This window comes from Candidatus Planktophila sp. (assembly GCA_030681675.1).
In the GTDB taxonomy this organism is placed as follows: domain Bacteria; phylum Actinomycetota; class Actinomycetes; order Nanopelagicales; family Nanopelagicaceae; genus Planktophila.
Map to the genome: position 1 here is coordinate 1 of JAUXRP010000040.1, position 230686 is coordinate 230686.

Below are 230686 nucleotides of genomic sequence, written 5' to 3' on the forward strand. Positions count from 1 at the left end.
CCCAAGGAGCGCGAATTGGCCGGCGCTAAAACTCATGGAGCGAGTATAGGTATCACTCAGGGGATTAATTTGTACAAATTATTCAGTATTTGGTACGATATTTGCATGACCGATTTATCTATATCTGAAGCCCGAGCCGAACTATCTGGTGCCATTGCCTTGGCTGAAAAGCGGCCCGTTACTATCTCTAGACACGGCAAGCCAATCGCAGTCCTTATTACTCCCTCACTCTATGAAAAATTTGTTGAATCAATGGAAGAGCTTGAAGACATAGTGGATTTTGATAAGGCCTCAACTGAAAACGATCCATCGATTCCATGGGAGCAGGTTAAAAAGGACCTTGGATTGTTTTGAGTAGATACACAATTACAGTAAAAAAACAGGCCGAGAAATATCTCCACACGCTTCCAAAGAGAGATCGATTGAGGATAATCGGAGTGATTGAACTGCTCGGCGATAACCCACTACCGCCTAAAGCTTTGAAACTCACGGGCCGAGAGGGCTATCGCATCCGAGTTGGTGATTACCGGATTATCTACTCATTTAGCAGCAAGCAGTTAAGTATCCTCATCATCAAGATTGGTAATCGCAAAGCGATTTAGGGAGTCGGTGAGTGCGTGTTTAGGGTTCGCATTTTGAGCAAATTTATAGAACTAATTTGCAGTGGTTGAAAGAAAAAGGGCAATCATTGGGTTCATAAACTTTGTCATTGATTGCTCCCGCAACAAACCTACTCGTTGCAGGCCAATCAGTTCGAAGCCATCGTGCTACAACTAGAACACTAACCTCATTTGCTCCTAAACTTCTGAGTTTGGCTGCCAATGACTGTGCGTGCGCGCCAGTAGTCCACGTATCTTCAAGAATTAGAGTATGGCCGAGAGCCCTAGAAATTGAATGCAACTCGTACTGATCTGGATTTAACTCTCTGCTTTCAGATTCTGTCGGAAGAACATATTTTGCTTCTACAAACTCTAAGTTAAACTCTTGACTAAGATATTCAGTAACTCTTCGTAGAGGGTGTGATACCCGTCCTTTAGACGAAGGTACATAGGTAATTGATTGAATTGGATTCTGAATACAATTAATGTGAAGCCCAATGGCAGTTATAATTAATAGAATGATATTCAAATAGAGTTCGCTGGGTTCTAACTCAGGATCAAAATTCTCTTTGTAGCCATGCATCAAGAGCATCGATTGAGAATTATTATTAGCATACGCAATTGGGTAAACATGGTCTGCTAATTGGAGTCCTTGTGCGATTGACGCAACTCGAGCACTGTTACAAGCTTTACACACACTGTACCCATTCACTGGAGTTCTACACACTTCGCAAAAATCACTGCCTTGTTGAGTACCGTAGAGGTAACCACCCACAACTCTTCTCAAATAATCTGCATACGCGCTAAGCGCTTCCTTATCCATGGAACTAAACTATTTGAGATATTAGTTCACGAACCACTTGAGGAATAGGTTGTGAATATTCAAGAGCAAGATCAATGGCTTCAGAGACATTTTGTGCCACAAATACGCCTGGGTGCTTACTTAACTCCTTTGCCCAAAGAGTCTGGTCTACAACTCGTTGGGTTAGAATTACTGAACGACCATGAGCAATAGCTACTCGACCTTGAATTCGAGTTCCACTATTTTCACCAGCCTCAACAATTAGACTGGCTCGACTGTAACCAGACATAACGGCATTTCTCATCGGAAATGAGTATTTAGTGGGCGAAAACCCTGGTTGGAATTGAGAAAGAACCAATCCCTCGCTAGCAATCCTGTTTTGTAAACTCATATTTGTTGGTGGATAAGAAATATCAAGACCGTTTCCGAGTATGGCAACTGTTCTCATACCATGCTTCAGCGCCTCTGTGTGCGCGCAAGTATCCACACCTAAAGCTAATCCAGAAACTATTGTAACATCCGAATTTCTTAAACCCTTAATCAAATCTGCCACATAACTCAGTGCCCATTCCGATGGTGTTCTTGTTCCCACCACGCTCAAAGCTTGAGTCTCTACTTTCAAGATACCTTTGATCCAAATAACCGCCGGCATTTCATGAATTGTCGCTAACTGCTCTGGATAATCTGAGTCGAAACAAGAAAGCATTCTTAAGCCTGCGGTTTTTGATCTAGCAATAACATCGCTTGCATCTTCGAGCAATTTCCGGCCAATTTCATCTTCAAACAACGTGGTTGAAAACTTCTGATCCCATACGGCGCTAATTCCTCCGGAGAGACGAATATCGTCAATTAGTTTGAACGTAGAAGTCTTCTTATCTGGTGCAATGGACATGGCCAGAAGTTGTAAGAGTTCATTTTGCGGAATCGAGCTCATGTATTAACAATATCTTCCTACACTGACTAAAGCGTTAATTGCCTGAATATTGTCCCTCTACCAATAATCTCTGAGAGCGAATCGCTGACTTTGGATGTAGCCTTCAGGATCAACCTTCAAGAATCGAACTAAACAAGGCGTGCTCAAGTGTTCGCATTCAGTTCGCCAAATAGATCATTAAGGTTTTTAGATTTTTTCACCCTCCCAGCTCGTGCGGCCTTCATAGCGGCGATGGTTTTTTTGTTTGGAATAAGTGGGTCAAATGGCAGAGCTTTGTCCTGCACAACACGGATAAGCATCATTCGATAGGCATCAGAAAGGGTGAGGCCGGCGGCGGCCAAAATGTCGGCGGCTTCTTCTTTGAGTTTGCCGTTTACGCGGGCTCGAACTACTGAATCTGCAAGCATTATTGAGGCTCCATTTCTTGATGTGGCTACATTGTAGCCACAATTTGAATCTCGTGCCAAGCCGTTGGAATTGAAGATTCCAGAAGTTTCTTGACCTCGAACTGCCGAAAATAAACGATAAACCTCACACGCTGACTGTTAGGTTTTATGGAAATTGAAACTCGGTTTACGCTCAATCCGCTTAAAGAGAAATGTTAAACCTAACACCCTGACTGTTAGGTTTTAAAAGATGAAACAAATTGATTACAAGAATTGAGTAAGGGTAAAAGGATTCCCGCGCCAACAGGGCACTCAGGTGAAGGGACCTGAGTACTGGTTAGATTGTGTCTATGAGAATTCAACCTGGCTTTAGAACTCCCCGTACCACCTTAGTAGGGCTACTAATCACGGTCCTGGCGGGCATCGTGATGCCGGCCATTAGTTCAGCGGCAGCGCCTGATGTCGTAAAGCTAGTTGTGCACTACCAGCGCCCAGCCGGTGATTATGCAGGCTGGAACTTGTGGCTCTGGAAGAACTCATCTAATAACGCCTTAGACAAATCCATTGATCCAAAAGGAGTCCAGTTCAATGGCGATGACAGTTTTGGCAAAGTTTTAACTTTAGAGATTCCCGACATGAAGGGTTTTGACGATATTGGCATCATCGTTCGCTTGAATGATTGGGCACAAAAAGATGTCGACGCCGATCGTTTTATCAGCGTTTTTGATGCAAATGGAAAGGCAGAAGTCTGGCTGCGCAAAGGTGATACACAGATTCACTACTCGCTGCCAACTGAGGCGGTTAAGGAAAATCCTGCTATTGCGCAGGCAAAGATTTACGACTCGTTAGAGTTTTCAAAGAAGTACACCTATAAAGGTGATGATTTAGGAAATACATATAGCAAAAGTAAAACTGCATTTCGCGTATGGGCACCGACAGCAACCGAGGTTTCAATGGTTACATATGCTTCGGCCGAAAGTAATGCATCAACTGGAGTTGTTGTTGCGATGAAAAGTGATGTAAATGGAACGTGGACGACATCACTAAGCGGTGATAAGAATGGTTTGATTTATAACTACCGTGTTACAGTCGATGGGGTTATGCGCGAAGCGGTTGACCCCTATGTTCGTGCAACGACCGTTAATGGTTTACGGGGCGTCGTCGTTGATCTCTCAAAGACAGATCCAAAAGGGTGGTCAACTAAGAAGCCAAAATTTAGCGGCAGGCCATCGGATGCCGTCGTTTACGAACTTCATGTTCGCGATCTTTCAATCGATTCATCTAGTGGAGTTAAAGCCGTAAATGCCGGAAAGTATTTAGCCTTCACTGAGACAAAAACTAGCAAATCTGGAACTTCGACTGCAGTTGCATCGATTAAAGAGCTTGGTGTGACCCATGTTGAACTGTTGCCCGTCTTTGACTTTGCTTCGGTCGATGAAAAGAACCCTACCTTTAACTGGGGATATGACCCTCAGAATTACAACGTCCCTGAAGGCTCTTATAGCTCAGATCCAACTAAACCGACGGTGCGTATTACTGAATTGAAATCAGCTATCCAGGCGCTTCACAATCAAGGTCTGCGCGTGAATATGGACGTTGTCTATAACCACGTCTTTGACGTTAATAGCTTTAGTCAAAACCAGATTGTTCCGGGCTACTTCTTTAGAACCGATAGCAACGGCGCTCTGACTAATGGAAGTGGCATAGGCAACGATGTAGCGTCAGAGCGGTCGATGGTCAGTAAATTTATCGTGGATTCAGTTAAATACTGGGCAAGTGAGTACAACCTTGATGGCTTCCGCTTTGACCTAATGGGTTTAATGGATATCGATACTGTCACTGCAATTACTGCGGCTCTGAAAAAGATTGACAAGAGCATCATCATTATCGCCGAAGGGTGGAACATGGGAACCCTGCCCGAAAAAGATCGGGCGGGGCAGATGAATATTGATCTCTTACCTGGGGTTTCGATGTTTAATGATCAATTACGCGATGGGATTAAAGGTTCAGTCTTTGATCGTTTAGATCGAGGTTTTGCAACAGGTATCCCTGTATCGATAAACAGTGTCATGGCAGGTATTACTGGAAACACTGCATATTCAAATGTAATCACTACTAAGTGGACAACTATTGCACCGGGACAATCTGTTAACTATGTCGAATCCCATGACAACTTAACGTTAGCCGACAAGATTTCAGGAAGTGTTCCAAACTCAACGCCTGCACAAGTAGCGCAGATGTCACGTTTTGCATCCTCGATAGCCTTATTGGCGCAAGGGCTGCCATTTATTCAAGCTGGGCAAGAGTTTTTGCGTAGTAAAAACGGTGATGAGAATAGTTATAAATCATCTGATGCCGTGAACTCACTTAAGTGGAGCACCAAGGCGTCGAACATAACAACATACAAGTATTTCAAGGGTTTAATCGCACTTCGCAAAGCCCACCCGGCCTTTAGAATGAAAACGGAGGCGCAGGTTATTAAGAATCTGAAGTTCTACGCCCTTCCTAATAGTGTGATTATGTACTCGCTTACCGGTAAAGCTGTAAGGGATAGATCCGCAAGTATTGTTGTAATTCATAATCCAAATGCAACTGCGCAAAACATCAAGCTTCCGAAAGTTGGCAAATGGTCAGTTGTTGTTGCCGGTGACAAGGCTGGAACTAAAGTAATTAGTTCAGGCACGATGGCTAGTATTAACGTTGCTGGGCAAAGCACAACTGTGCTTCAGCAATAAGTTGTTTGTGAATTAGTCGAGGCGAACAATGCCGGTAGGCGTACTCAGATGCACAGCAACGATTCCATTTTCACCTTCATTTTCAGCAGGTGATAGCCAAACAACTTCTACGTTACTGCCAAGTGCTGCGGCGGCATCAGAGCCCAGCCAATCAGTAATAGTCTTTTCATCTCCAGCGATTTCAACTTTTAATATCTTTGCAACGGCTTTTCCATCTGTTGATGGGTGGTGGTTTTCAGTCCACTCAATAAAATATGGAAGTTGACGGTCCTCTAAAGTTCCAAGAACGCCAATCTGCCTCCAACGAATATCAGTTCCATCTGGTTTTGTGCGGTGACCTTCAACTGCCGAGCGACCTAAACGAGTTTCAATTGCGGCAACATCATCGACAGCAACTACCCATGTAAGCCAACCGCCGCCTTCTGCAGCCCTTCGTGAGACGGCCATTCCAAATGGTGATGAATCTGATGCTGGGTGATCGAGTGGACATACAACTTCTATGTAGTGGCCATTTTGAAGCGGCAGTGTGAAGTTGCGAGTACCAAATCTTGGGTGGACTCCGCCATCGACGAAAGTACTGCCAAGACGCGAACCTAAGCGCTGAACAGTGTCGGCCAATTGATCATGGGAGGTTACGTATGAAACATGGTCTAAGCGCATAGGTAATATCTTGCCCTATGAAATGGGGTGCTCTTTACCATAAATAGGGCGATTAGCAATGGGTTGGGCGGTGGATTTCGAGCTAACTTTTTCTGTGGTTTCACGGATGCTTTCGGTTATACGCTGAAAGGGGCGAAAATGGCTGTTTTACATACAGGTATTCAAAGAGTTACCCAACGATTATCATTGGGTAGGGGGTTTCTATGGCCGGAGTTAAAAAAGAGAAACAAGCAGTGTCTGGAAAGCGGTCAATAAAGATTAAGGCAGATGCCGATGGCATTTATCTGGTTAATGCCCAAATGCGCACGAAAAAATTAGCCGCAATTTTTGGTAATAACTCTCTTGCCCGAATAATTCAGGTCAACCAAAGTCAAACGTCTCGTTGGAGTGAAGGTGATGAACAAGCATCGCTTATCAATCAACAAAAACTCATCGACCTTGATTACATTATCGATCAATTATCCTTAACTTTATATCCTGATCAAATAGAACAATGGTTGCAAAATCCGAACGCACATTTAGGCGGAGCATCCCCTATCAATGTATTTCAAGTTAATGGTCTTGCCTCTGTGATTCCCGCAATAAGTGCATTGTCAACTGGGGCATTTGCATAAATGCTCGATTTATTTCGTGTCATTCCATTTGTACCAGATGCAAGGAAAGGTGAACCTGGGCATCCTCTTTACTTTCCACCAAATCAAGGTATGGCGCGCGTTGATAACTTGAACCACTACGCCGTTGGCTATTTAGCCACAAGTGGGAGTTGTGCAGTTTCAGAGAGTTTTGGTTTTCTATCTGTATGGGATTCAATGATGCTTCGCCCAATAAAAACTCTTCCTGAAAGCCGTTGGGTGATTGCGACCTACACTCTCAAACCAGAGAGCGTTATTTTTGATATGGATGATGCAGCTAATTTGCTGAAACTGAAAATTCGACCATCTCGGGTGGTATCGCGTGATCGAGGAGTTACACAATCGTGGGCGCTGAAGGTTTATACAAATAATGGAAGTTCAGGTGTCTCGTGGTGGAGTTTTTACAATCCAGATTGGTCATGTGTTGGATTATGGGATTTATCGAAATTAAAGGTTAAAGAGATTGAAGAACTCACTTTAGAAAATCTTTGTGTGGAAGAGGCTTCGCGCGAAACGAATACCCCAATCTTTAGATAGAAGTTACTGGGTGCAGGTAATGTTTTGAGTCGGAATATCGCCAGATACCAGATATGCATCTACGGCGTCATCAGTACAGGCAGAGCCCCGGCCATAGCCGGTATGGCCTTCACCGCGTAAAGTGACTAAACGAGAGCCTTTAATGTAGGCGGCAAGTGCTTTGGCCCACAAATATGGTGTCGCAGGATCTTGGGTAGTTCCGATAATCAGAACAGGGGTCGCTGTATTTTCAATTTGAGCAGAGTTGTGATCAATGGTAATCACCGTACGATTAATTCTCCGATTCAATGTGTTGCATGTGATTCCGCTAAAGGCAACATAGGGACCAAATACTGGAGCGGCCTTAGCAAACTTCGCTGAAGCCAGACGGATGGCTTCATTACTTCGAATCTGCTGCCAATCTAAGCAGTTAATAATTATGTTGGCATCATTTTGATTGTCTTTATATGTTCCATCACTCTTTCGCCCGTTGTACCCATCGGCCAACTGAGCAAAACCCGTTCCATCTCCGAGTAACGCTTGTGAAATTGCATTTCGTAATTGCGGCCAACCTGTTTCATCGTCATAGAGTGCGGCTGCCGTCCCTGTCACAACGAGTCCCTCTGTTATCTGACGCTTCTGCCTTGTAGTTTTATCAGTTGTTGTTAATGGTTGATTCGAAACTCTACTAAACAGATCGATAAAGAATTGTGGGGTTGCATCAATAGGCAATGGGCAGTTCTCATTTTTAAAACAATCGGTCATAAAGTTAGCGAGGGCTTTATCAAATCCAATAGCTTGAACTAATGTTTGTTGCTCAATTGAAATACCTGGATGAATAGCTCCATCTAAAACAAAACGGCCCACTTTCTCTGGAAAATCTTGGGCATATAGAGTTCCTAAATATGTTCCATATGAAAAACCCATGTAGTTGAGTTTCGCGTCACCGAGGCTTTGGCGCAGTAGCTCCATGTCGTGGGCGGCATCGCGTGTTGAAAAGTGAGCAAGGTTGGGTACCTTATCTACACACTCATCTATAAAGCTTTGGGTCTCAATGATCGCCTGAGCGAATTCGGCGTCGTTATCGGGCTTTGGATCACCAGATAGCAAGGCATCTTGTTCTGAGGCGTTTAGGCATTGAATAGCCGTGGATTGGCCTACCCCACGTGGGTCAAAGCCTACGATGTCATAGCGCTCCAAGATCTCAGGGTTCAGAAGGAATTCGGCGTTAAGGGCGAATTCAATCCCGCTTACTCCAGGTCCACCTGGGTTAACGACGAGTGAACCAAGTCGCTCATGCTGATTCTGATCTCTGTAGCGAAGTACTGCAATATCGAATTCACCCAGTGAAGCATCGCTGTAGTCGATAGGAACTTTTAACGTCGCGCATTGAAAACCACCGTTACAACTTTTCCACGCTAATTTCGAAACGTCGTTGCTAGCCGTTGGAAATGGTGCCCTAGCAGTTGACGAACAACTTGAGAGTAAGAGAGCAGTTATTGCAATAACTAGCGCGCATTTATTTTTTAAGATTTCAAGACCTGTCTCTTGTTCAACGGGCAAGGACACACATTAGAGCTTCGATGGTTAGGAGTGGCGCAGCATTGTGGCTCAAGTTCGTGCGTGCCTCCATAATTGCATTGATCTTATGTATCGTCATGTGCGCCTTAGTGTTTTTAGCATATGTGGTGATCTGATGTTCGATCTCTTTGTTTATTAATGCATCAACGCTACCGGCTTGCACCATCATGACATCGCGGTAGAAAGTCGCAATATCCAGAAGCGCAGCATCAAGGCTATCTCGAACCATTCGTGTGCTACGAGTTTTTTGCTCTTTCTCTAACTCTTTAATTGCTTTGCTGGCGCCGCTTGCCATACCGCGACCGGTTGCACCTTTTCCATAAGCAAGGGATAAAGCATCTAACTCACTCTGGTTACGCTCATCAGCTGATGTTTGTGCCTGTTCCGTTGCTAGATCGATCAGCGTTTGGGCCGCTGCAAAGGCCGATGAGATTCCTTTCAATGAAAGCGGAAGTTTCATAATCGTGGTGCGGGTGTTGCGCACCGCTTCGTTCTTAGCTAAATATTTCGCACGACCGATATGTCCTTGACTTACGCGGGCGGCAAAGTCAGCCATCGCCGGATTGATTCCATCGCGGTTTTCCAGAACCCGTGCAACGGCGGCAGTCGAAGGTGTAACTAACTGCACGTGACGGCATCGGCTACGAATCGTCGGCAAAACATCATGCAAAGTCGGTGCACACAAAAGCCAGACCGTGCGGCTGCCAGGCTCCTCAATCGCTTTTAGTAGCGCGTTTGCCGCAGATTCGGTTAGTCGATCAGCATCTTCCATCACTACTATTCGCCAGCCGCCCATCGAAGGCGCCCATGCAACGCGGGCTAGGAGTTCGCGCACCTCATCAACCTTGATCGATAAACCCTCTGTACGCACAACCTCAACATCGGGGTGTGCGCCATGTACGACGCTGCGACAGGCATTGCATACTCCGCAGCCATCGTTTGGACAAACAAGGGCCTGAGCAAAAGCTATAGCGGCCGTTGATCGGCCAGATCCTGGCGGACCGGTAAAGAGCCAGGCATGGACCATCTGGTTATTTATTCCCTCTTCAGAGTTGCTCTCGCCGTTTCTTGTTGAGGCTACTGCCTTCTGTAAAATTTCAACCACATGGGCTTGTCCAACTAAATTCTCGTAAACGCTCGTTATTGAGCTCACTTCTTGGTGGCCGCCTTTTTCACTACAGGCTTCTTGCCCGCCTTTGTGGCAGATTTTCTTACCGCTTGAGTACTGCTCTTCACGGCTTTCGTTGCACTTGCTGAAGTCCTTTGAGCTGTACTCCTAACCGCTTTATTAACTGCGCGTATTGGACGCAGCAATAGTGCGCCTTTATCTTCTCGGGCGTTGCGCTTAAGTGCGGCTATCTCACTGACACGAGAGATAATTGCAGTATGTATTTCATCAATCGATTGATTGCCATCGACAATGAAATATCGTTCTGGATCTAAGAGTGAGAGTTGTATGAACTCCTGTCGAACACGTTCGTGAAAATCTAAGGGTTGTGATTCCAAACGATCTTTGTTGTGTAAACGCGCCAGGCCTATTTCTGCTGGTAGGTCGATGATTATTGTAAGCGTTGGAAATAGAGACTCTGTTGCCCAGCGCGAAATTCGAGCGACTTCTCCAGGCTCTAAAATTCGACCCGCGCCTTGATATGCAATCGATGAATCAAAGTATCGATCACTAATGACCACATCGCCTCTGGCAAGGGCTGGGCGTATAACCTTAAAGACATGGTTTGCGCGATCGGCGGCATACAACAAAGCCTCAGCCCTTGGACTGATGTCGCCAGTTGAGTGAGAGAGTAAAATCTTTCGAATCTCAATTCCTAAATCACTTCCCCCAGGTTCGCGGGATAAAACAACGCTTTCGCCCTCTTGTTCTAACCATGCTTTCAATAACTTCGCTTGCGTAGATTTTCCAATGCCTTCGCCGCCTTCAAAGGCGATGAATATTCCCTTGGTTGGTTCGCCAGTAATACTGCCAAGTTCACCTTTAAGTGCATTTGAAATATCTGACCAGAGAGAGATATTTGGGCGATCTTTCATTTGATGATATGAGGCCATACCGATTAACGAAGCGATAAGACCGGCAAGGAGAATTGTTACCGAGGCTCCGTTATAACTTACCTGTGTGTTTTGAAATCTAAATGTGTTTTGACCAACTGCGGCGGCGATCAAGGGGGCAATAGCTAAAACGCCTACTAAAACCACGCGGATCAGGCTTTGCACGAAGGCAAAAGTCCGTCCGCGAACATCGTCAGCGACCTCCATACCTAGCATCGTGAAGCCAGTGACCCATGAAATTCCACTGAAAGCGCCTAATGTAATAACGGTAAATACGGCAAGAACTAGGTTAGGGATAGCCGCAAGTACAACGAGAAAAAGGCCAGCGATTGTTAGTGATGCGCCAAATAATCGTCTCCGAGAAAACTGTGCAAAAATCTTAGGACCAAATGCAATACCGCCAGCTAAACCGGTAAAAACTGCGCCAAAAAGTACGCCATAGGCGGCTTCTCCTCCACCTAAATCTCCAACAAAAGTTCGGGCTAAACCGATAACCGCGCCGGCGGCGATAAATGCGCCAACCATTCCAACGACCAAGCCGCGAATAATTTTAGATGAACTAACGGCCTTCCAGCCTTCAAGTAAGGATTTAAGAATTCCAGTTTCGGTGGCATGTTTTGCTGCAGCACCCTTAGGGATTTCATGTAAGTTGAAAATTGTAAATGCGGCGAAAGCGAAGCTAGCTGCATTTACATACAGTGCAACATCAACGGCCGTTGCACTAAAACCCGGAATGATTGCGACAAAGGCCGATGTAAAGAGCGAGAGTAGAGTAAATAGAGCTGCGGCAATTGGCGCAGTGCCATATGCGGCAAGCAAAGAGACTTGATTAGCCGACTCTAATTTTTCACGCGGAACAAGATTTGGAACAGATGCCTCTTTAGCCGGCGACCAAAAGAGCGTTACGCATTCCACTAAAATAGTTGCCGTGTATAACCAAAAATAATTTTGTGCCAGTGGTATGGAAATGTACAGTGCAGAGCGTATAACATCACACGCGACCATTAATTTACGCCGATCAAAGCGATCGGCGATTACACCCGCGATTGGACCTAAGAAAACCGCGGGTAATAATCGTGCAATGAATACACCAGCAATGGCAAAGTTCGCTGTTGTGTAATCTCCGCCAGAGAGTTGTTGAGCTAACGCTGTTGTTGCTAAAAGGCCCAGCCAATCACCAAGTGAGGAAAAGACCATCGAGTTCCAGAGTTTTCGAAAGGGCCTAATCGCTAGAACACCCCTTGTTAGATCCTGCGCCGGAGCGGCAGGGTTTGGCAGAGTTCTAGACATGGCGCGAAGTCTATCGGGGCGTACTGATGCGACCTATAGAGGCTCAAACCCCCTTATTTAAAGGGGGTTATCAGGTGTAGCACAAATATACTTTTGTGCTACAGTGAACCATGACCACAGCGGCAAAAAAAACAAAGAAGTCAGGACCTTCTGAGAAAAGTGCAGAAGCAACTATCACTACACAAACAGTCGGCGTTCGCGAACTTCGCCAATCGGCATCAAAAATATTAGATCAAGTAAAAGATGGCGTTGTATTTGAAATCACAGAGCATGGAGTTCCAGTTGCTCGATTGGTTCCAATTACTAAATCTCTCTATGAGGAATATATCGCTGCAGGATTAATCATTCCTGCAGAAAATCCCATAACACATTTCGAGGTACCAACGTTCAAATTGAAGGGTAAGAAAACTTCCACTGAACTTCTTATGGAGATTCGCGCAGAGGCACGCTATTGAGTTGGTACGCAGATAGCTCTGCGCTTCTTAAGCTGCTAATTGTAGAGAAGGAGTCCGTTGCCTTAACAGATTTTATTGATTTCACAATAAAGAGTTCTGTTTTAACTCGAGTAGAGGTGATTCGTACACTTCACAAAATTGCTCCGGAAAAGATCACTGACGCTCAAATAATTCTTGATGGAATTGATTTGACTCCTGTAAATCCCGCTATCCTGAATGTAGCTGAAAACTTCTCTCCTTCAATAACTCTGAAATCATTAGATGCACTCCATATAGCAACAGTGATCTTCTTAGATAAATCAGTTGAGGGTGTTATAACGTATGACAAAGCCATGATTAAGAACGCTAAAGAACTAGGGATTAAAGTTATATCCCCTGGTATGAAGTAGTTACTCTGCATTTTTCGTTATCGCTTTTCCTGACGCAGCTTTTTTCGCCGCCTTCTTAGCGCCAGCTTTCTTTATAACATTCTTAGTAAGTGTTGGTGCGGTGTCGCCCTTCTTTGGCTTCGCAGCCGCCTTCTTCCGGGATTTTTTAGGCGAAGGTCCGTTTTCGGCCTCCCAGGCTCGGCGACCCGCTAGGAGCTCTAATCCACGCTCAAGAGTCATGCCCTCTGCCGTATCGCCTCGGCGAAGCGTTGCATTTGTTTCACCGTCTGTGACATACATGCCGAAACGTCCATCTTTAATAATTAATGGTTTCGCGCTTACTGGATCCACGCCTAACTCTTTAACTGGCGGTTTAGCCACACCACGGCGTCGCTCTTTAGGTTTCGAATAAATTTCTAGCGCTTCATCCAGAGTCAATGAAAATAATTGATCTTCAGAGGTCAACGTGCGGCTATCAACACCAGCCTTTAAGTACGGCCCATAACGTCCGTTTTGCACTGTAATCTCATCGCCAGCTGAATTTGTTCCTAGGGTTCGCGGAAGTGCGAGAAGTTGTAGCGCATCTTCATAGGTAACGGTGTCAAGTGTCATTGTGGAAAGAAGTGATGCAGTTTTAGCTTTAGGTGCATCGGCCTTCTTTCGCTTCTTTTTTCCAGTTGCAGTCAACTCTGGTTCAACAACGGGTAGAACTTCAGTGATGTATGGACCAAAGCGTCCGCTCTTTGCAATCACAGGAAATCCAGTTGCAGGATCAATTCCTAGATCGCGCTCACCTGATGGTGCCTCTAATAACTCAATTGCTTTTGCAAGTGTTAACTCATCGGGTGCTAATGACTCAGGGATATTTGCTAACTTACGCTCTTCATCGGGCAAGTTCTCTTGCAAATATGCACCGTATCGACCTACACGAATTTCAATCGTGTCAGATAAGTTCATGGTGTTAGTTGCTCGTGCATCAATAACACCAAGGTCTGCAGATAATTCATTTAATCCTGGCTGTCCATCGACACCATAAAAGAAATCCCGCAGCCAATCCACGCGTCCAGCTTCACCGGAGGCAATCTTGTCTAGATCCTCTTCCATGCTGGCGGTAAACTCATAATCAACTAGCTTTGTGAAGTGCGTTTCAAGCAGACCAGTTACTGAAAAAGCTAAGAAAGTTGGCACCAATGCGCGGCCACGCTTATAGACATAACCACGATCTTGAATCGTTTGAATAATCGATGCAAAAGTCGATGGGCGGCCAATACCGAGCTCTTCTAACTTCTTAACAAGGGTCGGTTCGGTATAACGGGCTGGGGACTTGGTTTCATGGCCTTCGCAGGTGTATTCATTAACTTTAACGGTTTGGCCAAGCGCCATCGCAGGTAGGCGCTTACCTTCGCTCTCTTCCTCTTTGTTTTCTTCAGTGTTGATTTCATCATAGGCCGCTAAGAAGCCGGCAAAAGTAATCACCGATCCATTAGCGCGGAAGATAGTTGCTTTGCCGTCATTTGTTTGTGCATCAAAGTCAACACGCATCTGTAGTTTCTTTGCATCGGCCATCTGCGATGCAACGGTGCGTTTCCAGATTAAGTCATAGAGTGCGAACTCATCACGTGATAGTTCTGAGGCTAACTCTCCAGGGGTTTTAAAGCTTTCTCCCGCTGGGCGGATGGCTTCATGCGCCTCTTGTGCATTTTTAGTTTTACCTTGATATATGCGTGGGCTATCTGCAACATGATCAGCGCCATAGAGTGCTTTTGCAGCCTTGCGTGCCGCATCGATAGCTTGAGCAGATAAGTTGACGCTATCGGTACGCATGTAAGTGATGTAACCGTTTTCATATAAACGTTGCGCGATGCGCATTGTTATCTGTGCACCCCAACCAAGTCGGCTGCCCGCATCTTGTTGCATCGTCGATGTTGTAAAAGGTGGCTTAGGGCGCTCGGTTCGTGGGCTTTCCTCCATTGACTTAACAATGAGCGATGAGGATTTAAGTGAACCAACTAACTGCTTAGCACCGGTTTCATCGAGTAATAAAATATTGTCAAGAGATTTTTCTTTTACCGCTCCATCGGCACCAAAGTCACTTGTTGACGCAACTTTTTTCCCGTCAACTTCTAATAAACGTGCGTTAAAACCCAGCGCCGTGATTGCCGCTAAATCCCACCAGCCCGATGAGATAAAGGCCATGCGTTCGCGCTCTTTCTCAACGATTAAACGCGTTGCAACGGATTGCACACGCCCAGCTGAAATTCTCGGCATAACTTTTTTCCATAAAACAGGTGAGAGTCGGTAACCAAATAAACGATCCAGTACGCGGCGAGTTTCCTGAGCATCGATTAAGTGGTAATCCAAGTCGCGGGTATTTTCAACGGCCGATTGAATCGCCTCTTTAGTGATCTCGTTAAAGACCATGCGCTTAATCGGCACTTTGGGTTGCAGGACCTCGACTAGGTGCCAGGCGATAGCTTCGCCTTCGCGATCCTCATCCGTTGCCAGAATTAATTCTTCGGCGTTTTTCATGAGCTCTTTTAACTCAGCGACCTTGGCCCGCTTATCTGGGTTAATGACATATAGGGGGGCGAAATCGTTTTCGATATCGACGCCCTCTTTAGCCCAAGCGATTTTTTTATACTCTTTTGGGATATCGGCTGCACGCTGAGGGAGATCACGTATATGCCCGACGCTAGCCTCGACGACGTATCCGTCGCCGAGGTAGGCGCCAATCTTCCTGGCCTTTGCCGGTGATTCGACAATCACCAACTTAATCAGGTCAGTTTTTACTTTTGCCATGTAGTCCTTTTAGTCGAGGAAGTGCGAGCTCTGTTTAGTTCAGAATCGCTGTTGCTTGGCGACGGTTGCGAATCAAAGCGGCGATGATGACAAGGGTTGCCCCAATGCCGATCAACGTGCTGATGATTGTGCTTCCGCCGAGGGCTAGAGAGACGATCGCTGGAGTAATGAGAAGTCCAACTAAGTTCATTACCTTAATCAGTGGGTTAATCGCTGGGCCTGCAGTGTCCTTGAAAGGATCTCCAACAGTGTCGCCAATGATTGTTGCAGCATGTGCATCACTATTTTTTCCTCCGTGATGTCCATCTTCAACCATCTTCTTCGCGTTATCCCACGCACCGCCTGAGTTAGAGAGAAAGACTGCCATCAGAGTTCCCGTACCAATTGCACCGGCCAGGTATGCACCAAGTGCGCCAACGCCAAGACCGAAGCCAACTGCGATAGGTGCCATGACTGCAAGCAGACCTGGAGTTGCTAATTCACGTAGTGAGTCGCGAGTACAGATATCGACAACACGACCGTAATCAGGCTTTTCTGTACCCTTCATGATTCCAGGGTGTTCAATGAACTGTTTACGAACTTCAACAACAACTGCTCCCGCTGCTCGCGATACTGCATTGACAGCAAGACCTGAGAACAAGAAGACAACTGCCGCGCCGATAATTAATCCAACTAAGTTGCGTGGATTAGCAACATCGAGAACTCCTTGGTACTGAAGTGCAAGATCTACACTCTTTTGTCCAGCATCGAGAACGGCTTGTTTAATTGCATCGGTGAATGCCCCGAACAAAGCAGTAGCTGCAAGAACTGCAGTTGCAATTGCAATTCCCTTAGTAATCGCCTTGGTTGTGTTACCTACAGCGTCAAGGGAGGTAAGAATCTTTGAGCCTTCGCCCTCGACATCGCCAGACATTTCGGCGATACCCTGTGCGTTATCTGAAATTGGACCGAATGTATCCATAGCCACGATTACGCCAACCGTTGTAAGTAAACCTGTACCAGCGAGTGCGATTGCAAGAAGTGAGAGAACAATACTTCCACCGCCAAGCAAGAAGGCGCCGAATACTGCAGATGCAATTAAGATTGCACTGTAAACAGCTGATTCAAAACCGACTGAAATACCAGCCAAAATCACGGTTGCTGCGCCGGTTTCAGAGGATGCGGCAACGTCATTTACTGGACGCTTACCTGTCTCAGTGAAGTAACCGGTAAGAACCTGAATTGCTGCAGCAAGTGCGATACCAATTAATACCGCACCGATTGCGAGTACTCGAGGATTTGTATTACCAGCCGCAGTTACTGCATCTGGCGTTAAACCTGTGAGTAGTTTGAAATCAGATGGTAGGTATGTAAATGTTGCGAGCGCAGTTAAACCTGCACTAATGATGGCTGAAATAAAGAATGAACGGTTTATAGCGCTCATCGCTGATTTATCAGTACTGCGAAGTTTTGTTAGGAAGATTCCTATTACCGCAGTGACGGTTCCGATTGCTGGAACGATTAATGGATAGATAAGTCCAGCATCACCGAAAGCGGCTTTACCGAGAATCAGCGCGGCAACGAGAGTTACCGCATATGACTCGAACAAATCTGCGGCCATTCCAGCGCAGTCTCCGACGTTATCTCCAACATTGTCAGCGATCGTCGCCGCGTTGCGCGGGTCATCCTCTGGAATATTTTTCTCAACTTTACCAACTAGGTCCGCACCAACATCTGCGGCCTTAGTAAAGATTCCGCCACCAACGCGCATAAACATCGCGAGCATCGCTGCGCCAAAGCCGAAGCCCTCAAGAACCGATGGTGCATTTTCGCGGTAGATAATGACAACAAGTGAGGCGCCGATAAGACCAAGACCCACCGTGGTCATACCAACGACTCCGCCAGTGCGGAAAGCGATTTGAACGGCCTTCTGATCATCCTGATGACGTGCTGCATCTGCAACGCGTACATTTGCGCGAACTGCAAGCCACATGCCGTTGTAACCGACCAAAGCAGAAAACGCCGCACCGACTAGGAAGAAGATTGATCGACCGATACGAATTTCGGCATCTCCGGGAAGTGCGAATAGAAGTACGAAGACGATTGCTACAAAATAAGAAAGAGTTCGGAACTGGCGTGATAAGAAAGCGGCAGCTCCCTCTTGAACCGCCTCTGCGATTTCACGCATCTTGGCTGTGCCATCAGATGCGGCCAAAACCTGCGCGCGTAATGCGTAGGCAATACCTAACGCCCCGAGCGAAATCGCAAGGACTACATAGACGAGATTGAGGTTTGATCCAGTTACTTGTACGAGTGATACGGTGCTTGAAGCACGCATAAGTTCTCCTCCATTGGAGTTTCAGGACGCCTAGTCGAGTTAGTTGGCGCGAAGACTAGGGAAGTTTAAGCACAAAAGGGGTAAAAAGTGAAAACATACATATCTTATTAACCACGTTATAGGCTCATGCCATGAGTTTTCCAACTGATTTCATCTGGGGTGCGGCTACTTCGAGCTATCAAATCGAGGGCGCTGCCCAAGAAGATGGGCGGGGGGTCTCGATCTGGGATACATTCTCAAAAACTCCGGGCAAAGTGGCACATGGAGATACGGGCGATGTCGCCAATGACCATTACCACCGCTACCCCCAAGATATCGCCTTAATGAAGGAGATTGGCCTGCAGGGTTATCGTTTTTCATTTGCCTGGCCTCGAATGTTTCCACTAGGCGATGGGGTGAGGGAAGAACGTGGCTTTGATTTCTACGATCGATTGATCGATAGCCTGCTTGAAGCCGGTATCGAGCCTTTGGCAACGTTGTATCACTGGGATTTACCACAGGCGCTGGAAAATAAAGGTGGCTGGGTTAATCGCGACATCGTTAGCCGATTTGCTGATTATTCAACGGCCGTCGTCGAGCATTTTGGCGATCGTGTTAAGAAATTTACCCCAATCAATGAGCCTTGGGTCGTCGCCTGGCTCGGACATGGCATTGGTATCCATGCACCGGGAATAAAGGATCGAGCATCTGCATTTGCCGTTGCACATCACACGGTGCTGGCCCATGCTGCATCAACGAATGCAATGCGTGCGGTTCGAAGTGATATTTTAACTGGTCCAGTTCTAAACCAAGCTAACTACGTTCCCGATGATGCGAATGATCCCTTCCAAGCACATACTGCAGAAGTATTAGATGCAGTACAAAATCGATTCTGGATGGATGCATTTATGTATGGGAGTTATCCCGAGATTTTATTGAAAAAGTTTGGCGCAGAGTTAAGTGCAGTCATAAAGGAGGGCGACCTGCAAGCGGCAAGAGTCAAAAATGATTTCATTGGAATTAACTTTTACTTCGATAGTCGAGTCGGAGCTGAAGTTGAGGGTTTAGATCAATGGCACTCAATCTCATCTCTATTTGTGGCTGCTAGTAATGAAACTCCGAGTGGCCCATTGACCGATATGGGTTGGCCTCTAACACCAGAGGGTTTAGAGAATTTACTAGTGCGTTGGCATAAAGAACACGGTGACAAACTGCCAGATTTATATATTACTGAAAATGGCGTGGCATATGGCGATGGACCAGATAGTGAGGGTCGAATTAGGGATCTTCGTCGAATCGACTACCTCCGTACTCATTTGAAGGCCGTTTCAAAGGCTATTGATCAAGGTGCCCCGGTTAAGGGTTATTACCAATGGTCACTCATGGATAACTTTGAATGGGCACTTGGATATGAAAAGCGATTTGGAATTGTATACGTCGATTTTGACACACAGGAGCGAATCATTAAGGATTCAGGCTATTGGTACCGAGATCAGATTTTAAATAATGGAGCAGTCATATAAAGTGAGGCTCAGGACTTAACTGATCCCGCAAGCAATCCACGCACGAAATAGCGCTGCAGTGAGAAGAAGACAATCAACGGAATGATGATTGAAACAAGTGCGGCAGGTGCGACGTTTTCCCAGTGAGAGCCAAGAGAGCCGCCTAAGTTGGCAAGATGCAATGTCAATGGTGCGACATCATCGGTTCCACCAGCAAAAACAAGTGCCACTAAGAGATCATTCCAAATCCATAAGAATTGGAAAATCGCAATCGATGCAACTGCTGGTAATGAGAGCGGCAATATAATCCGACGGAAAACATCAAAGTGATTAGCGCCATCAATTCGCGCGGCCTCAAGTAACTCCCTTGGAAGAGCTGCGACAAAGTTATGTAATAAGTAAATTACCAGTGGCAGACCAAACATTGTGTGAGGCAACCAGACTGCAGCTAATGTTCCGACAATATTTAACTGTGGAAAAATTGTTATACCGAATAACTGCACGCCAGTTGCAAAAAAAGTAAGCAACGGCAAGAGTGAGAGTTGCAGTGGAACACCTTGCAATGCAAAGAGGCCATAGAAAACATGGTCACTGAAACGGAAGGGTATCCAAGCAAGTGCATATGCAGCCATCAAACCAAAGCCAACTGATAGCAGAACTGCTGGAATAGTAATTGCGAGTGAGTTAACGGCAAATGGGATCATTCCCTGTTCGCCAACCGTGCCCCCGCTTTCAAATAACACTGCCCGAAAATTATCGAAAGTGAAGGATGGGTTTGTAAAAGAGTTCCACCAACCACTTGAAACTATGTCCTCTTTCTTACGGAATGATGTGACGAGCAAACCAAAGGTCGGGACTGTCCACAAGAGTGCAATAACTGTAACAATGAGCGATGCAATCGGTGAGGTGAATGGGCGATTAGCTCCGGGTGCTTTAGTAGCCATCAGTGCTTCCTCTCCTGACGCAATGAGCGAATGTTGTAATACGTAATCGGAATTACGCCGAGAAAGATAAGTACCGCAAGGGCTGAGCCTCTGCCATAGTTCAAATAGACAAAGTTCTCATCAAACATCCGATTAGATAAAACATCGGTTTTGAAGTTTCCGCCGGTCATTGTATGAATTACATCAAAGAGCTTGAGGGTACCAACCATTGCCGTCGTTAGAACGACGATAATTGTTGTGCGCACCATTGGGACGGTAATAGTCCTGAATAATTTGATTCCAGTTGCACCATCGAGTTGAGCAGCTTCTTCAATTTCAGAGGGGATTCCTTTGATTGCCGCTGATAAAATAACCATCGCAAAGCCAGTAAATCCCCACACATAGACAACCATTAAAAACAAATTATTCCATGGGTACCACAACAGCAGATGCTTTACATCGAAGTTAAGCCAAACAAAAAATTGGCCAATCAAACCTGTTTGCGGAGCATCTTGTTCTTGATATGAGTACATCAAATTCCAGATTAAAGATCCACCTACGAATGAAATCGCCATGGGCATGAAAATTAAAGACTTTGCAAGCGCTTCACGTTTCATCTTATTAAGCATTGTTGCAAGTGAAATTCCTAAAGTTGTGACAATGGCGGGGCAGATAACAACCCAAGCGATTGTGTTCATAAATGCTAATCGGATATCCGGATCTTTTACAGCGTTTGTGTAATTAGCTAGCCCCACCCACTTAGAGGAGTCGGCATTTTTGAAGGATTCAATAAATGTTTGGATCGCAGGGATACCCAAACCAGTCATTACTAAAATTAGAGCTGGAACTAGGAAAAGTGCCAAAGCTAGATTATTTTGTTTCTTACCTTTTATTCGCGCGCCTGCAGCAAATGCGATTCCATAAAAACCAAAGAAAATAATGAGCACAGTGAGAATCTGAACAATCTTCGGCCAAGAACTGGCATACAAAGTTGACCAAGTAATCACAGGCAAACTCTCGTTTCTCTTCTATCTCTCACATTGAAATCTTTCACAGTGTAATTGAGAAACTAGGGCCTACCAAGAGGTAGGCCCTAGTTTTTTACAACTTCGAGCTAATTGCTATTTACCAGTTTGCATCAATTGCTGCTGCAACATCCTTCATTGACTTACCTTCTGCGTAGAACTTCGTCATTTCCTTCCAGAAAGCGCCGTTAACTGCAGTTGGCATCAAATCTGATGCATCGAACACAATCGAACCCTTCTTTGATTGAAGTGATTGTGCAACAACCTTGAGCACTGGATCTGAGTATGCAGATAGTGGAATTCCACTGTTGGCAGATGTCCATCCGCCAAGCTTTGCACGCTCAGTTCCGTAAGCTGGTGAAGAGAAGTAAGCCTGCACTGCTGCAACTTCCTTCTTCTTGCTGAAGGCAACTGGGAATTCAGCGCCACCTTCGATTGGCTTACCAAACTTGTTGTTTGTTGGAGGCAAATAGAAAGCATTTGCATCTCCATTTGGTCCAAATGTAGTTCCGGCTGGGAACATTGATGAATAGAAAGATGCCTGCTGCAACATTCCGCATGTGCCATCTTTAAGTCCTGGTACGCCAGCATCTTGGAACTTACGAGTTGCAACTGATTGCAAATTTCCAACTTGGCTCTCTGTACCTAACCATGCTTGCATCTTGGCCATTACGCCCTGCATCTCTGGGGATGAGAACTTGAGCTTGCCTTTCCACCATAAGTTGTACTTATCGGGACCAAGTTCACGAAGCGCCATCTGTTCGATCCAGTCAGTTGAAGGCCAACCAGTTGCTGCGCCTGATTCAATACCAGCACACCAAGGAAGTTTTCCTGCAGCTTTGAACTTCGCACCAATTGCATCCATCTGTGCCCAAGTAGTTGGGACGGTTGCACCGATTGCTTTGAACTGTGCAGGTGAGTACCAAACAAGTGATTTAGATGAGGCACCGAATGGTGCTCCGTAAACTTTGCCCTTGACAGTCGTAAATGACTTCCATGCAGAGTTGTAATACTTGTTTAGATTTGCAAGTGTCTGTCCAGTTATTGGAATTGCTTTTCCAGTTGCAACCATTGTTGTTATGAGACCTGGTTGAGGAATAATTGCAATATCAGGAGCGTTTCCACCCTTTACTCGAACAGGTAGAAGTGTTTCAAACTGATCAGTTCCTTCGTATGCAATTTTGATTCCTGTACACTTCGTGAAGTGTGAAAATACTTTGGTCATGACAGATGCTTCGGGATCACGAATACCTGCGAATACTTTGACCGTCACATTCTTAAATTTTCCGAACTGCTTAAAGTCAGCGCAATAAGCAGGTGCTGCAGTTGCAGCAGGTGTTAAAAGTGTCGTTGCTGCAAGAGCGAGAGCACCTACAACAGCTGAGAGTTTCAAGGTTTTTTTCATATCGCCTTTTCTTTCAGGGGGTCATTGGTCCGGAATCCTTGTGAAATCCGCGTCCCATGGGGTGCTCAAGTCTCATCACATTTGTAGCTAAAAGCAATGAAAACGCCATGTAAACTGAGCGTGCCAATGCAACAATTTCATAACTAGTTTTTGGCCTCTCCTCCGTCGTGAGGTAGCCTGAGTTCAATGAATCTCTTTGATGCACACTCGATTGTCGCCGATCTTGGATTAGCTGGAGTCCTCGCAATTATCTTCGCTGAAACTGGGCTACTTGTCGGTCTGGCCTTTCCTGGCGACTCGCTCCTATTTATCGCCGGAATTGCGGCGTCGGGTTCGGGGGCGGCAATCTTGGGAAATGCGCAACTATCTGCGGTTGCACTTTTTGTTGGCGCTCCCTTTGCGGCAACCGTTGGCGGCCTAGTAGGTTATTTCTTTGGTGAAAAATACGGTCGTAAATTTTTTGATCGCCCAGACGGCCGATTCTTTAATCACCAAAAAGTTATTACTACTGAAAAATGGATTCGCAAGTACGGGATAGGTAAAGCGCTTATCTTCGCTCGATTTGTTCCATTTGTCCGGACATTAATTAATCCAATGTGTGGCGTTATTGGTGTTGCTAAGAGAAAATTCTTTTTATATAATGCGCTCGGTGCGGTGATTTGGACACAGGGAGTCATTGGCCTTGGTTTCGTGCTTGGAGAAAAACTCGAAGGTTCGGTAGATGCTTATTTATTGCCAGTCATCGGCTTAATTATATTTTTAAGTTTAATTCCGGTATTTATTGAAATATTTCGTGAGTGGCAGACACGCAAACATCACAAGTAATGTATTAAAGACCCAAATCCTCTAACTGAAAAGCTGCGCGGTATTCGTATCCCGCTGCTTTAATCTTTGGTGCCGCGCCGCGTTCGACAATTACTGCGACACCAACAACGATTGCACCGGCTTCAAGGAGGGCATCGACCGCCATTAAAACTGATCCACCGGTTGTTGATGTATCTTCCACGGCCAATACGCGCTTTCCCTTTACATCAGGACCTTCAATTCGACGTTGTAAGCCATGGGCCTTCTCCGCTTTACGAACAACAAAAGCGTCAATCCTCTTTCCTTGCTGGGCAGCAACATGCATCATCGCCGTTGCAACGGGATCGGCTCCAAGTGTTAATCCTCCGACGGCCTCGTAATTCAAATCCTTTGTGAGCTCTAACATCACCTCGCCAACTAAGGGTGCGGCTTCGTGATCAAGGGTGACGCGGCGAAGATCTACGTAGTAGTCAGCCTCTTTACCTGAGGAGAGGATGACTTTGCCATGCACCACGGCTTTTTTTACAATCTGATCTCTTAACGCCTCGCGTGAACTCATGCGGGCGAGCCTACTATCTCGTAGCAAAACCTTGTGAGTTCTTTGTGGGTTCATCTACATCAAGTTAAAACGTAATGTTTTGCCCCTAAAGTCACCCCATGGATGCACGGCGTCTTGAGACATCGCGATTATTTGACCGCTTTGGTTTTGGTCCCCGTCCGGGCGAATATGCGCAGGCGTTAAAAGATGGTGTAGCGACTGTACGGGTTCGATTAACAACTATTCCAGACACCACAACCAATCTCTTACCCGTGATTGAACCCGAAATTATTGATCTAGGAAGGTATCCGGCAGCAAACTCCCCAGAGGTTGTTCCATTTGCAATCGCGATGCGAAGTCAGGCTCAAGCGATGAGTTTATGGTGGTTGGATTTAATGGCATTGAATGAACATGGCCTGCTTGAGCGCATGGTCTGGTTTTGGCATGGACATTGGGCGACTTCCATTGAAAAATTGAATTTTCCCTTACCGATGTTCAAACAAAATAAAGTCTTTCGAACACATGCACTTGGCGATTTTAATGCGATGGTTAAGGCGATGCTCAATGATGGTGCATTACAGTTTTGGTTAGACGGTCAGGACAACACCGTTAAAGCCCCTAATGAAAACTTAGGCCGCGAACTTATGGAGCTATTTGTTCTCGGAGTAAATCGATATACCGAAGATGATGTCAAAGCGATATCGCGTGTGCTCACTGGATATCAAGTTGTACGCAGTAATGGAACTGTAACAATTAATCAAAATCGCCGGGATACAAATCCCGTAACTTTGTTAGGTAAAACTGGTGTATTTACCGGCGACACACTTAGTGATTTCCTAGTAGCTCGAGATGATTGTGCAATATTTATTTCAGAGCGGTTGTGGTATCGATTTATTTCTAGCACCGAAGTTATGCCAGCAGACTTCTCAGCAAAAGAAGCATTCGCGGGGCGAAATATCACGGCCGCCGTTCAGGCAATGGCGGCAGATTCTGCAATGCGAGATCCTAAAAATTCGCTGGTTAAATCTCCCGTTGAATGGTTTATCTCTGCTTGTCGTGCACTCGAATTAACTCCATCTCAACTACAAACGCCCGCTCAATTAAATGGTTTTTTAGATAAATTAGGTCAAGTTCCATTTAAACCACCAAACGTGGGTGGTTGGCCAGCGGGTGAGGCTTGGTTATCCTCGGCCACTTCTCAATATCGATTGGCATTTGCCTCCTGGCTTGTCAAACAGAGTGGTTTAACCGCACTTACTGCGATTCCTCGGGAGTTAAGAGTTCGAGGAAGTGCCGACTGGTTAGGTGTACCTGAATGGAGCTCTCGAACTCAATCTGCTCTACGGAGCGCACTCGATGATCCAGTTCAGTTTGCCCTCCTGGCTTTATGCAGTCCTGAATACATAGTGAGTGCTTAGGAGCAGTGATGGATACGATTTCGCGACGCAGGTTTCTAAAATTAACTACTGGCGCAGTTGCAGTGGGAGTCACCGCGAATTTTTTAACCTTTGATGAAATCGCTGAGGCGGCAATTGACCGCCCTCTCGCAGCCGGTACACCAATTGTCGTCGTTGTAACTTTGTACGGTGGAAACGATGGTCTAAATACTGTTATTCCTTATAAAGATCCAATCTATTTTTCTTCGAGACCAGATATTTCTTATCAGGCAGAAACAATGTTGCCACTTGATTCCGAACTAGCTCTAAATCCGTCAATGACAGGAATAAAAAACCTGTGGGATCAAAATAAGGTAGCTATTGTTCGCGGAGTTGGCTATCCAAAATCTGATCGCTCACATTTTTCATCTATGGCAAAGTGGCAGACTGCATCTCCCGGCAAGGCGGTTAATAGTGGCTGGTTAGGCCGTTGGTTAGATTCTCAACCCGAAGATCCAATGCTCGCAATCTCTTTAGGATCTGTGCTGCCGCCAATGCTTTCCGGAACAAAGATTTCCGGATCAGCGCTACCGTTGGGTGGATTAGTAATACCAAAGGGTGCTTTTGCCTCTCAATGTATTAAACTTTCAAAACCTGCACCAACTGATTCAAAGTTAATGGCAGCGGCGGCAACCTCAATGCGAAATCTCTTTTCGGTTTCAACGGCAATACAACCGATATTAAAAGCACCGGCGCCAGTCGCAGTTGACTTGCCAACGGTAAATGGTGGTAATGCAGGTGGAGGAAGTGATCTGTCACAACAGTTAGATGTGGTTGCGAAATTAATTGCTGCAGGATCGCCAACTAAAGTTTGGTCAGTCTCATTGGGAGGTTTCGATACACATGCTAATGAGGCCAACGCTCAGGCCGCACTGCTCGGTGTGGTCTCTTCATCTCTAACTCGATTTATGAGTCAGCTCAAATCAACTTCACGATTAAATGACGTCACGGTAATGGTCTACAGCGAGTTTGGTCGCAGAGTAAAGGGCAATGCATCCCAAGGAACCGATCACGGGACATCTGGGCCAATGTTCCTAATAGGTGAAAAGGTTAAGGGCGGTTTTTATGGTGACCAGCCAGCATTATCGAAGCTTGTCGATGGAGATTTGGCAGTGACGACGGATTTCAGAGATGTATATGCCACGATTCTAGAATCGGTTTTGAAAACACCCGCCGAACAAATTCTTGGTAAATGGTCAGGCAGGACCGCTTTTTCAACTGCTTGAGGGTTTATTGATCTTTATCCACATATAAAGTATAAAACTCTCTTGATTCTTTGTGTGGCTCATAATATAATGGTATGAATCTAAACTTCACCCAATCGGCACGCAAGCATCGAATAGGTAAGGCCAGAGCGGTCTTTGTTATCGAGACAATGCAACCGATTCGAGTCCATGGAGATTCAGGTGATCCTGATCGACTGATTTGGATTGGCCCTGATAATCGAGGTTTGATTTTGGAGATCGAAGCTCTTGTTTTGTCAGATTGCATTCTAGTTATACACGTGATGCCGCATCGATTTAGAAGGGGTAAATGAGATGGTTGCCAAAGCTAAACCTAATATAAAGTCGTCGGCGAGGTCTCGCTACGTTGATTTAGAGCATGAAATAATTCTTGATAGAAATGGAAAGCGCGTAACAAGCGCGTATGTAGAGAGAATACTAAAAAAGGATCTCGGCGTGATTATTGGTCGGCCCTCTTTGACCGGTCCAAAAATACACTCTCCTGAAATTAAGGCAAGAGTTCCAAAGAAACTTAAAGTTGCACTTGAAAGAGAAGCTAAGCGCCGCGGGGAAACTGCATCCTCGATTATCAGAGAGGCATTGGAAAAATACTTAAAATCTGCTTAGTTTTCGTCTTTGTAAAGGATTACTTCGGTGCGATTTCGACGCATTAAGCCTTTAGGTGGATTCGCATCTATTAAAGCATCGACTTCAATACGCAACTGCGCAACTTCAATCGCCATATTGGCCATCGCAGACTCCAAATCAATAATTCTCTTTATCCCTGCGTGATTAATGCCTTCGCCAACTAATCTTTGTACCGCACGAAGTAATGCAATATCACGCAGTGAATATCGACGGTTGCGACCCTCGGTGCGATTTGGAGAAACTAAACCTAATCGATCATATTGGCGCAGAGTTTGAGGATGTAGACCAGAGATTTCTGCGGCGACAGATATCACATAAACGGCGGCGTCATCGTCTAGCGAATTATTTTTAGTATTCTCGCTCATACTTTTGCCTTAGCGATTAAATCGGCGCGTACATTTTGATGCGCCGTCTCTTGAGCAAATACTTTTAGCGCTTCTAGCGCTTTGCCATCAACGCGTTGTGGAACCTGAACATCAACGCACACGAGAAGATCTCCTGTCGTTGAGCCTTTGGTTATTCCGCGACCTTTAACTCTAAGGGTGCGACCATTAGATGTTCCTGGTGCAATACGAACAGTGACATCGTCACCACTCATCGTCGGCACTTTTATATCAGCGCCAAGTGCGGCTTCGGCAAAAGTGACCGGTAAAGTCAGAGTTAAGTTTTCGCCTTTTCGTGCAAATATTGCATGAGGTTTTACGTGCAAGAGAATAAATAAGTCACCCGGACCAGCTTCGCCCTCAGCTCCTTTGCCTTTGACTCGAATCTTGGCGCCATCGTTAACTCCCGCCGGCACACGTGCCGTGATGTTTTGTGTCGCTCCGCGATCGGTTGCTAAGCGCAGATCCAACGTTGTGCCAAAAATCGATTCACGAAATGTAATCGTCGCTTCGGTCTGTAAATCCTGACCCTTACGTGGACCGCGGCGACCACCGCCGAACAAATTAGCGAAGATATCCTGTGGATTTCCGCCGCCGAAGATATCGTTGAAATCTCCACCTTGCTGGCCTTGTCCCCCGCCCATCGGCGCGCGGAATCCGCCGCGCTCATAGAGCGAGCGCGCTTCGTCATATTCGGCCCGTTTTTTAGCATCTGACAAGATCTCATAGGCCTCAGATATGCCCTTGAACTTCTCTTCCTTTACGGCGTCGCCCTTGTTTTTATCGGGGTGAAGCTCTCGCGCTAGCGAGCGATATTTTTTCTTGATTTCATCGGCGCCAGCTTTCTTATCTACTCCGAGAACCTTATAAAAGTCCTTTTCATATAGGTCTTTGGCGGCCATGAATAATTACTCTCCGGTTGGATCGGTTACAGAGACACGGGCGGGGCGCAGAATTCGCTCTTTGTATTTATAGCCAGGCTGCAAAATCTTTGAAGCGGTCGCAACAGCAACATCTGCTGATGTATCGTGCATGAGCGCTTCGTGAATCTGTGGGTCAAAGACTTCACCTTCGGTACCGTATTTTTCAAGACCTATGCGTGCTGTGATCGCATTAAGTTGATCGGCAACGGCTTTAAATCCACCCGTGAGTTCACCATGTTGTTCTGCGCGATCAACATCATCGAGCAAGGCCAAGAGCTCGGTAAGTACCGCACCGATTGCCATTTCATGCGCTAATGAACGATCACGCTCAACTCGCTTTCGATAGTTGGCATACTCTGCTTGGAGCCGTTGTAAATCATAGGTGAGAGTAACCACCGGATCAGTTACTTGATCCGGTGTTACATCTTCAACTATTTCATCTACTTGATCTACAGGTTGCGTTATTTCGCTCTCTGTTGTCACTTACATACACCAATTCCAAAACTCGACACTTTTGTGTCTCATTTAGCTGGCTCTTCGTCAATTACCTCAGCATCTTCAACGCCATCTTCATGCGCTGCGCTTTCACTCTCAGAAGCACCAGCTGCTGCGGCACCGGCATAAAGGGCTGCACCTAGAGCTTGACTAACAGTTGCAACTTTTTCAGTTGCACTCTTGATCATTTCGAAGTTAGAACCACCGAGAGCGGTCTGCAGTTCGGTAAGAGCTGCCTCTGTCTCAGTCTTCTTTTCGAGTGCATCGCCTTCGCTGAGTTTTTCCTCATTATCTTTAATAAACTTCTGAGTTGAGTAAAGAAGTGAGTCACCAGCGTTGCGGATTTCAGCCTCTTCTTTGCGCTGACGATCTTCTTCAGCATGTGATTCGGCATCCTCCATCATGCGTGAGATCTCATCTTTTGAAAGCGCTGAGCCACCAGTAATAGTCATGCTCTGCTCTTTACCAGTACCAAGATCCTTAGCCGATACGTGAACGATCCCGTTGGCATCGATGTCAAAAGTAACTTCGATCTGTGGGACTCCACGTGGGGCAGGTGGCAGACCAGTGAGTTCGAACATGCCCAATTTCTTGTTATAAGCCGCCATTTCGCGCTCACCCTGATAGGCCTGAATCTGTACCGCTGGCTGATTATCATCGGCAGTTGTAAATACTTCACTGCGCTTTGTAGGAATCGTTGTATTGCGCTCGATCAATCGAGTCATTACTCCGCCCTTAGTTTCGATACCGAGAGATAGTGGTGTTACATCAAGGAGTAGAACATCCTTAACTTCACCCTTTAATACACCGGCTTGTAAAGAGGCTCCAACGGCTACGACCTCATCAGGGTTTACACCCTTATTTGGCTCTTTTCCGCCAGTCAGCTCTTTTACAAGTTCAACAACTGCTGGCATACGAGTTGATCCACCAACAAGTACAACACTTTGAATCTTGCTAATTGGAATTCCGGCATCTTTTAATACTGCCTGGAATGGCTTCTTGCAACGATCAAGTAATGATCCTGTTAACTGTTGGAACTGTGCGCGCGTAATGGTCTCATCCATGAACAGTGGATTTTTCCCAGCATCAACGGTGATATATGGAAGGTTAATCGATGCAGATTGTGAGGACGAAAGTTCGATCTTTGCTTTCTCTGCAGCTTCACGAATACGTTGCATCGCCATCTTGTCTTTAGTTAAATCAATTCCGTTTTGTGAACCAAAGTTTTGTACTAAGAAGTCAACGAGAGCTTGATCCCAGTCATCTCCACCTAAGTGGTTATCGCCATTGGTTGCCTTGACTTCAACAACGCCGTCTCCGATTTCAAGAAGTGATACGTCGAAAGTTCCGCCACCTAAGTCAAAGACAAGAATCGTCTGCTCTTGTTCGGCTTTATCTAAACCATATGCGAGCGCTGCAGCTGTTGGCTCGTTGATGATGCGCAAAACGTTGAGGCCTGCAATTTCACCGGCCTCTTTTGTTGCCTGGCGCTGTGCATCATTAAAATATGCAGGCACGGTAATAACCGCATCTGTCACAGTTTCACCTAAGTACGATTCAGCATCACGCTTTAGCTTCTGCAATACGCGGGCTGAAATCTCTTGTGCTGTGTACTTTTTGCCATCGATATCAATTGACCAGTTAGTACCCATGTGACGCTTCACTGAGCGGATCGTGCGATCGACGTTAGTCACCGATTGGCGCTTAGCCACCTCACCGACGAGGACCTCGCCATTTTTTGCGAAGGCCACAATCGACGGTGTCGTTCGGGCGCCTTCAGCATTGGCGATAACGGTAGGTTCGCCACCCTCTAGGACCGATACGCAACTATTTGTCGTTCCGAGGTCGATTCCAACTGCTCTAGCCATTTATAACGCTCCTTTTATCTCGCTCGAGCCTGGGATAGGGTCGAGGCCTGCTTTAAACTTGAGTCCATCCTACTCAAAAGGTTGAGTTGAAGCGACTCAGGTTTGTTACTTATGTAAACCTAGAGGGTGATGGGTTTATTCCCCTTCTGGCTGGGCTGGGCTTTCGGTGGTCGCCACTATTCTTGTGAAGTTGCTTCACTGTTCATTTTCAATTCTCCGTGGGTATCGGGTGATTTTTAGGGGGGTCGGGGCAATGCCACATTTAATAAGCCGGAAGATAAAGAATGGCTTTCTCCTGACCCGTGGAATCTCGTCTTTGTTAGCTCTCGTATTCTCGCTTTATTACAGTAAATCGCTGGGTATAGAAAAGCGATCTCTTGTCACCTTGATGCTTGTTGTCATTGTGATTGTGATGGTCGCACTCACTTCTGGAATTGGATTGACCTTTCGCAAATTCACTGTTTCAAACCCTGAATTTATTTCACTCTCCGCTTACTTATACACAAATCTGATTCTGGCCTTCTTAGTTTCAGGATTTTCTATAGGCGTACTTCTTCTGTACTCGGCTTCGAATGTTTCGATTCCAACGACTCTTCTGTATTTAGCAGCTATCTATGCTTTTCTTGGAGCTTTGGATTTTAACTTTCACCAAGGCTTAATTGCGTATGGATTATTTAAGATTGCATCCATCCTTGATCTACTAACCATTGTCATTCAAATTTCTGTATTTTTTCTATTTTCTCTTTCAAACCAAGTAAGTATTGCCGCTTCGTTGTTTACCTCATTGATTATTTCTTACATCACTTCAGTTGTTTCCTCTGCTCTTATTCTACTGGTTCACACCAATGCAAGTATTACGCCTTCCTGGAAAGAAATTGGCCTTCTAATCAAAACTTCAACCCCATTCCATATTGTCGGCATCGCAAGTGGTTTTGCCGACAGAATTGATCGAATTGTCATTGCATGGTTTCTACCACTTGGAGTTCTAGGAAAATTTGCAGTCGGAACAAGTCTTTTGACTTACTTACGTTTTTTACCAGAAGCATTTTCACGATTGATTGTCAGCGGACAAAGTAGCTTTTCATTGAGTACCTACAAATTGATTGGTAAATCTTGGTTCGCACGTTTAATTATTGGAGTTTTTATATCTTCAGTTTTCGCCGCTTTTTCCCAAATTTTGATCGTAGTAGTTCTTGGAAAAGATTGGTTAGTCCCATTTATCGTGCTGCTAGGGTTTTCAACACAAGAGCTAATTCGAGGTTATTTTCAAATAAGAATCTCAGCACTTGTTGCTGAAGGTCGGGAAAATGTTGTGGCAAAGTTGTCATTTCTATTAATTGCATTCTCGACAATATTCAGTCTAATTGGCGTAAAATTGGCCGGTTTAATAGGTGTGCCTATTGGTATAGCGGTTACTTATTTAATATTAATAATTTTTTCCTACAAAAAACTAAACGGAATTGCTAAATGAGTCCAACAGTTTCGGTAATCATTCCACTCTATAACAAGGAGAAGTGGATTGAAAAAACCTTATCTTCCCTATTGAACCAGAGCTTTACCGATTGGGAAGCAATCATTGTTGACGATGGTTCTACCGACAGTAGTGTCGAGGTTGTGGAGGAATTCATTCTAAAGAATCCAGGAAATTGGGTTCTAATAAAGAATCGAAATGCTGGTCAATGTCGAACCAGAAATTCAGGAATAGCAAAGGCGACAGGTGAATATGTTGCTTTCCTTGATGCCGATGATATTTGGTCAAAAAATAAACTGTTTGATCAAGTTCAAGTATTAAGAAAAAATAGCGATGTATCTCTAGTTATATGCCCCTACCTGATTTTTAGCGACACAAATAGAATCACTAACTTCAGGCTTGTTTTGCATAAGAATACCAAGGTGCTACTTAACCGCTGGTTAAGAATGCAGGGTTATGGTGCCGGCACAGAGTCAACTGGCATGACTCGCACTTCAATTTTAAGAGAGGTCGGTGGATTTGATGAAAACCTATCAACATCGGCCGGACTCTATTTAACTATCGAGTTGGCAAATCGAGGTCGCGTTGTATTTTCTAATAAATCTCTGATGGCTTACAGAATTCACACCGGACAATGGCACTCAAATACCGAAATTTTGTCAAGGGATATGGCAGCACTTAGAACCCGACCAATAAAAATAATGGGTAAGGTTCCAAAGGCGTTCGATTCTTGGCACTCGGCCTATATAGAAATCGCGAAAACCAGGCAAAATGGTCGGCTGCTAAGCACTCTATTCTCGGGCAATATTCTCAGCAAGACATTTCTGGTTCGCTGGGTACTTGCACTCAATATCTTGTCGAGAAACGTATCTTCTCGTATTCGTGGCAAATTCGCCAAACAAATTTGCCATTTTTCGCCTGTAGAATTTCAAGATTTTACCTCTAGGTTTTAGTCTTTAATTTACTTCTTAAAATTAAAATCGCTATCGCCCCGAAAAGGCTAGCCTTTGACCGAATCGAGTTATTCATATCGATTCTCGGCACAATCGGTACATTTCCAATTTTTCTCCAAGTAGATCCTGAGAAAATCAACTCATAACCTTCTTCGATAATTAGTTTTATTTTTTCATCATCCATTTGACCGTGAGGAGAGGCAAAATATGGTTTCATTTTATGTATTTCATGAAAATTTGTTGCGTTTACATAGAGGTTCTCTTTAATTTCCTCTTGGGTAAGACTATTGCCATACCAGTGATTCAGAAAATGATCTCCCAGGGATACTCGGTTTAACGAAATTAGCTCCTTTAACTCCTCTTCGTTCAGATATGGTCCAGAAAAATCCTTCAAACTCTCCAATTCAACATTGGAAAGTTTTGATAACAATTCTCTCATTACTTTTGGTTTCGACTCAGACCATTTGATTTCCTGTGCTGACTGGATGGCTCTAAAATGTATCAATGCTGATGAGTTGAATTGTCCATAAATAGTCTCAAGATTAAGTAGATGGATAGATGGAATCCCTAATACCTCCAAAGTTTTTGCCGCCCCTAACGCTCCTTTATACCCATCATCAAACGTGATAAGACATCCTGACTTGCTAATCCAAAGTTTGTCTTCCAATGGGTCAATCAACTTAAAATTGGCAGTCAATAAGGCAATCTGCTTCTTGAAATTCTTGTTACTTGAATAAGTATTTGTTAATCGTGCATGTCCTCTTGGGGTATCGCCAACCTCGTGGAAAACAAAAGCGATAATTCTTGACTTGTGCCCTGGTGCACCTATGAGCAAATACGCACATCCTATTATCCGCTTTGCAAGGTTGAGAATCTTGCGTCTTAGCATTTGCCCTGGATTCACTTTGGATTAGCCATTGTCACTCCAACCAATGTGAAAATCCCCAAACTCTGATGCATTATCAGAATCGGAATTTCTAAAATCTTTGCTGATTACTGAAACCCTTTTCCGAGGAAAAATGCCTAGTGATAGTTGTTTTACGTTGGCGGGCCGCCCATGCTCCCAAAAAGAAATAGTTTCGGTGTTTCGATTGTATGAGCGCAATTTTGAGATAAATAGAGAAAGGCTCCTTTGGATTTTTTCATCAGAGAAAAGCCAGTCAGAGACTACAAAACTACTTACTCCGGATGATCTAAGGACCTCGGTAGAAATGAAAACTCCTCTTTTAGCCCCTTTGACAGTCACCTGAAAGAATCGATATTTCTGATTAGGATGCAGAACGTATCGATGGTAGAGAACTTGATAATTATTCACCAGGTATATTTTATTCGGATTATGTTCAGTGACGTAAATTCCTTTATTGTAATTTTCTAAGAATTCGAAATTAGATATCTCATATAGTGAATTCTTTCCGAGTATTAAGTAGCTAAGTCCGCGAGTATATATTTGAACTATAGATTGAGATATATTTAATATCCAACGGATTCTCTTTAGTGGTGCAAACTCTGGAGTCAATATTACTTTTGAATATATATTGCCCTTGTCAATTTCCTTGAATTTCAGTCGTTTAAGATATGGAGGTTTCGAGTTTTCATTAGGCGTGCCATAAATAAAATGAACGCCATTCAATTTCGCACGAGCAATTGTTTCACTAACTAGTCTTCCAAATATACTAACTGTATAATATTTGTCCGTATCTGTACCAGGAGGTCGAGGTGAAATGCATTTACCGTTTTTGCGGAAATTAGGGTGGGTGAATGTGTCGCCAATTTCAATAGCTTCTATTAATTTGTCATTTTCAATAAGAATTTTCCGTGTTCCTGAGGCTGTGCCTACTACCAACCCATTACTCATGGCGACTGTTAGAAATCCTTTCCCAGCCGGATTACCTGAACCCAGCTTCCAGGTAAATAATTCTGGAGTGCATTTTGGATAGAAAACTCCTGGGAAATGTTCGTTAAAGAAATCAGAGACCAGTTGCAATCCAGATGGATCTAGGTCATCTAGCGACCTAACTTCCCAATCTTGATTAAGGAGATCCATTTTTAGTTTCCCTAACACTGGTGAGCCCGAAATTTACTAGTTTATTGGACTATTCTATCCAACATGTCCCATCTATTTGTCTACCAATTTGTCGCTTACGGAATAACGGTTATAGGCCTTGCCCTCATGGGGGTTCGGACTCGGCAATTAATTGGAATTTATAAGAAAGGTCAGCCCGACCCAACGAGAAGCAATGATCGTGGCAGGCGCTTGCGCATGGCATTTGGAGAGATTTTTGGTCACACCAAGATGTTTAACTTCACGGTTGTGGGTTTTGCCCACTGGTTCGTCATGATTGGCTTTGTTGTTTTGTTTGGAACACTGATTACCGCTTATGGACAATTAATTACTCCGGAGTTTGCACTGCCAATCATCGGCCATTTATGGATATATGAATACTTTACTGAGCTAATTGCATGGGCAACAGGTGTTGGAATTCTCGTGTTGATCGGCATTCGTCAATTCACGCGAATTACAAAGAAAGATCGGACATCTCGTTTTTATGGTTCAGGAATGCTCAAGGGTTATTACGTAGAGGCAACGATTCTTGTAATCGTTTTTTGTGTAATTGCATTGCGTGGCTTAGAGGGTGCTTTATCTGATGAGGTTGATTGGAACCGACATTATGTGACAACGTGGTTTTTAGCCTCAATGCTGAAGTCATGGACATTGGGTCAACTCACTTCAGCGGTGCAGCTGATTGCAATGATAAAAATTGTTGTGTCGATGGCTTGGTTTATTGTTATCGCTAGCAACTTAACAATGGGTGTTGCATGGCATCGATTCTTAGCACCATTTAATATCTTTTTTCGACGCAATGCCGATGGCAAATCTTCACTTGGTCCACTACCTGCGATGTTGTCACATGGTGAGGTTATTAATTTTGAAGATCCAAAAGATGACGATGTCTTTGGACTTGGTACCCGTGCCGATATAACGTGGAAGGGTCTGTTGGACATGACTTCGTGCACGGAGTGTGGCCGTTGTCAGTCTCAATGCCCAGCCTGGCACACTGAAAAACCGCTTTCTCCAAAGCTTTTAATCATGGCAATGCGCGATCATGCCTTTGCTAAAACAGTTGAAAATGAGGCGATGGCAGGCGAAGGTGCACCTATTTCACTTGATGTTTTGTGGTCTTGCACAACCTGCGGTGCTTGCGTTAATGAATGTCCTGTTGATATTGAACACATTGATCACATTGTTAATATGCGCCGCTTCCAAGTATTAGTTGAATCAAACTTTCCAAGTGAGCTCGGTGGAACTTTCCGAAACTTAGAACAAACCGGTAATCCTTGGGGTGCAAATAAAAATGATCGTGAGGCATGGATCGCCGAATGTGATTTTCCAATTCGAGTCGTTGAAGGTACGTTGCCCGATGAAGTTGAGTATTTATTTTGGGTGGGTTGTGCAGGGGCTTATGACGAACGTGCAAAGAAAACTACTAAAGCAGTTGCAGAACTTCTTTACATGGCCGGAGTTAACTTTGCAGTCCTTGGCAAAAAAGAGACGTGTACTGGTGATCCTGCACGTCGAGCTGGCAATGAATTTCTCTATCAGATCTTGGCTGCGGAAAATATCGAAACATTTAAAGAGGTCTTTGCTGGACGTAGTAAGGGAACAAAGAGGGTCGTTGTTACTTGTCCGCACTGCTTCACAACTATTGGTCGCGATTATGCACAAAGCGGTTTTGAGTTGGAGATGCTTCACCACACGCAGCTACTCAATCAACTTCTGCGCGAGAAAAAGTTGTTACCAATTAAAATGAGCCACACTGCGATGACTTATCACGACCCTTGCTACTTGGGCCGTCACAATGAAATTTATCAACCTCCCCGCGAACTACTGGAAGCAACTGGCGTTGAAATCTCTGAGATGCCACGCAACAAAGAGCGCTCATTCTGCTGTGGTGCTGGTGGTGGCCGTATGTGGATGGAGGAGAAGTTGGGGAGCCAGATCAACCTCAACCGTGTCGATGAAGCGATAGCGACCGGGGCAAAAGAGTTAGCCGTGGCCTGTCCCTTCTGTCGTGTGATGACTAGCGATGGAATCACGGCCCGAGGCTCCGATGTTGAGGTCCTAGACGTTGCCCAAGTTCTTTTGCGCTCGGTCAAAGAGTAGGTACAGCTCAAACCCAGGCCTAGTTATACGCTGAATCTCAGGAAACTCACAGTTTTTAGGGGCACTCTGTAGCCATGACTACAACCGCTGAAAAGACCATGCAACGAATTCTCGTTGTCGATGATGAATCAAGTATTAGCGAACTCATCTCAACCAGCCTTCGCTTTGTCGGCTTTGATGTCCGCACCGCCGCAAATGGTGCTCAAGCTCTGGCGATTGCTGAGGAGTTTAAGCCGCATGCGATGGTTTTAGATGTCATGTTGCCAGATCTAGATGGATTTGCAGTCTGTAAAGCGATTCGCAATGAGGGCGTGAGTACGGGCGTACTTTTTCTCACGGCAAAAGATGGCATGGAGGATAAAGTAAAGGGTTTAACTCTTGGTGGCGATGATTACATGACTAAACCTTTTTCACTTGAAGAGTTAGTTGCACGTCTTCGTGCACTTCTGCGTCGCACCGGTATAACAGAGATTGAAATTGATGATGAGAAGATGCGCTTTGCAGATCTTGAGTTAGATGAGGCAACGCATGAGGTTCGCCGTGCTGGCAACTTACTTGATCTATCACCCACTGAGTTTGCATTAATTCGCTATTTAATTATTAATGCTGATCGTGTAGTTTCTAAATCTCAGATTTTAGATCACGTATGGCAGTACGATTTTCGTGGAGATGCAGGAATCGTAGAAACATATATTTCATATCTACGAAAGAAAATCGATGCTTTTGATCCTCCGCTGATTCACACTGTACGAGGTGTTGGTTATCGTTTACGGATGCCGCCAAAGTAAGTAATGAACTCTCCGATTCGTAACTGGTCACTACGTAACCGTTTAACCGTTGGCGTCTTGCTTCTTTCTGCAATCGGATTTATTGGCGCTGGTTTAACATCGCAATTTCTGCTACGTAGTTACTTAATGAGTCAGGTAGATGAACAACTCAATAGCGTAATTGGTGGAACAACCAACCGCGTAAATGCTGCTGGAATCGTTAATGATGACGAGGTAAACCCTAAACACTCCGAAGATGATGAACATATGCCAATGAGAGCTGCAGCTCCTATGACGCCTTTGAATCGAGTACCAACATCTATCTCTGTCACTGTTTTGGATCCCTTTGGAAATCTTATTGGCGGAATTGGTGGAGATTTAAATACCAATCGAATAGCCGATTATCTAAAAGGGATGATTCCCAGCCAGGTCGCAACTTTTGGAAGTAAACCCTTTACCGTTGAAGCGCCTGGAGCTGATTTTCGAGTTGTAACCCGTGTGCTTCCATCTGCAATGGGCTCTGTTGTAGTTGCACAATCCCTCAGTGATTTCGAGAGAACGGCCAATCGAATTGGTCGGGTTTTTCTATTTATAGGTTTTATAGTTTTGTTCCTCATTGGATTTGCAGCTCGCCAAGTAATCAAATTAAGTATGAAACCCCTTGAGGCCGTTGAGTTGACCGCTGAAAAGATTGCGGCGGGAGATCTCTCTGCTCGCCTTGATAACTTCGAACCCGATACTGAGGTAGGTCGCTTGAGTACCTCCTTAAATACAATGCTTGGACGGATTGAAGAGTCATTTGCGATCCGAACTGAAAGCGAGGACAAGCTTCGACGTTTCGTAGCCGATGCCAGTCACGAGCTTCGTACGCCTTTAACTGCGATTCGAGGTTTTGCCGAACTTCATAGACAAGGCGCGGTTCCAGAAGGCGAAAAAACTAAAGAGCTCATCAGTCGCATTGAAAAAGAATCAATTCGTATGGGTGCATTAGTTGAAGATCTATTGCTACTTGCTCGCATAGATCAATCGCGTCAGATGGAGTTTAAACCCGTTGATCTCGTTCATGTCATTGAAGAGACAGTTGCTTCAGCGAGAGCCGCCGGTCCATCTCATCCAATAGATGTCGATATTCCAAGTGAGCTATACACACTCGGTGACTCTGATCGTATTTACCAAGTGATAACCAATCTCCTTGCTAATGCACGAATTCATACCCCAGAGGGCACGGCGATAACTGTCATTGCTCGCGCCGATGATGATGGTGCATATCTGAGTGTTGCCGATAATGGCCCCGGTTTAAGTGAAGCCGACCAGAAAAGAATTTTTGAGCGTTTTTTCCGTGCAGACCCATCACGACAGAGAAATAGAAACGAAGGTAGCGGGCTTGGTTTATCAATTGTTGACGCCGTAATGGCCGCCCATGGCGGAAAAGTCAGCGTCACATCAAAACCAGGTGAAGGCGCTACTTTTACCTTGTTTTTTCCAAATGCTAAGGCTTAACCTGCTTTTTTAGCTCAACGCCTCCATGGCTTTGAGAACTGCAATCCGTTCAGCGATTGGCGGATGGGTAGAGAATAACTTGGAAACTGCCTTCCCATCCAATGGTGACTCAATCCAAATGTGCGCAACTGATGTTGATTTCTGGCGCACGACAGTTGAATCCGATGCAAGTACTTCTAGCGCACTTCGCAGACCAGCGGGATTGCGGGTGAAGGCAACTGCCGTTGCATCGGCGAGTGATTCACGTTTGCGCGAAATTGCTGATTTTAAAAGTATGGCGGCAAGTGGAGCGAGAATGAGAATTAGAAGTGAAATGATTAAAAGAATTGGATTTCCATTACTGTCTCGATCCCGACGTCCTCCACCAAACCACATCATTCGAGTCATCATGTCACTCAAAATCGCAATCGCGCCAGCAGTTGTCGCAGCCACGGCAGATACCAAAGTATCTCGATTGGCAACATGAGCCAGCTCGTGGGCGATGACGCCTTGAAGTTGATCTCGATCCATCGCCTCCAAAATTCCAGTAGTGAATGCGATGAGTGCATGCTCAGGATTTCTCCCAGTTGCAAAGGCATTAGGAGCACTATCCACCACTATTGCTACTTTAGGCATAGGTAAACCACTTGCGATTGTTACCTCTTGAATTAAGTTAAATAGTTTTGGATTATCTGACTCTTGAATTAACTTAGCCCCAGTCATTGTTATTACTAACTTGTCGGCGCCATAGTACGAACCCCATACTGAAATCAGCGCTATTCCAACTGCAATTGGAACGATGCCCGCTGAAGATGTTCCGAAATAAGTTAGAGCTGCATAGACAACGAGCCAGACAAGCACGGCCATGCCGACAAGCAGACCAACTGTTTTACGCTTATTGGCGGCCTGTTGTGTTCTGAAGTTCATTTAAATTAGAAAGTAACTTTTGGCGCGTTACGATCCTGAGGATCTTCAACCTCGTAAAACTCGCGCTCAGTCACTTTTGCAAAACCGGCAAAGAAATTAGTGGGTACCGTTTTTACAGCGGTATTGAGCGAACGCACATTGTCGTTATAGAACTGACGGCTAAATGCTACTTTGTTTTCAGTCGTTGATAGCTCTTCTTGTAACGCCAAAAAGTTTGTTGACGCCTTTAAATCTGGATAGGCCTCGGCAACAGCCAGTAAACCACGCAGAGCTTGTGTGAGCATTCCATCGGCGGCTGCAACATCGGCAACCGTGGTTGCAGTCGTTGCCTTCGCACGTGCCGTAACAACTGCATCAAAGGTTGACTGCTCGTGCTTGGCATATCCTTTAACGGTTTCAACCAAGTTAGGAATTAAATCGGCACGACGCTTTAACTGAACCTCGATCTGAGCCCACGCCTCATCGACACTAATGTTGAGACGAATCAGGCGGTTGTATTGAGCAACAAAAAAGATTGCTAGAAGAGCAATGACACCAATAATTACAATTATTTCCATAGCCAATTAAACCGCCTTTTCGGCGATTTCATTCCCATAGATCGGCTTTTTCCCAGCTGCGATAATCGAGGCAATTAACAGCAAGACGGCCCAGAGAATGAGAGACTTATGCCTAAAGGCTGTACCCATATTCCCTTCGTAAGATCCAGCGCCAATGCTGTAAAGGGTGAGAAAGATCAGCGAAGGTGCGAGGGGGCCGAAAAATGTAACTTTACGTTTTTTAATCAACATTACAATGATAAAGATAAATGCGCCCAACCAAAGGATGTTTTCGAGAGCTCCAAAAAGGCTAGAAGCGCTGGTCACATCCAGGCCAATCAACGGTCGAAAGAGGAATGTTGAGGCCATATATGGTGCGCGCCAAGCGATGCAGAAATATGTATCAAAGTTTGTTGATGGTCGATTCACCAATGCCAAACCATCTCTTGGACAACTTTGAGTGACTATTACAGAAGCGGCATCCAATTGATTGACCTGTTGCTTATAGACGGTAATTTCGGCAGCGGTTTTTAATATATTAATTATTTTGTTGCTTGTTGAGGCAATTATACCTGGTGTGGTGGCAGTTGTTCCAGGTGTAACTGTTGGTACGAGTGTAACAGTTGTTCCTGAAACACCTAGCACTATAGAGGCTAAAACTACTGGAATTAGAAATAGTGCTGTTTTCTTCCTTACATTCGCAAGCAGGAAGATCAGAAAGGTTATTCCTAACACCCAGCCGACTTGAGGCCTAGAGCTAAAAGTGAAAACTGTTGCAGCAACTAACACTAAAACCGCTTTAAGAGATAGCCTCTTCTGAAGGTGGAAAATCCAGTAAAGTGAGGCAAAAGCGCTGAGAGCCCAAAACTCTACTGCGCTTTCTCGAAGCCCTAAGAGTGACCAGACAAAGTGGCTAGGCAGAAAAGCGAAAACCACAAAAAGTGCAACCACTAAATTGCTATTTTTTTCCACATAATCTGCGACAGCAACTTGTTTATCAACCGTCTTTAAGAAGATATAAATTATAAGTACTAAAGTTAAAAACCCATAGATTGCCGCTGTTAACCTCACTGAATACAAAGGTGTTATGCCAAGTTGATTAAAAAATGCAGCGGGCCAAAATAAGGCTCGCCCCGATAGATATAAACCCTCTCCATACAGTGGAAAATCTTTTGCAGGGAAGCCTTGTTCTGTCCAATCTGCGACAGCACCATAGGTTCCTTCATCTGGACCTAGAAAACTTGGAGTATTTGGAAGTAGAAGGAATCCAACTACACGAGCAAAAAACGAACAAAAGATAATTGCGTAGAGTTTTCCTCTTAATGTAGTAAGTCGACTCCTCATTGCTCCACAACTTTCGCTTTAATCAAGCTTTGACTTATGGAAGTTTAAGAATGAGCGGCTGGCCGTTGGCCCACGCTGACCTTGATAGCGAGAACCATATTTTTCGCTGCCATATGGATGCTCTGCTGGGGATGAGAGTTTAATGAGGCAGAGTTGGCCAATCTTCATGCCGGGAAATAATTTAACGGGAAGATTTGCCACATTGGAGAGCTCGAGCGTGATGTGTCCACTAAAACCAGGATCGATAAAGCCGGCAGTAGAGTGTGTGAGCAGACCGAGACGACCAAGTGATGATTTCCCCTCTAAACGTCCTGCGATGTCGTCGGGCAGAGTAATCACTTCATAGGTGCTAGCTAAAACAAACTCGCCGGGATGCAAGATAAAGGGCTCGCTGCCTTCAGCTACTACTTCGCGGGTCAACTCGGCCTGTTCGATCGATGGATCAATGACGCTGTATTTATGATTTTCAAAGACTCGGAAAAATTTGTCTAAGCGCACATCCACCGAAGATGGCTGGATCATGGATTCAGAAAAGGGCTCACAGCCCACTCGTCCTGAGGCGATTTCCGCCCGTATGTCGCGATCACTAAGTAGCACGCGCAGAACCCTATCCCTTTAACGCTCTATTTCCGAGGCAAACACATATGAAGCACCGTTTTAGGCTTGCATAAGTTACTGGTGGGTAGCAAAATCACCCCATGAGCCATTACAGCGCCAATCTCCGCGATATTGAATTCTGCCTCTTTGATCTGCTTGAGCGCGACAAAGTTATGGGTACCTCGCTCTACTCCGATGTCGATCGCGATACTGCGATGGGCATGCTTGAGGAGATGAAGCGTTTGTGTGAAAACGATCTTGCCGAATCTTTTATTGAGGGCGATCGTCTTGGAACTGTTTTTAATAAAGAAACTGGCGATGTAACTGTTCCGGCTAGCTTTAAAAAATCTTACGATGCATATGTCGATGGTGAATGGTGGCGGCTCGATGCTCCCGTTGATCTTGGTGGAATGAAAATTCCGCCATCGGTACGGTGGGCAATCGCCGAGATGGTTTTAGGTTCGAACCCAGCAGTTCACATTTACGCATCGGGTTACGCCTTTGCACATGTTGCATATGTTCTCGGTACTCCTGAACAAAAGCAGATTGCAAAACTAATGATTGATCATCATTGGGGCGCAACTATGCAGTTAACCGAACCCGATGCAGGCTCAGATGTTGGCGCTGGTCGAAGCAAGGCCGTGCAGCAAAAAGATGGAACGTGGCACATCACTGGAACAAAACGTTTTATTACATCGGGAGATGCCGATCTTTATGAAAACATTGTGCACTTTGTTCTTGCACGCCGCGAAGGTGGTGGGCCTGGTACAAAGGGACTTTCGCTATTTCTAATTCCAAAGTTTATGTTTGATCAAAAGACCGGTGAACTCGGAAAACGCAACGGTATTTTCGTAACAAACGTTGAGAAGAAGATGGGTCTGAATGTTTCGTCGACATGTGAAATGAATTTGGGAGAACATGAACCGGCAGTTGGTTATTTACTCGGTGATGTCCATCAAGGTATAGCGCAGATGTTTAAAGTTATTGAGTTTGCGCGGATGATGGTTGGTACTAAAGCGATTGCAACGTTATCTGCTGGCTATCAGCAAGCACTTAGCTACGCCAAAGTGCGTGTGCAAGGCGGTGACATGAAGGTTATGAACGATAAAGCTAGTCCCCGTGTCACGATTATTCATCACCCCGATGTACGCCGATCATTAATGGTTCAAAAGTCATACTCTGAAGGTATGCGGGCGTTAGTGCTGTATACCGCCTCAATTCAAGATGAGATTGAGCTTGCCGAACTAGAAGGTGATGCCGACCGCCTTGCCGACATGATTGCGCGTAATGATTTAATGCTTCCAGTTGTGAAGGGCTACGGCTCTGAAAAGTCCTGGACAATTCTTGGAACTGAATCCTTGCAAACATTTGGAGGCTCGGGCTTTACGCAAGACTGGCCATTAGAACAGTACGTTCGCGATGCAAAAATCGATACTTTGTATGAAGGAACAACTGCAATTCAAGGCTTAGATTTCTTCTTCCGCAAGATTGTTAAAGATGGCGGTCGCGCGATAGGCCTGCTTGGTAAAGAGATTCAAAAGTTCGCTGAATCTGGCGGCGCTCATACTCAAGAAAAAGCCGCGCTCTTTACCGCACTCGGCAATCTCAATGGAATCATCTCAGTTCTCATCACTCATGCCATGGAATCACAGGAAGATCCAGAGAAGATTTATACCGTTGGTTTAAACACCTCTCGATGCCTTATGGCAGTTGGCGATATTATTACCGCTTGGTTATTGATTCGTCAGGCCGATATCGCCGCGGAAAAACTACCGAATGCAGGAAAAGATAGCGATTTCTATACAGGAAAGATTGCATCCGCACAGTTCTTTGTCACTAACTTTTTGCCACAGATCGCCGCTGATCGTGTGATAGTTGAGGCAACTAATGGTTCAATCATGAATATTCCAGAAAGCGCCTTTTAAACCACTACTCTTGCAGGGTGTTTACGAAATTCAAGGGGGAGATTCTCACTCTCTTAGGTGCGGTTCTCTTTTCCTTTAATGGAATCGTTGCGAAGTTAATTCTTACCGACGGAGTTTCGTCGATGCGCCTCACGCAAGTGCGCTGTGGCGGCGCCTTTATTATTCTTGGAAGTTATATTTTCTTGCGCTACCGTGAAAAACTGCGTACGACTCTGGCCGAGCTTCCACATTTAGCGATTTATGGAGTAGTTGGGTTTTTAGCGGTCCAGGCCCTTTATTTCGTGGCCATCTCGCGCTTGCACGTGAGTATCGGCTTAATTATGGAGTTCACCGCACCTATTTGGATTGTTCTGTGGTTGCGATATGTGAAAAAGAAGTACGTGCCCCCACTGATGTGGATCGCTATTTTTATGGCCTTTAGTGGCCTTGTCTTGATCGCCCAGGTGTGGAGAAGAAGTACGTTAGATCCGATTGGTGTTATTGCCGCCCTTGCCGATGGAATCATGTTGGCTACATTCTTCCTGCTGGGGGAAAAACTTACAGCTAAGCGCGATGTCGAATCGCTTATGGTCTACGGCTTTGGTTTTGCAACTTTAGCTTTAGCAATCACAATGCCTTTGTGGTCATTTCCAACTGAAATCTTTACTCAGAGTATGAATTTACAGGGTCGCTTTGCCGCTTACAACGTCTCTGGATGGGTGCTGATCGCTTGGGTCATCATCATGGGCACAATCGTTCCGTACTTACTTGTTGTTAATGGATTAAAGCTTTTGTCGGCATCAACGAGCAGTGTTATGGGAATGGCCGAGCCGGTATTAGCTGGGGTTTTTGCATGGATCTGGTTGTCGGAAAATTGGGGCGCAATTCAATTAATTGGTGGAGTAGTGGTGATTATTGGAATTGTATTGGCCGATAAAGCCCGAACTGCCGCACATTAATTGTTAATTAGCTAATTTCCAGCTAGCTAATTTCTTAAACTGTTGTCGTCCGGAGCCACTGCTTCGCGCTGTTGAGTCCAGTCTGTACCAGAGCCAGGGTTCTGAGGCATGTCATAGAAGCGTGCATAGTGCAGTTGCGCCGAGACTGTAATTGTGCGCGTAGGTCCGTTACGGTGCTTAGCTACGATTAAATCAGCTTCACCTGTTCGGTTAGCTTGATCGTACATATCGTCGCGGTGTAACAAGATAACTACATCGGCATCTTGTTCGATCGAACCGGATTCACGTAAATCAGAGAGCATTGGTTTTTTATCGCTGCGCTGTTCGGGAGAACGGTTGAGCTGTGAAATCGCGATAACTGGAATATCTAACTCTTTAGCCATTAACTTTAAGTGACGTGAAAATTCAGAGACCTCTTGCTGACGGTTTTCAACTTTTTTGCCCGAAGACATCAGCTGTAAGTAGTCAATTACAATGAGTTTAAGGTTGTGGCGCTGCTTTAGACGACGGGCCTTTGCCCTAATCTCCATCATGGAAAGGTTAGGCGAGTCATCGATAAATAATGGTGCCTCTGATATTTCACCCATTCGGCGCGCAAGACGCGACCACTCATCATCGGATAATGTACCTGCGCGAATATTATTTAAGCCAACGCGTGCTTCGGCCGATAACATACGCATGGTAATTTCAGATTTCGACATTTCAAGAGAAAAAATAACCGATGTTAAACCATTTGTAATTGATGCATGGCGGGCAATATCTAAACCTAGTGTTGACTTGCCCATTGCAGGACGTGCAGCGAGAATAATCATGTTGCCTGGATGGAAGCCATGGGTTAACGCATCGAGATCTTTAAAGCCAGTCTTAATACCTTCAACACCAATGCCTTTAGATATCGCCTCAATCTCATCGAGTGCCTGTGGTAATAACGTTGAGAGTTGAACGTAATCCTCTGATGATCGACGTTCGGTAACTGCATAAACTTCGGCTTGTGCTTGGTCGACCATGTCATCGACTTCACCTTCGGATGTATAACCCAGTTGCACAATCTTTGTGCCAGCTTCAACCAATCGGCGCATGATTGCATGCTCGCGAACAATCTTTGCGTAATACCCCGCATTGGCTGCCGTTGGTACCGATGAGATAAGTGTATGAAGGTACGGCGCACCACCGGCACGTGCAATATCTCCGCGCTTAGTTAGCTCTGCTGAAACCGTAACGGCATCTGCGGGTTCGCCGCGGCCATACAAATCGATAATCGCATCATAAATTAACTCGTGTGCAGGTCGATAAAAATCACGATCGCGAATAATCTCAATTACATCGGCGATCGCATCTTTTGATAACAACATTCCACCGAGAACTGACTGTTCTGCAATTAAATCTTGAGGTGGTGTTCGTTCGAACTCGGTACCAATGGAGGAGATACTCAGATCGCGAGATGGACGGTTGTTTGGAAGTTCTGCGATGCTCACGCGTATAGCCTCCCACTGACCACTGACGTCCTGACTCCGTGTGCTCAACTTAAATGCGAGCCCCTATCGCATGCGAGAAACTCTTTGAGGCCATGGGGATAAGGTGTGGAGAAAGGGGTGGATAAGCGAGTTTTTCTGTGCAGGAAGCGGTGGATGGACTGTGGATAAGCCCTCGGTCAGACTGTATTTTTCAACAAAGATGCAGGTCAGAGGCGATTTCTATACACACAGGCCTGTGGAGAAAAGTATTTTTGCCCATCTTGCATCGTGAGATTACGTGCGTATTCGCGCATTATCTGGATCGAAAAGAGGCTCGGCTGCGATCACTCCTGGGGACCATATCCCAAAGAGCTCAACATCAACGGCCGTTCCTGGCTCAGAGTATTCGACTGGCAGATAGGCATAGGCGATGGCTTTATTAATTGTGTAGCCCTGACCACCGGATTTAATTCGTCCAACTATTTCATTTTCAATTCGAATTGGCTCAGAACCAAAGGGAACCGATGTTATGTCATCGAAAGTAATTGCAACCAGCTTTCTTGTTTGATTCTCCTTAGCGGCCACTGCTGCCGCTTTTCCGTGGAAGTTTTCCTTCTTCAGCGAAACTGCAAAGCCAAGGCCCGCCTCATAAGGATTAGTTTCAGTATTAATCTCACCTGCCCATGCCCGATAACCTTTTTCTAAACGTAAGGATTCAATTGCACGATAACCACAGGGGATTAAACCTAAATCTTGTCCAGCATCAATAATCTCTTTCCATAGAGTTAATCCATCGGCAACCGGTGCATAAATCTCCCAACCGAGTTCGCCAACATATGTAATTCGAGTTGCACGAACTTTTATATCAGCGAGAGTAATTTCCTGAGAACTCATAAATGGAAAAGCGCTGTGATTTAAATCGGAAGTTGTTAGTGATTGCAAAATCGCACGAGAATTTGGTCCCATGATTCCAAAGCAGGTTAAATCTTGAGTGATATTTGTAATCTCGACCTCATCAAAATTAAACTCTCGACGGATTTTTTCTAGCCAACCAAAATCATGTGTAGCAAAAGCTGTACCTGTCACAATCATGAACTCGTTGTCGCCAGTTTGTGTAACGGTGTAATCAGATTCGATTCCGCCCTTTGAATTGAGTGCTTGCGTGTAAACAGTTTTGCCAACCCCTTTAACTACGTTATTGGCGCATGCAAAATTAAGAAATTCATTCGCTTGTCGACCAGTAATGCGGGCTTTAGCAAAACTCGACTCATCAAATAAGCCTGCAGCGTTTCGTGTTGCATGGTGTTCTACTTGAACAGCTGGCGACCAGTTTATTCCGAGCCATCCGATTGGGCGTAGCGCTTCATCGCCGCTATTGGTTGAGTAGTAATTAACGCGCTCCCACGCGGCTTTTTCACCAAAAACTGCGCCATTATCGCTGTGCCACTGATAGACAGGGGATGTGAATTTTGGTCGTGCGCTTTTTCGCTCTTCACCAGGGTAATGAATGTCGTAATACTCTTCATAGTTTTCAGTAATGCGCTGCAAAGTAAAATCAGGTGATTCATATGATGCACCAAAGCGTTTAATATCCATATGCCATAAGTCCATGGTTGGTTCGCCGGCAACGATCCATTCAGCAACGACTTTCCCAATTCCACCAGCGCCAGCGATTCCGTGGGCGCAGAAACCAGCGGCAACGAAAAACCCTCCCACCGAGGTTTCACCTAAGCAGAACTCATTATCGGGAGTAAAGCCTTCGGGGCCGTTGATAAAGTTTTTAATCCCAACTTCTGCCATTTTCGGTACGCGCTTTTGTGAAGCTTCAGCGATGTCGTAAAATCGATCCCAATCTTCAGGCAGTAATGTATTGTTAAAGTTTGCCGGAATATCATCTACATTATTGTAATCGGCCGACCACGCCTTTGAATTTCTCTCGTACCCGCCCATAAGCAAACCCGATACCTCTTGACGAAAGTAGATGAGGTTGTCTGGATCGCGCAGTGATGGCAGGAATGGTGCATCCTCGGCCATAAAGTTATCGGTAATTAAATATTGATGACTCATTGGCACTATAGGGATTCGTACGTCCACCATTCGGCCGATCTGTGGTGCATACATTCCGCCGCAGTTAACAACTATCTCGCATTCGATCTCACCTTTATCGGTGACAACACTGCTGACTCGACCCTTCATTGTTCTAATTTCTAGAACACGGGTATGGGTAAATATCTGCACACCGTTCTTGCGTGCACCCGCCGCCAGCGCCATCGCTAACTGGGAGGGATCTACTTGGCCATCTGAGCCCATATAACAGGCACCAACAACGCCATCTAAATCGATAAGTGGAAATAGATTCTGCGCCTCTTGAGGCGAGATCTCATGTAAATCCAGACCAAATGTCTTGGCCCATCCAATTTGGCGGCGAATCTCTTGCATGCGCTCAGGTGAGGAGGCCAATTTAATGCTGCCACACTCGCGCCAGCTTGGTGGGGTATCTGTTGCTTGAAGTTTTCGATATAAATCTACGGAGTGCATATTCATTAACGTCAGAGTTGGGTCGGCACGCAGTTGACCGACCAGGCCGGCGCTATGAAAAGTAGATCCGCTTGTTAATTCATTGCGATCTAGGAGAACTACATCTTTCTCACCAAGTTCGGCTAAATGATAGGCAACAGAGGTACCACCAACGCCGCCTCCGATAATGACGATTTTTGCTCTGCTCGGCGCTACTGACATAGACACGCCTTCAAATGTATCCTGAACAGGTGAGTGATGCCAGTGAGTTAGAGCGTGAATTTGCTCAACTCTTTGACAAGGTTGAAAGGTTGCGCTCTCGAATTTCAATTAGTGAACTCTCAGGTGGCCTAACTAATCGGAATTTTCTCATTCAGACTCCAGAGGAAAAATTCGTCGCCCGCGTATCTAGCAACTCTTCCTCACTTTTATCAATTGATCGTGGCTCTGAGTTTATTAATTCGACGATCGCCGGAAAAGGCGGAGTAGGTGCGCAAGTTCTAGATTATCTACCGGGCGAAGGGCTTTTGCTCATCTCCTATATTAAAGGCAAGACATTTGGCCCGGATGATGTCGCTTCAAATCTGAGCCGTATTGCAGAAAGTTTACGTAATTTACATTCACTTGATCTCTTTGATCATGAATTTAACATGTTCACCACTCAGAGGAACTACTTAGGTATCGTGGAATCACAGGGATTTAGAATGCCTGATGGCTACTTAAACTTTGGACCACAGGTTGATGAGATAAAAAAGGCTTTTACGGTTTTATTTGACGGTCTTGTCCCATGTAACAACGACTTGCTGCCGGGCAACTTCATTGATGATGGTGAAAAGATTTGGTTAATCGACTACGAATACTCAGGAAATAATGATGCCTGTTTTGAGATTGGCAATGTCTGGGCTGAAGCATTCTTACCTTTAGATGCTCTGGAAGATTTAGTAACTGCCTACTATGGGCAATATCGCCCCGATAAAGTCGCACGCGCTTGGCTGTGGGCATTAATGGCAAAGTATGGGTGGAGTTTGTGGGCATCGATTCAAAGTTCAGTCTCAGATCTCGACTTTGATTTCTGGGAGTGGGGAATGGCTAAATACGATCTAGCTCGAAGTGAGTTTACAGGCGGGTATTTTCGAGATGCGTTAGTCCAAGTAACGGAGAAATAAAAAAACCCGCCGTATAGAGCCGGTTGGAGGTTTAGCCTTATTAATTGCCAACTAATCGAAGTGAACAAGAGGCCAGAGCTTTCTAGAAAATTGGAAACTTATCTAGAAGCTTCTGCGCAACTTCGACGATCTCTTTCGCTTTTTCTAAATCTTCACGAACATCCTGCTCAGTTAGCTCTGGTTCGGAGACTGAAGGGTATTCACTATTATGGCGAGACCTCCTCAATCTATTGAATGTTGCCATAACTCGACCCATTGGGGGATCAATTTGTGCTTTGAGTGCCTGGTAAATGACCACGTGACCTCCAACTGAAGTGGGCCGTAAACCTTGGACCTCAAGAACTGCGGTGAGAGACTTTCTTGCCGCATCGTAAAGAAGGGCGTAAGCGCCTTCTGTGTCTTCACTGGCCGTTAGATCACACGAGCTCAGGTGATTCCTAGATTGTGCTAATAGTCGCTCAGCATGTTCTCGGCTAGCGACAACCCTCTGCAACTTTCCGCTCACAATAAAATCATCGACCACTTCGCGCCCCTGATCCCATCTCGGCAGTAGTGACGTACTGCCGCTCACTCGGTTTTCTCATTCAATGTGAGAGGCACTAGTGGTTTAGCTCGTACTGTCTTCAGGAACGAACCATCGCCTTTTTTCCAGGCCTGCAACGACACCCTCCTTATGTTGACTTCCCGATATAGTTGAAGTTCGGCACGCTCGGCGGTGGATTGAAGCTCGTCAAGATCGGCGTTACCAACTACTAAAACATCAATGTCGGCGGGCACTGGTCCGCTCTCGCCTGAGTACCGAGCTGCCCAAGAACCGTAAATGTAAGCAGAAACAATCCCTGCAACGCCCGCTAGTTCTTTATTGAGGACTGGAAGTGGACCATGTGTTACAGCGAGCAGGTCAGATAAGGGTTTGAATATTATTGACTCCTTCGAAGCTCTAACGAGGCGAGAATTGCCCTCTTTTCGGTCCTGAATAAAACCAGTCCTTACCAGCCTAGCCACCTCATGCTGCATCCCTGGTACCGAGCTGCCAACTAACTTCGCTGCATCTGTAACGCTAAACTCCTTATCGGGGTTTAGAAATAACAACGCCAATAAATCAGCTTGAGTCCTTGACCTGAGCAACGGGAGTAGTTGAGAAACTTTCATAACTCTTAATGTACATTAAGAGTTATGAAAGTCAAGTATCTGGTCTGATGAGGCTCGAGTGGTAGGGGCGAGCTTGTCCGCTACACCCAATCTGTTCTTCTACAGCTAAGTGAGTCGGTTAGAACCACCGCTCAAGATGATCAAAGCTAGTCCTTATAAATTACTATTCGGCAGCGACGATAACGGTTGCAGTTGCAACAATACTGTGGCCAAGTGAGATTTTGACAGTGTGATTGCCAACCTTCTTGATGTGGCCAGGAAGTTTGATCGCATGACGGTCGATATCTAAACCAACTGCTGCCTTTATGGCTGTTGCAACATCCTTGTCTGTTACTGAGCCGAAAAGAACGCCTTTAGTGCCAACTTTTACCTTTGCAGTAATAGTTGCCGATTCAAGCTTCGCTTTAATCTCTTTAGCGTGGTCGATGTCGCGGACTTCACGAGCAGAACGCGCACGGCGAATGCTCTGGATCTGCTTTTCGCCACCAATTGACCATGCAATTGCATTTCCATTTGGAACTAAGAAGTTGCGCGCAAAGCCATCTTTAACAGTTACGACATCGCCTGCAGAACCTAAGCCTGCAACTTCACGAGTAAGGATGAGTTTCATAAGTGATTCCCCCTTATTTCGCTGAAGATGTGTAAGGAAGTAATGCTACTTCACGACTGTTTTTAACTGCGGTTGCGATCGAGCGTTGGTGCTGTGTGCATGCACCTGTAACGCGACGAGCGCGGATTTTGCCGCGGTCCGAGATGTACTTACGAAGGGTCGCAATATCTTTGTAATCGATATATGTGACCTTCTGCTGGCAGAAGCTGCATGGCTTCTTTTTAAACTTTTTATTCAGGGCAGCGGCTTTTGCGCCCTTGTTCTTCGGCTCGCGTAGAGCCTTATTATTTCTTGCTCCCATTGTGGTGCTCCTTTTCGGGCCCTAGCCTCATTAAAAAATTAAATTGACTAGGAATGGATGGATAGGTGGATTTAAAACGGTGGCTCGTCGGTAGTTGAGGTTCCCCAACCACCGCCAGCTGCTGGCGTTGATGATGCTGCAGCCCATGGATCTTCGGTAAATGAATCGCTCGCAGCTGGTGCTGTGAATCCACCACTTGTACCGGCAGCGCGTTGGGTCTTTGTTACCTTAGCGGTTGCGTTACGTAGTGATGGTCCGACTTCATCAACTTCTACCTCAAAGACTGTGCGCTTTTCGCCCTCTTTAGTTTCATAAGAACGTTGCTTCAATCGACCAGAGAGGATGACACGCATTCCCTTTGTCAGTGACTCGGCAACATTTTCAGCTGCTTGACGCCAGATCTGACACTGTAGAAAAAGACTCTCGCCATCTTTCCACTCATTAGTTTGCCTATCTAAATAGCGAGGTGTTGACGCAACGCGAAACTTTGCAACGGCCGCACCTGATGGTGTGAAACGTAGCTCCGGATCGTCAACTAAGTTGCCAATCATTGTGATTGTTGTATCTCCTGCTGCCATTTTTATTCCAATCTCTTTCTCGATTATCTACTGGTGGAGTCCGTGCTTATTTTTCTGGGCGTATAACTTTGGTGCGCAGAATCGCTTCATTCAAGTTGAGTTGACGATCTAACTCTTTGATTGCAGCTGGTTCGCAGTTCATATCAATAACTGCGTAAATACCTTCGCCTTTTTTCATGATTTCAAATGACATACGGCGACGGCCCCACAAGTCGAGCTTGTTGACGGTTCCGCCGGAGTCTTTAATAATCTTTAAGTATGTTTCTAGGCTTGGTGTGACTGTACGTTCTTCAAGTTCTGGATCAAGAATGACCATAAGTTCGTAGTGACGCATGCGTTAACCCGACCTCCTCTGGACTAAGACGGCCACGGTATTTCCGTGACAGGAGGGTTAGTGCTTCTTGGGCCGACATTAAATGCTGGTTCAAGAGGGTTAAGGGTAGGGCTTGGAGGCTTCAAAGAGTAAATCGAAGAGGGAGCCCTGTGGATTTCGCGCTTGTAGGGCTCTTTTTCCAAGAATCCAGATCAAATACAGGGTCGTCGCGATTCGAAGGAGTGTGAAAGCGGCATATCCGCCGGCAGGTAGACCAAAGGTGGCTCCTGTGACACTGGCTAGATGTTGCCAGATGGCGATGTGGTACAGAACTTCACCACCCTGCCACATCCAAAAAGCCGGGAGATCTTTTGTACTCGTTAGCGCAATTACAGCGAGTGGGGTCAACCATAAAACATATTGGGGCGAATACACCTTGCTAGCAACCATCACAGTTGCCAGCACGATGAAGGCGACAGATGCAAGGGTTGGGGTGGACTTAATTTCGAAGAGAAAGATTGCGATTGAAGTTATCCCAATCAACAAAATTAGTAAAGAGAGATAATTTAGATTAGCAAGGTTTAATCCAAGTTGATTGAATGCTAACCAGATTGAGCCCCAGTCGGCTCCACGTTCCAAGTTAAGTTTATAGAAGCGCCACCAGCCAGTTGGCGTGGTTAAAGCAAAGGGAAGATTTATCACTAGCCAGACTAAAGCCGTTGTTATCAAGTATTTCAATAACTCTTTTACACGGTTTTGGCGCCACAAAATAAAAGCAATAGGTAAAAGTAAAAAGATAGGTAGAAACTTTGTGGATATAGATATACCGATGGCCAATGCACTTAATAGGTATGATTTTCTATCGAACCAATATATCGCCAGCACCATTGTAATAATCGCCCATAAATCCCAGTTAATAAATAGGGATGCGATCATTGCTGGTGCCAGAGGTAATAGATAACTAAATTCGGGTTTCATTTTCCTAATCAGTAAAACTAGTCCAATAAATAAAAACGCTAGGAAAATTACGTTGAGGTTAAAGTAAGCTATTGGTGAATCTACAAATATTGCTGTTACAAACATAACCATGCCAGTTAAAACTGGATACTCAACTGAATTCAATTCGCTTGTATAGGGCCAATCATTTTTATCTAAACCGCGCGCACCAAAGAGTGAAGGTAAATCACTATAACAGGCGTGCACATATTGATCTGGTGTCGCCCACGTTGTGCTTTCGCAATGAGAGAACTTTGCAAAAGAAATGAGTGAGGCTAAAACAGCTAAGACGAGGATCGCTCTAAAACGTAACACAGTTAAGGTGTTGGCGTCAGTAATGGTGGTGGCGGTGGGGGTGTTGTAGGCGGTGTTGTAGGCGGTGGTGTTGGTGGTGGCGTTTCACTAGTCGTCATGACTATTGGTTCAAGTCCGCCAATATTTGATGGGGCTGGAAAATTTAATACTTTTTGCTTTTTTAATGCACCCTTCATAAAAGCAGTCCAAATTTTTGCCGGAAAAGTTCCGCCGGTAACGGAGGTAAGCCCGCCGATTCCGTTGAGCGATTCAGATGCACTATCTCTAAAAAGTGCGACCGATGCCGCTAATTGTGGGGTATACGCACTAAACCAGGCCGATGCATTTGACTGAGATGTTCCGGTCTTGCCTGCAGCTGGACGCCCTAAAGCAAGGGCCGCCCCACCGGTTCCACCTGTTACTACTGCTTTAAGTGCATATGTTAAATCGGCTATGACCTCTTTTGAAAATACCTCTTGTGTTTCAGGTTTTGCCTCATAGAGAACGCCTCTGTTTGGTCCAATGACTTGGGCAACTAAATATGGTTTTGATTTTATGCCCTCGGCGGCAAAGGTTGCATATGCATTAGCAACATCAATGACGCGTGGACTTGCCACGCCTAAGACCACAGATGGGGTTGGCATCATTGCAACAGAATCTGGAATTCCAGCACGCCGGGCGACATCGATAAAAGCGTTTGGACCAATTTTAATTCCGAGTGGGACAAAGACTGTATTAACTGAGTGTTGTGTTGCAAAGAGCAAACTTATTTGACCCCAACTCTCATTCCCGTAATTTGAAACTTCATAAGGCTTTCCGGCGTTATCAAATGTTTGTGGTGAATCCCCATTCCACATAGAGGTAAGGGGTATCCCTTGTTCTAGCGCGGCAATAATTGCAAAGGGTTTAAAAGTTGATCCTGCCAATGCAATTGATTGAGTCGCATCACTTAACTGGCGCGCAAGGTAATCTCGGCCACCGTATAAGGCGACAATTTCGCCTGTACCAGGTCTAATTGCCACAAGACCTATACGTAAATTATCTGGGGCTTTTTTTGGATAATACTTATTCACCGCATCGACTGCAGATTGTTGAGCTCTTTGTTCGAGGGTTGTTTTGATTACAAGTCCGCCAACTAATAGTTGGTCTTGAGTGAATCCGAGTTTAGCTAACTCTTTTTGCACTGCCTCAATAATGTGACCTTTTGGTCCACTCAACTGCCCAGAGGTAGATCGTGGTGCGATCTCCGGTAATTTCATAGAGTTAAAGGATTTTTTATCCAACCAGCCAGCCTCGAGCATTCCATTCTTTACATAGTCGAATCGAGCCATTAGTCGTGCCTTATTGCCCTCTTGAAATGCGGGATCATATAAACCGGGCGAGCGCAAGATAGATGCAATCACTGCAGCTTGAGCATCGGTTAATTGGCCCACGTTGCGATTGAAATACTGTTGAGCCGCAGTCATAACACCGTATGAACCACGGCCGAAATAGATTGTATTTAAGTAGTTTTCAAAAATTTGATCTTTTGATAACTGGTTCTCTAACTTGATTGATATTACGAGCTCTTTTATTTTACGTTGAATCGTGCGACTGGGAGTTAAGAATGCAGTCTTTGCGTATTGCTGCGTGATTGTTGATCCGCCTTGCACAGACCCGCCTTTTAGATTATTAAATGCAGCACGTAAAATACCCGTGATACTAAACGCGCGGTTTGAATAGAAGTTGCGATCTTCAGCAGCTAGCACTGCGTGACGTACATTCAGTGGGATTTTCGCTAATGGCAAAATCTGACGATTTTGTGTGCCTACTCGACCAATCTCGGTGCCGTTTGCATATTTAATAATGGTTGATTGACTATTGACATAGGCATTTGGGTCTGGAATTTCAACGGTAAAATAAGCTAGGGCAAAAAGAACCGCTCCAGCAATAAAACCAAAGCCGGCCACAAAGACCGTGGTTCTAATGAGCAGTTTGCGTAGCATTAGTTAAGGCTACCGTGCTGCGTAATCTTCGTCCTCAAGAGTGCGTACTTTTCGAGGCGCTTTACGCTCCCTGCCATCTCCTAAGATAAAAGAGACACATAGGTGGTTCCACAAACACTCCTTACACACTTCAACGACATAAACCCTAAATTCACCAAACTCGCTCTCCATGGCACGAAGCTCCTGGGGTGACTTAATGCGCCCTGAGTATTGGCCGAGTTGTTCTCCGAAGGTGTATCCAAGCTCTACTAGTGAGTTTTTCTTACAGACCGGGCAGTTTCGGGCAACCTTTTCACCGTGCCATTTCGCTGCTCTCACCAAATAAGGGTCGGCATCGCAAGCATCGATAGCTCCACGAAAGAGCGCAAGAAGAGTCGCTCGCTTATCAAGTGAATAATCGATGTACGAACGTTGCGATTTCATAGAGGATAAGAATAAACCAAGTTCTGCGACTACGCTCTTTCTTATGGGTTTTAAGGAACTGATTAAACATCCAAGGTTCTCTCGCTTACTTGCTATTCGATGGTCAGGTCAGACCACCGATGGTGTTTTTCAAAGCGCATTGGCCTCATTTATTCTTTTTTCCCCGAATCGACAGGCAAATGCACTTAGTGCGGCGATGGGTTTTGCGGTGGTGTTATTGCCATATTCAATAGTTGGGCCTTTTGTTGGAACCCTTCTTGATCGTATTTCAAGACAGCGAGCCCTTCTATTTTCTAATCTCTTACGCTCTCTTACTCTTTTAGTAGTTGCTCTCATTATCTTTAGTGGAACTTCTGGCGCAACCTTAACTGTTGCAGTCTTAATTGCTTTCGGTATCAATCGATTGATACTTGCAGCGCTATCCGCAGGTTTACCGCTGCTTATTGACACCAAGTCGCTGATAACGGCCAATGCAATTGCCGTCACCGGTGGTTCACTTCTCGTCGTACTTGGTGGAGGAATTGGTGTTGGTGTTCGAGCATTATTTGATTCTAGAGTTCTTGCCAATCATGCCGATGCGTTGCTTGTTTTAATTGCAAGTTGTGGATATTTAATATCCGCGATATTGGCAGGGCGATTAAAGAGATATGAAATTGGGCCGCTAAAGCATGAGATAGAGGCATCAAGTTTTTTCCAAGGTTTAAGAGATATGCGTGAGGGTTTCCAATTTCTAGCTAAAAACTCTGATGCCGCTCGTGGGATTCTAGCGACCGCAGTTCATCGAGGTGGATTAACTGCACTAACTTTAACTGCACTGTTGCTGGAGAGAAATACTTTTAACGACCCAAGTAAACCTGAAGATGGTTTAGCAGGTTTCGGTATTGCGCTTACAGTGGCAGGCGTTGGGCTTTTTTGCGGTGCATTTCTCGCACCTTTTGGCGTTTCTAAAGTCGGCCGACATTTATGGATTAAATATGCAATGTTTGCAAGTGCAGCCGGTCCATTAATCCTTGCTATGTGGCAAACTCAAATCGCTTTGGCTCTGACCGCTTTTTTTACCGCCTTCTTCGGCCAAAATTTGAAAGTAACAAATGATGCCTTAGTCCAATCAAAGATTGATGATTATTACCGAGGGCGTGTTTTTGCTGTTTATGATGTGGTGGTCAATGGCGCAATTGTTTCAGGTGGTCTAATCGCTGCGCTTTTACTGCCTCAATCCGGAGTTTCGGCCGTTGTTCCATTGTGTGTGAGTGTGGCCTATCTACTCGTAGCTTTGCGACTACTTCGGAGCTCGGTTTTTCCACCAATTAAGTAGCTCGGCAGTAGCTTTTTCTTCACCAATTGAACCTTGATCAAGCCGTAGCTCCATTAAGAAATCCATTGCTGCACCGACTTCTCGTGAAGGTTTTAGGTTGAGAATCTCCATTACTTGAGCACCATCTAAGTCGGGGCGAATCTTTGACAACTCTTCTTGCTCCATCAAAATTTTGATGCGCGCCTCAAGTGAGTCATATATGCCTGAGAGTCGAACTGCTTTAGCTAAATTTCGCGTCGTGCAATCTGCACGGGTAAGTACATGCAGATGTATTAATAGTTCTCCGGCATCGCGTATATATCTGCGCACCGCTGAATCGGTCCATTCTCCATCTCCGTAGCCATGAAAACGTAAATGGAGCGCGGTTAATGTTTCAACGGCGTCGATAGTGTTGCGATCAAATCGAAGTTCCTGTAATCGTTTTTTGGCTAATCGCGCTCCCACAACTTCATGGTGGTGAAATGAGACGCCACCGCCCTTGATAAAACTCCGTGTCTTAGGTTTACCTATGTCATGTAAGAGTGCAGCCAATCGAATCACTAAGTTAGGTCCCTGTAGACGATCCTCTTGTGTGATGGCCTGCTCTAATACCGTGATGGAGTGTTCGTACACATCTTTGTGGTGATGATGCTCATCAACTTCCAACCGTAACTTCGGGATTTCAGGTATTACTAGGTCAGCTAATCCAGTGTCTACTAAAATTGTAATTCCGATACGCGGATTTCTAGACATTAAAATTTTTATGAATTCATCTCTCACTCTTTCGGCGGAAACAATCGAAATGCGAGGGGCTAAGTTTTTCATCGCTGTTATGACTTCAGGGTCGATGTCAAAATCCAATTGGCTGGCAAATCGCGCTGCACGCATCATGCGCAATGGGTCGTCGTTAAACGAGTCACTTGGTCTACCTGACGTTCGTAATATTTTTTTTGCTAAATCTTGTAAACCGTCAAAAGGATCAAAGAATTGTGGAGAAATACCAGTTAGTTCTAACGCCATTGAATTGACCGTGAAATCTCGCCGAGACAAGTCTCCAAGAATATCTTTACCGTATTCGACTTTGGGATTACGAGAATCTAAGAGATAGTTTTCGCTGCGATAAGTAGTGACCTCAACAGTTGTGTCCGCACGTTTTCCAGCCACGGTTCCAAAAGCGATTCCGGTTTCCCAAACGCTTTCAGCCCATCCTTGCAAAATCATTTTTGATTGTTGCGGTAGAGCATTTGTCGTAAAATCTAAATCATTACCAAGCCGCCCTAAAATCGCATCTCGTACAGGGCCACCGACAAGTGCCAATGTAAAGCCTTTATCTTTAAAGGCTTGAGCTAAAGAGCTTGCTAATGGGGCGCGTTCTACGAGAGAACGGATCGCTAACTCGCCTGCCGCCCCCAATGCACTAGTCACAATAAGTAAGGTTAGAGCAGTACTCTTGCTCCATGAACCCGGCACCTGGTGCGGGCAGCGATGGTATTAAAAAGAAGCGGAAGCGCAAGCGCTCCGCTAACCGCGGCCCCCAAACTCCTCATAAGCCATCTGCCTCTACTCCGGTAAAGCCTGCCATTAAACGCCATTACTCCAAACGTGTAGATGAAGTCAGTGCGGGTGGATTGGTCATCGATTCAACTGGAGAGCAAGGGCTTCTCATTGGTCGAATTGATCATAAAGATGCCAGTGGCACTCGACTTCTATGGTCTCTTCCAAAGGGACATATTGAAGAAGGTGAAACCCCTGAACAGGCAGCGATCCGTGAAGTTGCAGAGGAAACGGGAATAACTTCACTAATTTCTAGACCTTTAGGAGTTATTGATTTTTGGTTTATGGCCGGTGGTAAGAGAATTCATAAAACAGTTCATCACTTCTTATTCACAGAAGTGGGTGGTGTGTTAATGCCACAAGAGAGTGAGGTCGATGATGTCTCATGGTTTCCGTTGGGAGAAATCATTGAACGCCTCGCTTATCCTGATGAAAAGAAATTAATTGCCCGAAGTGGCGAGTTAAAAATATGAGGAAATTAATATTTATTCTACTTTCACTTTTCTTTCTGTTCATAACTTTACCTTTCGCCTCCGCCGAAGGATCTGTTGTGCGCATTACGAGCACTGTGCATCAAAATTTCACGGGAGAATTTGTCAATGATGATCTTGCTCAAGAACTAACTCCTTCTGGGAGATTAGGTCAGTTGGTATTTACACCTTTTAAGGAATCAAAAATCTGGGCGGTTGATCCGGCTTTGATTGATGAAGTTATAGCGATGACAGGTAATTACATTCTTGTTGGAGGCGCTACTCCAAGTGGCAAGGGAATTGCCCTCTCGTGGCTAACTCAATTGAGGGAAATTACGAGTAATAATGAAGTTATTGCTTTAGCATATGGAAATCCAGATGTAGTGCTTGCCAAACGCTTAGCTCCAAGTGAGTTACGGGCGTATTTTGCTTATGGGAAAACTGCTCTGGAATTAGCTTTAGGGCGCAACGTCGGCAGTGAGCCAAACCAACTCTGGAACGTTGGAACATCAAAAATGAGCAGTGAATTAAGTAGAGCCTACGGTGAATCGCGAAAAGATTTAACCCGTTTATCAAGGGTCGTCAGCTCGCCTGAGCTCGTACAACTGCGCATGAGTTTGGCGCGATTATTATCGCCATCACTCAAAGTTAAGGAGCAAGCCGCGTTTTCAGTTAATGCGCGTATTGCAGTTGATGCGCAGGTTCAAAAACTTCGGATAGTTAGGGGTAAATACCAACTCACTACTGAGATGAGCTCTCTTCCAGTAACAGTGATTAATGAGTTTCCGGTTGAGGTCACGGTGAATATACGCATGGTGGCAGGAAATGCGCGAATCATTGTCGATAGCTTTACGGGAGTGGTACTACCTGCTCTTTCTAAGCTCCAACTAGAACTCAACGCCTTTGTAATTGCACCCGGCCAAACAGTTGTTCTTGCTCAGATTACAGATGCTCTCGGAATTAGTGTGGTGCCTTCAGCGGTTTTAGAGCTTAATGCGACGGTTATCGATTCGCGGGTAACCTGGTTCACGACTGGAGCGGCAATACTTCTCTTATTGGCTGCAATTGCTCAAAGTGTACGTCGAATAAAGAGGGGGCGACAAAGTGAAATCTAACGAGCTATTTCGAGCCTCTGGAATCATGGCGCTTGGAACAATTATTTCTCGAATCACTGGATTTATTCGAGGTATTTTGATTGTGGCAGTTCTGGGTACGACATTGTTGGCTGACACATACAACGTGGCAAATACCATGCCAAATATTCTTTACAACTTACTTGTTGGTGGGGCACTTACAGCGATATTTATTCCACAATTAGTTCGCTCATTTGATCAAGAAGATGGTGGGGATGGTTTTGCTTCTCGCTTAATTACAACTATTTCTCTTATATTAATGGTCTTGGTTGTAGTTGGAGTTTATTTTGCGCCGGCCCTTGTGCGTCTCTATGCCCCTGAATTCTTTACTCCGGGCTTTGAAAGCGAAAAAGAAATTGCGATTGCATTCACTCGTTATTGTTTACCGCAAATTTTTTTCCTTGGACTCTTCACCATGCTTGGACAAGTTGCAAATGCTCGAGGATCTTTTGGTCCACTTATGTGGGCTCCAATTGCTAATAACATCGTTGGCATAATTTTATTTGGCAGTTTTTTATTTTTCTCCTCTGAGATTGCAGTTTCGACGATTACTTCAACTCAAATCCTAATTTTAGGTTGGGGTACAACTATTAGTGTTGTGGTTCAAGCACTGGTCTTGTTGCCGGTCATTAAGCGCTTAGGTATCAAATTACGCCCGCAGTGGGGTCTAGCAGGTCTTGGAAAATCCTTTGGTTTGGCGGGGTGGACTTTGCTATATGTTTTAATTTCACAACTCGGTTATCTTGTAACAGTAAATGTTGCTACAAGCGCAGCGGTGCGAAGTGCCCAAGAGGGTGTGGTTCGAGGAGTCGGATATACCCCTTATACATACGCTTATTTCGTAATGTTATTGCCTTATTCAATCGTCACCATCTCTATAATCACGGCGATATTGCCACACCTGTCTCGTTTGGCCCTTGCTAAAGACAGTGAAGAGGTTCGCCTTCAGTTGATACGAGCTATTAAGTTAGTTGGGGTCATTACGATTCCTAGCGCCGTTGCCTTTCTATTTTTCGGTCCCTTAATCACCGAGGTGATTTTTATTGGGGTGCCCGTAGAGGATTCGAGATACATCGGTTTTGTTTTATCAGCGTTGAGCTTTGGGCTCGTAGCATTTTCTATTAATTTAATTCTAATCCGAGGCTTTAATGCCTTTGAAGACACCCGTACACAAGTAATTTCTATACTTCTCATCAATGTGATCTCTGTGGCGCTCTCATATCTCTTCCTTAATATTCTCAAGAATCAATGGGTGACTATCGGTCTTGGGGTGGCTTTTTCTATTAGTTACATCGTCGGCCTGTTGATTACTCTCTCGCTCTTGAAAAGACATACTGGTCCGCTCAAGATCAGGGATTTCTTTGGGCAACATCTGCGATTAATTGGGGCTTCAGTTGCGGTAATGGCTCCGTTGTTTGGGCTAACGCAATACATTACTTGGGTTGGGGTTGAGTTAACTCCCATCGCCCGTGCTGGTGAGTTAGCTATCGTGATGGTGATGGCTTTTTTTGGTTATTTGATTGCCGGCAAAGCCGCCGGAGTAGAAGAAATTTCCATGATTGGCCACCTTCGTGATTCTGTCGTTCGTCGTTCATCTAGCAATGATTAAATTAGTTTGATTAGCCACCCAAAGGAGCGCACGTGAATGAAGTGAGAGATGTTGTCATTGTTGGTTCAGGCCCGGCCGGATATACGGCTGCAATTTATGCTTCACGTGCTCAATTGAATCCAATTATTTATGAAGGTGCTGTTACAGCTGGTGGTGCCTTAATGAACACGACCGAAGTTGAAAACTTTCCAGGTTTTGTCGATGGAATTATGGGTCCTGACTTGATGGAAAATATGCAAAAGCAAGCTAAACGTTTCGGTGCTCAATTAATTACCGATGACATTGTAAAGATGGATTTATCTGGTGCAATAAAAACATTAGTGGATGGATCAGGGAACACTGTTAAGTCGCGGTCGGTTATTCTCGCAATGGGATCTGCTTATCGTGAAATTGGTTTAACAAATGAAAAGCGATTATCCGGACATGGTGTCTCATGGTGTGCAACTTGCGATGGTTTTTTCTTTCGTGATCAAGAGATCGCTGTCGTTGGTGGGGGTGATTCAGCCGTTGAAGAGGCTACATTTTTAACTAAATTTGCGAGTAAGGTTGTATTAATTCATCGCCGAGATTCTCTGCGAGCATCCAAAATAATGATTGAACGTGCAGTAGCAAATCCAAAAATTGAATTTCTCTGGAATACGGAGGTTGTAGATGTACTTGGTGATTCAAAGGTTTCTGGATTAAAACTACGTAACACCATTGATGGAACCGTAAGCGAACGCTCCTTCACTGGTTTGTTTGTTGCAATCGGCCACATCCCACGTAGTGAGCTAATCGTCAATCAGGTAACTCTTGATAATGAGGGTTACGTAGAAGTAGATGCTCGCTCTACAAAGACCAATATTCCTGGTGTTTTCGCCTGTGGAGACCTTGTAGATCACACTTACCGCCAAGCGATCACTGCCGCAGGCTCAGGCTGCCAAGCAGCACTTGATGCTGAAAAGTTTCTGACTCACCACTAAAGTTAGCTCACTACATATATAGATCTGGAGATTAAGAATGGCAACGACAAATGTTACGACCGCTACCTTTGATGCAGAGGTATTGAAAAGCTCTACCCCTGTTTTGGTTGATTTCTGGGCAGAGTGGTGTGGTCCATGTCGGGCGGTCGGTCCAATTCTTGAAGAGATCTCAAATGAGCATGGCGCAAAATTGAAGATCGTAAAACTCAATACTGACGATGAGTCGGCAATTGCAATTAAGTATGGGATAACTTCCATTCCGGCTATGTACGTCTTTGTCAATGGTGAAGTAGTAAAGACTATTGTTGGCGCGCGACCAAAACCTGCCATGCTTAAAGAGCTTGAAAGTTTTATTTCATAAATTGGTCTTGACATATGTCAGAGTTAAGTGAAGCTCAGATTCGAAGTTTTCAACAGAGCCGCGGATTAAATGTCACTGGCGTTATTGATGCTGTCACCGAACGGGCACTTGATGAGGCACGATGGAAACTTGGTGATCGCTCTCTAAATTTACAGGTGCCTCCATTAATGCGGGGTGACGATGTTGCTGCACTGCAATCGCGGTTGACTGAGATGGGTTTTGACTGTGGGCGAGTAGATGGGATCTATGGTCTGCGCACTGAAGCTGCGGTGAAAGAGTTTCAACAATCAGTAGGTATCGTCGGCGATGGGAAATGTGGCCCAGGAACAATAATTGCTTTATTGCGATTGACTCGAACCGTTTCGGGTGGTGCACCAACTGCGATGCGTGAGAGTGCAACACAACGAAATCGTGGTCCTGCTCTTGCCAATAAAGTTATAGTTTTAAATCCCGCTGAAGATGACTCGCTGATTTATGATGTTGCTCTGAGAACTGAAGGTAGGTTACTTGCACTAGGTGCATCGGTTTTTTTAACTCGTGGTGTATCAAATAATCCGACTGAAACTGAACGCATTGCCTTCACAAATCAAAGTAATGCAGATCTTATGATCTCATTTAGTCGCGACAGTTATGTTAATGAGGTGGCACATGGAGTTGCCACATATTTTTATGGAAGCGATGCACACGGTATTCATTCAATTGTCGGTGAGCGATTTGCCTCATTGGTTCAGCGTGAGATTTGTGCCCGGACAGATTTAGTTAATTGTCGAACTCATGCGATGACGTGGGATTTATTGCGATTAACACGAGCACCGTCGGTTCAGATTGATCTTGGTTATATGACCAGCCCGATTGATGTTGAGAGAATTTCCCGCTCGGATTTTCGCGATGTAATCGCCGAAGCTTTAGTAATCGCAATTCAGCGGTTGTATTTAGCATCTGAGGATGATGCAAAAACGGGAACACTGCGCATCTCTGATTTACGTAAGGCAGGCATTCGCCGCTAAATAGTGTTCGGCACGTGCTTAGCGTGTGGCAGACTTGGACCATGTCCGAAATCACCAATCGCTTTGCAACCGGTGCCCCTCAGAATTTGGAGGAGCGCTTTGCAAGCCGGGCTGCACACATGAAGCCCAGTGAAATCCGCTCGCTTTTTGCCGTTGCCTCTCGCCCTGAGATTGTCTCTTTGGCCGGCGGAATGCCAAATCTCTCAGCCTTTCCGATGGGGATGATGGCAGATGTTGTTCAAAAATTAATCCTCACCAATGGTTCTGAGGCCTTGCAGTATGGAAGCGGGCAGGGCCATCCAAAACTACGCGAGCAGATCTGCGAAGTAATGGCGCTAGAGGGAATCCGCGCTAACCCCGACGATGTCTTAATTACAACCGGCTCCCAACAGGCCCTTGATTTAATCTCACGAATTTTCATCGATCCCGGCGATGTTGTTTTGGTTGAAGCGCCTTCATACGTCGGCGCTTTAGGAACCTTTCATCAATACGAAGCCTCGGTGGTCCATGTTGAAACCGACGACTTAGGTTTAGTGCCTCAAGCTCTTCGTGAGGCGATAATCAATGTCCGTGAAGTTGGACGTAAAATTAAATTTTTATACATGATACCTAATTATCAAAACCCTTCAGGGGTTTTACTGCCTGCTGAGCGCCGAACTGAGATTTTGAATATCTGTCGCGAGGCTGGGATTTTTGTTGTTGAAGATAATCCTTATGGTCTTCTGGGTTTTGATAAACCATCACCGAACGCGATGCGGGCTGAAGACTCAGAAAATGTAATTTATCTCGGAACTTTTTCTAAAACAATAGCTCCGGGTCTTCGAGTAGGTTGGGCGTTAGTCCCGCCCTCATTGAAAGAAAAATTAGTAATTGCAAGTGAGTCCTCAATTTTGTGTCCTTCGAATTTTGCTCAGCTAACTATTTCAAGCTATCTAGCCGAACAACCTTGGCGAGATCAGATCGCCTCCTTTTGTGATTTATATAAAGTTCGGCGTGATGCAATGCTTGAATCTTTAGATGAGTTTTTTCCGGCTTCCGCAAAATGGACGAAACCTGGGGGCGGTTTTTATGTATGGGTTACATTGCCACCGGAAATCGATACGAGTGCTTTAATGCCAAAAGCTATCGTTGCAAAAGTTGCCTACGTTCCGGGCACCGCCTTTTACGCCGATGGTTTTGGTTCGTGGTCGCTGCGCCTTTCGTACTGTTATCCAACTCCGGAGCGCATCCGTGTTGGTGTAAAAGCTTTGGGAGGGGTTATAAAGACAGAAATGTCACGCCGCGGTAGTGGTGAACTGACTTAACCTTCGATTGTGTGTGTAATCCTTTTTAAATCCTCGGCACCAGCAAACTCAATCATAATAATTCCTTTTTGAACACTTCCTTGAATTGAAACTCTTGTATCTAATGCATCGCCGATTCTCTCTGCGATTTCATTAAATTCAACCACACTTGATTTTGTGTTCTTTAATTTCTTTCGCTCCTTTGGTGCAGTTTTAGAGATAATCTCTTCAACTGCGCGCACGCTCAACCCTTCATTAACGATACGTTGAGCAAGGTTTTCAATACTATACATCTCACTTAATCCGAGTAAGGCACGTGCGTGGCCTGCGCTAATTACCCCTGCAGCAACTTTGCTTTGTACCGAAATAGGAAGATTTAATAAGCGAATTGTGTTCGAGATTAAAGGACGCGAGCGGCCAAGTTTTCGAGCAAGTTCGTCGTGTGTGCATTCAAAATCATTAAGTAGCTGCGAATATGCGGCGGCCTCTTCGATTGCATTCAATTGACTCCGGTGAATGTTTTCAATGAGTGCTTCTCGGAGTAGTTCATTATCTGACGTTTGGCGGATAATCACTGGAATTTTTGTAAGTCCTGCTGCTTTAGCGGCACGGAAACGCCGCTCGCCCATAATTAATTCAAATCTTCCATCAGTTGTTTGGCGAACTACTGGAGGTTGCAAAATGCCGATCTCTTTTATTGAAGCTATTAATTCATTGTGTGCCTCTTCGTCAAAATGCTTACGGGGTTGACGGGGGTTTGGGGATACTAAATTAATATCAACTTCATCGTGTCTAGCAACTTCTTGACCTTCAACTGTAAGTGATGTTGGAATTAATGCATCAAGATTTGTTCCTAGTCCACCTCGACGAGCCATTATGCGATCTCACCTTCACGTTTGTAATGTATTGAAACAACATTGGAATCAAATACTTTTGCGCGTGACGCTAATTCTCTGGCTACTGCCATGTATGCAACCGCTCCCGGTGATGATGCGTCATATGTCATCACTGTCTGTCTAAATCCTGGTGCTTCAGATATGCGCACCGCTCGAGGAATTGGTATGTCGATAAGTTCTGCTGGGTAGTGTTTACGGATTTCATCTGCAACATCATTTGCTAAACGTGTTCGTCCATCGAACATAGTTAATACAAATGTTGAGAGTTTTAAATCTGCATTGAGACGCTTCTTTACAAGTTCAAAAGTTTTTAGAAGTTGTGACAAACCTTCTAACGCGTAGTACTCGCATTGAATTGGAATTAACAACTCTTTCGCCGCAGTTAATGCGTTTATTGTTAGTAATCCTAAACTTGGAGGGCAGTCGATAAAAATATAATCCAGCGCCGCTCCCTGTTCTGCACGCGCTGCAATTAACTCCTCAATCGCCTCTTTTAGTCGGGTCTCTCTAGCGACCATTGGCACTAGTTCAATTTCAGCTTGGGCCAGAGATGTATTCGATGAGATGCACTCAAGGGACGGGAAGGCTTTGACTCTTTGAAGGCAGGACTGCATTGTTGCCTCACCCATGAGAACTTCATAAATCCCCGTGTTATCGAGGTGCTCAACACCCAAAGCTGTTGAGGCGTTGCCTTGAGGGTCTAGATCAATAACTAGAACTCTTAAGCCCCCCATGGAAAGAGCTGCTGCGAGATTTACCGTTGTTGTGGTCTTACCTACTCCGCCTTTTTGGTTTGCAACGGTAATAATGCGCAATGCTGAAGGCTTATCCATCGCCTCTTTGAGGCGTCGAACCCCTACAACTGGCTTTGTTTCACGTGAATCATCCACAGGGGTTAGTTAAGCACCTTTGCGCACTTCAACGATACGCCCGAGCTCAATGCCATCGAGATTCACCTCGTGGAGGATGGATTTAGGAACGCTCTTCATCTCCTCCTCGGCAGATTTACCCTTTATTGCCATAAGTGAACCACCGGTTTTCAGCAAATGCCAGGTGATCCTCTTGAGTTTTTCTAGCGGGGCGACGGCTCGAGCAGTAACATAGTGCGCCGTTGAACGAAAATCTTGGGCCTGTCCTCTAAATACCTCAATATCTAGGCCTACAACGGCCTCTTTCAAAAATTCAACTCTCCGCTCAAGCGGCTCAATAAGGGTTACATGCAGATCGGGCCGCGCAAGCGCAATAACTATTCCAGGGAGCCCCGCCCCAGATCCAACATCAAAAAGGATTGAGCCCTCTGTGAGCAGTTGTGTGACGGATAAACAGTTGAAGATATGACGCTCCCAGATTCGATCAGCCTCACGCGGACCGATTAAACCACGCTCAATCCCTGGCCCCGCTAGAAAATCAGCGTAGGCCTTTATTCGAACGGTATCTGGAAAGTACTGTTCGATAAGGGTTTCACGTGAAACATCCACTTATGCGCTATAAATGGTTACAAAGCGGTTAGGGTCTTCTCCGTCAGATTCGCTTGTCAAACCTAACTCCTGGATGGTGTCATGAATAATTTTACGCTCAAAGGCGTTCATAGGTGCAAGTTTGATGGATTTGCCAGATGATTTAGCCTCTTCTGCCATCTCCTGTGCTAATTTTTTTAGCTCGGTGCGTTTATTGCCACGGAAATTATCGATATCTAGCATTAAGCGGGATCGATCACCCGTTGACGTCTGTACCGCCAAACGCGTGAGCTCTTGAATTGCATCTAGAACCTCACCATCGGCGCCAACTAAATGCCGTAGTTTTCCACCAACGATAGCAAGTGAGGCGCGATCGTTCTCGACATCGATATCTATATCGCCATCAAGATCGGCTATATCAAGGAGTGCCTCTAAGTAGTCGGCGGCGATGTCGCCCTCCTCCTCTAATCGTGCAACACCCTTAACGCCCTTACTCTCCTGGGATTCAACTGCTTCTGTGGGTTCAACTTTCTCAGCATTACCCTCAATTGTGCTCTCATCACTCTTTTTAATCTTTGCCATTGTGCTCTCCCTGTCGGGTTTGTTGTAAATTAGTATATATTGGGGTGATTTGTCCTAATTAGACTGATATCTATTTATTCTTCTTTTTCTTCTTTTTTGGTTGATTTCTTTGGCCTTTGAGCTCCTCGGTTGGCTCGATAACTTCAGCTTCAGGGCTTGGGATAACTCCGGATTTTTTAGTTTTCTTCTTTTGGAGCTCTTCATAGGCCGGGGATCCAGGCGTTGGGTTTCGTTTAATGACATAGAACTGTTGCCCCCATGTCCAAAGATTTGTTGTCGACCAATAAATTAAAACCCCGATAGGAAAGTTCACTCCTGAGATCGCAAAAATAACTGGGAACGCATACAACATAATTTTTTGTTGTTGCAGCATCATATTATTACTGGAATCCATTTTTGGCATGCCTTTTAACATCAACTGCCGTTGAGTGGTGAAGGTTGTTAACGACATAAATGCAATCAAAATAACTGTAACTACTTTAACTGTTGTGATGTCGGTGCCAAGAAAAGTTTGTGAAATTGGCGCACCGAAGAATTTAGCGTTTGCCGCACTGACTACATCCTCTTGAGTAAGTACGCCGTGTTTAACTGGTGGTGTTTTTCCAATTCCGTTCAGAACTGTAAAAAGTGCAAAAAAGATTGGCGCTTGAGCAAGAATTGGAAAACATGATGCAAGCGGATTAGTTTTGTGTTCTTTGTAAAGCTTCATCATCTCTTCAGATTGTTTTTGGCGATCATCTTTGTATTTTTTTTGAATCTCTTTCATATGTGGTTGAAGCGCAGTTAATGCTCGTTGGCTCTTTATTTGTTTAACGAAGAGTGGAATCAAAATAATTCGAATGAGAATCACAAGACCCACGATCGCGAGTGACCATGAGACTCCGCTATCTGTACCAAATATTGGAGAGAGTAGGTCGTGGAGTGTGACAATCACCCAAGAAACAGCGATATATAAGGGTTTTAGGATGCTATCCATGTATTAAACTCCAACCTTTTCTTTAACTGCGTAGTCAACGCCGCCGTAAGACCATGGATTGCACCGCACTAAACGCCACGCGCTCATTGCAACTCCTTTGATTCCATAAGCTTCTATTGCTGACACTGCGTAACTTGAACACGATGGGTAGTACTTGCATTTCGGAGCAAACATTGGGGAAATCCATTTTTGGTAAAATTTAATTGGGGCGGTTAAAAGTTTTCTCACTTCTTACTCGCCCGTTCATGTGTTTTTTTCACTAATAAACTAACAACTTCACTAATTTCAATTTGGCAGTTCGCAGTTGCCGATTTATTTAAGCCTTTAATGACTAACAAGCTTCCAGCGGGAAGTTGTGCATATTGATCGTGTAAGCAATGTCGGATTTTTCGTGCTAGCCGGTGACGTACTACTGACCCACCCACAGATTTACTAATAATCAATCCTGCTCGGGCAGGTTCGGTAGAGGTCGCGTTGATATACAAGTAGCCGACAAAGTTGGCTGTAGAACATCGAAGGCCGGTTTTTGTTGCGCGGGCGAAATCTCCGCTCTCGGTAAGCCGTGCAGTTTTAGCTAGCACCAGGATCTGTCTTAAAAAACCCTATGCCGAAAGTCGAGAGCGACCTTTGACGCGACGTGCGGCAAGAACTGCGCGACCTGCGCGAGTTGCCATGCGGGCGCGGAAGCCATGCTTCTTGGCGCGACGCCGAGTATTAGGTTGAAAGGTACGTTTTGTCATGTGAGGCTCCTAAAAAACATAAAAGTTGTGCGGTCAAAAATACGGGGGAAGCGAGGGTGTAACGGTAGAGGTCTGGGGATAAGCCGGTCAAACTCAACTCTCTCGCCCAATAGCCTCTTGTGCTGTGGATAACTAGTTGCTATTTTTACCTTTTCGCTCTACTTTTCATCTCTCTCCACAGGTTTTCCTGGTTTAGGGAGTTTTTAGGGCTCAACCTGAGGTTTAGACCACAGGTTGTGGATAACCCTGTGGATATCAGAGAGGTCTCGTGTGGACGTTAAAGGGATAGAGCTCAGCGCTTTATGGGGGCGGGTGATTGAAGATGTTGCCTTAGATGCACCTCAACACCGCGCCTTTCTTCAACTGTCAAAGCCTTTAGGTCTTCTGCACAACAGTGATCAAACAACCCTCTTGGTCGCCACCCCAAATCTCTTTGCTAAGGATGTCTTAGAGAGTCGTTTACGTGGGGCTGTTAGTGAATTCCTAACGCGTGAGCTTGGTGAAAAAATCAACATCGCGGTGACTGTTGATGAAACTCTAGAAACTTCTTCTCTGCCCACACCTGAAGTTGATATTGAATTTTTAGCACCGAAAGTGGGTACTGGTCGCGATGATGCGCCAGGAGAAAAAATGCAGACCGGGGAGTTATCCCAACTCAATCCACGATACACATTTGAGAAATTTGTTGTTGGTTCTTCCAACCGTTTTGCACATGCTGCCGCGGTTGCAGTTGCTGAGGCTCCAGCAAAGGCTTACAACCCATTATTTATTTATGGGGATTCAGGATTAGGTAAAACCCACCTCCTGCACGCTATTGGAGCCTACACTAAAGAGTTATATGGAAATGTGCGGGTTCGATACGTATCTTCTGAGGAGTTTACAAACGATTTTATTAACTCTATTCGAGATGACAAAGCATCGGCATTCCAGCGCCGTTATCGTGATCTTGATGTTTTAATTGTTGATGATATTCAATTTTTAGAAAACAAAGAGCGGACACAAGAAGAGTTTTTTCATACTTTTAATACTTTGTACAATGCTAATAAACAAATAGTAATATCGAGTGACCGTCCTCCAAAACAATTAACTACTTTAGAAGATCGATTGAGGAGCAGGTTTGAGTGGGGTTTAATCACCGACATTCAGCCACCTGAGCTTGAGACACGTATCGCTATCCTTCGCAAAAAGGCTGCGCAAGATAAATTAAACGCCCCCGATGATGTTCTGGAGTACATTGCGAGTAAAATCTCAACTAACATCCGAGAGTTAGAGGGTGCGTTGATACGTGTGACGGCTTTTGCCTCCCTTAATCGTCAAAGTGTTGATCTCTCTTTAGCCGAGATTGTCTTAAAGGATTTAATCCCTAATGAAGGAAATCCAGAGATAACAGGTGCGACGATCATGGCTCAAACCGCAGTCTATTTCTCACTCACGATTGATGATTTGTGTGGGACTTCTCGCTCGCGAGTACTGGTTAATGCCCGACAGATAGCGATGTACTTATGCCGCGAGTTAACTGAGCTCTCATTACCAAAGATCGGCCAAACATTCGGTGGGCGTGACCATACAACGGTTATGCATGCCGACCGCAAGATCCGTCAATTAATGGCTGAGCGTAGATCGATCTATAACCAGGTCACTGAGCTCACCAATAGGATTAAGCAGCAGGCGAGATGATTGCCGTAATCGACGGCTCTGTCCTTCTCGAACTTGCCCCCAGCTGTGGATAAGTTGTGGATAATTATGGGGTTTTTCGTTATTTGTGTGGGTAACACAACCGGTTCTATAGAGAGGTGTGGTGTTTAGGCTTATGTTTGCACGAGTTATCCACAATTTTCTCTGTTTTCTCCACATGTTATCCCTTCCCACACTCCGTTGTGAGCAGGGTGTTTATATTTTCTCCACAGTAAATCCTTGTGGTTACTACGACTACCTTTATATATATAGATCTGGATGTGGAACGAACCTTTCACTGAATTGGAGTGCGCCATGAATTTCACCGTTGAACAGTCTGTTTTAGTTGATGGGGTTAACTGGGTATCAAGGAGCCTTTCGGCGAGACCTATAAAAACAGAGTTATTGGGCATTGTTATTGATGCAACGGGCGATCAGGTTTATTTGTCAGCTTCGGATTTAGAGACGGCCAGCAAATCGCATTTTCACGCAGAGATTAAAGAGAGCGGGAAGGTTTTAGTACCGGGAAGGCTACTTGCAGAAATTTCACGCTCTTTACCAAGTAAGCAAATCACATTTGTACTCGACGGAACACGCGTATTAGTAACGTGTGGGAGTGCGAAATTCACGCTACCAACTCTGTCGGTGGACGAGTATCCAAACCTTCCAGAGTTACCAGATACGACCGGGGTTATAACCAGCGATGTTTTTGCGGCGGCAGTTGCTCAAGTAGCTATAGCGGCGGGGAGAGATGATTCACTTCCAACACTAACAGGTGTACATATTGACGTTAACGCTGAAACCGTGGTTTTAGCTGCCACTGATAGATATCGATTAGCAGTTAGAGAGTTTGAATGGGAGCCAACAACACCAAACTTTTCTACAACTGCGCTTTTGAGAGCACGAACAATCGCCGAAGCGGCAAAATCTTTAACTGGAACTAAAACCGTTTCAGTGTCATTCGCTCCAAACACAAGCAATGATCGATTAGCAGGTTTTGCAAGCGATGGTAAAACAATGACATCTCGCATGTTGGATGGAACCTTTCCCCCTTATCGACACTTACTACCTCAAGAAGTTACGACCACCGCAGTTATTGACGTAGCGACACTTCTAGATTCTGTAAAACGAGTAGCTCTAGTTACAGACAAAACCGTTCCTCTTCGCTTAGATTTTAATAATAACTCGCTCTCATTAGAGGCTGGAGCGGGTGAAGAAGCTCAAGCTACCGAGGTTATTGACATCCTGTTAACAGGAGAGGCTATATCTATAGCCTTCAACCCAACATTTCTAGCCGACGGTTTGACTGCAGTGGGGACAAAATTTGTTCAAATCTCATTTACCGGAGCGAACAAACCAGCGATTTTAATGGGTAAGAGCGATAAGGATGGCGCACTGATTGAAAATTATCGATATTTGTTAATGCCTATGCGCTACGCCTCTTAAACACAGAGTTTTATATGCGTATAAATAAGTTGGAGTTAACCAACTTCCGCTCATACCCTTTTTTAGAGCTAGAGCTCCCGCCAGGAGTCACAACCTTTATCGGAGACAACGGTTCTGGAAAAACTAATATTGCAGAGGCTTTGATTTACCTCTCATTTCTATCCTCACATAGAGTTTCAAACAACACACCACTTATCACTTTAGGCGCATCACAAGCGATTATTCGCGTCGAGATTGAAAGAGATGAAAGAATTTTGCAGGTTGATTTAGAAATAAACAGCGGTAAAGCCAATCGTGCGCGGATAAATTCCAATCCAACCCGAAGCCAAAGGGATATTTTAGGGGCTTGCCAAGTTGTTTATTTTTCACCTGAAGATCTAGATTTAGTTCGAGGCGAACCAGGGATCAGACGTGATTTTCTAGATCGATTATTAATAACTCGCTCACCTCGTTTAGCTGGTGTTATCTCAGATTACGAACGTGTGGTTAAACAAAGAAACGCATTACTAAAAACTCGCGCTTCAACCAACGCTCTTGTTCCTTGGAATGAACAACTAATTAAATTCGGCGCTGAGTTGTCAGCGGAAAGAATCGCGCTTATTGAAGTACTTAATCCTTGGGTCGCCAAAAACTACGCTAATTTAAATGAAGTTAAACCCGCCTCAATTTCCTACAAAAGTGGCACGGAAGGTCTTAGTAATGATGTTGAGAACAATGTTTCTGTTTTATCACAACGTTTAGAAGAGGTTGCTTATCAAGAGATAGAGCGAGGGGTTTCTTTAATTGGTCCGCACCGCGACGATTTACATTTACAACTCGGAGAGTTTCCAGCAAAAGGGTATGCAAGCCACGGGGAATCATGGTCTATAGCAATATCTTTACGAATTGGCTCATTCAACTTACTTAAAAGCGAGGGCTCAGAACCCATTTTAATTTTAGATGATGTGTTTGCTGAACTTGATACTTCAAGAAGAGTTCAATTAATGTCAGCGACCACAATTGCAGAACAAACTATTATTACTGCTGCAGTTGAGATCGATTTACCATCTGAGTTGTTAACCCATCGATTTTATATAACACCAGGGTTAGTGAAGAAAGGTAAAAGTTAATGAGTAAACGAGACTTAGCTCTTGATTTGTTTAATAGCTTTAAAACAGGGGCGACCCGAAAGAAAAATACTCCTACGCCTACTCGACGCGTTGGAGAACCAGGGGATCCAGAGTTAATTGGTGGAGTTCTAAATAATCTCATCACAGAGCGAGAGTGGGACAGTGGATTAGCTGAAGGAAATTTATTTATTACATGGCCCCAGATTGTTGGCGTTGAAATTAGTCAACACGCAACACCTATCTCTATTTCAGGTGGAGTGCTAACTATTCAAAGCTCATCCACAGCCTGGGCCGTTCAACTATCTCTGGTAGCAAGCGAACTTTTGACCACAATCCAGAGGGATCCAGCAGGTGCCACGGTTGAAAAACTAGTATTTATAGGCCCTCACGGACCCACATGGAAAAAAGGGATTCGAACAATTCGCAACGCTAGAGGCCCAAGAGATACATACGGCTAATAGGCACCCTCACCAAAGCGTTCAACGCTCGGCTATACCCACATAGAGCCCCTTTTTCGGGTATTTCTCCCTCGCTTTTACGTATATGATGAAGCCTTGCAGATGGGATTATCCCCTCCAGACGCCTTTATAAGGTCTTTGGGCTCACAGCGTGAAAAGGAGCGAGATGGTCGAGAACTCCTATAACGCCAGCGCGATTACTGTCCTTGAAGGCCTGGAGGCCGTTCGTAAACGCCCAGGGATGTATATCGGCTCCACCGGCGAGAGGGGGCTCCACCACCTAGTTTATGAGGTTGTAGATAACTCAGTTGATGAGGCTCTAGCTGGCTACTGCTCTGAAATTAATATCGCATTAATGGCAGATGGTGGAGTAGAAGTAATTGATAATGGCCGAGGGATCCCGGTAGATATTCATCCCATTGAAAAGATACCCGCACTCGAAGTTGTACTCACAACGCTGCACGCGGGTGGAAAATTTGGCGATAGTGGATATTCAGTTTCCGGTGGATTGCATGGAGTTGGAATCTCTGTAGTTAACGCACTCAGCACAGATCTCTCTGTGATAGTTCAACGAGATGGAAGTTTCTGGTATCAAGATTACAAACTCGGTATTCCAACTGCGCCAGTGAAAAAAGGAGAGCCTTCAACAGCCTCAGGAACAACCGTACGCTTTTGGCCATCAAAAGAAATTTTTGAAACTACGGATTTTTCTTTCGAAATTTTATCTACACGATTACGGGAAATGGCTTTTCTTAATAAAGGTCTAATTTTAACTTTAACCGATCTACGCGCAGGCCATGTTGACGAAAAAGGTGAACAACTAACAGTTCGCTATCAGTACCATGGCGGAATCTCTGACTTTGTAAAACATTTAAACTCAACCCGCGGAGAAACACACAAATCTATTATCTCTTTTACTGCCGAAGATACTAAAAATAAGATTGAACTAGAAGTGTCCATGCAATGGAATGCAGGTTTTAGTGAATCTGTATACACATTCGCAAACACTATTCACACCCACGAGGGTGGTGCACACGAAGAAGGATTTCGAACATCACTAACATCCGTAGTGAATAAATTTGGCGAAGAACAAGGCTTTATCAGAAAGAAAGAGGATCGCTTAACTGGAGATGATGTCCGAGAAGGTTTAACTGCGATTGTTTCAATTAAATTAGTTGACCCTCAGTTTGAAGGACAGACAAAGACAAAACTAGGAAATACAATTGCCAAAACTTTTACACAAAAAGTTGTAAATGAAGAGTTAACGACGTGGTTTGAACAAAACCCAAGCGAGGGCAAAGAAATTGTTCGGAAGAGTATTGATGCTGCGGCTGCACGTGTTGCGGCGCGAAAAGCCCGCGATTTAAGCCGAAATCGAAAGGGTTTACTTGAAGGCCGTGGGATGCCAGGTAAATTGGCGGACTGCCAATGGACCGATCCAGAAAAATGCGAACTTTATATTGTTGAAGGTGATTCAGCTGGTGGATCAACAAAAGGTGGACGCGATTCGCGTAACCAAGCCGTGCTACCCATCCGAGGAAAAATTCTCAATGTTGAAAAAGCACGTATAGATCGAGTCTTACAAAATAACGAAGTGCAAGCGTTGATAACTGCCCTTGGCACAGGAGTTCACGATGATTTTGATATTGCAAAACTGCGCTACCACAAAATCATTTTAATGGCCGATGCTGATGTGGATGGTCAACACATTCGTACGCTCTTACTAACTTTACTTTTTCGTTTTATGCGCCCATTAATTGAAAACGGTTTTGTGTATTTTGCTCAACCCCCTTTATATAAATTAAAGTGGGGCGGAAAAGAACCTGTTGAATACGCATTTAGCGACCGCGAGCGCGATGGAATGATTCAAATAGGTTTAGAAAATGGAAAACGTCTTCCTAAAGAAGATGGAATCCAACGTTTTAAAGGTTTAGGTGAGATGCCAGCTAAAGAGTTGTGGGATACAACAATGGATCCTGAGCACCGAGTTCTCATTAAAGTGATGCTTGAAGATGCGGCTGCAGCAGATGACTTATTTTCAGTTCTTATGGGAGAAGATGTAGAAAAGCGTCGCGCATTTATTCAACGAAACGCCAAAGATGTTAGATTCTTGGATATCTAATGGATGAATTAAACCCAAAGAATTTACAGTCCTTCGACAAGATTGAGACCGTCGACCTACAAGTAGAGATGGCGCGTTCATATCTTGACTATGCGATGTCAGTCATTGTTGGTCGGGCACTTCCTGATGTGCGAGATGGATTAAAACCTGTTCACCGCCGCGTCTTGTACGCGATGTATGACGCGGGTTACCGCCCGGATAAGGGTTACTACAAATCCTCACGTATCGTCGGTGATGTTATGGGTAATTACCACCCACATGGCGATACGGCTATTTATGACTCAGTTGTCCGCCTCGCTCAGCATTGGTCACTTCGGTATTTATTAATCGATGGCAATGGAAACTTTGGCTCACCCGGCAACGATCCGGCAGCGGCAATGCGCTATACCGAAGCTCGCTTATCTCACATAGCTATGGAGATGATGCGCGATATCGATGAAGATACCGTCAACTTTGTACCTAACTATGATGGCCGATCTCAAGAGCCAACTGTTTTACCGTCACGATTCCCAAACCTCTTAGTTAACGGAAGCGCGGGAATCGCCGTAGGAATGGCTACTAATATCCCCCCACACAACTTACGCGAAATCGGCGAAGCGGTTGTGTACACACTTGAACACCCAGAGTTAAAACCAGAAGAGCTTCTTAGTGAACTTCTTAAAATAGTTAAAGGTCCAGATTTTCCAACAAAAGCACTCATTGTTGGACGTGGTGGAATTGAAGATGCTTATCGCACAGGCCGAGGTTCGATCACAATGCGTGCAGTCGTACAAGTTGAAGAGATTAATAAACGCACATGTTTAGTTATTAGCGAATTACCATATCAAGTTAACCCCGACAACCTTGCGCTTAAAATCGCGGAGTTAGTCAAAGATGGAAAAATTAAAGGTATCGCCGATGTGCGCGACGAAGGCAACGAGCGATTAGGTCAACGCTTAGTTGTTGTTTTGCACAATAGCGCGATTCCTAAAGTGATTCTTAACAACTTATATAAACACACCCAATTACAGGATACTTTCGGCGCTAACATGTTAGCGCTCGTCGATGGTGTTCCACGTACTTTGCGCCTTGATGAATTTATTCGTTATTACATTGAACACCAAGTCGAAGTAATCGTTCGCCGCACTAAGTTCCGTTTAGCTGAAAAGGAGCGCCGAGCACACATCTTGCAGGGTTATCTAAAAGCCCTCGACGCCCTCGACGCCGTAATCGCATTAATCCGTGCCTCTACAACTCCTGAAGAGGCGCGAACAGGTTTAATGAAGTTACTGGATGTTGATGAGATTCAAGCTAATGCAATTTTGGATATGCAACTTCGCCGTATTGCTGCTCTAGAGCGACAAAAAATTAATGATGAATATGACTCTTTAATGTCCGACATCGTTGAATTAAATGCAATCTTGGCTAGCACGGATAAACAACGTGGAATAGTCAAAAATGAGCTTATAGAGCTCGTTACTAAATATGGAGATGAGCGCCGCACGCAGATTGTAGCCAGCGAAGGTGACTTTAGCGCTGAAGATTTGATTCCAAATCAAGATGTGGTCGTAACGATTACTCGCGGTGGTTATTCCAAGCGCACAATGGCAGATCTCTATCGATCTCAACGACGTGGAGGCCGCGGCGTAAAAGGGGCCGCATTAAAAGAAGATGATGTTGTAGATCATTTCTTTGTTGCATCAACTCATGATTGGTTGTTGTTTTTTACTAACCAAGGCCGTGTCTACCGTGCAAAAGTTCATGAACTCCCAGATGCAGGACGCGATGCACGGGGCCAACACGTAGCGAATTTAATGGCCTTCAAATCCGAAGAAAGAATTGCACAGGTATTAGCGCTCAAAGATTACACAATCTCACCATTCTTAGTGCTAGCAACGAAAGGTGGACTTATTAAGAAAACTCCACTTGCTGAATTTGACTCTCCTCGCACTGGAGGCTTAATAGCAATCTCATTAAAACCACATGACGAAGTTGTTAGCGCATCACTTATTAATAAAGAAGATGAACTTCTATTAGTATCAACAAAGGGAATGTCACTTCGATTTACCGCAGACGATGGATCATTGCGCCCAATGGGTAGATCAACTAGTGGTGTTATCGGTATGAAGTTTCGAAGCGGAGACTCATTGTTAACTATGGCTCGAATTGATAGTGATTTAGCAGCACACTCATTTGTCTTTACTGCAACTGATGGCGGTTTCGGTAAAAAAACTCCAATTGATGAGTATCGACTACAAGGACGAGGCGGGATTGGTATTAAAGCTGCCAAAATAGATGAAAACTCACGTGGATTATTAGTGAGCGCTCTTGTATTACGTGATGAGGATGAGGTTTTAGCCATCACATCGGCGGGAACAGTAATGCGAACACCAGCTGCACAGGTTCGTCAAACCGGCCGAGATTCAATGGGTGTCCGTTTAGTCAATCTAGATGAAGGCGTTACCTTGGTATCAGTGACTAAAAATAGTGAAGATGAGATTTCCCCAAAAACTTAGTATGGTTCACACCTGAAGTTGTAGGGCCTAACTCTCCATTTTGGGAGTTAGCGAAGTTCAAGGTAACCTTGCGCTTCTGCATTAAAGAGAGATCTTTTATGCGGGCCTATAGCTCAGCCTGGTTAGAGCGCTTCCCTGATAAGGAAGAGGTCGATGGTTCGAGTCCATCTAGGCCCACCCGTTCTAATACGGGGACCTAGCTCAATTGGTAGAGCACCGCCTTTGCAAGGCGGGGGTTAGGGGTTCGATTCCCCTGGTCTCCACATGACAAATAGCGCAACCCTTCATACATCTCTCGGCGACATAGTCGTTGAGCTATTCCCAAACCACGCACCTAAGACCGTTGCCAACTTTGTTGAGTTAGCTACCGGCGCTAAGGAGTGGACAGATCCAAGAACCGGCTCAACAACAAAGGCTAATTTGTATGACGGAACAATTTTTCACCGCGTCATTGACGGCTTCATGATTCAAGGTGGAGATCCACTTGGAAAAGGAACTGGCGGTCCTGGTTACCGCTTCGCAGATGAATTCCACGGAGAGTTAGTCTTTGATCGCCCATACATCCTAGCAATGGCCAACTCAGGACCGGGAACCAATGGTTCACAGTTCTTCATTACCACCGCACCAACAACATGGTTAAACCGGAAGCATTCAATCTTCGGTGAGGTTAAAGATTCGGCTAGCCAGGCAGTAGTAGATGCAATCGGCAAAACTAAGACTGGTGCGCAAGATAAGCCAGTAACCGACATCACGATCAACAGCATCACCATTGCTTAAACGTTCTGCAACATATTCTTTAATCGCAATTATCAGCGGTGCATTTCTGCTGCAGATGATTGTTCCAGAAATCGAAGTACATTTAGTTTTACCGAACATCGACTATTTAAAAGCAACCAATGAGTGGTACAGATTGATTACTGTGGCACTAACACATGCAGGTTTACTGCACCTAGGTTTTAATATGTATGCGTTAATGGTTTTAGGAAATCCAATTGAAGATGCATTTGGAAAAAATAAACTGTTGATTATTTTCTTCTTCTCGCTTTTAACAGGGTCACTAACATCGGCTTATTTTGCATCAGCAACTAGTTATTCTGTCGGTGCATCAGGAGCGATTTTTGGTTTATTTGGAGCTATGGTCATCGTTGGAAATAGAATCGGTGCGGAGGTTCGATCTATATATGTGATCATCGGACTCAATTTTGTAATTGGCTTTGCCCTAGGAGGAGTAGATTGGAAAGCCCATCTCGGAGGATTAATCGGCGGCTTAATTAGCGCCAAGTTTGTGTTACATAAGCGCTAAGAGTTATCCACAGCGATTATCCACAGTGTGGAGAGAGTTACACCCTTGTAATTTAGAGGGTTATCTCTACCTCCACCTAGTTGCTAGAGTGAAGCCAACACCAATGAAACTGAAGCCAACAATCATGTTCCAGGCGCCAATTCCTGGGATTGGATAACGAGTTTGAGTAACATAAAAAATGACTATCCAAAAAAGGCCAATTAAAAAGCCAGCCACCATGGTCGGAGCGAGCCACTTTGGGCTCTCAAGCGGGGCATGTGGAGCGTCAACGACGATCTGAGCCTCATGGGAGTGCTTTTCAATAACTTTCTTACGGAGCTTTGATTTAGGCATACACGAAAGATACACCATGGGTAAGAATGCTCCTATGGCAACAAAAATCCTCGTTATCGATAATTACGATTCCTTTGTTTTTAACCTGGTCCAATATCTGGGTCAATTAGGCGCAGAGTGCATAGTTGTTCGAAATGATGAGGTACAGGCAGATGCCGCTAAAGATTTTGATGGAGTACTTATCTCTCCTGGGCCAGGGATTCCAGAGAAAGCTGGAGTAAGTATCGCAATGATTAAATTCTGCGCAGAAAAAAAGATTCCTTTATTTGGGGTTTGCCTTGGGCATCAAGCAATCGGTGTTGCCTTTGGTGCAACTGTTTCTCGAGCACCAGAGTTGCTCCATGGAAAAACTTCACTCGTGTACCACAAATTCCAAGGAGTTCTAGCAGGTCTACCTACCCCATTTACGGCAACACGCTATCACTCATTGTGCATTGAGCCAGCTACGGTCGGCGAGGATCTTGAAATAACAAGTCAGACCGATTCTGGGATTGTAATGTCGATGCGCCACCGCACTTTACCAATCGAAGGAGTGCAGTTTCATCCTGAATCGGTTTTGACAGAGCATGGACATGCAATGCTAGCTAACTGGTTACATGAGTGTGGAGACATGCAAGCGCGTGAAAAAGCGGTTGGTCTATCGGCGATTGTGGGCGTTAAAGTTTAAGGTGCAGTATTAATTGTAATTGTCACAGTTTTACCAATTGTTTGAGTCGTACCTGCATCGGGTGCTTGTCTAATAACTACATCCAGAGGTTGATTAGGATCGTAGGCTTGAATCTCATTCACTAAAAAACCAACTTGAGCAAGAAGTGTTTTCGCTTGGATCGCATCGACTCCGATAAGTTCGGGAACTTCAATCTCACCATTTGCGATTCGTAGAATTACGCCACTTCCAGCGGTTATTGTTGAACCACCTTCAGGGGTAACTTTCAAGACAGTTCCTTGTGGTTCAGTTGAAGGTACGGCCTCGGTTCGCGCAATTAATAAGCCAACTGCAGATAATGCAGCTCGGGCATCTGCTAAAGACATTCCAACTAAATCCCCCGGAACTATTGAATCTCCAGGACCATCTGAGAGTGTGAGCACAACACCGGAGCCTTTTTGAGCACGCACTGTGGCAAGTGGAATCTGACTAGCAACGCGATCTTTAGGAATTTGAGCATCTCGTGCTCGTGTAACTGTGACCACGTAATCTAATAACAAAGCTTTAGCTTCGGCCTCAGTAAGTCCGACAACATTTGGAATCTGAGGGAAAGTTGTTGCATCTTCCGAGGGTTTAGTCAGTATCAACCCGGTAGCGATTAAAGAAATCGCGAGAATTGATGAGACTGCAGTTATTAATACTTTACGTCTGGAAATCTTTGCCCGAGGTGCTTTAGTAGTTAAAGCCTGCCCCGCCGAGATCTTAAAGAGATCATCGAGCATGAGACCTGCAGATTGATATCGATCCTCAACCTTTTTAGCAAGCGCAACGGCCAAAATTACATCCACATCCGGTGGCAAATCAGGTTGAAGCACGCTTGGGGCAACTAACTTTCCTGAGACATGTTGATATGCAATCGAAACCGGAGTATCACCCGTAAAGGGAGGTTTTCCAGTGAGAACTTCATAGAGCAAGCAACCAGTTGAGTAAATATCACTGCGAAGATCTGCAACTTCACCCAAAGCTTGCTCAGGGGATAAGTATTGGGCGGTCCCAACAATGTTCCATGTATTTGTTAACGTCGCACCTAAATCTGCAAGCGCACGCGCTATTCCAAAATCCATGACTTTTACATCACCTTGATCAGTAATCATAACATTTGCAGGTTTGATATCACGATGGACAATACCTCGCTCATGCGAATATTCGAGAGCGGCTAAAATTCCTTCACCAATTGTAAGAGCTCGTTTAAGCGGAATACGCTCGCCTTTATGTATGAGTTCGCGAAGAGTCTGACCAGAGACAAGTTCCATAACAATATACGGCGCGGGTTCTTCGCCCGAATCATAAACAGCCACAATGCCTGGGTGGTTTAAACCAGCGGCAGCAAAGGCCTCTTTTCTAAAACGAGCAACAAAGGATGGATCGCGGGCTAAATCACTCCGCAAAACTTTGATAGCAACAGCGCGTGCAAGCCTTATATCTGTTGCGGCATAAACATCGGCCATTCCACCGGTGCCAATCATCTCACCGAGCTTGTAACGTCCACCCAGAAGTGCTGTGCTCACAGCGCGGCCCCCAAAAACTCATTTGTAGTAACTTCTTCACGAGTGATATCCGCAATAAGAGCTGTGATGTTATCTGGTGCACCTTGAATATATGTTGCATCAATCAGCGCTTTAATTGCGATTTTTTTATCACGTTTCTTTAATAGAAGCTTTATCTCTTTCTCATTCAAAACACTCGATAAACCATCGCTACATAAAAGATAACGATCACCTTCTTTAGCATCAAATAGTTGCAAAACAGGAACAATGTTTCCTTCACCCATGAGCGCTTGGGTTAATACAGAACGTTGAGGATGTTCAAGAGCCTCGGTAATGGTGATAGCTCCTTGAGAAAGTAATTCTTGAATAACGGTATGGTCATTACTTAACTGCTCAATCGTGTTTCCGCGTAATCGATAACACCGTGAATCACCAACATGCAATAGTGCAATTGAATCATTATGAATCACGAGCGCAGTTAAAGTAGTTCCCATTCCTCGTAGTTCGACTGCCTCACGGGAATAATCGCCAATTTCAGTGTCGATTGTGTGCAACGAGTTGATTAATAAGTCGTGCGCCGAATCAGAATCAATAGTTACATCCGTGAGCATCGGAGCCATTGATTCAAGAGTTCTAATTGCGATTTTGGAAGCCACCTCTCCACCGGCATGGCCTCCCATTCCATCAGCAACGGCAATTAAACGGCCAGAGACAAAAGCCGAATCCTCATTTCCGTTTCGTACCAATCCCAGGGCTGAGCGCGCATCGCTATCGAAGTAAAAGCCACCCATAAGAGGTAAGCCTAACCCCTGTTAATCTTTAATCATGAAGATTTACGCCCACCGAGGGGCATCGATTGATTTTCCTGAGATGACAATGAGGGCGTATCAAGGCGCTCTTGATGATGGGGCCGATGGCTTTGAATGTGATGTTCGAGTGACACAAGATAACCAACTCGTTCTCTGGCATGACGCCGATATGAAGCGGGTGGCTAGTTATAGCGGGCGAATTGCCGAGATGGATTTTTTGGAGATAAAACGCCACTACCCAGAGGCAATTCTATTAGATGAGTTACTTGAACTAGCTAGAGACAATAAAAAAGAGTTAGCAATTGAAACAAAACACCCCGTACCAACTGGAAGTGCAGTCGAGAAGAAAGTGATGCAACTCATCGCTCAAGAAGTGCAGCTACATGAGATAACAATTATGTCTTTCTCCTGGCTTGCCATAGAAAATATTAGAAAGATCAATCCACTACAACCAACAGTTGCCTTATTGGAAGATCGTTTTAACGCTCTCATGCGTAGATATACCTCGGCGCATTTCTTAGGACCAAGCGTGGAATATCTACGACTAAGGCCCGAGTTAACCCACGAGCATCGAAAACTCTTTGTTTGGACTGTAGATGACGCTGATGACATGCGTTTTTGTTCAGATAATGGAGTAGAAGTTCTGATTACAAACAATCCGTCATATGCACGTAGGGTGCTCGGGTATCATTAGCAAGTGAGTACATATGCATATCTTGGCCCAAAGGGAACTTTCACCGAAGCGGCACTTAAAAAGATTACCTCTTCTAACGACTCGCTCATTCCTTATGCAAATGTCACAGCAGCGCTAGATGCCGTCCGAGTTGGTAAGGCTCATTTTGCTCTGGTACCCATTGAAAACTCCGTTGAGGGTGTGGTCGCTAGGACTCTTGACGAACTTGCTACAGGCACCCCACTAACAATTGTTGGTGAAGTTACCTTGCCCGTCTCCTTCGCTTTGATGGTTAAGAGAGATGTTTTTGACATACGTCGAATTGCAACCCATCCACATGCAGAAGCTCAGTGCCGAACATACATAGCAACTAATTATCCGGAAGCTGAATTAATAGCTACAGCCTCAACAGCGGCAGCGGCCGAAGCAATTGGACGTGGAGAGTTTGATGCGGCAATTGCTGCCCCAGTAGCCGCTGCGCACTATGGTCTGCGCGTAATCGCCGACAATATTGGTGACAATTTAGGGGCAGTTACTCGCTTCGTTCTTGTTTCAAAGCCAGGCGTGACTCCAAAAGCAACTGGCTTAGATCGCACATCACTGGCGGTATTTATCGGAATAGACCACGCCGGGGCGCTTCTAGATATCTTGACTGAATTTGCTAAACGGAATGTTAATCTAACTTTTATTCAAAGCCGGCCTACAGGTTTAGAGCTGGGACATTACCATTTCATTATCGATGCAGAGGGCCATATTGCAGACACTGCTGTAAAAGAGACGGTTGAAGCTTTGCGTGCGATATGTGAAGACATCCGCTTCCTTGGCTCTTACCCACGAGAAAAGGCTGGAAAATGATTGACCTCAAATTCTTGCGTGAGAATCCTGAAGTAGTACGAGCATCTCAACGAGGTCGTTTTGAGGATGAGAGCATTGTAGACAAAGCTTTGGCCAGTGATGAAAATCGTCGGAAAGCAATAAATGAGTTTGAAGCACTTCGTGCCGAGCAAAATACTTTGTCTAAATTAGTTGCTTCGGCAAAAGGTGATGAAAAAACCACGCTCCTTGAAAATTCAAAGGCACTGGCCCAGAAAGTTAAAGAAGCCGACACTAAGCGTACAGAACTTAAGGATGCAACTAAAAATCTCGTGATGCAGCTTTCTAATGTCTTAGATCCAGCTGCGCCAATAGGAAAAGAAGAGGATTTTGTAGTAATCGAACATGTTGGTGCTCCACGCACATTTGATTTCATCGCGAGAGATCATGTTGAACTCGGGAAACTTTTAGGTGCAATTGATACTGAACGCGGTGCGAAAGTAGCCGGTTCTCGCTCATATTATTTAACAGGTTCGGGTGCAATGCTTGAGTTTGCACTTGTTAACTTTGCAATTGCATCCGCGCTAAAAGCGGGTTTTACGCCCGTAATTCCACCCGTGTTGGTAAACCCACCAGCGATGGAAGGAACAGGATTTTTAGGTCAAGCGGCAGAAAATGTTTATCACTTAGAAAAAGATGATGTCTACCTTGTAGGTACGAGCGAAGTGCCTCTTGCGGCATTTCATATGGACGAAGTTCTCCCAGCTGAAAAACTGCCAATTCGTTACGCTGGCTATTCATCGTGTTTTCGACGCGAGGCTGGTACATATGGCAAAGACACTCGCGGAATTATTCGTGTTCACCAATTCGATAAAGTTGAAATGTTTTCATTCTGCCACCCAGATCAAGCCATAGAAGAACACAAACGTTTATTACAGTGGGAGAAAGACTTTCTAAATGCAATGGAGATTCCTTATCGTGTCATAGATGTCGCATCGGGGGATCTTGGATCAAGTGCCAACCGGAAATTCGATATAGAAGCGTGGATTCCAACTCAAAATGCCTATCGAGAGGTTACAAGCACTTCGAATTGCACTGAGTTTCAAGCCCGCCGCTTAAATATTCGTTACAGGGACGCTGATGGCACAAGGGCCGTTGCAACTTTAAATGGAACTTTAGTTGCAATCCCACGAATGATCGTTGCAATTTTAGAAAATCATCAAAATAGCGACGGAACAGTCAATATTCCTGCTGCACTGCGTCCATTTCTTAATAAAGATCGATTTGAGTTGGTGTGAGTAAACGCCCAAAACTTATTGCTACCGATTTAGATGGAACCATTGTTCAATACGATGGAACAATTTCAAGGCGTACGATCGAAGCCTTCTCGAAGGCTCACGCGATGGGAATTCATATTTACTTCGTTACGGGCCGCCCACCGCGTTGGATGGATGAAATTCGTGATGCTTTTGGATTCGGTGGTGCAATTTGTGGCAATGGCGCGATGCTATATGACCTTAAAACCAGTACCGTCACAGAAGAGTGGATGATTTCAAAAGAGTTACAGGTAGAAGTTGCCCAACGTCTTCGCATCGCGATCCCACCAATATCTTTTGCAATCGAGTCACATGATTATTATCACCGCGAGAAAATTTATGTTCCTCGGTGGGATATTGGTTTAGATAATGTTGGAGTTGAGCGAATCGAAGATGCAATTAAAGGCCCAGCCTTTAAAATGCTAGCCCGTTGCAGCGGTAGCGAACTTACATCTGATGAGATGTTAGAAATTGCACTTCCTCAACTCGAGGGTCTTGTTACGGTAACCCACTCAAATGCAAATGAGTCTTTACTTGAAATCTCAGCCTTAGGTATTTCTAAAGGGCAGACACTTGCAAAAGTCGCTGCGCGGCTAAATATTGATTCCAGTGATTGCATCTCATTCGGCGATAACCCCAATGATTTTTCAATGCTTCAATGGTGTGGACGATCGTATGCAATGGCCGATGGCCATCCTGACGGAGTTAAGTATTCAAGTGGTGTTGCTGGTCCTCATATGGAAGATGGTGTGGCGATAGTTATTGAAGAGCTTTTAAAACTACCTGCCTAAACTAGCGCCGATTTTTCGATAAGACCCAAGTCAGGTAACCTCTCCCACGGAGGGCTCGCATAGCGGCCGAGTGCACCGGTCTTGAAAACCGGCAAACGAAAGTTTCGTGGGTTCAAATCCCACGCCCTCCGCCAGTTTTTACCCATGTGGCTGAGTTCATAGCAACTAGGCGTAGATTTTTATAGCCGTTTTTTCTCGACAAGAGCACACTAGCCCCTAGTGATTTACCCAAATCAATGAGGCTGGGGGCTTGTAATGTCAGGTGTTTTTTCACCAAGTAGAGCGAAGATTAAAGAGCGCACTCTGCGTACCGATAAATGGTGGTTACAACCGGCCATAACCTTCGGAGTACTCTTCGCATTTGTTATCTATGCAACTCTTCGCGCATTTGAAAATAAATATTATTTTGCCGAACCTTTAATCTCACCATTCTATTCACCATGCTTATCTACATCATGCGAACCTGGAACCGCACTAGCAATCTTTGGTCAACCTTTTAATAATAAGTATTTTGGAATTGGGATATCACCAGCGCTATTTATTTTGATCTTCCCACTTGGTTTCCGCATGACATGTTACTACTACCGTAAAGCTTATTACCGAGCATTTTGGTTGTCACCACCTGCTTGTGCAGTGGCCGAGCCACATAAAAAGTACACAGGTGAAACACGTGCACCTCTCATCTTGCAGAACAGCCACCGCTGGTTTTTTTATGCAGGCTTGGTTTTCAATGTAATTTTAACGTGGGACACAATCTTGGCATTTAGAAATAGCGATAAAGAGTGGGGCCACATGAGTGTTGGAACGCTTGTGTTTCTATTTTCAACAACAATGTTGTGGCTCTATTCACTCTCATGCCACACATGTCGTCATACACTTGGCGGTCGCTTAAAGCACTTCTCAAAACACCCAGTGCGTTATAAGGCGTGGACTTTTGTTTCCGCGCTCAATCACAAGCACCAAAACTTTGCATGGGTCTCACTCTTCGGAGTAGCAAGTGCCGATATTTACGTCCGCGCGGTTGCATCTGGTGCAATCACTAACTTCTACTTCTTTTAAAGGAAATTAAAATGAGCGAATTAGAGCGTCACTCATACGACGTGCTTGTCATCGGTGCAGGTGGTGCTGGCTTACGTGCGGCAGTTGAAGCTCGCGAGGCAGGATTACGGGTTGCCATCATATGTAAATCCCTATTTGGCAAGGCTCACACAGTAATGGCTGAAGGCGGAGCTGCAGCATCAATGGGTAACGTCAACGACAACGACAATTGGATGGTTCACTTTCGCGACACCATGCGAGGAGGCAAATTCCTCAATCATTACCGTATGGCCGAGCTACATGCCAAAGAGGCGCCCGATCGCATCTGGGAGTTAGAAACATGGGGCGCGCTCTTTGATCGCACTAATGAGGGAAAGATTTCTCAACGCAACTTCGGCGGACATGAGTATCCACGTCTTGCACATGTCGGAGATCGCACAGGTTTAGAGCTCATCCGCACAATGCAACAGAAAATAGTTGCGTTACAACAAAAAGATGGCAAACAGTATGCTTCGATGGAGAGCAATATTAAAGTCTTTGCGGAGTTAACAATTACCGATATTTTAAAGGAGAACGGTAAGGTTTCAGGTGCTTATGGTTATTGGCGCGAAAGCGGTGCCGAAGTTTTATTTGAAGCACCAACTGTCATTATCGCAACAGGTGGAGTAGGAAAGACTTTTAAGATCACGTCAAACTCTTGGGAAGGCACAGGAGATGGCCACGCGTTGGCACTCAAAGCCGGTGCGAACTTGGTTGATATGGAGTTCTTACAGTTCCATCCAACAGGAATGGTTTGGCCACCATCGGTTCGAGGAATTTTAGTTACTGAATCGGTACGCGGCGAGGGTGGCGTCCTTACTAATACTGCTGGCGAGCGATTTATGTTTAATTACATTCCTGATGTATTCAAGGAGATTTATGCCGACAATGAGGCAGAAGCCGATCGTTGGTATGTTGATCAAGATAACAATCGCCGTCCACCTGAACTGTTGCCGCGCGATGAAGTTGCGCGCGCAATTAACAGCGAAGTAAAAGCAGGTCGCGGAACCGAACATGGCGGAGTCTTCTTAGATGTATCAAAACGTTTATCAGCTGAAGTAATTAAGAAGCGCTTGCCCTCAATGTGGCACCAGTTCTTTGAACTAGCCGGTGTTGATATTACGAAGGAGCCGATGGAGGTTGGCCCAACCTGTCACTATGTGATGGGCGGAGTAGAGGTAGATCCTGATACCGCCGCCGCAGTCGGAGTACCTGGATTATTTGCTGCGGGCGAAGTTGCCGGTGGAATGCATGGTTCAAATCGTTTAGGTGGAAACTCACTCACTGATCTCTTGGTATTTGGCCGACGAGCTGGAATCGGTGCTGCGCAATACTTTAAGAGCAACGGTAAGAATCCAGTGAGCGAAGCGGCGATTAAAACTGCCGCGACAAGGATTCAAGCACCATTTGATCGCGAGGGCGGTGAAAACTCTTACGCTCTCCACGCAGAGCTTCAGGAGGTTGCCCACAACTTAGTTGGGATTATTCGAACTGCTAGCGAATTGGAAGATGCAATTACTAAGATTGCAGATATTAGAAAGCGCAGCGCAAATGTCTCTGTGAGCGGGGGGCGTAAATTCAACCCAGGATTCCATTTAGCATTCGATTTAGACAACATGCTGTTAGTTGCTGAATCAACTGCAAAGTCTGCAATTCTGCGTGAAGAGTCACGAGGCGGACACACACGGGAGGATTTTCCTGGGATGAACAACAAGTGGCGTCAAATCAATCACATCTCATCATTTGATGGGGTACAAGTAAATGTTCGCGAACAAGCACTGCCTGCACTACCTAAAGAACTCTTCGACCTCTTTGATATTCATGAGTTGGAGAAGTACATGACACAAGAGGAAATTGCGAAAGGCGGTACCAATTAATGGCACGCATGCTTAAACTTCGTATCTGGCGCGGCGACTCAACTGATGGTGCGCTTCAAGATGTTCAAGTAGAAGTTAACGAAGGCGAAGTAGTTCTCGATGTAATTCACCGCGTTCAAGCAACTCAGATGGGTGACTTAGCTGTACGTTGGAACTGTAAAGCCGGCAAATGTGGTTCTTGTTCCATGGAGATAAATGGAAAGCCTCGATTAGCATGCATGACTCAAGTTGCAGCATATGGCGACGAAGAGACAATCACAGTTACGCCGCTTCGCGCATTTCCAGTAATTAAAGATCTGGTCACGGACGTGTCATTTAATTACAAGAAGGCAATGGAAATCCCGGCATACGCACACCCAGATGAGTTATCACCGGGGGAGGCGCGCATGGAGCAGATCGATGTTGAGCGAAGCCAAGAGTTTCGCAAATGCATCGAGTGTTTTTTATGCCAAGACACGTGCCACGTAATTCGTGACCACGAGGAGAATAAGAAATCCTTCGCTGGTCCACGATTCTTTATCCGTATCGCTGAGCTGGATATGCATCCTCTCGATATATTGCGAAACCGCAAGAAAACCGCACAGGAAGAGCACGGTTTAGGCATGTGCAACATAACCAAATGCTGCACCGAGGTCTGTCCTGAGCACATTCGTATTACTGACAACGCCATTATTCCCATGAAGGAGCGGGTTGTAGATATTAAGTATGATCCAGCTCGGTGGTTGGGCTCCAAAATTCGCAAGCGAGACGGTATCGTTTAATACATGAAATTATTAATCCGTTGGGGCGCATTGAGCGCGGCTTTTTGGGTGGCAACTGCATTGATTCCAGGCATCGATGTTAAAGGCGGTTTCACAACGTATCTATGGGTAGCTCTCCTTTTTGGACTACTCAATGCAACGCTTGGCTCTTTACTTAAACTTCTTACTCTTCCAGCAGTTATCTTAACGCTTGGACTTTTTCTCGTCGTTGTTAATGCCGCGATTCTAATGCTTGTAGCACGTTGGAGCGACAAGCTAGATGTCAATAACTTCTGGTCGGCACTCTTTGCCGCTTTCATAATCAGCATCATTACACGATTGATCTATGGAGTTACAAAGAAAGCTCTACCTCTCTGAAATCACTGGTTCTTGTTTCAATAGGTGGAGTCGCAGGGACATTAGTACGGTACGCGCTCGGTATAGCAATACCTGATACTCGTAACGGTACTCTGGCAGCAAATTTAATTGGGGTTGCACTTGCAAGTGCGCTCTTAGTTTTAATGGAGCGACGAGGCATTACTGAGCTTCGCCACCTTTTATTACCTGGATTTTGCGCAGGTCTTACAACTTTTTCTGCGGTAACGGCTCAATCCCTGGAACCGCGCGAAGGTGGAATGCTCTTCCTAGCGCATAACTTAATATTCTCATTGATGATTGTTGTAATCGTTCTTCCTTTAGCACGAAGAGTAATTCCAGCGCGAACATGAATACTTTTTATGTGATTCTCGGTGCTGCGATTGGCGCGCCAGCACGTTTTGTAATCGATCAATACATACGTAGATTTTCATCTCGGCCGTATGGGATATTTCTTGTTAATATTCTTGGTTCCTTCTTACTTGGCTTCACATTCAATAAAAGTGAACAAGTTTATGATTTCTTCGCGATTGGTTTTGCTGGAGCTTTCACAACATGGTCAACTTTCATGCTAGATATCTTTTTAGCGTATGAACTGCGCCGCTACAAAGAGGCGGTATTAAACCTTGTTTTATCCCTTGGTATTGGTCTTCTGGCCGCTTGGTACGGCCTTCAAATCGGCTAAAAAATCTTCAATGGAGATGCAAGAAAGACTCCACTCATGACATATAGCAATTGGAGGGCCAATGAGTACATTATTAGCTATGAATACTCAAACTCGATTTGAGCAGATATATGAGTCCCACGTGGGCTCCATATATAAGTACTTCACTCGCCGGAGTTCTATCTCGGATTGTGAGGATTTAACCTCCGAAGTCTTCACAATTGCATGGCGCAAGATTGCAGAGATTCCAACCGAGATGGAGCTTGCCTGGCTTTATAAGACTTCTTGGAATGTTCTTGCAAATAAGCGGCGTAAGTATGTTGAAATCCCGATCGAAGAACTAGACATAGAGGGCGATGATATCGCCGACGTAATCATTGAGGATGAGAATTTAAAGGATGCCTGGTTAAGACTCTCAATCCGAGATCGTGAGGTGTTACGACTAACCGCATGGGATGGTCTAGCACCAGATCAACTTGCCCTAGTTTTAAATATTTCAGTCAGTGGTGCGGGTGCTGCATTAAGTCGCGCCCGAAGAAAATTTGAAGAGGAGATGGTGAAATAATATGAGCGATAATTTTGAGAGGTTACAAAAGGCTGACCCTTCCCGCGAACTTGATCAATTAAGTAAAGCCCGCATCAAGGCGGCAATTAAGATTAAAAGAAATTCTTCACCCTCAATTCTGAAGTATGTAGCTGCGATTACTTTATTTGCAGTTAGTGGAACTATAGGTATTGGGATTGGCCGAGCAAGCGAGAATCAAAACTTTACCGTCATGAGCGCAGATGAAGGCGCCCCCACACGACAGGATGCAGGTATCGCTAGTTCAAAAGTGGACTCCATGTACTTTGGCTTCGGTCGGATTTTACTCCAAACCGATCCCCAACTAAAAGGCGATGCCGGCACCGCTAATGGTTATATTTTTGCAAACAGCTCCGTCAAGCGAGAAGTACTAGTTAAGGCGGTAGCAGAAATAATTGGGGCGACTGGGCCAGTATCTGAGCAGGAGCAATCACTGTTTATTGGTTCACAGGATGGATCTTCCCCTAATGCAACAGTAGATGCTGAATCACTTATTAATTTCTACGGTTATAACCCTAGTAAATCTCCCTGGGACTGCGTGAATTCGGCAGGTTCGTCTACAGGATCAGAGGGCACACCAGACATCAAGGTATGTGATTCAAAAGAATTTACGCTTCCCTCGCGCGAGTTTGCAATTCAAGAGCTAAAGCGTGTTGTAGAACTACTTGGAATTGACATCAATATTGATGGGGCGGTCATTGAAGAACAGGACAAAAGCCTAAATGTTTATATTAATTTAGTAATCGAAGGTTCGAAGATTTCAATGCAGAGATTGGGATTCAATCTTTCTTCCAAAGGTATTTATGGAATAAATGGGTTTGCTGCTCCAACAGAAAAAATCTCTGGATACGAAATAGTTTCGGCAAAAGATGCAGCAGAGCGAACTCTGGATGCGCGATGGAGCAACCTTGGGCCGATCTATATTTCAGGTAACGAAGTGGTGGCATATAGCGAACCTGCTTTGCCACGTACTGGAGGGTTGACTGGTTCTAGCATTGAAGGCAAACCAATGGTTGAGGCAATGATTGAAACTAAAATTGCCTCTTCAGCAACGTTAGAACTTGGAGTTTTTTATAACCAAGGACAAACACTAATTCTTCCGATGTGGGTGTTCACGGATAAAGAGGGCAGTAAATGGGGTGTACTAGCCATTGCAAGTAAGTATGTAAAATTCACTAATAGTTAGCGGGTTTTATTGCTCGTTACTTAAGGAGGGAAGCCATCCAGGCCTCGATCGCATCTGGATGGCGAGGTATGTTCTCGCTCAAATTGAGATAACCAGTCTCAGTAACAAGAACATCATCCTCGATCCGAATCCCGATCCCTCGGTACTCTGGGGGAAAGAGTTCGTCATCTGGTTGGATATAAAGGCCCGGCTCAACCGTTAAAACCATTCCCGCTTCCAACTTAGCTTCGGTGTATTGCTCTTTACGAGCTTGTGCGCAGTCGTGGACATCTAAGCCCAACATGTGGCTCACACCGTGCAGAGTCCAGCGCCTATGAAGTCCTACCTCTGGACGCATAGATTCTTCAGCGCTGATCGTTAAAATCCCCAAATCAACTAGACCTTGAGCTAACACCGTGTGGCACGCTTTATTGATTTCCAGGAAATCAACTCCTGCTCGGATTGCGGCGAAGCCTGCTTTCTGCGCTTCATACACCAACATATATAAAGAGCGTTGAGCAGGAGAAAACTTTCCATTAATCGGCATGGTTCGTGTGATATCTGCGGTGTAATACGAATCTAACTCGACACCCGCATCTAGTAATAACAGATCACCGGTTTTAACATCACCATCGTTTCGCGTCCAATGTAATACACATGCATGCGAACCCGCCGCCGAGATAGTGTCGTAACCAAGCTCATTTCCCTCAATCCGCGCCCGACCATAAAAGGCAGCTTCTACCACGCGCTCGCCGCGAGGTGTGACAACTGCAGCTGGTAGCGCTCGAATAACATCGCTGAATCCACGATGTGTCACATCAACAGATTTCTGTAGTTCATTTATCTCATATTCATCTTTAATTAATCGCGCGACAGATACAAAATTCTCAAGCTCGCTTCCGCGTGGATTTTTCTTAATTACTGAATCGACAAGATAATCAATGCCACTTAAAGCAACTGCGGGAGTGCCATCTTTTAAAAGTGTTTTAAGCTCATCAACTTTGCGAACCTCAATCCCAAAACGCGCTGATGCTTCATCAGTTGTGTAGCGTCGTCCTACCCATAATTCACCGAATTTGCGATCATTGTAAAACGCACTGGTATCTCGCGTTGATCGAGGTTGAATATACAAAATCGAATCATGAGCATCGCCAATTGGCTCCATCACTAAAACAGCATCTGATGTAACTTCTTCGCCCTGAACACCTGTGTAATAAACGAAGGCACTATGAGGACGGAAACGGTAATCAGTGTCATTACTGCGCACTTTAGAGTTTCCGCTTGGAATAATAATTCGTAACCCTACAAAAGCCTCAGAAAGTTTGATCCGACGCGCAAAACAGAAGGGAATAACCGCATCTTGGGTAATTCCATGTAGAGGCGATGGCGCCCAACCTGTAGTCATAAAATCGGCGTACACATCAGAGGGTGGCACATCGTAAACACGACGGTTTTCTGCAGTTTTATCTTCCATAGCTTTAGCCTACAAGAAGGTCAAGTGCTTGTGCAGAACGCTAGTTTTTTCAGGCTCGAAACTTAGGTAAATCCAGTAACTCACCTTCAAGGGGACCATCAGGCGGACAGCTTTGGTTAAGTTCGGCAATTTCATCGGCAGTCAACGCAATTGTGGTTCCAACTAATGAATCCAGAATTGATGCCGATGTTGAAGCGCCAGGAATTGGAATTGACGTTGGGAATTGAGCTAAATGCCAAGCGATAGTAATTGCATAAGGCGAGACTCCTCTTTGTTCGGCGATTGTGTTAAATACACCCATTTCTCCGGTAGCAATCTTTGAAAAACTATTCGTGCCTCCAAGAGGCGCCCAGGGCAAGTATGCAATTCCGTATTGAGTACAGATATCAATAACATCGGCCCAGAGTCGATAACGTGGGCTGAACTCATTTTGTACTGAGACGATTCCGCCTTGCTCTGGTGTTCCCCCAATTTCAATAGCACGGCGAAGCATTTCGGCGTTGACATTGCTGACTCCGATAGCCTCAACATAACCGTGCTCCTTCAAATTCAGAACATTTTCGATTTGCTCCTCATAAGAAATTGAAGGATCGGAGCGGTGGTGTTGCCACAAGGGAATCTTTGATAGACCCATTTTAGAAGCCGAAGCTTCAACAGCACGGTAGAGATAATGTTTTGAGGAGTTTCGGCCAGAAAGTCCGAACATGGTTCCATTTTCCTCGCGTGTAATTCCCGCCTTTGTCGCAAGGACTATTTTCGATTTTTGCTCTGGCGTACCACTCCAACTTCGAAAAGCTTTTCCCACGAGAATTTCATTGTGACCCATACTGTTCCAACTCGGCGCATAAATATCGGCCGTATCAAGAAGGGTAATTCCTGCGTCAAGGGCGGCGTGGATGACTGCGATTGCTTGATCTGGTTCGTTGATAAGATTTGGATTTCGTTTATTTGGAATCGATAAATGCATACAGCCCAGACCGATTGCCGAGACATGATAAGGGCCGAGTTTTCTCTGTGGGATCATCTGCTGACCCTACCAATTAAGATCCGTAGCAGAGGCAATTAATCCATCACTCAAGGTTTAAGAAGTGATAGCGTGGCGACAATAAGAGAGGCAAGAGATGACAATTCAAATTTGCTCACTTGAAGCCGCAGTCGAACGGGCAATCTCATTAACTCAAAGTACAGAACCTCGTGTGATCATTGGATTAGTGGGAAAGCCTGGCTGCGGCAAATCAACGCTCTCAAACCACCTGTTAAAAAAATTACCAAAAGAGACTACGGCCTTAGTTCCGATGGATGGATATCACTTAAGTAATTCTCAATTGGCCTTTCTTGGACGTGCAGAGAGAAAGGGAGCTCCAGATACATTTGACTCCAGCGGCTATTCAAATTTAATGCATCGGATTAAGACCACATTTAATGAGGATATTTACTTTCCAAGATACCACCGAGAAATTGAAGAAGCCATTGCTGCAGATGGGGTTGTCCACCCCCACACGTCACTTGTTATAACCGAAGGAAACTATCTACTTTTGAGGAGCGATGGTTGGTCTCAGGTCGCTGAGATGCTTACGGAGTCTTGGTTCATAGAGACCGACCACGACAAACGAATGTCGCGGCTTGTGTCAAGGCACATCAAGTTCGGCAAATCACCATCGGATGCACATGCTTGGGCAAACGGCACGGATGCGCGGAATGCCGAGTTAATAGAGACCACTCGAGCCAAGGCTGACGTCATTATTAATTTGGATTAACCGCTAAACTTTCGCTTGCAACTCGGAGACGTCGCATAGCCCGGTCGAGTGCGCCTCACTGCTAACGAGGTAAGGTTTAATCGCCTTCAGGAGTTCAAATCTCCTCGTCTCCGCAGATTAGTTTTAAAAGAGCAAAAGGAACGGTTCCCGCACCTGGGATTCCTACATCAACACAAAAAGATTTCCGTCTTCGCTTCCTATTTTTCGCCCATCTCCAAGATCAATTGATGCTGTAGTGATGTAAAGGGTTGTGGTGTCTTCACCAACAAAGCAACAGCTAGTAATTTGAGGTACAAGAAGTTGAATTTCATGGGTTTGAATGCCTGCTTCTGAAAATCTTCGCACATGCTGTCCACCAAAGAATGCGATCCAAACTCCACCTTCTCGATCGGCGCACATGCCATCTGGAATACCGAATGAGCCTGGAAATTCAATAAAGTTTTTAAAACCAATAATTGAAGAACTAGATGCATCAAAATCTGAAACTTGAACTGATTTTTTCCCAGAGTCAATGTAGTACATTTTGGATCCATCAGGATTCCAAGCTAGTCCATTTGAAACTGTGACATCATTACAAACCCTCGTAAATCCATGGGAATCAATTCGATACAGCGAACCAGTAGGTGAATTTCCATCACCCATAGTTCCGGCAAAAAGCACTCCGTTGGGATCGCATTTTGCATCATTCATACGGTTTCCAAGAATTCCAGGCTCAATAGAGAACTTTTTTCTAAATTCTTTCCATCTAGATCGACAAGATATAAGCCGTCATCTAAGGCAATCGCTAATTTATCGGTAGTAGTTGGTAAAACAGCTCTAGGCAGGACCTTCACCTAAAGTTGCTTGAATTTTTGCGGCAACTTCTAAACCTTTAATACTTTTTATCAAGCTCTTAATTCCCTTTCTCGTAACCAAGTCGTGAAAGTAAGCCACCATCTGCTTGAATTGTTGTGCCAGTTATGAAAGATGCTTCAGGAGACGCGCACCAAGTCAAAATTCTTGCGATCTCTTCCGGCTCTCCCACGTGACCGATAGATTTTCCATCAGTTGGGAAACCTAAACTGTTCAATAATTCTGCATCTCGCACCAAATCAGTAGTTGTCATTGGTGTTCTGATGGATCCAGGTGCCACACCAACCACCCGTATGGATTGTGGATTCAATTCAATAGCTAACTCTGAAGTCAGAGAATTCATTCCACCTTTTGATGCGGCATAGGCAGCATGATTCTTCATCGTTGAATAAGCATGAACAGATGAGACATTCACAATGCACCCGCCGCTATTATTTCTAAACAAAGGTAGAGAATGTTTGGAGGTTAGGAAAACTGCACGCAAATTAACATTAATAATTCTGTCCCAGTCGCTAACGCTGGTTTCCTCGATACCTACCCCATTGGTGGGCAACCCAGCCACATTAAACAAAGCGGCTAATTTTGAATTCTTAAACTCGGCGAAGACTTTTTCAATATCTTCTGGAACTTCTAAATCACACTTTCGGTAGAGGTTTTTGTTTTCCGAAAAAACCTTTGCATGTGATCCGACATTTTCACTTCTTTCTAAACCTAGAATCGTTGCTCCGTTATCACTGAGTAATTGTGCAGTTGCGAGCCCAATGCCTGAACCAGCCCCAGTGACAATACAGAATTGACCTTCCCAATAATTCTCCGAATTCACATCAGGTCTCTCTTTCCTGTTGAACTACTTCTAAGAACTAACAGACTACGCCATTAATGTATGCATGGTCGAATATATTCAAGGCTGGAAAACAGAAGTACTTAAAAATGATTCTTTAAAAGTATCTGTTATTCCAGAGTTGGGTGCAAAAATTGTGCAAATCAGAGACAAGCAAGCCAATTATGAATGGCTATGGGATTACCCAACGTGCCCCATAAGGGCGAGGCAACCAAATGATAATTACGACGAACATGACATCACGGGGTTTAATAAGTGCTTCCCAAACATCGGGATTAATACTTATCCAGGGGATCCCAATATAACTTATCCGGATTATGGAGAGTTATGGTCTCAAGCCTGGTCATGCCAGAAATCTGATAATTCAATTGTCACTACTACCACAGGCAAAGTTTTCTCGTACAAATTTCATCGAGAGATTACATTGAAGAATTGTTCCCTAGTATTTTCATACGTCATCGAGAATACGGGCCAAGAAAGTTTTAAAGGTTTTTGGTCTGATCATCCACTTTTTCACGCTGTCGAAGGAATGCAGATTCTATTAAGCGGTAATCCGCCAATAACCAAGGAGTTTAGTTTTGGCGGTCGAATAGGAAGCGATGGAGTTGATAGTTACTCAGGTCATTTAGACACATACACCTGGCCGAACACGGTGGGAGAGTCGGGGAGAAGCTATGACATGAGCCAGATAACTTTGGCTGAACCATTAACCGACAAGGTTGTTCTGGCTTCACCCAATGATGGTGAAATTACCCTGTTGAATCCGCACCAAAAGTGCGCGGTGCAATTTTCATTTGACCCTCAAGAAATACCATTTGTTGGAATTTAATTTAAAGGCATGGCCCTTTACAGGATAGAAAGGTCGATGGTTGGCGATCGAACCATCATCGGGTCCAACCGATAAATTAGATGAAACCGATCGGGTGAGTGACACCCCTATTTTTTCATCTGAAAGACCGGTCACTTTTAGTTTTACGCTCTACTTTGATGCTTTTCTATAACAAAAATTTATAATATTAAAATACTGCAAGAAACCCCTTGCTATTTACCTTGCTTAGTCTAAATTGTAAACCGTGTACAATTTACGAATTAAAAAAGGCCAGTCCAAAAACTCCGAAGGATTCTTTTATCGGTTGTTAGCAGTTCCTGAATTAGGCGTGATTGTCGCCCTGATTTCATGTGCAGCTATTTTCCAATCCTTTAATAGTGTTTTTCTTTCATCAGAGGTTATGGGATCAATTGTTCAAGCCGTCACTTTCGTTTCAATCATTGCTGTCGGTCAAGCCTTTCTTTTGATCAGTGGAGTTTTTGATTTATCCGTAGGTGCGGTGGCTGGATTAGTTGCTGTGTCTTCGGGCAAATTAATGACAAGTATGGGTTGGCCAGTATGGGCCGGAATTCTAGGTGGCCTTGCACTCGGTGCAGCAATCGGTGCTGTTAATGGATTCATGGTGACACGTGCCGGAGTTCCGGCCTTTATTCAAACCCTCGGAATGATGTTTGTAGCACAAGGCCTCATCCAAGTAGTTTCAAAAGGTTATCCGGTGTATCCACTCCCGGAAGTGATGACAACCATTGGCGAAAGCTCATTCTTTTTCACTCTTGGTTGGAATGCACTAATTTGGGTTGCAGTTTCGATTGTTGGCGATTTTGTAATTCGCAAAACTTCAATTGGGCGAAATCTTTACGTAATTGGTGGAAACCCAGAAGTAGCAAAAATAGTTGGTATCAATGTGCAGAAGTATCAAATGAACTGCTTTATTTTAGCTGGAACACTTTCAGCACTTTCAGGAATTCTTGTGATGGCAACTTTATCTGCCGGCGCTCCAAGTATCGGAGGTGGCTGGGAACTCACAGTGATCGCAGGAACTGTTGTGGGTGGCGTGAGTTTGTTCGGAGGAGTAGGAACAATCGCAGGTGCGATTATGGGTGTTCTTCTCATTCAGTGTGTCCAAAGTGGGCTAGTTACAAGTGGTTTAAGCCCAAATTTCCAATTAATCGCCGTTGGATCAATTTTAGTTTTAGCAGTCTTCTTAGATGTTTTCCGTAGAGGTTACAGAAACCGCATGCGCAATTCAGAAAAGGTCGAAATCCCAGTCTTTCCTCTCGAGAAAGGGGAAAGTAAGTAGTTTTTATTCGAGTCTAAGGGAAATAAACAAGTATCTACTTAATGAAAGGTTGAAAAGGTTAAAATGAAAAAGAAATTTATAATCGCAACAGTTGCGGCATTCGCACTAGCTGTTCCTGCAATTTTTGTTGGAACAAGTGCAAATGCAGCAGTTAGTTATAAGGGCCGTCCAAAGAGCATTTTGTTTGTTCAGCCAATGAAGGATCACCCAGTTCACAGACTTATGCAGGCAGGACTCCTTGCTGAATGTAAGAAGAAGGGCTTCTATTGCAAGGTTGTCGGAAATGCAAGTGCATCCAACTGGGATGATGTTGGCACATTGCCTCTCGTAGATGCAGAGCTTGCAACCAGAAAATGGGGCGGAGTTGCTGTTTATCCAGTAAGCCCAGTTCTGTTCAAGTACGCAGAGAAGCTAGCAAAGAAGGGCTACCCAATCATTGGATGGCACGCCATTCCGAAGGCAGGAACAACTTCTTATGTCGCATCCGTTGCTCAGCTAGTTCCTAATGCAGGATCTGGTCCAGCAGATGCAATTTGTAAGATTCACGGCAATGTTGGAACTGTTGCAATCACTGAGGGAAGCCTAAATGATGAAGAAAACACCAAGGCAGCAGCTTTCAAAGCACAGCTTGCTAAGGCATGCCCTGCAATGAAGACAACTGAAATTGGAATCGAGGGGTTTGATCCAACAAAGGCTGTAGCAATTGCAGTTGGAATCCTTTCATCTGACAAAGACATCGTGGCTGCTTATTCAACAACCGGTAACGGAGCTCAAACCTGGTCACAAGCAGCAGCACAAGCTAACCGTAAGGTGACAATCATCGGTATGGATTACATTCGCCAAAACCTAGACTTAATCCGGGATGGAAAAGTTTATGGCGTTGTAGCACAACCGTTGTATGAAGAAACAGCGATGATGGTTCAGCTCTATGCAAAATTGTTCAAGGGACAAAAGATTAAGTATTCAAATATCTTGCCCTCAACAATTGTTACAAAAGCCAACCTTGCCGCGTACTACAAGATTGTGGATGCAGCTGGACAGTAAGTAAATCTGATGCATTACTGCGGTGCGCCTCTTTGTGGGCGTGCCGCAGTAATCTCAAAACCAGAAAGCAGTCGATGATGGCCCTAAAAAGTGTTTTGAAGGTTATAGATCTAAGTAAGAGTTTCGGCAATGTCGATGCCTTGCGCAGGGTCAACTTCAATTTCTTTGAAGGCGAAATTCACGCTGTATTAGGGCAAAACGGTGCAGGCAAGAGCACCTTGATAAAGCTACTTACCGGTCTATATGAAACAAGTAGCGCATCCGGTACCTTGATCTTAAATGGCGCTGAAATTCAACTACACAGCGTTTCAGATGCTCGTCAAAAGGGCATTGGATATGTACCTCAAGAGATTGAAATAGTTGACACCTTAACCGTTGCCGAAAATATTTTTGCGGGAAACCTGCCTACAAATAACGGCGTTTTTTCACTTAAGCATATTTTAAAGCTCGCTCAGGAATTAGTTGAGAAGTTTGAACTCAATTTACCTGTAGCTGATGTGGCTTCAAGTTTGAGTACTGCGCAACGCCAGACGACAATGATTGCTCGCGCACTTGCTTCAAACCCGGCAATTTTACTTCTTGATGAACCCACTACTTCGCTATCCAAAGAAGATGCACAAACACTTGCAAAAACAATGGTGGGTTTGCGTGCCAAGAATGTGACAATGATCTACATTACACACAGAATTCCTGAAGTACTTAGTTTGTGTGATCGAGCCACAGTACTACGTGATGGTCAAGTCGCCTTAGAGCTTGCAAAAAGCGACTTCAGTACCGAAAAAATAATTAGCTCTATGATTGGTAAAAGTCTAAACAAAGACAACACCGAGAGTTACAAAGTCATATCTGGGAAAAATATTTTGACGTTGGAAAATATTCACGTTCCTCGAAGAGGTCCACAAAGCGTCTCGTTAGATGATGTGAATTTAACAGTTAGAGAAGGTGAAATTCTTGGCCTTGGAGGGTTAGTGGGCTCAGGAAGAACCGAAGTACTAGATTTAATTTCAGGACGAACACCCTTAGCCTCTGGAAAAATTACCCTGAATGGTGAAGTTATGGTAGGAGCTAACCCACAGAAGATGCGTGATAAGGGAATAGTTTATTTAACCGAAGATCGCAAAAGAGAGGGTTTGCTTTTTAATTTAAACTTAATCAAGAACACCACTGCTGGTTCCTTAAACTTGTTTTCGAAATTTGGGTTACTAAACGAGGGCAAAGAGTCAGAGATTGCAGTTGCTGCGATGAAGTCGTTAACTGTAAAAACTAATAGTTACGCGGCAGAACCATCTCACTTAAGTGGTGGCAACCAGCAAAAAGTATTACTCGCACGAGCGCTCATCAGTAAGCCAAAGATTTTGTTATTGGATGAACCGACTAAAGGTGTTGATGTGGGCGCTCGACACGAAATTTATGAGGTCATCCGAAGAGTTCAAGCATCTGGAACTAGCGTAATTGTCGTTGCCTCCGATCTAGACGAACTTTTGTCATTAGCAAATCGAGTAGTTGTAATGGCAGGCGGCAAGTCGGTGGATGAATTTGAAAGAGCCGATGGAGACGAAGCAAGAATTCTGAAATTTGGCACAGGAGTTCTGAGCTAGTACCTGCCAAAATAAGGCTACAGGCAACAACAGAATTCAAGGTAAGGGTTGTCCTGTTTGTGCGAATAGAGTGATAGTGATTGGGTTCAATGATTTGGCAACTTCTAATCCAGACCTTGCATCTCAAATGGTAAACGGAAGCCCTACAAAGGTCTCAGCAAATAGTGGGAAAAGCTTTAAATGGAAATGCTAAAAGAGCCATACATGGAGCGCTGTTGTTGCGAACTGCTCAACGGGCACGGGTTGCCCATCCTGTGCTGTATGCATGGAAGCGGTCGATCCTCAAAGCACTAAAAGACAGTGGTGCGGAATTAGACAACACTTTAATCACAGGAAAACTTGATGGATATTCAGAAGCTTGGGTCCAAAGCCCATATCCTGTAAAGAAGCTAAAAGATTTAATGGAACTAGTTAGAGCAAGCGAAGAGTGAGTTAAAATTGCCCATATTTTGCCCAAGAATTAGCTTTAGTTGCAGGTATTTGAACCAATTAATTGCACTGTAAACTGGTTGAATAAGCGTAGATGAGAGATAAGACAGCCATGCAGTCCTCACTGCTAACGAGGTAAGATTTAATCGCCTTCAGGAGTTCAAATCTCCACATCTCCGCTCTGAATGTACGTCAAATTAGTTATGTATAAGCCTTCCCATAGGGTTTTGTGCAGTTAGTAGGAGGCCAGACCGCTAAAGAATGAAGGGAAAGCCAAATTTAATGATTAAGAGCAAACGAAATTTCCCTGATTTTATGTATTTCTATTCACTAATTGACTGGAAGATGCTTGCGATATCACCCAGAAAAAGAGCGACTAACAAAGCTCAAACTGTGGCAGATATGGCGACTGCTGCAAAAAAGCGAGTGCCAAAAGTCGTTTTTGATTATGTTGAGGGTTCTGCTTTAGATGAGATCGGCTATGCACGTTCAGCCGCGGCATATTCAAGAGTGGAATTTAATTGCAAGATTATGCGAGATGTTACGACAGTTGATTCTTCAGAAGCAATATTTGGTAAGAAAGTGGACTTACCAATTATCTTTGCTCCAACTGGATACACCCGTTTAATGCACCATGTTGGCGAACCAGCTGTAGCAGCTGCTGCAGCAAATAATAATTTAATTTATACACTTTCAACCATGGGCACTACATCGCCGGCAGAGTTAGCTGCTGCGGTGCCGCAAGTTCATCGGTGGTTCCAGCTTTATGTAATGCAAAATCGCGAAGATAGTTTGGCGGTTATTAAACAAGCACGCGAAAATGGTTTCCAGGCATTGGTTTTAACGGTGGACACCCCAGTGAGCGGCCTCCGGCTTCGTGATCTTCGTAATGGATTAACAATTCCACCGAGAATTAGGCTTACAACTGTATTTTCTATTGCGCGCAAACCCATTTGGTGGCTCAATCTCTTTACAACCAAGAAATTGGAGTTTGCTGCCTTCAGAGGATGGGACAAGTCTTTAGTTGAGTTGGCCGCAACTATCTTTTCACCAAACATTACTTTTTCTGATGTTGAATGGCTTCGCAAAGAATGGGAGGGACCAATAATTGTCAAAGGTGTGCAGAGTGTTGCTGATGCGCTTGAGCTGACCAAACTAGGTGTCGATGGAATTGTCCTTTCAAATCACGGCGGTCGTCAGTTAGATCGTGGCCCAGTACCTTTGGAAATTCTGCCCGAGGTTATTAAAGCCGTAGGAAAGAAAGTGGATGTATTTATAGATGGCAGCATCATGTCGGGCCAGGATGCCTATGCCGCGATTGCACTTGGAGCAAAAGCAGTTTTTGTGGGGCGCGCCTATCTTTATGGAGTAATGGCCGATGGCGAACGAGGCGTTGAGAAAGTCATCGAGATTTTGCGTCGCGATTTTGTAAATACCATGGCACTGACTGGAAACCGAACCCTAAAAGAGGTTCGCGAATCAGGGGCAGTCCTCCCAGGTGCGGTGTTTCAAACTCCTATTCAATAGGGTTTCTATTTAAACTCGTTGAAAGCTTGTCAAGCAGCGTAAAGGAAATTGCAATCGCCTGGCCGACAAATAGCATTACTAAAACTGTTCCCAATCCAACTTTTCCACCTAATAGGTATCCACCTAAAAGCGCGAAACACTCAATTACGAATCGAATTTTCCATATTCGAACCCCAGTTCTATCCAATAAGCCAATCATCCACCCATCTCGAGGTCCAGAACCCAGACCACACGAAATATAGAGCGCAGTCCCGAAACCAACCATTGAGATTCCGCAGACGACCATTAGTAATGAAAGTTCGAAGTTATTTTGTGGTGAAATTATTGTGACACCTAATTGAAGGGAGGCTGCAAAGAAGACGGTATTAGCAATGGTGCCAAAACCTGGAGTGACTTTTAGAGGAAACCAAATCAAAAGCACAAAGCAACTAACAATAAAAAATGCCCATCCAAGTGATATTCCAGCTTGAAGTGAAATACCTTGCGCCAAAACTGTCCATGGCGGATTACCTAAATTAGATTGAACTGATAAGGAACCGCCAATTCCCATCATAAATAGACCACTGATGAGGATTAGAAATGTTTTAGGTTGGACAGTCCAGTACGTTGGCGCGCACCAAGTAGTTTTAGGCACCGCACGTGCGGGCGTGAAGAATTTAATCGCACGCGATAGAGGTGGTGTTCCCATGTGTCCAATCTATTTTCAGAAATTTGTTGCGTTGTATCTCAATGGGTTTATACTTCCAGAATGTTAACTGTAAACCGAATAGATCTCAATCCCCAGCACATATCGGATTTGAAAGCGATATTCGGTGCACGTTTCACTACAACTGAATCTGTTCTAGTTCAACACAGTCGGGACGAATCTGCTTTTCCACCTGTGTTGCCTTCCGCAGTAATTTATCCTCATAACACGGAAGAGGTTTCAAAAGTTTTGGCTTATTGCAATCGTAATTTAATTCCAGTCGTTGCATTTGGGGCAGGATCATCATTGGAAGGGCATGTTTTGCCACTTAAAGGTGGCATCAGTTTAGACATGACTGAGATGAATAAAATAATTGAAATTTCACCAGAGGATCTAACTGTACGAGTTGAAGCCGGATTAGCTCGAGTGGCACTAAATAATCGACTTGCTGACGTTGGACTATTTTTTTCAGTGGACCCCGGAGCAGATGCAACTATCGGTGGCATGGCTTCTACGGGAGCTGCAGGTACAACAACAGTTAAATACGGATCAATGCGTGAAAATGTTTTAGCACTTACCGCAGTATTAGCAGATGGCACAGTAATAAAAACTGGCAGACCAACTAGAAAGTTGTCTGCAGGGTATGACCTAACACGTCTATTAATCGGTTCTGAAGGAACTTTGGCTGTAATAACTGAGATCACTTTAAGAGTTTTTGGAGTACCAGAGAAAATGTCCGCCGCAATTGTGCGCTTTGAAACTCTAGCCGACGGAGTTGCTGCAGCCGCCGCAATTGTGCAGATGGGTACAAATATTGCACGGTGCGAGTTTCTCGATGCAGTCAGTATAAGAAATGCCAATAAACACAGTGGCTTAACATTGCCTGAGCAACCAACTCTGTTATTCGAATTTCATGGCAGTCCAACAAACGTGGAGTCTGATGCTCAAAGCGTTGCTGAAATAGTTGCTGAATTCGGCGGATCAAACTTTGAATGGACTAGTGATGAAAGTGCCCGCCGAAAACTTTGGCAGGCTCGCCATGATGCATATTGGTCAAATGTGCACATTTATCCTGGGAAAAGAATCGTAAGCACTGATATGGCAGTCCCCCTTTCCGCACTTGCTAAAGCAGTTGAGGCTTGTAACGAGATATTGAGCACCCACGACTTTCCATTCAGCATCTTCGGGCACGTTGCAGATGGAAATTTTCATTGCATGATTATCACGGATCCATCAAATCCAAATGAACTAACCGAAATCCGGGAGATTACTCATGCGATGGCGTCAAAGATTATTGAAATGAACGGCACTTGTACCGGCGAGCATGGAATTGGAATGGGGAAAATTGAATCCTTAGTTGAAGAGACCGGCAAGAATGCCGTTGCACTAATGAGGACTATAAAAGACGCGATGGATCCACATGGAATTTTGAACCCAGGTAAAGTATTGGCGCACAAATAACCGTTAGGAATCAAGAAAATGGATCAAAATGTTGCAGGAATATGGTCTACACCAAAGCTTGCACCAATGTACCCCCCATTTCCTATTCGCTATAAAAACGTATCAATTTTGAGTACGGTATATCGAACAGATCCACGAGCAATCGAGAAACATATCGATGCACCAGTTTTTCGCAATGGCGAGTTTGTAATGATTCACAATTATTTCATGCCAGATGTCGAAGGCATGGGCGTGGTTGAAGAGACTAATGTGATGGTGGGTGTGAAAGTAAACTCCGGAGGAGTAGATCATTTCGGTGGATTTAGTACCAACCTACTGATTAGCTCTGAAGTTGGTTTGACTCAGGGACGAGAGATTCACGGGCAGCCCAAAAAAATGGGCAACACTAAAATAGAAACTGTAAATAATAAAATTGTGGCAGAAGTTTTCCGAGGGCAAGATCTAATCTCCAGAGCTGTCATGCCAGTTAGCAATGAGGTTGCTCAAATAGGCGAACTCGAAAAATATTTTCCATTTCGAGAAAATATTAACCATAAGATAATAAGAAACATAGATGGTACCCAAGGAATCAATCAGATTACATCTAGAATTTTGTCAGACGTAGTAGTCAAGGAGTGTTGGCGCGGTCCTTCGCAATTAACTATTAAATTTAATGAAAGTGCGCCATTTCACTTATTGCCGGTACTAGAGACTATAGAATCTTTTTATTGGAGAGCGGATTTTGCACTTGTGCCAGGAACTATTTTATACGACTACCTGAAAGCAGGACTATAAATGGAGATGACCGATCTCAAAGAGCATCTCGTACTGGTTACCGGGGCCGCTAGTGGTATAGGAAAACAAATTGCCACCTCACTTGCTAAAAAAGGTGCAATCATCGCTGCTTGCGACAAGAACTTGGCTGGGCTACAGAAAATTAAGAGCGAAATAAATAGCGAAAACTTTTATATATTCGAAATCGATTTCTCGAGCGAGAGTTCGATTAAAGGTTGTGTTGACAAAGTTGAATCTGAACTTGGTCCCCTAAAAGCGGTGGTTAATTGCGTGGGGGTACTTGGAAAAAATGGCGAAAAGATAGAAAGTTTAGACATTGAAGATTTTGACCTGGTCTATTCCATTAATTTAAGGGGTGCGGTGATTTTAACGAAAGCAGTAATTAAAGGAATGACCGAGCGGGGCTATGGCCGAATCCTGCACATGGCGAGCATTTCAGGCAAAGAGGGGAATCCACTATTGGTGGCTTACTCAAGTACCAAGGCTGGATTGATAGCAATGGTGAAGAGTGTAGGTAAGGAATATGCCTCATCGGGAGTTACAGTGAATGCAATTGCACCTGCACTTATAGAATCACCAATGTCCGATAGTTTTTCAGAGAGTCAATTGACCTATCTCAAATCAAAGATTCCTATGAATCGACTTGGAACTAGCGACGAAGTTGCCGAAATGGCTGCCTGGATTATTTCTCCAGCGTGTAGTTTTACGACGGGCTTTACCTTTGATCTCTCTGGCGGACGAGCAACGTATTAAACAGGCAGCTTACTTTAATGCAGGAATGTAAGTGCCGGCCTCCTGGCTCGATGGAGGTAGCCCATTTTCAATTTCATTAATATCAAATTCGGAAAGCTTGATGTGCGTTCCAACTAATGAGTCAAGGATAGTTTTCGGCTGAGAAGATCCTGGGATCGGGATAACGTTCAAACCCTTCGATAGTTGCCACGCAATAGTTAGAGCAAAAACAGAGACATTCATTCTGCGCGCCATGTTCTGGAGCACTGAAAAACTCTGAGATGCCACATTGTTGACTCCACGGACTCCACCAAACGGCGACCAAGGAATGAAAGCTATTCCCGTGCTTCTGCATAATTCCAAAACATCGGAATTTAATCTAAACCTTGGACTATATTCATTTTGAACAGAGACAACACCACCATCTTTTGGTCCACCGATGACATTTAATCCCACTTTTAACTGTTCAAGGTTGACGTTACATAAACCAATGTTTTCTACAATTCCATGGTCTTTTAAAGATCGAACATTTGAATATTGCTCTTCAATGCCAAGTTTTGGATCTACTCTATGATGGTGCCATAATTTTATTTTATCAACCTCCATTCGAGCTGCAGATGCCTCAACTGCACGATACAGGTAATCCTTTGTAGAGTTAAATCCAAGTGCACCAAACCAATTGTCACTTTTCCCGCGTGTAATTCCGCATTTGGTAGCGATGACAATAGAAGACTTTTGAATCTCATTCCCGGTCCAACTTCGAACTGCTTCAGCAATTAGTTTTTCATTATGGCCATACTGATTCCAAGAAGGTGAGTAGGCATCACTTGTATCAAAAAAGTTTATTCCCGCATCCAAAGCGGCATGAATAGTTTGAATCGCCCGATCTCGATCATCCAATATAAAGGCCATCGATTCTGGGTAGCCAGAGAGAGACATGCAGCCCAATCCAATCGGCGAGACTTCAAGACTGCCGATAAAACGAGAATACTTCTCCTGTGTCATCGCCTTTACTTTCGTAGCGCTTTAATTATGTAGGGCCTGATAATTTAGTACTGCTTGAGCTAAATCTGCCAGTTCTTTTTCCGATGGTTGCCAGGTTGGGCAAGGCAATCTCATTTTCCCAACTTTAGTTGGGATTATTGTTGCAGCGACATTCTTTAGACACCCAATAGCCACAACCGGAGCAAAATTAGGTTTGAGAACATGATCAAAAAGACCGACCGTTTCTCTTATCAAAACTTCAGCTGCTTCTATATCTCCACTCATAGCGAGTGAATATACCCGCAACATTTGTTTAGGAAAAAAATTAGCTAGGCCGCATATCCCTCCGGATGCACCAGCCGCAATTCCCTTAACAAGTAAAATATCGCTGCCTAGTAGAACCCTGACTCCGTTTTCTAAGTAATTAATTGCAGAGTTAATATCGCCACTTGAGTCTTTCACACCCCAAATCGGAATTTCTTTAGCGACCTCGGTTTCAATTTTTAGTGAGCAGGAAGGAATGTTATATGCAACGATTTTATGATTAGTTCGACTAGCCACCGCTTTATAGAAATCTATCATTGACTGGTTGTCGATTGGTTTGAAATAGTTTGGTGGAGTAATCATTACAGCTTCAACAGGGATATCTTTTAAGAAATCCAAATACTCCCAAATCTCACCGAGACTATTTGATATCACTGCCGGAACCAGAAATGTGTTTTTGGAGATACTAGCTAAATCTTCAGTGATTTTCATTCTTTCGCGCAAACTCAAAGATGCACCTTCGCCAAAAGTGCCAAAGGGAACTAAACCACTGACCCCATTGGAAAGTAACCACTGACCATGTTCAACTGTTGCAACGTAGTCGACATTATTGTTCTTATCGAAGGCGGTTAGTTGCGGCACTAAAAGACCTTGCATAAAACTCTCCTGTTCAACCGGTGGCTCAATTGGCATATTGTTAACTATTGACAATCATAAGGGTAATGTAGAAGAGTAAGCGCCATCTGAGAAAAGGTAATTCAAAGGGGAGCTATGTCATATCAAGGGATTTTTGATTTAAGTGGAAAAACTGCCTTGGTCACCGGAGCAAGAAAAGGGATTGGTTTTGCCATCGCATCAATTTTGGCAGGTAACGGAGCAAATATAATTGCAGTTAGCTCACATCAGACCAAAGACGATGAGCTAAGTAAGATTGTTAAAAGTTGTGGCGTTGAATTTACTGGGATCGAGTCTGACCTACAGGAGCGCACACAAACCCTTTCCCTTCTTCAGCAGATAAAAGATGTAAAGATAGATATTCTTGTAAATAATGCAGGTCTATCAAAGAGAAATCCAGTGCTCGAACACACAGATGAGCAATGGGATCAAACAATCGAGATTGATTTAAATGCACCATTTCTACTTTCACGAGAGATAGGTCGTGGGATGGCCGAGAGAGGTTACGGGAAGATAATTTTTATAGCCTCTATGTGGAGCTATCAAGGGGGTAAAAATGTAATTAGCTATACCGCCGCTAAAACCGCGCTGGTAGGGCTTACTCGAGGTCTTTCAAATGAACTCATCCCGCTTGGAATAAATGTAAACGCTATAGCACCCGGGTTTATTGAAACTGACATAACAGCTGCTTTGAAGGGCGATCCAGTCAGGTACAACTGGTTAACAAGCAGAATCCCAATAGGTCGCTGGGGAAAACCGAGTGATTTAGCCGGAACAGCACTGTTTTTAGCCTCGCACGCTTCAGATTATGTCAGTGGAATCGTCGTACCTGTCGACGGAGGATTTTTAGCAAATTAACCAAAAGTTATCTAAAAGTGACTCCCAAACCCTTGACTCTAAAGACAAAGAGTTGCAAAATAGCCGCACAGTTAACTAAATACAGTTCACAAAACCTGTGCTGTAATTTAGTTAAATACTCATCAAAGGGGAGATGTGAATGAGCAAAAAAAGAGTCGAGAGAGAAGATGTTCTCGGAGCAAGCACTCTAGAAGTAGGGCGTCGTGGATTTATAAAAGGTGCCGGCGCAGTTGCCGGTGTCGCCGCGGTTAGTTCAGTTGCTGGAGCAGCACCTGCCTCAGCAGCTAAAACTCAACTGAATATAACTACTTGGATGGGCGTAGAACCTGGCCGTAAAGAGGCTTGGGAATCAGTGTTAGCGAAATTTAATGCGCAAAGCACAACAAGTGAAGTCAAGTTGACTGGTTGGCCATTCGCTCAGTATGTAAACCAAGTGTTAACTGGTTTAGAAGCGGGTACTCTCACAGACGATTTGATTATGTCAACTCCTGACTTAGCAGTTCGCCTCTTTAAGAGTGGTTACTTTTTGCCACTGACAGATGCGATAAAGGCAGCGGGTGTAACTCCAAATCCAAAAATTCACGCTTATGTCACAAATAAGGCTGGGGCAGTGCACGGCGTAAGCATTGTGACAGTTAACTTTGGGTTACTTTATAATTCAGAGTTGTTCAAAAAAGCGAAGATCAAACCACCAACCACTCCTGAAGAGCTTTTGGCAGCTGCAAAGAAACTCACTAAGAAGCCAAATCAACATGGTTTCTGGCATCCAAATACGATGGCAGAACAAGGTGATTTCTGGTTCAACATGCAGAACTGGGTGAATATGTACGATGGAGTTTGGGCAGTTGGTAAAACTCCAAAGGCAAACTCTCCTCAGGTTGTGAAGGCAATGAAGTTGTGGCTAGATCTTTATAACACTTCAATTCCTAAGGGAATCAATAATGCTGCAGCAACTCAGCTCGCAGCCAATGGGCGAATCGCACAGGGATTCTGGGTTTCAGCGGCCGTAAACGTTCTCAAGAGTACAAATGAGGCTGTTTATGCCAAGTTACGCAGCGTGCCATTGCCACATAAGAGTCACAAAGCGGCCTCACGTGTTCACCCAATTTCACTCAATAAGTTGGGCAAAAACAAAGAGGCGGCAACAGAGTTCCTCACATGGCTATTTAAGCCAGAAAATATGGCTGATTTAACTATGCAATGTTTAGACTTTATCCCTCCATTCCCAGAGATGACAAAGGTCGCAGCATTCAAGTCGTACCTTAAGACTCTTCCATGGATTGATGGATTCTTAACTCCTCCAAGTGTGCCTATCACTCCAATGGATATGATGGGCGACTTCATTACGAAGAGTGACGAATACGGAACTATTATCCTCACTAATTTACAGTCGGCTATGAACAAGAAGAAGACTGTAAAACAAGCTATGGATCAAGCACAGAAGGAGCTTTTAGTTTTGGCAACAAAACTTTAATTTCTTCGCTCTAATGATTAATGAAAGGCGCTTTACATAAATTGAGAATGGGGTGGGCCGAGATGGTGGTGAAATGAAAAAGAATTCATCATCTCGGTCCTCTTCATCAAAACTACCGTACATTTTAGCACTGCCAATAATTTTAGTAACTTCGCTTTTAGTGGTATATCCAATAACTCAAGCCATTTGGACGAGTCTGACAGATAAAACCCTAGGCGCATCCTTAGACACAAAAGTAAATTTTATTGGGCTTGATAATTATTTTTCATTGTTTAAAAGCACAACTTTTCTTGCTAGTTTAAGAATTACTACAACGTATGCTGTAGCAAATGTCATATTTTCAGTAGGAGCGGGCATCTGTACGGCTATTTTGGTTAATAAGAGATTTAAAGGACGAGGTGGAATCCGAGCCATAATGACGGCACCATGGGCATTTCCAGATATAGCATCTGTTATTATTTTTATCTGGATTTTAAATTCAGCTTTCGGTGTTATTGGTATAGTGAATCAGCATCTACCATTTGATACGTCAGGTGGGTGGCTTACATCCAGTCCATATGCATTTATTTCAATTATCGTTATGTCAACCTGGAAGACATTTCCTTTTTACAGCATAGTTTTCTTGGCCGCACTTCAAGGGGTCCCTGAGGATTTAACAGAGGCTGCAACCGTTGATGGTGCGAACGCATTTCAGAGATTTAGAACAGTAACATTGCCGAGCATTCGACCTACTTTCGTTCTACTCTCTCTCCTGGCTTTCATTTTCGCTTTTCGCCAATTTAGTATGATCTATTTGACTACTGGAGGAGGACCTGAGAGAGACACGGAAACGCTGGTTTTAGCCGTTTACAATACAGCCTTTAAATATTATGACTTGGCGCTATCGTCGGCAATCGGAGTTGTCGGCTTGGCGGTCACATTCATAATTGCAGTTGTTTTTCTTGCACTGCAGTCAAGAGCCGAGAAGAGTAATTAATTATGGCAATCGTCAGAGGCTCAAAACAATCGATTCAAATTCGTACCGCAATCAGATACTTTACTATTTTCTTGGTCAGTTTATTGATTCTCTTTCCGCTGTATTGGATGGGAGTAACCGCTGTACAAGCTCCAGAAGTCACCCTTCGCTATCCCCCTGTTTTATATCCGATCGATCCAAATTTAGAGGGATTTCGCTTAATATTTGGAGAAAAGCAGATGAGCAGGTGGTTGATCAATTCAGCTCTGGTCGCCCTCCTAACTACTTTAATTACAACAGTTTTATCAATACTAGGCGCTTACGCTCTCTCCTGGTTTAAATGGAGGGGGAAAATTGCATTTGGGTTGATGTTGCTCTTTACCCAAATGTTGCCAGAAGCACTTATCGTGATTCCAATCTTCAAGATATATAGTAATTTTCAAATGACAGACTCTTTGACGGCTCTGTCATTAATCCATGCAGCTTTCGTTATTCCTGTAGGCGTATGGATCCTCAAACCAGCCTTTGAGAGTATTCCCAGAGAAGTAAATGAGGCGGCACAAATTGATGGATGTACTCCAATGGGGGTTTTAAGGAAAATAATTATTCCTTTATGTTCTCCTGCCATTCTTGCCGTTGGTGTGGTTGCCTTCTTTGCCAGCTGGGGAGAATACCTCATTGCAGTAACAATGATTTCAACTGAGGAGAAATATCCCGCCTCAGTTGGTTTAGCATCGACAATGTCCCAGTTAGACACTCCAATACAAACTCTTTTATCGGGAGCAATCGTTTATGGATTGCCACCGGTCATTCTTTATATGTTTATCCAAAAGTTTGTTATTTCTGGCTTAACTGCAGGGGCGATAAAAGGCTAGCTGAGATACAGAAAATGGTGATGATATGGATGCAAAGAACAGTTCATTATGGCCAGTAATTCGGGATACTCCAGTACCGGCTGGCGCGGTACACGTATGGTGGCTACTTCAAGCGGGCTTTGTCATAAAGAGTCCTGGGGGCAATACGGTTTGTATTGACGCGTATCTAACCGACTCAGTAAAAACCTCTTATGGCATTAGTAGAGGTTATCCAGCCCCGCTTTCACCCGAGGAATCTGAATTTGATGCCGTTCTGGCAACTCATTCCCATGACGATCACCAAGACCCTGAGGCGATCATTCCATTTTCAAAGCATGCAAAAACTCGATATATAGGTCCATTTAACGTTATTAAGCTGGCAAGAGCGGGAGGATTTTATGGAGAGCGTTCGGTACTAATAAATCGTGGAGAAGTTGTAGAAGTAGGAGATATAAAGATTGAAGCGGTGTATGCCCGACATATGTTTGAACCAGAACCAACACCAGATGCGACGGGTTACTTAATCACGGTTGGGAAATGGCGAATTTATCACTCAGGTGATACGGAGTACGATGCCAGAATTGTTGATGATACTGAAAATCGAACTGATATTTCTCTTATATGCATTAATGGAATTACGGGCAACATGGACACTAAGGAAGCGGCCTTTTTGGCATGGCGACAAGGGTGCCAAGTGGCGGTTCCGATGCACTTCGGGTTATGGAATGAAGATGAGGAGTTTAACAAGACTGCCACCCTTGATTTGAGTGAATTTACTGATACTTACAAACTTTTAGAACCCACCGGTCGAGTTTGGATTCCAGTGCTGGGTGAACCACTTGAGTTGAAGTAGTTAGTTTTAGGCAGAAGATAACGATGGAAGCAGTTTTTTTGCTTCTATAAAAGTTATAGCTCCTTCACGAAGCATTTTAGGTTTAGCGTGAATGCAGTTAATAATACTTGTTTTTTCTTTTAACTTTATTGTCCCTGAGTCGATCGCCACCCTTATACACTTTCTGTTTTCTGGGGTTAAAAGAGTCAAAGATTTCAATAATCCACCCTTTGCATCAGTTAGAGAAACATAGATTATCGGTCCCATTAGTTCTGACATGGCATTTAAAAGTTCATTCTTAGGGCTTCTAACCATTACAGAGGTAGGAGCAATGCTGGCTCCAAGATTATTTGGAATTACATCTCTCGCCGGGAGTTCAATATTGAGCATACCTGGCCAAAAAAAGCCGGCTAAAAGACGGGCGCTATCAGGAATATCAGGGACATAATCAATCAATTGCCCCAAGTCACTTATAAAAATTGGGAAAAAAATATCAGGATCAGACTTCTTCAACTTCCTAAAACTCTCACCCGCATCTGGGTTAGAGGGGTCGGCAACTGCGACATATGAATTTTCAACTGCCACAACCAAAACCGCTCCAGTTCGAAGAATTTCAACTAACTCAAACGACAGCTTCCTAAGTTTGTTAATTTCTGTTTTCTTTGGAGCTAAAATCTTTCTCATAGATTCCTATTAGTAATTTTCATCATTATCTACCTTGGCTTTTTTTGTGATCGGCTAAGCGAATCGCGAAACTTTGAGCTAGTAGAAATTCTTGGAACTTTCTCTGTGAGTACTCTTTATTTTCCTGATTTGCCGAAGATTTTAAAGGGTTAAATCTCAATTTCAGCGATGATTCAGCGAGATTTCCGCTTAAAACAGAGTGTGCGAGAATTGCCGCTCCACGAGTTGTTGTATCGATATCGTCATAACGTGCAATATTACGACCAAGAGTTTGCAGCCTGATTTTCTCCCACCTTGCGTCATTGCCTGCATGTCCGCCTAATTTAACAGTAGATTGAGTTTCCCCATTCAACCCTTCTGCGGTCTCAAGAACTTGTTTTTCAGCAAATGAAATACCCTCTAAAACCGCCGCTGCAAACTCTGCTTTTCTCATATTTCCTGTAATGCCATAGAAGCCCCCTTGGATATCAGCCCTCCATAAGGGAGCCCTCTCACCAAATATGTAAGGCAAGTATATTGGAAGGTTTTTCCCTTCTGATTGTTGTGAAAAATTCATGACTTCATCGAGATCGAGATTAAGCAAGTCGCGTGCCCAAGATATTGAACTTCCACTGGATTGTGTAGGTCCATAAGTAATCGTCAATGGAGCACATGATTCGGGGATTATGTAGAGCGATCCCCCATCCTTCGGGGGTGTGCGAGTTGACGATCCTACAATTGCAGAAGTGCCCGTAATTATGAAAGAGCTTGGCTCGCGCATCACGTCAATGGCTACCATTCCTGACATAGCATCAGACCACCCAGTACTTACTGGGATACCGGATGGGAAGCCGAAGGTTAATGCAGCGGTTTGTGAAACATTTCCACGACTCGAGAAGCCATCTCTTAATTCAGGAACTATCGAAGTAGGCCAACCCGTATATTTGAGAAGAGATTCAATTGGTTGCCTATTTTTTACATTGCATAACCCTTTTGAAGACCATGGGTCAGAGATTGCTTCACCCGTTAAGTGAAACCCGACATAGTCTTTTGGCTGTAAAACCCAACGAGCCCTTTGAACCAGCCAACTTTCGTTTCTTGATAACCACAGTAGTTTGGCAGGACAAGCACTTGGGGACCATGGCAATGAGGTTCCAATTACTTCAAGAGGATTCCCAAAAACCTCTTGCAGTTCTTGCGACTCTTTTTGTGCGCGAGTATCTTGCCATGTTAACACTGGGCGAAGCGCAACGCCGCTTTCATCGATGCAGACAACTGATGGTGTGTGACCAGAGAGTCCAATCGCTATTAAATTTCGAGTCAAATCTTTATTAAACTCCGCAATACTTTTTAAGGCATCCAGATAATCTTCAGCTTTTTGTTCTGCCAACCCAGGCTCTGCAGAAATTGTCGCAATTTTTACCTCTACTCTTTCCAAAACATCGCCACCCTTGTTAATGAAAATAGCCTTCACAGAAGAAGTTCCGATGTCTAGACCAAGAATGAGTTTTTCACTCAAGACGACTCCACCGGACGATTGCATCGCTGCGTTTGTTTATCCCGGGTTGTAAGGCCGTACCGAGTCCAGGACCCGTTGGGGGAGTTAAAAAACCATCTTTATACTGTGGAAGAACCGTCACCATATCTTGGTACCAGCCATAGTAAAAAGCACGGACCATCTCCTGCAATTCAATGTTGGAGTATGCAACTCCGAGATGTGTACCAACAGTCAAAACAACCGGGCCAGTACAATCATGAGGAGCGACGGGCGTTCCATAGGTTGATGCAAGAGCGATTACGGCGCTGGCCTCAGTAATTCCACCTACCCAGCCAGGATCGAGCATTAAATGGTCGACTGCACCAGAGGCGAGCAAGCGATGGTGATCCCACCTAGTACCGGTCGTCTCTCCCACAGTTAAAGGTAGATTTACCCCACTCTTAAATCTTTTGAGCGCGTCAGCACTTTCATTTCTGATTGGATCTTCAATCCAGAATGGAAAGAACTCTTCAACGGAGTTAGCGATGATTGTCGCGGCGGGAGTAGACCAGAGCGAATGCATTTCCAGCATGATGTCAAACCCATCGCCTGCAGCTACGCGCGCGCGTTCAAATAGATCGACTGCAACTTTCAAATCATTTCTATCGATAGTCTGTCCACCAGATCGAATTGATGCCTCATCGAAAGGCCAAATCTTCATGGCCGTCATGCCCATTTCCTTAAGACTTGAGACTAAAGATTCAGGTTCGTTTAAAAAGGCGTAGAGATCTTCATATTCACTACTTGTTACTGTTCCCAGCTGCGCCTTTCTATTACGATCAATATTCGACGACCCTTTTGCATATCCTGAGCCAGCACATGTGTTGTAAGCCCGAATTTGATCACGAACTTTCCCTCCGAGAAGTTGATAAATCGGTTGGTTAGTAACTTGACCAAGCAGATCCCACAAGGCAATATCTATTGAAGATGCCGCTCGAACCGCTACGGAAGAGCCATTAAAACCAATGAAATCCTGGTGGAGTATTTCGTGAACTTCGTTGATGTTAAGTGGGTTCTTACCTAATATCCGAGGCGCAACACTTTCGTGAAGGAATGTCTCAACACTTTCTACACCTACACAATTCTCGCCAAGTCCAATCAAGCCCTCATCCGTATGGACTTGCACAAAAAGTATGCTTGGAAATTCTCGCAACCGTATTGTTTCCAAGCCAATAACTTTCATGTAAACCCCTTATCTGGATATTGATTTTTAACAGCAGCACAGTTACTCTTAATTGTTTATTGTTTACGATTCTCGCCTACGAGTCAAGGGGTTTCACGTGCCAGAACCAGTAAAAACTCTCAAAATAACTCGACAAGAGGTGCTGCAGATTTCGCAGAGTATTCTTGAAAAATTCGGTTCTTCGAAGGTCTATGCACAATCTGTATCCGAATCTTTAGTACAGGCACAAGAGGCAGGGCACGCATCTCACGGAATAATTCGTCTAATTGAATATACAGATTCGATAAAAAACGGAGTAATTGATCCGACCGTAGCACCAACGATTTTGAGGGAGGAGGGTTCAACTGCAGTTATCGATGCACACTGGGGGTGGGGGCAAGTTGCCTGCAAATTTGCGACAGAAGTAGCAGCGAGTAAGGCCAGAGAGTATGGTGTTGCAGCAATTTCTATTAATTCATGTAATCACATTGGACGAGTGGGTGAATATATTGAATTGTTGGCACAAAAGGATCTTGTCTCAATGATGTGGTGCAACGCAGATCCAGCTGTAGCTGCATTCGGTGGCAGTCAAAGATTGTTTGGCACAAATCCATTTGCTGCTGGAATACCGTCGAATGACGAGCCAGTAATTATTGATTTTGCCACTGCGGCAAGTGCAGAAGGTAAATTAAGAGTTGCGCGAGCTAATGGAAGCATTATTCCGACTGGTATCGTTATAGATAAAGATGGAAAAGATAGTAACAACCCACAAGACTTTTACTCCGGTGGGTCTTTGCTTCCTTTCGGGGGCCATAAAGGCTATTGCATGAGCCTAATGATTGAATTATTAGGCGGTGCGTTGTCGGGTAACCACCCTTCAATGAATAATGGGTTTACCAAAGGGTATGGGCCAGTTTTAATTGCGATTGATCCAGAAAAATTTTTTGGGTTAAGTTTTTTCAAATCGGAAATTTCAGAAGCGACGAAGATTATAAGATCATCCAAACCGACTGATTCAAACCAACCGGTACTAGTTCCAGGTGACGTAGAAAATATTCAGCGCGCTCAGAATTCGCCAGAGATCCAAATCTCAGAGGCAATTTGGAGTTTAATTGTAGAACTTAGTCTTTCTTAGCCGCTATAGGCTGTTCTGTAAAATGAACTGCCACTCTTTGGAATCCTCGCTCAACATGAGCACTCAACATATCTTTAGCCTTTTTAGTCTGCTTGTTTCTAATAACTTCAACTATTGCGGCGTGATCTGGTGCCCAACTTGGAAGAAAAGTCTTATTAATGTTTTTATCCTTCGACCATGTATAAACTAAAAACGCGAGAATTTGAGATCGGAGTACAGTCCATGCTTGCAATAAACGATCATGATGAGCGGCTGCAAAAAGAGCGGTATGAAATTCTAAATCAATACTGCTCACAACACTGGGTGTACGTTGCTTTTCAGTCAACTTTGCATAATGATGAAGAACATCCTCCATCGCTTCAATATCTAAAGCTGTAGCGTTTTTACATGCCCACTCAATCGCTAACTCTTCAAGAACGCTTCTCATCGAATAAATTTCTAGGATATCGTCATGATCCCACGAAGCGATCCGAGCGCCTTTATGCCTTTCGGTGGTTATGAGGCCTTCTCGTTCTAGGCGCATTAGGGCTTCCCGGATGGGACCCCTCGATACACCCATCTGCAAAGCGAGTTCGTCTTCAGCTATTCGGCGACCGGGTTCTAACTCATGAGTGATAATCGCCTCACGAAGATCATCTGTTACTACATCCGAGAGCACTCGGCGTGATGCGACTTTTAGACCCAGAGGCTTTAATGTCATTCATGACTCCCATTAAATTGTTGTTTGTAAACAATACCATCTAAATGGCAGTGCCCCAACTTCAAAGAAATTTAGTAGTCACCCAGAGTTCCGCCGGCGTTATAGGCAAGATTGCCTCCATCAACTGGCAGGATAGTTCCGGTAACCATTGCCGCGGCATCACTTGCTAGGAAATGAACCGCATGTGCTATATCGGCAGGTTCTGCAACCCTACCAAGGGGTATCCCACTGATTAAAAGATCCATAAGAGGTTTGGCTTTTTCTCCCTCTACTTCTATCCATTTTCTCCAACCGGGTGTATTTACTGAACAGGGCTGGATCGCATTGACGCGAATATTTGATTTCGCCCACTCGATTGCAAGTTCACGAGTCAACTGATTTACCCCACCCTTTGAAACGCTATATGCGAAATTTCCGCGTCCAATTGCCGAGCTACCGGCAATAGAGCTTATATTTACAATTACTCCAGGTTTTTTAGCTGCAAGAACTAGTTTCGAAAATTCTCTGGCGTTCAAAAAATATCCTGTTAATGAAGTTCCGATTACCTTATTCCAAATTTCTAAAGTTGTATCTTGAGGAGGTGTATGGGTACCCGCAGCGGCATTATTAATTAAAATATCTGCTACGCCGAATTTATTCGAGACAAATTTAAATAGGCTCACCACATCTGCTTCGATACTAGAATCGCCTCTGAAGGTTGTTGTGGATATCCCCAGGGACTCCAATTCTTTCTGGCCTGCAGCGAGTCCTATTTCATCTATGTCAGACATAATTATTTGCGCACCATCACCGCCTAGCTGTCTGCAAACCTGCATTCCTATACCGCCGGCAGCTCCTGTAACAACGACAACTTTTCCTTTAACACTGAACGCCCCTATTGTCATTTAATTCTCCATTTCAGTAAGAAACAACTTCTCTAACAGCCTTTGAAATTTGTTCGACTGAGGGTATTGCAGACTCTGTCATTGCGGGGTTAGCACTCAGTGGAGCACGAACAGCGCCAACTCTAATGATCGGGCCTTTCAGCGCACGAAAGTTTCGTTCGGTCGCTGCAGACGCAATTTCACCGGTGATTGAGCCAAACAATGGTGCTTCATCCAGAACAACAACTCTTCCGAACTCTTGAACCGCTCTGTCGATTGCCTCTTGATCGAGTGGATATAGCGTGCGTAAATCAATGATTTCCACCGAAATACCTTCGCCTTCTAGTGCTTGAGCTGCTTTTGTAGCGGTTATTACTGAGTAGCCATACGTAATTATTGCCGCGTCTTTACCTGTTTTCACCGTTTTGGCTTTTCCAAATGGAATAAAGAGATTTTCATCTCCAATTTCACCTCGTGCACCAGACAATTTCTTATGCATTAAGAAGATAACTGGATCCTCAGATCGCAAAGCAGTTTTTATGAGTCCCTTAACATCTCTAGCTGTCGAAGGAACGGCGATTGAAAGTCCGGGAGTTTGTGCAAAAAGAGATTCCAATGAATTACAGTGATGAGCTCCCCCAAGTGCAACTCCGGAAGTTGCTCGTATAACCAGCGGAACTGGCGTTCCAAACATAAATCGAATCTTTGCCGCTTGATTAATGATTTCATCCATAGCTCCTAGAGAGAAATCAATAAAGTTTAAATCCACAATGGGATGGCATCCATACATCGCAGCCCCAACTCCTGCCGCGACCATTGCCGCTTCAGAGATTGGTGCGTCACGAACTCTGTCATGACCAAACTCCTGCGCGAGGCCTTTCACTTGGGCAAAGTGCCCGCCTCGCTCTACAAGATCGGTTCCGAGAATAAAGATGTTTTTATTGAGGTTCATTTCTTCGCGAACTCCGGATTGAAAAGCCTCGGAATACGTTGGTGTAATTGTTTTGACCTCGGTTGTCATAGTTGAACTCCCAACTTGCCTGAATCTACGCCCTGAGTAATTGTTGAAAGGTCAGGCTCTGGTGAAGACTCTGCAAAAGCAACTGCCTCCTCTATTTCCTGGCGCACTGATGTACGAAGCTCATCCACTTCAGATTGAGTGATTAACCCTTCGGAGAGTACTTTCTCTGTGAACATGTCAATTGGATCTCGTGTATTACGCCACTGTTGGATTTCATCTTGAGTGCGATACTGACCTTTTTCGCCGACATTATGACCATAATATCTATAGGTTATGGCATTAATAAAAGTCGGACCCTCGCCCGCAAGCGCTCGCTCTCGTGCCTGACGTACGTGCTCACGGACTTCGATGACATCTTGCCCATTGATATTAAAAGAAGGTAGTCCAAATCCAGCGCCTCGTTTTGCTAAATCACCACCACCTGTAACACGACCAACGAAAGTTTCAACGGCGTACTGATTATTATCAACCACAATTATTAATGGTAGTTTCCAGATCACCGCCATATTAATTGACTCCCATGTTCTGCCAGTATTCATACCTCCATCTCCGACAAAACCAATCGCTACTTTCTTTTCACCTCTGTGTTGGATTCCAAGGGCAGCACCCATAGCTATTCCGACACCGGCGCCTACAATTCCATTTCCCCCAAAATGGCCTCGTGAAACTCCAGCTAAATGCATTGAGCCCCCACGGCCCCCCGAAACTCCAGTTGACTTTGCCATTAACTCAGCCATTACCGATTTAGGCGAAAATCCTTTTGCAAGTGTGTGGTGATGAGATCGGTGTGTTGTCGCAATTACATCATCATCGGCAAGTGCTGATAAAACACCAACCGCCACGGCTTCCTGCCCGGATGAGTTATGCATACCTCCCGGAACTTTGCCGCGCAGGCACAATTTATCCGCAGTCTCTTCAAAGTCTCTTATAACCATCATGCCACGCAACAACAAAACGGCTTCACGTTTATCAATGGAAGACATCTATCACTCCACCTCTCCAGGAGAAAGAACAACGGTAATCGTATTTCCTGCCGGTACTTCATCATTGACTGAGTAGCGATGCTTTCCAAGGATGCCTGATGTTTCAGCGGGAATATCCATAGTTGTTTTGTCGGTTTCAATCACAGCAACAGCATCACCAACATTGATTGCATCTCCAGGTTGTTTTAACCACTCAAGTAAAACAGCATTATCCATCGCCATCCCTAGCGCAGGAACGAAAATTTCTTCCATGTCTTATTTCTCCTTTTGTTTTAGAATGGGCCTGTTGCAAACTTTCCATTTATAATTACTTGGTCTTTAATAAATGAGAAAGCATCAGTTAATCCCCATTCGACTAGTCGAGGACCTGAACTTTTCGAATACCAAGCTATATGTGGAGAAAGAATCAAATTCTTCGTTTTGCGTATTAAAGCATCTTCTACGAGTGGCTCTTTCTCAAAAACATCTAACCCAGCCCCATCTAAGTGACCGCTTTCTAAAGAGTCGATTAGTGCGTCTTCATCGATTAATCCACCTCGAGATACGTTTACCAAAATAGATCCCTTTGGCATCAAGGCGAGCTCGCGTCTTCCAATCATATGATGAGTTGCTGGTGAATAAGGAGCGTGCATGCTGACGATTTTGCTCGCAGTTAAAAGCTCATCAAGAGAATTAACCATTCTTACACCAGGTATTTCTCCAGTTACTGCAGGATCAAAACCCAGAATCTCATTAACAAAAGGCTTCATTTTTCCGATGAAACTCTGCCCGATACGACCGCAACCAATAACGCCGATTGTAGAATCTTGCAGTGAAGTTATCTCCGCAATTTGAGTTGCTGGAATCCATTTACCCGCCTGGGTTGTGATAGTTGCTTGTAACAAACCACGATGTAACGCCAGCACCATTGCAGCTGCGTGGTTTGCTACTTCATTGAATGCATAAGTTGGTTGAAAAATTACGGGTAGTTTATATTTCTTGGCTGCAACCAAATCGATGCTATCTAATCCAACTCCTAATCGCCCGATACACTTAATCGAGGCGGGCATCTCTGAAATCTTTTCTTCATTCAATTTATGTAGAGCGACCAGAAGCGCTGAACAATCCGTGGCTGTAGCCTTGAGATCCTCTACAGAGTCAACCGGTCCAAATTTTAGATCTATATCAAGTTTGTCTGCGACAACGGTCGCCCAGGAAGGGTCTGCTAAAGCACCTTCGGCAATGGCAATCTTTACTCTCGACATCTAGCTCCCCATCACTCCTGTTAGGGGTTTACTGTATACAATTTGCCATGTTTAAGGTAGTGTTTTGGAAAATTAAAATTCTCGGTTAACCTGAAAGGAATCGCCATGGATTTACCCCTACCGATGCCAGGAAAAGTGATTGCTGTAGGCCTTAATTACAAGGATCATGCCGCAGAAGCCGGCATCCCACTCCCAGAATTTCCTGTTCTATTTACTAAGTGGACAACCTCGCTGATTCCACATGGTGCCGACATTATTCTTCATAAAGGGGTCACCCAATTGGATTGGGAGGCAGAGCTCGCGGTTGTAATCGGGAAGCGGGCCACACTCGTAAAGGAGAGTGAAGCGATGGACTACGTCTCCGGCTATGCATGCATGAACGATGTTACTGATCGCGAAGCTCAGGGCAAGGACGGTCAATGGGTCAGGAGTAAGTCCTACAACACCTATGGACCAATAGGTCCCGTCATTGTTCCAGCCGGAGAGATTCCAGACCCACACAATCTAAAGATTGAAGCTCGTCTCAACGGCAAAACCATGCAATCTAGCAATACAAAGAATCTGATTTTCAATATTCCATTTCTAATTTCTTATATTAGCCAAAGAGTTACCTTAGAAGCCGGAGATGTAATCACGACTGGAACACCGCATGGAGTCGGACTTTTTTACAAACCGCCAATCTTCATGAAGCCAGGGGATGTAATCGAAATCGAAATCGAAAAGATTGGAATTTTGACAAATAAGGTAGTTGCCGAGTAATTATGAGCTACAAGGATTCAGATCGTAAGTTAGCAGTGATCACTGGAGGAGCCAATGGGATTGGTTTAGCCACAGCCCATAACCTTGCCCAAAAAGGGTATGACCTTTTTTAATTGATAGAGATTTAGAGAACTTGAAAGTTGCTGAGGTTGAGCTAAAAGTTCATGGGACATCAATAAAAATTCTAGATCTTGACTTATCGGAGAGCTCAAATGTTCTTAACGTAATGAGTAATGCAGTGAGAGGCTTTAATGTTGATGCACTTGTAAACAATGCAGGGGTCGGTTTTGCACGAACAGTCGAGCAAACGACTTTAGATGAGTGGGATCTAACCTTTTCTGTCAATATAAAAGCCACTTTTATCATGTGTAAAGTAATTATTCCTCAAATGATTGCAAATGGAGGCGGAGTAGTTGTAAATGTAGCTTCGGCTGGCGCTTTGGTTGGGTTAAAAAATAGAGTCGCATACTGTGCCTCAAAATCCGCCGTGGTTGGTCTAACTCGATGTATTGCCGTAGATCATGCACAACAGGGTATTCGTATTAATGCAATCGCACCAGGGACAGTTGATTCAACATGGATTGCAAGAATTCTATCTGATGCCACCGATCCTGTTGCAGCAAGAAAATTAATGGAAGCGCGCCAATTGGATGGAAAGATGGGAACCCCGGAAGAGGTTGCACATGGAATCGCATTCCTATTAAGCCCGGAGGCCAGATTTGTAAATGGAAGTGTTTTTTCGATGGATGCAGGATTAACCGCAGTATGAGCAGAGTTTTTAATTCTGGTGTAATTGCGGTTATAAGAACTAATAATTCAGACGATGCACTTGTTATCGCTCGTGCCCTAAATGACACAGTCGTAGATGCGATTGAAATTACTATGACAGTTCCAAACGCTTTAGATGTAATTGAAACTCTGGTGAATGAGGGAGTTGAACGAATCGGAGCTGGTACCGTCAGAACCGTTGACCAAGTTAATGCGATTGCAAAGGTTGGAGGGCAATTCGTTGTTTCACCTCACACAAACCGAGAGATTATTGAAGCAGCCATTAAAAACAATTTGAAGGTAACACCAGGTACGGCGACTCCAACAGAGATGATGCAGGCCATGGCATGGGGAGCAACATTGGTGAAGATTTTTCCAATTTGGGCCTTCGGAGGTCTGGAGTATATAAAGAGTGTTTTAGAGCCGCTTCCTGATTTACCAATTGTCGTCTCTGGCGGTGCCACCCCAGAAGAGGTAAAAGAGTATTTGAAGTTGGGAGTAAAAGGCGTCTGCTTGGGCGGGGCACTGTGGGAGCAATCCATCGTTTCAACAGGTAGCGTTTCGGCGGTACGTGCATATGCTGTTAACGCACTTTCGAGAATCTAAAAGAGAGAAGTAGTGAGTTCACAATGAAATTTGCGGTCATGGTCGTTTTCAAAGTTCTCAACTCAGAAGTAACGGTTTTTGAGAAGGAATTGAGAATACACGCAGAGAATACGTGGAAAGAGACTGGGGCTTTGAAATTCATCGTATATATCGATGAATTAGATCCATCAACATTCTATCTATACGAACTTTACGAGAATCGAAAAGAATTTGAGAAACATACACAAACTGACTACATAGAAATTTTCAAAAATAAGGTAACACCTTTGCTGAGAGAACCAGCTCAAATATTTCGAGGCGTTCCAAGAATTTCGAATCCAAAATCTGACAAAGGTGAAATCTAGAAAAAATTCATTTAACTATCAAAATCTGCTCCGCTTAACACGCCTCCATCAATTAAAATCGATTGCCCAGTAACATAGCTCGAGGCCTCACTTGCAAGATATATAACAGCTCCCACAAGTTCCTCAGGTTCTGCCATTCTCCCAATGGGAGTAAAGTTGTTAAACCACTCACTTCGCTTTGGATCCCCCCAAAGAGGACGAGTAAATTCCGTCTTAACATATCCAGGTTCAATGCAATTAACTCGGATTCCATCTGAAATCCACTCGCGAGCAAAGGATCGAGTCATGGAGGAAACTGCAGCTTTTGTGGCAGCATAAACGGAGACTGTATTGAAACTAAAACGAGCAGTTATAGAACTTACATTAACAATTGATCCAGAACCCTTTACTTTCATGATTGAGTGGACTGCCTGACTTAGAAAATAGACAGCTCGCATATTAACCGCAACGATTGCCTCGAAATCATCAAGGGTGACATCAACTATCGATTTACGACGATTTATTCCGGCACAATTTACAAGAATATCAATTGAACCTAATGCCGATGCCGCTTCAGCAGCCAAAAGAGTGCAGGCCGCCGTATCGGTCAAATCTGCGGCAAATAAGAAAACACGACCACCGGTGGCTTCAATAATCTTTTTCGTTTGTTGCAATTTCTCGAGAGTTAAATCCTGTATTGCAACAGTAGCGCCAGCTTGAGACATGGCTTGTGCTAAAACAGAACCAATTGCGCCGCCGGCGCCGCTGATTAATGCAGTCTTACCTTTTAGTGAAAATAACTCCAATCCAGTCATTTTTAACCGGCGTTTTTAGAGTTAATTTGTAAATGACCAGGAATAGAGGAAATGAGTTTTTGGGTATAAAGCTCTTTTGGATTATTGAATATCTCCTCTGATTTACCCGACTCGACAAATTCACCATTTTGCATCACGTAGACACTATCTGTGAGGTATCGAATTACTCCTAGGTCATGGGAAACAAGAACAATCGAAAGTCCATCTTTGATTAGTTCACTAAATAGCTCAAGTAATTGTGATTGTGCACTTTGATCGATGGCCGAGGTTGGTTCGTCTGCAATTAATATCTTTGGTTGAACTGACAATGCGCGGGCAACAGATGCGCGTTGGCGTTGTCCGCCAGACAGTGAACTTGGGTATTTGAATGCGTCAATTTCACTAATACTCATTCGCTTAAGTAAATCAAGAGCAATTTGCTGAGCCTCTGCCTTGTTTGGGTTCTGGTGAATTCGAACTGCTTCTGAAACAGCATTAATAATTCTCATACGGGGATTTAAACTACTGTATGGATCCTGAAAAACCATTTGAACAGCTTTTCGAAGTTCACCTTTATAAATTTCTCTACCTTCTTGAATCGGCTTTCCCAAGTATGTTACATAGCCACTTGTAGGAGATTGGATACCCGATAAGACTCGAGCAAGAGTTGATTTACCACTGCCTGATTCGCCAACAATTCCAACAACTTGGCCTTGAGGAAGCACAAAATCAACATTTTTTACTGCTTGGACTTCGTATCCGAATGATTTAAAAGTGACACTTACATCGAAGGCTTCAAGCAAGTTCATTTGAATCCCCCCAAATCTCCGCTTGGCGAAGGCAGGCGCTTACATGGTCTTTTCCCACTTTGGCGAGTGGAATCTCTATATCTTCGGAACACATAGGCTTTGCATAATCACATCGCGCTGCAAAGCGACAACCTGTTGGCCAATCGCCAACTGTTGGAGGTTGACCCTTTATTGTTACTAATTTTCCGCGAGGTTCTACTAAGTCAATGCGTGAGTTATATAATGCCTCTGTATATGGATGACGGGTTTCTTTTATTTTAGAAGATGGAATCTCCTCCACTGTGGCACCTGCATGCATAATCACAATATCATCGCAAACCTCGTTAATTAATGGAAGATCATGTGAAACAAGAATTATTGAGGTATTGAGATCTTTTCTGATTTGTCGGAGAAGATCCATGATCTCGGCTTGGACAGTCACATCCAGGCCAGTTGTCGGCTCATCGGCGACAATCAATTGTGGCTGGCGAGCTATAGCGCAAGCAATCATAATTCTTTGCTTCATTCCCCCAGAGAGTTCGTAAGGGTACTGCTTTAGTACAACTTCAGGGCGCCGTATCTGAACTATATTCAACAATTCAATCGCTCGTTCCCGAACTACGGAATCATTCATTTTTTCACCCTGCCGAATCGCTTCAGCCAATTGCGCGCGGACTGTCATTACAGGATTTGGACCGGCTAAAGCAGACTGAGGGATATATCCAATTCGCTTGCCGCGGATATCTCTCCACTCTTTCGGTGATGCATTCACCAAATCAGTACCATCAAATTTGAGGGACCCTGATTTAATATATGCACCTCGACGTTGCAAGGTGCCGACTAATGAACGGCACAACATTGTTTTGCCAGACCCAGATTCTCCTATGAGTCCCAGCAGCTCACCTGGCTGAATATCGAAAGTGGCACTATTGACAATAGTTAATCTGCGTTTGCGGGTAACTTTAACGTCAATACGAAGAGAATCAATTTCAACGAGTGCTTTACTCATGAATTCCCTCGATCTCTGCGCGAAAGCCCTTCAACAATAAATGAGAGAGAGATAGCAGACCAACACAATGCCAGACCAGGGAAAATTGTCAACCACCATGCTTGACCCAGAAAAGTTCTACCATCGGCAATCATTGCACCCCACTCTGCTGTGGGTGGCCTTGCCCCTAATCCCAAAAATGAAAGTCCAGAAACCACAATAATTACCAAAATAAAATCGCTTAGTGCATAGGCAAGACTTTCAGACGAAACATTTGGTGATATATGTTTTGCAATGACTCTACGCTTTGAGAAACCCATGAGTTTTGTTGCTTCAATGTAGTTCTGAGCGAGAACTACTACAGCTTTGGTACGTGCAATACGAGCGTAACGTGCCCAGTTCATAACAGAAAGAATAATGACGACATTAAACAATCCAGGCCCTAAAAAAGTAACCATGGCAATTGCAATAATCAGTAATGGAAATGCGTTTATTCCATCAATGAGAGAACTAACAATACTTATAAAGTATTTATTCTTCGCTAATCCCAAGAGAATTCCAACAATCGTCCCAATAACTAATGGGATTGAAACTCCAAGGAATGCAATTCCTATATCTGAAGGTACTGCAGAAAAAACACGGGTCATGACATCACGACCCAATTGATCCAATCCCATGGGATGTGCAAAAGACGGTGACTCAAGAGATTCTCCGACAAACTCATCAGCACCATAAGGGCTGAGCAGTGGGTACAAAAACCCGACAATTGTTATAGATGCAAACATAAAAGTGCCCGTAATGATTCCAAATCCACCAGGGCGTGAAATCCATTCCTTTATCTTTTCACTTCTTGAAGCGTTTGCCAGTATTGCTTTGTTACTCCTCATAGTTTGACTCTCCGATCTAGAGCGTATGCCAGTAGATCACCAATGAAACTGAGAAACACGGTTATAACGCCAAAGATAAGCAGAATTCCTTGAACCATTGGATAGTCGCTAGCAAGGACGGCTCCTACAAGTTCACGCCCAATTCCTGGCAGAGAAAAAATTGTTTCTAAAATTACGGTTGCCCCCAGCATGGTGCCCATCATGTAGGACATCAAAACTACAGTAGGGGCGAGTGAAGGCTTGAGAATATAGAACCAGAAAAACCGAGGACGGCTGACGCCTCTGATAATCCCTGTTTCAACAAACTCTTCTGCTTTAGTATCAACAACAGATGTGTGGAGAACTCTGGAAATAATAGCGACAAGAATCAGACTGTTGATTGAGACTGGAAGCCATAAATATTTGAGGTTTTCTGGAAAGTCACTCACATATCCAAATAGCGGTGCCCAGTTCCTTGTAACGCTAAAAAGTAAAATTCCAATCATCGCAATAAAAAAGTTGGGAGTCGCAATAATAATCGATGTTAGTCCTCTAAATACATAAACCGTTGAAGCTTTATTTGACCATCCAATAATTGTTCCTATTGGAATTGATATCAAGAAAGCAAGTAAAACAGATAAAGTAATGTATGTGAGAGTCAATGGAAACGTTCGCTTTATAGTTTCTAGAACATCCACACCATTGACCAGTGAAACACCCAGGTCTCCCTGCAACAAATTCTTAAGATAATCAATGAATTGAGTAAAGATACCTCTATTGAGTCCGAGCTGTTCACGAAGTTGTTCGATGGCTTCAGGTTCAGCGCCAGCACCTAAACGCGCAGAGGCGGGATCGCCCGGAGAGAGTCTGATTAATGAGAAGGAAATTACCATTACCCAAAATGAAATGGAGACTGCCCGTAAAAAGCGCCCAAAAATTTTCCGGAGAAAGATATTTCTATTCACGGAACTATTTTCCACCCTCCACATTCAAAGTTCTGTACACGCTTCGGACAAAATCATTAAAGACTAGAAATCAATTACCTGGGTGTCCACGATTGTGAACACCCAGGCTCTCGACTATTGGCCAAGAGAATTCAATATTTCTTGGCAACTCGTTAACCCAAGACTAAATTAAATTTAGTCTGTTGGGAGAGGTGGGTTTGTAGCCAAAACAAACTGTAATTGTCCAGGCAATAGGGCTTCCACAATATTGTTTCCTACTCGGCTACCGGATAGATAGAAACGGTTCCCGATCGGAATAAAGGCAGACAAATCAAAAGCTATCTTTTCGACGGCCGCTAACTTGTCTTGGATAACAGATGAGCTTTCAGATGCTGAAGCTTCACTAAGGAGTTTTCCTGACTCCAAAATAAGTGCATCCGGGACATTTGCAAGACCTGCCCAAACTCCACCTGGCTTAAACCAGTTTGAGAGCTGAAGAATTGGTGTGGCAGCGTTATTTCCAAACCACAACATTTCCCAGTCCTTCTTGTTAAGTACTGCTGAAATAGCTGAGTCTGGAGTCACCATTTGAATTGTTACATCAATGCCGACGAACTTTAGGCTGTCCTTGACAACCTGAGCTGCATCTTGCCAGAAGATACGGTTTGGAACTGGCATATTGATCTTGAGTCCATTTGCATAACCAGCGTCTTTAAGTAACTTGCGAGCTGCCGCTGTATCACGCTTTCCATTTTTTGGAATTGAACAGACTACATAATCATTGTTGAAATTGAACTGCATTCCACAGTTTGGCTTTCCTAGGTTAGCGAATGCAGTCCGCATGATTGCTGCGCGATTAACGGCGAGCGAGATGGCTTGACGTACTCTGGCATCTTTTAGAGCCTTATTTGGTTGATCTGGGCCCATGTTAAATGCCAACATAAAAGTACCTGAATCCTGCTCTCCTGTGACGCGGAACTTTGACTTATCCCACTGAATACTCTTTGCACCTAGTGGAAGTTCCATAACATAATCAATTGCCCCTGACTGGAATGCGGCTAGGCGTGTATTGCCATCTGGAATTGTGACAACACGAAGCTCCTTCACTAGCGACTTTGCCCAGTAATTTGGATTTGCAACGAGAGTGAAAGCATCTGTTCCAGGAACAAAAGACTTAACCATCATTGGTCCACCGGCAACTGGATTCTTAAAGTATTCCTTGGCCTTATCCTCAGTATCTGTTTTGCCCGCAGGGTGAATTCCGAGGAACTCTTGTGCAAGTGCAAAGTTGAAATCTGGGTATGGACGCTTCAAACTCCATACGAGTGTTTTGGCATCTTTTGCTACTACTTTGTCTACTGCGTCAATGTATGAAGCAGAACGCTTTGAATTAATCCAACGACTGAATGAATTAACAACGTCTGCAGCAACAAGTGCTGTGCCGTCAGAATACTTCGCCGCGCGGAGAGTATGGGTGACAGTTTTTCCATCACTACTCACTTCAGCTGTCTCAACTAAATCGCGACGAGGCTTTCCATTTGCGTCATAACGGTAGAGCTTGCCTTGAACTAGATATGCCATCTGGCCTTCTGTATATCCACCAACTGGATTGATTGGATCCAATGATTGAACTCTTTGGAGGGCGCCGTACGTGACAACATCACACACAGCATTCTTAGTGGTTGATTTGACCGTGCAGTTTGTACCTGTTGCCGCTTGAGCAGGTTGTAGTGCAACCAATGTGCCAATCGCTAAAGCAATTGATACAAAAGTGGCCAACAAGCGACCGGATCTTTTTGACTTCATTTAACAATCTCCCTTTGTGAACGGTTAACGATTTACAGGGACTATAGTGGTTTGCATCACAAAAAAAAAGGGCAAAAGAAGCTATTTTGCAACTGTTATGCAATAGTTACAGACAGAAGTTACGAGTGAGTCACATGCAACAACAAGGAGTCAATGAAGTTTTATTGTAACTATTCCTTAATTTTCAGAGCTGGCATTCCATATCGCTCGCCCACTGTCTTTAAGCTCTGGAGAACTTCGGAGTCGATAGCGATCCCTTCGAGGTTCCGTTTGCTCTTGACTTCATACTCCAACTCTCCAGGCAAATAAACTCGCTCCCCGAAAACGGCTGCAGAGCCATGGAAAATTGATCCAAATTGTTGGGCAATCAGGCTAAAACTTCCAACATCGATGAAACACGAGATATCTAGGGCGATAAAAACTGTGCCATTTCCGAAACCACTGTTGGAAATCGCGGCTGGCATGTTACCCGAGAGTATCCCAGCAGCAACGTCGATGAGCGCTGAGAGGCCTGAGCCTTTATGTCCACCGAATGCAATGAGCGAACCGCCATCATGGAAATCCTGAGGATTCGTTGAGGGCTGGCCATTTTTATCGATGAGGGCTCCCGGCTCAATCTTTTCACCGCTCATTCCTGCGAGAATAATTTTGCCAGCTGCAACGACCGCCGTAGAAAAATCTAAAACATAATTAAAAGCATCTGTACCAGGAACGGCCCAGGCAAAGGGATTTGTTCCAAGAACGCCTTTAACTCCACCCCAGGGTGCGACTATCGGACCGCCAGTATTACAAAAGGCTATTCCCATTAGCCCTTCTTGAGCCATTAAATCTACGTATTCACCAAGTCGGCCAACGTGATTTGACCTGCTTAAAACAACAGAAGCGGTTCCGTACTTTTTAGCTAATTCAATGGTTTTTTCTGTGGCTAGATAGGAGGCGCTCTGCCCCCATCCCCACGCCCCATCAACTACAGCTGTTGCCTCTTTGCTCCATGATAAAACAGGCCTAGCGGTTGGAATGAGTGCACCACTTTCAACCCAACCAGAGTATTCAACCAATCGAATGACACCGTGGGAGTCATGTCCGACTAAATTTGAGAGTACCAAGGACTTTGAGACTGATTCGGCGATGTCCAGAGGCGCACCCATGCCAACAAATACGCCAGTAGCAAACTTTTCTAACTCCTGCGCTGTAAAAAGTGAGGGAGAGTTAGACAAATTTTGCCTCTACCAGACCTAAATCCGCAAAGTCCACACTCACCAAGTCCCCGGGCTGTACAAAACAGTGGCCCGTACAAGTCCCTGTGCTGATGTACTCGCCAGCAAATACATCTCTTCCCCGCTCTCGAGCCCAATTCACCATCCATGTAAGGCTAGTAACGGGATGGCCCATCGCTTGGTATCCCTGGCCCGATTTAATGTAAAAACCATTTACATAGATATCTAAAGTGGATTGTGGAAGATCAATCTCCTGCCAATCTTTTATTTTTTCGCCAATAACAAATGCCGCTCCGCCCGCATTGTCATACATTCCCCCAAAGTAGCCACTTAAGCTATACCAGTCTTCAAAGACAGAGTCACCAATTTCTATTACAGGCATTAAAGAATCAATCCCCTTACGAAGATCAGATTCCGTATAAGGGGTCTGCCGTGCAGGAAAATCCATACCAAGCTGAAATGCGAACTCGCACTCGCACAATCGATAATTTACAAAAAACTCAGAGGAGACTTCCGCTGGACTTTCTAATATTGAACGGGTGAATAATCTTCCAGGTGAGGGGCTTGGCATATTTTCAGCCTTTTGAACATCCAAACTTGCCGCACCAACTTTCCAACCCGCACCTTCCCAGCCCAAGGCATACTCCAAGATGAGTAAAACCTCCTCAACCGATTTCCAGGACCTCGCTTTGAGCCTTTCAGGCATGGTAACTGGAGTTCTAGATTTTCTTCCATTACTGATCAATTCAATTACTTCTGCTACTTCTGATGCCGATAAATCCGTACTCCTTTTTGAGGGCACAGAACCACCTGGTGGAGTTGGACCATGAATAAGACGACCACGGTCACTCAAATACTCTGGGCGAGGAATAGATTTTCCTAATCTAAGAGTGTTTAACCTTTGAGTCTGCACAATATCCATAATTTTATTATGTTAACACGTGACATCTTGAAAGGATAGGCAGTAAACGCTATTTAAAAGAAGAAAACTATTTTTTAGAATTAATCATGAACAATGAGGTAAAGTAGTGATGTCTTTGGAGTTCTGCATCATCTTTTCTTTGCAGGTAAATAGAATTTAATAGAAGTCAGGAGTCGTGATGCTTAGGTATAAAGTGGCAATTATCGGTGCCGGACCTGCTGGCTATTTTGCAGCGCAAGCTCTACACAATTTACAAAACGAGGATCGCATATTTGCGATCGACATGATTGAGCGGCTTCCAACACCATGGGGTTTAGTTCGAAGCGGAGTTGCACCCGATCACCCAAAGATCAAAACTGTCTCTAAAGTTTTTGAGAAAATAGCTGCGGATCCAAATTTCCGCCTTTTTGCTAATGTTGAAATAGGTACAGATATAACCGTTTCTCAGTTAGCTGAAAAGTATGATGCGGTAATCATTGCCACTGGCTCTTCCATTGGTAAAAAACTTGGAATTCCCGGCGAGGATTTATACGGCTCAATCTCTGCAGCCGATTTTGTACCTTGGTATAACGCTCACCCTGATTTTGCAGATCTAGATGTTCCACTTAATTGCGAAAGCGCTGTAGTGATTGGCGCAGGGAACGTGGCGATGGATGTTGCACGTATTTTGGCCCTTGAGCCAACAGAATTAGATCCAACTGACACGGCAGATCATGCAATAGATGCTTTGAAGAAAAGCTCGATTCGAGATGTTTACATCAGCGCTCGCCGAGGACCAGAACATGCAGCCTTTACATCTCCCGAGCTTCGGGAGCTTCCAAAACTAGAGCACACCAATGTGGTTATAGCACGCAATGACATTGACGCTGCAATCGTGCGTGCAGGTGAAGCGCCAGAAAAAGATGTGAAGAGTAATTTAGATGCGATGGTGTTAATTGCCGATTCACAAAAGTCTGGACACGAACGAACGATGCACTTTCTATTTCAGCACACACCGAAAGAGATTCTTGGCGCCGATCGAGTTGAAGGCGTTGTGTATTCGACTCCGACCGGCGAGGTCACTATTGAGTGCGGATTAGTTATTACTGCAATTGGCTATCAAGCTGCACCAATTAATGGCGTGCCTTATGAAAATGGCAAGGTTGTAAATATCGATGGCCGCGTAAATGAGAATATCTATGTCGTTGGTTGGGCAAAGCGGGGACCATCAGGGGTTATCGGTACTAATAAATCAGATGCCGCGGCCGTAATTGACTTACTTGTTTCTGATTTAAGCGAACCGAAAAATGACATCGGCATTGAAAAGTTGTTAACCACCCAAGTAGTAGTTGACCAGTTGTGCTGGCAACGCATTAATGAAGCAGAAACTGCAGCTGGTGAGCCAAAAGGTAAACCTCGAGTTAAGAGTGTTGACCGCAACGAACTTTTAAAGTTAGCTGGTTTGTAACTCAACTCACAGATTCGAACCCAATTCGTTACATGCGTGTTTAGTGAAGCTACGTTTCCTCTGATTAGATTCAGGCATGAAACAAACCAGCACATCACGCAAATTCCAAGGCTGGGGCGCACTCGCCACAGCCACCGCACTCTTAACCGCGCTTCTCATTCCAACTGCACAGGCAGAGATTTATTCACTGCCTGGTGCACCTACAAATGTCACTTCATACATCGGCGCTCGAGGCGTAGTAGTTAAATGGGTACCTGCAACAAATGTAACTCCAGAAGTACGAGGTTATGTTGTCTCTGCCGGCGCGGGCTCATGCCCAATCTATGTGCCTGCTCAGAATCACTCAGTTGTAACAATGCCTGTAGTTGTTGGACAACCTGCGGGAACTCCCACAGTTCAGGCAGTCAATTCCTATGGTTTTTCAAAGCCTGGAGCATCTAAGCAAAGTTTTACTGCCGCTCAATTATCAACTGTTTCTTCTCCTAGTAATAGATCTGTGCAGATTTTGCAGTTTAGTGATTTTCACGGCGCAATAGAGACAGGGAACTCATTTGGTGCCCCACTGTTTGTGAGTAACTTTGCCGCAGACCGAGCTGTAGCTGCCGCAACATTTACTGTGGCATCAGGAGATAACATCGGTGCTGCACCACCAATTTCAACTGAATTTGAAGAGCTACCAACTATTGAATCTATGAATCTGATGAAGGTTGACGCCTCATCATTTGGTAACCACGAACACGATCGAAGCCTTACTCACCTACAAAAAATCATAGGTGCATCTGATTTCCAATGGGTTGTGGCGAATTATCCAGCTGCATCTTTAGCCGCGTTAAAGTCGGGGGAAAAGGCTGCAAAGCCTTACACAATTATCAACCGAGGTGGAATCAAGATTGGTGTCGTTGGAGCAAACACCCCAGAGACAATTGAGCAAGTATTTCCAGGAAACCTTGATTACATCGACGCATCGGGTAAAAAGGCAACGATTGAAATCGACCCGGGAGTAGTTGGAATCAATAAATCTATCGCAGATGCCAAAGAGGCAGGCGCTGAGATTGTCATCGTCGTGATACACCAAGGATGGACTGAGAATTCTGACGGCGTTGCCAAAGGCTTATTCAATAGCCTTTCTGCTCAAATAAAGGGAGCGGCAGCTATTTACGGTGGTCACAGTCATCAAACTTTCTCTACTCTGATTCCTTCATCCGCTCGTGGACAGGCACCGGTTCTTCTCGGTCAGGTCCGTAATTCAGGTGTTGAATATACTCGTAGCCAAATCTGCATCAGGAATGGCAAAATCGTCGGATCTTCTCTTCAGCATGTATTGAAGTCTGCCGCACCGACAATTAATACTGGAGTAGTTAGTACCATAACAACACAGGATGCAACGGCCGCAGCACTTGTAAAGAAATACAAGGATCAGCTCACTGGAAAGCTTGATGTCAAAATCGGTTCAGTATCAGGAGTATTCCCACGAGGTGGTACCCCTGCAGTTGAACGCTCTGGTGAGAACCCAATGGGTAACTACATTGCAGATCTCCTTCGTACAAAGTACAAGACTGATTTTGCAATCTCTAACGGAGGCGGAATCCGTGACACATTCCCGGCGAAGAATTATGTTCCGGTCAATACCGCTCTCGTCAGAACTGGTACCGGTCCACTCGATGTAACACTTGGAGATGCACTTACGGTATATCCATTTGGCAACCAAGTTGCGACAACAGTTGTAACGGGAACAAATCTCTGGGCCGCACTTGAAAATGGTGTTGGTGGAAACTATCCAGGTGATGGACGTTTCCCACAGATTTCTGGATTCAAGTTCACATTCGATGCTTCTAAGCCACTCGGCGCTCGCATCGTTACTGTCACGAAGAATGATGGAACGCCGATTGCAAAAGACAGTACTGAATACACACTCACGACCCTTGACTTCATCATTTATGGTGGAGATGGATATCTGAATGTATTCTCACCTGCAAAAGCTAAAGTCAAAGGCGCACTACTTGATGTATTTGTGGATGCGTTAAAGGCAGATATGGCAGCCGGCAAAGTTACACAAGTTCCAGCACTTGATGGACGTGTGAAAAAAGTTGGTTAATTAAGTAACATTCACAAAGGGCACTGGATAATTCCAGTGCCCTTTGTGCATTATTTACGCTTAGTTTTCACATTTTGGAAGGGCTTGAAAAGAAGGTAGGATGCGCAGGTTCAATAAAACTAAATATGCGCGAGTAGCTCAACGGATAGAGCATCTGACTACGGATCAGAAGGTTGGGGGTTCGAATCCCTTCTCGCGCACTTTTGCGGAGGTATTACTCCGCTTGAAACCCAAAATCACTTTACTCATAAATCATTCGAAAATCGGAGATTCTTGTAGGCTTGAATATGGCTCAATTTAGATTCGACTTGCTTAGGCACAAGGACGGAGAAGCGGCATTACGCAAGTACTCTCGCGCCCATGCCGGTCTGGGGCGCGAAGTTTGGTTACGGCGCTCACGATGAACTATGCAGAAGAGGCCGTCGGAGTTACGCAAGCTGCCAAAATTGCAGATATATCCACAGTCATCTCGATCAATTAGCCGCAGCATGCTTACCGCTATTTCAGAAACCTAAGTAATCTCCCCAACAGGCAACATTAAATCGGCAGACAACCTGAACAATTAGGTGCGTCAAGATTGGACCTATAAGCCGGAAACCAAGTAATCTCAGAATTATGACACAACCATTTCTCTACTCAGTAGAGCGCACCGTTCATGCACCAATCTCAAAGTTATGGACAGCTTGGACATCTGCGGAAGAACTTGAAGAGTGGTATCACCCAACGGATTTGAAATCTCTAAAGGGCGCTACAACCTCCGAATTGAAAGTTGGAGGCCTTTGGTCCTGTGGTGTTGAAGTTCCAGAGCACGGTTTTATTGCCTACTTCTTCGGTAAATACCTCAAGATCGAAGAGTTGAAAAAGATTGAACACACTCTTCATTACACCCAATCAAAGGATGAGTTTGAAATTAAAGATTTTGAAACTCCATCACATCTAATTGTCCTCGATTTTGAAGACCATGACCAAAAGTCTTGGGTTAAATTCTCCCAATTTGGAACCCTACCCGAAGGCGAAGAAAAGCTTGCACAAGCAGGGATGGAAAGCTACTTGGATTCCCTTGAACTTTTCCTGACTGGCAATTGATCCGTAGAAAAGTCGCTCAATCTTGCATGAAATTCTTTTGATGCTTGAAGTATGTATTCGGCGAGATTCTCGTCTCTATTGAATATGTTCTGGATTCATCCAGAAAAGTTCCCAGATATGTCCATCGAGATCTTCAAAGCCCCAACCAAACATAAAAGGATGAACGTCAGGCTCTTTATACCTCCGCGCACCGAGAGAGAAGGCCTTTTCACACAGGTTGCGCACTTGGTCAGTAGATTCGCAAGAGAGAGCAATTAACGATTCGACCGTACTCTTGTCGGCTATTGGTTTATCGATGAATGTTGAAAACTTTGCTTTTTCAAGAAGCATTACAAAAATATTCTGCCCGACGACCATACACGTTGAATCTTCGCTGGTGAATTGTGGATTAAAAGTAAAGCCGAGCTCGGTGAAGAATTCGACAGACGTGTTCAGTTTCTCTATTGGAAGATTAACGAAGATTGAGTTGTTCATAACTCTAGTTTAGCGAAAAACGTAAAAAAGAGAGTCGGCATATCTGCTGGATCTTGTCGCGCAATTCTTCTACCGATTAGCAGGTTTGGGGTTCAAATCCCGCACAACCCACTCTTGTGATTTCTCGACACATCGTTGACTGATTAAGCCCAGGCATTGAACAGGACACCTTCGCGTGCACCCGCTCCGAGATTAAACCAAGAACACCTACCCTGAAATCTATACAGTGAAGATTTCAACTGCTTAAATTCACTATGCGGTTGAGGGGGGCGATTTCCCCATTCCAACTTCAGAGGGCTACAAATTTAATTTCAAATACAACTCACTCAACCCAGAGAAAATTCAGACTTCACCTTGGTACTCAAAGAAATATATGTCCCAGAATCAATGGAAGGTGAATTACTCCAATACTTCCTTTATCCCATCTGCCAATGAATACGGTGGAAAATTGTATTTATCGAGATGGCCTCCTCGCGTTGAATTGCCAGCAATGCCAACAATTCGTGTTCTGAGCGTCAATGATGATGACCCAATTTTCCGGTTGGTCTCATTGGAGATTTCAGGTGGGCAATTCACTTCGACACCAACCGGAGGCTGGGATAAATGGATGGTTCAATTTACCGACAGCTTCTCTTTGCCGGGAATACCTGGACAATGCAAATACTCTGCAGAGCATGTTGACACCTTTACTTGGGTGTTGAAAGTTCCTAAGGATGAAGTCCCTACTCCTAGTTTTGAAATTGCGGTAACCCAAGCTGGCTATCGACATTCTTCTCAAGTCGGAGGATTTGTTATCCCATCGGTAGGAGAGAGTGTGCATTTGGTAGATGTGCATCTTTTTAAATATTCATGTCTTACTTCTTCTTACCCAACTGTCCACGAACAGCGCCTGCAAAATAGTCCTTGGTGTGTACGTTGAAGTAATACATGCTTGGGTACATTGAAATATTTAATAAGAGTGCTTTATCAACGGTGACACAATTCTGTGATGCGCTATTGAATTTCAATATGTCGAAGGTAATAAAAGGTGGACCATCTACACCCTTTGCACCTTTATGGATGTGAGCTGCTTTCACGTCGGTTAAGTCTTTAGTCTTGACGTTTGCACAGAGGGTAGATTTTTTTGAGTTGAGAATAAAAGTGCCTTTAGCTGAACCATTCATCGCACCAGTTCCGCCCATGTGATTAGCACCTATAGCAGTGACAGCAAGTTTTGTGATTTCTTTGGCTTGCGCCCCCGGTGCCAATCCAATAGTGAGTGTCGCCGCGGTAAGGAGAATAATTGTTCTTTTGATCATTTCGTTTTCCTCCGTCTAGTTTCTCGTAATTAAGTGTCTTATATTTGCTCCCGAACCTCAAGTAGTTTTTTAATCGACTATTTTCGAAGCGCCAAAATGCTGAGCGAATTTTTGCGGCAGACACTCTTTAAACTAGCAAGATCAGGGTTTCCCAGAACCCATTTTCATTCCTTCGCAGAATCTCTTTGCACTCACCAATAGTGATTGCGACCACCAACTGAGCGTCCAGATTTACCCAATAAAACAAAGATTACCCCAACGAAAATCAATATGATTCCCAAGCTTTTCAAAATTAAAACTTCGGTTACTAGACTCAAAATCAAAAGTACGATTCCTAAAGTAATCATGAGACCAACTTTCTGTTGCTCTCATTAGACCGCACTTCTTCTCCCATTACAATAGAAATACTTCCTTCAAAACTGGACGAAATTAATTCCGAGCGTGCATCTACTTATTTCTAACATTGTTTGACCTTTAATAATAATAATAAATGCTTCATTCTCGTCTTGAGGTGATTAAGTATCACTTTAAAGAGATAGGCTTTCATTAGTAACTGTGACACCATTGCATTAATTAGTCGCACCAGAGAGAAGAATAGATGAAGCACACTAAAATAATTCTAGCAATCACTATCGTAATTTTTGCTAGCGTATTATCCGCCTGTTCGACTTCTTCCGCTCAAAACTTTCATGATCTCTCAGTTGATGCCTCTGGTGAAAATATGCCTATGGGAACCGATGGCATGGTGACCGGGTTAGCGGATGGCTCTGCCTCCGGAACCTTTACGGTAAATGAGAATTTCAAAGAAATTTGCTATTCGATTATGACAAAACGTATGACGGGAATGACTGAAGCGCACATTCAGGTGACTGCTTCCGAGGAGGATGTTGTTGTGTTTGACATTGCCAATATGAATATGATGAATAAAAGTTGCATGAATGTAGATTCGAATATCTTGATGGATATGGTCGAGCAACCCGACAAATATTCGCTTATGGTACATACTGACGCCTTTCCAGATGGCGCCGTAATGGGTTCTCTTAAGTAAGATCTTTTACTGTCTCATTTCTTGATATCCCTCTAGACTCGTGGGATGTCAGTAGTTGCATCAGTGCATGGGGTCCTGGGATCTCACAGGTATTCGCAAGATGAAATTACAAATATCTTTGCAAAAATTGTCTCGCCACAAGGAAATGATTTTGCATTAATTGAACGCATTCACAAAGCCACTGAAGTCAAATTTCGTAACCTTGCACTCCCTGCGGACGAGTACATCGAACTCAATGGGTTTGGTGAGGCAAATGATGCTTTTATTCGAATCGCTTTGGAACTCGGTGCAAAAGCTATTAATTCCGCGCTTCATGAGGCAGGTATAAACGCAGAGGAAGTCGACTACATAATGGCGACGTCAGTTACAGGCGTCGCCACGCCATCACTTGAGGCACGGCTTGTTTCAATTGTGGGCTTCCGTCCCGACGTGAAGAGAGTGCCGATATTCGGATTGGGATGTGTGGCCGGTGCAGCTGGTATCGCTCGCGTTCATGACTATTTACTTGGTCATCCAGATGATGTGGCAGTTCTTCTCTCCGTTGAACTTTGCTCGCTCACTTTGCAAGCCGACGATATGTCAATGGCAAATATTGTCTCGTCAGGTTTATTTGGCGACGGAGCCGCTGCCGTGGTTATGGTTGGAAATCGGCGCGCAGAACGAATGGGCATTCAGGGCCCGCGGGTGATTGACTCAAGGAGCAAGATTTATCCAGATACAGAAGAGACCATGGCATGGAAGATTGGTGGCAATGGTTTCCACATTGTTCTCACCTCCTCAGTAAGCGATATCGTCGCTCAAAATATTGGTGGTGAGATAAGAGAGTTCCTTGCAGATCACGGAATAACAACGTCAAACATTTCGCAGTGGGTCAGCCATACGGGTGGTCCAAAGGTATTACGCGCAATTGAAGAAAGTTTAGAATTGCATGATGGACAACTCGAAATCTCTTGGCTTTCGTTGGCAGAATATGGCAATTTATCTTCGGCCTCTGTTTTACACATTCTGCGAGATATTCTGGCAGGACATGGAGTAGAGAAACCCACACCGGGAACCTTCGGACTAATGTTGGCAATGGGCCCAGGATTTTGTTCCGAATTCGTTTTGTTGGAGTGGTAAATATTGATGGAATATATCGCCTTTACGGTCTTACTTTTTCTCGTGACGTTGGAACGGGTAATTGAGCTAATCATCTCGAAACGAAACCTGAGATGGAGTTTTGATCAAGGTGGAATTGAATTCGGGCGAAGTCATTACAAATATATGGTTGCACTCCATGTTTTTCTACTTGGAGGTTCGCTCGTAGAAGTTTGGCTCTTCCGACCTACTCTCGTTCCATTCGTAAGTTGGGCAATGCTCTTCTTGGCTCTTGCTTCCCAAGCACTCAGATGGTGGTGCATTTTCTCGCTCGGAAAGCGTTGGAATACCTTGGTTGTGATTATTCCTGGCAAGTCTTTGATTGAAGCCGGGCCATATCGTTGGTTTAAACACCCTAATTATGTGGCCGTTGTCATCGAAGGTTTCGCGCTGCCGATGGTGGGGTTTGCATGGAGAACAGCGCTCGCATTTTCGCTACTAAACTTTTTTGTTCTCTCTGTCCGTATCCGAACCGAGAATGCAGCTCTAGCAACTTTGCCCCGCAATTCATGATTGATTTACTAGTTGTGGGCGGTGGTCCAGTCGGGCTTGTCACCGCAATTCATGCCGCTAGGGCGGGGCTAGAAGTATCGGTCATTGAACCACGTACTGGCGACATCGATAAAGCTTGTGGCGAAGGCTTGATGCCAGAAGCAGTAAGACACTTAACGGCTCTTGGGATAGATCCGCCCGGGATGGATTTTCATGGCATTCGATATATTTCCGGTAATCGAAAGGCAGAGGCACTTTTTACGCATGGCAGTGGGAGAGGTGTGCGCCGAACGACACTGCATGAATCTCTTCATGAACTTGCAAGGCAGGAGAAAATAAAATTTATCAATGGAAAAGTCGACACGATAGTAAATGAGAAGCTTTGGGTTGAAGCTGGGGGAATTCGGAGTCGTTACCTAGTAGGTGCAGATGGATTGCACTCGACCGTAAGGGGTCAGTTAAAGTTAGGAATACCTAGCGATAGCACATCCAATTCACGTTTCGGCCTTCGACAACATTTTCATATCGAGCCGTGGTCTGATTTAGTTGAGGTGTACTGGGTGAAGAATGCCGAAATTTATGTGACGCCGACAAATTCCCAAACGGTTGGTATTGCGGTGCTTGGCAAGAACGGAGTTAACTTTAATGAAGTTGTTTCGCATGTTCTGGCGCTCACACAACTCTTAGGAAGAGCAGAGTCTGCGAGCAAACTTCGAGGAGCTGGTCCTCTTCGGCAACGTGTTTGTGCTAGATCAGTAGGTCGGGTGCTTTTGGTTGGAGATGCAGCGGGCTACGTCGATGCACTTACTGGGGAAGGATTGCAAGTGGGTTTCGCTGAAGCTCAAGCTGCGGTAAGTGCGGTAGTAGCCGATGACACAAGTGGATATGAAGCCGAGTGGCAAAGAATCACCCGTTCGTATCGCTGGCTTACGAATGGATTGCTGTGGGCATCTTCTAACCGAATGGTTCGACCAGTAATAGTTCCTGCTGCACAAGTACTGCCACGCGTTTTTAATCGATTGGTCAACACGCTTAACTAGTCTCCGATTTTATAGTTCAACTCTCGGGACTACTAAATCTTTTGAATCGGTGTTTTCAATCGAGTGTTTAGGTGTTGATTCAACAAAGTAGAAAGCCTTTTCTAGAAAACTTGATCAAATTCAGAGTAAACCAAGTACTTAACCTTTAACGTACGAGAGTTTTTCGCTCACTTTCCCTCCCTGTACGCGCATCACATCAACTCCTCTAACGTGACCTTCTCCCCATGAGTACCTCCAACGAACTACACATCGGTTTTCGCAGGCAATCAACTCCTCCTCTTCGAATACAGCCAAGGGTGAACTCTTTAGAAAGCTACCTAGCTCCAATCGAACTTGAGTCTGACCTACATGTCGCGTTCCGTCTGGTGCTGGAAAAGTATTTTCAAAAATACAATCATCTGTCATTAAGGCCATAACGGCATCGATGTCATGATTATTAAAAGCATTATTGAAATCTCTAATAATTGACGCAGTTACTTGCGAATTCTCGTCCATATCTCTCCCTCGTTAATTCAATGAACTGGACACCCATAAAGGTAATCCCACTTCAAAAATTTGCCAAGAGTGTAGTTTTAAGAGCTAGGAGTTTCACCCTACTTAAAACTGAGGGCTAAAGCCCTCCATTTACAGCAAGAAAACCGCTATCCTATTAATATTAGAAAGCCTTACAACGGCGGAGGCGTATGAGTTTTCCACGGATAGTTAGCGCGATTGATACGCACGATTCTGGTTTCCACGAAAAGAGTGCGGCATTTCAAACGTTGATCAATGAATTTACCGAGCATATGGCAAAAGCGGCATTCGGCGGTCCGGAGGAGGTTCGCATTCGCCATGAAGCGCGGGGAAAACTTCTTCCTCGCGATCGAGTTAATCAACTGCTTGATCCAGGTTCACCTTTTCTAGAACTTTCACCGCTTGCAGCTCATGGAATGTATGACAATGAAGCACCTGGTGCGGGTTTAATAACTGGCATTGGAATGGTGAGCGGGCGAGCGGTGATGATCATTGCCAATGATGCAACAGTTAAAGGTGGAACCTATTATCCAATGACCGTGAAAAAACATCTGCGTGCTCAAGAAATCGCCTTCGTAAATAGATTGCCCTGTATATATTTGGTTGATTCGGGTGGAGCATTTTTACCGATGCAACATGAAGTCTTTCCAGATCGCGATCACTTCGGCCGAATATTTTTTAATCAAGCACGTCTTAGCGCGGCAGGAATTCCACAAATTTCTGCCGTCCTAGGAGCATGCACGGCGGGTGGTGCTTATGTTCCTGCTATGAGTGATGAAAATGTAATCGTTGCAGGCCAAGGCCATATATTTCTTGCAGGTCCACCGTTAGTTAAAGCGGCAACGGGGGAAGAAGTTAGTGCTGAAGATTTAGGCGGAGGTGCTATGCACTCACGTGTTTCAGGGGTAACAGATCACCTGGCAGAGAGTGAGGGACAAGCCTTAATGACGGTTCGCTCAATCATTTCTACCGTACCTAAGAGTGCGAGTTGGTTGATACCCGATGAAGAAATTGAACAACCTTTATACGACGGGGAAGAGATTCTTGGAATTGTCCCAACCGATACGCGAACAACATATGACATCCGTGAAGTCATCGCCAGAATCGTTGATGGAAGCCGTTTCTTAGAATTCAAAGCCGAATTCGGTGAAACTCTGGTGACCGGGTTTGCTCATATTGATGGGTACCAAGTGGGAATTATTGCCAACAACGGCGTTCTCTTTAGTGAATCTGCGCAGAAAGGTGCGCACTTTATTGAAATCTGTGATCAGCGAAAAATTCCGCTGGTATTTCTACAAAATATTTCAGGTTTTATGGTTGGCCGCGAATATGAAACTGGCGGAATTGCCAAACACGGCGCCAAGATGGTCAATGCAGTGGCCTGTGCGCGAGTACCGAAGTTCACAGTAATTATCGGTGGCTCATTTGGCGCTGGAAATTATTCGATGTGCGGTCGAGCATATGATCCTCGTTTTCTCTGGATGTGGCCGAACGCTCGCATCTCGGTTATGGGTGGAGAGCAGGCCGCTTCGGTTTTAGCGACAGTGAAGGGCGATCAACTAGCCGCTCGTGGTCAGGAGTGGAGTACGGAAGATATTGAGGAGTTCAAAGCGCCAATTCGCGATAAATATGAGAGCGAGGGAAGTGCTTATTTCTCAACTGCACGAATCTGGGATGATGGAATAATTCATCCTCAAGATACTCGTCGTGTTTTGTCCTTAGCGCTTTCAATCTCTGGGCTTTCGCCTTTACCTGAGACCTCTTTCGGAATTTTTCGGATGTAATGGTGTTTTCAAAAGTTCTCATTGCCAACCGAGGAGAAGTTGCACTTCGAATTCATTCTACATTGGAGAAACTTGGAATTGAATCAGTTGGAGTTTTTGTACCCGACGATTGGAACTCTCTTCATGTACAACGAATTTCACATAGCTACTTACTTGATGATTTACAGGGAAGTGGTTATTTAAATATTGAGGCGATAATTACAGCGGCGTTGCAAAGTGGCGCAGAGGCGATACATCCCGGGTATGGATTTTTGGCTGAAAATGCAGGATTTGCACAAGCGTGTATTGATGCCAATTTGGTATTCATCGGCCCACCTGCCTTTGCTATGGAAGCGATGGGCGAGAAGATTTCCGCTCGACATTACGCGATCAGCGCAGGAGTTCCAGTTGTGCCAGGTGCAGGAAGTTCAGGAATGGGAAATGAAGAGTTGCTCGAGGCCTGCAGTAATTTAGCTTTCCCTCTGCTTGTAAAACCTGCAGCCGGTGGCGGTGGCAAAGGGCTACACGTTGCAAGGAATATTGATGAGTTACGGGGAGTACTTCCAATCGCCCGTCGTGAGGCGAAGAGTGCATTCGGTGACGACAATCTACTCGTAGAGAAATACATAGTGAATGCGCGTCATATTGAGTTTCAAGTTGTTGCCGATAACCACGGAAACTGTATGCACTTAGGTGAGCGTGAGTGTTCACTACAACGACGCCATCAAAAAGTAATAGAAGAGGCACCAGCACCAAACATGTCAAACGAGAGCCGTAAAACAATGAGTGAAGCTGCGTTAGCGCTGACCTCTGCGATTGGATATCAGAATTTAGGTACGATTGAATTTCTTGTCGATGCGGATTCACCCGAGGTTTTCTACTTTATGGAGATGAATACTCGGCTGCAAGTCGAGCATCGAGTTACTGAATTGATTACAGGTTTAGATTTAGTCGAGTGCCAACTACGTATTGCCGCAGGTGAGAAATTAAAAGATGTAATTCCACAAAGAGTTTTACAAGGGCACGCCATAGAAGCACGCATTTATGCCGAAGATGCTTACAACGGCTTTCTTCCAACTGGTGGAATTATTGGAGTGTATAAAACTCCTGATACATCTGGCGCAATTATCGACTCTGCAATCATTAAAGGAACGGTAGTTTCATCTTCATTTGATCCGATGCTGGCTAAAATCGCATGCCGGGGTGATGATCGAATATCTGCTTTAAACAAGTTACACAATGCTCTGTCAAAAACTGTTGTGTTAGGCGTAACAACCAACATTGACTTTCTGATCGAGCTATTGAATCGCGCAGAGATTAAAGATTTTCAATACAACACAAATTATCTCGAGTCACATGAGTTCAAGCGAATGAATCCGCCGGTCGAGATCTTGGCGGCGTACTCAGCAATTGCAACGTCGGCATCAGTACATGGGTCTTGGCGCTCGGATGGATGGCGGATTCACGGCTCGCCAACCTCGACGATTTCTGCCTATATCGATGGGGTGCGCTATGGGGTTGCAGTCGCGAGTAGCTCAACGGTAGAGGTCGATTCATATCTCGATGATGCCGGTTACTGGATTCACCATCGATCTTTTGGTACTTGGCTAATAAAACAGGTCAATGAGAGAAGAGGCTTGAGTGATTCGTTGAGTGAAGGGATCGTCAGTCCAATGCCGGGGATGGTTATCGCCATCAATGTCTCACAAGGAGATCTGGTGAAAATCGGTGACCCACTAGTCGTCATAGAAGCAATGAAAATGGAGCATATAGTGCGTGCAAAGCGTCCAGGACACGTTATTAAATGCAATGTCTCCAGTGGGTCTAAAGTGCGTGTGGGACAGGTATTAGTAGAGGTGGTTGGAGATGTTTGATCGAAGTGGCTTACCTAAGGCCGTCACTGTTTATGAAGTGGGACCGCGAGATGGTCTGCAAAATGAAGCTCTGACTCTAGCGACTGACACGAAGGCAGAGTTAATAAGACGTTTAATTAACTCAGGTATTCCAGCGATTGAGGTGGCAAGTTTTGTTCGACCTGACACTGTGCCGGCGCTAGCCGATGCCGACGAACTTCTAACGCAGTTAACTCCATTGTTATCTTCTCATCGCATGAGCGCTTTAGTTCCAAATCAACGCGGGCTAGATCGTGCACTACACACAGGTCTGCGTGAAGTAGCCATTTTTGCCAGTGCCACCGAATCTTTTGCGAAAGCGAATTTGAATAACAGTGTCGCAGGTTCACTTGAAATATACAGCCATGTTATTAAAACAGCTGTTGAAGCTGGACTTCGCGTTCGTGGATACATATCAATGTGCTTTCGCGATCCATGGGAAGGCACAGTCGCAGCCGGGAAAGTAGTCGACGTTGCAGAGAGATTACTTGCAGATGGAGTAGCGGAGATTTCACTTGGCGATACCATCGGCACCGCGACACCGGGTGAGGTTATAGATCTAATAAATGCTTTGGATTCTCGCGGAATTTCGCGCTCGCTCCTTGCCGTCCATTTTCACGATACTTATGGCCAGGCGCTATCTAACACGTTAACGGCGATGTTGGAGGGAATCACAACCATCGACTCTTCAATCGGTGGGCTTGGTGGATGCCCATTTGCTAAGAGTGCCACGGGAAACTTGGCCACTGAAGATCTTGTATGGCAACTACATGGACTTGGGATTTCGACTGGAATTAATTTCGACGAGTTATTAGCGACAAGTAAGTGGCTGAGTGAAAAAAGTGGATTAAAGATTAGATCTAAGAGTGCAATAGCCCTAGTTGGTAACAGTAGATTGGTGGAGAAATAATGGATTCAGTCCTTAAGCAGTTATCGTCGGAGCATCAATTACTCGCAGAAACAGTGCGAGCCTTTGCCAATGAAGTTGTTGCACCTGTAGCCGCACTTCATGACCAAGAACAGTCCTTCCCTTATGAAATCGTAAAAGGAATGGCGGAGATGGGTCTGTTCGCACTGCCATTTCCAGAAGAAATCGGAGGAATGGGTGGTGATTATCTATCGCTGTGCCTTGCAATTGAAGAGTTAGCAAGGATTGACCAGAGCGTTGCCATCACACTGGATGCTGCAGTTGGTCTCGGCGCTATGCCAATTTATCGGATGGGAACCGAGGAGCAGAAAGAAAAGTATTTAAAACCACTCATTAGCGGCCAATCACTGGGTGCATTCGGGCTTACCGAATCCGACTCTGGAAGCGATGCGAGTGGTCTGCGTACAACGGCAAGGTTGGAAAACAATGAGTGGGTAATCGATGGAGCTAAGACGTTCATCACCAACTCAGGCACATCGATTACATCATTAGTGATCGTTGCATGTGTTACTGGCGTAAAGAACGATGGATCAAAGGAGATCAGCACGATAATCGTGCCAAATGGAACGCCAGGTTTTACCGTTGAACCCTCATATAGCAAAGTTGGTTGGCATGCATCCGATACCCACCCACTCTCATTTAACAATGTGCGAGTTCCCGCCAGCAATCTCTTAGGAGAGCGTGGACGGGGATATGCCAATTTCCTGCGGAGTTTGGATGAAGGCCGCATCGCAATTGCGGCCTTATCGGTGGGAGCGGCACAAGGCTGTCTTGATGAGTCACTGAAATATGCCAAGGAGCGTAAAACTTTTGGAAAACCCATAGGCCAACACCAATCAATCGCATTTAAAATAGCTGAAATGCAGGCACGAACACATATTGCACGGCTGGCCTACTATCACGCTGCCGCTCTTATGGATTCCGGGAGAGAGTTTAAAGCTCAGGCATCTATTGCCAAACTAGTTGGAAGTGAAGCGGCGATGGATAATGCACGCGAGGCAACTCAAATCTTTGGTGGCTATGGTTTTATGAATGAGTACTCAGTTGCACGACACTACCGAGACTCAAAAATTTTAGAGATCGGAGAAGGGACGAGCGAAGTACAGAAGATTTTGATTGCCCGAGACCTTGGCTTGAAGGCCGAATGACTTCTAATAGCCAACTTCTTTATGAAGTCTCCGATTCAATTGCGACGATAACAATAAACAGAGCAGATGCTCGGAATGCCCTTAACGCAGCGGTACGAAACGGAATTCGAGAATCACTTGAACTCTTTACTCATGATGAGAGAGCTAAAGTTTTAATAATTACTGGAGCCGGAGATATTGCTTTTAGCGCAGGGGCGGATTTAAAAGAAATGTCTGATCAGCGACTTACAGTTCCTGAGGATGATTTCATCTCCGATTTAAAGACCCCAAAGCCAGTTATTGCCGCGGTAAACGGTCTGGCATTTGGTGGAGGTTTTTATTTAGTTCAGCAGGCCGACTTGGTTATCGCAGTCGAGCATGCAACTTTTGGAATTACAGAGGCAAGACATGGACGAGGCGCACCCTGGGCAGCACATTTACCTTTATTAATTGCACCTCGTGTCGCACTGGAACTTCTCTTAACTGCCCAGCCAATTTCGGCCTCAAGGGCTCTAGAAATAGGTTTGGTTAATAAAGTGGTTGCCTCAAAGGCTCTTATGGAAACTGCTCGAGAAATGGCAGTTCAAATTGCCGCCAATGCTCCGCTTTCTGTAGCTGCGGGTAAAGCTATGGTTCGAAATACAATCGAATCAACTCTTGGAACTGGACGCTTGCGGGCCAATGAAATTTGGGATTCGGTTTACAAAAGTGCCGATGCCCAAGAAGGACCACGAGCATTTAAAGAAAAAAGAGCACCAAAATGGCTGGGTTACTAAAACGTTTTTAATTAAGGCGCGATAAGTGCAGAAGGATCTTGTAATAATTTTGCGATAGCGGTTAAAAATTTAGAACCTTGCGCCCCATCGACCAAGCGATGATCAAATGATAAAGAGAGTGTGCAAACTTGCCGTGCTAATATCTCAGAACCCACAACCCAAGGTCGGGTGACAATTGCACCTAAGCAGAGTATTGCCGATTCGCCAGGTGGCAAGATTGGAGTTCCAGTTTCAACTCCAAAGACACCGATATTAGTAATCGACATAGTGCCACCTGTTAACTGGCTTAACGATGCTTTCTTTGTACGAGCAGCGTCAACAACTTCTTCTATTGCCTTTGCAAGATTTTTAAAACTCAATTGTTCAGCGTCTTTAACGTTGGGCACTAATAATCCCCGATCGGTTGCAGTTGCAACTCCGAGATTTATGTAGTGTTTAGTAACTACCTCTTGTGATTCAGCATCCCAAAAACTATTTACCTCAGGTGTATTAGGCATTGCAATGCACATTGCACGTGCCAGCAGTGACAAGATGGAGAGTCGGATTCCGGAAAATTCAGGTGAGGTTCGAAGTCGATCTAACAATTCAATCGCACTGGTCACATCTACAGTGATAAATTCGGTTACGTGAGGTGCGGTAAACGCACTTGCTACCATAGCTTCAGCCATAACTTTCCGGACTCCGTGAATTGGGGTACGAGTCTCTTTTAAATTACTAACGCTTTTATTTTTTAGATTAGCCCCATTTTTTATTTGGTTGGCAGCGGCCAAAACATCTTCATGTGTAATCGAACCTTCGGGACCGCTGCCTATTAAAGAGAGTAAATCCACTCCACAATCTCTAGCAAGTCTGCGCACCGGAGGTTTCGCCAATGCAATTACCCGCCTATTTATTGAATCTGGAGCCTCTAATGGTTGTACAGGCACACTAAGTATTGAAGGTTTTGGTATCGGAGGTTTTGGAGCATCGGAGCGAACTGCTCCTACTTTGATTCCATAGTTTCGAGTAAGACGTTTCCGGTGCGAAGTTTCCTCATTTCGAGGTCCAGAACCGACCAAGATTTCGGTGCGCTCAGATTTTAATTCGGTGGTTTGTGCAACCGACGGCTTCTCTGTATCTAACTGGATGCGAATGATGGGCGTTCCTACATGAACAACTTGGCCCTCGTGGACCAGAAGTTCAAGCACCGTGCCAGAGAAAGGAGTTGGAAGTTCGACTAAAGCTTTTGCTGTTTCGATCTCAACAATAAGTTGATTGACCTGAATTTTTTCTCCCGCTGATACTTTCCATCCTACAATTTCGGCATCTTCCAAACCTTCGCCCACATCGGGAAGTAGAAACTCAAAAACTGAACCAGAAGTTTCCATGACCTTAATAACCCATCCACTTTTCAACTGCGTCGAGAATTCTCTCGGCATCTGGTAAGTAATCATCCTCTATTCGACTTGGAGGATATGGAACGTCATAACCTGTCACTCTCATCACAGGTGCTTCTAGTTTATAAAAGCACTCTTGGCTCAGGCGTGTAGCTATTTCTGCACCAACTCCTCCGCTGCGAGAAGCTTCATGAACTATGACGACGCGACCAGTTTTATTAGCAGATTTAATTAACACAGGCATATCTATTGGACTTAAAGAGCGTAAATCAATAACTTCAAGAGTGACTCCATCTTCAGCTGCAAGTCGAGCAGCTTGCAAGCATGTAGCAATGGTCGGACCGTAACCAATAATTGTGCAATCTGAACCATCGCTTAAAACTCTTGCTTCATGCAACGCCGATATTTCGTTGAGATGTAAATCAGTGTCGACCTCACTCTTTTGCCAATACCGCCGTTTTGGTTCTAGAAAAATAACGGGATCATCACTAGCAATGGATTGTTGGATCATCCAGTAAGCGTCATTTGAATTAGAACATGTAACGACTCTTAAACCAGGGGTTGCAGCAAAATACCCCTCTGGAGATTCACTGTGATGTTCAACGGAGCCAATGCCACCTCCGTAAGGAATTCTTATGGTGATGGGGAGGCTCAATGCACCGGCCGAGCGAAAGCGCATTCGTGCGAGCTGCACAACGATCTGATCAAAAGCTGGGAAGACAAAACCATCAAATTGAATTTCGACAACGGGCCGAAATCCGTAGAGCGCTAAGCCAATTGCCGTTCCCACAATTCCAGATTCAGCTAATGGAGAATCAATCACACGCTCGTCCCCAAAAGATTTTTGAAGTCCTTCGGTCACGCGGAATACACCACCTAGCTTGCCAATATCTTCTCCCATGAGAAGTACCTTGGAATCAGCATCCATTGCGCGATGTAGACCTTGATTGAGGGCATGAACGATACTGAGTTGGGGCATTTTAATTATCCTGAGATCTAGAGAGAATTGTTTCGACTTCTCTCCTTTGCTCATCGATATTCAGATCGGATTCAGCATAAACATGGTTGAACATCGATAGTGGATTTGGATCTGGAAGCTTTCGACACTCATCGCGCATTCTTTCGCTTAATGTGGCAGCTTCATCAGATATTTCACTCTCTAACTCTTTATTGAGAACGCCTTTCGCGCGCAGGTAGACCTTTAATCTCTCGATTGGATCTCTATCTCTCCACAGTTCAACGTCGCTAAAAACCTGATATTTGGTGGGGTCATCTGATGTTGTATGTGCGCCCATTCGATAAGTAATTGCTTCAATTAAAGTCGGACCTTGACCTGAACGCGCTCGATCTAACGCCTGCTTGGTAACTTCATAGCAAGCAATGACATCGTTTCCATCTACTCGTATGCCGGGAATTCCGAAACCTGCGGCACGGTATGCAAGGGGCACTCGACTTTGACGTCTTGTTGGTTCAGAGATTGCCCACTGATTATTTTGACAGAAAAATACAACCGGCGCTTGGTAAGAAGCCGCAAATACAAAAGCCTCATTAACATCGCCTTCGCTCATGGCGCCATCACCAAAGTAGGCCATTACTGCTTGATCTTTTTCCGCATCGCCGGTTTCAGTGTTCCTAGAGAGGTAAGCTCCCATGGCATAACCAGTTGCATGTAATGCATGGGCTCCAATAATAATTTGGTAACCATAAAGGCGATATTGATTTGCATCCCATCCTTGATGCTTTGTTCCCCGCCAAAAACTAAGCATGTCAACTGGATCTACTCCGCGGCACCACGCAACCCCATGTTCACGATATGTTGAAAAAGCAAAATCCTGTTTTTTCATAGCGCGGGCGGAACCAATTTGTGCCGCCTCTTGTCCAAGAAGTGGTGCCCACAAGCCAAGCTCACCTTGCCGCTGCAGCGCCGTTGCTTGCTCATCGAGGGCACGAACTAAAACCATGTCTCGGTAAAAATCAATTAACTCTGAATCGCTCAATGTTGAAATGTATTGTGAATCGTTAGAGAATGAGCCATTGCTATCTAGCAGTTGAACGACGGAATCGGATTGATCCATCGGACCTCCGTTTATGAGGGAGTGAGTCAAGGACGAAAAACTTGTTGTACTAAGCTCAATGATTCTAACCATAGCGAGCCCGAAGGTACAAGCGTTGCAAAAAACTTTTCCTGAGATATATCCTTCAGACTCAGATTCCAGGAGAGGGATATCAATGAGTGCAGCGGGCGAGAGCTATGAAGAGACACTAAATATTGCAGTAAAACATTCTCAAAAGTGGCTCAACTCGATTCCCACCCGCGATGTTAACCCGGCCAAAACGGCCGATGAGATAAAAGAGGCATTAACTTCGTTTTTACCAGAAGGTCCAACAGATCCTTCGCTTGTTGTAGAAAAACTTGCGAGCATTGGCGAAGCAGGTTTGATGGCGATGGGGTCAGGTCGTTTTTTTGGTTGGGTTATAGGAGGAACCCTTCCAGCCGCTCTTGGGGCTGATTGGTTGGTGAGCACATGGGATCAAAATGGTGCAACAAGAGTTGCGACACCGACCACTGCGGCGGTAGAAGAGATTGCCGCAAAATGGCTCTTAGAGATTTTGGGTCTTCCACTAACTGCCGATGTTGGCTTTCCAACCGGTGGAATGATGGCGAATTTCACTGGATTAATTTCTGCCAGACAAAAAGTTTTAACAGATGTTGGTTGGGACTTAGATCGAAAAGGTTTGTTTGGTGCACCTTCCGTTCGTGTTCTAGTCGGTAAGGAGAGACATGACACGGTCGATCGCGCTCTTCGCTATCTTGGATTAGGTGAACCGATTGAAATTGACGTTGATTCGCAAGGACGCATTCGAGTGGACTCACTTAAGTCGGAGCTTGAGAAAGAGAGCGGTCCAACAATTCTCTGTTTACAGGCAGGAAATCTTCACTCAGGTGCATTCGATCCATTTCGCGAAGCGATTGAACTGGCGCATAAACACAACGCCTGGGTTCATGTCGATGGAGCCTTTGGTCTGTGGGCTTTAGCCTCGCCAACTCTTCGCCCAGCTTTGGATGGAGTCGAACTAGCTGACTCATGGGCAACAGATGCACATAAAACATTGAATGTTCCCTATGACTGCGGAGTAACAATAGTGGCGCACCCCGCCGTTTTACGTAGCACGTATGGAGTGCATACAAGCTATTTAATCCCGACAGAAGGGGATATGGGGGAGCCATCGGAAAAGGTGCCGGAGTTTTCACGGCGCGCTCGCGGCGTTCCAGTCTGGGCGGCATTACATTCACTTGGCCGGCGTGGAATCGCTGAATTAGTAGATCGCTTGGTGGCAAATGCAAGGTTATTGGCGAAAGAGTTGTCGAAAATTGAAGGCTGCGAGTTACTCAATGACATCACTTTTACTCAAGTCTGTTTTGCATTTGAAAATGATGCTCGCACAAATGAAATTTGCGCACTATTAATTGATGATCCTTCAATGTGGATATCTGGTTCGAAATGGAAAGGTCGTAGCGTGCTTCGTGTTTCAGTGAGTAATTGGTCAACTACTTCTAGTGATATTGCGGTAGCAGTTGAAGCTATTCGAAGGGCTGCCTCTCACTAAGTAAGTGAAAAATTTACGATAAGCATCAATTATTTTCATATAAAAATTAATTGACTTCAAAGCAAAAATACCTTCCATTTAACAATTTAATGAGGTATGTTCATAATATCCTTAAGGAGGATAAATAAATGTCACTTCTCTATGGCAAGACAATGAAATTTCGACTATTAACTGGAGCGTCACTTATTAGCCTTTCTTTATTATCATTCTTCTCACCCCCGGCATCTGCCGCAGGTGGTTTTAATGACAATGGATATAACTACAAGGCAAGAATTTTCTCAGGTCCTGCCGATGGCGTGGACAAAGTTTTGGATGGAAAAGTTTGGGGCGATTCAACATACGCCTCCGACCACTTAGTAATGAAGTGGAACGCTGCATGGGATGCATGTAAAGCAAACGGTTATGACAATCCAAAGTACTGTGCCGGAGCGTGGGATACAAATGAATGGAATGGAAATGTTGCCGGAGGTTCTGGTTGGAGCGAACATATAAAAATTATTTGGGTCGGTTCTGCAGCCGAAAAAAGTGTGTACTGGGTTGATGGCGGATACTCCATTTGGGGAAACTATGAAGTTATCTCAGATAAAGCGATGGATCCGGATCATATGAAAATAATCTGGGCGGCCGGAAGTCCGAGTGGTTTAGGTTTTTCTAAATAGCGAACTCTAAATAGGCGAGGCATTACGCAGTTTTCATCCTTGCGTAGTGCCTTTTCTGTGTGGCAATGGATCTTTCTTTCACACGGTATTCTTAGCAATCCAGCGCGCGTAGCTCAACGGATAGAGCATCTGACTTCGGATCAGAAGGTTGGGGGTTCGAGTCCCTCCGCGCGCACAGTGTGATGTCTCGGACAAAAATGTTTTTTTAGGAGTTTATTGACCACAAGTTAATTATCTCCTGGGCTTTATTCGCACCGAAAAAAATCGATACCCACGCTCCTATTAGCAAGTAGGGGCCAAATGGAATTAGCGTTTTTCTGTTGGCTTTTTTGCTCACCAATAAAATTAGCCCACATGCTCCCCCCAAGATAAAAGCCACAATAAAACCCATGACTAATACGGGCCAACCAAAGGGAGCAATTAATGCCCCCAGCATTATTGCGAGTTTTACATCACCCATTCCCATTCCGCCGCGCGAGAAAAGATAAAGCACTAAGAAAGCACTTCCCGTAAGTAGGGCAACACTCAAAGTGTGTATTACTGGTCCGAGACTGCTTTCCTTTATAGCTAGAATTATTGAAACTCCAAGACCTGCAATGAACCCCGTAGAGGTAAACGAGTTTGGCAGTCTGTGCTCTTTGATATCTGTAACCACAAGAGGCACAGTTACGGTAGCTAGTGCAATTAGGGATAGTAACTGGATAGACCAGCCAGTAACTAAGTACGAAGCCACATATAATAGGAAAGTTGCAGGAATCACAATTTTAGCCATGGAGTCGAGCGTATCGCACCACTCAGCGACACTTAAGAGTCAAATTAAATGAAACGCTTATATTTTCAGCCAATCACCCATACACTTACCATTAAGGATTACGAATTACTCCCAAATTCGTTGGGAGTTTCCCCTTGTCGCCTTTAGGAGGGTGCGTATTATGACAGGCTTTATTGTTAAAGGGATTATCACGGCCAATCAGGTTCTTGAAGGATTGAAAACTAAAGTTGAATCCATACATTCTGATGAGCGTGGAGTCACTGCTGTTGAATATGCGCTCATAGTTGGTTTGATCGCTATCGTGATTATCGGTGCGGTTACATTACTTGGAACAAGTGTATCAAATCTATTTGCCAGGGCACGTTGCGCAGTAGTTGGTGGGGTTTGGACTGCCGCAACGAATACCTGCAGTATTTAAGTTTGAATTCTAGCTTTCGAAAAGGTTCTTCCTTTCGTGTTAAACATATTAAAAATACAAGGAAGAACCTTCTCTGACACTAAAGGCGTAGCAGCAGTTGAATTTGCACTTGTATTGCCCTTACTTCTACTACTTATAGTTTCACTCATAGATTTTGGACGTATTTTTTTCGTCCAAATAAGCATTACGAGTGCGAGCAGAGAGGGAGTTAGGTTGAGTTCGTTGTATAGCAATGGAACCCCTACCCCTCAGAACGTCATAGATTTAGTAAATTCAAGTGCTCCAGGAGCTGCGGTTTTATCTCAACTTGCAAACGTAGCCGCTTTGACTGTAGTCCAAACGCCCTGTTCAACAACTACTTTAAATGAAAATACTACGGTTGATGTTTCGACTAATTTCAAATGGTTACTACCGGTCGGGGTATTGACGCTTGTCTCCCCAAATTCAACACTTGCCAATGACTTCACAATTCGATCAAGAGGAGTTATGAGATGCGTTGGATAAAGGGTAAGAGCGAATCAGGAACAATCGCTCTTATTGTCGCAATTCTTGTTTCTTCTTCGCTAGTTATTGGAATGTTTGTGATCGTGGCAGATACCGGCTCTTTATTTTCAGAAAGGCGGGTAATTCAAAATGCCGCAGATGCTGCAAGTTTGGCACTTGCCAGAGAGTGCGCCAATCTCGGAAATGGTGTCATAGATGGAGTTAGTTCTGGCTACTCAGGCCCGGTTTGTACTAGCCCTATAGATGCTAAAGATTTTGCCCAAAAATACGCAAACCTTAACTCCCCAGATTCACTTACAGATGTAATTGAGGTGTGCGGGCAATCCCCACTAAATTCATGTTCTAGTAATTCGGGGGCGATATTTGACTGCAAAACTGTTGATCTTAAATATTTAAACTATATTCGAGTCACTACTTCAACTAGAACAACGCAAGGTACTTCTATAGAGAATGTTTTTTCCAATATTTTAAATCAAAATGACGCTGGTACAACCGTTCCTGGCTGTGCACAAAGCGCCTGGGGTAAATCTAGTTTTGCTCCAATTTTTTTCCCAATGGCTCTTCCAATCTGCGATTACGCATTGGGAGGGACGAGAATTATTAAAAGCTTTTCCTCTAATGACCCTGTCGTTACTGGTGGATGCACAGTTACAGATTTAAATGGGGTCAATTTTTATTATGCCTCACCTACAAAAGGCTTCAGTTTGTTAGCAAATATTGGCTGTCCGGGTGTGACTTCGCAGCAAAGTGTCAGGGTGGCTGACTTACTGACTTCCGAACCCTCGCTCTTACAGGTGGAGAAGCCATGTTCAGATATCGGCTTAAATTTTTATTCCCAAGTTTCGAGCTTCATCAATGTAACTCTCTTCGTACCAGTAGTTACAAGCGTTATATGTTCAAGTACAAGCGTCAACTGTCAAGGAAGTTACCAATTCGAAGTTGCAAGCTTCTTTGCATTCAAGCTATTGGGTTTGAGATTCAAGAACTCTGGATTAGCAGGGGTAACTCCTGCATGCCCAACTAATGAAATATGTGAGAGCAGCACGAATTATTGGCCTTCCTACTGCGATAGCACGGCCTTCTGTGTTTACGGTACATTTGAACGTGCAGCTGCACCCGGTGCAGATGTTTCGACAGATCCAAATTTTCCATCAATCGGAGCTCAAGCAATCCAACTACTTCCATGAGAAAAGGAAATTGCTAGATGAAAAAAGTGATATTCAGTGCAAAGAAGGGCAATCTACAACTACTCGGAATATTGCTACTTTCAGTACTGACTGCCACCATCATATTCGTTTACACAGCAGGTATTGAATCCAGAATTACATCGCAGCAGGAATTAATTCCAACTCTTATAGTGGGGCAACCCATCCCTGTTGGGACATCGTTAGGCACTGCATTTAGCAGTGGGTTAATTCAGATTACGCAAGTTCCGCGCCAATCTTTGCCCCCTTTTGCCATAACAAGTGTCAATGATTCAAATGGAGCACTTGTAGCACTCAATGAACTTCATCCCGGCCAGTTTGTGACCACGCCAAATTTTGGTGAAAAAGCTACAAATACCTCAGCTCTTAAAGTCCCACAGGGAATGCTTGCAGTAACTGTGATGATTGGAGAACCTGAAAAAGTTGGCTCTTTTCTACAACCAGGTTCAGAGATTGCAATTTTTGGAACTAAGGAGGGTACTTCTGGGGCAAGAATCACAAGTGTTCTTTTTCCCCAAATTACAGTTCTTGCTATTGGGAATCAAATTCATGCCGATACTTCCGGTCAGGTCCCAGCAACCTCATCGGTATTGATTACAGTAGCAGTTACTCCTGAACAGGCACTAAAACTAATACACGCAACAAGAACTGAAAATCTTTACTTTGCTCTACGCTCAGATGGAGTTGAGATAAAGTGACCATAGTATTGACAGATGGAACTGATGATGTTCAACGCTATCAATTCACCTTAGGAGAAAAAGTCGATGTGACGGACTCAGTCACTGAACTATACGATTTGATTTCCAAGAAGCCAGAAGAAAAATTAATTATTATTGGCCCAAATATTAAATTGGATACAGCAAGATCTATCGGCGTACATTTTAGGCTTGAACGCCCTGACATTGGTGTAATTCTCATACGCAAGAGAATAGAGATCGGTATTCTTACAGAGGCACTTCGGGCTGGGCTGCGGGAAGTAATTAGTAGCGAGGATGCTGGTGCATTGGTTGCAGCATGTAAACGATCACTCACTATTTCACAACAGATTATTGAGAACTCCACGCATGAAGGGCCGAGCACGACACAGGGAAAAGTCCTTATTGTTTTCTCTGCAAAAGGTGGGTGTGGGAAAACAACAACGGCTATAAATTTGGCGTATGCCTTAAGTTCGGACGTCAAAGCGAAAGTAGTGCTACTTGATTTTGACCTTCAATTTGGCGACGTTGCTATAGCTTTGCAAATTGATCCAAAGAAAACTATAAGTGATGCAATAAGTATGCAGAATAATATAGATGAATTAGGAATTCAATCACTACTAATTAATCAAGAAGACAACCTAGATATTCTTTTAGCGCCAACCAATCCAACGGATATAGAATTTATTAGCGCAAAATTGGCTGAGAATTTAATAGATAAGCTAAGACAGAGTTACGACTACATAATTGTCGATTCCCCGCCCGCCTTTACCGACGTTATACTACAGGTCTTCGATATGGCAGATCGCTGTTTCCTACTTACTACATTAGATATGCCAGCAATAAAAAATTTGAGATTGGTGAAAAACACACTTGAAGCATTAAGTATTCCTAAATCAAAACTTGAGTACGTATTAAATAAAAGTGACTTGAGAGCCGGCCTCGGAATCGCAGAGGCAGAGGAGATGATCGGAGCACCATTTTCAGTTCAAATTCCATCTAGTGTGGAGGTTTCAGTATCAACAAATAAGGGTGTTCCAATCGTGCTAGACAGTCCACAAAATCCGGTGAGCAAAGCTTATATTTTCCTTGCTAGAAGCACAGATCGCCGTTTCCGCCGCAATAAAACTGTCGAGAAACCCAAATTCTTCTTAAGGAGAAATCGATGAGCCTTTCCAAACGCTTACAGCCGGGAGATCCAACTGAGGCAAAATCCTTTCCGAATATTGAAACATTGAGAGAAAGAATAGAAACTCTTCCTATCGAAGAGGAGGATAATCAACATCTTAAAAACCGGGTTCTTGAAAAACTAATACAATCTCTCGGTCAACAGCTTTATTCTGGACAAATTGAAGATGCAGTCCTTGAACAGCACGTATATGAAGCCATTGCTGATGTTTTCTCAGTTAGCGAACGCTCTCTTACAAGTTATGACAGAGCAACTCTGGTGCAGCAGATTACCGATGAGATTTTGGGACTTGGGCCATTACAATCATTACTCCGAAACTCAGAGATAACTGAAGTGATGGTAAAGAGATTCGATCAGATTTTTATTGAAAAAGGTGGTCGAATTTTGCAATCTGAACTTAAATTTAGTTCGGAGGAACACCTGCGCCGGACAATCGAAAGAATTGTAAGTCAGGTTGGTAGAAGAATTGACGAATCGAGTCCAATGGTTGATGCTCGCTTACAAGATGGAAGCCGAATAAACGCAGTTGTACCACCAATTGCAATTGATGGTTCAACAATCACAATTAGAAAATTCTCACAGGATCCATTTACCAGTAAAGATTTAATCGCAATTGGAACTATAAGTATCGACGCAATGAATTTTCTGGCAAGTTGCATACAGGCAAAGTACAATATTGTGATTAGTGGAGGAACTGGATCGGGTAAAACAACCACTCTCAATGTTCTCTCCTCTTATATAGGTAAAGACGAAAGAATTATTACAATTGAGGATGCTGCAGAATTACAGTTACCTCAGGAACACGTAATTCGTCTTGAGTCTCGCCCTCTTAATACCGAGGGGAAAGGCATTATTACCATTCGAGATTTAGTGAGAAATGCTTTGAGAATGCGCCCAGATCGAATAGTCGTAGGAGAAGTTCGTGACGGAGCGGCCTTAGACATGCTGCAAGCGATGAACACGGGCCATGAAGGATCATTAACAACTGTGCACGCAAACACTTCTAGGGATGCACTAATGCGTATTGAAACTATGGCACTTATGGCCGGTATGGATCTTCCAGTGGAGGTGATCCGTCAACAAATAGTGGGATCGATTGACATTATTGTTCAACAAAGTCGCATGCGCGATGGATCGCGCCGCATTACTCAAATAAGCGAAGTAGTAGGTCTAGAGGCCAACGTGATTCAGATGCAGGATCTCTATACCTTTAAACACAATCAAAATCCAAAATCCCCACATCCGGGAGAGTTAGTGTCTACCGGTTTATTAGTCAATCAAGGAAGTCACAGATCTGTGATTAACTCAACTCCCACAAAGCAAAGCGATAATGCGTAAAAAATATCGGTTTTTTATCCTCTCTCTTTTTCTCGGCATTATAATGAGTGCAGGTCTGCCACACATCCATGCAGTGGAGCACAACAAAAATTCTATATTTTTTTTGATCGATGTAAGTGGTTCCATGAACGGGACCAAAATCAATGCAGTTAAAAATGCAATTACATCGATTATTACAGTTCTGCCCACCAATGTAGATGCAGGAATTATTATCTTTAGTAGAAAGGCAACTCTGCTCGTTCCGCTTACCAAAAATCGGCAACCTCTTTTGCAAGCAGTAATAAATTTAAAAGTGCAAGGTGAGACGGCCTTATTTGATGCAGTTAAGCTTGGTTTAGAAAGCGCTCCACAGGTAGGTAAGTCACGCATAATTCTCTTAACCGACGGGGAGGATACGGTTAGTAAAGAAAGTGCAGGCAATCTTCTAACTACATTGGCGCTTCGAGGGATACCGGTAGATTCAATAGGTTTACAAACCACTTCACAGCAAGGCAAAACCTTACAATCAATATCTGACTCAAGTGATGGAGTTTTCTATCCATTAAGTGAGGTGAGTAAATTAATAGAGGTTTACCAGAAAAGCCTCACTACAATTCTAAAACCAACTCTCACACCATCGACAGTAACGGTACCTATTGAGTACACTGGGACCAATTGGCGTTTCATCCCATATTTAATTTCGTTTTCAATGTTTTTTCTCACATTTCTCTTTCTTCTTCTCATTCGTAAAAATTTAGGTGACAAGCGAAATCGCCGAAACCGTTGGGGAGCCCTTGAAACTCATACAATTCAAAAGGTAAGTAATCAACATATTGCAAAAATTAGGAAAAATTTAAATTTTGATGCTCTCCCTCCTAGATTTGTACGGTGGATAAATATTCGTCTTGAACTAATTCACAGCGAGGTATCCTTTGAGCGAGTTGTAAAAATTCTTTGCGTACTCTCCATTGTATTATTCTTTCTAGGGTGGTCCATATTTTCCAATGTGTTTGTTGCCGTAATCATGGCCATACTTTTAACACCATACCTCTTTGCCAAGTATGTAAAGAGAAGACATAAGAAACAGATTCGACTTTTTGCAGAAGAGCTCCCTGATTTACTAAATATTGTGGCAAGTGCCCTGAGATCAGGGCTAACTCTTCAACAAGGACTTGAGGCTTTTACTCTGGATAACAAGGGAGAGGTAGCGCGGCAGATTCGACGAGCCACTTCTGAGATTCAAATGGGTACAACGGCGGAGGATGCCTTAATGAGTATTGCAGTGCGAATGAATAACGAAGATTTAAAGTGGACCGTAACTGCCTTATCAATTCAAAGAAATGTTGGTGGAAGTCTCGCAACTATTTTGGGGACTACGTATACGACCGTAAAAGAGAGAGCAGAAATTAGACGAGAAGTTCGTACTCTCTCAGCTGAGGGAAAACTTTCAGCATATATATTGATGGCATTACCTATTGGAATATTTAGTTTTCTATTTCTAACAAAAAGAGAGTACGTGAGAATTTTCTGGACAGAGGCGGTTGGTCTTCTACTTTTGGGAGTAATAGCATTAGCTTTATCAATTGGTTGGCTGTGGATTAAGAAGATTATAGAGATAAAAATATAATGAGACTGCAGAGCTTCCTAGTCAGTTTTGTTGTCGCTGTCGCCTCATTTACTGTGGTGTACTGGGGGCTTACGTATTTTTCAAAAAATTTTTCGGCAACACGTTTGAGGATACGGCGTAAGTACCTGATTAATGCTTATGTGGTGGGCGATAAGCCACGAAGGATACAAAAACCTCCTGTACAAATTTCAACAGCCATAAAGCTATTTGAAAACTATGGTAACCGAATTATTAGGGACCAGTATAAGAATCGACTCCAAACTTTGATTACCAATTCAGGTGTTATTGGAAGCGAGGGTTTCACTTCCTTAGTCCGCCGTAAATTGGCTTTCTCATTGGTGGGCTTCGGAATTAGTTTCTTACTTCTCTTATTTAAAACGACCTCAGCCATCCCGTTAGTTTTGGCTTTTTTTGTTTTCGGGTATTTTTTGCCAAATTTGGAGGAGATCGGCAAACGGATTATTTGGCGAGAGTATAAGACAAAACTGGAAAATCTGTTGAGTAGCGCGGGCGATTGGGAATCTAGCCATTACTTTACTTTAATTAAGCGAAAACTTGTTTTTTCATTTTTTGCCTTAATTATTTCATATTTCTATCTACTGACCAAGAGTCAGAGCTTTAGTGTTTTACCCCTTAGCCTTTTTTTGATTTCTTTGGGGTTTTTTATGCCGGATATTCTTTTGCAAAACAGAGTTTTAAAGCGTAAGGAACTCATCGCCCAATCGTTACCTGATGCAATTGATATGCTCTTAATGTGCGTCAGTGCCGGATTAGCATTTCCGGCTGCCCTTACTAAGGTGGCTGAAACACAGTCAGGGCCAGTGGCTGATGAGTTTTCGCGCGTTACCAAAGAAGTGCAACTAGGTCAGTCACGCACTGACGCATTAAATGCAATGGCGCAAAGAACTAATGAAATACACGTTCAAAGATTTGTAGGCGCTATGGTTCAAGTTGATAGGTTTGGTATTCCGGTATCGAGTGTTCTAGAAGAACAGTCGAAGGAAATGCGTGCGGCCCGCCGAGAGTCAGCGCGAGAGCAAGGCCAGAAAGTGCCGTTGAAAATTTTGGCACCAATCATGTTATTTTTTTTACCATGTGTTCTAATTATTATTCTAGGTCCAGCCATATTGGGAATTATTCGCACATTTTCAACTTAATCTAAGAATATTTGGAACCTCAATACGCCAGATGGTGAAGTAACTGAGATGCCCAACCTGATCGAAGACAGTAAAGGCGAACTTCATTCATCAAGAATCAGGCGAAGGATTACAGGATCAGACGTTAAGCCCTCGGTGCCATTCACACCGGGGGCTTTTCTGCCCCCTAAGTGATATCATATGATATCACTTAGGGGGCAATATGGCCGATTTATTGATTCGCAACCTCAGCCTTGAGGTTTTGCAGGATCTCGATATAAAGGCGGCTAATCTGGGAATTTCACGTGCTGAATATGTCCGACGAACATTGACGCAAATAAGTGCTTCTTCCATTGAATCGGTGACTGAACAGCATCTTAAAAACCTCATTGCGTTATTACCCGATTTAGCTAATGAGGAGATTATGGATGGAGCATGGCGGTAACAGGATGGCTCATTGATAAATCGGCGCTTGTACGTCTGGGTTCTTCCCCCGATGCCAAACTGTGGGCTTTACGAATAACTGCTGGAGTTGTCCATCTCTCCTCAATTACTCGATTAGAGATTGGCTACTCAGCTAGATCTTCAAAGGAGCTTGTCGCATCCATCAATAACCCGCCAATTTCCACAATGCCAATTGAACTGCTATCACCTGCAATAGAAGAGCGTGCGTGGGAGGTATTACGTGAACTCGCGCGAGTAGGAAAACATCGTGCGCCCTTAATCCCTGATTTATTATTGGCGGCAACTGCCGAAAAATGCGGACTTACAATTTTGCATGTAGATAAAGATTTCGAATTGATCAGTAAAGTTACAGGTCAACCGCAGGAGCGTTTGGTCTACAGTTCTTAAAGAATTTTTCAATGATAAGAAAGAAAATCTATGCCTGAATAATTCTGATTCCATTGAGAAGGATGATTGCTATAGCTATTAAAATTCCGAGTTGACGTGCGGGAAGCCTGCCTACTAAGCGAGCAGCAATCGGCGCGGCAAGAGTTCCTCCAAGTGCCAATCCTCCGACGGTGGACCAGTCGAGATCAATTCGATTGAAATTAACAAGGAATCCGATACTTGCAGATACGGCTACGACAAACTCAGCGGCACTAACGGTGCCAATTACTTTTCGCGGCTGTGTTGCAGTTGTTGAAATGAGAGTTGGAGTGACCAATGGCCCCCAACCACCACCACCTGAAGCATCTACAAAACCACCCGAAAAACCTAAGAAAGTTAAGAAATTTGGATTCTTAATTTCGATCATATTGACCTGAGACTCTTCTTTTACGACATTTCGATATAAGAGTAGAAAGCCGAGAAATAACAAGAGGGTCGAGATAAATATCTTTGATGTGGATAGATCAATGAATGAGAGGAAAGTTGCACCTAAGAATGCGCCAATTCCACCAGGAATTGCGAGTCGAATAAGAATTCGTTTATCAATATTTTCGGCGTGCCAGTGAGAGACGCCGGAGGCAAGTGTTGTTCCCATCTCTGCCGCATGCACAGCCGCAGATGCAACTGCAGCACCGGCACCCATAGTCACCAGAAGAGTTGAACTAGTTAACCCAAAGCCCATTCCCAGCGCCCCATCAATTAACTGAGCGAAAGCTCCGATAAAGGCAAAAGCTATCCAATTCACAAGAGCTCCTTCATAATGAGATCGACGTTTTCGTTAACCAGTTTTGTTCCATCTAGAATCAAATTTGGATGAGCCGGGCGCTCGTAATCCTGTCCAACTCCAGTGAAATTAGGGATTTGGCCTGCCGCCGACTTTTTATATAATCCCTTTGGATCGCGTGTTCGACAAATTTCGACCGGTGTGTCAACAAATACTTCAAGGAATTCACCATCTTGAAAAATTGATTTCGCCCGTTGGCGATCAACCTCAAATGGACTTATGAGCGCCGTAATAACGATTAACCCTGCATCAACCATCAATTTTGCAACTTCAGAGGTTCTACGTACATTTTCAGCGCGATCCTCAGGCGTGAAACCAAGATCCATATTTATACCTAACCGTAGATTGTCGCCATCCAGGACGTATGCGTGAGCTCCTTGGGCAAGCAATCTCTTTTCAAGCGCGTTTGCAATGGTGGATTTACCTGAACCAGATAGGCCAGTGAGCCAGACGGTTCGAGATTTTTGATTCTTTTGCGCCGACCTAATAGTTTTTGTAATTTCATAATCTTGAAGGACGACGTTGGAGGCACGGCGCAGTGAGTGTAGAATCATTCCTGCACCAACTGTTTTAAGAGTTAGACGATCTATGAGTATGAAGTTTCCGAACTCTCGTGACTGGTTATAAGGCTGCATAACCATTGGAAAGTCAGTTGCAATTTCAACTAAACCAATTTCATTCATTTTTAAAGCATCAGATGAAATATGCTCTCCGCTATTCACATCGACTTTATGTTTAATCTTTGTGATTATTGCCGGAGAAGTAGTTGGTCCAGAAACCATTAAATATGAACGGCTGTGAATGAGTGGGTCTTCATTTAACCACACAACGTGTGCGGCAAATCGATCTGATGGGATTAAATCCGCAGGGTTCTTAGCGACTATATCTCCGCGTGTCGCATCAACTTCTGGCTCCAAGACAAAAGTGATTGCATCATCTTCCACAGCCTTCTCAACATCTCCAGTAAAGGTTGCGATTCTTGCAATTTTTGCCCTCTGATTGCTTGGGTAAATGACAATCTCATCTCCGGCGCTAAATGAGCCGGCTCGCACGGTCCCTGCTACCCCACGAAAATTCTCAGCTCTAGAGATCATTTGAATCCTCATTAAGCCATCTATCTCTAAATCCTTAGGAGCGATCCAGCTCTGGATAGCATCTTGCAGAGTTGGACCGACATACCACGGCATATTCTCACCTGGGAATACCACGTTGTCGCCAGCTAATGCGCTGATAGGCACAATGTGCACATCGGATAGTTGTAAACGATTAGTGGCAGCTGTTATTGCCTGTGATATTTCATCGAAAATCTTTTGTGAATAATTTAGGGCATCTAATTTATTGATAGAGATTATTATGCGGTTGACACCCATCAATGAGCAGATTGTTAAGTGGCGAAGAGTTTGAGTTCGTACACCTTTAGTTGCATCAATTAAAACGAGCGCAATATCTGCCCTTGATGCGGCTACAACCATGTTTCGGGTGTACTGCTCGTGGCCAGGAGCATCGGCAATAATTAGCCGTTTACCGTTCAGAAGCGACATGGAGCGGTACGCGACATCGATAGTTATTCCCTGCTCGCGCTCTGCCTCTAAACCATCTGTCAACAAACTAAAGTCAATTTCCCCAGCTGGAATTGTGGATCCAGTCCTGCGTACTTTTCTCGCTGCGCCAACCGTGTCATGTGGAACGCTATCGGTTTCAACAAGAAGGCGGCCGATTAAAGTGCTCTTTCCATCATCAACACTGCCACAAGTCAGTAGGCGTATAACAGAGGTAGTCATCAGAAGTAACCTTCCGTCTTCTTCTTTTCCATAGAATCCTCCTTGTCGCCATCGATGAGTCGCGTTGCTCTCTCACTGAGTTTTACATGTAAGACTTCTTCAACAACATCCTCAATTGTTAGCGCATCTGATTCGACAGCTGCAGTCAATGGGTAACAACCCAAAGTTCTAAAACGAACTCTTTTCATAACCGGGGTTTCATTATTAACCAATGGGAAACGTTCATCATCGACCATAATTAATTGGTCACCGCGCTGAACCATTGGTCTCTCTTTTGAAAAATAAAGGGGATTAACTTCGATATTTTCCTGATAGATGTAGCGCCAAATATCAGTCTCAGTCCAATCTGAGATAGGAAAGACACGCATCGTTTGTTCAGGCAACAATCGCGTATTGTAGGTTCGCCACAGTTCAGGACGCTGCTCACGCGGATTCCATCTGTGGCCTGGATCTCGCACGCTAAAAATTCGTTCCTTAGCTCTGCTCTTTTCCTCATCTCGACGTGAACCACCAATTGCGGCATCGAAACCATGAAGATCCAAAGCCGCCTTTAGCGCCACGGTCTTCATAATTCTCGTGTATTCAGAGGCGTTTAAGGTGAAGGGATTTACTCCAGCTGCGACGCCTTCCTCATTGGTATAGACGATGAGCTGAGAGTTTGTTTGAGCGACGATACGATCACGGAACTCAATCATCTCCTTGAATTTCCACGTTGTGTCAATGTGTAGCAAAGGAAATGGTACTGGAGAAGGGAAAAATGCTTTTCTTGCTAAGTGCAACAGCACCGAAGAGTCCTTACCAATGGAGTACATCATCACAGGTTTACGAAAAGAGACTGCCGCCTCTCGGAATATTTCGATAGACTCATTTTCTAACTCTTTTAATATTTGATTTTCTATGCGCATCAAATAACTTCAATCTTCTCAAAATCAAAATCCGAAATCTTTTTCCCACGGTTCGCCAAATACTTATCCTGAACTGTACGAGAAGAGTCTTGTTTAGCCGTTGTCGGAATTTTTGCTAACTTGTTAAAATCTGTAAAGCCTTCCCATGCCGAGAAATGCTGTATCGACTCAATGGTTTTTGTATCCTGTAACATTTCATAGTCAACATCCAATATTGCACACTGATGGGCATTAGCAAAGTGAACGTACCTACTGTAAAATTTTTCATATTCATTAATGAATTTACTAAGTTCAGTTTCATCAATATCGATTTCCACGCCTTCGGTAGAAGCTGTGTGCCACTTACCCGTTTTATTAGCTTTTTTATGCGAAACAAAGCGATCAAGATGATTTCGGCGTAAGAAAATAATATGAGGATTGTGCTCGGCAATTATCGACTCTAAAACCGGGTCCGAAAGGTGTGTAGGGAAAACCTTAATAATATGAATTCCATGAATTTTCTTCATTGCCCTTATTGTCCTAGTTGCACATAAGGTAGATGACTCAAATCGGTACGTACGCCATTTTTGCCTTTGAGTCTTAAAATTCAAATAAAATCGAAAGGAGAAAAATGGGTAGTAACGATTGAGTCGTTCAATCACTGAACTCCAATGATTAAATGCAAAGAACTCTCCGTGGTACCTAAACCCAATATTTTCCTGCGAAACCAGACTACCCAAAGCATGCGTACCTGAGCGCGGGAAAGAGATAACTAAGACCAGCTTTGATTTCACTGGTTTTACCTTACCGAACCGCTCTTTTACGAAATAAATCCCGGACTTAGGCAGAGCCTTACAATTCAAAAGAAGCTTTTTTAGGGTCGTGAGGCTTTGATTGTTTTTCTTGGGGGAAGAAACTCCTTGAGACATGTCAAAATCTTAGCAGGATTGGCCCAATCTTCATGAGACGAACACCTTTGCATGCATTATTGGTAATCTAGCCAAATGTATTCAGGTGAGAATAACTCGTTGGATCGCTCAACAACATTTTCTCAGGAAATTCAAGCGATTTTAGAACTTCGTTTATCTCGCCGTAAAAAAATGAAAAAATATCCAACGGTATCTGTCGTGCTTTCTACGGTTAGATCAGATGATCTAACCTCTATACTTTCCCAAATTAAGTTACAAACCTTGAAAAACTTTGAATTAGCGATTGGTCTGCACGGGATCCAATTGAATGCGAGACACAAATTATTAATAAGTGAATTAAACAAACGAGGCGTAAAAGTAAAAGTCGAAAAATTTACCAAGACGGCAACTCTTGGATTTGTTTTAACAAACCTTGCTGATAAAACATCTGGAGATTATGTTGCCAAAATGGATGATGATGATTATTACGGAGCAGAGCACTTACGTGATCTAGTAGATGCAATAGTTGATAAAGGGGCAGACGTTGTTGGACGGGCAATGAACTATGTTTATCTAGAGCCACTCGATTTAACCGTTCGCCGCTTTGGAGTTCAAGGCACACAAGCAGTTGAAATTTGGAGTGATTGGGTCTGTGGTGGAACTATTTTAGTTTCGCGCTCCGCTGGAGAATTGGCTGGGTGGTTTGGGAGCGGCACAACTGCTGTTGATAGATACTTACTTGGCCGTGTCACTGAAAATGGTGGGAGAATTTGGCGAACTTTTGGTGCTGGCTATATATATAGGAGAAGCTTCACTTTTCACACGTATGTCACTAATTATTCGAAGTACCTTAAAAATGCCAATCAACAAGTAGTTGGTCTCTGGCAGGATAAAATTTTTGGTACACAATGACCGATAAACCTATATTTAGATTTGAGAGACCGGCAAATCTCTCTCTGGTTAAAAGCCCCACTCTCTCAGTAGCAATCATTACAGCCTGCCGAGATGGTCAAGAAAAACTCGATCTGCTCATGGTATCTCTCGCCGCTCAGACCTACCCAAAGAACTTAGTAAGTGTGCATGTAATCGATGACGGCAGTGAAATACCAATAACAATTCCCGTAATTGCTCCCAAAAAGAGCAAGGTAATTCGATATAGAAATACCCAGAACCGCTGGGGCAAAACTGCGGCAACCAATGATGTGACGGCAACAATTAAAGCCGATGTTTACTGGTTTGTAGATGCCGATATGGTTTTTGAGAAAGAGCATTTGGCGCACCATATGAAGTGGCATCACGATAGTGATGATTATGCGGTTTTGGGTTGGAAGCGTTTTGTCCAGAAGTGGGATTATTCGCCACAAGCTGCTTTTGAAATGATAAATTTCGGAAAATTTGCGGATATGCATTCAGAGAGTTGGAGTAAAGATCTCTGGGAAAAGCGTATTGAGCGAACGTCAGATTTATTACACCCAGCCCTAGAGGGATATAGATCTTTTGTTGGAGCAACTTTTTCAATTAAAAGCGCACTCTGGAAAAAACTTGGGGGTTATAGGCGAAATTTAGTGACAGGTGAAGATACGGAATTGGGTTGGCGCCTATTTATGGAGGGTATCCGTATTGTTCCCGAACGATCAGCTCTCTCCTGGCACTTGGGTTACAGCACTGTTGAATCAAATAAGGATTTGATTGACCGACACAATCAACCGTCGCTAGCCCAATATATTCCGGAGATGAAGAAAACTCGTTCGCGTGCCACTAATTCGTGGGTGATCCCAACATACGAGGCGATTATTGACGTAAGAACCTGCAATTTGCAGCAATTAAAGGGTATTTGTTCACGTTTAACTTCACTTCCAGGAACCCAAGCTAACTTCATTTTGCTTGGTAGTTGGAGCCAATTAAAGAAACGTTACTCACCTGTGAGTGATAAGCACGCAGATTTACGCGAAATATTAAGCTGGTTAAAGAGTGAAAGTAACGTCACTTTCGAAGAAGTAGGCGAAGAAAATCTAGAGATTGCTAATATTTTATCTCGATTTTCTAATGCACCAATCCCATTTCATCTCTTTATTGAAGGGGATTTCGATGGCGATTTCGACGGGAAACAATTGTGCGACTACCTACTTGCCACAGAGTACGGAATGGTCGGTTTAGCGACCAAAGCGGATAGAAGGGCATTTGCGCTCTTTCAGCCTGCTTTAGCTCGCTCAATCTCAACACCAGGATCGATTTACCAGAATCTTTCAGCTACGTGGGGGGTTTTATGGCTAACCCACGAGAGCTTCATTGAAATACATAGTGGAAGTAAATTTAGACGTGCGCGGTTCATAAACTTTTTAAAACGTGAAGGTAAAAAAGTTAATTCACCACAACAACTTCTGATTTTCATAAAGAAACTAATAGGCATCTTGCTTCTCAAAGCTCTAAAGCGATCGTAAGTAAGGCGTATTTAAATTAAATAATTCGTCCAAGGCCATATAAGTATTGAAGATCAGTGCTACTCATATTTGGTTGATCAGACTTTGAATTTGATCGTGAGCTCTTATGCAGACATCCATTGTATTTGTTATTTTTCATTTTGCTTATTTCCTCTCCTGGTTAATTTCTTGCTAGATTAAAATTGCCACTTATTGTGGAGGTTTTTATTCTTACTACTTTGCTGCTGCCCGTTGATAAGTCATTAGAACCATCAAGTGAAATCTCAGAGTTCAAGTCACCACTTACTGAGTTTCCATCAACGTCAACCTCTAAATCCGGAGCAACATGAACTTTTATGTCACCACTAATACTCTTTAATGTGTAATCGCAGGCTGAAAAAGTGTGTGTCGCAATAGAACCTGATACCGTTTTGACAATGCATATAGTCGCAGGGTTATGACTAATCTCGACGTCACCTGTTACAGACTTAATCTGTAGACTTTCAAGAGTTTGATTAACTTCGACATCACCGGTAACTGTTTTGATGCTGACTTTAGAGCTACGGGGAAGCGCTATTTCGGCCGAGAGGCCTTTTAATAAGTCCTCACTGATACCTAAAAATCTACGTCCCTTTTTATGGAAGCGCACATTCAACTCGCCCACCTCTGCGCTAATCTCAACAAACTCGGCCTCTTCTAAAGCTTTCTTTGAATTGGCAAGGATCTTGACGTGACACAGACCATCGTGTGACTCGTTAATTGTAATCTCGCTTGAAATACCTTCGAGAAAAACTTCGGGGTTCTCAATCTCGAAACTCTCTTCTCTTGCCGTAAAAATCTCTTTTTGGAATTTCATTAGCTCTTTCCCTTTCCTCTTAATTGTCGTTTCCCGATAGTGATGGAGAGGCTGTTGCGGTCACTTGCCTTGAGTAGCCATGAATTCAAAGAGATGCCCTCATTCGTGGCCGCACTTTCAATTCGAGATTTCAAATCCTCAGGAAGCCTTAAGGTGATTCGGGCATTTAGGTCGGCTGGGTTCTCCCTGACTGTGGAGCTATCTTCGACGTATATGAGCTCGATTTCATCGCCTTGAACCCGAGCCTCTAAATGGGCACCGGGGAGTTGCTCGCTGAGCTCTTCTGCGATTTCAGTAAGAGCCTCTAATAAACGAGTGCGTAAAACCGGTGCAAGTGTAGGAATTAAGCGTGAAACCGCTGAATCTAGTTCTTGGCCACCGAGCTTACCCAGGGCCTTAATATCACTCGATAAGAGCTCTATAAACTTTGACATCTTCATGGTGTCATTATGACATCACTTTGGCATTGCTGTCAAGTACCTAATCCTTAGGCAGCACAAAGCCACCTGAGGCCGGTGGCTTACAGATGGCTTGGTGGGAGAGGCTAGGCGCGCAAGGTTTGAGCAAACAAACGGAAGTCTTCAACGAGAAGATCTACCTCATTTTGTCCATGCGCTAAGGAGATTAACCACTGCTCATCTAGGCCTGGAGGCGTAATGATTCCGCGATTCAGCGAGAAAAGCCATGACAACTCGGCAATCGCAAAATCTGTGGCTTTGTAGTCACGGTAATTGCGAAGCGGCGTCGTTGACCAGGTAATGCAGCCTTTAACACCAAAGCCAACAGTGTGTGCTGGCAACTGGTACTCATCGATTATTTCATTAATGCGATCTAACGCTTGTTGGTTGAATGCCTCAGCAACTGCGAGAGTTTCCTTAGTACATATTTTATCAACGGCGCGAACACCTGCCATGGCAAGTGGATTGCCGTTGAAAGTACCAAAATGTGCCATCTTGCCATTTGTGACAAAGTCCATGTACTTCTTCTTGCCACCGAAGGCGGCCAAAGTAAGCCCGCCGCCGATAGATTTTGCGAGAGTAATCAAATCCGGAATGACTCCTAAGCGCTGTGCTGCGCCTTGATGTCCAGCGGTTAATCCTGTTTTAACTTCATCGAAGATTAAAACAACGTTGTACTCATCGCAGAGTTCGCGAACGCGCTCCAGATAACCCACGTCTGGCAAGATAATTCCAAGGTTTTCCATTACAGGTTCGATGATAAAGCAGGCGATCTTAGAGGCGTTTTCTTCAAAAATGCGCTCTAGTGAATCGGCATCGTTGAAGGAAACTACGTAAACATCTCCAGGAACTATACCTGCCGGAACATACGCAATTGGATCACTAACATCACCAATCACATTAATTGGTGGTTTGGCTGAGACTACAAATGGGTCGTAACTACCGTGATAGCCGCCCTCAACTTTGACAATCCCATTTTTGCCGGTTGCTGCTCGAGCAGTGCGAACGGCATACATTGTGGATTCAGTTCCGCTATTCGTGAAGCGAACTTGATCGATGACAAAGCGGCGACAAATACGCTCAGCGGCATCGGTAGATATTGGAGATGGGGTTACGAAGAGCATGCCTGTCTCAAGAGAACTCTTCACTTCCTCCACAACCGTTGGGTTTAAGTGACCGGCGAGCATGGCGCCAAAACCCATGGATAAATCCAAGAGCTTGCGACCATCGACGTCAGTCATCCAAGCCCCTTTAGCGCTAACAATTGAGATCGGATATGGATCCCAGTGTTGGAAACTCGAGGTCACTCCCAAAGGAAGTGATTTAAAAGAGCGCTTACTTTCTTCGGCACTTTTCCCGGTTTGCTTGGTAAATAACTCCCATTCAGATTTCAAAAGGGCGGCAACTCTTTCAGGTGGAATTTCGACTGAAGTTGCAGGGACGAATCTAAAAGTTTCCTTGTGATTGGTTTGTGTAATCATTGTAAAGCTTGTACGGCAAAGGTTTCAGCGTTTGAAACTCGTTTGAGAAGTACTCTCCCGGTTCGTTTTTTAGTCCTTTCGAACTAAGACCTAAGTATCTCATGCCAATTTTTTTTTGCAACCCCCGAAACTCCGCGTGTTTACGCGGGAATTTCTTTTTTATTTCATAAAAAGAGCATTTAATCGCTTAGTTGTAAAGAAAAGTCCGCAAATAATCATAATTACAAAATACATTGCATGGCCGACTAGTGCTATATCTATATATCCTAAACACAGACCGCGGACTAAATTAATGGCATGCGTGAGTGGGAGCAGATTTGCAGTGAACTGCAGCCACTGTGGAAAAACGCTTAAAGGGAAAAAAGAGCCAGAAAATAGGAACATCGGAAGCAGTAACATGTTTACTATCTCTAACTGTTGAAATGATTTCATATAAGAAGTTAATGCCATTCCACAGGATGCAAATCCAAATGCAATCAACACAGCGGCAGGAATAGCTAGAACCCCCCAAATACTTGGAATTAAACCAAGAGGAATCACAACAACCATAAATGCACATGCATAACTAAATCCCCGTAGAAGTGCCCAACCAATTTCGCCAAGTGCAACATCGAGTGGCCCCATAGAAGTGGCAAGCATTCCATGGTAGATCCGGTCATGAGTTAGTTTAAAGAAGACGTTCATTGTTGAATCGTAAATAGCGCCATTCATTGCACTCGTTGCAAGCAATGCTGGTGCGATGAAAATAGCGTATTTTATACTCTCTCCACCGCTTTCAATCGTAGGTAAAAGCATTCCAATTCCATATCCAAAAGAGAGCAGATAAAGAACTGGCTCAACGAAACCAGATAAGACAATCATCCAAGTTGAGGATCGAAAGACAATAAAGCCACGCTCTAAAAGTTGTGGCACACGACCTGAGTAATAGCGCTCCCCCCTCTTACCGATTCGGGCTTCGGCGATTGCAACGGCCATTGGAATAAACATCTACTTGGCCAATCTCTTCGTGAAAATGCGAGCCGAGAGATAGAGACCGCTGATTAACATGATTACAAGGAGCAGGAAGTGAACCCACAACATCATCGGGGAAATAGCGTGACCATACGTCAAATATCGCCCAAGTTCAGTTGCATGCCACAAAGGTGAAATCCAACCGATCCACTGCAAGAAGAAAGGCATTGACGTAAGGGGAAAAAAGGTTCCAGAGAATAAAAACAACGGCATCATAATAAAACGGCCCAAAATCACAAAGAAGATATTTTCATTCTCCAATCGCGCAGCTAATGCCTGCATGAGTGCACCAAATGAGACCCCAGCTAGTATCGCCGTTGGAATTGCTAACCATGCCGCAGGTGATTCAAGGGCACCAAAAGCCCACATAACACCGAAGTAAAAAAGAACTGTATATACTGTGCGAAAAATCGCTGCCAGAAATACTCCTATTGAGATTTGTACTCCGCTCAATGGTGTTGAGTTCATAGAGAAGAAAGTCTTATTCCATTTGAAACCTTCAATAGTTGGATAAACAGTTTCCTCAAGCGCACCTTGTATCGCAGCCTGTGCTAGCAGGGCAGGAGCTAAGAAGGTCAGGTATTTAACGCCATCAACTCCGGTAGCTCCGACACTCTCATCTATCAAACCACCTAGACCTATTCCGACGGATATTAAATACAAAACTGGGTTAGCTATGGCTATACCAATAATCAGCCAGATCCATTTCATCATGGCACGAATGCGTGCCTCTGCAACATATAAAGCTCCGCGTAGTTTGACCTTTTCTGAATTTACAAGTTGAGCAGAGCCCTTTCGAATAGTTGTCATACTCATCATTCAATCAACGTTCTTCCAGTCAAGCGCAGAAAAACATCCTCTAAAGAACTTCGACGTACTAAAGAGGTCTTTGGGTGTAATCCACTTGCATAAATCTTTTCTAGCAGCGATTCACCATCATCGGTGTACATCAAGATGCGATCGGGAAGCTCCTCAATCCGTTCGCAAAGAGAGTTCAATGTGTCAGCTACACCTTGATTTCGATCCGAGCCAAAGCGGACCTCAAGAACTTCTTTGCTTGAGTATTCTTTTATAAGCGATGCAGGACTTCCCTGCGCCATGATCCTGCCTTTATCCATAACAATGAGTCGATCGCACAACTGTTCGGCTTCATCCATGAAATGTGTCGTTATGAGAAGTGTTACTCCCTGCTCCTTTAATCGGAAGAGACGGTCCCACAAAATATGCCGTGCCTGTGGGTCTAGCCCAGTTGTAGGCTCATCCAGCATCAATATTTCAGGCTCACTTACAAGGGCGCGGGCAATTGTCAAACGGCGCTTCATACCACCACTGAGTGATTGGACTTTAGCGTTTCGCTTTTCCTCTAACTGTGCAAAGGCCACAAGCTCTTCAATCTTTGCCTTAACAAAGGCACGGGGTAAGCCAAAGTAACGCCCATAGATGTAGAGATTTTCAATAACGCTTAACTCTGTATCCAGATTATCCTGTTGTGGCACAACCCCTAAATGTGCGCGGATTTGAGGTCCCTGCCTGTCCGGATCCTTTCCAAGAATCGTGAGAACCCCGGCATCACGTTGGGATGTGGCACCAACCATGCGCATAACCGTTGACTTGCCTGCTCCATTTGGTCCGAGCAGGCCAAAGGACTCACCTTTTGAAACATCAAAGTCAATACCGTCCACAGCAACTAAATCACCAAACTTCTTCGTCAGACCACGGGCGGAAATGAGGGATTCAGACATTTGTTTATTCTACCTGAGTATAGTTTCGATACGTGCGCTATATAAATAACCCAACCCACGACCTCACATATGACGATGTATTCATGGTGCCGAGCGTTTCAGAACTATCTAGTCGGATGGATGTTGACTTAACATCTAACGATGGATCAGGCACATCCATTCCTATAGTTGTTGCCAATATGACGGCAATTTCAGGCCGGCGAATGGCCGAAACAATTGCGCGTCGCGGGGGCATCGCCGTGATACCTCAAGATATTCCTCACGCTGTGGTCGACAGCGTCATAAAGTGGGTTAAAACTCGGCATACATTTTTTGATACTCCAATTACGTTGAACCCTGAGCAAACTGTTGCCGATGCCGTGAGCTTGTTATTTAAGCGTGCACATGGTGCCATCGTGATCGTTGATGACGGTAAACCGGTTGGAATAGTGACCGAAGAGGATTGTAAGAGTGTTGATCGCTTTACCCAGCTCCATAAAGTTATGAGCAAAGAGCTAATAACAATGGCAGACACATTGGATGCAAGAGCGGCTTTCGAGTTCTTAAACTTCCACCGCCACAAACTCGCTCCCGTAGTTTCTGCTAATGGCGATTTAGTTGGCATAATGACTCGAATTGGTGCCTTGCGTGGGACTTTGTATTCGCCCGCACTTGATAGCAATAAGAGATTGCGTATTGCAGCGGCCGTTGGAATTAATGGCGATATTGCCGCCAAAGCTGCTGCACTGATCGAATCCGGTGCAGATGTCTTAGTCGTTGACACGGCACATGGACATCAAAAGAAGATGATCGAGGCGCTACATGCGATTAGATCTTTAGGTGCATCAATTCCCATCGTTGCAGGAAATGTTGTCACAGCCGATGGCACACGCGATTTGATAGAGGCAGGAGCAACGATTGTAAAAGTAGGAGTCGGTCCTGGTGCGATGTGTACAACTCGCATGCAGACTGGAGTTGGGCGCCCTCAGTTTTCGGCAGTTCTTGAGTGCGCAGCAGAGGCGAAAAAATTAAGCGCTCACGTCTGGGCCGATGGAGGTGTTCGTCACCCGCGCGATGTTGCACTTGCCCTAGCCGCTGGTGCTTCACAAGTAATGATTGGCTCTTGGTTTGCAGGCACATATGAATCTCCTGGAGATTTACAGAGCGATGTAAATGGGAAATTGTTCAAAGAATCATTTGGAATGGCTTCGGCGCGCGCAGTTGCAGCACGAACAACAGGTGAAGATGCCTTTGATCGTGCAAGGAAATCTCTATTTGAAGAGGGAATTTCAACTTCACGCATGTATTTAAATCCTCAGCGCCCTGGTGTTGAAGATTTACTCGACGAGATTATTGCTGGTTTACGTTCATCATGTACATATGCTGGGGCGAACACGCTCGATGAGTTTGCACAGCGCGCAGTTGTTGGAATTCAATCTTCAGCAGGATATTCCGAGGGTCGCCCACTTCATACTTCATGGGTTAACTAGATATAAAGAGAGTTAAAAGCGCCCGCCAGAGGTTGAGTCTTGACTCAGACGTTGAGACAAATAGATAGGAAGAATCGAGAGAACCACCAGAGTTGCAGCGACAACATTTACGATTGGTGCTTGGTTTGGACGAAATAGATTATTGTAAATCCAAATTGGCAGCGTTTGAATTCCTGGACCTGCAGTAAATGTAGTTACGACGATTTCATCAAAGGAGAGACCAAAAGCTAGCAACCCTCCAGCAAATAAAGCCGAAGCTAGATTCGGTAAAGTGATTAAACGAAAAGTCGTAATGCCATTTGCCCCTAGATCCATCGATGCCTCTTGCAGGGATGTTCCCATTCGACGCAATCTGGCAATCGCATTGTTGTAGACGATGACGATACAAAATGTTGCGTGACCTATTACAACCGTAAGTAATCCAGTAGACATTCCTAACTGCTTAGTGAAGGCGTTATTTAGTGCTATTCCAGTTACAACACCAGGCAATGAAATTGGAAGAACGACAAGTAAAGAGATAACTTCGCGGCCAAAAAAACTATAGCGACTTACAGCAAAGGCCAAAGTTGTACCTAGTAGTAATGCGATAAAAGTAGCCGCTAAACCTGCAAAAAGGCTCCATTTCAACGCCTCACGAACACCAGTATTTTCAACGGCTTTAGACCACCACAAAGTTGTAAAACTAGATGGTGGCCATGAAAAGGTCTTACTTGCATTAAAAGAGTTGATAACTACAACTGAAAGTGGAATATAGATAAAGGCAAGCCCGACTCCCATAAGTGCCATGAGAGCATATTTGGCGCGAGTAGAAATAGTCATCACATGCTCGCTAAGGCGCCAGTTCGGCGAACTAGATAAAGATAAATTACCATAATAGTGATAGGTATCATCGATATAGTTGCAGCGAAAGGCAGATTAATACTGAAATTTTGGTAGACAACATTTCCCAACATCTGTAGTTTCCCACCGAGAATCTGAGCGGTAATGTAGTCTCCAAGGCTCAATGAAAAAGTAAACATAGAACCTGCCACCAGCGATGGAAAGATTAGAGGCAAAATTATTTTTCTAAATGTATAGAAATTATGTGCCCCTAAATCCCCAGATGCATCTAAAAGGTTATTGGGAAGTCTTTCTAAACCAGCGAAAATTGGAAGAATCATGTAAGGAAGCCATAGATATGAAAGCCCAATAATAATTGCTGGTCCTCCAAAACCAGGAGAGTGAATTCCGAGAGAGCCAAAGAGCCAGTCAACCACGCCCGTATTGGGTTCTAACATGGTGCGCCAGGCATAGATTTTTACTAAGTATGAAGCCCATAGCGGAGTGAGAACGAGTGCTACTAGGAGCTTTTGTGACTTCGGTTTTGCAATTTTTGCCATATAAAAAGCCATAGGAATTGCCAGAATTGAACAAATAACTGTGACACCAATAGCTATTCCAAGTGTTCTTAAAACTACGTTTTTATATGCGGCATCGGTGAACATGTCGTAGAAATTCTCAAGGTTAAATTTTTTGACAACATTTCCTGTGAAGCTATCAATTGTGAAGAACGCTGTGACAAGTAGTGTGGCTAGTGCGCCTAGATAGGCAACTACTAACCATAAAACAGGTGCAGTTAATAGAACCGCCAATCGAAGACGTGGCTTACGGTGCATCGAAGTTGCGAGTGAATCCAACATCTTTGCCCCTTATCTAATAAAAGGCCGGGTATGAGGTAATACCTCATACCCGGCTTAGAATTTATGAGTTACGTAAACTAGACCAGGCTTTCACCCATTCAGAGTACGGAACGCACTTCACATCTTTCCGGCCATCAAGGCAGGCTTCAGTTGCAGTATTCCAGTAATAAACATCTTCCCAGTAGGCATCATCTGCTGCATGGAAAGTTGTGCAGTGATTTGGATCAGCAGTTAAGGCACATGATTTAGCGTTAGAAGGAGCCTCACCAAACCATTCTGCAACTCCAGCATTTGCTTCAGGAGATGCAATGTGGTTGATCCACATGTAGGCACAATTAGGATTCTTAGCTTTACTGCTCACCATCCATGTATCTGACCAACCCGTTGAACCTTCGATTGGTTTAATTCCTTCAACAGGAGTCTTTTCACCCTTAGCTAAATTAATGTTTATTTGCCAAGTAGTTCCAAGAACTGTTCCGCCAGATTTGAGAGAGGCAACGTGCTTTAGGTAGTCGCCCCAATACTCACCAATGAGCGGCTTTTGGACTTCAAGAAGTGCAATCGCAGCATCAAACTGTGCCTGATCAAGGGCGTAGGGGTATGTAATACCAAGATCAGGTTGGGTTGCCATTAAGTACAAGGCAGCATCTGCTATATAAATCGCCGAGTCGTATGCAGTTATTGTGCCCTTATATGGCGAGTTAGCGTCGAAGACAGAACTCCAAGATGTAGGAGCAGGCTTGACTATATCGGTGCGGTAGGCCAGTAAATTAGCTCCACGTCCATGAGGCACTCCATAAGCAACACCATCAACTGAGTTCCACTGTTGCATCTTCAAATTCTCAAAGACATCAGCATAGTTTGGAGTCAGGTCAGTGTTTATGGGTGCAACATCGCCGCCATAAATTAAACGAAGAGAGGCATCACCAGAGGCAGATACAACATCATATTCACCGGTCTTCATCAATGCGACCATGTCGTCAGAGGATGTGCCATTTTTTACATTTACTTTGCAACCAGTTTCAGTTTCAAAACCAGTGACCCAGTCAACTGCTGGATCGGTCGATCCATTCTCGACATACCCTGCCCAAGCAACAACATTAACTTGACCTTCACCTGTGCCAAGCTCCTGCATCATCTCTATTTCAGGCAGAGCTCCTTCGGATGCAGAGTCGCTACCTGAACTGCATCCAGCGAGAATAAGTGCTGCAACGGATGCAACAGCAATTCGTGAAAACAGACGCTTCTTTTGCATCTGTACCTCCATCTATACAGTCCACATTCAGCGGTTGAATGTGGTTCTTAGCTCTTCATTGAACTAAGAATTCCTTTTCCTTATCCCACGACAGGGTAACGGATTCACCAATTGAGATATCCTCTGTCGGATTTGTTGAAATCATTGTGCTTCCAAGAGTTGTATCAATTAAATATCGGGTTACGGCACCTACAAAAATCGCATCTCTCAAGGTTCCTTGTATCGAACAATCACCAAAACGCGTGGTTTTTGAAACCGAAATGAATTCTGGTCGAATATTTACCTTCCTACCCTCAATTTCAATTTTATTAGTTTGTCCCACAAATTCTGAAACAAATAAACTTTGGGGATTTTCGTATATTTCACGTGGTGATCCTAACTGTTCAATACGCCCGTGATTAAACACAGCAATGCGATCACTCATTGTTAATGCTTCCTCTTGATCGTGAGTAACAAATATAAAAGTGATTCCAACTTCGCGCTGCAACTCTTTGAGTTCAATCTGCATCTGCTCCCGTAACTTCAAATCCAGTGCACCTAAAGGCTCGTCGAGAAGCAGAACCGATGGCCTATTCACCAACGCACGAGCTAGTGCAACTCGTTGCCGTTGACCCCCAGATAACTGCGCGGGCTTGCGGTTTTCATAACCCTCTAACCGAACCTGCTTTAAGGCTTGTATAGCCCGCTCACGTCGCGATGATTTATCAACACCTTTAACCCGTAGGCCATATTCAATATTAGAAATAACATCCATATGAGGAAAGAGTGCATAGTCTTGAAAAACCGTATTTACGTCGCGATCATAGGGCGGAAGTTGAGAAACATCTTTACCTCCAAGAACTATGGATCCCGAGTCTGGTTTTTCAAAGCCGGCAATCATCCGCAACACGGTTGTCTTGCCTGAGCCTGAAGGTCCAAGCAGTGTAATGAATTCACCTTCAAATATATCTAAATCCACTCCAGCAACTGCACGAATATCTCCAAAAGATCGAGTAAGCCCTCGGATTGAAACAATTACTGGCTTAGTCACAACCGATACTGTACTTAAAAACCCCTTGTTAAGTAAGCAAAAATCGCCTTAAATTTAAGCTTCCCCTGTTCCTAATTTCTAAGTGCATTTGGCTAGGCTAAGGCTCATGGCAAAACCAACAATCATTCTCGCCACTAGTAATGGTGTGGGAATGGGACATCTTGCCCGTACTACTGCAGTTGCGTTGGCGTTAAAAGAATTTGCCAACCCAATTATTGTTTCAATGGCTGGTGGAATCGCTGAAATCCCAGCTTTTATGGATATTCGCTGCGAATACATACCGGGGCGCGATCGATTATGGATGCCGCGAGAAAAGTGGGACTCATACCTTTGTGAGCGATTACTCGCTCTTATCGAAGAAACCGGGGCAAGCATTTTAACATTTGATGGTGTCGTTCCTTATCCAGGTGTCTTTGCTACCAAAATTAAAAATGGAAATCTTTGTCTTGTTTGGATTAGGCGAGGATTCTGGCAGAGAAATCTCTTAAGATTTGTTTTGCCTGTCTATTCAAAAGTTATGGATATTGTAATTGAGCCAGGAGATATTGCTAAAGCTTTCGATTTCGGACCGACTTCAAAACGTAAAGAAGCGATTTTAACTTCACCGGTATCACTATTTGAGAGAGAAAGTGCAATGTCACGCGATGATGCACGTCGAGCTTTAGGTTTAGATTTAGAACGACCAGTTGTTCTTGTTCAGCTGGGTACGGGAGACGGTGATGTTAATAGCAAGATGACCGCTGCTCTAGAAGGTTTAGTCGGCTGGAAAGAACTTCAGATTGTTCTTACTAAAGAGCCAATAGATAAAGATGGTAATTCACTTGCTCCGGACGGCCTGGATATTAAAGTTGTGCGCTATTTCCCGCTCGCAAGGGTACTAGAGGCATTCGATGCAAGTATTTGTGCAACTGGATATAACGGAGTTCACGAGCTATTACCAGCACGAATTCCGAGCGTCTTTGTGTCAAATATTCGTGGAACCGATGATCAAGAGGGAAGAGCGAGGTGGTGCCAAGAGTTTGGATATGCCCTAAGGGCAGATCACAGCAATTTAGGTGACATAACGGCAACCGTGAAAAAATTACAAAACCCTAAAGTGCGCGAGCAACTTTCAGCAAAATGCTCAGAGCTTCCAGGCACGACGGGCGGAGCTGAAATTGCAAAAATATTATTTAATTTATCTCTGCCGGAGAGGCCAAGCAAGCCTGCAGGTACTTCCCAAGTATTTCGCAAACTTGTTTATGTAAGTATTCGGCGAATGAGCCTTATATATCGTTATTTAAGGCCACATGCGGTTAGGCAGTCAACTGTGGAGGGATTAGCAGTCTTTGCAGATACAACTAAACCCAGCGAGATTCGCGAATTTATCACCTCAAAAATCCGCTTTGAGCATCTCATTGCAGGTGCATCTCCACATTATCGCGCACGTCGAGAAAAGATTGCCAATTCAGCCTATGGTAAGTCGAGTAGAAGGGAGGCAAGAGATGAATTTTCGACGGTGGATTAAGAAAACCCGAGCTGGACAAGTTCTGTGGAAGGTTTTCATTGGGGTTCTCGGGGGAGGAATAACTGTCCTTGGTGGTATTGCACTTATTGGTCCAGGACCTGGTGTATTAGTTGTTCTCGCGGGGTTAGGAATCTTGGCTACAGAGTTTGCGTGGGCGGGTGATGCAATGATGCATACGAAGAGAATCGCCAAGAAGACAGCCGATCGAGCGGGACTTCCAAAGTGGGCAAACTATTTCTTAGTATCAGCTGCAGCCTTAATTTCAATAATTTTTATTTTAATCTATTACTCCCGCTAATATATTTCCATACGTAATTAAAAGCGAGAGCGGATCTCCCAAAGATCCTTAAAAGCTGGATTGAAAAGCGTGCTCGACAGATACTCAACTCCAGTAGAGCCACCAGTACCAATTTTTCGGCCGATTGTGCGCTCAACCATTTTCACATGGCGATAACGCCACTCCTGAATTCCTTCATCGATATCTAATAATCGTTCACATACCATGGCGCTTTCTGGATCATTGCGGTGGATTTCGAGTAGAACATCTTGCACGCGAAGATTTGCTTCATAAGCACTGGTGCGGTCGCGGGTGAGCACGTCAGTAGGAATTGAATGCCCGCGTTTTGCTAAATAGGCAAGAGCCGAATCCCACACGGAGTTTTCTGAGGTAATGAGGGCAATTTCGGCTTGGATTGCTGGTGGCAAATGACCGGCCATTTTAGTATCTCTACGCCCTAGTAGCGCTTCAACTTTTCTAAATTGGGCAGACTGGAAACCACTAGATGATGATAAATATGAGCGAAATGCGTTGAACTGCAATGGCGTCATTGTTTCCAATATATCGATTTGGGTGACACAAACTTTCATGATTGTTCGGATTCGACCTAGTAGGGCAAGAGAATAATGTGTATCGCCGGCCTCCATTGCTCGTTGGGCCTGCACAAACTCATGAATCAGCTGCTTAAACCACAGTTCATACGTCTGATGGATAATAATGAAGAGCATTTCATCATGTTCAGGTCCAACCGATAATGGACGCTGCAGACTTAAAAGTTCATCAACGGCTAAATATGATGTGTAAGTGATTGCAGACTCGAAGTCATTTTCTTTCATGTGACTCGTGAACCACCTTCTTTTACCTCTTTATAGCGGCCCGATGCCACTAAATCGCGCATACGTTCAAAGCCATCCCAGACTTCAACATAAGAAGTTGGTAACGGAGATATTGCAAGACGAATGGAGTTAGGGGTTCGGTAATCAGGAATTACATTCGAAATTTGGCGAAGGGCAATACAAATTTGTGCCGCATCTGGGTGTACTAGCGAAATGTGTCCACCGCGCTCGTGAGATAGACGCGAAGTATTTAACTCTAAACCAAGAGGAGCGAGCCACGCATCGTAGAGTTCAATCATCATCTGGGTTCCAATTGCCGCTTTTTTTGCAATTGCGTTGATGCCCGCCTTATGAATCATTGAAAAAGCAGTCTGCACGCACCGGATTCCCATCAAAGTGGGGCTGGCAATCTGGAAGCCACGAATTCCTTGGGCTTTTTCAAAGACCGGACCCATTTCAAATTGAGCACCTTGGGCAAACCAACCTTGAATTGGCACTTGTAGTTTGTCTTGGATTTTTTTGTTGACGTATAACCAAGCTGGTGATCCAGGCCCAGAGTTACCGTATTTATAGGTACACCCCACACAAAGATCGACACCATTGTCATCTAAATTTAATTCGATTGCACCTACTGCATGGCTCGCATCCCAAACCACTAATCCGCCAATAGCTCCAACTTGATCTGTAATTGCTTTAATGTCAGTTCGAGCTCCTGAGCGATATTGAATAACCTCGAGAGTTACTAAAGCAACATCATCATTGAGGTATGGGGCTAAAACATCGGTGGTGATTCGCTCATGAGTAGCAATTGAGGGGTTTTCATTGTCAATAATGACAAGCTTCAAACCAAACTGCTTTGCTATTCCATCGAGAATATATCTATCTGTTGGAAAATTTGCTGCATCAGTGATTATTGTCTTTCGTCCAGGGCGAGCATTGATTGCAGCTAAACATAATTGATAGAAATTGATTGAAGTTGTATCGCAGACCAGCACCTGCCCTGGTCCAGCACCTAATGCAGCCGCCCCCAATAAATCACCGGTGGGTTGCGCTTCATCTACCCAATGCCCCCAGCCCATAACCACTTCTGGACCCCATTCGTCAACCATGAAACTATTGAGTGCAATCACCGTTGCTTTAGGTAAACGGCCGAGAGAGTTTCCATCCAAATAACACATGTCGGGATCACTGACTACAAACTGCGATTTAAAATGAGCTAAAGGGTCATTTCTGTCGAGTTCCAGTGCAAATTCGCGGTCAGTGACAGTCATGGATGAAAGGTACGCTCTCCCATCATGGCGCGCAATGTTGTAAATATCGAAGAGGTTTCAAAGGCCTTTGATATTAAAGAGCTACTTATCTCGGTTTCTCTTGGTGTTTCCGAAGGTGATCGAATTGGAATCGTCGGAAGAAATGGATCTGGTAAAAGTACTTTAATGAGAGTTATCGCTGGCATAGAAGCCCCTGATGCTGGGCGCGTTACAAAATCAAACGCAGCACGCATCGGCATTCTCTCTCAAGTTGATTCTGAAAACCCCGAGAGCACTGTTGGTGAAGTGGTTTTAGGAGATACTGCAAAACATGAGTGGGCGAGTGAACCGAATATCCGAGAGGTTTTCACTGGGTTATTTGGGAGCTTTGATGACCATATCTTTGACCGCAAATTTGGTCATCTATCAGGTGGAGAACGACGACGTGTTGGTTTGGCAAAGCTTCTGATAAATGAATTGGATCTGATTCTGCTCGATGAACCGACAAATCATTTAGATGTCGAGGGCGTTGCTTGGCTTGCAAACTATTTAAATAATCAAAAAGCTTTAGCGATTACGGTTGTAACTCACGATAGATGGTTTTTAGATGCTGTGACGAGTCGGACTTGGGAAGTTGTTGGTGGAAATGTTGAAGAGTATGACGGTGGTTACAGCGCTTTTGTTTTAGCTAAGGCCGAGCGCGCTCGCCAGAGCTCTGTCATGGATGCGCGACGTAATGGATTGATTCGTAAAGAGTTAGCTTGGTTGCGCCGAGGGGCACCGGCTAGAACTACAAAACCAAAATTTCGTGTCGATGCTGCTAACGTCTTAATCGCTGGAGAGCCTGAACCGCGCAATCAAGGAGAACTTCTCAAGTTCGCACTTAATCGACTTGGAAAAACTGTGTATGAAGCACATCATCTAAGTATTAAACTCGGTGATAATGAATTAATTAAAGATCTCTACTGGAATATAGGTCCTGGCGACCGCATTGGCGTAGTGGGAGTTAATGGTGCAGGGAAAACAACTTTAATACGTACGTTAATTGGAGAAATTCAACCAACATCCGGAAAGCTGGTCACTGGAGTGACTGTTAAGCCAGCATTTTTAACCCAACATTTAGATGAGTTAAATCCCACATGGCGTGTATTGGAAGCGGTAGAGAAAATTGCACATCGCGTGGAGCTAGGTGGCGGACGCGAACTTTCAGCGTCGCAACTGTGTGAGCGTCTAGGTTTCAATCGAGAATCACAATGGACACCAGTAGGCGACTTATCCGGCGGAGAAAAAAGGCGCTTGCAGCTGACCCGCTTATTAATGGATAGCCCAAATGTGCTCTTGCTCGATGAACCAACAAATGACTTTGATATTGAAACATTGACTGAGCTTGAAGATTTACTTGATAGCTATGGTGGAACATTGATCGTGATCTCACACGATAGATACTTCTTGGAGCGAGTGTGTGACCGATTTGTGGGATTGCAAGGTGATAAATCCGTGCGTGATTTACCACGCGGAGTAGATGAGTATTTAGAGCTTCGTGAGGCGAGCATTAATCAGTCGGCTGGGGCTCAGAGAGTGAAAAGAAGTTCAAGCGCCGCCGAAGAGCGCCAATTAAAAAAGGATAAAGCCCGCCTTGAACGACAGCTAGAGAAGGCAAATGCGAGAATTTCGGATTTAGAAATCGAACTCGAAGCGGTGTCATTGAAAGCTGAGGAGCTTCTTGAAATAACAAAGAATTTAGAAATCGAGAACAATCTTAGGAACAATTTAGAGGAAGAGTGGCTCCAGATCACACTAACTCTTGAAGATTGAGTTAAAATTTCCGCATGAATCGAATATCAAGCAGCATAGAAGCAATTCTATTTCGTTCCCGTTTTCTCCTAGCTCCTCTCTATCTTGGTTTAGTTGGGGCACTCTTTCTATTGACTTACCGTTTTCTAATTGAGTTTTACCACATTGCCATACAAATAGGAGAGGCAACGCCTCAGAGTTTTACACTTGACTTGCTCGCCTTGTTGGACCTAACTCTTCTTGCTAATCTGATTCTGATGGTGATTTTCGCAGGGTATGAAAACTTTGTTTCCAGAATCGATATTGCTACCGAATCCAAGGATCGTCCTCACTGGATGGGAACGATCGACTTTAGTGGATTGAAGATTAAATTGATTGGCTCGCTGGTTGCTATATCTGTCATTGAACTTCTTAAAGATTTTATTGAATTAGCAGGCCAAGATCATGTGGGTGGCGGCACAAAGTGGCGAATTGTTATTCATCTTACTTTTGTTGCCTCAGGTGTCTTATTTGCACTTATGGATTGGATTGCAGATAAAAGAGAGTTCCACGGCACTCATACTTAATGAGACTAGATCTCCTTGCCGCACTCTCTGGCGTAATGATTGCATTGCAAGCTCGAGCCAATGGTGAGCTCTCATATCGTTTAAACAGTGGTTTACAGGCTGCACTTGTTTCATTTGGCTCAGGCTTAATCATTATCGTCGCAATTTCACTGTTTAATCCTGCAATCAAAATGGGAATTTCCAATATTCGCAGCGCAGTCAAAAACGGCGAAATAGCTCGTTGGAAACTACTAGCTGGTGCACTTGGTGGAAGTTTTGTTGCAATTCAAACTCACATCGTTCCGCTCATTGGGGTTGCCATCTTCTCAGTGGCATCGATAGCTGGTCAAACAGCAACCTCTTTACTCGTTGATCGAATTGGATTGACAGGGGGAGGCAAAAAGGCGATTACCAAGCGCCGAATTACGGCAGCGGTGTTGACCGTCATTGCAGTCTTAGTCTCAGTTTTAGATCGCATTGATGCTAAAAATCTATCTATGATTGCGGTAATTGCAGGTTGTATTGCGGGTGCAGTAGTTGGAGTTCAACGTGCACTGAATGGTCAGATAAATGAGCACTCTCATCAAAGCTTTACGACCTCGTTATTGAACTTCATCACAGGAACTTCACTTCTACTAATTGTGTTTCTTATTGCAGTCGCAACGCATCGCACAAACTTCGTCTCGCTGCCACATGGACCATGGTGGATTTATACGGGGGGATTGATTGGGGTAATCTATATAGCTTTTACCTCAACAATTGTTCAACATTTGGGAGTACTAACTTTCACTCTCTTTAGTGTGGGCGGGCAGCTTGTTGGCTCACTCGTGATTGATTTAGTTTCTCCAACGGCTGGTGTGAAAGTTAGCTCCTACTTAGTCACTGGCATTGTTATGACGTATGCAGGGGTAATCGCAGGTGGCATAAGTAGTTCACGAGTGCAGAAACCAGCGAGGCATAAATGAAGAATGCTGCAAGTTCGATCATACTGACCTTTTCACTGCTGCAGCGACAGCTTTAGTTACATTGGGATCAAAAACACTAGGAACAATAAATGAAGCATTAAGTTGTTCAGGAGATACGCAATCTGCAATTGCTTCAGCCGCTGCAACCAATAATTTATCGGTTATTTTGTGTGCATTTGCATCTAATAAACCACGAAAAATACCGGGGAATGCCAACACGTTATTGATTTGATTTGGCTGATCACTTCGGCCGGTTGCAACAACTGTCGCATATTTGCGTGCAATCACTGGATCAATTTCGGGATCTGGATTGGCTAGAGCGAAAATAATTGAATTCGGTGCCATCGATGCAACATCCTGCTCTATCAAAACATTTGGCGCACTCACTCCTATAAATACATCCGCATCCTTCATTGCACCCGATATTTCCCCGGTATAATTATCTGGATTACTATTGTCTATAAACCAATTACGCATCTCATCATCAGAGCGAAGCAAAGATTTTGAAATTACTCCATCTTTGTCAAAACCAACAATTTGTGATGCCCCGCGTAAAACTAACAGGCGCGCAATTGCAGTTCCAGCAGCGCCAGCGCCGCTCATCACAATTTTTACATCTTTGAGCTCTTTATTGACGAGCCTTAAGGCATTGCGTAATGCGGCCGAAACAACTATCGCAGTACCGTGTTGATCATCATGAAAAACTGGGATATCTAAAAGCTCTCTTAATCGACGCTCAATTTCAAAGCAGCGAGGGGCTGAAATGTCTTCCAAATTAATCCCTCCATATACCGGAGCGATTAACTGAACTGTGCGAACAATTTCATCCACATCCTGAGTATCAAGACAGACCGGCCAAGCATCAACATCGGCAAAACGCTTGAACAGTGCAGCCTTGCCTTCCATCACTGGAAGCGCGGCAGCGGGGCCAATGTTTCCAAGACCTAAAACCGCCGAACCATCGGTTACGACGGCAACGGTGTTACGTTTAATAGTTAAGCGTCTAGCATCGGCCGGATCATCAACAATTGCTTGACAAATTCGTGCGACACCTGGGGTGTAAGCACGGGATAAATCATCGCGAGTCTTGAGCGGAACTTTAGAGGAAATCTCAATCTTTCCACCTAGGTGCAATAAGAATGTTCGATCACTCACCTTGCGAACAGTTAGACCTGAATTCTTTGAAAGAGCGAGCGTAATTTCTTCGGCATGTGCCAGGTCTGTGGTATCGCAGGTAATATCCAGAACAACTTTTTCTAAATGTGACTCAACTACATCAAGAGCAGTAATAGTTGCACCTGCACCTGAAATAATCGTTGTTGCTAATGCGACGGGTTGAGCAGAAGCTGGACCCTCAACACGGATTGTGATTCCGTAGCCAGGAGATGTCGAGGCCACCTACACAACACCATATAAGCGATCGCCAGCATCGCCAAGTCCTGGAACGATATATCCGAGTTCATTCAACTTTTCATCAAGTGCGCCAGTGACGATTGTGATAGGTACCTCACTTGAAGCAAACTCCTTTTCAACTGCAGCAATTCCCTCGGGGGCTGAGAGAATGCAAATTGCGGTAATGTCATTTGCTCCTAAATCAATTAAGTAATGAAAAGCGGCAATCAAAGTACCGCCAGTTGCAAGCATGGGATCTAACACAAAAACCTGGCGCCCAGATAAATCATCTGGCAATCGATTGGCGTATGTGCTGGCCTGAAGGGTTTCTTCATCGCGAACCATTCCAAGAAAACCAACTTCAGCCGTTGGAATTAGTTTGCTCATGCCTTCAAGCATTCCAAGGCCAGCGCGCAAGATGGGAACTACAACGGGTCGTGGTTCGGCCATTTTCAACCCATTAGTTTTAGTAACTGGTGTTGTTATCGCCACGGCGTGCGTACGAACATCTCGCGTGGCCTCGTAGGCAAGAAGAGTTACAAGTTCTTCTACTAAACGACGAAAGGTCGGTGAATCGGTACGTTCGTCGCGTAAAACCGTTAATTTATGGGCTATCAGTGGGTGATCTGCAACATGTACCTTCATACCCCTTACCTTACAGGGGTTTCATTCCTTTCCAATGAGTGGAACTATAAGCGCATGCCTGAATTCGACGATGACCTCGACGATGACATCGAAGAATTCGATGTCCAAGACGAAGTCGGCGTGCCAGAGACCAAAGAAAGTAGCCCGCCTAATGAATTGGACATTGCAGTGGCGGCTTGGCATGAAGACGGCCGCTGGACCTTAGGTATATTGCCCGACCCTACGGATATTGCGCAGATAATAACAAGTCTTAAATCACAGCAAACAAATGGCGGAGCAATTGCGTTGATTTCAATAGACGAAGAGTTTTTCATTATTATTCGAGTTCTTGGATCGCACATTTCTTTATTCTTAAGTGACTCATCATGTGCTTTTGATTACCCAGTTGCCGAAGAGTTATTAGAGATTGCCGATCTACCAATGCCTGAAGATGACGATGATGCAAATCCAATTGGTCATATTGAAATTTTGTCAGATCTTGGAATGAATGGCATGGAAATCTCTGCTCTTTGCGATGATCCCGAACTATTTCCAGATGAACAACTTGAAGCTATAGCAAATCGGTTGGGTTTTGGAGATCAGTTTGCCGAACTTTTGCAACTGTGAACGATGAGGAGTTAATGCGTGTAGCAATTGATGCGGCGCGCAGTTGTCATGTAAGTGGAGACGTTCCTGTCGGCGCATTGGTCATCAATCAAATTGGTGAAATTATTTCAATAGGCCATAACGAGCGTGAGCTTCATGGAGACCCCACAGCTCATGCTGAGATTGTTGCTCTGAGGCGAGCAAGTGAAAAAACTAAGACATGGCGCTTAGACAATCACACTCTCGTGGTAACCCTTGAACCTTGCTCGATGTGTGCAGGAGCAATCGCTCAAGCTCGTATTTCGACGCTCATCTTTGGGGCTTGGGATGAAAAAGCAGGTGCAGTTGGCTCTGTCTGGGATATTTTGCGAGATCCTCGTTCATTATTTAAAGTTGAAGTCCGAGCTGGTGTTTTAAAGGATGAATGTGCTTTACTTCTTAAAGATTTTATACAAGGAGTTCGTACGAAGGATTAAGAATGACCATCGATCCATTTTCTTCCCCGACCATACCTTCGGCACGTAATTGGGATCCAACTTCGAGGCCAGCAATATCTCGTCGACCCAAGAAATGGAGCGAGACCCCACCCGTTTCATCCCAAATCTCTACTTGCAAAGTTGGTGCTGCCCCACGTGGTGCGGATTTAATTGATGTTACTTGACCTTGAACTTTGGCACGCTTTCGCCATTGAATTTCACCGATTAACGTAACGTTTTTAGTGTGGTGGCTTATTGGTTCACTATTTTCGGGTTCAGTTTTCTTGATAGGCGTCTTCATCACAATCGAGGAATCTGGCTTTACTTCATGAGATTGGTGAATTTCAATGTTGGACATTGAAGTGATGCGGTCTACATCGAAGGGAACGATAGTTGCAACGACTTTAGGTAATTGAGAAATCGGTGCAGCAATTTGTTCTGCGGTCTGATCATGTAATAAACGGCCTAAGAATCCAGAGTAGGCACGACGAGGTAATAACAAAGTCAATTCAACATCGCTGCGCTCGGTTGTACGAATTGCGTAATCAAGTGCTGAATTTGCCAGGCGTCGATCCGGACAGTCGATTAATTCGAGGGCAACATCACTTACCGCCTCGGACGCGGCCCAGGCTTTTTGAATATCTTCTGCGCGTCGATCATCAATTACGAAGTGAACCGCGGCCAAGTTACGGGGATTAAGGCTTCGGGCATATCGAATCGCACCAACTGTGGCGATATCGAGGCTATCGACAAAGACAGTGACATCATGTCGGGTAATTGAAGTTGCCCGCTTTTGATGCTCTTTGACTGAGAGTGCTTCTTGCTCGCTAACGTACTGCTTGCGTAAACGAAGGAAAGTTACAACCAAAATTGGTGCGGTAACCAAAACCAACCAGGCACCTTCCGTGAATTTAACTACTGAAAAGATAATCACAATGAGGAAGGAAATTGAGCCGGCTAGAGCATTAATAAAGACTTTATATCTCCAAGCGCCTTCTTTGTGTCGCAATGCATGGCGAGTCATCCCAAAGCCAGCTAAACAAAAGCCAGTAAATACACCAAGTGCGTAGAAGGCTACAAGGTGTTCAACCGATCCTGCAGTAAATAGAACTAAGAATATTCCGCCACCGGCTAAGAGAAGAATTCCATTTGAAAATGCCAAACGGTGGCCACGCTTGGTCAGCTGTCGAGGCAAGTATCCATCAGTTGCAACGAAGTTACACAATAGCGGGAAGGCACTATACGTTGTATTAGCGCCAGCAAACAAAATTAACATAGTTGCGAGCTGCACCATCACGAACATAAAAGAGCCAAAGACACCGTCGCCAACGATAGTCTTTGCAATCTGGGAAATAACAGTCGGTGTACCTGATTCATAAGGCATCGCATAAACTTTGTGAGCAAACCATGAAACCCCGAGAACTAATGTTCCGAGCAGTCCACTCATTATAAATAAAGTGCGGCGTGCGTTAACGTGTTCAGGCTGCTGGAATAATGCCACACCATCAGAGATAGCCTCTAATCCAGTCAGAGATGAACCACCATTAGCAAATGCGCGGAGCAGAATGAATATCGCAGCAAAAGTTAGAAGACCTTGCTCTTGGCCGACTTCAACGGCACCAGGAAGGTTAGTCGCCAGTTGATCGAGAGTTCCATTAAATTGACGGTAAAGACCCATCGAAAAAACGATAAACATGCATGCGATGAAGAAGTAAGTTGGAAAGGCAAAGGCTTTACCTGCCTCTTTAACGCCGCGGAGATTTCCATATGTTAGAAGTACAATCACTAATAAAATCATAGGAATTTTCCATGAATGGAGCCCTGGAAAAGTTGAAATAATTGCGGCTACTCCTGCAGCAGATTGAATCGCAACAGTCACAATGTAATCAAGCATTAATGCAACGGCCGCAATTTGTGCAACGACCGGGCCAAAGTTATCTCGAGCGACAATGTAAGCGCCGCCAGTTTTGGTATACACATTGATTACATTGCGGTAAGAAAGCGTAATAATCGTCAAGATAACGAGAACGACGGCCGTCATCGGCATCAAAATTGCAAACGCCGCTAACCCAAATGCTGGCAATAAGGCAATAAGAATCTGTTCAGAGCCATATGCTGAGGATGAAATACAGTCAGAGGCTAGGATTCCGAGTGCGAAACGCTTTTTTAATCGCTGATGAAGAAGCGTGTGCCTATTTAGCGCATTTCCTAAGAGCTTTCGCTTTATTTTGTATGCAAATGTATCTTTCAGATGTGCATGATCCTGCAGCACAACTGGTGTGGGCGCATCATCGGTCCACGCTTTTGGCACTCTCACTCCTTAATTAGTCGCGAAAAACGCAACACAATTGCAATGACCCTATCGTAGAGCGCGCAGACTTCAACTTCTTGCAGGCTGAGCGTATGCTCGCCCCATGCATACACAGTTATATATCGATGGCCAATGGGTTGATGGAATCGGTACAGTCGCCGTCCATGACCCCAGTGATGGATCAGTTATTGCCCAAGTTTCACTCGCTAGCGATGCCCAATGTGAAGCGGCGGTGGCGGCTGCTGATGCCGCGGCGGTGACGTGGGCCAATACAGCGCCTCGATATCGCTCGGAGATACTTCGTAAAGCATTTGAAATTATGAGCAGTGAAATTGAAGCGATTGCTACGTTAATCTCTCGCGAAAACGGCAAAGCAATGCCTGATGCTCGTGGTGAAGCTACTTATGCCGCTGAATTTTTCCGCTGGTTTGCCGAGGAAGCTGTGCGTACCCCAGGCGATTTCCGTAAATCTCCATCGGGGGACAAGAGGATATTAGTAACACATCAACCAATTGGTCTCTCAATTCTCATTACGCCCTGGAACTTCCCAGCGGGCATGGCCACTCGCAAAATTGGTCCGGCTGTGGCAGCTGGCTGCACGATGATTTTAAAGCCAGCGACCGAAACACCACTAACTGCGATGTACATCGTTGACATTATGGAGCGGGCTGGCCTACCAAAAGGTGTTTTGAACTTGGTACTTCCAGAAAAGACTGGCCCAGCAATTTCAAAGATGTTACACGATTCGCGCGTTAAGAATCTTTCATTTACTGGATCAACTGAAGTGGGCCGAGTACTTTTGAAAGAGGCGGCAGACAAAATCATTCGTTGCTCAATGGAGCTTGGTGGAAATGCTCAAGTGATTATTCATGATGACGCCGATCTAGCGATAACTATTCCGCAATTGCTTCTAGCTAAAATGCGTAATGGAGGAGCGGCATGCACGTCAGCAAATCGAATTTATGTTCAGCGTGCGATTGCGGACAGGTTTATTGCCGAGTTTACTAAATCCATGTCAGCCTTTGTTATGGGTCGCGGAATTGATGCAACCACAACACTTGGTGCAAGTGTTTCAATGAAAGAGCGCAATAAAATCGCTGAGATTGTTGATGAATCGATCGCCGCTGGCGCAAAAGTAAAGGTTGGCGGAACTAAACCCGATGGCGATGGCGCTTTTTATCCTGCAACGGTTTTGACAGTAGAAAAAGATAATCCAATTCTTCACCATGAAATATTTGGACCAGTTGCGCCAGTTGTAATCTTTGACACCGATGCAGAAGGCATAGCATGGGCAAATGACACCGATTTCGGTCTCATTAGTTATGTGTTCTCTAAGGATCTAACCCGCGCTTTACGCACCGCCGAGGCAATGGAGTCCGGGATGGTCGCCATAAACAAAGGCGTAATTTCAGATCCTGCAGCCCCATTTGGTGGCGTTAAACAATCTGGCTTGGGCCGTGAAGGCGGCTTTGATGGAATCCATGAGTTCTTGCAAACTAAATATATCGGCGTTGAAATTTAGTGAGTTAAACTCGACCTGCATACGGCATCATCCCATCCATCCCGTACATGTCTGAATAACGAAGACCGGATTTAGTAGATCGCGCTTCCCAAACCATTCCATTTCCGGCATAGATAGACATATGGTGAATTGTGCTAATGGTTCCCTTATAGGAGTAGAAAATAAGATCGCCTGGTTGAATCTCACTTAACGGGATCTGTTTTGTATATGTGTAATACAAACCTGAGTTAAGTCGATCCCAAATTGGCCAACCCAATCCTGCATATTTATATGCCGCATAGACCAAACCTGAACAATCGAATGAGTCCGGACCTTCATCTCCCCAGACGTATGGCTTATTGGCAAGAACTTGTTTTTTTGCAAACTCTACTGCTTTTAATCTCTGAGCCTCTGTGGTTCTGAAAGTGCTTTTCCCGTTTGGTCCTCCAGTTTTCCAAATCTTCGCTTGGCCTTTTACTTTGCCAGCTTCGATCGATCTTGCCTCTTCCAGGATTGCTAGTTGGCGCTTCTGCTCTAATGTGATTCTAACTTTCTTAGCCGAAGCTAAGTCTCTCTGTAATTGATCTTGAACCGCTTGAAGCTTGTCAACCTCTTTTTGTTGCTCAGCTTCGGCCGCATCAGCCTCCATTTTCGCCGAAGCAACTTTAATAGTTATTAATGCCTGCTTTTCCTTCGCAAGATTGGCGGCAATTTTTGCCCGCTGTGCAACTTCCTCGGCTGCCTGAAACCTATTTAGCGCTGTCTTGTTTCCTGATCCAAGGTTTTCAAGTGTTGAAATCCGGTCCATCATTTCCTGGGGTCCGCTTGCACTAAGAATTGCCTCAAGATCTGTGAACCCACTACCTACCACATAGGCGTTGACAGCTAATTTTCCAATCTGGCGATGAGTTTCACTCACCAAGACAGAGGCCTTGGAATATATCTTTGCGGCACGGGCTGACTGCTTTGTAGCTACCTGGAGCTCATTTTTCGCAGAGAGATACTTCCATTTTGCAACCAACGCGAGGGCAACTAACCTTTTTAATCCCTGCTGTTCTCTCACTAATAGTTTTGTTGCCTCTTCAGTAATTTTCCTCTTCTCTTCTTCGATCTGCTTCGCTGCTTCGATCTGCTTCAAAGTCGGCTTATGTTTACTCGCCCCTGCAAATTGGGGCGTGACTAAACCAGATATTAATGATATTGAAAGCAGTAGTGGAATAAGCGACCTAATCTTTTTCAAAGCCTTCGCGCTCCTACAAATGGTTTATAACCAAATTTCAAAGCGAATGGGACGACTTCAACTTTCTTTCCCGGACGGGGAGCTTGAACCATTTTTCCTCCGCCCGTATAGATGGAGACATGACTGATTGGGTTTCCAAAGAAAAGCAGATCCCCAGGCTTTAAAGATTTATAAGAAACAGATTTCCCGTAATTAATTTGGATGCGAGAAGAGTGTGGAAGAGAAACACCAGCTTGCTGGAAAGACCGCATGGTCAACCCTGAACAATCCCACCGTGTCGGACCAGCTGCTGCCCAGACATAGATATCGCCAATCTGCTGGAGCGCATATTTTAGAGCTATCGAGCCCCGCGTGTTATCTCCCTTATAGCCCTTTGCATATTTCTTAGATGAAGTAAAAATCTTTTTCTCTCGAGCTTTTTCTGCTCGAGCTAAACGTGCCCGATCTTCCTTCTTCATTGATTTCAGAATTTTTTCTGCTCTAGTCAAAGCCGCTCTTGCGCTCAAAACCTCGGCATTAAGTCTCTTTTGTTGCGCCTGTAATAATGCAGTTTTATCGCCTACAACTAGCTGGCTGGCCTCAAGTCGTTGTTGGGCTGAGGCAAATTTACGGATAGAAGAGGAGTACTTTTTGCCGACCATTTCCAAAATTGAGGCATCGGAAAGGTATTTGCTCGGATCACGAGAAAAAAGGAGCCCAAAACCTTGGCTGAAACCATCGCTCTTGTACTGGTCAATGGCCATTCGGGCAAGAGTATTACTAGCTTCATCGCGTTCGTTTCGAGCCATCAATTCTTTGACTTTCAAAATGCTTGTCTCTTTCTGCAGCATTCCTACCTTGATCTTTATCTCATTTGCTGCCTCGAATTTTGTGGCAGCTTGAGTTCGAAGTCGGTTCACCTCTTGTTGCACCGAGGCGGAAGTAGGAGCAGCAGACGCAGTCGGAAGCTGAGTTGCTAAAGCAACTATCAGCATGAAAGAAATAATTCGTCTCATAAAGTCAAACTCACTCAACCAAGTTTTGAGAGCATTTTCTTCATTGTAGCTATCTCACCCGACTGAGCGGCTCTAATATCCTTTTCCAGCTTCTTAGCCTCTGAATTTTTAGTCGCCTTAAGGTAACCAGCCATCTCAAGAGCACCGAGGTGATGTTTAATCATTGCTTCAAGATAAAACTTGTCAAAATCTTTCCCCCGTAGAGACTTAAGAGTTTTCATCTCACTTGCACCAAGCATGCCGTTCATTCCCATATCGTGAGCCATAGCATTAGCAGATTTCGTTGCAGTTAGCCAATATTTCATTTGCAAGATTTCTTTCTTTTGAGCAGAAATAATTGCTTTAGCAAGAATCTTAACCTCTCGACCGGCCCCATTTTTCAGAGCTGTCTTTGACATATCGATTGCCTGTTGGTGATGCGGGATCATTAGTTGAGCAAACATAATGTCGTTAGCTCCGAGATTATTTAAAGATTTTGCATGGGAGGTAGCGTGAACTGGGGTTGCTGGAAAAACTAGTGCCAGGGAAATTAATACAAAGACAAATTTTTTGAACATTTTCAAATCCTTCTCTCAAGTTAGAATAATTGATTTTAGGGACAAGAATTTGTTTAGATTCGAAATACTCCAAGTTGTGGTAACGAAAGACGGAGAACCAAATTTGGCGGACGCGTGAAATTCATGAGTCTCAGACGGTCAATTTTGCCCGCAAGCTCGGAGTGAGTAGTAATTTTGCCGTGTAAGTATTTGCGGCCAACAATAAGCAACAAAAATATTGCACCTATGCAGACATCAGTGATAAGTGTGTTAGGAGCAACATGATTGAGCTCGAGTGATGATCCGGTTGCGGCACTTGAACTAAAGTCGGAGTGCGGCGTGGAGTAAGAGTGGCCTTGGTGCGCAAAAGAGAGGCTCATTGCAAGCAAGAAAAGAGTTAAGATACCTATGCCAACGAATCGCCATGATTTCAATTTGAGTGCTGACATAATGAAAGTGTAGCAAAGCTTACAAATTAGCTGTCAAATCAGAAATTCAATGTGGCGTTTCTGTGATATTACTTAGAAATCAATTGAACCTGCATTATTACATTCATTTTCTTAACTCGGTATCACCGTCATAATCTTAGTCATGAGAATTTCGGTATGATAGGCATTATTCAAATTGTGTAAGAAAGGATAGAGATGCAAACAACTATAAAGATTAAAGGCATGACATGTGGCCATTGTGAGGGAAAAGTTAACACTGAGCTTGGAAAAATCTCTGGTGTAACAGAGGTGAAGGCAGTGGCTGCCGACGGAGTAGCAGTAATTACTTCAAATGAAGCGCTCAATTCGGAGGAAATTTCACAGGCGGTTAAAACGGCAGGTTATAAAGTAATAGCATAATAATTTCCGTTGAAGCCCCCTTCCATTACCTTTAAATTAATTATAAATTCAAGACATGAGGATCAGGCCTTATCTTGCAGTTCTTGCTTTAGTACTGAGTCAATTAATAACCCTTTCAGTTTCATTCGGTGCATCCCCCGAGATTCCCAAGGGAGCTTTCGATGCCACTCTTCTAAGTTTTAAGGCATTAACGCCGAATATGTTTGGTGTGAGTACGGGGCAACCCGTGGCTGATGTCTCTGTAATTTTGTTATCAAATGGAAAACTCAGAGCATATGTCTTCGCACAAAATAAAGGCATAGAGATTGCCGAGTCTTCGGACAACGGGAAAACTTTTACCCGAGTCGGAAATGCATTTGGTGGCGATAAAGGTAATGGTCAACCGCGCGCAGTCGCACTTTCAGATGGAAGAGTTCGTTTGTACACAACTTCAAGTGGAGGGGTTAACTGTTCAATTTCGACTGATGGTTTGACATTCACATTAGAGAAAGCAAATTGTTTGTTAGCTTCGGACTATTCCGAATCATCGGGCCTTGCCGGTCCGGGTGTTGTTCAATTGAGCACAGGTAAATGGAGAGCTTATTTCAGCGGTTTACCTAAAGCGGGAACTGGTCCAGATCCTTGGAAAATGTATAGCGCATCTTCCGATGATGGCGTTGATTGGATCCGCGATGCAGGAGTAAGAATCGGCACCGGTTCTTCAAGTATTAAACGAAGCGCTGAACACCCAACAGCTATACGACATAGTGATAATTCAATAACCGTCTTTTACTTTGATGATGGTGCTGATCCAGAAGGCACTGGAAAAATTTATTCCAATGGAAACGGTTTGCATTATTCGCATAGCAGCGATGGGTTAAATTTTTCTGAGGAAAAATGGTTTGACATGGTGAAGATTGACTCACGCCTGTCGGGCACAGAGATGAATGACCCAGATGTTGTTTTGGATAAAGATGGAAATGTACTTTTATTTGGTGGCGGCTTTGCCCATGATTTCGGTGGCTATATAAATGTAATGGTTTTAAAGCCCGGGCAAGGAACACCTGCTTATACGGGAGATCGTTGCTTGGCCGCAAAAATTCTCCCAGGGGGTCCTCCAAATCCTCCGTGTGGTGTAAACGTTGTTCAACCAACACCAGTCACACAACCAACACCAAATCCGATTGTGAGTTCAGAACCATCACCTACGCAATCACTGGCGACTAAACCATCGGTAAAGAAAATTACGATTACCTGTGTTAAAGGTAAAACTATTAAAAAAATATCAGGCGCTACTCCAAAATGTCCGGCAGGTTATAAGAAGAAGTAAGCGAAAATTCTCAAGTTATCATTTATCATGATGCCGATTTGGTGTCGAGATTTAATATGCTGAAATTAAAGTTTTTTGGTGGTTAGCCATTTCTCGGTTGCCTGCATCCTTTCAAGTGGTGCCTCGATAAAGGCATAGTGTGCCGCTCCCTTTATGCAGTAATACTCAGATCCCTGAACGCGAGCCTTCATAAATCGTTGCATAGCTGGGGTTGCTTCATCATTTTCACCGTTTATAAAGAGAGTAGGCACTTTAATGCGGTGGAGCTCCTTCTCTACAGTCCAATCCTTCAGGGAGCCTCGGACTGTAAATTCAGTAGGTCCCCACATCGCTTCATAAACATGTTTACCGAATTCTCGTTTTGGCTCGTTGTCAATGAGTGAAGGAATCTGTCGAATGTGACGATCAGCAAACTCAGTTTTTGCCGCTAGATATTCTTTGCTTGTGTACTTCCCCAACCTCTCATACTTATAGATTGCAGCACGATGTTTTGCCGGCAATTTCGCCACTAGTTTTCGAGTTTCTCGAACCCATATACGACTAGATGGAAGCGAGTTAGCAATAATTAAACCTTTAAACCCTGGAGGCTTTTTGATTGCGTAATTCAGCGCCAGCATTTCATCCCAAGATGCACCAGCAAGTATGTAACGCATCTCAATTTTGAGATGTTTTAAAACTCTTGATAATTCTTCTTCGAACAGTCCTATAGTCCAATGTGGCCATGGGATGAGATTAAGCCTAAACCCATAAAAAGAGCGGAGGATGTCCGAGCACAATGACTTCAGCACGGGGCACTGGTTCCAGGTTAATTAGTGTATAAATCAATTCGTGATTCAGCTGGAGCGAGTAAAACGAGCGGAGGATGAGGGATTTGAACCCTCGAGACTTTCGTCTACGTGTGTTCGAGACGCGCACACTCGGCCACTATGCGAATCCTCCTGAAGTGCGAAATATATCCTAGAGAGAGTTAATGGATTATCCCCGAAAGGCATCTCACTAGAACCGCAACAGAGACAAAATACACTTAAGCAATGTGGATTAGATTGTGATAGCGCCCAGCACTACACCAAAACAGCTTATTGTTTTTTACTGCATCCTTGGAATTAACTATAGGAATTCTTCTCAGTTTGCGGATGACCTCATTATTTCGAAGCAGCCAGATTCAGGCAGGATAAAGTTCTGAGTCAACTTCACTTATTTATTTAACAAGACATTAGTTTCACATTGCGCAAAAAAGAGTGGTAAATAACTAAGTCTTCCTGATTTACGCCACCCAGTACGCACCCAGGTTTTTTCCCTAAAAGTCTTTCCACCATCTTTTGAAACTTGAAATGAACAGCCAACCCGATCCAATTTGTAACGAACGAAAAATTCCTTTATCTCCAGTTCAATTTTACGATTCTTGACTAGTTCTTGGGTCTGTAGTTCATAGCGCGAAGCATTCTTAACTCCGAGTTCTGCCATGAATTCAAAGTAGGCGAGCTCTTGATCTGAATCTCGCGGAGTTAGAGAACTTTTACTTGGTTCAACCATGAAATTAGTTTAACTCAGGTACCGCATTTAATGGGGAAAATATGTTCTGAAATAGTTCTAGGCGTCTTAAATTGATGTCCTTTGATGTAAGCCTCAGCGTAGGCAATACCGTAATACCGCGAAACTTTCTTATTCGTGCAGTACTCAAAAGTAGATTGATTCTCGATCAAAGAATTGGCAGGGATAAATCCATTGACTTCTGTAGTGTGACTAGTAATGAAGTAGTGAGTGAATCTTCCAATCTTATAAATCTCAACTGTTAGACGTAAATCCTGTATGAATTTGTCGCATTTTGAATCTGCGTTGACCTTGACAGCCCCTTTACCTTGAGTTCGAAGAATATATTTGGATATATGCGCATCATGAATTTGAATGTGACACTTGGTTAAAGGTGGCGTTGCACCTGTTGCCAAAGCCGGTGTTACTGAAACGATTAGTTGCGTGATGATGGCGAATATCGCGAATATGAGTTTGGTTGAAGGATTTATTAATGGCATACCGCAAGGATGACAAGAAGTCGTGACGAGACTTAAAAGTTATCCACAAGGCCGATTGAGGGAGCGGATGATGTCCGAACCAAAAGACTTCCTGTATCAGGCAGGGGTTCCGCGGAAATTTGTACTTGGAGAAATTTGAGCTTTGACCCGAGAGCGGAGGATGAGGGATTTGAACCCTCGAGACTTTCGTCTACGCGTGTTCGAGACGCGCGCACTCGGCCACTATGCGAATCCTCCATGGGAAGCATACGTGTTTATTGGAAAGTTCAGTAGCCAAGCGCCAGATTTCTGATCGATTCAGTGTCAACACGTTTTTCTTGGCAACCGAGATCTAATTGAAGAAAACCAAAATAATATTTTTGTTCTCCAATTGACTGGTCGAAAGGTACCTTGTAAAAGCCGTCGCTCTCTTCGGGATTTTGAGTTAGAAAAATAACCAACCTCTAACTTCTGCCCGCCCACCCGCTCTTTAATGTGAACGCCACCGCCTAGGCGGCGCATCGCTTGTTATCCATTAGCTCATAAATCCTGCTTCACTTTGAGCAAAAAATTCGACTAGTTGTTCAATTTGTTCGGCTCGAGATTTAGGAATGGGAGCTTCGCCTGAGTAACTATTTTCAGTTGCTAAAGCAGGGAGGGCGTGCCAGACAAATCGATCATCCTTAATTTTGTATTTGAGCAAGTAGTTACCGTTTTGACGGGAAAAGGATCCTTTTTCAAAAAGAATTGCGGCTTGCAATTCATATCTTGACCTCTCTACTTGGATTAATCTGAAACATTCAGCAATAACTTCCGACTCCCTAATCTGTTGCGCGGGAGTTAAGAAACTTTCATCGACGCCCATGGAAAAAGAGTATCTTAAGTTCCACAGTCGATGGGATTAATAATGCGTAACAGCACGTGACGTGCGTACTGCCATTTTCCTTCAATAAATGCCTTTGAGTAAGCAATACCGTAATATGAAAATGTAACTTTACTTTGTGGTGAGTGACATCTTGAGAATGCATCTACTTTCACCGCGCGCTTCCCAGTTTTGATCCAAAGGTTCTTTGATATATGGGCGATACTAATTTCGATGCGGCAAGGCAATTTTGTACTTTGTGCCTCCGCGCTGTGATTACCAATTAGGGTAGTTATGACAAGTAATAAAGCAGTTATGAGCGCAGATACTTTTTGTGTCTTCATGTGCGAAGAGTCGCAATATGACGTGACGACTCTCGGAAGTTATCCACAGCTTTTTAATAAAATGACGGAGATTGATATTTGTTGTGTGATTGCCTTCGCCCAGATAAATCCGAAGCGAGTGAAATGAGCGGAGGATGTCCGAGCACAATTACTTCAGCACGGGGCACTGGTTCCAGGTTTGTCCTAACTTGTGACTTCTGTATAAGGCAGGGGTTCCGCGGAAATTAGTACTTGGAGAAATTTGAGTTTTGACCCGAGAGCGGAGGATGAGGGATTTGAACCCTCGATAGGTTGCCCTATACACGCTTTCCAAGCGTGCGCACTCGGCCGCTATGCGAATCCTCCCGAGGGGTGAACTCTATCGGTGGCAATAACTATGATTACGCCAGATCCCTCGTACGGCGCTACCGTGCTGAACTCCCCCAGGGCAGGAATGCAGCAAGGGTAGGTACGCTCTGGCGGGTGTACGGGGGATCCCTTTTATCGTATTTAATGAGTTAGTTTTTAATGGAATAGTCAGGCGTCGATGAGTAGGGATGGAGGAGCGCGGCAATGTCACTAGCTTTGTATCGAAAATATCGCCCCTCTGTATTTGCCGATGTCATTGGTCAAGACCATGTCACCGTTCCATTATCAAATGCATTAACTGGTGATCGCACACATCACGCATACTTATTTTCAGGTCCCCGCGGTTGCGGAAAAACATCGAGTGCGCGAATCATGGCGCGCTCGCTCAACTGTGAAAAAGGTCCAACACCTGATCCATGTGGCGAGTGTCAATCCTGTAAAGATTTAGTTGCAAATGGTCCAGGATCACTAGATGTTATCGAACTCGATGCGGCGACACATGGTTTAGTCGATGATGCACGCGATTTACGCGACAAAGCATTTTTTGCACCAGTTCAAGGTCGTTACAAGATATATATTATTGATGAAGCACACCAACTTGGACCAGGGGCCGCTAACGCTCTTTTAAAAGTTGTAGAAGAGCCGCCTCCGCACGTTATTTTTATTTTTGCGACAACCGAACCCGATAAGTTAATTGCAACAATTCGCTCGCGCACACATCACTATCCATTCCGTTTAGTACCTCCCGGAATCTTGGCTGCGCATTTAGAAAAAATTTGTAACTTTGAAGGAGTAAGTGTGGCTAAGGGAGTTATTCCATTAGTTGTACGTGCATCCGGCGGTTCAGTTCGCGATGCTCTATCAGTGCTTGGGCAACTTCTTGCAGGTGCTGGTGTTGATGGAGTTAGTTACGACATCGCAATTCAATTACTTGGCTTCACCGATGGTGCATTGCTAGATGATGCGATCGATGCAATTGCCGCTCGCGATGGAGCAACTCTGTTTAAAACTATTGATCGTGTCATCGAATCTGGTCACGATGCACGTAGATTTACGGCCGATTTGTTGGAGCGAATACGTGATTTAATGATTGTTGATGCGCTAAAAGATTCAACTTCTAACTCAATTCTTCGCGAAATGCCAGATGATCAGATGGAGCGGATGCGCAATCAAGCTGCACATATCGGCGCAGCCAACTTATCGCGTGCCGCCGATATCGCCGCCGAAGGCCTAACCCAGATGCGTGGGGCGACTGCGCCACGTTTGATGCTCGAACTCATTTGTGGCCGCATCCTTTTGCCAATCGGCGATTCAAGCGAATCCGGAATGTTGTCACGTATTGAACGCTTAGAGCGTGCGGAAAACCTAGCTCCAATGACGTCCGTTCGCTCATCAGAGGCTCACACTGTGGAGCCAAAAGAAACTACAGGCTCCACTCATGCGACCTCTGAAGTCATTCACTCCAAAGTTGAAGAAGCGAAACCAGCTGCTGTTCAGCCTGAGACAAAACAACACGGCGCATTCGACATCACTGCGCTACGTCGTGCATGGCCCGACGTTATTGAAGACGTAAAGAAGCGCCGCAGACTTACGTGGTCACTACTTAGCGCATCGGCTCAAGTATTGGCTGTTGACGATACTGCGATCACAATTGGAATTGTTAACGCCGGCGCACGTGATTCATTTATTCGATCTGAATCCGATGAAATTCTACGGAAAGCATTTATAGATGTTGTTGGCATTGATCGCCGAATCGAATGTGTCGTTGATCCATCAATTGATACAAATACCCCACTAGCAAGAGAGACGCGAACTTCTGAGGCACCAACGGATAAGACTCTGCTAACTGGTGCAGCGTTATTGGCACAAGAACTCGGTGCTAAAGTGATTGAGAAACAATAGATGTCTGGTATGTACGAAGGCGCGATTCAAGATCTCATCGATGCATTAGGTCGACTGCCCGGAATTGGACCTAAGTCTGCTCAACGCATTGCTTTTCATATTTTGCAAGCCGAACCTGAAACCGCAGCGGCGTTAGTTGATTCAATTCGCACAGTGAAAGAGCGCGTTAAATTCTGTACGATATGCGGAAATGTTTCAGAGGAAGATGAGTGTCGAATCTGTCGAGATCCCCGCCGAGAGAATACGTCAATATGTGTTGTTGAAGAGAGTAAAGATGTAATAGCTATCGAGCGCACTCGGGAATTTCGCGGGAAGTATCACGTACTGGGTGGCGCTATTTCTCCTATCGATGGAATCGGACCGGATCAGCTACGCATTCGAGAATTAATGGCCAGACTCAGCGATCCTGAAATCGTTGAGGTAATTTTGGCAACGGATCCAAACCTTGAGGGCGAGGCGACGGCGACCTACTTAGCTCGCATGATTAAGCCGTTAGAGATTAAAGTTTCACGATTAGCCTCAGGCCTGCCAGTAGGTGGCGATCTCGAATATGCCGACGAAATCACGCTCGGCCGAGCCTTTGAGGGCCGCCGCAATGTTTAATCCCACATTGTGGTACATCTAGCGTCTCACATAGTAAGAAATGCAGAGAATCGCTTCGCGCCACGTAATTAATTAGTCCACCATTGAGCCATGGGACTCATTGTTCAGAAATACGGCGGCTCATCGGTTGCCGATGCTGAGGGTATGAAGCGCGTAGCAAATCGAATAGTGGCGGCAAAACGCGACGGAAATCAAGTCGTTGTCGTTGTTTCAGCAATGGGTGATACGACCGACGAGCTCATTGAATTAGCAAAACAGATCACACCAATGCCATCAGGGCGTGAGTTAGATATGTTGCTAACTGCAGGCGAGAGAATTTCAATGGCCTTGCTTGCAATGGCGATTACGAATTTAGGTCATGAGGCCCGTTCATTTACTGGAAGCCAAGCTGGAGTGATTACAACGTCGGCACATGGGCGTGCTCGAATTATCGATGTAACTCCGGGGCGCATCCAAGGGGCATTAAAAGAAGGTGCAATCGCAATCGTTGCTGGCTTCCAAGGAATTTCGCAAGATACCAAAGATGTAACAACTCTAGGTCGTGGTGGCAGTGATACAACGGCGGTCGCATTAGCCGCGGCATTAGATGCCGATGTTTGTGAAATCTATACAGATGTTGATGGTGTATTTAGTGCAGATCCTCGCGTTGTACCAAATGCACGAAAGTTAAAAACGGTCACGTATGATGAAATGCTTGAGCTAGCTGCGAGTGGAGCAAAAGTTCTGCACTTGCGTTGTGTTGAATATGCACGACGCTATGACTTACCGATTCACGTACGTTCATCTTTTTCTACTAACGAAGGAACATGGGTGGTCAAAGATCATCCAGAAGGAGCAGACATGGAACAAGCAATCATTTCGGGTATAGCACACGATAAAAGTGAGGCCAAGATTACAATCGTTGGCGTACCAGACCGTACGGGTGTAGCAGCAAGAATTTTCCAAGCTATCGCCGATGCCGATATTAATATTGACATGATTGTTCAAAACGTTTCTGCGGCAGCAACTGGTTTAACTGACATCTCATTTACTCTTCCAAAAGCTGAAGGCGCTGATGCGACAGGAGTTTTACAAAAACTTCAAGGCGAAGTTGGGTTCGCCTCGATTCAATACGATGATCAAATCGGGAAACTTTCCTTAGTTGGTGCTGGAATGCGCTCGCACCCAGGAGTAACAGCTACATTTTTTGGTGCACTTTCAGCAGCGGGCGTTAATATTGAGATGATTTCCACTTCGGAAATTCGCATTTCAGTCATCTGCCGAGAAGCCGATATCGAGCGTGGAGTAAGGGCTGCTCACACCGCCTTTGAACTCGATGCCGATCAGAATGAGGCCGTTGTATATGGCGGTTCAGGTCGATGAGTAAACCATCTTTAGCAGTAGTGGGGGCGACCGGTGCAGTCGGAACGGTGATGCTTGGAATTTTGTCAGAACGGCCTGATGTATGGGGAGAAATCCGCCTAATCGCTTCTGCCCGAAGCGCAGGCAAAAAACTTATGTGCCGTGGAGAAGAGTTGACGGTTGTTGCGCTTTCACCAGAGGCATTCGACGGAATCGATGTTGCAATGTTTGACGTTCCTGATGAGGTTTCAACAGAGTGGGCACCTATCGCAGCAGCTCGCGGATCCGTTGTCGTTGATAACTCTGGAGCTTTCCGAATGGATGCTGATGTTCCACTAGTGGTTCCTGAAGTTAATCCGCAAGAAGTTAAGAATCGTCCACGCGGAATTATTTCGAACCCTAACTGCACAACACTTTCAATGATCGTGGCGCTCGGTGCGTTGCATCGAGATTATGAATTACAAGAGTTAGTCGTTTCTTCGTATCAAGCTGCATCTGGTGCTGGCCAAGCAGGTATTGATATCTTGCGTGAACAAATTAACCTCGTTGCTGGAACAAACGCTGGAGACATTGCAGGAGATCTTCGCGAAATTGTAAAAGATAACGGTCCATTTCCTGCTCCACTCGCGCTCAATGTTGTGCCTTGGGCGGGCTCTTTGAAAGAAGACGGGTATTCCTCGGAAGAGTTAAAAGTTCGTAACGAGTCGCGTAAAATCTTAGGCTTACCGAATCTGAAAGTCGCAGCAACCTGCGTGCGTGTGCCAGTTTTAACTACGCACTCACTAACGGTTCATGCCGTATTTGCTAAAGAGCCATCGCGTAAAGGTGCTCAAGATATTTTGCAAAAAGCGGCCGGAGTTAAATTGGTCGATGATCCTGAAAACTACAAATTTCCGACACCAGCCGATGTAGTGGGCACGGATCCAACATGGGTTGGACGCGTGCGAAAAAGCATAGACAACCCAATGGCATTAGATTTGTTTGTTTGCGGTGATAATTTACGCAAGGGAGCGGCCTTAAACACTGCTCAGATCGCTGAACTTCTAGCGATAGAGTTCACATCATGAGTATTAAAGAGAGCCTTCGTAGCAATCTCACCGAAGCAATTCGTAGTCGAGATGAGATTACCTCGAGCACTATTCGCATGGTTTTAACGGCGATTACCAATGAAGAAGTAGCTGGCAAAGAAGCCCGTGTTTTAAGTGACGATGAGATTATTACCGTTTTATCACGCGAAGCTAAAAAACGTCGTGAAGCGTCGGAGGCATTTGAAAATGCGGGCCGGGCAGATAAGGCGGCACTTGAGAGGGCGGAGGGCGAGGTAATCGCCAAATACTTACCAGCCCAATTAAACGTTGATGATATAAAGAAGTTGATCGCCGATGCGATTACATCAACCGGTGCAGCCGGACCTGCCGATATGGGAAAGGTCATGGGAGCTGTCAAGCCTTTGATCGCTGGAAAAGCCGATGGTTCCATTGTTTCAACCCTAGTGAAAGAAGCGTTAAATAAATGAAATTTGAATATGCAACAGTCCCTTTACTTTCTCATGCGACTAAACAAATTCTCGATACTTGGGGATCAGATGGTTGGGAACTCGTTCAAGTTATTCCAGCGCCAGGTACTGGCGAACAACTAGTGGCTTACATGAAGCGAGAGATTAAATGAACACAGTCGATGTGCGCGCAAAATTAGCTGAACTTGGTCTAGAACTACCAATAGCTGCTAAGCCTGTCGCAGCGTATGTTCCAGCTATCCGAACTGGAAACATCGTCTTTACTGCCGGTCAGTTGCCACTACTTAATGGTGAGATGGCCGGTGTTGGTAAAGTGGATGGTGAAATCACTCCAGAACATGCCAAAGAGCTCGCCCAAATCTGCGCCTTGAATGCCTTGGCCGCCGTTGAAACAGTTGCAGATATAAATAAAATTACAAAGATTGTTCGAGTTGTTGGATACGTTAATGGTGTGCCCGGCTTTATCAATGCACCGCTCGTTGTAAACGGGGCCAGTGAACTCTTTCTAGCAATTTGGGGAGATGATGCAAAACATGCACGCAGCGCAGTTGGAATTGCCGAGTTACCGTTAAATTCACCGGTTGAAATTGAATTAACCGTAGAGATTACGGACTAAAAAACAAATTACTGAAGTAGATAGTTAACGCGGAACCTCTCACAACTGTATGCGTGAGGTGGCTTCGGTCATTTACCGCGCTTGGATAAGCGCTCGAAATCTGTAATCAATACTGCACGCCCATCTAGTTTTAACCAACCACGACCAGCGAAATCGGCTAAAGCTTTATTTACAGTTTCGCGAGAAGCGCCAACTAATTGAGCCAACTCCTCTTGAGTTAAATCATGATGCACATAGAGACCCTCTGGGTTTTGCTTGCCAAAGCGTTCGCCGAGATCGATAAGTGCTTTAGCGACACGACCTGGAACATCAGAGAAAACCAAATCTCCAACGGCCTCATTCGTGCGGCGAAGTCTTTGCGCTAGACGCTCGAGTAGATGCAGAGCAACCTCTGGGTTTTTTGCTAACCAGGGAATTAACTCTTTATGACCAAGGCTTAGTAATTTTGCATCCGTTACAGCAGTTGCAGTTGATGTTCGCGGGCCTGGATCGAAAAGGCTTAGTTCGCCAAACATTTCGCCAGGACCAAGGATGGATAGGAGGTTTTCTCGTCCATCACCACTTGAGGTACCGAGCTTTAATTTTCCTTCGACAATGACATATAAATGGTCACCTTCATCGCCCTCTGCAAATAACACAGTTCCTTTGGAAATCTTTACGGAATCCATCGATGCACGCAATGAATCGGCAGCTTCATCATCTAAGGCGGTGAAGAGCGGGGCTCTCCGGAAGACAGCTTGTTCTGGGGTCACGGGGAGTACTTTAGCCTCATGCCCGCAAATAAAGAAAGCCGCACGCAGGCACGGACCATGTACCGGATTTTGACCACGACATATCCTGAGATCCGATGCGAGCTAGATTATCAAAACCCTCTGCAACTAACTATTGCCACCGTGCTCAGCGCTCAGTGCACAGACAAGCGGGTCAATAGCTTGACTCCCGCACTATTTAAAAAATACAAAAATGTAAAGGCGTTTGCAGGGGCGGATTTACAAGATATTGAGAGGCTGATATTTCCCGCCGGTTTCTATAAAGTAAAAGCCCGACACATAAAAGGGTTGGCCACGAAGATTCTCACCGAATTCGGTGGTGAAGTTCCGAGCAGCTTAGAGGAGTTAATTACCCTCCCAGGGGTTGGACGAAAGACTGCAAACGTTGTCTTAGGACATGCTTTTGATATTCCAGGAATAACCGTAGATACACATTTTGGTCGGCTCGCACGCCGATTTGGATGGACCACTGAAAAAGATCCAGTAAAAGTCGAAAGAATTGTTGGAGAGTTGATTCCGCGCAAAGAATGGACGAATCTCTCACAAAGAATGATTTGGCATGGAAGGCGTATCTGTCACTCACGAAAACCAGCATGCGGCGTTTGTCCGATGGCAAAGATTTGCCCTAGCGTTGGCATAGGAGAAATGAATATCGAAAAAGCTAAACTACTTGTAAAGACAGATAAGGATTTTCATTGAAAAAAATCGCTGCAGCGCTCTCCTTATTACTTCTCACAAGTTGTGCAGCGCCAACAACTGAAACCGCAGGCATCCTTGTTTCTTGCACAACTTTGCAAACTCAAAATGTTGCCAAGCCCATTGAAATTGGTTGCTTAGATGGTTCAGTAGGTGCTTCAGTAAACGCTTTACGCGGCCCAGCAATTATCAATGTCTGGGGATCATGGTGTGCTCCTTGCAAGGAAGAGATGCCTATCTTGAAATCTTTCTATGCAAAGGGAAAAGGAAAACTGCAGTTAGTTGGCGTTGATGTTGAAGAAGCGTCTATTAAAGATGGCCAAGAGTTTGTATTAAAAAACGGGGTCACATGGCCAAACCTTTTTGATAGCAATGGCAGTACACGCGCTTATTTTGGAATGGGCGTACCAGTTACATGGTTTATTGCCGCCGATGGCAGCGTGGCATATAAACGCATTGGTGTGTTAAAAAATGAAATCGAACTAATAAAGCTCACCTCTAAATATCTAGGGGTGAGGCTTTAATCCTCATCTTTTGCACTCTGTAAACCTTCAGCAATCTTTTTCATGATATTTGGGTCGGCTAAAGTTGTGGCATCACCAACTAAACGATCTTCGGCGACATCTTTCAATAGTCGGCGCATAATTTTGCCACTACGAGTTTTCGGAAGTTCATTTACGATTAAAATTTGTCTTGGCTTTGCAATTGCACCAATTTCTTTTGCAACGTGATTACGAAGTTGTGTATTAAGTTCCTCGCCATCTGCATGTGCGATACCGGCGCGCAAAATAACAAAAGCAACAATTCCTTGACCAGTCATTGCATCTGCAGCACCGACAACGGCCGCCTCGGCAACTGCTTCATGAGAAACTAGAGCGGATTCAACCTCTGTCGTTGAAATTCGGTGGCCAGAAATATTCATAACATCATCAACACGACCAAGGAGCCAGATGGCGCCTTCATCATCTAGCTTTGCACCATCGCCTGCGAAGTAGATGCCTTCAAAACGAGACCAGTACGTTTCTTTATATCTGGCATCTTCTCCCCAAATACCGCGCAACATTGCTGGCCATGGTTGGTCAAGAATTAAGTAGCCACCATGTCCATCAGCTACAGGAGATGCACTGTCGTCAACGACTTTGGCGCTAATACCAGGTATAGGTCGCATCGCAGATCCCGGTTTAGTAACTGTAATTCCAGGTAAAGGCGAAATCATAATCGCACCGGTTTCAGTCTGCCACCATGTGTCAACAATCGGGCAACGATTGCCACCAATAATTTCGCGGTACCACATCCATGCCTCAGGGTTAATTGGTTCACCGACACTGCCCAATAAGCGAAGTGATTCCAAATTATGCGCTTGCGGAAATTCATCGCCCCACTTCATCCATGTTCGAATTAATGTTGGCGCTGTATATAAAATTGTTACGCCATATTTAGCAATAATTTCAAAAATACGACCTTTATGCGGCGTATCTGGTGTTCCCTCATACATTACTTGCGTTGCCCCGTTCATCAATGGTCCATAAACAACATAGGAGTGGCCAGTAATCCAACCAACATCGGCAGTGCACCAATACACATCGGTTTCTGGTTTGATGTCAAAGACAACTTTGTGGGTATAGGCGACCTGAGTTAAATATCCTCCAGTTGTATGAAAAATACCCTTGGGCTTCGCGGTGGTGCCCGATGTGTACAAAATAAATAATGGATGCTCTGAATCAAAGCTTTCCGCAATGTGTTCAGAAGATTGACGGTCGACTATGTCATGCCACCAAATATCACGGTCAGTCCAAGCAATTTCCTGTTTAGTGCGCTCAACAACTAGTACTTTTTCTACATTGTGCTTGCCTTGTAAAGCCTCATCCACGGCTGGCTTTAATGCAAAAGCCGAACCCTTTCTAAATCCACCATCAGAGGTAATAACTAATTTTGCATCGGCATCTTGGATTCGCGAAAGTAGCGCATCGGCTGAAAAACCACCAAAGACAACTGAGTGTGGTGCACCTATCCGGGCACATGCCAACATTGCAATTGCAGCTTCGGGAATCATAGGCATGTATATGGCGACTCGATCGCCAGCACAGATTCCAAGTTCAATAAGTGCATTTGCAGTCTTTTTTACTTCGATAAGTAATTGAGAGTACGTGATAGTTTTTGTATCACCCGGCTCGCCTTCAAAGTGAAAAGCGACACGATCTCCTCTGCCCTCTTCAACATGACGATCAAGTGCGTTGACCGAAGCATTGAGCCTTCCTCCCACGAACCATTTGGCATAGGGCGAGTTCCACTCCAGAACAGTGTCCCATTTCGCGTCCCACGTTAACTCACGTGCCTGCCTATCCCAGAAAGCCAGACGATCCATATTTGCATATGCATATTCACCGTGTTGAGCATTTGCCTGCATGACAAATTCTGAGCTAGGCAGAAAGTGTCGATTCTCGCTGAGTAGATTTTCGAGTGATTCGTGATCCTGGTTCATAAAGTGTGAGGGTACCTGTTCGCTCTAGTTATCAACAGAGTTTAAGCAGTGCTCTATCTCATCTCCGAAAGCCTAGAAAGATGCGGACTCCAACGAAGGGAGAAGAATGAGTATTACCGCATTTATCATGATCTTTCTCAAACTCTTAAGTAACCCAGCTCTGGTCGCCGCCTTTGCTAAATTCTTGAATAATGTGCTTAAGTCCATGATGTAGCCGCTGAACCCAAAGCCCCCGAGCTTGATTTCGGGGGCTTTTTCGCGCCGCTTTTGTGGGAATTGGCTTGGAAGTGAGAGGATTGGCCGTAAGCCTCTAGTTGGTTCAATGAAGCGCTCCTAGAGTTTTACACTAGAGCCAATAGGAGCAAAAATGCCAATTGCAACCCCAGAAATCTATGTCGAAATGTTGGATCGCGCTAAAAAGGGCGCTTTTGCATATCCGGCAATCAACGTTTCATCGTCGCAGACAATCACCGCCGCTATCCGTGGTTTTGCCGAAGCTGAATCTGATGGAATTATTCAATTTTCATGGGGCGGTGCCGAATACGCATCGGGTTCGACTGTAAAAAAAATGGTAGATGGCGCAGTCGCTTTAGCTGAATATGCACATGTCGTTGCTAAAAATTACAAGGTCAATATCGGAATTCACACCGATCACTGTCCAGCTGAAAAGCTAGATGGATTTATGCGTCCACTTTTGGAGTTTGGCGCTCAGCGTCTTGCATCAGGAAAGTCCCCTTTATTTAACTCCCATATGTGGGATGGATCTGCGGTTTCTATGACCGAAAATATGAAAGTTGCAAAGGAGATGTTAGCGATGTCAGTCGCGGCTCGCACATTGCTCGAGATTGAAATTGGGGTTGTTGGAGGAGAAGAAGATGGAGTTGAAGCAAAGCACGATGCAAAGCTGTACTCAACACCAGATGATGCACTGTTGACTATTGAGACACTTGGAAGTCAAGCTCGATACTTAGTGGCGGCCACATTTGGCAATGTCCACGGTGTGTACAAGCCGGGCAATGTCGTTTTGCAGCCAAAGATATTGGCAACTTTGCAGGAGGCGGTGTCTCAGAAACTCGGCCTTCCTGAGGGAAGTAAGCCAATGGATCTAGTTTTCCACGGCGGTTCGGGCTCGCTTCTTTCAGAAATCCGTGAATCTTTGGATTACGGTGTTATCAAAATGAATATTGATACAGATACCCAGTACGCCTTCACTCGTCCTGTTGTAGATCACATGCTGAAGAACTACGAGGGAGTTCTTAAAATCGACGGTGAAGTAGGAAATAAAAAGCTTTATGACCCACGTGCTTGGGGCAAAGCGGCCGAAGCTGGAATGGCTGCCCGTGTAGTGCGTGGTTGTGAGGATCTTCGTTCAACTGGCACTTCATCACTCAAGTAGTTTCTAACTAATCGGAAAGGCTTTACAAATGCCTGCACTAGTTTTGCTCGGCGCTCAATGGGGCGATGAAGGCAAAGGTAAAGCCACCGACCTTCTTGCCGACCGCGTTGATTATGTTGTGCGCTATCAAGGCGGAAACAATGCCGGACATACTGTTGTTATTGGGGATCAGAAGTACGCACTTCACTTGCTGCCCTCTGGAATTCTCTCCCCCAATGTAGTTCCAGTAATTGGAAATGGTGTAGTAATCGATCCAGGAGTCCTGCTGGAAGAGATTAGAGGACTGACAGAACGTGGAATTGATTGCAGTAAATTAGTAATTTCAACTAATGCACATTTGATTACGCCATATCATCGTACGATCGATAAAGTTTCAGAACGATTCTTAGGAAAATCAAAGATTGGAACGACGGGACGGGGAATCGGTCCAGCATATGCAGACAAGATTAACCGCATCGGCATTCGTGTTCAAGATTTATTCGATCCTTCAATCCTGCGACAGAAAATCGAGAGCGCTTTAAAAGACAAGAACCAAGTATTAATTAAGGTCTTCAATCGTAAAAATATTGACGTTGATGAGGTGCTTGAAGAGTATTTAGCCTACGCCGAAATTCTTCGTCCATATGTTGCAGATACGGTATTGCTTCTCGATCAAGCTTTAAAAGCTGGTAAGCGCGTGCTTCTTGAAGGATCACAGGGAACCTTGCTCGATGTTGATCACGGAACATATCCCTTTGTGACTTCAAGTAATCCAACTGCCGGCGGTGCTTGCACAGGAAGTGGAATCGGCCCAACCAAAATTGAAAAGGTAATTGGCATTGTAAAGGCCTACACAACTCGTGTTGGAAGTGGCCCATTTCCGACAGAGCTCTTTGATGAAGATGGAGAGGCTCTACGTCGCATTGGCGGTGAAATCGGTGTTACAACCGGACGAGCACGTCGATGTGGTTGGTATGACGCGCCAATCGCGCGTTATGCAGTCCGCGTGAATGGCTTAACTGATTTCTTCTTAACCAAGCTTGATGTATTGACGGGTTGGGAAAAGATTCCGGTATGTGTTGCTTATGAGATCGATGGAGAGCGGGTTGAAGAGCTTCCCGCGTCACAAAGCGATTTCCACCACGCAAAACCGATTTATGAATACCTGCAAGGTTGGAGCGAAGATATCTCTTCATGCAGATCTCTCAGTGACCTGCCTAAGGCGGCTCAAGAGTACGTTGCATTTTTGGAGAAGATATCTGGTGCGCCAATAAGCGCAATCGGTGTCGGACCTGGTCGCGATGAAACAATTGTCGTAAAGGATTTTATCTAACGATGAAAATCCTCCTAGTCGGAAGCGGCGGTCGCGAACACGCACTTGGACTAGGTCTTGACGCAGATCCTGCCTGCACTTCGCTACATGTTGCTCCAGGTAATCCAGGTATATCGCAGTTTGCTCAGTGTCATCCAATTGATATTTCAAACAATGCGCAAATTGTTGCGCTAGCCCAAGAAATCGCGGCTGATTTAGTTGTCATTGGCCCCGAACTTCCTTTGGTTAACGGCTTAGCAGATGATTTACGTCGATTGAAAATCGCAGTATTCGGACCATCTAAAGCCGCGGCACAATTAGAAGGATCAAAGACTTTTGCCAAAGAAGTAATGTCCGATGCTGGTGTTTTAACTGCACAGAGTTTTACCTGTTCTAATCAAGCTGAATACGAAAAAGCATTAGATACTTTCGGTGCACCATATGTTGTTAAAGACGATGGATTAGCCGGTGGAAAGGGAGTTGTAGTCACCCAGAATCGTCAAGAGGCATTGGCCCATGCAATTGCATGTAAACGTGTCGTTATCGAGGAGTTCTTGGAGGGACCAGAGGTTTCACTCTTTGGAATTAGCGATGGTGTTTCAATATTGCCCATGCAACCGGCACAGGATTTCAAACGCTCGGGCGATAACGATGTTGGACAAAATACAGGGGGAATGGGTGCTTATTCACCATTGCCATGGGCGCCTTCAGACATAATTGAGGACACATATAAACAAGTTCTTGCTCCCATGATTGCAGAAATGAATGCCCGGGGGACGCCGTTCGTCGGTTTGCTTTATGCAGGCCTTGCATTAACCGATCGAGGTACTCGAGTTATTGAATTTAACGTTCGCTTTGGAGACCCTGAAACTCAAGTATTAATCCCTCTGCTTAAAACACCGCTGGCGATGCTCTTATATAAAGCTGCAACTGTTGGTCTTGCCGATACCGTTTTAGAGTGGCGTGATGAATCGGCAGTAGCTGTAGTTTTAGCGGCCGAAGGCTATCCAACTGCCCCGCTAAGTGGAGGCAAGATCTCACCCTTCCCGGCAATAGAAAACGTACAAATATTTCATGCCGGGACTTCCTTTAGTGGAGAAGGTTTAGTCTCATCCGGCGGTCGAGTCCTAACCGTGACCGGAGTTGGATCTGATCTTACCGAGGCGAGAGATCGTGCCTATCGAGCAATCAGTCAGATCTCCTTGCCCGGCTCTTTTTATCGAAACGACATAGCCCTTAATGCCGCAGTGGCAGAGAAGGGCAATTAAATGGCCGATAATTCACCCGTGAGCCTCATTGCAGATAGATACGCATCCGCAGCGATGCGAAAGATATTTGCACCCCAGGAGAAAATTATTCTTGAACGTCGGCTTTGGCTTTCAGTTATGCGAAATCAAGCCGCATTAGGTCACCCGATCGCTGAATCCGTCATTGATGATTATAAAAAAGCTATCTTTACCGTAGATCTTGCTTCAATTGATGCTCGTGAAAGAGCAACTCGTCATGACGTTAAAGCCCGCATCGAAGAGTTTAATGCGCTTGCAGGTCACGAAGCGATTCACGCGGGAATGACGAGCCGTGACTTAACCGAAAACATTGAAGCACTTCAAATCCGAAATGGATTAGAAATAGTCCATGGAAAAACGGTGACACTTCTTGCACGTTTAGCAGAGCGAGCAACAGAGTTTGCTGATCAACCTATTGCTGGGCGTTCGCACAATGTTCCGGCACAAGTAACCACACTCGGAAAACGCTTTGCAACTGCGGCTGAAGAGCTTTTATTTGCATATGAGCGTTTAACTGCATTGCAGGATCGCTATCCAATGCGCGGCATAAAAGGTCCAGTTGGTACTGCGCAAGATTCAATTGATTTACTCGGCTCTTTTGAGGCGCATGCAAGCATGGAGGTATCCATTGCAAATGAGTTGGGTTTCAGCAGGGTTTTGGACTCTGTTGGGCAGATATATCCTCGTTCATTTGATTATGATGTAGTTACGACGCTGGTTCAATTAGCATCTGCACCTTCATCCCTTGCGACATCAATTCGTTTAATGGCTGGCGCTGAACTCGTAACCGAGGGTTTCAAAACGGGTCAAGTCGGTAGTAGCGCAATGCCGCACAAAATGAATACACGTTCTTGCGAACGTGTAAATGGGTTAGCCGTTGTTCTTCGTGGTTATGCATCAATGGTGAGTGAACTTGCAGGTGACCAGTGGAATGAAGGCGATGTTTCGTGCAGTGTTGTTCGCCGCGTAGCTCTGCCAGATGCCTTTTATGCCATCGACGGCATACTTGAAACAGTGTTGACGGTACTCGATGAGTTTGGAGCATTTCCAGCGGTAATAGGGGCTGAATTAGAGCGTTATATGCCGTTTTTAGCGACAACAAAGTTTTTAATGGCAGCCGTTAAGGCCGGCATTGGTCGTGAGGTAGCCCACGAACTTATAAAGGAACATGCAGTAAAAGCTGCGCTCGGAATGCGCGATGGCAAATCCAATACACTCCTTGACGATTTAGCTAATGATCCAAGTTTTCCGTTAGATCTCAGCGCACTAAATAAGTTAATAAGTACACCACTTGAATTTACTGGCGATGCGCGCCAACAAGTTGCTCGAGTTGTTAATCGCATTGACGCGATTACTTCCGCGCATCCTGCAGCAGTGCAGTACAAGCCCGGCTCAATTCGGTGAGTGGTTTTGGTTTAGCTGGTCCACCGCCAGCACCTTCGATACCTGGGTGGACTCATCTGCGTACGGGAAAAGTTCGCGACTTGTACACAAATGAGAAAGAAGAGATTCTCTTAGTAGCATCTGATCGAGTATCAGCTTTCGACTGGGTAATGCCTTCAACGATTCCAGGGAAAGGGGCGGTTCTTACCCAGCTCTCATTATTTTGGTTTGAACTACTTGAAGATATAGTTCCTAATCACATTGTATCTTTAGATGTTCCAACAATTGTTGAAGATCGCGCGATAATTGTTCAACCACTTGATATGTTTGAAATTGAGTGCGTTGCTCGTGGCTATCTAACTGGAAGTGGTTGGAGCGAATATCAAAACAACGGTGCTATTTGTGGAAATTCTCTGCCTGAAGGTTTATTAGATGGCTCTAAACTTCCAGCCACAATATTTACTCCTGCAACTAAAGCCGATGTTGGTGACCATGACATTAACATTGACTTTGAAACTACCGTAAAAAGTATTGGGGCTTCTGAGGCTCAAAAATTGAAACAGCTAACGATCGCGCTGTATGACACGGCTGCAGATTTTGCTAGAGAGCGCGGAATTATTCTCGCCGATACCAAATTTGAATTTGGTCGCAACGCTTTAGGAGAGATAGTTCTAGCCGATGAGGCTTTAACCCCTGATTCATCAAGGTTTTGGGAGCTATCGACCTGGATTCCTGGTGCTTCGCAAGCATCTTTTGATAAACAGTTCTTGCGTGACTACCTAATTTCACGTGGCTGGGATAGAAATAGCCCACCCCCGCTACTTCCGCAAGAGATCATCGAAAAAACAGCAGCGCGCTATGAAGAGGCTTTTTACCGGTTAACTGGCAGCAAGTTCTAACACAGGGAGAAAAATACAATGGCAAAAATCGTGGTTGACGTGATGTTAAAGCCCGAGATTCTTGACCCTCAAGGAAATGCTGTTGCATCTGCACTACCTCGACTCGGGTTTACTTTTGCCAACTCGGTGCGACAAGGCAAGAGATTTGAAATTGAAATTGATGGCGAGCCAACTCCTGCTCAAATGGCTGAAGTAGAAAAAGCTGCAGAAGTTTTACTCTCAAATCCAGTAATTGAAACCTATGAAGTGAGAGTCGAGAAGTAATGCGCATTGGAGTCATAACTTTTCCCGGAACTCTAGATGATCGCGATGCAGCGCGAGCGGTGAATGTAAGTGGAGCCGAGGCCGTTGCCTTATGGCATGCCGATGCCGATTTAAGGAAAGTCGATGCCGTGATTTTGCCTGGTGGTTTTTCTTATGGTGATTACCTTCGCTGCGGTGCAATCTCTCGTTTTGCTCCAGTAATGAAGTTAGTTATCGAAGCTGCAGGTAAAGGTATGCCAGTGCTAGGTATCTGTAATGGTTTCCAAGTTTTGTGTGAATCTCATTTATTGCCAGGTGCGTTGACTCGAAACTCGGATCTTCATTTCTTGTGCCGAGATCAAGAGATCGAAATTACAAATAACGCAACGGCCTGGACAACATCATTTGCCAAAGGCGAGCGAATTACTATTCCCCTTAAAAATGGTGAAGGCTCATTTCAATGTGATGATCAAACTCTCGCCACACTAGAGAGTGAGGATCGAGTAATTGCGCGTTATGTTGGTGTAAACCCAAATGGTTCTCGAAATTTAATCGCCGGGATTACAAATGAGCGTGGAAATGTAGTTGGCCTAATGCCTCACCCAGAGCACGCAATTGATCCATTAACTGGTCCATCAGCTCAAGGCCTAGGCTTTTTTACTTCCATTTTGAAAGCGATGGTTAAGTAATGTCCTTGGATACGGTTGCAATTGCACAATCCACACCTGAGAATAAACAACCTTTTGCTGAGCTTGGACTAAAACCTGATGAGTACGCTCGTATTAAAGAGATTTTAGGTCGCCGCCCAACATCATCGGAGTTAGCGATGTATTCAGTGATGTGGTCCGAACACTGTTCGTATAAATCTTCAAAAGTACATTTGAAACAGTTTGGCGATAAAGCTCCTAAATCTGAAGCATTATTAGTAGGTATCGGTGAAAATGCTGGAGTGGTTGATGTCGGTCAAGGCTATGCCGTTACTTTCAAAATCGAATCACATAACCACCCATCTTTTGTCGAGCCATATCAAGGGGCCGCGACTGGAATCGGTGGCATTGTTCGAGATATTTTAACCATGGGTGCAAGGCCCATCGCCGTAATGGATCCACTTCGATTCGGTCCGGCAGATGCGCCAGATACTCGCCGAGTATTACCAGGAATTGTTGCTGGTGTTGGTGGATATGGAAACTGTTTAGGTCTACCAAATATTGGTGGAGAAATAGTCTTCGATGAAACATATGCCGGCAATCCTTTAGTAAATGCGCTATGTGTTGGAGTCATGAAACACAGCGATATTAAGTTGGCGAAAGCGGCAGGCGCTGGCAATTTAGTCGTGCTCTTCGGTGCCAAAACAGGCGGAGATGGAATTGGTGGAGTTTCTGTTCTTGCCTCTGAAACATTTGGCACCGGAGGATCAACTAAACGTCCAAGCGTGCAAGTGGGAGATCCTTTTGTAGAAAAGATTTTGATTGAATGCTCACTTGAAATTTTTGCAGAGGATTTAGTTGTTGGAATTCAAGATCTGGGAGGAGCAGGTTTATCGTGTGCAACAAGCGAACTTGCATCAGGTGGTTCAGGTGGCATGAAAGTAGCGCTGGATAAGGTTCCGCTGCGCGATCCATCACTTTCTCCTGAAGAGATTTTAATGTCAGAGTCACAGGAGCGTATGTGCGCAATCGTTGAACCTCATAAACTGCAACGTTTTCTCGAAATCTGTAAAAAGTGGGATGTAACCGTTACAGCGATCGGTGAAGTCACTGACGGCGAGCGTTTAGAGATCACATGGAACGGCGAAGTAATCGTGAATGTTCCTCCACGTACAGTCGCTCATGAAGGCCCTGTTTACAATCGCCCGCTCGCCCAGCCTGCCTATATCGATGTAGTGAATGGACAGAAAGTAACCCTTCCGATCCTAAATAGCGCTTCAGATATTAAAGCTGCAGTTCTCAAACTTGCTGGCACACCAAATCTCGCTGATAAATCATGGGTCACTTCGCAGTATGACAAATATGTGCAAGGAAACACGATTCAATCGCAACCTGATGATTCGGGAATGGTACGAATTGATGAGAGTACGCATTTAGGTATTGCAATCTCAACCGATGCCAATGCTAACTGGTCATATTTGAATCCGTATCAAGGAGCTAAATTAGCTTTAGCTGAAGCGGCGCGTAACATTGCAACTGCAGGCGCACGACCACTTGCCGTTACCAATTGCTTGAATTTTGGTTCACCTGAAGATTCAGGAGTTATGTGGCAGTTCGCTGAAACTGTTCGAGGTTTAGCCGACGGATGTTTAGAAATGGATCTGCCTGTGACCGGAGGCAATGTATCTTTCTATAATCAAACAGGTGCGGAAGCCATCTTGCCAACCCCAGTTATTGGAGTTCTTGGCGTAATTCAAGATGTTAGAACTCGCACCCCGATGAGTTTTAATGTGGCTGGATTAGATCTTTACTTATTGGGTGATACGTATGAAGATTTTGCCGGGAGTGAATGGGCTTTTTTAAATGGTGAACGCATCGGACAATCTCCAACAGCTGATTTAGCCCGTGAAATGCAGCTTATAGAGCTACTTCTTGAGGGGCACGCCGAGGGGTTGTTTAGAGCCG

232 protein-coding genes, 9 tRNA genes, 1 other RNA gene and 1 pseudogene (1 of these 243 cut by a window edge) are annotated in these 230686 nt (G+C 44.6%); 132 read left to right on the forward strand and 111 right to left on the reverse strand.

All coding sequences use genetic code 11. The annotated features are described in order from the left end of the window. On the forward strand, positions 1-354 hold a 354-nt coding region (locus tag Q8K48_07025), incomplete at its 5' end, for a type II toxin-antitoxin system Phd/YefM family antitoxin (GenBank protein ID MDP1852150.1). Continuing rightward, entirely contained in the window at positions 351-602 is a 252-nt protein-coding gene (locus tag Q8K48_07030) for a type II toxin-antitoxin system RelE/ParE family toxin (protein ID MDP1852151.1), read from the forward strand. The genes Q8K48_07025 and Q8K48_07030, both read left to right, overlap by 4 nt. Positions 603-645: 43 nt before the next feature. On the opposite strand, the gene Q8K48_07035 is transcribed toward Q8K48_07030, so the two are convergent. The 3 genes from Q8K48_07035 to Q8K48_07045 all read right to left on the reverse strand — a co-directional run bounded on the left by Q8K48_07035 (position 646) and on the right by Q8K48_07045 (position 2742). Next, a complete protein-coding gene (locus Q8K48_07035) occupies positions 646-1422 on the reverse strand; it encodes a hypothetical protein (GenBank protein MDP1852152.1) in 777 nt (258 codons plus the stop codon). A 4-nt stretch (positions 1423-1426) separates the two neighbouring features. Then, entirely contained in the window at positions 1427-2335 is a 909-nt protein-coding gene (locus Q8K48_07040; GenBank protein MDP1852153.1) for a DNA-processing protein DprA, read from the reverse strand. A 143-nt stretch (positions 2336-2478) separates the two neighbouring features. Continuing rightward, complete coding sequence (locus Q8K48_07045) at positions 2479-2742, reverse strand: type II toxin-antitoxin system RelB/DinJ family antitoxin (GenBank protein ID MDP1852154.1); 264 nt, start codon at positions 2740-2742, stop codon at positions 2479-2481. Between the two features lie 329 nt (positions 2743-3071). Here Q8K48_07045 and pulA point away from each other — a divergent pair, with 329 nt between their 5' ends. After that, positions 3072-5456 (forward strand): type I pullulanase, encoded by a 2385-nt coding sequence (gene pulA, locus Q8K48_07050; GenBank protein ID MDP1852155.1) that lies wholly within the window; start codon positions 3072-3074, stop codon positions 5454-5456. 12 nt (positions 5457-5468) lie between these two features. Here pulA and Q8K48_07055 read toward each other — a convergent pair whose 3' ends face one another. Next, positions 5469-6116: a VOC family protein gene (locus Q8K48_07055; protein ID MDP1852156.1), complete on the reverse strand. Its 648-nt coding sequence runs from the start codon at positions 6114-6116 to the stop codon at positions 5469-5471. Positions 6117-6319: 203 nt separating this feature from the next. Here Q8K48_07055 and Q8K48_07060 point away from each other — a divergent pair, with 203 nt between their 5' ends. Both Q8K48_07060 and Q8K48_07065 read left to right on the forward strand, forming a co-directional pair. Further along, entirely contained in the window at positions 6320-6730 is a 411-nt protein-coding gene (locus Q8K48_07060; protein ID MDP1852157.1) for a DUF2384 domain-containing protein, read from the forward strand. Then, a complete protein-coding gene (locus Q8K48_07065; GenBank protein MDP1852158.1) occupies positions 6731-7285 on the forward strand; it encodes a hypothetical protein in 555 nt (184 codons plus the stop codon). Positions 7286-7288: 3 nt separating this feature from the next. Here the strand turns inward: Q8K48_07065 and Q8K48_07070 are convergent, their stop codons facing one another. The 3 genes from Q8K48_07070 to tmk are packed head-to-tail and all read right to left on the reverse strand — an operon-like array spanning position 7289 to position 12196. Further along, positions 7289-8833, reverse strand: a complete 1545-nt coding sequence (locus tag Q8K48_07070; protein ID MDP1852159.1) for an alpha/beta hydrolase — start codon at positions 8831-8833, stop codon at positions 7289-7291. Further along, positions 8817-9998 carry a DNA polymerase III subunit delta' gene (locus tag Q8K48_07075; protein MDP1852160.1) on the reverse strand — a complete coding sequence of 394 codons (1182 nt, stop codon included), beginning with the start codon at positions 9996-9998 and terminating at the stop codon, positions 8817-8819. Before Q8K48_07075 ends, Q8K48_07070 begins: the two co-directional genes overlap by 17 nt. Further along, positions 9995-12196: a dTMP kinase gene (gene tmk / locus Q8K48_07080; protein ID MDP1852161.1), complete on the reverse strand. Its 2202-nt coding sequence runs from the start codon at positions 12194-12196 to the stop codon at positions 9995-9997. Before tmk ends, Q8K48_07075 begins: the two co-directional genes overlap by 4 nt. Before the next feature lie 110 nt (positions 12197-12306). Between tmk and Q8K48_07085 the strand changes: the two genes are divergently transcribed. Both Q8K48_07085 and Q8K48_07090 read left to right on the forward strand, forming a co-directional pair. Further along, positions 12307-12651: a type II toxin-antitoxin system prevent-host-death family antitoxin gene (locus Q8K48_07085; protein MDP1852162.1), complete on the forward strand. Its 345-nt coding sequence runs from the start codon at positions 12307-12309 to the stop codon at positions 12649-12651. After that, complete coding sequence (locus tag Q8K48_07090; GenBank protein ID MDP1852163.1) at positions 12648-13040, forward strand: type II toxin-antitoxin system VapC family toxin; 393 nt, start codon at positions 12648-12650, stop codon at positions 13038-13040. The genes Q8K48_07085 and Q8K48_07090 overlap by 4 nt, the downstream gene beginning before the upstream one ends. Here Q8K48_07090 and topA read toward each other — a convergent pair whose 3' ends face one another. Beyond that, positions 13041-15818 (reverse strand): type I DNA topoisomerase, encoded by a 2778-nt coding sequence (gene topA, locus Q8K48_07095; GenBank protein MDP1852164.1) that lies wholly within the window; start codon positions 15816-15818, stop codon positions 13041-13043. A gap of 34 nt (positions 15819-15852) precedes the next feature. Beyond that, the gene (locus tag Q8K48_07100; protein ID MDP1852165.1) at positions 15853-18135 is read right to left on the reverse strand and encodes a sodium-translocating pyrophosphatase; all 2283 of its coding nucleotides are present in this window, start codon (positions 18133-18135) and stop codon (positions 15853-15855) included. A 131-nt stretch (positions 18136-18266) separates the two neighbouring features. Between Q8K48_07100 and Q8K48_07105 the strand changes: the two genes are divergently transcribed. Then, positions 18267-19637: a GH1 family beta-glucosidase gene (locus Q8K48_07105; protein MDP1852166.1), complete on the forward strand. Its 1371-nt coding sequence runs from the start codon at positions 18267-18269 to the stop codon at positions 19635-19637. Positions 19638-19645: 8 nt separating this feature from the next. On the opposite strand, the gene Q8K48_07110 is transcribed toward Q8K48_07105, so the two are convergent. The 3 genes from Q8K48_07110 to Q8K48_07120 form a co-directional block, all read right to left on the reverse strand. After that, on the reverse strand, positions 19646-20560 hold the full coding sequence (locus tag Q8K48_07110) for a carbohydrate ABC transporter permease (protein ID MDP1852167.1): 915 nt from the start codon (positions 20558-20560) through the stop codon (positions 19646-19648). After that, complete coding sequence (locus Q8K48_07115; GenBank protein ID MDP1852168.1) at positions 20560-21546, reverse strand: sugar ABC transporter permease; 987 nt, start codon at positions 21544-21546, stop codon at positions 20560-20562. Before Q8K48_07115 ends, Q8K48_07110 begins: the two co-directional genes overlap by 1 nt. Before the next feature lie 118 nt (positions 21547-21664). Further along, positions 21665-22969 carry an extracellular solute-binding protein gene (locus Q8K48_07120; protein MDP1852169.1) on the reverse strand — a complete coding sequence of 435 codons (1305 nt, stop codon included), beginning with the start codon at positions 22967-22969 and terminating at the stop codon, positions 21665-21667. Between the two features lie 186 nt (positions 22970-23155). Between Q8K48_07120 and Q8K48_07125 the strand changes: the two genes are divergently transcribed. Continuing rightward, on the forward strand, positions 23156-23794 hold the full coding sequence (locus Q8K48_07125) for a DedA family protein (protein ID MDP1852170.1): 639 nt from the start codon (positions 23156-23158) through the stop codon (positions 23792-23794). A gap of 4 nt (positions 23795-23798) precedes the next feature. Here the strand turns inward: Q8K48_07125 and pyrE are convergent, their stop codons facing one another. Then, complete coding sequence (pyrE, locus tag Q8K48_07130; protein ID MDP1852171.1) at positions 23799-24332, reverse strand: orotate phosphoribosyltransferase; 534 nt, start codon at positions 24330-24332, stop codon at positions 23799-23801. 98 nt (positions 24333-24430) lie between these two features. Here pyrE and Q8K48_07135 point away from each other — a divergent pair, with 98 nt between their 5' ends. The 4 genes from Q8K48_07135 to Q8K48_07150 all read left to right on the forward strand — a co-directional run bounded on the left by Q8K48_07135 (position 24431) and on the right by Q8K48_07150 (position 27597). Then, a complete protein-coding gene (locus Q8K48_07135; protein ID MDP1852172.1) occupies positions 24431-25729 on the forward strand; it encodes a DUF1800 family protein in 1299 nt (432 codons plus the stop codon). A gap of 8 nt (positions 25730-25737) precedes the next feature. Then, positions 25738-26973, forward strand: coding sequence for a DUF1501 domain-containing protein (locus tag Q8K48_07140; protein ID MDP1852173.1), 1236 nt, complete (start codon positions 25738-25740; stop codon positions 26971-26973). A 74-nt stretch (positions 26974-27047) separates the two neighbouring features. After that, complete coding sequence (locus Q8K48_07145) at positions 27048-27284, forward strand: hypothetical protein (GenBank protein ID MDP1852174.1); 237 nt, start codon at positions 27048-27050, stop codon at positions 27282-27284. 1 nt (position 27285) lies between these two features. Continuing rightward, positions 27286-27597, forward strand: a complete 312-nt coding sequence (locus Q8K48_07150; GenBank protein ID MDP1852175.1) for a ribbon-helix-helix protein, CopG family — start codon at positions 27286-27288, stop codon at positions 27595-27597. Here the strand turns inward: Q8K48_07150 and Q8K48_07155 are convergent. The 4 genes from Q8K48_07155 to dnaK are packed head-to-tail and all read right to left on the reverse strand — an operon-like array spanning position 27594 to position 31287. Next, entirely contained in the window at positions 27594-27983 is a 390-nt protein-coding gene (locus Q8K48_07155) for a helix-turn-helix transcriptional regulator (protein MDP1852176.1), read from the reverse strand. The two genes, Q8K48_07150 and Q8K48_07155, sit on opposite strands and share 4 nt — an antisense overlap. Continuing rightward, positions 27980-28903 carry a DnaJ C-terminal domain-containing protein gene (locus tag Q8K48_07160; protein MDP1852177.1) on the reverse strand — a complete coding sequence of 308 codons (924 nt, stop codon included), beginning with the start codon at positions 28901-28903 and terminating at the stop codon, positions 27980-27982. Before Q8K48_07160 ends, Q8K48_07155 begins: the two co-directional genes overlap by 4 nt. Before the next feature lie 6 nt (positions 28904-28909). Then, on the reverse strand, positions 28910-29407 hold the full coding sequence (grpE, locus tag Q8K48_07165) for a nucleotide exchange factor GrpE (GenBank protein MDP1852178.1): 498 nt from the start codon (positions 29405-29407) through the stop codon (positions 28910-28912). 38 nt (positions 29408-29445) lie between these two features. Further along, positions 29446-31287, reverse strand: a complete 1842-nt coding sequence (gene dnaK, locus Q8K48_07170) for a molecular chaperone DnaK (GenBank protein ID MDP1852179.1) — start codon at positions 31285-31287, stop codon at positions 29446-29448. Between the two features lie 253 nt (positions 31288-31540). Between dnaK and Q8K48_07175 the strand changes: the two genes are divergently transcribed. Both Q8K48_07175 and Q8K48_07180 read left to right on the forward strand, forming a co-directional pair. Continuing rightward, on the forward strand, positions 31541-32758 hold the full coding sequence (locus tag Q8K48_07175; protein ID MDP1852180.1) for a hypothetical protein: 1218 nt from the start codon (positions 31541-31543) through the stop codon (positions 32756-32758). Further along, entirely contained in the window at positions 32755-33711 is a 957-nt protein-coding gene (locus Q8K48_07180) for a glycosyltransferase family 2 protein (GenBank protein ID MDP1852181.1), read from the forward strand. Before Q8K48_07175 ends, Q8K48_07180 begins: the two co-directional genes overlap by 4 nt. On the opposite strand, the gene Q8K48_07185 is transcribed toward Q8K48_07180, so the two are convergent. Both Q8K48_07185 and Q8K48_07190 read right to left on the reverse strand, forming a co-directional pair. Further along, positions 33701-34615 (reverse strand): hypothetical protein, encoded by a 915-nt coding sequence (locus tag Q8K48_07185; protein MDP1852182.1) that lies wholly within the window; start codon positions 34613-34615, stop codon positions 33701-33703. The genes Q8K48_07180 and Q8K48_07185 overlap by 11 nt on opposite strands. A 6-nt stretch (positions 34616-34621) precedes the next feature. Beyond that, positions 34622-35755: a hypothetical protein gene (locus Q8K48_07190; protein ID MDP1852183.1), complete on the reverse strand. Its 1134-nt coding sequence runs from the start codon at positions 35753-35755 to the stop codon at positions 34622-34624. A 63-nt stretch (positions 35756-35818) separates the two neighbouring features. On the opposite strand from Q8K48_07190, the gene Q8K48_07195 reads away from it, so the two are divergent. The 3 genes from Q8K48_07195 to Q8K48_07205 all read left to right on the forward strand — a co-directional run bounded on the left by Q8K48_07195 (position 35819) and on the right by Q8K48_07205 (position 40140). Beyond that, the gene (locus Q8K48_07195) at positions 35819-37873 is read left to right on the forward strand and encodes a (Fe-S)-binding protein (protein MDP1852184.1); all 2055 of its coding nucleotides are present in this window, start codon (positions 35819-35821) and stop codon (positions 37871-37873) included. 74 nt (positions 37874-37947) lie between these two features. Then, the gene (locus Q8K48_07200) at positions 37948-38661 is read left to right on the forward strand and encodes a response regulator transcription factor (GenBank protein ID MDP1852185.1); all 714 of its coding nucleotides are present in this window, start codon (positions 37948-37950) and stop codon (positions 38659-38661) included. Between the two features lie 3 nt (positions 38662-38664). Beyond that, positions 38665-40140 (forward strand): HAMP domain-containing sensor histidine kinase, encoded by a 1476-nt coding sequence (locus Q8K48_07205; protein MDP1852186.1) that lies wholly within the window; start codon positions 38665-38667, stop codon positions 40138-40140. 9 nt (positions 40141-40149) lie between these two features. Here Q8K48_07205 and Q8K48_07210 read toward each other — a convergent pair whose 3' ends face one another. Genes Q8K48_07210 through dcd form a run of 4 tightly spaced genes read right to left on the reverse strand, consistent with a single transcriptional unit; the run spans position 40150 to position 43523 of the window. Beyond that, positions 40150-41046 carry a M48 family metalloprotease gene (locus Q8K48_07210; protein ID MDP1852187.1) on the reverse strand — a complete coding sequence of 299 codons (897 nt, stop codon included), beginning with the start codon at positions 41044-41046 and terminating at the stop codon, positions 40150-40152. A gap of 5 nt (positions 41047-41051) precedes the next feature. Further along, a complete protein-coding gene (locus tag Q8K48_07215) occupies positions 41052-41603 on the reverse strand; it encodes a LemA family protein (GenBank protein MDP1852188.1) in 552 nt (183 codons plus the stop codon). Between the two features lie 6 nt (positions 41604-41609). Then, on the reverse strand, positions 41610-42926 hold the full coding sequence (locus tag Q8K48_07220) for a hypothetical protein (GenBank protein MDP1852189.1): 1317 nt from the start codon (positions 42924-42926) through the stop codon (positions 41610-41612). Between the two features lie 18 nt (positions 42927-42944). Beyond that, positions 42945-43523, reverse strand: coding sequence for a dCTP deaminase (gene dcd, locus Q8K48_07225; protein MDP1852190.1), 579 nt, complete (start codon positions 43521-43523; stop codon positions 42945-42947). A 101-nt stretch (positions 43524-43624) separates the two neighbouring features. Here dcd and Q8K48_07230 point away from each other — a divergent pair, with 101 nt between their 5' ends. Then, positions 43625-45448, forward strand: coding sequence for an acyl-CoA dehydrogenase (locus Q8K48_07230; protein ID MDP1852191.1), 1824 nt, complete (start codon positions 43625-43627; stop codon positions 45446-45448). Between the two features lie 17 nt (positions 45449-45465). After that, positions 45466-46386: an EamA family transporter gene (locus tag Q8K48_07235; GenBank protein MDP1852192.1), complete on the forward strand. Its 921-nt coding sequence runs from the start codon at positions 45466-45468 to the stop codon at positions 46384-46386. 26 nt (positions 46387-46412) lie between these two features. Here Q8K48_07235 and dnaB read toward each other — a convergent pair whose 3' ends face one another. Both dnaB and Q8K48_07245 read right to left on the reverse strand, forming a co-directional pair. Beyond that, positions 46413-47861, reverse strand: a complete 1449-nt coding sequence (gene dnaB, locus Q8K48_07240; protein MDP1852193.1) for a replicative DNA helicase — start codon at positions 47859-47861, stop codon at positions 46413-46415. 273 nt (positions 47862-48134) lie between these two features. Next, complete coding sequence (locus Q8K48_07245; GenBank protein ID MDP1852194.1) at positions 48135-50579, reverse strand: FAD-dependent oxidoreductase; 2445 nt, start codon at positions 50577-50579, stop codon at positions 48135-48137. A gap of 29 nt (positions 50580-50608) precedes the next feature. On the opposite strand from Q8K48_07245, the gene Q8K48_07250 reads away from it, so the two are divergent. Beyond that, a complete protein-coding gene (locus Q8K48_07250) occupies positions 50609-51523 on the forward strand; it encodes a phosphotransferase (protein ID MDP1852195.1) in 915 nt (304 codons plus the stop codon). Between the two features lie 82 nt (positions 51524-51605). Here Q8K48_07250 and Q8K48_07255 read toward each other — a convergent pair whose 3' ends face one another. The 9 genes from Q8K48_07255 to Q8K48_07295 all read right to left on the reverse strand — a co-directional run bounded on the left by Q8K48_07255 (position 51606) and on the right by Q8K48_07295 (position 58175). Next, positions 51606-52046 (reverse strand): HEPN domain-containing protein, encoded by a 441-nt coding sequence (locus Q8K48_07255; GenBank protein MDP1852196.1) that lies wholly within the window; start codon positions 52044-52046, stop codon positions 51606-51608. A gap of 44 nt (positions 52047-52090) precedes the next feature. Further along, complete coding sequence (locus tag Q8K48_07260; GenBank protein ID MDP1852197.1) at positions 52091-52675, reverse strand: winged helix-turn-helix domain-containing protein; 585 nt, start codon at positions 52673-52675, stop codon at positions 52091-52093. A gap of 163 nt (positions 52676-52838) precedes the next feature. Beyond that, positions 52839-53285 carry a 50S ribosomal protein L9 gene (rplI, locus tag Q8K48_07265; GenBank protein MDP1852198.1) on the reverse strand — a complete coding sequence of 149 codons (447 nt, stop codon included), beginning with the start codon at positions 53283-53285 and terminating at the stop codon, positions 52839-52841. 13 nt (positions 53286-53298) lie between these two features. After that, on the reverse strand, positions 53299-53586 hold the full coding sequence (rpsR, locus tag Q8K48_07270; GenBank protein ID MDP1852199.1) for a 30S ribosomal protein S18: 288 nt from the start codon (positions 53584-53586) through the stop codon (positions 53299-53301). A 71-nt stretch (positions 53587-53657) separates the two neighbouring features. Continuing rightward, positions 53658-54164, reverse strand: coding sequence for a single-stranded DNA-binding protein (locus Q8K48_07275; GenBank protein ID MDP1852200.1), 507 nt, complete (start codon positions 54162-54164; stop codon positions 53658-53660). A 46-nt stretch (positions 54165-54210) separates the two neighbouring features. Beyond that, entirely contained in the window at positions 54211-54498 is a 288-nt protein-coding gene (rpsF, locus tag Q8K48_07280; protein ID MDP1852201.1) for a 30S ribosomal protein S6, read from the reverse strand. Positions 54499-54597: 99 nt separating this feature from the next. Next, positions 54598-55788 carry a hypothetical protein gene (locus Q8K48_07285; GenBank protein MDP1852202.1) on the reverse strand — a complete coding sequence of 397 codons (1191 nt, stop codon included), beginning with the start codon at positions 55786-55788 and terminating at the stop codon, positions 54598-54600. Positions 55789-55790: 2 nt separating this feature from the next. Further along, positions 55791-57752 (reverse strand): transglycosylase domain-containing protein, encoded by a 1962-nt coding sequence (locus tag Q8K48_07290; protein MDP1852203.1) that lies wholly within the window; start codon positions 57750-57752, stop codon positions 55791-55793. Positions 57753-57761: 9 nt separating this feature from the next. Further along, on the reverse strand, positions 57762-58175 hold the full coding sequence (locus Q8K48_07295) for a DUF5318 family protein (protein MDP1852204.1): 414 nt from the start codon (positions 58173-58175) through the stop codon (positions 57762-57764). Between the two features lie 43 nt (positions 58176-58218). On the opposite strand from Q8K48_07295, the gene Q8K48_07300 reads away from it, so the two are divergent. Next, positions 58219-59490, forward strand: coding sequence for an MFS transporter (locus Q8K48_07300; GenBank protein ID MDP1852205.1), 1272 nt, complete (start codon positions 58219-58221; stop codon positions 59488-59490). On the opposite strand, the gene Q8K48_07305 is transcribed toward Q8K48_07300, so the two are convergent. Beyond that, positions 59455-60894, reverse strand: a complete 1440-nt coding sequence (locus Q8K48_07305; protein MDP1852206.1) for a CCA tRNA nucleotidyltransferase — start codon at positions 60892-60894, stop codon at positions 59455-59457. The two genes, Q8K48_07300 and Q8K48_07305, sit on opposite strands and share 36 nt — an antisense overlap. A 32-nt stretch (positions 60895-60926) precedes the next feature. Between Q8K48_07305 and Q8K48_07310 the strand changes: the two genes are divergently transcribed. The 7 genes from Q8K48_07310 (at position 60927) to Q8K48_07340 (ending at position 67869) form a co-directional block, all read left to right on the forward strand. Further along, complete coding sequence (locus Q8K48_07310; GenBank protein MDP1852207.1) at positions 60927-61496, forward strand: NUDIX hydrolase; 570 nt, start codon at positions 60927-60929, stop codon at positions 61494-61496. A gap of 77 nt (positions 61497-61573) precedes the next feature. After that, the gene (locus Q8K48_07315; GenBank protein ID MDP1852208.1) at positions 61574-62608 is read left to right on the forward strand and encodes a DUF6049 family protein; all 1035 of its coding nucleotides are present in this window, start codon (positions 61574-61576) and stop codon (positions 62606-62608) included. Beyond that, positions 62598-64235: a murein biosynthesis integral membrane protein MurJ gene (gene murJ, locus Q8K48_07320; GenBank protein ID MDP1852209.1), complete on the forward strand. Its 1638-nt coding sequence runs from the start codon at positions 62598-62600 to the stop codon at positions 64233-64235. Before Q8K48_07315 ends, murJ begins: the two co-directional genes overlap by 11 nt. A gap of 32 nt (positions 64236-64267) precedes the next feature. Next, entirely contained in the window at positions 64268-65197 is a 930-nt protein-coding gene (trxB, locus tag Q8K48_07325; GenBank protein MDP1852210.1) for a thioredoxin-disulfide reductase, read from the forward strand. A 37-nt stretch (positions 65198-65234) separates the two neighbouring features. After that, the gene (trxA, locus tag Q8K48_07330) at positions 65235-65558 is read left to right on the forward strand and encodes a thioredoxin (protein MDP1852211.1); all 324 of its coding nucleotides are present in this window, start codon (positions 65235-65237) and stop codon (positions 65556-65558) included. 14 nt (positions 65559-65572) lie between these two features. Continuing rightward, positions 65573-66565 (forward strand): peptidoglycan-binding protein, encoded by a 993-nt coding sequence (locus Q8K48_07335; GenBank protein MDP1852212.1) that lies wholly within the window; start codon positions 65573-65575, stop codon positions 66563-66565. A 41-nt stretch (positions 66566-66606) separates the two neighbouring features. Beyond that, a complete protein-coding gene (locus tag Q8K48_07340; GenBank protein MDP1852213.1) occupies positions 66607-67869 on the forward strand; it encodes a PLP-dependent aminotransferase family protein in 1263 nt (420 codons plus the stop codon). Here the strand turns inward: Q8K48_07340 and Q8K48_07345 are convergent. The 8 genes and pseudogenes from Q8K48_07345 to rpmH form a co-directional block, all read right to left on the reverse strand. Further along, on the reverse strand, positions 67866-68723 hold the full coding sequence (locus tag Q8K48_07345; protein ID MDP1852214.1) for a ParB/RepB/Spo0J family partition protein: 858 nt from the start codon (positions 68721-68723) through the stop codon (positions 67866-67868). The two genes, Q8K48_07340 and Q8K48_07345, sit on opposite strands and share 4 nt — an antisense overlap. A 65-nt stretch (positions 68724-68788) precedes the next feature. Further along, a pseudogene (locus Q8K48_07350) lies at positions 68789-69577 on the reverse strand (ParA family protein). Between the two features lie 66 nt (positions 69578-69643). Beyond that, entirely contained in the window at positions 69644-70222 is a 579-nt protein-coding gene (rsmG, locus tag Q8K48_07355) for a 16S rRNA (guanine(527)-N(7))-methyltransferase RsmG (protein MDP1852215.1), read from the reverse strand. Then, positions 70223-70783: a R3H domain-containing nucleic acid-binding protein gene (locus Q8K48_07360; protein ID MDP1852216.1), complete on the reverse strand. Its 561-nt coding sequence runs from the start codon at positions 70781-70783 to the stop codon at positions 70223-70225. It lies immediately after the preceding gene. Between the two features lie 70 nt (positions 70784-70853). Further along, positions 70854-71759 (reverse strand): membrane protein insertase YidC, encoded by a 906-nt coding sequence (gene yidC, locus Q8K48_07365; protein MDP1852217.1) that lies wholly within the window; start codon positions 71757-71759, stop codon positions 70854-70856. 3 nt (positions 71760-71762) lie between these two features. Further along, positions 71763-71987 carry a membrane protein insertion efficiency factor YidD gene (yidD, locus tag Q8K48_07370; protein ID MDP1852218.1) on the reverse strand — a complete coding sequence of 75 codons (225 nt, stop codon included), beginning with the start codon at positions 71985-71987 and terminating at the stop codon, positions 71763-71765. Next, positions 71984-72340, reverse strand: coding sequence for a ribonuclease P protein component (rnpA, locus tag Q8K48_07375; protein MDP1852219.1), 357 nt, complete (start codon positions 72338-72340; stop codon positions 71984-71986). Before rnpA ends, yidD begins: the two co-directional genes overlap by 4 nt. A 21-nt stretch (positions 72341-72361) precedes the next feature. Beyond that, the gene (rpmH, locus tag Q8K48_07380; GenBank protein MDP1852220.1) at positions 72362-72499 is read right to left on the reverse strand and encodes a 50S ribosomal protein L34; all 138 of its coding nucleotides are present in this window, start codon (positions 72497-72499) and stop codon (positions 72362-72364) included. Between the two features lie 270 nt (positions 72500-72769). Here rpmH and dnaA point away from each other — a divergent pair, with 270 nt between their 5' ends. From dnaA to Q8K48_07430, 10 genes are all read left to right on the forward strand, one after another. Then, positions 72770-74176, forward strand: coding sequence for a chromosomal replication initiator protein DnaA (gene dnaA, locus Q8K48_07385; GenBank protein ID MDP1852221.1), 1407 nt, complete (start codon positions 72770-72772; stop codon positions 74174-74176). Positions 74177-74488: 312 nt separating this feature from the next. Next, positions 74489-75619 carry a DNA polymerase III subunit beta gene (dnaN, locus tag Q8K48_07390; GenBank protein ID MDP1852222.1) on the forward strand — a complete coding sequence of 377 codons (1131 nt, stop codon included), beginning with the start codon at positions 74489-74491 and terminating at the stop codon, positions 75617-75619. Between the two features lie 14 nt (positions 75620-75633). Beyond that, entirely contained in the window at positions 75634-76728 is a 1095-nt protein-coding gene (gene recF, locus Q8K48_07395; protein ID MDP1852223.1) for a DNA replication/repair protein RecF, read from the forward strand. Beyond that, positions 76728-77186 (forward strand): DciA family protein, encoded by a 459-nt coding sequence (locus Q8K48_07400; protein MDP1852224.1) that lies wholly within the window; start codon positions 76728-76730, stop codon positions 77184-77186. The genes recF and Q8K48_07400 overlap by 1 nt, the downstream gene beginning before the upstream one ends. 166 nt (positions 77187-77352) lie before the next feature. Further along, complete coding sequence (gene gyrB, locus Q8K48_07405; protein ID MDP1852225.1) at positions 77353-79308, forward strand: DNA topoisomerase (ATP-hydrolyzing) subunit B; 1956 nt, start codon at positions 77353-77355, stop codon at positions 79306-79308. Beyond that, positions 79308-81803, forward strand: coding sequence for a DNA gyrase subunit A (gene gyrA, locus Q8K48_07410; GenBank protein ID MDP1852226.1), 2496 nt, complete (start codon positions 79308-79310; stop codon positions 81801-81803). The genes gyrB and gyrA overlap by 1 nt, the downstream gene beginning before the upstream one ends. A 102-nt stretch (positions 81804-81905) precedes the next feature. Next, positions 81906-81980: transfer RNA gene (locus Q8K48_07415), tRNA-Ile, on the forward strand. A 13-nt stretch (positions 81981-81993) separates the two neighbouring features. Then, positions 81994-82066: transfer RNA gene (locus Q8K48_07420), tRNA-Ala, on the forward strand. Between the two features lies 1 nt (position 82067). Further along, complete coding sequence (locus Q8K48_07425; protein ID MDP1852227.1) at positions 82068-82580, forward strand: peptidylprolyl isomerase; 513 nt, start codon at positions 82068-82070, stop codon at positions 82578-82580. After that, a complete protein-coding gene (locus Q8K48_07430) occupies positions 82573-83106 on the forward strand; it encodes a rhomboid family intramembrane serine protease (protein ID MDP1852228.1) in 534 nt (177 codons plus the stop codon). Before Q8K48_07425 ends, Q8K48_07430 begins: the two co-directional genes overlap by 8 nt. A 66-nt stretch (positions 83107-83172) precedes the next feature. On the opposite strand, the gene Q8K48_07435 is transcribed toward Q8K48_07430, so the two are convergent. Then, positions 83173-83439, reverse strand: a complete 267-nt coding sequence (locus Q8K48_07435) for a cell division protein CrgA (protein MDP1852229.1) — start codon at positions 83437-83439, stop codon at positions 83173-83175. A gap of 34 nt (positions 83440-83473) precedes the next feature. Here Q8K48_07435 and Q8K48_07440 point away from each other — a divergent pair, with 34 nt between their 5' ends. Then, positions 83474-84106, forward strand: coding sequence for an aminodeoxychorismate/anthranilate synthase component II (locus tag Q8K48_07440; protein ID MDP1852230.1), 633 nt, complete (start codon positions 83474-83476; stop codon positions 84104-84106). Here the strand turns inward: Q8K48_07440 and Q8K48_07445 are convergent. Continuing rightward, positions 84103-85653, reverse strand: a complete 1551-nt coding sequence (locus Q8K48_07445) for a protein kinase (protein ID MDP1852231.1) — start codon at positions 85651-85653, stop codon at positions 84103-84105. The two genes, Q8K48_07440 and Q8K48_07445, sit on opposite strands and share 4 nt — an antisense overlap. Further along, complete coding sequence (locus Q8K48_07450) at positions 85650-86423, reverse strand: protein phosphatase 2C domain-containing protein (GenBank protein ID MDP1852232.1); 774 nt, start codon at positions 86421-86423, stop codon at positions 85650-85652. Before Q8K48_07450 ends, Q8K48_07445 begins: the two co-directional genes overlap by 4 nt. A 34-nt stretch (positions 86424-86457) precedes the next feature. Between Q8K48_07450 and Q8K48_07455 the strand changes: the two genes are divergently transcribed. The 13 genes from Q8K48_07455 (at position 86458) to Q8K48_07515 (ending at position 96536) form a co-directional block, all read left to right on the forward strand. Then, complete coding sequence (locus Q8K48_07455; protein ID MDP1852233.1) at positions 86458-87135, forward strand: glycerophosphodiester phosphodiesterase family protein; 678 nt, start codon at positions 86458-86460, stop codon at positions 87133-87135. A gap of 3 nt (positions 87136-87138) precedes the next feature. Next, a complete protein-coding gene (gene pheA, locus Q8K48_07460; GenBank protein MDP1852234.1) occupies positions 87139-87969 on the forward strand; it encodes a prephenate dehydratase in 831 nt (276 codons plus the stop codon). Further along, entirely contained in the window at positions 87966-89225 is a 1260-nt protein-coding gene (gene serS, locus Q8K48_07465; protein ID MDP1852235.1) for a serine--tRNA ligase, read from the forward strand. The genes pheA and serS overlap by 4 nt, the downstream gene beginning before the upstream one ends. Continuing rightward, positions 89222-90034, forward strand: a complete 813-nt coding sequence (locus Q8K48_07470; GenBank protein ID MDP1852236.1) for an HAD family hydrolase — start codon at positions 89222-89224, stop codon at positions 90032-90034. Before serS ends, Q8K48_07470 begins: the two co-directional genes overlap by 4 nt. Before the next feature lie 48 nt (positions 90035-90082). Further along, positions 90083-90168 (forward strand) — tRNA-Ser (locus tag Q8K48_07475). Between the two features lie 121 nt (positions 90169-90289). Beyond that, the gene (locus Q8K48_07480; protein ID MDP1852237.1) at positions 90290-91093 is read left to right on the forward strand and encodes a hypothetical protein; all 804 of its coding nucleotides are present in this window, start codon (positions 90290-90292) and stop codon (positions 91091-91093) included. 11 nt (positions 91094-91104) lie between these two features. Continuing rightward, positions 91105-92988: a fumarate reductase/succinate dehydrogenase flavoprotein subunit gene (locus Q8K48_07485; protein ID MDP1852238.1), complete on the forward strand. Its 1884-nt coding sequence runs from the start codon at positions 91105-91107 to the stop codon at positions 92986-92988. Continuing rightward, positions 92988-93749 carry a succinate dehydrogenase/fumarate reductase iron-sulfur subunit gene (locus Q8K48_07490; GenBank protein MDP1852239.1) on the forward strand — a complete coding sequence of 254 codons (762 nt, stop codon included), beginning with the start codon at positions 92988-92990 and terminating at the stop codon, positions 93747-93749. Before Q8K48_07485 ends, Q8K48_07490 begins: the two co-directional genes overlap by 1 nt. Before the next feature lie 3 nt (positions 93750-93752). Continuing rightward, positions 93753-94106, forward strand: a complete 354-nt coding sequence (locus Q8K48_07495; protein MDP1852240.1) for a phage holin family protein — start codon at positions 93753-93755, stop codon at positions 94104-94106. A 20-nt stretch (positions 94107-94126) separates the two neighbouring features. Next, a complete protein-coding gene (locus Q8K48_07500; protein MDP1852241.1) occupies positions 94127-94456 on the forward strand; it encodes a CrcB family protein in 330 nt (109 codons plus the stop codon). Then, the gene (locus tag Q8K48_07505) at positions 94453-94788 is read left to right on the forward strand and encodes a CrcB family protein (protein ID MDP1852242.1); all 336 of its coding nucleotides are present in this window, start codon (positions 94453-94455) and stop codon (positions 94786-94788) included. Before Q8K48_07500 ends, Q8K48_07505 begins: the two co-directional genes overlap by 4 nt. A 61-nt stretch (positions 94789-94849) precedes the next feature. After that, positions 94850-95332: a sigma-70 family RNA polymerase sigma factor gene (locus Q8K48_07510; protein MDP1852243.1), complete on the forward strand. Its 483-nt coding sequence runs from the start codon at positions 94850-94852 to the stop codon at positions 95330-95332. A gap of 1 nt (position 95333) precedes the next feature. Continuing rightward, positions 95334-96536 carry a hypothetical protein gene (locus tag Q8K48_07515; protein MDP1852244.1) on the forward strand — a complete coding sequence of 401 codons (1203 nt, stop codon included), beginning with the start codon at positions 95334-95336 and terminating at the stop codon, positions 96534-96536. Between the two features lie 16 nt (positions 96537-96552). Here the strand turns inward: Q8K48_07515 and Q8K48_07520 are convergent, their stop codons facing one another. Together Q8K48_07520 and Q8K48_07525 are read right to left on the reverse strand one after the other, a co-directional pair. Beyond that, positions 96553-97989: an aminopeptidase P family protein gene (locus Q8K48_07520; protein ID MDP1852245.1), complete on the reverse strand. Its 1437-nt coding sequence runs from the start codon at positions 97987-97989 to the stop codon at positions 96553-96555. A gap of 49 nt (positions 97990-98038) precedes the next feature. Further along, positions 98039-99013, reverse strand: coding sequence for an aldo/keto reductase (locus Q8K48_07525; protein MDP1852246.1), 975 nt, complete (start codon positions 99011-99013; stop codon positions 98039-98041). Between the two features lie 97 nt (positions 99014-99110). On the opposite strand from Q8K48_07525, the gene Q8K48_07530 reads away from it, so the two are divergent. Beyond that, a complete protein-coding gene (locus Q8K48_07530) occupies positions 99111-99746 on the forward strand; it encodes a nucleoside/nucleotide kinase family protein (GenBank protein MDP1852247.1) in 636 nt (211 codons plus the stop codon). Positions 99747-99770: 24 nt separating this feature from the next. Then, a tRNA-Ser gene (locus tag Q8K48_07535) sits at positions 99771-99859 on the forward strand. 49 nt (positions 99860-99908) lie between these two features. Here the strand turns inward: Q8K48_07535 and Q8K48_07540 are convergent. Then, positions 99909-100451 (reverse strand): SMP-30/gluconolactonase/LRE family protein, encoded by a 543-nt coding sequence (locus Q8K48_07540; protein ID MDP1852248.1) that lies wholly within the window; start codon positions 100449-100451, stop codon positions 99909-99911. A 187-nt stretch (positions 100452-100638) separates the two neighbouring features. After that, on the reverse strand, positions 100639-101421 hold the full coding sequence (locus Q8K48_07545) for an SDR family oxidoreductase (GenBank protein MDP1852249.1): 783 nt from the start codon (positions 101419-101421) through the stop codon (positions 100639-100641). A 64-nt stretch (positions 101422-101485) separates the two neighbouring features. Between Q8K48_07545 and Q8K48_07550 the strand changes: the two genes are divergently transcribed. The 6 genes from Q8K48_07550 to Q8K48_07575 all read left to right on the forward strand — a co-directional run bounded on the left by Q8K48_07550 (position 101486) and on the right by Q8K48_07575 (position 108166). Further along, a complete protein-coding gene (locus Q8K48_07550) occupies positions 101486-102268 on the forward strand; it encodes a hypothetical protein (protein ID MDP1852250.1) in 783 nt (260 codons plus the stop codon). Positions 102269-102572: 304 nt separating this feature from the next. Next, positions 102573-103568: an ABC transporter permease gene (locus Q8K48_07555; GenBank protein ID MDP1852251.1), complete on the forward strand. Its 996-nt coding sequence runs from the start codon at positions 102573-102575 to the stop codon at positions 103566-103568. A gap of 63 nt (positions 103569-103631) precedes the next feature. Continuing rightward, positions 103632-104612: a sugar ABC transporter substrate-binding protein gene (locus Q8K48_07560; protein ID MDP1852252.1), complete on the forward strand. Its 981-nt coding sequence runs from the start codon at positions 103632-103634 to the stop codon at positions 104610-104612. A 77-nt stretch (positions 104613-104689) separates the two neighbouring features. Then, positions 104690-106210, forward strand: coding sequence for a sugar ABC transporter ATP-binding protein (locus tag Q8K48_07565; GenBank protein MDP1852253.1), 1521 nt, complete (start codon positions 104690-104692; stop codon positions 106208-106210). A gap of 164 nt (positions 106211-106374) precedes the next feature. Continuing rightward, complete coding sequence (locus tag Q8K48_07570) at positions 106375-106641, forward strand: hypothetical protein (GenBank protein ID MDP1852254.1); 267 nt, start codon at positions 106375-106377, stop codon at positions 106639-106641. A 280-nt stretch (positions 106642-106921) separates the two neighbouring features. Further along, positions 106922-108166 carry an alpha-hydroxy acid oxidase gene (locus tag Q8K48_07575; GenBank protein ID MDP1852255.1) on the forward strand — a complete coding sequence of 415 codons (1245 nt, stop codon included), beginning with the start codon at positions 106922-106924 and terminating at the stop codon, positions 108164-108166. On the opposite strand, the gene Q8K48_07580 is transcribed toward Q8K48_07575, so the two are convergent. Further along, positions 108156-108854, reverse strand: coding sequence for a hypothetical protein (locus Q8K48_07580; protein ID MDP1852256.1), 699 nt, complete (start codon positions 108852-108854; stop codon positions 108156-108158). The genes Q8K48_07575 and Q8K48_07580 overlap by 11 nt on opposite strands. A gap of 60 nt (positions 108855-108914) precedes the next feature. Here Q8K48_07580 and Q8K48_07585 point away from each other — a divergent pair, with 60 nt between their 5' ends. Genes Q8K48_07585 through Q8K48_07595 form a run of 3 tightly spaced genes read left to right on the forward strand, consistent with a single transcriptional unit; the run spans position 108915 to position 111839 of the window. After that, complete coding sequence (locus Q8K48_07585; protein MDP1852257.1) at positions 108915-110312, forward strand: FAD-linked oxidase C-terminal domain-containing protein; 1398 nt, start codon at positions 108915-108917, stop codon at positions 110310-110312. Positions 110313-110330: 18 nt separating this feature from the next. Then, entirely contained in the window at positions 110331-111086 is a 756-nt protein-coding gene (locus Q8K48_07590) for an acetoacetate decarboxylase family protein (GenBank protein MDP1852258.1), read from the forward strand. 6 nt (positions 111087-111092) lie between these two features. Next, on the forward strand, positions 111093-111839 hold the full coding sequence (locus Q8K48_07595) for an SDR family NAD(P)-dependent oxidoreductase (protein ID MDP1852259.1): 747 nt from the start codon (positions 111093-111095) through the stop codon (positions 111837-111839). A 9-nt stretch (positions 111840-111848) separates the two neighbouring features. Here Q8K48_07595 and Q8K48_07600 read toward each other — a convergent pair whose 3' ends face one another. Together Q8K48_07600 and Q8K48_07605 are read right to left on the reverse strand one after the other, a co-directional pair. Beyond that, a complete protein-coding gene (locus tag Q8K48_07600; protein ID MDP1852260.1) occupies positions 111849-112823 on the reverse strand; it encodes an aldo/keto reductase in 975 nt (324 codons plus the stop codon). Between the two features lie 21 nt (positions 112824-112844). Continuing rightward, positions 112845-113777, reverse strand: a complete 933-nt coding sequence (locus tag Q8K48_07605; GenBank protein MDP1852261.1) for a dihydrodipicolinate synthase family protein — start codon at positions 113775-113777, stop codon at positions 112845-112847. 60 nt (positions 113778-113837) lie between these two features. Between Q8K48_07605 and Q8K48_07610 the strand changes: the two genes are divergently transcribed. From Q8K48_07610 to Q8K48_07630, 5 genes are all read left to right on the forward strand, one after another. Continuing rightward, complete coding sequence (locus tag Q8K48_07610; GenBank protein ID MDP1852262.1) at positions 113838-114599, forward strand: SDR family oxidoreductase; 762 nt, start codon at positions 113838-113840, stop codon at positions 114597-114599. 139 nt (positions 114600-114738) lie between these two features. Next, a complete protein-coding gene (locus Q8K48_07615) occupies positions 114739-116073 on the forward strand; it encodes an extracellular solute-binding protein (protein ID MDP1852263.1) in 1335 nt (444 codons plus the stop codon). 73 nt (positions 116074-116146) lie between these two features. Next, positions 116147-117049 (forward strand): sugar ABC transporter permease, encoded by a 903-nt coding sequence (locus Q8K48_07620; GenBank protein ID MDP1852264.1) that lies wholly within the window; start codon positions 116147-116149, stop codon positions 117047-117049. 2 nt (positions 117050-117051) lie between these two features. Then, the gene (locus Q8K48_07625; GenBank protein ID MDP1852265.1) at positions 117052-117903 is read left to right on the forward strand and encodes a carbohydrate ABC transporter permease; all 852 of its coding nucleotides are present in this window, start codon (positions 117052-117054) and stop codon (positions 117901-117903) included. A gap of 25 nt (positions 117904-117928) precedes the next feature. Continuing rightward, entirely contained in the window at positions 117929-118735 is an 807-nt protein-coding gene (locus Q8K48_07630; GenBank protein ID MDP1852266.1) for an MBL fold metallo-hydrolase, read from the forward strand. Between the two features lie 6 nt (positions 118736-118741). On the opposite strand, the gene Q8K48_07635 is transcribed toward Q8K48_07630, so the two are convergent. From Q8K48_07635 to Q8K48_07645, 3 genes are read right to left on the reverse strand one after another with little or no spacing between them, the layout of a single operon-like run. Further along, positions 118742-119398 (reverse strand): Sua5/YciO/YrdC/YwlC family protein, encoded by a 657-nt coding sequence (locus tag Q8K48_07635; protein MDP1852267.1) that lies wholly within the window; start codon positions 119396-119398, stop codon positions 118742-118744. A gap of 25 nt (positions 119399-119423) precedes the next feature. Then, positions 119424-120896, reverse strand: coding sequence for an FGGY-family carbohydrate kinase (locus Q8K48_07640; GenBank protein ID MDP1852268.1), 1473 nt, complete (start codon positions 120894-120896; stop codon positions 119424-119426). Further along, positions 120889-122097, reverse strand: coding sequence for a mandelate racemase/muconate lactonizing enzyme family protein (locus Q8K48_07645; protein MDP1852269.1), 1209 nt, complete (start codon positions 122095-122097; stop codon positions 120889-120891). The genes Q8K48_07640 and Q8K48_07645 overlap by 8 nt, the downstream gene beginning before the upstream one ends. Positions 122098-122194: 97 nt before the next feature. Here Q8K48_07645 and Q8K48_07650 point away from each other — a divergent pair, with 97 nt between their 5' ends. Continuing rightward, complete coding sequence (locus Q8K48_07650) at positions 122195-123211, forward strand: Ldh family oxidoreductase (protein ID MDP1852270.1); 1017 nt, start codon at positions 122195-122197, stop codon at positions 123209-123211. On the opposite strand, the gene Q8K48_07655 is transcribed toward Q8K48_07650, so the two are convergent. The 6 genes from Q8K48_07655 to Q8K48_07680 form a co-directional block, all read right to left on the reverse strand. Beyond that, a complete protein-coding gene (locus Q8K48_07655; GenBank protein ID MDP1852271.1) occupies positions 123198-123911 on the reverse strand; it encodes a GntR family transcriptional regulator in 714 nt (237 codons plus the stop codon). The genes Q8K48_07650 and Q8K48_07655 overlap by 14 nt on opposite strands. A gap of 71 nt (positions 123912-123982) precedes the next feature. Next, positions 123983-124795, reverse strand: coding sequence for an SDR family oxidoreductase (locus Q8K48_07660; GenBank protein MDP1852272.1), 813 nt, complete (start codon positions 124793-124795; stop codon positions 123983-123985). Between the two features lie 13 nt (positions 124796-124808). Further along, a complete protein-coding gene (locus Q8K48_07665; protein ID MDP1852273.1) occupies positions 124809-125795 on the reverse strand; it encodes a transketolase C-terminal domain-containing protein in 987 nt (328 codons plus the stop codon). Continuing rightward, positions 125792-126778: a thiamine pyrophosphate-dependent enzyme gene (locus Q8K48_07670; GenBank protein MDP1852274.1), complete on the reverse strand. Its 987-nt coding sequence runs from the start codon at positions 126776-126778 to the stop codon at positions 125792-125794. Before Q8K48_07670 ends, Q8K48_07665 begins: the two co-directional genes overlap by 4 nt. Before the next feature lie 3 nt (positions 126779-126781). Further along, positions 126782-127030: a biotin/lipoyl-containing protein gene (locus Q8K48_07675; GenBank protein MDP1852275.1), complete on the reverse strand. Its 249-nt coding sequence runs from the start codon at positions 127028-127030 to the stop codon at positions 126782-126784. A gap of 20 nt (positions 127031-127050) precedes the next feature. Further along, positions 127051-128022 carry an NAD(P)-dependent oxidoreductase gene (locus Q8K48_07680; protein MDP1852276.1) on the reverse strand — a complete coding sequence of 324 codons (972 nt, stop codon included), beginning with the start codon at positions 128020-128022 and terminating at the stop codon, positions 127051-127053. Positions 128023-128127: 105 nt separating this feature from the next. On the opposite strand from Q8K48_07680, the gene Q8K48_07685 reads away from it, so the two are divergent. The 4 genes from Q8K48_07685 to Q8K48_07700 all read left to right on the forward strand — a co-directional run bounded on the left by Q8K48_07685 (position 128128) and on the right by Q8K48_07700 (position 130499). Then, positions 128128-128781: a fumarylacetoacetate hydrolase family protein gene (locus Q8K48_07685; GenBank protein ID MDP1852277.1), complete on the forward strand. Its 654-nt coding sequence runs from the start codon at positions 128128-128130 to the stop codon at positions 128779-128781. Between the two features lie 112 nt (positions 128782-128893). Continuing rightward, on the forward strand, positions 128894-129550 hold the full coding sequence (locus Q8K48_07690; protein ID MDP1852278.1) for an SDR family oxidoreductase: 657 nt from the start codon (positions 128894-128896) through the stop codon (positions 129548-129550). Further along, positions 129547-130155 carry a bifunctional 4-hydroxy-2-oxoglutarate aldolase/2-dehydro-3-deoxy-phosphogluconate aldolase gene (locus Q8K48_07695; protein MDP1852279.1) on the forward strand — a complete coding sequence of 203 codons (609 nt, stop codon included), beginning with the start codon at positions 129547-129549 and terminating at the stop codon, positions 130153-130155. The genes Q8K48_07690 and Q8K48_07695 overlap by 4 nt, the downstream gene beginning before the upstream one ends. Before the next feature lie 23 nt (positions 130156-130178). After that, positions 130179-130499: a putative quinol monooxygenase gene (locus Q8K48_07700; protein MDP1852280.1), complete on the forward strand. Its 321-nt coding sequence runs from the start codon at positions 130179-130181 to the stop codon at positions 130497-130499. Between the two features lie 11 nt (positions 130500-130510). On the opposite strand, the gene Q8K48_07705 is transcribed toward Q8K48_07700, so the two are convergent. The 8 genes from Q8K48_07705 to Q8K48_07740 form a co-directional block, all read right to left on the reverse strand. Further along, positions 130511-131293, reverse strand: coding sequence for a glucose 1-dehydrogenase (locus tag Q8K48_07705; GenBank protein ID MDP1852281.1), 783 nt, complete (start codon positions 131291-131293; stop codon positions 130511-130513). A gap of 2 nt (positions 131294-131295) precedes the next feature. Next, on the reverse strand, positions 131296-132081 hold the full coding sequence (locus Q8K48_07710; protein ID MDP1852282.1) for an ATP-binding cassette domain-containing protein: 786 nt from the start codon (positions 132079-132081) through the stop codon (positions 131296-131298). Beyond that, the gene (locus tag Q8K48_07715) at positions 132068-133069 is read right to left on the reverse strand and encodes an ABC transporter ATP-binding protein (GenBank protein ID MDP1852283.1); all 1002 of its coding nucleotides are present in this window, start codon (positions 133067-133069) and stop codon (positions 132068-132070) included. The genes Q8K48_07710 and Q8K48_07715 overlap by 14 nt, the downstream gene beginning before the upstream one ends. Continuing rightward, positions 133066-133935 (reverse strand): ABC transporter permease, encoded by an 870-nt coding sequence (locus tag Q8K48_07720; GenBank protein ID MDP1852284.1) that lies wholly within the window; start codon positions 133933-133935, stop codon positions 133066-133068. Before Q8K48_07720 ends, Q8K48_07715 begins: the two co-directional genes overlap by 4 nt. Then, positions 133932-134879: an ABC transporter permease gene (locus Q8K48_07725; GenBank protein MDP1852285.1), complete on the reverse strand. Its 948-nt coding sequence runs from the start codon at positions 134877-134879 to the stop codon at positions 133932-133934. The genes Q8K48_07720 and Q8K48_07725 overlap by 4 nt, the downstream gene beginning before the upstream one ends. A 174-nt stretch (positions 134880-135053) precedes the next feature. Next, on the reverse strand, positions 135054-136664 hold the full coding sequence (locus Q8K48_07730; GenBank protein MDP1852286.1) for an ABC transporter substrate-binding protein: 1611 nt from the start codon (positions 136662-136664) through the stop codon (positions 135054-135056). A 170-nt stretch (positions 136665-136834) separates the two neighbouring features. Further along, positions 136835-137881 (reverse strand): Ldh family oxidoreductase, encoded by a 1047-nt coding sequence (locus Q8K48_07735; protein ID MDP1852287.1) that lies wholly within the window; start codon positions 137879-137881, stop codon positions 136835-136837. Beyond that, positions 137874-138803: a hypothetical protein gene (locus Q8K48_07740; protein ID MDP1852288.1), complete on the reverse strand. Its 930-nt coding sequence runs from the start codon at positions 138801-138803 to the stop codon at positions 137874-137876. The genes Q8K48_07735 and Q8K48_07740 overlap by 8 nt, the downstream gene beginning before the upstream one ends. A gap of 178 nt (positions 138804-138981) precedes the next feature. Here Q8K48_07740 and Q8K48_07745 point away from each other — a divergent pair, with 178 nt between their 5' ends. The 4 genes from Q8K48_07745 to Q8K48_07760 all read left to right on the forward strand — a co-directional run bounded on the left by Q8K48_07745 (position 138982) and on the right by Q8K48_07760 (position 143431). Beyond that, positions 138982-140250 (forward strand): FAD-dependent oxidoreductase, encoded by a 1269-nt coding sequence (locus Q8K48_07745; GenBank protein MDP1852289.1) that lies wholly within the window; start codon positions 138982-138984, stop codon positions 140248-140250. A gap of 76 nt (positions 140251-140326) precedes the next feature. Next, positions 140327-142345, forward strand: a complete 2019-nt coding sequence (locus Q8K48_07750; protein ID MDP1852290.1) for a 5'-nucleotidase C-terminal domain-containing protein — start codon at positions 140327-140329, stop codon at positions 142343-142345. Positions 142346-142472: 127 nt separating this feature from the next. Further along, a tRNA-Arg gene (locus Q8K48_07755) sits at positions 142473-142545 on the forward strand. Between the two features lie 415 nt (positions 142546-142960). Then, a complete protein-coding gene (locus Q8K48_07760) occupies positions 142961-143431 on the forward strand; it encodes an SRPBCC domain-containing protein (GenBank protein MDP1852291.1) in 471 nt (156 codons plus the stop codon). 75 nt (positions 143432-143506) lie between these two features. Here the strand turns inward: Q8K48_07760 and Q8K48_07765 are convergent, their stop codons facing one another. Beyond that, positions 143507-143905, reverse strand: a complete 399-nt coding sequence (locus Q8K48_07765) for a hypothetical protein (protein ID MDP1852292.1) — start codon at positions 143903-143905, stop codon at positions 143507-143509. Positions 143906-144278: 373 nt separating this feature from the next. Between Q8K48_07765 and Q8K48_07770 the strand changes: the two genes are divergently transcribed. Beyond that, positions 144279-144824, forward strand: coding sequence for a hypothetical protein (locus tag Q8K48_07770; protein ID MDP1852293.1), 546 nt, complete (start codon positions 144279-144281; stop codon positions 144822-144824). Here the strand turns inward: Q8K48_07770 and Q8K48_07775 are convergent. Then, entirely contained in the window at positions 144760-145203 is a 444-nt protein-coding gene (locus Q8K48_07775) for a CHRD domain-containing protein (protein MDP1852294.1), read from the reverse strand. The two genes, Q8K48_07770 and Q8K48_07775, sit on opposite strands and share 65 nt — an antisense overlap. A gap of 191 nt (positions 145204-145394) precedes the next feature. Further along, a complete protein-coding gene (locus tag Q8K48_07780; GenBank protein MDP1852295.1) occupies positions 145395-145550 on the reverse strand; it encodes a DUF6131 family protein in 156 nt (51 codons plus the stop codon). Between the two features lie 251 nt (positions 145551-145801). Here Q8K48_07780 and Q8K48_07785 point away from each other — a divergent pair, with 251 nt between their 5' ends. Genes Q8K48_07785 through Q8K48_07800 form a run of 4 tightly spaced genes read left to right on the forward strand, consistent with a single transcriptional unit; the run spans position 145802 to position 148920 of the window. Then, entirely contained in the window at positions 145802-146251 is a 450-nt protein-coding gene (locus Q8K48_07785; GenBank protein ID MDP1852296.1) for a CHRD domain-containing protein, read from the forward strand. Positions 146252-146296: 45 nt separating this feature from the next. Next, complete coding sequence (locus Q8K48_07790) at positions 146297-147370, forward strand: hypothetical protein (protein MDP1852297.1); 1074 nt, start codon at positions 146297-146299, stop codon at positions 147368-147370. Between the two features lie 6 nt (positions 147371-147376). Next, on the forward strand, positions 147377-147901 hold the full coding sequence (locus Q8K48_07795) for an isoprenylcysteine carboxylmethyltransferase family protein (protein MDP1852298.1): 525 nt from the start codon (positions 147377-147379) through the stop codon (positions 147899-147901). Next, positions 147898-148920 carry an FAD-dependent monooxygenase gene (locus Q8K48_07800; GenBank protein ID MDP1852299.1) on the forward strand — a complete coding sequence of 341 codons (1023 nt, stop codon included), beginning with the start codon at positions 147898-147900 and terminating at the stop codon, positions 148918-148920. Before Q8K48_07795 ends, Q8K48_07800 begins: the two co-directional genes overlap by 4 nt. A gap of 138 nt (positions 148921-149058) precedes the next feature. Here the strand turns inward: Q8K48_07800 and Q8K48_07805 are convergent, their stop codons facing one another. Then, a complete protein-coding gene (locus Q8K48_07805) occupies positions 149059-149415 on the reverse strand; it encodes a nuclear transport factor 2 family protein (protein ID MDP1852300.1) in 357 nt (118 codons plus the stop codon). A gap of 188 nt (positions 149416-149603) precedes the next feature. Here Q8K48_07805 and Q8K48_07810 point away from each other — a divergent pair, with 188 nt between their 5' ends. From Q8K48_07810 to Q8K48_07830, 5 genes are read left to right on the forward strand one after another with little or no spacing between them, the layout of a single operon-like run. Continuing rightward, positions 149604-151217, forward strand: a complete 1614-nt coding sequence (locus tag Q8K48_07810; protein MDP1852301.1) for a carboxyl transferase domain-containing protein — start codon at positions 149604-149606, stop codon at positions 151215-151217. After that, a complete protein-coding gene (locus Q8K48_07815) occupies positions 151217-153070 on the forward strand; it encodes a biotin carboxylase N-terminal domain-containing protein (GenBank protein MDP1852302.1) in 1854 nt (617 codons plus the stop codon). The genes Q8K48_07810 and Q8K48_07815 overlap by 1 nt, the downstream gene beginning before the upstream one ends. Continuing rightward, positions 153063-153998, forward strand: coding sequence for a hydroxymethylglutaryl-CoA lyase (locus Q8K48_07820; protein MDP1852303.1), 936 nt, complete (start codon positions 153063-153065; stop codon positions 153996-153998). The genes Q8K48_07815 and Q8K48_07820 overlap by 8 nt, the downstream gene beginning before the upstream one ends. Then, entirely contained in the window at positions 153998-155164 is a 1167-nt protein-coding gene (locus tag Q8K48_07825) for an acyl-CoA dehydrogenase family protein (protein MDP1852304.1), read from the forward strand. Before Q8K48_07820 ends, Q8K48_07825 begins: the two co-directional genes overlap by 1 nt. Next, a complete protein-coding gene (locus Q8K48_07830) occupies positions 155161-155919 on the forward strand; it encodes an enoyl-CoA hydratase-related protein (protein MDP1852305.1) in 759 nt (252 codons plus the stop codon). Before Q8K48_07825 ends, Q8K48_07830 begins: the two co-directional genes overlap by 4 nt. Before the next feature lie 11 nt (positions 155920-155930). Here the strand turns inward: Q8K48_07830 and Q8K48_07835 are convergent, their stop codons facing one another. The 3 genes from Q8K48_07835 to pdhA are packed head-to-tail and all read right to left on the reverse strand — an operon-like array spanning position 155931 to position 159370. Beyond that, positions 155931-157337 (reverse strand): dihydrolipoamide acetyltransferase family protein, encoded by a 1407-nt coding sequence (locus Q8K48_07835; GenBank protein MDP1852306.1) that lies wholly within the window; start codon positions 157335-157337, stop codon positions 155931-155933. Continuing rightward, positions 157291-158274, reverse strand: coding sequence for an alpha-ketoacid dehydrogenase subunit beta (locus tag Q8K48_07840; protein ID MDP1852307.1), 984 nt, complete (start codon positions 158272-158274; stop codon positions 157291-157293). The genes Q8K48_07835 and Q8K48_07840 overlap by 47 nt, the downstream gene beginning before the upstream one ends. A gap of 1 nt (position 158275) precedes the next feature. Beyond that, a complete protein-coding gene (pdhA, locus tag Q8K48_07845) occupies positions 158276-159370 on the reverse strand; it encodes a pyruvate dehydrogenase (acetyl-transferring) E1 component subunit alpha (GenBank protein MDP1852308.1) in 1095 nt (364 codons plus the stop codon). A 154-nt stretch (positions 159371-159524) separates the two neighbouring features. On the opposite strand from pdhA, the gene Q8K48_07850 reads away from it, so the two are divergent. The 3 genes from Q8K48_07850 (at position 159525) to Q8K48_07860 (ending at position 161738) form a co-directional block, all read left to right on the forward strand. Beyond that, the gene (locus Q8K48_07850) at positions 159525-160904 is read left to right on the forward strand and encodes an aminotransferase class V-fold PLP-dependent enzyme (protein ID MDP1852309.1); all 1380 of its coding nucleotides are present in this window, start codon (positions 159525-159527) and stop codon (positions 160902-160904) included. Positions 160905-161032: 128 nt separating this feature from the next. After that, complete coding sequence (locus Q8K48_07855; GenBank protein MDP1852310.1) at positions 161033-161563, forward strand: hypothetical protein; 531 nt, start codon at positions 161033-161035, stop codon at positions 161561-161563. A gap of 102 nt (positions 161564-161665) precedes the next feature. After that, positions 161666-161738, forward strand: a tRNA-Arg gene (locus tag Q8K48_07860). Between the two features lie 30 nt (positions 161739-161768). Here the strand turns inward: Q8K48_07860 and Q8K48_07865 are convergent. Next, positions 161769-162335: an A24 family peptidase gene (locus Q8K48_07865; protein ID MDP1852311.1), complete on the reverse strand. Its 567-nt coding sequence runs from the start codon at positions 162333-162335 to the stop codon at positions 161769-161771. A gap of 160 nt (positions 162336-162495) precedes the next feature. Between Q8K48_07865 and Q8K48_07870 the strand changes: the two genes are divergently transcribed. The 10 genes from Q8K48_07870 to Q8K48_07915 all read left to right on the forward strand — a co-directional run bounded on the left by Q8K48_07870 (position 162496) and on the right by Q8K48_07915 (position 171278). After that, positions 162496-162753 carry a Flp family type IVb pilin gene (locus tag Q8K48_07870; protein ID MDP1852312.1) on the forward strand — a complete coding sequence of 86 codons (258 nt, stop codon included), beginning with the start codon at positions 162496-162498 and terminating at the stop codon, positions 162751-162753. Positions 162754-162789: 36 nt separating this feature from the next. Next, a complete protein-coding gene (locus Q8K48_07875; protein MDP1852313.1) occupies positions 162790-163257 on the forward strand; it encodes a pilus assembly protein in 468 nt (155 codons plus the stop codon). Continuing rightward, positions 163245-164444, forward strand: coding sequence for a pilus assembly protein TadG-related protein (locus tag Q8K48_07880; GenBank protein ID MDP1852314.1), 1200 nt, complete (start codon positions 163245-163247; stop codon positions 164442-164444). The genes Q8K48_07875 and Q8K48_07880 overlap by 13 nt, the downstream gene beginning before the upstream one ends. Before the next feature lie 17 nt (positions 164445-164461). Beyond that, a complete protein-coding gene (cpaB, locus tag Q8K48_07885; protein MDP1852315.1) occupies positions 164462-165160 on the forward strand; it encodes a Flp pilus assembly protein CpaB in 699 nt (232 codons plus the stop codon). Further along, entirely contained in the window at positions 165157-166326 is a 1170-nt protein-coding gene (locus Q8K48_07890) for an AAA family ATPase (protein ID MDP1852316.1), read from the forward strand. The genes cpaB and Q8K48_07890 overlap by 4 nt, the downstream gene beginning before the upstream one ends. After that, on the forward strand, positions 166323-167684 hold the full coding sequence (locus Q8K48_07895; GenBank protein MDP1852317.1) for a CpaF family protein: 1362 nt from the start codon (positions 166323-166325) through the stop codon (positions 167682-167684). The genes Q8K48_07890 and Q8K48_07895 overlap by 4 nt, the downstream gene beginning before the upstream one ends. Before the next feature lie 43 nt (positions 167685-167727). After that, entirely contained in the window at positions 167728-169290 is a 1563-nt protein-coding gene (locus tag Q8K48_07900) for a VWA domain-containing protein (GenBank protein ID MDP1852318.1), read from the forward strand. Next, positions 169290-170447, forward strand: a complete 1158-nt coding sequence (locus tag Q8K48_07905) for a type II secretion system F family protein (GenBank protein ID MDP1852319.1) — start codon at positions 169290-169292, stop codon at positions 170445-170447. Before Q8K48_07900 ends, Q8K48_07905 begins: the two co-directional genes overlap by 1 nt. A gap of 202 nt (positions 170448-170649) precedes the next feature. Beyond that, positions 170650-170871 carry a hypothetical protein gene (locus Q8K48_07910; GenBank protein MDP1852320.1) on the forward strand — a complete coding sequence of 74 codons (222 nt, stop codon included), beginning with the start codon at positions 170650-170652 and terminating at the stop codon, positions 170869-170871. Then, on the forward strand, positions 170862-171278 hold the full coding sequence (locus Q8K48_07915; GenBank protein ID MDP1852321.1) for a PIN domain nuclease: 417 nt from the start codon (positions 170862-170864) through the stop codon (positions 171276-171278). Before Q8K48_07910 ends, Q8K48_07915 begins: the two co-directional genes overlap by 10 nt. A gap of 28 nt (positions 171279-171306) precedes the next feature. Here the strand turns inward: Q8K48_07915 and Q8K48_07920 are convergent, their stop codons facing one another. The 4 genes from Q8K48_07920 to Q8K48_07935 are packed head-to-tail and all read right to left on the reverse strand — an operon-like array spanning position 171307 to position 175695. Then, positions 171307-172062, reverse strand: a complete 756-nt coding sequence (locus Q8K48_07920) for a sulfite exporter TauE/SafE family protein (GenBank protein MDP1852322.1) — start codon at positions 172060-172062, stop codon at positions 171307-171309. Then, positions 172059-173882 carry an adenylyl-sulfate kinase gene (gene cysC, locus Q8K48_07925; GenBank protein MDP1852323.1) on the reverse strand — a complete coding sequence of 608 codons (1824 nt, stop codon included), beginning with the start codon at positions 173880-173882 and terminating at the stop codon, positions 172059-172061. The genes Q8K48_07920 and cysC overlap by 4 nt, the downstream gene beginning before the upstream one ends. After that, entirely contained in the window at positions 173882-174787 is a 906-nt protein-coding gene (gene cysD / locus Q8K48_07930) for a sulfate adenylyltransferase subunit CysD (protein ID MDP1852324.1), read from the reverse strand. Before cysD ends, cysC begins: the two co-directional genes overlap by 1 nt. Continuing rightward, positions 174787-175695 carry a sulfotransferase domain-containing protein gene (locus Q8K48_07935; protein ID MDP1852325.1) on the reverse strand — a complete coding sequence of 303 codons (909 nt, stop codon included), beginning with the start codon at positions 175693-175695 and terminating at the stop codon, positions 174787-174789. Before Q8K48_07935 ends, cysD begins: the two co-directional genes overlap by 1 nt. 75 nt (positions 175696-175770) lie before the next feature. On the opposite strand from Q8K48_07935, the gene Q8K48_07940 reads away from it, so the two are divergent. Both Q8K48_07940 and Q8K48_07945 read left to right on the forward strand, forming a co-directional pair. Continuing rightward, positions 175771-176586, forward strand: coding sequence for a glycosyltransferase (locus Q8K48_07940; GenBank protein ID MDP1852326.1), 816 nt, complete (start codon positions 175771-175773; stop codon positions 176584-176586). Next, on the forward strand, positions 176583-178115 hold the full coding sequence (locus Q8K48_07945) for a glycosyltransferase family 2 protein (protein MDP1852327.1): 1533 nt from the start codon (positions 176583-176585) through the stop codon (positions 178113-178115). Before Q8K48_07940 ends, Q8K48_07945 begins: the two co-directional genes overlap by 4 nt. 160 nt (positions 178116-178275) lie before the next feature. On the opposite strand, the gene Q8K48_07950 is transcribed toward Q8K48_07945, so the two are convergent. The 6 genes from Q8K48_07950 to Q8K48_07975 all read right to left on the reverse strand — a co-directional run bounded on the left by Q8K48_07950 (position 178276) and on the right by Q8K48_07975 (position 183642). Then, positions 178276-178950 (reverse strand): DUF4097 family beta strand repeat-containing protein, encoded by a 675-nt coding sequence (locus tag Q8K48_07950; GenBank protein ID MDP1852328.1) that lies wholly within the window; start codon positions 178948-178950, stop codon positions 178276-178278. After that, a complete protein-coding gene (locus Q8K48_07955; GenBank protein MDP1852329.1) occupies positions 178950-179390 on the reverse strand; it encodes a toxin-antitoxin system HicB family antitoxin in 441 nt (146 codons plus the stop codon). Before Q8K48_07955 ends, Q8K48_07950 begins: the two co-directional genes overlap by 1 nt. 104 nt (positions 179391-179494) lie before the next feature. Continuing rightward, entirely contained in the window at positions 179495-180889 is a 1395-nt protein-coding gene (locus Q8K48_07960; protein MDP1852330.1) for an aminotransferase class III-fold pyridoxal phosphate-dependent enzyme, read from the reverse strand. A 159-nt stretch (positions 180890-181048) separates the two neighbouring features. Continuing rightward, positions 181049-181876: an ABC transporter permease gene (locus Q8K48_07965; protein MDP1852331.1), complete on the reverse strand. Its 828-nt coding sequence runs from the start codon at positions 181874-181876 to the stop codon at positions 181049-181051. Continuing rightward, the gene (locus tag Q8K48_07970; protein ID MDP1852332.1) at positions 181877-182710 is read right to left on the reverse strand and encodes an ABC transporter permease; all 834 of its coding nucleotides are present in this window, start codon (positions 182708-182710) and stop codon (positions 181877-181879) included. Positions 182711-182715: 5 nt separating this feature from the next. After that, a complete protein-coding gene (locus Q8K48_07975; GenBank protein MDP1852333.1) occupies positions 182716-183642 on the reverse strand; it encodes an ATP-binding cassette domain-containing protein in 927 nt (308 codons plus the stop codon). Between the two features lie 32 nt (positions 183643-183674). On the opposite strand from Q8K48_07975, the gene Q8K48_07980 reads away from it, so the two are divergent. Next, the gene (locus Q8K48_07980; protein MDP1852334.1) at positions 183675-185111 is read left to right on the forward strand and encodes a GuaB1 family IMP dehydrogenase-related protein; all 1437 of its coding nucleotides are present in this window, start codon (positions 183675-183677) and stop codon (positions 185109-185111) included. 12 nt (positions 185112-185123) lie between these two features. On the opposite strand, the gene Q8K48_07985 is transcribed toward Q8K48_07980, so the two are convergent. From Q8K48_07985 to Q8K48_08000, 4 genes are all read right to left on the reverse strand, one after another. Then, positions 185124-185930, reverse strand: coding sequence for an ABC transporter permease (locus Q8K48_07985; GenBank protein MDP1852335.1), 807 nt, complete (start codon positions 185928-185930; stop codon positions 185124-185126). After that, positions 185930-186790, reverse strand: coding sequence for an ABC transporter permease (locus Q8K48_07990; protein MDP1852336.1), 861 nt, complete (start codon positions 186788-186790; stop codon positions 185930-185932). The genes Q8K48_07985 and Q8K48_07990 overlap by 1 nt, the downstream gene beginning before the upstream one ends. Positions 186791-186851: 61 nt before the next feature. Continuing rightward, the gene (locus tag Q8K48_07995; protein ID MDP1852337.1) at positions 186852-188045 is read right to left on the reverse strand and encodes an ABC transporter substrate-binding protein; all 1194 of its coding nucleotides are present in this window, start codon (positions 188043-188045) and stop codon (positions 186852-186854) included. A 55-nt stretch (positions 188046-188100) separates the two neighbouring features. Beyond that, a complete protein-coding gene (locus tag Q8K48_08000; GenBank protein MDP1852338.1) occupies positions 188101-189075 on the reverse strand; it encodes an ABC transporter ATP-binding protein in 975 nt (324 codons plus the stop codon). A 106-nt stretch (positions 189076-189181) separates the two neighbouring features. Between Q8K48_08000 and Q8K48_08005 the strand changes: the two genes are divergently transcribed. Then, positions 189182-190582 carry a hypothetical protein gene (locus Q8K48_08005; GenBank protein ID MDP1852339.1) on the forward strand — a complete coding sequence of 467 codons (1401 nt, stop codon included), beginning with the start codon at positions 189182-189184 and terminating at the stop codon, positions 190580-190582. Next, positions 190560-190880, forward strand: a complete 321-nt coding sequence (locus tag Q8K48_08010; GenBank protein ID MDP1852340.1) for a PGPGW domain-containing protein — start codon at positions 190560-190562, stop codon at positions 190878-190880. Before Q8K48_08005 ends, Q8K48_08010 begins: the two co-directional genes overlap by 23 nt. Before the next feature lie 17 nt (positions 190881-190897). On the opposite strand, the gene Q8K48_08015 is transcribed toward Q8K48_08010, so the two are convergent. Further along, positions 190898-191695: a tryptophan 2,3-dioxygenase family protein gene (locus tag Q8K48_08015; protein ID MDP1852341.1), complete on the reverse strand. Its 798-nt coding sequence runs from the start codon at positions 191693-191695 to the stop codon at positions 190898-190900. Then, positions 191692-192966 carry an aminotransferase class V-fold PLP-dependent enzyme gene (locus Q8K48_08020; protein MDP1852342.1) on the reverse strand — a complete coding sequence of 425 codons (1275 nt, stop codon included), beginning with the start codon at positions 192964-192966 and terminating at the stop codon, positions 191692-191694. Before Q8K48_08020 ends, Q8K48_08015 begins: the two co-directional genes overlap by 4 nt. A gap of 24 nt (positions 192967-192990) precedes the next feature. Between Q8K48_08020 and Q8K48_08025 the strand changes: the two genes are divergently transcribed. Genes Q8K48_08025 through Q8K48_08035 form a run of 3 tightly spaced genes read left to right on the forward strand, consistent with a single transcriptional unit; the run spans position 192991 to position 196249 of the window. Beyond that, positions 192991-194760: an ATP-binding cassette domain-containing protein gene (locus Q8K48_08025; GenBank protein MDP1852343.1), complete on the forward strand. Its 1770-nt coding sequence runs from the start codon at positions 192991-192993 to the stop codon at positions 194758-194760. A 14-nt stretch (positions 194761-194774) separates the two neighbouring features. Then, the gene (locus Q8K48_08030) at positions 194775-195305 is read left to right on the forward strand and encodes a TIGR00645 family protein (protein MDP1852344.1); all 531 of its coding nucleotides are present in this window, start codon (positions 194775-194777) and stop codon (positions 195303-195305) included. Continuing rightward, positions 195305-196249 (forward strand): DMT family transporter, encoded by a 945-nt coding sequence (locus tag Q8K48_08035; GenBank protein ID MDP1852345.1) that lies wholly within the window; start codon positions 195305-195307, stop codon positions 196247-196249. Before Q8K48_08030 ends, Q8K48_08035 begins: the two co-directional genes overlap by 1 nt. A gap of 18 nt (positions 196250-196267) precedes the next feature. Here the strand turns inward: Q8K48_08035 and Q8K48_08040 are convergent, their stop codons facing one another. After that, on the reverse strand, positions 196268-197647 hold the full coding sequence (locus Q8K48_08040) for an NAD-dependent malic enzyme (GenBank protein MDP1852346.1): 1380 nt from the start codon (positions 197645-197647) through the stop codon (positions 196268-196270). Continuing rightward, complete coding sequence (gene upp / locus Q8K48_08045; GenBank protein MDP1852347.1) at positions 197648-198286, reverse strand: uracil phosphoribosyltransferase; 639 nt, start codon at positions 198284-198286, stop codon at positions 197648-197650. 54 nt (positions 198287-198340) lie between these two features. Here upp and Q8K48_08050 point away from each other — a divergent pair, with 54 nt between their 5' ends. Next, entirely contained in the window at positions 198341-198892 is a 552-nt protein-coding gene (locus tag Q8K48_08050; protein MDP1852348.1) for a tRNA adenosine deaminase-associated protein, read from the forward strand. After that, entirely contained in the window at positions 198889-199347 is a 459-nt protein-coding gene (gene tadA / locus Q8K48_08055; GenBank protein ID MDP1852349.1) for a tRNA adenosine(34) deaminase TadA, read from the forward strand. The genes Q8K48_08050 and tadA overlap by 4 nt, the downstream gene beginning before the upstream one ends. Here tadA and Q8K48_08060 read toward each other — a convergent pair. Then, positions 199319-201658, reverse strand: coding sequence for an amino acid permease (locus Q8K48_08060; protein ID MDP1852350.1), 2340 nt, complete (start codon positions 201656-201658; stop codon positions 199319-199321). The two genes, tadA and Q8K48_08060, sit on opposite strands and share 29 nt — an antisense overlap. 103 nt (positions 201659-201761) lie before the next feature. Here Q8K48_08060 and Q8K48_08065 point away from each other — a divergent pair, with 103 nt between their 5' ends. Continuing rightward, positions 201762-203180: an NAD-dependent succinate-semialdehyde dehydrogenase gene (locus Q8K48_08065; GenBank protein ID MDP1852351.1), complete on the forward strand. Its 1419-nt coding sequence runs from the start codon at positions 201762-201764 to the stop codon at positions 203178-203180. A 4-nt stretch (positions 203181-203184) separates the two neighbouring features. Here the strand turns inward: Q8K48_08065 and Q8K48_08070 are convergent, their stop codons facing one another. From Q8K48_08070 to Q8K48_08085, 4 genes are read right to left on the reverse strand one after another with little or no spacing between them, the layout of a single operon-like run. Further along, the gene (locus Q8K48_08070; GenBank protein MDP1852352.1) at positions 203185-204399 is read right to left on the reverse strand and encodes an NlpC/P60 family protein; all 1215 of its coding nucleotides are present in this window, start codon (positions 204397-204399) and stop codon (positions 203185-203187) included. Further along, positions 204396-205394, reverse strand: coding sequence for an NlpC/P60 family protein (locus tag Q8K48_08075; protein MDP1852353.1), 999 nt, complete (start codon positions 205392-205394; stop codon positions 204396-204398). The genes Q8K48_08070 and Q8K48_08075 overlap by 4 nt, the downstream gene beginning before the upstream one ends. A gap of 14 nt (positions 205395-205408) precedes the next feature. Then, positions 205409-205951: a DUF305 domain-containing protein gene (locus Q8K48_08080; GenBank protein ID MDP1852354.1), complete on the reverse strand. Its 543-nt coding sequence runs from the start codon at positions 205949-205951 to the stop codon at positions 205409-205411. A 53-nt stretch (positions 205952-206004) separates the two neighbouring features. Next, positions 206005-206379 carry a hypothetical protein gene (locus tag Q8K48_08085; protein MDP1852355.1) on the reverse strand — a complete coding sequence of 125 codons (375 nt, stop codon included), beginning with the start codon at positions 206377-206379 and terminating at the stop codon, positions 206005-206007. Between the two features lie 195 nt (positions 206380-206574). Here Q8K48_08085 and Q8K48_08090 point away from each other — a divergent pair, with 195 nt between their 5' ends. Both Q8K48_08090 and Q8K48_08095 read left to right on the forward strand, forming a co-directional pair. Continuing rightward, the gene (locus Q8K48_08090) at positions 206575-206778 is read left to right on the forward strand and encodes a heavy-metal-associated domain-containing protein (GenBank protein ID MDP1852356.1); all 204 of its coding nucleotides are present in this window, start codon (positions 206575-206577) and stop codon (positions 206776-206778) included. A 55-nt stretch (positions 206779-206833) separates the two neighbouring features. Next, entirely contained in the window at positions 206834-208087 is a 1254-nt protein-coding gene (locus Q8K48_08095) for a sialidase family protein (protein MDP1852357.1), read from the forward strand. A gap of 65 nt (positions 208088-208152) precedes the next feature. Here the strand turns inward: Q8K48_08095 and Q8K48_08100 are convergent, their stop codons facing one another. From Q8K48_08100 to Q8K48_08135, 8 genes are all read right to left on the reverse strand, one after another. Next, complete coding sequence (locus Q8K48_08100; GenBank protein MDP1852358.1) at positions 208153-208740, reverse strand: hypothetical protein; 588 nt, start codon at positions 208738-208740, stop codon at positions 208153-208155. Between the two features lie 203 nt (positions 208741-208943). After that, positions 208944-209026, reverse strand: a tRNA-Ser gene (locus Q8K48_08105). A 255-nt stretch (positions 209027-209281) separates the two neighbouring features. Next, complete coding sequence (locus Q8K48_08110) at positions 209282-209620, reverse strand: hypothetical protein (GenBank protein MDP1852359.1); 339 nt, start codon at positions 209618-209620, stop codon at positions 209282-209284. A 14-nt stretch (positions 209621-209634) separates the two neighbouring features. Next, positions 209635-210117 carry a hypothetical protein gene (locus tag Q8K48_08115; GenBank protein MDP1852360.1) on the reverse strand — a complete coding sequence of 161 codons (483 nt, stop codon included), beginning with the start codon at positions 210115-210117 and terminating at the stop codon, positions 209635-209637. Between the two features lie 154 nt (positions 210118-210271). Further along, positions 210272-210354: transfer RNA gene (locus Q8K48_08120), tRNA-Ser, on the reverse strand. A gap of 277 nt (positions 210355-210631) precedes the next feature. Continuing rightward, positions 210632-210961 carry a hypothetical protein gene (locus Q8K48_08125; GenBank protein MDP1852361.1) on the reverse strand — a complete coding sequence of 110 codons (330 nt, stop codon included), beginning with the start codon at positions 210959-210961 and terminating at the stop codon, positions 210632-210634. Positions 210962-210975: 14 nt separating this feature from the next. Then, positions 210976-211302, reverse strand: coding sequence for a hypothetical protein (locus tag Q8K48_08130; GenBank protein ID MDP1852362.1), 327 nt, complete (start codon positions 211300-211302; stop codon positions 210976-210978). 260 nt (positions 211303-211562) lie between these two features. Beyond that, positions 211563-211647, reverse strand: a tRNA-Ser gene (locus Q8K48_08135). A gap of 40 nt (positions 211648-211687) precedes the next feature. Between Q8K48_08135 and ffs the strand changes: the two genes are divergently transcribed. The 8 genes from ffs to Q8K48_08175 all read left to right on the forward strand — a co-directional run bounded on the left by ffs (position 211688) and on the right by Q8K48_08175 (position 217628). Continuing rightward, positions 211688-211784: signal recognition particle sRNA small type (ffs, locus tag Q8K48_08140), an RNA gene on the forward strand. A gap of 70 nt (positions 211785-211854) precedes the next feature. Next, positions 211855-213552, forward strand: a complete 1698-nt coding sequence (locus Q8K48_08145; protein MDP1852363.1) for a DNA polymerase III subunit gamma and tau — start codon at positions 211855-211857, stop codon at positions 213550-213552. Positions 213553-213561: 9 nt separating this feature from the next. Then, complete coding sequence (gene recR / locus Q8K48_08150; protein MDP1852364.1) at positions 213562-214155, forward strand: recombination mediator RecR; 594 nt, start codon at positions 213562-213564, stop codon at positions 214153-214155. 90 nt (positions 214156-214245) lie between these two features. Beyond that, positions 214246-215517, forward strand: coding sequence for an aspartate kinase (locus Q8K48_08155; GenBank protein MDP1852365.1), 1272 nt, complete (start codon positions 214246-214248; stop codon positions 215515-215517). Next, the gene (locus Q8K48_08160) at positions 215514-216563 is read left to right on the forward strand and encodes an aspartate-semialdehyde dehydrogenase (protein ID MDP1852366.1); all 1050 of its coding nucleotides are present in this window, start codon (positions 215514-215516) and stop codon (positions 216561-216563) included. The genes Q8K48_08155 and Q8K48_08160 overlap by 4 nt, the downstream gene beginning before the upstream one ends. After that, positions 216560-217012: a GatB/YqeY domain-containing protein gene (locus Q8K48_08165; protein MDP1852367.1), complete on the forward strand. Its 453-nt coding sequence runs from the start codon at positions 216560-216562 to the stop codon at positions 217010-217012. The genes Q8K48_08160 and Q8K48_08165 overlap by 4 nt, the downstream gene beginning before the upstream one ends. Continuing rightward, on the forward strand, positions 217009-217164 hold the full coding sequence (locus Q8K48_08170; GenBank protein MDP1852368.1) for a DUF4177 domain-containing protein: 156 nt from the start codon (positions 217009-217011) through the stop codon (positions 217162-217164). The genes Q8K48_08165 and Q8K48_08170 overlap by 4 nt, the downstream gene beginning before the upstream one ends. Beyond that, the gene (locus Q8K48_08175; protein ID MDP1852369.1) at positions 217161-217628 is read left to right on the forward strand and encodes a RidA family protein; all 468 of its coding nucleotides are present in this window, start codon (positions 217161-217163) and stop codon (positions 217626-217628) included. Before Q8K48_08170 ends, Q8K48_08175 begins: the two co-directional genes overlap by 4 nt. Positions 217629-217696: 68 nt before the next feature. On the opposite strand, the gene Q8K48_08180 is transcribed toward Q8K48_08175, so the two are convergent. Further along, on the reverse strand, positions 217697-218380 hold the full coding sequence (locus Q8K48_08180) for a Crp/Fnr family transcriptional regulator (protein ID MDP1852370.1): 684 nt from the start codon (positions 218378-218380) through the stop codon (positions 217697-217699). A gap of 18 nt (positions 218381-218398) precedes the next feature. Between Q8K48_08180 and nth the strand changes: the two genes are divergently transcribed. Next, positions 218399-219097, forward strand: a complete 699-nt coding sequence (nth, locus tag Q8K48_08185; protein ID MDP1852371.1) for an endonuclease III — start codon at positions 218399-218401, stop codon at positions 219095-219097. Further along, positions 219094-219618: a TlpA disulfide reductase family protein gene (locus Q8K48_08190; GenBank protein MDP1852372.1), complete on the forward strand. Its 525-nt coding sequence runs from the start codon at positions 219094-219096 to the stop codon at positions 219616-219618. Before nth ends, Q8K48_08190 begins: the two co-directional genes overlap by 4 nt. Here Q8K48_08190 and acs read toward each other — a convergent pair. Then, the gene (gene acs / locus Q8K48_08195; GenBank protein ID MDP1852373.1) at positions 219615-221576 is read right to left on the reverse strand and encodes an acetate--CoA ligase; all 1962 of its coding nucleotides are present in this window, start codon (positions 221574-221576) and stop codon (positions 219615-219617) included. The genes Q8K48_08190 and acs overlap by 4 nt on opposite strands. 367 nt (positions 221577-221943) lie before the next feature. On the opposite strand from acs, the gene fbaA reads away from it, so the two are divergent. The 8 genes in view from fbaA to purL are tightly spaced (at most 28 nt apart) and all read left to right on the forward strand, a layout consistent with a single transcriptional unit that may run on beyond the window. Further along, on the forward strand, positions 221944-222972 hold the full coding sequence (fbaA, locus tag Q8K48_08200) for a class II fructose-bisphosphate aldolase (protein ID MDP1852374.1): 1029 nt from the start codon (positions 221944-221946) through the stop codon (positions 222970-222972). 28 nt (positions 222973-223000) lie between these two features. Further along, a complete protein-coding gene (locus tag Q8K48_08205) occupies positions 223001-224284 on the forward strand; it encodes an adenylosuccinate synthase (GenBank protein ID MDP1852375.1) in 1284 nt (427 codons plus the stop codon). Between the two features lie 2 nt (positions 224285-224286). Beyond that, positions 224287-225531 carry a phosphoribosylamine--glycine ligase gene (gene purD / locus Q8K48_08210; protein MDP1852376.1) on the forward strand — a complete coding sequence of 415 codons (1245 nt, stop codon included), beginning with the start codon at positions 224287-224289 and terminating at the stop codon, positions 225529-225531. Beyond that, positions 225532-226953, forward strand: coding sequence for an adenylosuccinate lyase (purB, locus tag Q8K48_08215; GenBank protein ID MDP1852377.1), 1422 nt, complete (start codon positions 225532-225534; stop codon positions 226951-226953). Next, a complete protein-coding gene (locus tag Q8K48_08220) occupies positions 226950-227831 on the forward strand; it encodes a phosphoribosylaminoimidazolesuccinocarboxamide synthase (protein MDP1852378.1) in 882 nt (293 codons plus the stop codon). Before purB ends, Q8K48_08220 begins: the two co-directional genes overlap by 4 nt. An 18-nt stretch (positions 227832-227849) precedes the next feature. After that, positions 227850-228095: a phosphoribosylformylglycinamidine synthase subunit PurS gene (gene purS / locus Q8K48_08225; GenBank protein ID MDP1852379.1), complete on the forward strand. Its 246-nt coding sequence runs from the start codon at positions 227850-227852 to the stop codon at positions 228093-228095. Continuing rightward, a complete protein-coding gene (gene purQ, locus Q8K48_08230; protein MDP1852380.1) occupies positions 228095-228763 on the forward strand; it encodes a phosphoribosylformylglycinamidine synthase subunit PurQ in 669 nt (222 codons plus the stop codon). The genes purS and purQ overlap by 1 nt, the downstream gene beginning before the upstream one ends. Beyond that, a protein-coding gene (gene purL / locus Q8K48_08235) for a phosphoribosylformylglycinamidine synthase subunit PurL (GenBank protein MDP1852381.1) crosses the window boundary here: on the forward strand, positions 228763-230686 show its 5' portion. It continues 308 nt past the right edge of the window; only the first 1924 of its 2232 coding nucleotides appear in the window; its start codon is at positions 228763-228765; its stop codon lies beyond the right edge, outside the window. Before purQ ends, purL begins: the two co-directional genes overlap by 1 nt.

Coding starts and splice junctions, on each gene's coding strand:
- Q8K48_08205 (MDP1852375.1), top strand. CDS start 223,001: ATGCCTGCACTAGTTTTGCTCGGCGCTCAATGGGGCGATGAAGGCAAA.
- trxA (MDP1852211.1), top strand. CDS start 65,235: ATGGCAACGACAAATGTTACGACCGCTACCTTTGATGCAGAGGTATTG.
- Q8K48_07040 (MDP1852153.1), bottom strand. CDS start 2,335: ATGAGCTCGATTCCGCAAAATGAACTCTTACAACTTCTGGCCATGTCC.
- recF (MDP1852223.1), top strand. CDS start 75,634: ATGCGTATAAATAAGTTGGAGTTAACCAACTTCCGCTCATACCCTTTT.
- Q8K48_08155 (MDP1852365.1), top strand. CDS start 214,246: ATGGGACTCATTGTTCAGAAATACGGCGGCTCATCGGTTGCCGATGCT.
- Q8K48_07760 (MDP1852291.1), top strand. CDS start 142,961: ATGACACAACCATTTCTCTACTCAGTAGAGCGCACCGTTCATGCACCA.
- purQ (MDP1852380.1), top strand. CDS start 228,095: ATGCGCATTGGAGTCATAACTTTTCCCGGAACTCTAGATGATCGCGAT.
- cysD (MDP1852324.1), bottom strand. CDS start 174,787: ATGCGCATAGAAAATCAAATATTAAAAGAGTTAGAAAATGAGTCTATC.
- Q8K48_07125 (MDP1852170.1), top strand. CDS start 23,156: ATGAATCTCTTTGATGCACACTCGATTGTCGCCGATCTTGGATTAGCT.
- Q8K48_07295 (MDP1852204.1), bottom strand. CDS start 58,175: ATGAAATCGCAACGTTCGTACATCGATTATTCACTTGATAAGCGAGCG.
- Q8K48_07680 (MDP1852276.1), bottom strand. CDS start 128,022: ATGTCGAGAGTAAAGATTGCCATTGCCGAAGGTGCTTTAGCAGACCCT.
- Q8K48_07770 (MDP1852293.1), top strand. CDS start 144,279: ATGTCCCAGAATCAATGGAAGGTGAATTACTCCAATACTTCCTTTATC.
- Q8K48_07595 (MDP1852259.1), top strand. CDS start 111,093: ATGACCGATCTCAAAGAGCATCTCGTACTGGTTACCGGGGCCGCTAGT.
- Q8K48_07865 (MDP1852311.1), bottom strand. CDS start 162,335: ATGGCTAAAATTGTGATTCCTGCAACTTTCCTATTATATGTGGCTTCG.
- Q8K48_07585 (MDP1852257.1), top strand. CDS start 108,915: ATGTTAACTGTAAACCGAATAGATCTCAATCCCCAGCACATATCGGAT.
- Q8K48_07060 (MDP1852157.1), top strand. CDS start 6,320: ATGGCCGGAGTTAAAAAAGAGAAACAAGCAGTGTCTGGAAAGCGGTCA.
- Q8K48_08095 (MDP1852357.1), top strand. CDS start 206,834: ATGAGGATCAGGCCTTATCTTGCAGTTCTTGCTTTAGTACTGAGTCAA.
- fbaA (MDP1852374.1), top strand. CDS start 221,944: ATGCCAATTGCAACCCCAGAAATCTATGTCGAAATGTTGGATCGCGCT.
- Q8K48_07675 (MDP1852275.1), bottom strand. CDS start 127,030: ATGGAAGAAATTTTCGTTCCTGCGCTAGGGATGGCGATGGATAATGCT.
- Q8K48_07290 (MDP1852203.1), bottom strand. CDS start 57,752: ATGCTACGCAAACTGCTCATTAGAACCACGGTCTTTGTGGCCGGCTTT.
- Q8K48_07635 (MDP1852267.1), bottom strand. CDS start 119,398: ATGAGAAAGATTTTAGCTCCAAAGAAAACAGAAATTAACAAACTTAGG.
- Q8K48_07495 (MDP1852240.1), top strand. CDS start 93,753: ATGAAATTATTAATCCGTTGGGGCGCATTGAGCGCGGCTTTTTGGGTG.
- Q8K48_07345 (MDP1852214.1), bottom strand. CDS start 68,723: ATGGCTCGTCGAGGTGGACTAGGAACAAATCTTGATGCATTAATTCCA.
- Q8K48_07985 (MDP1852335.1), bottom strand. CDS start 185,930: ATGACTATTTCTACTCGCGCCAAATATGCTCTCATGGCACTTATGGGA.
- Q8K48_07135 (MDP1852172.1), top strand. CDS start 24,431: ATGGATGCACGGCGTCTTGAGACATCGCGATTATTTGACCGCTTTGGT.
- Q8K48_07745 (MDP1852289.1), top strand. CDS start 138,982: ATGCTTAGGTATAAAGTGGCAATTATCGGTGCCGGACCTGCTGGCTAT.
- Q8K48_07835 (MDP1852306.1), bottom strand. CDS start 157,337: ATGCCGAGAGAATTCTCGACGCAGTTGAAAAGTGGATGGGTTATTAAG.
- Q8K48_08080 (MDP1852354.1), bottom strand. CDS start 205,951: ATGTTCAAAAAATTTGTCTTTGTATTAATTTCCCTGGCACTAGTTTTT.
- Q8K48_08165 (MDP1852367.1), top strand. CDS start 216,560: ATGAGTATTAAAGAGAGCCTTCGTAGCAATCTCACCGAAGCAATTCGT.
- Q8K48_07055 (MDP1852156.1), bottom strand. CDS start 6,116: ATGCGCTTAGACCATGTTTCATACGTAACCTCCCATGATCAATTGGCC.
- Q8K48_07200 (MDP1852185.1), top strand. CDS start 37,948: ATGACTACAACCGCTGAAAAGACCATGCAACGAATTCTCGTTGTCGAT.
- Q8K48_07730 (MDP1852286.1), bottom strand. CDS start 136,664: ATGAAGTCAAAAAGATCCGGTCGCTTGTTGGCCACTTTTGTATCAATT.
- Q8K48_07210 (MDP1852187.1), bottom strand. CDS start 41,046: ATGAACTTCAGAACACAACAGGCCGCCAATAAGCGTAAAACAGTTGGT.
- Q8K48_07610 (MDP1852262.1), top strand. CDS start 113,838: ATGTCATATCAAGGGATTTTTGATTTAAGTGGAAAAACTGCCTTGGTC.
- Q8K48_07850 (MDP1852309.1), top strand. CDS start 159,525: ATGAGTGCAGCGGGCGAGAGCTATGAAGAGACACTAAATATTGCAGTA.
- rpmH (MDP1852220.1), bottom strand. CDS start 72,499: ATGACAAAACGTACCTTTCAACCTAATACTCGGCGTCGCGCCAAGAAG.
- Q8K48_07625 (MDP1852265.1), top strand. CDS start 117,052: ATGGCAATCGTCAGAGGCTCAAAACAATCGATTCAAATTCGTACCGCA.
- rplI (MDP1852198.1), bottom strand. CDS start 53,285: ATGAAACTCATCCTTACTCGTGAAGTTGCAGGCTTAGGTTCTGCAGGC.
- purS (MDP1852379.1), top strand. CDS start 227,850: ATGGCAAAAATCGTGGTTGACGTGATGTTAAAGCCCGAGATTCTTGAC.
- rpsF (MDP1852201.1), bottom strand. CDS start 54,498: ATGCGTCACTACGAACTTATGGTCATTCTTGATCCAGAACTTGAAGAA.
- Q8K48_07480 (MDP1852237.1), top strand. CDS start 90,290: ATGTCAGGTGTTTTTTCACCAAGTAGAGCGAAGATTAAAGAGCGCACT.
- Q8K48_07855 (MDP1852310.1), top strand. CDS start 161,033: ATGTCACTTCTCTATGGCAAGACAATGAAATTTCGACTATTAACTGGA.
- Q8K48_08175 (MDP1852369.1), top strand. CDS start 217,161: ATGAACACAGTCGATGTGCGCGCAAAATTAGCTGAACTTGGTCTAGAA.
- Q8K48_07960 (MDP1852330.1), bottom strand. CDS start 180,889: ATGATTACACAAACCAATCACAAGGAAACTTTTAGATTCGTCCCTGCA.
- Q8K48_07105 (MDP1852166.1), top strand. CDS start 18,267: ATGAGTTTTCCAACTGATTTCATCTGGGGTGCGGCTACTTCGAGCTAT.
- Q8K48_07510 (MDP1852243.1), top strand. CDS start 94,850: ATGAGTACATTATTAGCTATGAATACTCAAACTCGATTTGAGCAGATA.
- Q8K48_07705 (MDP1852281.1), bottom strand. CDS start 131,293: ATGACTGGATTGGAGTTATTTTCACTAAAAGGTAAGACTGCATTAATC.
- Q8K48_07490 (MDP1852239.1), top strand. CDS start 92,988: ATGGCACGCATGCTTAAACTTCGTATCTGGCGCGGCGACTCAACTGAT.
- Q8K48_07775 (MDP1852294.1), bottom strand. CDS start 145,203: ATGATCAAAAGAACAATTATTCTCCTTACCGCGGCGACACTCACTATT.
- Q8K48_07660 (MDP1852272.1), bottom strand. CDS start 124,795: ATGACAATAGGGGCGTTCAGTGTTAAAGGAAAAGTTGTCGTTGTTACA.
- Q8K48_07990 (MDP1852336.1), bottom strand. CDS start 186,790: ATGTTGGATTCACTCGCAACTTCGATGCACCGTAAGCCACGTCTTCGA.
- Q8K48_07765 (MDP1852292.1), bottom strand. CDS start 143,905: ATGAACAACTCAATCTTCGTTAATCTTCCAATAGAGAAACTGAACACG.
- acs (MDP1852373.1), bottom strand. CDS start 221,576: ATGAACCAGGATCACGAATCACTCGAAAATCTACTCAGCGAGAATCGA.
- Q8K48_07300 (MDP1852205.1), top strand. CDS start 58,219: ATGGGTTTTAAGGAACTGATTAAACATCCAAGGTTCTCTCGCTTACTT.
- Q8K48_07840 (MDP1852307.1), bottom strand. CDS start 158,274: ATGCCCCAACTCAGTATCGTTCATGCCCTCAATCAAGGTCTACATCGC.
- Q8K48_08125 (MDP1852361.1), bottom strand. CDS start 210,961: ATGGGCGTCGATGAAAGTTTCTTAACTCCCGCGCAACAGATTAGGGAG.
- Q8K48_07905 (MDP1852319.1), top strand. CDS start 169,290: ATGAGACTGCAGAGCTTCCTAGTCAGTTTTGTTGTCGCTGTCGCCTCA.
- Q8K48_07245 (MDP1852194.1), bottom strand. CDS start 50,579: ATGTCAGTAGCGCCGAGCAGAGCAAAAATCGTCATTATCGGAGGCGGC.
- Q8K48_07120 (MDP1852169.1), bottom strand. CDS start 22,969: ATGAAAAAAACCTTGAAACTCTCAGCTGTTGTAGGTGCTCTCGCTCTT.
- Q8K48_07220 (MDP1852189.1), bottom strand. CDS start 42,926: ATGAGGAGTCGACTTACTACATTAAGAGGAAAACTCTACGCAATTATC.
- serS (MDP1852235.1), top strand. CDS start 87,966: ATGATTGACCTCAAATTCTTGCGTGAGAATCCTGAAGTAGTACGAGCA.
- Q8K48_07880 (MDP1852314.1), top strand. CDS start 163,245: ATGCGTTGGATAAAGGGTAAGAGCGAATCAGGAACAATCGCTCTTATT.
- nth (MDP1852371.1), top strand. CDS start 218,399: ATGCCCGCAAATAAAGAAAGCCGCACGCAGGCACGGACCATGTACCGG.
- Q8K48_07710 (MDP1852282.1), bottom strand. CDS start 132,081: ATGAACTTGCTTGAAGCCTTCGATGTAAGTGTCACTTTTAAATCATTC.
- Q8K48_07485 (MDP1852238.1), top strand. CDS start 91,105: ATGAGCGAATTAGAGCGTCACTCATACGACGTGCTTGTCATCGGTGCA.
- Q8K48_08065 (MDP1852351.1), top strand. CDS start 201,762: ATGCATACACAGTTATATATCGATGGCCAATGGGTTGATGGAATCGGT.
- Q8K48_07035 (MDP1852152.1), bottom strand. CDS start 1,422: ATGGATAAGGAAGCGCTTAGCGCGTATGCAGATTATTTGAGAAGAGTT.
- Q8K48_07230 (MDP1852191.1), top strand. CDS start 43,625: ATGAGCCATTACAGCGCCAATCTCCGCGATATTGAATTCTGCCTCTTT.
- Q8K48_08110 (MDP1852359.1), bottom strand. CDS start 209,620: ATGGTTGAACCAAGTAAAAGTTCTCTAACTCCGCGAGATTCAGATCAA.
- Q8K48_07790 (MDP1852297.1), top strand. CDS start 146,297: ATGTCAGTAGTTGCATCAGTGCATGGGGTCCTGGGATCTCACAGGTAT.
- Q8K48_07140 (MDP1852173.1), top strand. CDS start 25,738: ATGGATACGATTTCGCGACGCAGGTTTCTAAAATTAACTACTGGCGCA.
- Q8K48_07825 (MDP1852304.1), top strand. CDS start 153,998: ATGGATTCAGTCCTTAAGCAGTTATCGTCGGAGCATCAATTACTCGCA.
- Q8K48_07970 (MDP1852332.1), bottom strand. CDS start 182,710: ATGACAACTATTCGAAAGGGCTCTGCTCAACTTGTAAATTCAGAAAAG.
- Q8K48_07900 (MDP1852318.1), top strand. CDS start 167,728: ATGAGTGCAGGTCTGCCACACATCCATGCAGTGGAGCACAACAAAAAT.
- Q8K48_07620 (MDP1852264.1), top strand. CDS start 116,147: ATGAAAAAGAATTCATCATCTCGGTCCTCTTCATCAAAACTACCGTAC.
- Q8K48_07870 (MDP1852312.1), top strand. CDS start 162,496: ATGACAGGCTTTATTGTTAAAGGGATTATCACGGCCAATCAGGTTCTT.
- yidC (MDP1852217.1), bottom strand. CDS start 71,759: ATGGATAGCATCCTAAAACCCTTATATATCGCTGTTTCTTGGGTGATT.
- Q8K48_08160 (MDP1852366.1), top strand. CDS start 215,514: ATGAGTAAACCATCTTTAGCAGTAGTGGGGGCGACCGGTGCAGTCGGA.
- Q8K48_07175 (MDP1852180.1), top strand. CDS start 31,541: ATGCCACATTTAATAAGCCGGAAGATAAAGAATGGCTTTCTCCTGACC.
- Q8K48_07435 (MDP1852229.1), bottom strand. CDS start 83,439: ATGCCTAAATCAAAGCTCCGTAAGAAAGTTATTGAAAAGCACTCCCAT.
- Q8K48_07715 (MDP1852283.1), bottom strand. CDS start 133,069: ATGAGTAAAGCACTCGTTGAAATTGATTCTCTTCGTATTGACGTTAAA.
- Q8K48_07780 (MDP1852295.1), bottom strand. CDS start 145,550: ATGATTACTTTAGGAATCGTACTTTTGATTTTGAGTCTAGTAACCGAA.
- Q8K48_07590 (MDP1852258.1), top strand. CDS start 110,331: ATGGATCAAAATGTTGCAGGAATATGGTCTACACCAAAGCTTGCACCA.
- Q8K48_08130 (MDP1852362.1), bottom strand. CDS start 211,302: ATGAAGACACAAAAAGTATCTGCGCTCATAACTGCTTTATTACTTGTC.
- Q8K48_07160 (MDP1852177.1), bottom strand. CDS start 28,903: ATGGCCGCCAAAGACCTATATGAAAAGGACTTTTATAAGGTTCTCGGA.
- Q8K48_07695 (MDP1852279.1), top strand. CDS start 129,547: ATGAGCAGAGTTTTTAATTCTGGTGTAATTGCGGTTATAAGAACTAAT.
- purD (MDP1852376.1), top strand. CDS start 224,287: ATGAAAATCCTCCTAGTCGGAAGCGGCGGTCGCGAACACGCACTTGGA.
- Q8K48_07145 (MDP1852174.1), top strand. CDS start 27,048: ATGAATCTAAACTTCACCCAATCGGCACGCAAGCATCGAATAGGTAAG.
- Q8K48_07520 (MDP1852245.1), bottom strand. CDS start 97,989: ATGGAAGATAAAACTGCAGAAAACCGTCGTGTTTACGATGTGCCACCC.
- purB (MDP1852377.1), top strand. CDS start 225,532: ATGGCCGATAATTCACCCGTGAGCCTCATTGCAGATAGATACGCATCC.
- Q8K48_08145 (MDP1852363.1), top strand. CDS start 211,855: ATGTCACTAGCTTTGTATCGAAAATATCGCCCCTCTGTATTTGCCGAT.
- Q8K48_07645 (MDP1852269.1), bottom strand. CDS start 122,097: ATGAAAGTTATTGGCTTGGAAACAATACGGTTGCGAGAATTTCCAAGC.
- Q8K48_07455 (MDP1852233.1), top strand. CDS start 86,458: ATGAAGATTTACGCCCACCGAGGGGCATCGATTGATTTTCCTGAGATG.
- Q8K48_08030 (MDP1852344.1), top strand. CDS start 194,775: ATGAATCGAATATCAAGCAGCATAGAAGCAATTCTATTTCGTTCCCGT.
- Q8K48_07155 (MDP1852176.1), bottom strand. CDS start 27,983: ATGAGCGAGAATACTAAAAATAATTCGCTAGACGATGACGCCGCCGTT.
- gyrB (MDP1852225.1), top strand. CDS start 77,353: ATGGTCGAGAACTCCTATAACGCCAGCGCGATTACTGTCCTTGAAGGC.
- Q8K48_07685 (MDP1852277.1), top strand. CDS start 128,128: ATGGATTTACCCCTACCGATGCCAGGAAAAGTGATTGCTGTAGGCCTT.
- Q8K48_07805 (MDP1852300.1), bottom strand. CDS start 149,415: ATGGACGAGAATTCGCAAGTAACTGCGTCAATTATTAGAGATTTCAAT.
- Q8K48_07810 (MDP1852301.1), top strand. CDS start 149,604: ATGAGTTTTCCACGGATAGTTAGCGCGATTGATACGCACGATTCTGGT.
- Q8K48_07085 (MDP1852162.1), top strand. CDS start 12,307: ATGACCACAGCGGCAAAAAAAACAAAGAAGTCAGGACCTTCTGAGAAA.
- Q8K48_07615 (MDP1852263.1), top strand. CDS start 114,739: ATGAGCAAAAAAAGAGTCGAGAGAGAAGATGTTCTCGGAGCAAGCACT.
- Q8K48_07425 (MDP1852227.1), top strand. CDS start 82,068: ATGACAAATAGCGCAACCCTTCATACATCTCTCGGCGACATAGTCGTT.
- Q8K48_07740 (MDP1852288.1), bottom strand. CDS start 138,803: ATGGATATTGTGCAGACTCAAAGGTTAAACACTCTTAGATTAGGAAAA.
- Q8K48_07945 (MDP1852327.1), top strand. CDS start 176,583: ATGACCGATAAACCTATATTTAGATTTGAGAGACCGGCAAATCTCTCT.
- Q8K48_07700 (MDP1852280.1), top strand. CDS start 130,179: ATGAAATTTGCGGTCATGGTCGTTTTCAAAGTTCTCAACTCAGAAGTA.
- Q8K48_07530 (MDP1852247.1), top strand. CDS start 99,111: ATGACAATTCAAATTTGCTCACTTGAAGCCGCAGTCGAACGGGCAATC.
- Q8K48_08050 (MDP1852348.1), top strand. CDS start 198,341: ATGCCTGAATTCGACGATGACCTCGACGATGACATCGAAGAATTCGAT.
- Q8K48_07190 (MDP1852183.1), bottom strand. CDS start 35,755: ATGGATCTCCTTAATCAAGATTGGGAAGTTAGGTCGCTAGATGACCTA.
- Q8K48_08005 (MDP1852339.1), top strand. CDS start 189,182: ATGGCAAAACCAACAATCATTCTCGCCACTAGTAATGGTGTGGGAATG.
- Q8K48_07550 (MDP1852250.1), top strand. CDS start 101,486: ATGGTCGAATATATTCAAGGCTGGAAAACAGAAGTACTTAAAAATGAT.
- Q8K48_07515 (MDP1852244.1), top strand. CDS start 95,334: ATGAGCGATAATTTTGAGAGGTTACAAAAGGCTGACCCTTCCCGCGAA.
- Q8K48_07565 (MDP1852253.1), top strand. CDS start 104,690: ATGGCCCTAAAAAGTGTTTTGAAGGTTATAGATCTAAGTAAGAGTTTC.
- Q8K48_07975 (MDP1852333.1), bottom strand. CDS start 183,642: ATGTCTGAATCCCTCATTTCCGCCCGTGGTCTGACGAAGAAGTTTGGT.
- Q8K48_07450 (MDP1852232.1), bottom strand. CDS start 86,423: ATGGGTGGCTTTTACTTCGATAGCGATGCGCGCTCAGCCCTGGGATTG.
- Q8K48_07665 (MDP1852273.1), bottom strand. CDS start 125,795: ATGACAACCGAGGTCAAAACAATTACACCAACGTATTCCGAGGCTTTT.
- Q8K48_08025 (MDP1852343.1), top strand. CDS start 192,991: ATGGCGCGCAATGTTGTAAATATCGAAGAGGTTTCAAAGGCCTTTGAT.
- Q8K48_07750 (MDP1852290.1), top strand. CDS start 140,327: ATGAAACAAACCAGCACATCACGCAAATTCCAAGGCTGGGGCGCACTC.
- Q8K48_07205 (MDP1852186.1), top strand. CDS start 38,665: ATGAACTCTCCGATTCGTAACTGGTCACTACGTAACCGTTTAACCGTT.
- cpaB (MDP1852315.1), top strand. CDS start 164,462: ATGAAAAAAGTGATATTCAGTGCAAAGAAGGGCAATCTACAACTACTC.
- Q8K48_07720 (MDP1852284.1), bottom strand. CDS start 133,935: ATGAGGAGTAACAAAGCAATACTGGCAAACGCTTCAAGAAGTGAAAAG.
- Q8K48_07065 (MDP1852158.1), top strand. CDS start 6,731: ATGCTCGATTTATTTCGTGTCATTCCATTTGTACCAGATGCAAGGAAA.
- Q8K48_08170 (MDP1852368.1), top strand. CDS start 217,009: ATGAAATTTGAATATGCAACAGTCCCTTTACTTTCTCATGCGACTAAA.
- Q8K48_07670 (MDP1852274.1), bottom strand. CDS start 126,778: ATGTCTTCCATTGATAAACGTGAAGCCGTTTTGTTGTTGCGTGGCATG.
- Q8K48_08035 (MDP1852345.1), top strand. CDS start 195,305: ATGAGACTAGATCTCCTTGCCGCACTCTCTGGCGTAATGATTGCATTG.
- Q8K48_07950 (MDP1852328.1), bottom strand. CDS start 178,950: ATGAAATTCCAAAAAGAGATTTTTACGGCAAGAGAAGAGAGTTTCGAG.
- Q8K48_08115 (MDP1852360.1), bottom strand. CDS start 210,117: ATGCCATTAATAAATCCTTCAACCAAACTCATATTCGCGATATTCGCC.
- dnaK (MDP1852179.1), bottom strand. CDS start 31,287: ATGGCTAGAGCAGTTGGAATCGACCTCGGAACGACAAATAGTTGCGTA.
- Q8K48_08090 (MDP1852356.1), top strand. CDS start 206,575: ATGCAAACAACTATAAAGATTAAAGGCATGACATGTGGCCATTGTGAG.
- Q8K48_08010 (MDP1852340.1), top strand. CDS start 190,560: ATGAATTTTCGACGGTGGATTAAGAAAACCCGAGCTGGACAAGTTCTG.
- Q8K48_07440 (MDP1852230.1), top strand. CDS start 83,474: ATGGCAACAAAAATCCTCGTTATCGATAATTACGATTCCTTTGTTTTT.
- Q8K48_07360 (MDP1852216.1), bottom strand. CDS start 70,783: ATGGCAAAGATTAAAAAGAGTGATGAGAGCACAATTGAGGGTAATGCT.
- Q8K48_07580 (MDP1852256.1), bottom strand. CDS start 108,854: ATGGGAACACCACCTCTATCGCGTGCGATTAAATTCTTCACGCCCGCA.
- pulA (MDP1852155.1), top strand. CDS start 3,072: ATGAGAATTCAACCTGGCTTTAGAACTCCCCGTACCACCTTAGTAGGG.
- cysC (MDP1852323.1), bottom strand. CDS start 173,882: ATGACTACCTCTGTTATACGCCTACTGACTTGTGGCAGTGTTGATGAT.
- Q8K48_07785 (MDP1852296.1), top strand. CDS start 145,802: ATGAAGCACACTAAAATAATTCTAGCAATCACTATCGTAATTTTTGCT.
- Q8K48_07110 (MDP1852167.1), bottom strand. CDS start 20,560: ATGGCTACTAAAGCACCCGGAGCTAATCGCCCATTCACCTCACCGATT.
- Q8K48_07150 (MDP1852175.1), top strand. CDS start 27,286: ATGGTTGCCAAAGCTAAACCTAATATAAAGTCGTCGGCGAGGTCTCGC.
- Q8K48_07310 (MDP1852207.1), top strand. CDS start 60,927: ATGAACCCGGCACCTGGTGCGGGCAGCGATGGTATTAAAAAGAAGCGG.
- Q8K48_08085 (MDP1852355.1), bottom strand. CDS start 206,379: ATGTCAGCACTCAAATTGAAATCATGGCGATTCGTTGGCATAGGTATC.
- Q8K48_07045 (MDP1852154.1), bottom strand. CDS start 2,742: ATGCTTGCAGATTCAGTAGTTCGAGCCCGCGTAAACGGCAAACTCAAA.
- Q8K48_07260 (MDP1852197.1), bottom strand. CDS start 52,675: ATGAAAGTTTCTCAACTACTCCCGTTGCTCAGGTCAAGGACTCAAGCT.
- Q8K48_07800 (MDP1852299.1), top strand. CDS start 147,898: ATGATTGATTTACTAGTTGTGGGCGGTGGTCCAGTCGGGCTTGTCACC.
- gyrA (MDP1852226.1), top strand. CDS start 79,308: ATGGATGAATTAAACCCAAAGAATTTACAGTCCTTCGACAAGATTGAG.
- Q8K48_07895 (MDP1852317.1), top strand. CDS start 166,323: ATGAGCCTTTCCAAACGCTTACAGCCGGGAGATCCAACTGAGGCAAAA.
- Q8K48_07815 (MDP1852302.1), top strand. CDS start 151,217: ATGGTGTTTTCAAAAGTTCTCATTGCCAACCGAGGAGAAGTTGCACTT.
- Q8K48_07340 (MDP1852213.1), top strand. CDS start 66,607: ATGTCCGAAATCACCAATCGCTTTGCAACCGGTGCCCCTCAGAATTTG.
- Q8K48_07935 (MDP1852325.1), bottom strand. CDS start 175,695: ATGTCTCAAGGAGTTTCTTCCCCCAAGAAAAACAATCAAAGCCTCACG.
- recR (MDP1852364.1), top strand. CDS start 213,562: ATGTACGAAGGCGCGATTCAAGATCTCATCGATGCATTAGGTCGACTG.
- Q8K48_07560 (MDP1852252.1), top strand. CDS start 103,632: ATGAAAAAGAAATTTATAATCGCAACAGTTGCGGCATTCGCACTAGCT.
- pyrE (MDP1852171.1), bottom strand. CDS start 24,332: ATGAGTTCACGCGAGGCGTTAAGAGATCAGATTGTAAAAAAAGCCGTG.
- Q8K48_07100 (MDP1852165.1), bottom strand. CDS start 18,135: ATGCGTGCTTCAAGCACCGTATCACTCGTACAAGTAACTGGATCAAAC.
- Q8K48_07965 (MDP1852331.1), bottom strand. CDS start 181,876: ATGTTTATTCCAATGGCCGTTGCAATCGCCGAAGCCCGAATCGGTAAG.
- Q8K48_07820 (MDP1852303.1), top strand. CDS start 153,063: ATGTTTGATCGAAGTGGCTTACCTAAGGCCGTCACTGTTTATGAAGTG.
- Q8K48_07795 (MDP1852298.1), top strand. CDS start 147,377: ATGGAATATATCGCCTTTACGGTCTTACTTTTTCTCGTGACGTTGGAA.
- Q8K48_07915 (MDP1852321.1), top strand. CDS start 170,862: ATGGCGGTAACAGGATGGCTCATTGATAAATCGGCGCTTGTACGTCTG.
- upp (MDP1852347.1), bottom strand. CDS start 198,286: ATGAAGGTACATGTTGCAGATCACCCACTGATAGCCCATAAATTAACG.
- Q8K48_08075 (MDP1852353.1), bottom strand. CDS start 205,394: ATGAGACGAATTATTTCTTTCATGCTGATAGTTGCTTTAGCAACTCAG.
- Q8K48_07505 (MDP1852242.1), top strand. CDS start 94,453: ATGAATACTTTTTATGTGATTCTCGGTGCTGCGATTGGCGCGCCAGCA.
- Q8K48_07940 (MDP1852326.1), top strand. CDS start 175,771: ATGTATTCAGGTGAGAATAACTCGTTGGATCGCTCAACAACATTTTCT.
- tmk (MDP1852161.1), bottom strand. CDS start 12,196: ATGTCTAGAACTCTGCCAAACCCTGCCGCTCCGGCGCAGGATCTAACA.
- Q8K48_07995 (MDP1852337.1), bottom strand. CDS start 188,045: ATGCAAAAGAAGCGTCTGTTTTCACGAATTGCTGTTGCATCCGTTGCA.
- topA (MDP1852164.1), bottom strand. CDS start 15,818: ATGGCAAAAGTAAAAACTGACCTGATTAAGTTGGTGATTGTCGAATCA.
- Q8K48_07195 (MDP1852184.1), top strand. CDS start 35,819: ATGTCCCATCTATTTGTCTACCAATTTGTCGCTTACGGAATAACGGTT.
- Q8K48_07830 (MDP1852305.1), top strand. CDS start 155,161: ATGACTTCTAATAGCCAACTTCTTTATGAAGTCTCCGATTCAATTGCG.
- Q8K48_07600 (MDP1852260.1), bottom strand. CDS start 112,823: ATGACACAGGAGAAGTATTCTCGTTTTATCGGCAGTCTTGAAGTCTCG.
- Q8K48_07275 (MDP1852200.1), bottom strand. CDS start 54,164: ATGGCAGCAGGAGATACAACAATCACAATGATTGGCAACTTAGTTGAC.
- Q8K48_07630 (MDP1852266.1), top strand. CDS start 117,929: ATGGATGCAAAGAACAGTTCATTATGGCCAGTAATTCGGGATACTCCA.
- Q8K48_08100 (MDP1852358.1), bottom strand. CDS start 208,740: ATGCGTTACATACTTGCTGGTGCATCTTGGGATGAAATGCTGGCGCTG.
- Q8K48_07910 (MDP1852320.1), top strand. CDS start 170,650: ATGGCCGATTTATTGATTCGCAACCTCAGCCTTGAGGTTTTGCAGGAT.
- Q8K48_08020 (MDP1852342.1), bottom strand. CDS start 192,966: ATGACTGTCACTGACCGCGAATTTGCACTGGAACTCGACAGAAATGAC.
- rpsR (MDP1852199.1), bottom strand. CDS start 53,586: ATGGGAGCAAGAAATAATAAGGCTCTACGCGAGCCGAAGAACAAGGGC.
- Q8K48_07955 (MDP1852329.1), bottom strand. CDS start 179,390: ATGAAGATGTCAAAGTTTATAGAGCTCTTATCGAGTGATATTAAGGCC.
- Q8K48_08015 (MDP1852341.1), bottom strand. CDS start 191,695: ATGAAAGAAAATGACTTCGAGTCTGCAATCACTTACACATCATATTTA.
- Q8K48_07215 (MDP1852188.1), bottom strand. CDS start 41,603: ATGGAAATAATTGTAATTATTGGTGTCATTGCTCTTCTAGCAATCTTT.
- dnaN (MDP1852222.1), top strand. CDS start 74,489: ATGAATTTCACCGTTGAACAGTCTGTTTTAGTTGATGGGGTTAACTGG.
- Q8K48_07525 (MDP1852246.1), bottom strand. CDS start 99,013: ATGATCCCACAGAGAAAACTCGGCCCTTATCATGTCTCGGCAATCGGT.
- Q8K48_07400 (MDP1852224.1), top strand. CDS start 76,728: ATGAGTAAACGAGACTTAGCTCTTGATTTGTTTAATAGCTTTAAAACA.
- Q8K48_07180 (MDP1852181.1), top strand. CDS start 32,755: ATGAGTCCAACAGTTTCGGTAATCATTCCACTCTATAACAAGGAGAAG.
- Q8K48_07575 (MDP1852255.1), top strand. CDS start 106,922: ATGATTAAGAGCAAACGAAATTTCCCTGATTTTATGTATTTCTATTCA.
- pdhA (MDP1852308.1), bottom strand. CDS start 159,370: ATGGATCAATCCGATTCCGTCGTTCAACTGCTAGATAGCAATGGCTCA.
- Q8K48_07335 (MDP1852212.1), top strand. CDS start 65,573: ATGTCAGAGTTAAGTGAAGCTCAGATTCGAAGTTTTCAACAGAGCCGC.
- Q8K48_07655 (MDP1852271.1), bottom strand. CDS start 123,911: ATGACATTAAAGCCTCTGGGTCTAAAAGTCGCATCACGCCGAGTGCTC.